Origin of the sequence: Blastococcus jejuensis (genome assembly GCF_039534705.1) — a bacterium.
GTDB lineage: Bacteria > Actinomycetota > Actinomycetes > Mycobacteriales > Geodermatophilaceae > Blastococcus_B > Blastococcus_B jejuensis.
The window spans coordinates 115,344-319,458 of the sequence record NZ_BAAAVV010000006.1; the positions used below are offsets into that span (position 1 = coordinate 115,344).

Sequence of the window (204,115 nt, forward strand, 5' to 3'; positions counted from 1 at the left end):
CGAGCCGAGCGGTGCCGAGCGTGCCGCGGCCAAGGTGCTGCTGGAGCAGGCGACCGGTGGCGCGAGCCGCACCGACGGTCTGCCCGTCGACGTCCTCGAGGCCATCCCCGCCGCCGCGATCCCGACGCCCCGCATGCCGGGGCCGGACGAGCGCATCTCGGCCTGACGGCTCGTGACTTCCGGGCCGCCTTCCCCGCGGTCCGTTCTTCCCCGCAGTTCAGGAGTACCGGTGACCGATAACGCCACGTCTCTCGATGCCATAGCCCCGACGTCGACCGCCACGCCACTGTCCGCCGGATCCGCGGGCACCGACAACCGCAACCGCGTCCGCCAGCCGCTCGTCTTCGGCGGCATCCCCGAGGCCGACGGATGGGCGCTCGCGCCCATCACCCCCCGTGACCGGGTCCACTTCCGCGTCGACCACGAGCTGCCGCTCGACGAGTTCCGCGCCGAGCTGCCCGACGGCGTCACCGTCAGCTACGACCAGGGCGAGGGCCTCTACCGCGTCGACGGCGCCCGGGGTTCGGCTCCGGTCCTCGCGGACTGGGTGCGCGCCTGGTGCGCGCGGCACGGCTGCTCGACGGTCGGCCTGCGCGCGGAGACCGACGTCCGGCGCCGGGCGCCCCGGGACCTGCCGGCCGACTTCCTGCACGACCTCTGCCGGCACTACGGGCCGGTCAGCCTCAAGCGGCTGCAGCGGAACATGAGCACGATCCGGCTGCACCTGCCCGACCCCGACGACCTCGGGCAGCAGGTGTACGAGTGGGTGCTGAAGGCCGTCGCCCAGTACGACGAGACCAAGGGCGTCCCGTTCGGGGCCTTCCTCGCCACCCAGCTGTCGAAGTGGGTGCACGACCTGGGGCGCAACGCCCACGGGCGCACCGCCGCCGACACCGAGCACAAGCAGCAGAAGGCGATCGCGGCCTTCATCGCCGAGCACCAGCGCAAGCCGAGCGAGAAGGAGCTCGCCGCCTACATGGGGCAGAGCGTGGCCACCCTGCGGCGCAACTCGCAGACCGTCGCGACGCTCAACGGGCTGCGCAACCTGCAGTCCCTCGACGGCGGACCCGACGCCACCGAGATCCTGCTGCCCGACTCCTGCGAGGCCCCCGACGAGATCATGGGCGAGGCCGAGCAGACGCTGCTCTCGCACGCTCTCACGGCCGCCTGCGCGCCGGACCCCGCGGCGCGGCGCGACCAGCGGGCCGGGCAGCCGAACGTGCTGGGCTGGGCGACCTGGTACCTGACCACCTGGGGCGGTCAGACCAAGACGCAGCTGTCGGCCGACCTCAACACCTCGGTGCGGAACATGAACGTCTACGCCGACCGGGTGGAGAAGGCGCTCAAGACGCGCCTGACCGAACTCGTCGACAACTAACCCGACCAGATCTGCACACTGGCCCGCTTCAGCGCGCTGAAGCGGGCCAGTGTGCAGATCTCGCCTACTTCCAGGCGCGGAGGACGTCGCGGGCGACGACGCCCTCACGCACGCGCTGCGGGTGGTCGCCGACCGGCACCGTCGCCACGGGCTGCGCGGTCGCGTAGTCGATGACGACGACCTCGTCCTCGCCGCTGACCGACATCCAGCACTCGTCGCCGTCCGGCCCGTTGGTCGCCCAGTAGGGCTTCGCGCCGACGTCGACGATGTCGAAGGCGAGGGTCTCCCGGTCGACGATCGCGGCATAGTCCGACATCGTCCCGGCGGCGCACAGCGTCGTGCCCGCCGCGTCCATGGCCAGGCCGTGGTGCGCGGAGTCGAGCACGTACTGCTCGCGGGGCAGGCCGTCGGTGCGATCGGGCAGCGGCACGACCCGCCGGACGGCGCCGACCGCGGGCTCGCCCTCGTACGTCGTCGCGCCGTCGGCGTCGGGCGCCTGGGTGTCGAACTCGACGAAGCCGTGGAAGAACGAGACCTGCAGGTAGACGAACCGCTCGTCCGGCGCGACGGCCATCGGGCGGACGGCGGAGCTCATGTCGGGGTAGCCGGCCTCGGCGAGCTCGGCGCCCATGTCCCACCGGGCCTCGACCTGCATCGTGTCGTTGTCGACGATCTGGAAGACCCGCTCGCCCTTGGTGGTGTCGAACTCGGGGCGGTCGAGCGGGGTGTACACGGTGCCGATGCTGGCGTGGAAGATGCGCTCGCCGTCGCGGGTGTAGTTGTTCTCGTGCGGGGTGTCCCCGCTGGCGAACTCGCGCAGCTTCTCGCCGGTGCGGATGTCGAGCTCGTGCACCTTGTTGGCGGTGGAGTCGCTGACCAGCAGCCGGGTGCCGTCGGGGGAGACGCCCATGTGGTCGGCCCGGTAGCCCTCCATGGGGAAGCGCCAGACGATCGCGCCGCTGGCCAGGTCGATGCCGACGACGTCGGCGAAGCTCGGCCGGCTGACCGCGACCATGCGCCCGTCGGGCGTGGTGAACATGTCGTCGGTGTACTGGTCGTGGCCCTCGCCGACGCCCTGCTGGATGGCCAGGTAGAACGCCAGCTTGTCGGGGTTGCTGAGGATCTCGGCCATCCGCTCCGCGCGGTCGGGGATGGTGTCGATGGTGGTGATCGGCCGGTAGGTGCCGGCGTCGACGACGGTGGCGGTGCCCGCCCAGTTGTTGCCCACGAACATCACGTCGCGCAGCCGTTCGGACGGCGCGGCGCTGGGCCGGCCCCCGGCAGCACCTCCGGCATCGCCCTGTGCGGCGGACGCGGTCACGGTGACGCCTGTGGCGGCGAGCGCGGTCGCGAGCGCGACGGCGGCGGTGCGGCGCATGGGGGAGTCCTCCCGGCTCTCGGCTCACCTGGGACAACGGGGGAGCGCGCCGTTGGTTACGCGCCGGTAGCTTGTGGGGCGCGCTCCGGAATTCCTCGCGCACACGGGTCGATCGGTGCTCGCCGCTGCCGATATCCACCTCGTGACGTTCCCGACCACCGCCCGCGCCGCGGGACCCGTGGTCCGGGAGGGACGTCGATGAGCGCGCTGCCCACCGGCGAGCCGGGGCCCGAGGTCCTGGTGCCGCACTGGCTGACCGCCGACCACCGAGCGCAGCTGGCCGACGTCGTCCGGGAGGCGCTGGCCGCCCGCCTGGTGCACCCGGTGACCGCGATCCACCTCGAGGACGTCCTCACCGAACTGCACGTGGCCGCGGCCCGGGACGCCGTCTGGCCCGCGTCGGCGGCACGGGTGCGCCTGGCCACCGGCTGGGGTGCCGACGTGCTGCCGGTACGGCTCAGCGTGGCCGAACTGACCGGCGTGCTGGCGCTGCCCACCCTGCCGGAGGCGCTGCGCCACATGCTCGACACCGGGGCGCGCTCGTGACCGGCCCGGGATTGCGCGGGTCCGCGGGCCTGCTCCAGCGGTTGCGCCCGACCCGGATCGACGTCGCCGACCTCCGCGACGTCGCCGAGCGGATGCTGCCGACCGTCTCGGTGCCCGGGCTCCGGGTCGACCTGGTGCGGCGGCCGGGTGCCGGCTCGGTGATCCTCCTCGAGGAGGACGAGCGCCTCACCCGCATCGACCTCCGCGACCTGGCCGACGACATGACGCGCGACGGGGTGGCCCCCACGCCGACGGCGATCGCCGCGGCCCTCGCCGCCTGGGTCGTGCGCCGCCCGGTCACCGATCGGCAGGCGGCCCGCAACGGCATCGCCGTCCTGGACTGGGCGGACCGCCGGCAGACCGCCATCGGCTGGCGGGTCGTCGTCCGGCGGGGCGAGATCGCGCTGCCGTGGCGGCCGTCGCCGGCGGCCGACGTGTCCGGGATCCGCTCGGCTGCGGCCGACCGGGCCACCGACGTGCCGCTGGAACTCCGCGTGGAGGGACCGGTCGCGCTGTGGTCGCACGCCACCGTGCCCGTGCTGGCCAGCAGCGTGCTCGTGGCGCCGGAGCGGATGCTCGCCCGGCTGACCGCGGCCGGGCTGGAGACGGCGGGCATGCACGTCGTCGTCACGCCGTACCGGCCGGTGGCCTGCGCCGGCCCCGGGATCGCCGCCCGCCTGGCGGGCGAGACGAGCGAAGCCAGCGTGACCGTGCCGTGGGCGCGGCTCGCCGAACTCCCCTGGCTCTGATCCGAGCTTTCTGTACCGAAAGCGGCAGCGTCACGCTCGCGCTTTCGGTACCGAAAGCGCGTCAGGAGATGTAGCCGAACTACTACGCGGGTCCTCTGGACCTGCGGGTTCGCGGCAAACCGTTGCCTGACCTGCAATAACGTCTTCCGACGTTTGCCATCGTCTGCCGGACTTTTCCGGTGTCCTGTGCCATGGATGTGCCATCTGCGCCGTCGGTACCCAGGAGCAAGATGCAAGACGGCCCCGCCTCGGTGTCCAGACCGAGACGAGGCCTTGGCCCTCACCATCCTCAGAAAGGCGAGAGACCCGTCATGAACGCTAACGAAGAGAACCGCCAGGTCGGCACGGATACGCACGCCGCGTACATCAGCCGCCGGCCCGCCTGGGCCGACCGAGTCACCATCGGCTCCGAGGCTATCGACTACGCATGGACCGCGCCGACCTGGCCGGAGAGCATCGAGCCGGACGGCGAGACCTGTCCTGTGGAGGTGATCATCACCCGCGAGGACATGCTCTACGTCAACGACGAGGGTGTCGTCCTCGACCCGGGGCCGGAGCGCATCTTCCTGCTCGACACGAACCTCGACGTGGAAAACGCCCGGCTGCTCGCGCAGGCGATCCTCGAGTGCTGCGACCGCATCAACAGCACGTTGGCGGTGGACCAGTGACCGCGCCATTGCGCTTGGTCACGACGTCGCCGATGGGGTCCATGGACCCCGACATCGAGGCGTTCAACCACTGGTCGACAGAGCTGCGCGGGCTGCGACCGAACACGGTCCGCGTGCGTAGCGAGTGCCTGATCCGGTTGCAGGAGTTCGTCGGGAGACCACTGCGCGACGTGACGGAGGTCGATCTGCTGCGCTGGGAACGGGAGAAGGTCTCCGGCCGCAAGCCGGAAACCCGTCGGGCCTACGTGTCGCACGTGAAGGCGTTCTATCGGTGGGCGAAAGTGGCCGGCATCGTCACCGTGGACCCATCGACCCGCCTGACGAACCCGCGGCTGAACCGGCCGTTGCCGCGACCCGTGCCAGACGACACGCTCCGTCAGGCGGTCGAGAAGGCCCGCCCGAAGATGCGGTTGATGATCCTGCTCGGCGCGTTCTGTGGTCTGCGGTGTCAGGAGATCGCCGGGCTTCACTGGACCGACCTGCGCAACTCCGAGGACGGTACGTCCCTGCTGATCCGCGAGGGAAAGGGCGGGAAGGAGCGTGTGGTCCCGGTCCCTGCCGTGGTCCTCGAGGCGTTCGTCGCCCACGGACGACGTCGCTCCGGGCCGGTGTTCTACGGGCTGGACGCCGCGCAGATCAACCCGAAAGCGGTGTCGACCTCCCTCAACCGCTTCTTCGATCGGCACGGGCTGGACTTCACTGCCCACCAGCTCCGACACAGGTTCGGGACGACGGCGTATCAGATCACCAAGGATCTGCGGCTGGTCCAGGAGATGCTGGGGCATAGCTCACCGAACACGACGGCGAGGTACGCGGCCTACGACACGAGCCAGACCGTCGACATGGTGAAGGCGATGGATGCCGCCTGGTCACGTGCGGAATCTTCCGCACGTTCAGGTGTCTCAGTCTGAGACGAGCCGGCCGACGCCGGTGTCTGCCATGGCAGACACGCGCTGTCCGCAATTTGCAGACAGGCGACCCCCTGAGAGCCGCTGTGACGGCCTCTCAGGGGGTCGCTGGTGTCTGGGGTACCGGGTACGGTCGCCGCCATGCCGCCGATGGCGCGCACCTTCTGGCTGACGATGGCCACGTCTGCACTGTCCGTCGTAGCCCTGGTTGTGTCTGTGCTCGCCCTATTACTAGGCGACTGAGCGGATGTCCTCCTGCCGTTCCTCCGGCAGCATCCCGCCCCACACGCCCTCCCGCTCGCCGGCCGCGACGGCGTAGGCCAGGCAGGGCTCACGGGCGGGGCAGCGCCAGCACCCATGGACGGCCAGCCGGGTCGATGGCGCGTCCAGGTGCTTCCGGTCCGGCCACCACGCCTCGGGGTCGGAGCCTCTACAGGGAACGGTTCCCGCTTCCTCGAGCGCCACGGCCAGGTGTCGCCACTCGGTCAGTGCCTCCGGTGGGATGAGCCATGCGGGAACGTCTGCGGACGCGAGAGCCGCCATGTGTCCGTCTAGCCGGCCGTCGGTTCGAGGACGACGCAGCGGCCAATCACGGCGATCCCCGCTGGCGTCGGCTCTGTCGAGGTCACGGTCGGGCCTGCGGGGAACGCGGCGGGGTTGGCCGCGAGCCGCGAGTCGACCAGCTTCATGACGGCATCCCGGACTTTGGCGATCATGGCGACCTCGTCGGCCGCGTCGGGGATGGACTGCACCCACTTCTCGCCGCGGCTCTCCCACGACTCGTGCAGGAAGATTGGCACCTGAGGGTCCCCGTGCCCGACTGTCACAGTCCGCCAGTGCTCCTCGGGAATGAGGTTGTACCGGCCGGGCGGACCGGGGAAGCGGTCAGCAGGGCTCGGCGCGATCCATCCTTGATCGAGGATCCCTTGATGCGTGTCCGCGTCCCAGCCCTGCATCGACCGTGGCGGATTCACCCACAGGAGCTGGATCCTCGGCATGGTCTGAACCGTATCGGTCATCAGCTCAGTTGGGTGGAGAGGTAGTTGAAACCGTCGTCGACGACGGTTTCGGCTTCGACTCGAGCCATGCCGCGCCACTCCTCGCCGTCGAGGTACACGTGCACGGGGCCTGACGTGACGGTGATCGCCCCACCGCCCCGCCCGCCGAAGCCGCCGCCGAACTCGCGGGAGCGGGGGATCACGACCTCGTCGCCGCGCTCGGCGAACGAATAGGACCGGCCCGACCAGGCACCGACCCCGGACACCGGCTCACCGATCAGCCCGCCCGACGCCATCGCCAGGTGAGCGCGGGTGCCGAACAGGGGGCTATTGGCGCCACGAGCCGACGCGCCGACGCGCACGCCGACGCCGCCCGCCGACTCGACGTTGACGCCCATCAGCGTCCCGGCCATGTGGCCGATGCCGCCGCCAGCGTTCTTCGTGGAGCCGATGGTGAACATGCCGTAGCCGGGGGCGAACCCGGACCACGGGAACGAGGCGGTGGAGCCCAGCCGCGAGTACGGGGAGCGGCCCTTGATCACGTTCGTCAGTGCCGACATGAACCCCGAGCAGTCATACCCGCCGGGACCGGCCCCGCCCCACAGGTAGGGCTTGCCGACCTGGGACTTGGCCCAGTTGAGCGCCGCCACCATGCCCGTGCCGGGCTCGTACAGGCTCTTGGCCATGAGATCCGTGGCCGACTGGATCGCCGACCGGAGGTCCGAGTTGTCGATGTCGACAACGATTCCGCCGTCCGCGTAGCCCCGGGCCCGGCGCATCCGGTCCACCCGCTGCGGGCCACCATGCGCGGCCACGTCGTCCTGAGACCACACGACCTCGCCGCGGTGCACAACACCCGCCGGCTCGTATTTGCCGCCAGGACCCGTGTAGCCGCCGCCCGCGTAGCCGCCGACGGTCTGCATGCCGTTCTGCGCCGCGTACACCGCCAGCGCCGCCCGGTCCGTGACCACCTTCACGGTGACCGTCTTGCCGCGCAGGCCGTCGATCTGGCTCTGCAAGTCCAGGACCGCACGCGCCGCCTGTGACGTGTCGGCCCGGATCTCCGTCTCCCGTTCCTCAGGAATCCCGAGAATCTGGTCGGCCAGATCCTCGGCCGCTTGACGGCTAATTCCCATCTGTTGCGCGGAACGGATGAAGCTCTCCCGCAGTTGGCGGTCGGTCTCCATGACCTCTTCCTGCGTGGCGCCCTGCTGGATCATCGTCGCGATCAACTGGTTACCGGAGTCGCGCACGCCGAGCAGTACGTCGGATGCCTCGCGGCCCGCCTCGGACTGCAAGTTGAGCTGCCCGGAGGCGTCCAGCACCGCCCCGGCGAGGTCGTCCACGGCGCCGGCCGCCTCCGCTAGCGCCGCCTGGTAGGCGGATTCCACTTCGATCACGGACACGTTGGCGCCAGTCAGGATGTCCAGGGCCAGCTTGTACTGCTCGGTCTCCTTCTTCGCGGCGCTCACGGCCTCAGCGATGGAGTCGAACCGGGAAGCGGTCTCCCCCAGCGCGGGAGCGGCATTGCCAGCCGCTTCGGCCGCTTCGGTCGTCTCGCCCGCGAAGTATTCGGTCTGCTCAGCCGCGTCCTCGGTGGCCGTGGCGATGTGGGAGTAGTTCACCGCTGCCTCTGCTGCGGCGATGCCGGTCGCTCCGAGCACCGTGTCGGGGTTGGTGGCCGCGTACCGGTTCAGCGCGTTCGTCACCCGGTCGTAGGCGTCGGCGTTGCCAAGCAGCCCGTTGACCGCGTCCCGCGCGGACACCCCGGCCTCGTCCAGCAGGTCGATCATGTCGTTCTGGATGAGCGCCTGCTGCGCCTGCCGCCGCACGTTCTCGTCGATGACGCCGCCGGTCTCCCGCAGCGCGTCGGATAGACCGCGCTGCGCCGTCTGCGCCCTCTCGGAAGCGACGGTGCCGTCGTGTAGCGCATCCACGAGCGTGGCGATCGCGGCGACCGCCAGCCCGACGCCGAGCTCAGGTCCGATCGCTCGAGCGAACCGGGCCAGACCGCCAGAGACAGCGCCGCCGGCTGTGTCGCCGACCGACCTGAGCACTGTGCTCAGACCGTCCCCGTTCGCCTTCGCGTAGCCCAGCGCCTCGTTAAACGACGACCAGGTGCCGCGCAGACCGCCGACCAGCCCACCCATCGGGCGCATCACGTCGAGGATCCGGCCACCGGCCACCGCCCACGCCACACCGGCCACCGCGGCTGCCTGCAACGGGCCAGGCAGGTCCGCGACGAACCGCAGCACGTCGCCACCTGCCGACACCACGACACCCAGCGCCGGGACCACATCGTTGCCGAGCACGTCGACCAGCGACGACCACGCGGGCAGCAGCTCGTCGCCGATCGCAACCTTGAGGTTCTCCCACGAGGCGGCGGCACGCTGCGCCCGACCAGCCGCAGTGTCCGACTCGCGGGCGAAAGCGCCCTGCGCGTCCGCCGACTGCTCGGTAATGATCGCCAGCGTCGCCATCGCCTTGGCGTTCTGGTCCAGCGTAGTGGTGGAGTCGGCCAGGCCCAGCTCGACGGCCTTCGCCGCCACCCTGGCTGCCGACAGGCTGATGCCGTACCGCTCGATCGGGTCCAGCTCGCCGCGGAACGCCGACGAAAGCGCCTGCACGGCCTCCTGCGTAGACCCGCCGAACTGCGCCGCCAGGTCCGCGCCGATCTGGATGATGCCCTCGGTGCGCTGCGCCAACTGCTCCATCGGCACGCCGGCGTTCTTCATCTGCGAGCCGATGACCGTCGCCAGCTCGCGGTATGAGTTGGCCGACAGTCCCAGCGCCCGGTCGGCTTCCTTGGAGTCGGCGATGACCGACTTCGCGTAGCCCTTGAACACGGCCTGCACGCCGCCGATCGACTGCTCAGCCTCGGCCGCCGCGTCAACCGCGCCCTTGAGACTCACCACCAGACCACCCGCGACCACACCGGCCAGCAGGGTCGCCCCGCGCCCGGCCATGTCGAACCCGCGCTGCGCCTTCGCGCCCGCCGTGGTCGCCTCCGTGCCGATGGCCCGCGTCGCCGTGGCGGCCTTGGTCATGGCCGACTGGTAGCGACCGACGTCGGCGACCAGCTCGACGCTTACGGTGCGCGAGGCCATCAGGGCTGCTCCTTCGACTCGGTGTGACTAAAGACGACCGCGGCGACGCCAGACGGCGGCTCAAGGGGCAGGGAGGGGCCTCCGGGGTCCTCCTCCGGCCGCACCTCACCGGACAGGCGAAATCTCCATCCGACGGAAAAAACACCAGGGGCGTCCTGAGCCCCCTGAGAGGCCGTTGGGGTGCTCTCTGTGGAAAAACCCGGGGAGAGATGCCGCCTAATCCGGGAGGTGCGGCGAGCTGTCGCCCGGGGGGAGGGCCCGCAGGGGGTCGTGGTCACGCGACGGCTCCGGTCCCGTACCGCTGCCTTGCCGCCTTGGCGAAAGCGCCGTCGTACTCGGACTGGCGTCGCTGCGTCTCTGCCTGCACGGCCTTGATCCGCTGGCGCAGCGTCTCGGGCGTGGCCAGCGACAGGGTGAAACCGCGGCGCGCCGCGTCCCACGCCTTGACGTTCACGTGGGCCAGGTCTTCGTCGACGAACGTCTCGGCCGGCACCTCGGCGATGGTCAGCAGCCAGTAACGCCTGTCCACGTGCAGCCGTGAGGTTGCGGTGGACAGCAGCTTCCACGTCTGCTGGATGCCGGCGATGATCTCGTTCGCCTCTCGCGCCTCGGCCCACGCCTTCGCGGCGTCCCCGCCGCGAGCGAGTACGGCGTGCATGTCGTCGATGGACACGTTGCCGACCCGCTGCACGGCCGCGGTGATGGTGGCGGCGGCCTGGTCGAACGGCTTGCGGAAGCCAGCGAGGATGGCGGGGCCGTGCTCGGTCAGCAGCTCGGCGGTGCGCCCTGCGATGGCCTGCGCGACACCGTGCTGCACGTGGATGAGGGCCTGGCGGGTGACGGCCTGCTGTACCGCCGGGTCGGTGCTGGGGTCGCGGCCGTCCGCGAACGCCTCGACGACAACCGTGGTCAGGTCGTCGCGAAGGTCGCGGTACATCACCCGACTGCGGTCGGCGGCGGTGGCGAGGCGCCGGTGTTCCTCGGTGATCGCCTTGGGTGTGGTGGCGCCGAGCCGGTCGGCGGTCCGGAGGATGTCGTTCAGGGTCTTGTGGGCCAGGATCGGGTTCACGGTGTCTCTCTCAGTCGAGGGTGTCGGAGTTGAGGCCACGGGCGTTCTCGTCGATGCCGAACAGGCGGCCGACGAAGTCACGGACCGGGTCGATTGCGGGCCGCTCGGGGGTGCCGCCTTCGCTGGCGACGTGCCCGGTGGGCTTGGGGTCAGGGGTGGACGGCGTGCGCCGCGGGTGCCCGTCGCCGCTGAACAGTGCGCGGGCGTACTCGCGCATCTGCTGGTCATCGGTCATGGCTGATGCCTTTCGTTCGGGGAGAGAGGGATACGGCGCGGGGCGCAGGCGGATCGATGCGGAAAGGGACGAGCGCTCCCCGCCTTCCATCCGGTCGTCCCGCCCATGGCTGCGGGATTCCGGTGAGGTTGACGCCCTCGCGCCGGGCTCACCGGGGTCTGTCCTCGGTGAGCAGGTACTCGAAGGGCTCGAGCGGCTGCCGCTTGCCGACAGTCGTGCGAGGGCGGCGCTTGCCGACCTGGGCACGGCACCAGTCGCAGCGGCCGTCCTTGCCGGGCTTGCGTACGGAGACCTCGAAGAGGCCGCAGTCGGGGCAGTAGTGGGCGGTCATCGGGCCACCACCGAGCAGCAGTCCGGGCACTTGTCGGTGTGCTGCCAACCGCAACCGGGGTGACCGGAAGTCGTGCAGACGACCGATGGCCAGTCGCTTTCCTGACCGCTCCCGTAAGAGCCTGTCCTGCCCTGTCCTGTCCTGTCCCTTTGGGTTCCACTTTCGGTTTTCGATTCGCTAACCGACTCGGAAACCGATTGGGTTTCTTGTGTGGAGGACGGCATCTCACTGATCTCGCGTGGCTTCCGCGGTCGACCACCTCGGCGACCGTTCTCGGCGTTCGCGGTCTGCTGAGCGAGCACCTGTTCACGGGTGCGCTGATATGTCCCGTGGTGCCGGATGACGTACGCGTCGCCGTCGTCGCTCCACCAGCCGACCGCGAGCAGCTCGGGTGCCGCCTCGGGAGTCTTCGCGAATCGGCGCAGGTCGGCCTTCGGGATTCGCAGGTCCAGCAGCTTGCGGTTGTTCCAGACCAGGGCCTCGGTGTGCAGCCGGAACGCGGCATCCGAGAGCGTCCAGCAGTCATCGGAGTAGTCGTCCGAGAGCTTGGTCCAGGTCACCTGTCCACCGCCTCGACGGTGGTGAAGCGCCCCTCGACGTGCTCGGCGTAGACGAGGATGTCGTCGGCCCGGTCGATCGGGACGATCCACAGCCGACGCAGGTGGTCCCACATCGACGGGATGGGAGCGCCAGACCGCTGCGCCGCGCTCTCGATCAGATGCTTCGCCCGTCCGCCGTAGAGCCATGCTGTCCTGCGACCGCACTCGACGTGCAGCGTGCGTGTGCTCGTCCAGCGGTCCCGTCGGTCAACCTCGAACGGATCGCGACGACCGTCGGCCATCGGCTCGAGGCGCCGAGAGGCCGCGCGGCGACGGCGGAGCTGTGTCGGTGTGTCCTGTGCCGGCTCGGCGGTACGCTGAACGTCGAAGAGCACGCTGGCGGCGGAATCTTCAGAGAGGGCGGTCCCTTGCGGGGCCGCCTTTTCGCTCCTCATGCAGCTCCGACCCGAGGCCGGTCGGACTGGCTCTCGATCCATGCATCGACGTCGGACCAGCGGTAGCGCAGGTGCTTGCCGACGCGGACAGCTCGAGGCCCTTCGGACTTGGTCCGCCAGACGTAGAGGGTCTGCACGGGGACTCCCAGGTACGCAGCAACCTCCGGCGTCGCCGCAAGCGGATTGCGCTGCTCCATGTCGGCTCCTTCCTGTCGGAACGTCCTGTCAAGACGTTGCAAGGACAGCAAAGCACAGCCGCGTATCTATGGCAAACGGTCTTGACGGAATGTTTCGCAGGGGGTTGACTCTGCTCGTGGCTCGCATCCGGACCGACGAGGTTGTTCGCGCTAGTGGGCGGTGGCTGCTGTACGGCGGTCGGATGCTCTCGAGCGTTCCGACGACCGTGACGTTCACTCCGGACGAGGCTGACTCTGACCCGCTGGACTTCGCGGTGAAGATGGAGATCGACATCGTCGAGGGCCGCTTGAGTTGCGTCTCCCTGACGGCCGAGCGGCTCCCTGACGGCCCCCCGATCACCAGTGAGGGCCTTCGGCGCGTGCCGGTGGCCGAATACGTGATGCTCGCCGCTCGTTACGGCCGCGAGATCCTGCTTGAGCGCATTCCGAGAAGTGATGGCACCTACCGGCTCGCAGAGTTCAAGTCGCCGCCGGCGAACTTCGCCAAGGACGGTATGACCGATGAGGCCCTCGAGCAGGTGGCCAGGCTGTACGCCTGGGCTCAGGCGACCGGGCGTAAGGCCACCGGCGTCCTGTTGAATGACTACGGGATGCCGCGCCCGACTGCGACGCGTTGGATTCAGACCGCACGGCGGCGGGGCATTCTTCGCGACGACCATCAGCGGACTTCTCAGTCCGTGACTGCACGTGGCTAGCGTCGAGACGCGCCCCAGCCGGCGCAACGGCCGCGAGGTCCGCGTCTACGACGTTCGCTTCCGCGACCCTGACGGGCGGCAGCGCAAGAAGACGTTCGGCAAGAAGGGTGATGCAGACCGGTTCGCGGCGACCGTGGAGGCGGACAAGCTGCGTGGGCTGTACGTCGACCACTCTGACCGGACGACCGTCGCTGAGTACGCACGGTCCTGGGCTGCGGCCCGGCCGCACCGTCCCTCGTCGGCCCGGCGGGTGTCGAGCCTCATAGAGACGCACATCGCCGGCACACGGCTCGGCGACCGTCGCCTAGCTGCGGTGCGGCCGTCGGAGGTGCAGGCGTGGGCAACGGACCGCGCGCAGGTGCTCGCCCCGTCCACGCTGCGGAACCTCGTGTCACTGCTGCGGTCCATCTACTCGAGCGCCGTGCTCGATCGGCTGGTCGCCGCTTCTCCGGTGGTTCGCGTGCAGCTACCCCGCGACGAGCGGGAGCGCGTCGTGCCGCTGAGCGTGCAGCAGGTCCAGGCCCTAGCCGATGCCATGCCGGAGCGGAACCGGGCAATGGTGCTCGCTCAGGCCGGCCTCGGCCTGCGTATCGGCGAACTGCTCGCGCTCCGGCTTGAGGATGTCGACTTCCTGCGGCGGACCGTGCGGGTCGAGTGGCAGATCGCGCCGGGCACGCAGGCGCGAGGGGTCCCCAAGACGCCGCGGTCGCGCCGGACGGTGCCGCTGCCCGCCGTGGTCGCCGAGGCACTCGCCGCGCACATCGCCGCGTTCCCTCCGGGCGCTGACGGGTCGATCTTCACGTCAAGCGTGGGGGCGGTCTACTGGCAGGACTTCTACGCGTCCCGGGTCTTCACGGCGGCAGCGAAGCGGGCTGGCTTGCCCGCAGGCACCACGTCGCACGATCTGCGCCACCACTACGCGAGCGTGCTGCTGGCGGCCGGCGAGTCGGTTGTCGCCGTCGCCGACCGCCTGGGCCATGAGAACGCCACGCTGGTGCTCAAGACGTACGGCCACCTGATGCCGGATTCGGAGGACCGCACCCGGCGGGCCGTGGACGAGGCGTGGTGTGCCATCACCGCGCCATCGGAGGAGTCAGCAACGCGCTGACCTGCACAAAAGGGGGGAGGCTAGGAGATGTAGCCGAACTCCCAGTGCCACGGCTCGGGCTTCTCGCCACCCGGACCCGCCCAGTCGGGCTGGACGAAGCCGAAGCGGCCCGCGTTCTGCGTCATCCACGTCCACTGCGGGGTGCCCGCGACGTTGATGCCCCCGCAGAGGTCCACGGCCAGGGCCCACCCGTGGTTCGACGTGCCGGGCACCGCGGCCAGCGCCGGCTTGGCGTAGAACGCCGCGACCTGGCCCGCCAGCGAGCGGTACGAGTCGGTGATGCACAGCGGCTGGCCGAACGTCGCCTCGAAGGCGGTGCTCATCTGCCCGTAGGAGGCGGCGGCATCGCACCGCAGCGCGTGCCGGTAGACACCGAGCTCGCAGAGGGCCTCGCCCGGGATCTGGCCGTTGGCCCAGCCACCCCATGCGGGCGAGCCGACCCGACCCGGCTCCGGCGGCGGGGCGCCGCACAGACCGGTCGTGCCCACGCCGGTCAGCGGCTCGTTGGGCTGCGCCGCCGGGGGGAGCGTCACGCGGACCGCGGCGGAGCCGGCGGCGAGACTGCGGACGCCGACCTGGAAGGTGGCCGCCGAGGCGCCGATGACGTCACCGGAGCCCAGGTAGAGGCCGACGTCGAGGCCGTCGGCGGAGAAGACGAGATCGCCGATCTGCAGATCGGTCAGCTCCACGGGGCTGCCCGAGGCCCACTGCTCCTCGGGTGTGCTCGGGATGGCGTGTCCGGCCAGCAGCCACGACGCCGAGGTGAACCCACCGCAGTCGTAGGAGTCCGGACCGCTCGCGTCGGCGACGAACGGCTTGCCGAGCTGCGACAGCGCGGTGCTCACCGCCGCGACGGTCTCGGCCGGCAGCACGGTGACCGGGCTGTTGCCGATGACGGCCCAGGCGACCCCGGGGATGGGGCGCGCGTACTCGTCGAGGGCCGGTGACATGCCGGCGGGCAGGCGGGTGGGATCGGCCAGCCGCGCCGCGGGCGGCGGCTCGATGCCGGCGGCGGCCAGGCGGGCGAGGTAGGCCTGCCAGCGGAGGGTCGCCTGCTGGTTGCGCTCCTGCTGCGCGCCGGCCGCGGGGATGGCGCCGAGGGCGGCGATCTGGCCGGTGACCTCGGGGCTGAGCCCGTCGACCTCGTCGCGCACCAGCTGCAGGACGCCGTCGGCGCGACGCTCGGTCTCGGCGATGGCCGCCTCGGCCTCGGCCACCCGGGCCTCGGCCTCCGCGAGCGATGCTGCGGCCCGGGCGGCGCGGATGGCCGCGCCCTCGCGGTCCTGGTCGGCGCGCTCGACGACGGCCTGCCCGTCGAGCGCGGCGTCGGTGGCGTCGCGGTCGTGCACACTCAGTCCGAGCAGCGGGTACCGGTCGGCGGGGACGGCGCGGTAGAGATAGGCCGCGGCGTCGCCGAGTGCCTGCTGCTGGGCCTCGACCTGGGCGCGCACGGTCTGCTCGGCGGCCTGCGCTTCGTCGAGGTCGACGTGCCGCTGCGCGATCTCCTGCTGGAGCTGCCGGTAGCGGTCGGCCTTGCCCAGCAGGGAGGTCTGGGTGGAGAGCGCCACCTCGGTGACGTCGACCGGCGCAGCGCCGCCCTGGTCGCGGTCCTGCGGGCTGGGCAGCACGAGGGCGGCGGCGGCCGGCAGGAGCAGCGTGCTCATGGCGACGACGCCGAGCCGCGTGGTCCAGCGCGAGCCCCCGGTGCGGGGTTCCTTCGTCTTCCGGGCGCGGGGCGCGGACCGGCGTCGGGCGGCGGGCCGCTTCGCCGCCGGCCGGCGGCCGGGGGTGCGAGCGGCGCCGCTGCGGGCGGCCGCGGCTGCGACGAGCCGGGCGGCCTGCTCCGGGGTCAGGTCGGGCCGGGCGGCCAGGAGCTGCCGGACCAGCTGGGCCTCACGGGCGGCGACGGAGGGCGCGGGACGCCCGGTCGTGCGTGGTGCAGGCACAGCAGGGTCCCCCGGCGGTCTCGGCGCTACGTGGCCTGCTCCCCCGCAGGTCGCGGGGAAGCTCACGCCTCGTATCGACGCGTCGGGCGGGGCAGCGGAGGGGCTGGCAGCCGATGTCACCCCATGGGGGGAGGGTGAATCCGGGGTGGCTGCGCCCGTCCGGGGGACGCAGCGGCAGAACGGTGGGACGCCGGAGCGCTACCGGGTCAGGGGGCCCACCAGGCACCGTGGCGGTGCACGAGGGGGATGCGCAGCTCGCCGCCGTCCTCGGTCGTGACCACGATCTCGACCTTCGTGACGCGGACCGGCGGGCCGTCGTCCTCGGGCTCGAGGAGTTGCCCGGTGGCGAGCGGGATCGGGGGCACGACGAGGACGTCCTCGCCGGGCGGCTCGGCCATCAGGGCTCCTCCAGGAGTGCGCGGGCGCACCCACCGTAGGGGGCCTGACCTGGGGACGGCGCGGGCCGGGGGACCCTCCCCGCTGGGAAGGACCCCCCGGCCCGGTGGTGTCCCTGGCTCAGCGGCCAGAGATCGGGATGTAGTCCCGTTCGGTGGCGCCGGTGTACAGCTGGCGCGGACGCCCGATCTTGGTGGCAGGGTCGGCGATCATCTCGCGCCACTGCGCGATCCAGCCGGGCAGCCGGCCGATCGCGAACAGCACCGTGAACATCCGGGTCGGGAAGCCCATCGCCCGGTAGATCAGCCCGGTGTAGAAGTCGACGTTCGGGTAGAGCTTGCGCTCGATGAAGTAGTCGTCCTTCAGCGCGATCTCCTCGAGCTGCCGGGCGAGGTCGAGCAGCTCGTTGTTGCCGCCCAGCTTGTCGAGCACGCCGTCGGCGGTCTGCTTCACGATCGCCGCGCGCGGGTCGTAGTTCTTGTAGACCCGGTGCCCGAAGCCCATGAGCTTGACGCCGGGCTCCTTGTTCTTCACCCGCTCGACGAAGCGCGGGATGTCGCCGCCGTCGCGCTTGATGGCCTCGAGCATCTCCAGCACCGACTGGTTGGCGCCGCCGTGCAGCGGGCCGAACAGCGCGTTGATGCCGGCCGAGACCGAGGCGAACAGGTTGGCGTGCGAGGAGCCGACCAGCCGGACGGTCGACGTCGAGCAGTTCTGCTCGTGGTCGGCGTGCAGGACGAACAGCATGTCCAGCGCCTTCACGAACTCCGGGTCGACCTCGTAGGGCTCGGCCGGGAAGCCGAACGTCATGCGCAGGAAGTTCTCGACCAGCCCACACGAGTTGTCGGGGTACAGCTGCGGCTGCCCGACCGACTTCTTGTAGGCGTAGGCCGCGATCGTCGGCACCTTGGCGAGCAGCCGCAGGGTGGAGATCTCCACCTGCTCCTCGTCGAAGGGGTCGAGCGAGTCCTGGTAGAAGGTCGACAGCGCGCTGACCGCCGAGGACAACACCGGCATCGGATGCGCATCGCGCGGGAAGCCGTTGAAGAACATCTTCAGGTCTTCGTGCAGCAGCGTGTGCCGCCGCAGCCGCTGGTCGAACTCGCCGAGCTGGTCGGCGGTCGGCAGCTCCCCGTAGATCAGCAGGTACGTGACCTCGAGGAACGTCGACTTCTCAGCCAGCTGGTCGATCGGGTACCCGCGATAGCGCAGGATTCCGGCGTCGCCGTCGATGTAGGTGATCGCCGACGTGCAGGAGGCCGTGTTGACGAAGCCGATGTCGAGGGCGACCTTGCCCGTCGTCGACAGCAGCTTGCTCGTGTCGATGCCGTCGGCGCCCTCGGAGGCGTGCCTGACGGGCAGGGGCAGTTCTCCACCGTTGTAGCGCAGGGCTACGTCTGTCTCGCTCATCAGGCAGGACGCTACTCAGTTCCCCGCCGAGCGCATCACGGTGGTTCCGCTCAGTGGAGTGCCACGGTCGCGCGGGCCGCGCCGTGGCACTCCACGAGGGCTACTAGGGGTGGGTCATGGAGAGGACGTCGAGGGCCTCGTCGAGCTGCTGCTCGGTGAGCTTGCCCTGCTCGACGTAGCCGCGCTCCAGGACGACCTGGCGGATCGTCTTCTTCTCCTTGAGCGACTGCTTGGCCACGACCGCGGCCTCCTCGTAGCCGATGTACTTGTTCAGCGGCGTGACGATCGACGGCGAGGACTCGGCCAGCTCGCGGCAGCGCTCGACGTTGGCGGTGATGCCCTCCACGCAGCGGTCGGCCAGCAGCCGGCTCACGTTGGACAGCAGCCGGATGGACTCGAGCACGTTGCGGGCCATCAGCGGCAGCGTCACGTTCAGCTCGAAGTTGCCGGTGGTGCCGGCGAAGGCGACGGCGGCGTCGTTGCCGATGACCTGGGCGGCGACCTGCACCGTCGCCTCCGGGATCACCGGGTTGACCTTGCCCGGCATGATCGAGCTGCCCGGCTGCAGGTCGGGCAGGAAGATCTCGCCGAGGCCGGTGCGCGGCCCCGAGCCCATCCAGCGCAGGTCGTTGGCGATCTTCACCAGGCCGACGGCGATGGTCTTGAGCTGGCCGGAGGCCTCCACGAGCCCGTCGCGGGAGCTCTGCGCCTCGAAGTGGTCGCGGGCCTCGGTCAGCGGCAGGTCGAGCTGCCCGGCCAGCCGCTCGATGATCGCCGCGGCGAACCCGGGCGGGGTGTTGATCCCGGTGCCGACGGCGGTGCCGCCCAGCGGCAGCTCGCCCACCCGGGGCAGCGACGCGCGCAGCCGCTCCACGCCGTAGCGGACCGCCGCGGCGTAGCCGCCGAACTCCTGGCCCAGCGTGACCGGGGTGGCGTCCATCAGGTGGGTGCGGCCGCTCTTGACGACGTCGGCGAACTCGTCGGCCTTGCGCGAGAGGGCGAGCTCGAGGTGCTGCAGCGCCGGGATGAGGTCGCGGACGATCGCCCCGGTCGCGGCCACGTGGATCGCCGAGGGGAAGACGTCGTTGGACGACTGGGACGCGTTCACGTGGTCGTTCGGGTGCACGGGCTTGCCGAGCGCCTCGGTGGCCAGCGTGGCGATGACCTCGTTGGTGTTCATGTTGCTCGACGTGCCCGACCCGGTCTGGAAGACGTCGATCGGGAAGTGCTCGTCGAACTCGCCGGTGGTCACGCGGGTGGCCGCCTCGGTGATGGCAGCCGCGATGTCGGCGTCGAGCACCCCGAGGTCGGCGTTCACCGTCGCGGCCGCCCCCTTGATCGCGGCGAGCGCGCCGATGAGCTCCCGCTCGATCGGCGTGCCGGAGATCGGGAAGTTCTCGACGGCGCGCTGCGTCTGCGCCCGCCACTTGGCCCACGCCGGCACGCGGACCTCGCCCATGGAGTCGTGCTCGATGCGGTACTCGCCGCTGTCGGTCGACGAGCCGTCCTGCTGTGCGGCCACGCTGCGCTCCTGTGGTGGGTGGTGACAGTGCTCAGGGAGGGACCCTAGACACCGCGGAGGGACGACGCGGTTCGCACTCCGTCGCGTCCGCCGGGTCTCCCGGCCCGGCCGTCCTACGCTCCCGGGACCATCCGGAACCGAGGAGACCCGAACATGTCCGCACCGCTGCCGCCGCCGGTCCCGGACTGGGCTGCATCGACGCCCGAGTGGTCGCCTCCCGCAGCCTGGGCACCGCCGTCGACACCGCCGTCCCCGCCGCCGTATTCCGGCGCGGCAGCACCCGCTGCGGCGGGGCGACGGCCTGGCGCGGTCGTGCTCGCCGTGGTCGCGCTGCTGGGCGTGGTCGCCGGGTCGGTCGCCGCCACGCTGCTCGTGACGGCCGTGTTCGTGGGCAGCGCGGAGGACATCGGCCGGGAGGTGGGCGACGGCATCGCCGCGAGCATGAGCGAGGCGATGGCCCGCTCGATGGAGGACTCGTCCTTCTCGATCGACGAGGAGTTCGGCTGGGGTGCGGGTGGCCCCGTGGCGCCGGAGGACATCGCCGAGCCGGTCCCGCCGGTGCCCGGCCCCGACCCCGTGCTCAACGCCTATGCGCAGGGCTGCTTCGACGGCGACTACCAGGCCTGCGACAACCTGTTCTTCGAGTCGCCGCCGATGTCGGACTACGAGGAGTACGGCGGGACGTGCGCGGGCCGGGTGAAGCTGATGTCCGTCATGGCCTGCACCGATCTCGACTGATCGCCGTTCCGGTGCGCCACGCCGGGCCGCGCGCCCGGGGTGGTGGAGGTCGTCGTACCGGGCCCCTAGCATCCGCAGGGCCGCACCGTCGTCCCGAGGAGCCCTCCCATGTCACAGCCGCCGTACCCGCCGCAGGGCGGCAACGAGTCCGGTGGGGAGCAGCCGGGAACGCCGGGCGCGGGCCAGCCGTCCGACACCGACGAGCCCACCCACCAGTTCGGCAAGCCCCCGGTGCCGCACGAGGGCCAGCGCGACCAGACCCAGGAGTTCCCGCAGCCCGGCGTCGCCCCCGGTGAGAGCCGGGCGGGCGAGACCCGCCAGATCCAGCCCGGTGATCTCGCGGCGGCCCGCGAGCAGTTCGCGCAGCAACCGCCCTACGGGCAGCAGCCGGATCAGCCGCAGTACGGGCAACAGCCCCAGTACGGAGAGCAGCCGCAGTACGGCCAGCAGCCCCAGTACGGGCAGCAGCCCCAGTACGGTGAGCAGCCGCAGTACGGGCAGCAGCCCCAGTACGGTGAGCAGCCGCAGTACGGGCAGCAGCCCCAGTACGGGCAGCAGCCGCAGTACGGGCAACAGCCCCAGTACGGGGAGCAGCCGCAGTACGGGCAGCCGGCCTACGGGCAGCAGCCGCAGTACGGGCAGCAGTGGGCGCCGCCCGGCGGTGCGGGCGGCCAGCCGCCGAAGGGCAACAAGAACACCCTGATCGCGCTGATCATCGGTGGCGTGGTCGTGCTCGCGGCCATCGGTGTGGCGCTGTGGCTGCTCCTCGGTGGGGACGACGACCCGACCCCGGCGGCCGACTCCACGACGCCCGCGACCAGTCCCTCGACGACCTCGGAGGAGACGACCACCACCAGCAGCTCGGAGGAGACGACGACGAGCCCCGAGGAGACCACCGAGGCGCCGAGCGGCATCCCCCCGGCGACGATCACTCCCGACGGGCTCGGCGACGACCCGACCCTCAACGAGTTCGCCCAGCAGTGCTACGACGGCAGCATGGTCGCCTGCGACAGCCTGTTCATCGTCGCGGAGGACGGTTCGAGCTACAAGGAGTACGCCGACACCTGCGCCGGTCGACAGCCCGCCAACACCCAGCAGTACTGCACGATCTCCTTCCCGGGAGAGTGACGCCGCCGCCATGACCGACGACGCCGGGTCCGGCCCGGTCCCCGTCGTGCGCGCCTCGGACGCCGATCGGCACGCCGTCGTGTCCCGTCTGCAGACGGCGCTCGGTGAGGGACGGCTCGACCTCGACGAGTTCGGTCAGCGCGCCTCCGCCACCTACGACGCGACCACCCTGGCCGAGCTGGAGGCGGTGGTCGCCGACCTGCCCTCCGACGCCCGGCCCCCGGTCGAGATCGTCGGGTCGCGGGCGCCGGAGATCGTCTCGACCGTCTTCGGCGACGTGCGGCTCGCCGGTGGCTCGGTGCCGCGGCGCGTGTCGACCGTGTTCGGTGACGTGCGCATCGACCTGCGGGGGCTCCGCAGCGACGCCGACCGTGTCGACCTCTACGCCTCCACGGTCTTCGGCGACGTCGAGGTCATCGTCGCGGAGGGGGTGGACGCCGAGCTGCAGGGGCGGACCGTCCTCGGCGACCGGCGGACCGAGCTCGCCGCCGTGCCCCGGCTGCCCGGGACACCACTCGTGGTCGTGCACGCGAAGGCGGTGTTCGGCGACCTGCGCCTGCGCAGCCTCGCCCCGGGCGACTCGCCCAGCCGGTGGCGCGCGCTCATGGACCGGCTGGCCGAGCGGCGGCCGCCGCTGTAGCGGGGTCAGTCCTGCTGGTCGTCCCGGTCGAAGGGCACCGCGGAGTAGGCCCGGAGCTTCTCGAGCGAGTGCAGGCTGTCGATCGAGCGGATGGTTCCCGACCGGGAGCGCATGACCAGCGACTGGGTGGTGCAGCCGCCCGCGCTGTACCGGACGCCGCGCAGCAGCTCGCCGTCGGTGATGCCGGTGGCGACGAAGAACACGTCGCCGCGGACCAGGTCGTCGATGTGCAGGACCCGATCGAGGTCGTGGCCGGCGTCGAGCGCCTTCTGCCGCTCGTCGTCGTCCTTGGGCCAGAGCCTGCCCTGCAGTGCGCCGCCCATGCACTTGAGCGCACAGGCGGCGATGATCCCCTCCGGCGTGCCGCCGATCCCGAGGAGCAGGTCGACCCCGGTGCCCTCGCGGGCGGCGGCGATGGCGCCGGCGACGTCGCCGTCGGTGATGAACTTGATGCGGGCGCCGGCCTCGCGGACCTCGTGCACGAGCTGCTGGTGGCGCGGCCGGTCGAGGATGCAGACGGTGACGTCGCCCCGCGAGCTCTTCTTCGCCTTGGCGATGCGCCGGATGTTCTCGGCGATCGGCGCGGTGATGTCGACGACGTCGGCGGCGTCGGGGCCGGTGGCGATCTTCTCCATGTAGAAGACCGCCGACGGGTCGTACATCGCGCCGCGGTCGGCCACGGCCATGACCGCGATGGCATTGGGCATGCCCTTGGCCATGAGCGTGGTGCCGTCGATCGGGTCGACCGCGACGTCGCACGCGGGCCCCTGCCCGTCACCGACCTGTTCGCCGTTGTAGAGCATCGGCGCCTGGTCCTTCTCGCCCTCGCCGATGACGACGACGCCCTTCATGCTCACCGTGCCGATGAGGGCGCGCATCGCGTCGACCGCCGCGCCGTCACCCCCGTTCTTGTCGCCGCGGCCGACCCAGCGGCCCGCGGCCATGGCGGCCGCCTCGGTGACCCGAACCAGTTCGAGCGCGAGGTTGCGGTCCGGTGCCGGACGGTCGGCCCGGAAGCCGCGGCCTGCCGTGCTCATCGGGAGGGGGGTTTCGGGACCGGGCAGCGACACGGGGCCTCCTGGAGAAGGACCCCGTCCTTCCCACCCTTCGCGAGCTCAGGGCGGGGCCCGGGACGGGGCCATGGGCGCGGGGTCGGCGAGCTGTCCTGCGATCCTAGGGTCATGACCGAAGTCGGCCCGACGAGCCAGCGCGAGCACACCCCCGGGGACGCCGGGGCGCCCGACCCCGCCGGGAGCGGGCCGGCCGCCCCCTCACCGACCATGCAGCGCGCGAGCAGGCTCAACGTCGGGAACATGATGCGGTCGATCCTGCCGCTGGTCGTGATCTGCCTGGTCATCGTCGCCTGGACGACCTGGCGGCAGAGCGGGGACGAAGGTGTGCGCACGGTCGACCCGTCCTCGACGATCCAGCTCGCGTCGGCCCGAGCGAGCTACCCGGTGCCGGCGCCCGAGGGGCTGCCGGAGGACTACCTCGTGACCAGCGCGCGCACCGACGCCGGCAACGCGGGGGAGGGCGATCCGGTGACGCTCGAGATCGGCTACCTCACGCCGTCGGAGGAGTACGCCGGGTTCGTCGTCAGCGACGACCCGTCGGCGGGCGCGATCGTCGACGTCGTCGGCGAGGCCGAGGAGCAGGGGACGGTGCGGATCGGCGGCCAGGAATGGCAGCGGCTGACCACCGGGCGCGGTGAGACGGCGCTGCTCCGCGAGTCCGACGGGGTCGTCGTGGCGGTCACCGGGTCGGCGAGCGACGAGGAACTGGAGACCGTCGCGCAGGCGGTGGAGCCCTACTCGCCCTGACCGGAGGAGCGCCGGGACGACGCGGCACATGACGATCCTGTGTCGAACATCACGACTTGGAATCTGATGGGTGCGTCGCGTGTCGGCGCGCGGTGGCTCACGGGACGCTTCCGCCCCATCAGTCACGCGAGTCACTCGCACATGTTCGAAGGAGCACCGATGCCCCCTCGTGCCCTCTGCCCCGGCGGCGACCACCGGCCCCCCGCCACCGGCGGCTCGTGTGCCTGCGGGATGGTCACCCGCGTCCCGACGCGCCGGCCCGCGCGGACCACGCCCCCGCCGCTGGTCCGCCCGGAGGTGCGCGACGCGATCGCGCGCTGCCTCTACGACGGCCCCGGTGACCCGCTCGCCCCCGACGCCTCCGACCACCGCCCCGACGACCTGCGCATGTCCGCCATCCTGCGCCGGCGGGCCGACCGCATGGTCGCGGCGCTGGCCGCGGCCGGTCTCGTCATCAGCGCCGACGGCGACCTGCGTCAGGCGGCCTGAGCCGGCGCCCTCGGACGGTGCCGGTCACCCCTGATCGGCGCCGTCCGCCGGCGCGGCCGCGGCCAGCCGCTCCCGGGCCCGGTCCAGCCAGTGCTGGCACAGCTCGGCGAGCGCCTCGCCCCGCTCCCACAGCGCCAGGGACTCCTCGAGCGTGAGCCCGCCCCCCTCGAGCCGGCGGACGATGTCGGCGAGCTCCTCCCGGGCCTGCTCGTAGGTCGTGGTCGGCTCGGCCGGCTGGTCCTCGGTGCTCACGGCTGCTCATCCTCCTGGTTCTGGGTGCGGTCGACGCGGACGGGGAGCCGGCCACCGGCGACGCGCACCTGCAGCAGCTCGCCCTCGGACACCTCGGCGGGGTCGCGGACGAGCGCCCCGTCGGCGCGTTGCACGACGGCGTAGCCGCGCTCGAGCGTGGCGGCGGGGGAGAGGGCCGCCACGCGGGCGCGGGCGTGCTCGAGGTCGCGCTCGACGCCCTCGATCCGGTGGACGACGGTGCGCCGCGCGCGCGTTCGGAGCGCGAGCACGTCGTCGGCCCGGCCGTGCAGCAGCCGTTCCGGTGCGGCCAGCACCGGCCGGCTGCGGACCGACTCGAGCCACCGCTGCTGCTGGTCGAGGCGGCCCGCCAGCACCGAGCGGGCACGGGTGCGCAGGTCGTCGACGAGCCGGCGCTGCTCGCCGATCTCGGGGACGACGCGGTGCGCGGCGTCGGTCGGGGTGGCCGCCCGCACATCGGCGGCGTGGTCGACCAGCGTGGTGTCGGTCTCGTGGCCGACCGCGGTCACGACCGGGGTGCGGCAGGCGGCGATGGCCCGGACCAGGCCCTCGTCGGAGAAGGGCAGCAGGTCCTCGACCGAGCCGCCGCCGCGGGCGATGACGATGACCTCGACCCGCGGGTCGGCGTCCAACCGCTGCAGGCCCTCGATGACGTTCGCGGCGGCCTGCAGGCCCTGGACGGCGCAGTTGTGCATCTCGAACCGGATCGCGGGCCAGCGGCGGCGGGCGGTGACCAGCACGTCGCGCTCGGCGGCGCTGTCGCGCCCGGTGATGACGCCGACGACGGCCGGGGCGAACGGCAGCGGGCGCTTGCGCGCGGCGTCGAAGAGGCCCTCGGCGGCCAGCAGGCGGCGGATCCGCTCGATGCGTGCGAGGAGTTCACCGAGCCCGACGGCCCGGATCTCGGTGGCACGCAGCGAGAACGAGCCGCGGGCGACGTAGTAGTCGGGCCGCGCGCGCACCAGCACCCGCGCGCCCTCGGTCAGCTCCAGCCCCGGGCGGTCGGCCACGTCGCGGTGGCAGGTGACGGGCACCGACATGTCGGCCGCGGGGTCGCGCAGGGTCAGGAAGACCGTGGCCGCACCACCGCGGCGCGACAGCTGCGCGACCTGGCCCTCGACCCAGACCTCGCCCAGCCGGCCGATCCACTCGGCGATCTTGCGGGCCACCGTGCGGACCGGCCACGGCGCCTCGGGTGAGGAGGGTGCGGTCATGCGTCCAGCCTGCCCGATGGCACCGACGCCCCCGATGGCCCCGTCCCGAGCACGCGCGGGCCGGGGGCTCTCTCCTACGCCCCGCGCGGCGCCAGCGGGCTGCTCTCGACCGCCTGCTCCTCGAGCTTCTCCAACCGGTTGCGGAGCATCCGGAGGTAGGGCTCGCGGGCCTTGGTCGCCTGCTCGTAGGCGACCAGGTCGGACACGGTGGAGAGCGCGTAGCCGCGCAGTCGTCCGCGCAGCTGGGCGATCGAGAAGCTGTCGTAGCCGTCGATCGGTGCGACCTTCGGGGTCTCCGGCGCCGGTGCTTCTGCCGCGGGGGTCTCTGCCGCCGGGGCCTCCGGTGCCGCAGTCTCTGCCGCCGGCGCCGCGGCTGCGGGGGCCTCCGCTGCCTGCGGCTCTGCCGCGGGGGTCTCCGGTGCCTCCGGGGCGGCGACGCCCTCGTCGGTCAGCGTGGCCTCGACGGCAGCCACCTCGCCGTCGGGGGTGAGCACGTCGGCGGTGGTGGCCACATCGGCCGTGATCTCGGCAGTGGCGTCCCCGACCATCTCCTCGATCGCGAGCTCCTCGAGCACCTCCTCGGTGCTGGGCGCCTCGGCGGGCAGCGCGTCGAGGGTCTGCTGGGCATCCTCGACCTGCGCGGCAGCGGCCGCGACGGGGGCGTCGTCCGCGACGGTGGCCTCGGCGGAGGCGGCCTCTGCGACCGGGGCGGCCTCCGCGACCGGGGCGGCCGCCTTCCGGGCTGCCTTGCGCGCACCGGCCTTGCCGGCACCCGCCTTGCCCCCATCGGCCTTCGTGCTCTTGGCGGCCTTCTTGCGCGCGGGCTTCTCCGCGACCGGCGCGGCCGGCGACGTGGCGTCGATCTCGGTCAGGTCGACCGTGGGGAGGTCGGAGTCGCCGAGGTCGGTGCGGTCGGCGGTGTCCTCATCGACGTGGACCTCGGTGAGCGGGATGTCGGCGCGGTCGAACGCGGACTCGCGGAAGCCGCCGGTGGGCGCGGCGCCGTTGCCGGACTCCTCGATCTCGTCGTCGAAGGTGGCCATCCCGGGCTCGTCCTCGCCCCGCAGGCCGGTGAACAGCTCGTCGCCGCGGGCCACGAGCCCGGCGTAGTGCTGCTGCACGCGCATCGCCTGCTGCATCGCCAGCCCGATCACCCGGACCGGGAGGCCGGGCAGCGTCTCGGGCAGCTTGCGCGCCTCGTCGAGAACGGTGGCGGCCAGCCCAGCGGCGGCACGGACAACTTCGGGAATCTCACGAGCCATGCCGACAGCCTGCCTCACGGCGCGTCGCAGGGCAGCCCCGCCCGGCGTCGGTACACCCGAGAGGTGGGCCACCTCACGGTGCGCACTGCTCGGAGGGGGTGCCGGCGGCACCCACCTACCATGGGATGCATGGCTGATCAGCGCGGACGAGTTCTCCTCGCCGACCCCCGGGGATATTGCGCCGGCGTGGACCGCGCGGTGGTCGCCGTCGAGCGGGCACTGGAGATCCACGGGGCGCCGGTGTACGTCCGCAAGCAGATCGTCCACAACAAGCACGTCGTCGCCACCCTCGAGCGGCGCGGGGCGGTCTTCGTGGAGGAGACCGACGAGGTGCCCGAGGGCGCCGTCGTCGTGTTCAGCGCCCACGGCGTCTCGCCCGCGGTGCACCAGGAGGCGGCCGCCCGCGGTCTGCGCACCATCGACGCGACCTGCCCGCTGGTCACCAAGGTGCACCAGGAGGCCAAGCGGTTCGCCCGCGACGACTACGACATCCTGCTGATCGGCCACCGCGGTCACGAGGAGGTCGAGGGCACCTCCGGTGAGGCCCCCGAGCACATCCAGCTCGTCGACGGCGCCGACGACGTCGCGAACGTGCAGGTGCGCGATCCCGAGAAGGTCGTCTGGCTGTCGCAGACCACGCTGTCGGTGGACGAGACCCTCGCGACGGTGGACCAGTTGAAGAACCGGTTCCCCGGGCTGCAGGCGCCGCCGAGCGACGACATCTGCTACGCCACGCAGAACCGCCAGCAGGCCGTGAAGCAGATGGCCGCCGAGTGCGACCTCGTCGTGGTCGTCGGGTCGACGAACTCGTCGAACTCCGTCCGGCTGGTCGAGGTGGCCCTCGAGGCCGGTGCCCGGGCCTCCTATCTCGTCGACTTCGCCTCCGAGATCGACGAGAAGTGGCTCGCGGGCGTGGGCACCGTCGGCGTCACCAGCGGGGCCTCGGTGCCGGAGATCCTCGTCAGCGAGGTGCTCGACTGGCTGGCCGAGCGCGGCTACGCCGACGTCGAGACGGTCAAGGCCGCCGAGGAGCGCCTGGTCTTCGCGCTCCCGCACGAGCTGCGCCCCTCACGGCGGCCGGCGGCCGCCGACACCACCCCCGCACAGACGGACTGACTCGCCCCGGGCCGGGTGGCCCGGGGGCGACGGCAGGCCGGTTCGACGCCGCGCCCATGGGGCGGCTGTTCTGGGTCGGTCTGCGCGCACGCCGGGGTACGGGGGAGGAACCCCGGTGCGGCACGGACCGGTCGGGTCAGCGGCGGGCGGCCCACCGGATGAGTGCGAGGACGAATGCGGCACCGGTGGCCAGGGCCATCGTGGGGAAGCCGCGGACGAGCAGGGTGGCCATCGTGGCCAGGTTGAACGACGCCGACGGGGCGAGGGCGATGTTCAGGCCGGCCACGGCGACGAACACCAACGGCGGCGCGACGACCACCGACAGCAGGTCGCGACGCCGGACCAGCAGCGCGGCCAGCACCGTCGAGCCGACGAGGGCGCCGAGGGTGATCAGGCCGAGGCCCATGCCCATGAAGAACGAGTCGACGGCCGCGCCGGCCAGCGTGATCAGGAAGACGGCGATGACGGCCACGATGCCCCGCAGGCGGCTGCCCCCGGTGTCGGCCGGCGCCGTGCGGCCTCGCCCGGCCGAGGCGCCCCGCGGGGCGGCCGGCCGTGCGCTCGGGCGCCGATCGTCGGCCCGGTACCGCTCGTCGGGCCGACGACGGTCGGGGCGACCGCGCTCGGGGTGGCGGTCGTGGCCACGGGCCGCCGGGGGGCGGCGCGAAGCGGGTGTGCGGGCGAACTCTGCGGCGTCGCCGTAGGCCATGTCGTCCTCCGGGGCGCGCAGGCGGTCACGGCTCGGGCCCGGTGCCCGCGGGGGCGTCGGGCGCAGCGGTCGTGCGGCGCGCTCGGCGCCGGGACCGCGGTCGGTGCGGGGGGCCCGCGGGGCGGCGGAGGACCGGTCGGAGCGCACTCCGCTCTGCCGCCATGCATCGGCAGTGCTCGCCGTCGCCATGGCGCACCTCCGTCCCGTTCCCCCGCGGTCGGCCGGGTGGCCTTCCGTCGATGGTCACGGTAACCACCGAACCTGCGACACGAGCGCAAGGCGGCACCGAGTCGCGGGCCTCCCGTGCCGGCAGGGCGACGCGAGGTGCTCCGTGGGGCGGGGGAGGCGGGTGTGCCGGCCCCGGCGGCGACCGGTCGGTCAGCCGTGGGTGCCGTCGCGGCTCTCGTCGTCCTCCGGGACCCCGAACTCCGGCACGTCGAGTCGGGGGAGCTCCGCGGGCCGGAGGGTGCGCACCGTCGCCTCCAGCGGCTCGGGCGTCGGAACGGGGCTGGCCGCCACACCCAGGTCGTCGAACCGCCGGGCCGCGGTGAGCACGGAGTGCTCGTAGGAGCCGACGGTGTCGTTGAACCGCGCCATCGTGGTGCCCAGCGCGGCGCCGAGCTTGGTGAGGTGCCCCGACAGGGTGCCGAGGCGGGCGTGCAGCCGGCGGCCGACCTCGAGGACCTGGTCGGCGTCGCGGGCCAGGCGCTCCTGGCGCCACGAGTACGCCACCGTGCGCAACAGCGCGAGCAGCGTGCTCGGGGTGGCGATGACGACGTCGCGGTCGAAGCCGTACTCGAGCAGCCCCGGTTCGGCCTCGAGCGCGGTGGTGAGGAAGCCGTCGGAGGGCACGAACAGGACGGTGAACGGCGCGGCCGGCCGGAAGGCCGTGGGATAGCGGCGGGCGGCGAGCGCATCGACGTGCGCGCGCAGCTGCCGGGCGTGCATGACGATCCGCTGCGCGCGCACCGCCTGGTCGTCGGCCTGGACGGCCTCGATGTACCCGGTGAAGGGCACCTTCGCGTCGACGACCACCTGCTTGCCGTCGGCGAGGGTGACCACCAGGTCGGGCCGCACGCCGGCGCCCGCGTCGTTCCGGCTGCCGGGCTGCTCGACGAAGTCGCAGTGCTCCAGGAGCCCGGCCACCTCGACGACGCGGCGCAGCTGCACCTCGCCCCAGCGGCCCCGGACGTGCGGCGTGCGCAGCGCGGTCACGAGCGCCGCCGTCTCCTGCTTCAGCTGGGCCGACGCCTGCCCGACGGTGCCCATCTGCTCGCGGAGCTCCCCGTGCGCGGTGGCGCGGGCCCGCTCCATGCCGGCCAGGAGGCGGTGCAGGTGGTCGAGCGACTCGTGCACCGGCTCGAGCCCCGCCTCGGCGGGACGGCGCCGGGCGAGCTGCGTGACGGCGACCAGCGTGACCGCGGTGGCCAGCAGCGCGCCCAGGAGGAGCCCGGTGAACAGGGAAGCGGCATCCATGCGGTGCAGGCTGCCGGAGGGGGGTGACATTTCCGCCCCATTGCCTCAGCTCAAGCGGCGACGACCGGTGCGTGCTCGGCCTCGTGGTCGAGCAGCCAGCGCTTGACGGGGGTCCCCCAGCGGAAGCCGCCGAGCCCGCCGTCGGAGCCCAGCACCCGGTGGCAGGGGACGAAGAGCGCCGTGGCGTTGCGGGCGCAGGCGTTGGCCGCGGCCCGCACCGCCGCCGGCCGGCCGCACCGGGCGGCGAACGAGGCGTAGGTGTCCGGCTCGCCGGCCGGGACCGTGCGCAGGACCTCCCACGCGTCCTCGAGGAACGGGCCGGACCGCTGCCGGACGGGGACGGTGTCGATCGCGGTCACGTCGCCGGCGAAGAACGCGTCGACGGTGTCGAGCACCTCCAGGCGCTCGGCCGCCTCGACCCACGTCGGGCGCAGCGCGCGGTGGATGACCGGCAGCAGTGCGGACACGTCGTCGGTCCAACCGCTGGCGAGGACCACTTCGCGGCCGCCGTGGTCGGTGCCGACGACGACGGTGAACGGTCCGGGTGGGGTGGCGAGGGTGGCGAACCGGGCGGGCTTGGGAGTCATGAGGCGCTCCGATCGAGCACCGCCGGCTCGATGGCCGACGGGAGGGGGACGGGTGTGGTCGGGCGGGTGGTGGCGGGTGGGCGGGTGGTGGGTGTGGTCGGGCGGGTGGTGGGCGCGGGTGGGCGGGTGAAGAGGGAAGGCACAGCCAGTGCCCAGAGGTGCATCACTGCGTAGGACCGCCACGGGCGCCAGCGGGTGGCGGCCTCGGCGTCGGAACTCCCGAGGGCTGCCAGGGAGCGTCGTAGCGCGAGGTCACCGGGTAGCCACACGTCGGGGTCCGCGAGACCGCGCAGGCCGACGAGCGCGGCGGTCCACGGGCCGATGCCGGGGACGGCGAGCAGCGCCCGGCCGGCCTCCTCGCGGTCGGCCCCCGGGTCGAGCGCGACCGTGCCGTCGGCGAGCGCCGCGGCGAGGGCGTGCACCGTCCGCCGGCGGGACCCGGTCAGGCCGACCGCGGTGAGGTCGGCGTCGGCGAGTGCCGCGGGACGCGGGAAGGCGTGGGTCAGCGTGCCCACCGGCTCGGGCAGCGGCGTCCCGGCCGCCGTCACGACGCGGGCGGTGAGGGTGCGCGCCCCGGCGACGGAGACCTGCTGTCCGAGTACGGCGCGCACCGCGAGCTCGTCGGCGTCGGGGGACGCCGGCACCCGGCGACCGGGCGCGCCGGTCACCAGCGGGCAGAGCGCGGGATCGGCGCCGAGGGTCTCGTCGACGGCCGCCGGGTCGGCGTCCAGGTCGAGCATCCGCCGGCAGCGGCTCACCGCCGTCCCGAGGTCGCGGAGCTCGGCCAGCCGCAACCGGGCACTCACCGCGGCGCCGCCGTCGGCGGCGGGGGAGAGCTGGACCACCGCCGGACCGTGCGGCAGGTCGAGCACGCGGGAGAACGTCGTCCCGTCCCACTCCTCGAGGCCGGGGACGGCGTGCGCACCCAGGAACCGCAGCACCTCGGCGGCGTCGTAGGGGGCGCGCGCGGCGAGCCGCAGGGCCAGCCAGCCCGGCGCCCCGCGGCCGGAGCCCGTGGTCGAGCCGCGCAGACCGGTCGGCGTGGTCGCGAAGACCTCGCGCAGGGTGTCGTTGAACTGCCGGATGCTGCTGAACCCGGCCGCGAACGCGACGTCGGACATCGGCAGGTCGGTGGTCTCGATGAGCAACCGCGCGGTCTGCGCCCGCTGGGCGCGCGCGAGGGCGAGCGGGCCGACGCCGAGCTCGCCGACCAGCAGCCGGTGCAGCTGGCGCTCGGAGTACCCGAGCCGGGCGGCCAGGCCGGGGACGCCGGCGCGCTCGACCTCGCCGTCGGCGATCAGCCGCATGGCCCGGGCGACGACGTCGGCGCGGACGTCCCACGCGGGCGAGCCGGGCACCGCATCGGGCCGGCAGCGCCGGCAGGCGCGGTAGCCGGCGCCCTGGGCGGCAGCGGCCGTGGAGAAGAACGCGACGTTGCGGGGCAGCGGGGTGCGCGCCGGGCACGAGGGGCGGCAGTAGATGCCGGTCGTGGCGACGGCGGTGAAGAACCAGCCGTCGAAGCGGGCATCCCGACTCGCCACGGCGCGGTAGCAGCGCTCGGCGTCCAGGGCTTCGGTCACGCACCGAGCATGACAGTGCCGGCGGGTGCTGACTGGCGGTTTTCGGACGCGGCTGCTCGGAGGCCAGCCGCTGGCGCAGGAGCCCCACGGAGCCGCCGTCGCTCGTAGGCTGACCCATCCGTTCGGGCCCAGCGCGGGCAGCCGGCGGCGGCGCCGTAGAGGGAGCCCACGATGGCGGTCCAGCAGCCGATCCTCGAGACGGGCACCGAGGTCTCCCGCTACCGGGTCGAGGGCCTGGTCGCGCGCGGTGGGATGGGGTTGGTCTACCGGGCCCGCGACGTGCGGCTCGACCGGCCGGTGGCGCTGAAGGTGCTCTCGCCCGAGCTCTCCGACGACGACCGGTTCCGTGAGCGGTTCGTGCGGGAGTCGCGGCTGGCCGCGGCCGTCGACCACCCGAACGTCATCCCGGTGTACGAGGCCGACGACTGGGACGGGCTGCTGTTCATCGCCATGCGGTTCGTCGAGGGCGTGGACCTGCACACGGTGCTGGCGACGACCGGCCCGATGGATCCCGGCGTCGCTCTGCCGCTGCTCGCCCAGGCCGCCGCCGCGCTCGACGCCGCGCACCGGCTGGGACTGGTGCACCGGGACGTCAAGCCGGGGAACTTCATGCTGGCCGGGGCCGCGGCCGACCGGGTGCCGCCCGGGACGCACGTGTACCTGACCGACTTCGGGCTCACCAAGCGGGCCACCTCGGTGTCCGGGCTGACGCGCACCGGCCAGTTCCTCGGCTCGCTGCACTACGTGGCGCCGGAGCAGATCCGGGGCGAGGAGGTCGACGCGCGCACCGACGTCTACGCCCTCTCCTGCGTGGCGTTCGAGATGCTCACAGGCCGGCCGCCGTTCGACATGGACGGCGAGGCGGGACTGCTCTGGGCGCACATGTCCACGCCGCCCCCGTCGCTGAGCGCCGTCCGGGCCGATCTCCCGGGGGCCGTGGACGCGGTCGTGTCGCGGGGCATGGCGAAGGACCCGGCGGACCGGCCGGCCACCTGCGCGGAGTTCGTCGCCGGGTTGCGGTCGGCGCTGGTCGCGCAGCCGGTCCGCGCCGCGCCCACCCAGGTGGTCGGGTCGCAGGAGGCCTCCACGTCGCCGCACCCGGGCGCGGCCCACCCCAGCTTCCCGCCGGGGGTGCCCGTCGGCCTCCCGCCGGACGCGGCGCAGCGGCGGGAGCAGACGCCGGTGCACCCGCCGGCCGGATGGCTGCCGGTGGCGAGCGGGCCGCCTCCGGGCGGGGCGCCGCCCTGGGGTGGCGGGCAGCCACCTTCCGCCGGCCGGGCGGGACGCCGGTGGTGGCCGTGGGCGGTGCTCGCGCTGGTCGTCGTGCTGGTCGCCGTCGCCGCGATCTGGCGGCCCTGGTCAGGGCCGGACCTCGTCGCAGAGGACTTCGTCGTCGTCCCCTTCCAGGCCGACGTGCCCGACGACTGGGGGACGTACACCGTCACCGGTGACCTGGCCTACGCGGTCCTGGGAACGCGGGACTGGACCGGCCTGTCCGCCGACGACGGGACGGCAGTGGCCGACGCCGAGACGGCGCTCACCGGCGACCCCGAGTCGCTGGTGCACCTCTACGTCGACGGTTCCGACAACGTCTACACCAGCGATGCCAAGGGGCTCGCCGACCAGTTGCAGTCGGGGTTCGACAGCTCGCGGATGGTGGCGCAGGGGACGCGGCAGGTCGACGGCCGCGACGCGTTCGCCGCGAGCGGGGTCGTGCCGCTGGGCGACGGTCAGCTGCGCGTCTACGCGGTGACCCTGCAGGACGAGCCGCGCCTGCTGATGGTCTTCATCGCCCCGTCGGAGCTCTACGACGAGTGGAAGCCGACGTTCGACGCGGTCGTCGACTCCGTCACCTTCACCGGCTGAGAGCCGGAACGTCCGGCTGACGGCCGCCGTCCACCGAGCGGTGGACGACCGACCAGCGGGTCGGCGGTCCCGCGGGGCACCCCCGACGCAGCAGGGTCGGGGCATGACGACGACACAGGCCGCGCCCCGCCCGGCGGCGACGGCGACGCAGACGGAACCGGCCGTGCGGATGCGCGGGCTGGTCAAGAGGTACGGAGGGCGGGCCGTCGTCGACGGCCTCGACCTCGACGTGGCCCGGGGCGAGGTCTTCGCCCTCCTCGGGCCCAACGGCGCAGGCAAGACCACGACGATCGAGATCCTCGAGGGGGTCCGGAGGCGGGACGACGGCGAGGTCCGCGTGCTCGGCGTCGACGCGGCGCGCGGCGGGCGCGACTGGCGGGCGCGGATCGGCGTCGTCAGCCAGGGCGAGGGGACCGCGCAGGAGCTCAGCGTGCGCGAGATGCTCGACCACTTCGCCGGCTACCACGCGACGCCGCGGCCGACGACCGAGCTGATCGGCGCCGTCGGGCTGGAGGAGAAGGCCGCCACCCGCGTCGGCCGGCTCTCCGGCGGGCAGCGCCGCCGCCTGGCGGTCGCCCTCGGCGTGCAGGGCCGGCCCGAGCTGGTCTTCCTCGACGAGCCGACGACCGGGATGGACCCGGTCGCCCGCCGGCAGTTCTGGGAGCTCATCCGAGGTCTGCGGGCCGACGGCACGACCGTGCTGCTGACCACCCACTACCTCGACGAGGCGGCCGAGCTGGCCGACCGGGTCGGCGTCGTCGCCGACGGCCGGCTGGTCGAGGTGGCCCCGCCCGACGAGCTGGGCGCGGAGCTGCGGCGGCTGGCCACGGTCCGCTGGGCCGAGGACGGCGCGGTGCGCGAGGTGCGCACCGAGTCGCCCGGCGCCGTCCTGCGGGACCTGCTCGCCGGCCCCGGCGACGTGCCCGGCCTGACCGTCACCCGCCCGAGCCTGGAGGACGTCTACCTCTCGCTCGTGGGCACCCCGTCCACCCGTCCCGCCGCCCCCGAGGGAGACCTCCGATGACCGCCGTCCTCACCGACCGCCCCGCACCCCCGTCGGCCGCGCGGATCGCGCTCCGCCGGGTCGGGCTGGAGCTGCGGCTGTTCTTCCGGGAGCGCCAGCAGGTGGTGTTCTCCTTCGCCTACCCGGTGATCATGCTGGTGATCTTCGCGGCGGTCCTGGGTGGTGACGAACGGCCCGGCGACGTTCCGTTCACCCACTACTTCCTCGCCGGGATCGCGGCGACCGGGATCATGCTGACCAGCTTCCAGGCGATCGGCACCACCATCGCCAGCGAGCGGGAGAACGGCCAGCTGGAGCGGCTGCAACTGCTGGGCACCCCGCCGGCCGCCTACTTCGCGGGCAAGGCCGGCCAGGTCCTGGTCACGACGGCGGCGCAGTTGGCGCTGCTGCTGCCCCTGGCCCACTACGCCTACGACGTCCCGATGCCGGCCGATCTGCAGCACTGGCTGACCTTCGCCTGGGTGGCGGTCCTCGGCGCACTGGCCGGCACGGTCCTGGGCGTCGCGGTGTCGGCCCTGCGGGGCAGCGCGGCGTCGGTCACCACCGGCATCTCCGCCTTCGCGATCGTGCTGCAGTTCTTCTCCGGCGTCTTCTTCGGCTTCGCGGAGCTGCCCGGCTGGATGCAGCAGGCGGCGGCGCTGTTCCCGCTGAAGTGGCTGACCCAGGGCATGCGGTCGGCGTTCCTGCCCGAGCAGGCGAGCGCGTTCGAGATCGCCGGCGGCTGGGAGCACGGCAGGACCGCCCTGGTGCTCGTCGCATGGGTGATCATCGGTGCCGTGGTGTGCGTGCGGACCTTCCGCTGGCGTCGGGTCGACGCGTGAGTTCCCTGCCGATGCGGCCGGTCGCCGTCGACCCCTCGTGCGAGGGCGCCGACGGCGACCGTCCGCTGTCCCCGCGCGGCTGGCGGGTCACGCTCGTCGGCCTGCACGTGGTGTTCGTCCTGCTGCTCGGCATCGCGGTGGCGACGATCGTCCTCTCCCCGATCGAGGGCTCCCGGGCGGTCCTGCTCGCGGCGCTCGGAGTCCTGGCCCTGGCCTACGTGGTCCTCGGCGCTCCGGCGCTCGGCAGCCGCGATGCCCGGCGTGCGCAGGCCTACCTGCTCGTGATGGTGCTCGCGTTCGGTGTGCTGGCCTGGGTCGAGCCGTCGCTGCTGTTCCTGCTCTTCCTGGGCTACACGCACGTCTGGTTCCTGGTCGGTTCGCTGCGGCAGGGGATCCTCTGGACGCTGGCCCTCGCGCTGGCGAGCACCCTCGGCCCGCTGATCGCCTGGACGCAGGGGAACGAGCCGCTGTCGGGCCCGGGGCAGACCCTCGTCGGGCTGACCTTCAGCATCGTCATGGGCATCTGGATCAGCCGGGTGCTGGAGCAGAGCCAGCAGCGGGCCGAGCTCATCCGGGAGCTGGAGCGCACCCGCGCCGAGCTGGCGGACCTGCACCACGCGCAGGGCATGGCAGCGGAGCGGGAGCGGCTGGCCCGCGAGGTGCACGACACCCTCGCGCAGGGCTACACGAGCATCGTCGTCCTGGCGCAGACCGCGGCCGCCGCGCTGCCGCCCGACGCGTCCGGGGTGGCCGAGCGGCTGGCCCTGATCGAGGAGGTCGCGCGGGAGAACCTCGCCGAGGCGCGGGCGATGGTCGCCGCGTTCTCGCCGGTCGCGCTGGACTCGGCGACGCTGGTCGAGGCGCTGCAGCGGCTGGTCGACCGGTTCGGCCGGGAGACCGGCCTGGCCACCCGGCTGGACACCGCCGCCCTCGGCGAGGGCGCTCCGGAGCTCAGTCGCAGCGAGGAGGTCGTGCTGCTGCGCGGAGCGCAGGAGGCCCTGGCCAACGTGCGCCGGCACGCGTCGGCGACGGCGGTGGTGCTGCGGATCGGCCGGGTGGGGTCGGGGGAGTCGGCGCAGGTGTCGGTGCACGTGGAGGACGACGGGGTCGGGTTCGACCCGGACGGGGCCGACGGCGTCGGGCTGGCCGGGCTGCGCGGCCGGGCGGAGGAGGTGGGCGGCGCGGTGGACGTCGTCTCGGCGCCCGGGCGGGGCACGCGCGTGACGGTGCGGGTGCCGGCCCGATGAGCGTGCGCGTGCTCGTGGTCGACGACCACCCGGTGGTGCGCGGCGGCGTCGTCGGGTGGCTCGCGGCGCAACCCGACATCGAGGTGGTGGGGGAGGCCGGCGACGGACTGGAGGCGCTGGCGCTGGTGGCCGAGCACGGGCCGGACGTCGTCCTGATGGACCTGCGGATGCCGCGGATGGACGGCGTCGCGGCGACCGAGCGGATCGCGGCCGCGCACCCCGCCGTCCGGGTGCTCGTGCTGACCACCTACGACACCGACGCCGACATCGTGCGGGCGGTGGAGGCCGGCGCGACCGGCTACCTGCTCAAGGACACCCCGCTGCCGCAGCTCGCCGAGGCGGTGCGGGCGGCGGCCCGCGGGGAGACCGTGCTGGCGCCGCCGGTCGCGGCCCGGCTGGTGTCGCGGCTGCGGGCGCCGGCCGTGGAGGCCCCGACGGCCCGCGAGGTGGAGGTGCTCGCCGGCGTGGCCCGCGGGCTGACCAACGCCGAGATCGGCCGGGAGCTGTTCATCGGCGAGGCGACGGTGAAGACCCACCTGCTGCGGGTGTTCGCGAAGCTCGGTGTCGATGACCGGACCCGCGCGGTGATGGTGGCCGTGGAGCGGGGATTGCTGCCTCGACCGGGGGCGTAGCCGGGCCGTCCTCGACTCTTGCGCGGTTCCGTCCGCTCTTGCACCGGTGCAACCGCGCAAGAGCAGACGGAACCGCGCAAGAGCCGCGCCTGAGGAACCTGGCGGGCGCGCCGTAGCCTGGACTCCCGTGAGCCTCACCATCGGGATCGTCGGCCTGCCCAACGTCGGCAAGTCGACCCTCTTCAACGCGCTGACCAAGAACGACGTCCTGGCCGCGAACTACCCGTTCGCCACCATCGAGCCGAACGTCGGCGTGGTCGGCGTCCCCGACCCGAGGCTTTCGACGCTGGCCGAGATCTTCGGCAGCCAGAAGATCATCCCGGCGACGGTGTCGTTCGTGGACATCGCCGGCATCGTGCGCGGCGCCAGCGAGGGGCAGGGGCTGGGCAACAAGTTCCTCGCCCACATCCGCGAGAGCGACGCGATCTGCCAGGTGATCCGGGTGTTCACCGACCCCGACGTCGTGCACGTCGACGGCAAGGTCAGCCCGGCCGACGACATGGAGACGATCAACACCGAGCTGATCCTCGCCGACCTGCAGACGCTGGAGAAGGCGATCCCGCGGCTGGAGAAGGAGATGCGCAAGGACAAGGAGCGCGCCTCCCTGCACGCGGCCGCCGTCGAGGCGCAGAAGGTGCTCGACGAGGGCCGCACCCTCTTCGCCGCCGGGATCGACTCGGCGCCGCTGCGCGAGCTCGGGCTGATGACCACCAAGCCGTTCCTCTACGTGTTCAACGTCGACGAGGAGGAGCTGGCCAACGAGGAGCTGGTCGCGGAGCTGCGGGCGATGGTCGCCCCGGCCGAGGCGATCCTCATGGACGCCAAGATCGAGTCCGAGCTCGCCGAACTGCCCGACGACGAGGCCGCCGAGCTGCTCGCCGGCATCGGCCAGGAGGAGCCGGGCCTCGACCAGCTGGCCCGTGTCGGCTTCGCCACCCTCGGCCTGCAGACCTACCTGACCGCCGGGCCAAAGGAGGCGCGCGCCTGGACCATCCCGGTCGGCGCCACCGCCCCGCAGGCGGCCGGCGTGATCCACACCGACTTCCAGCGCGGCTTCATCAAGGCCGAGATCGTGTCCTTCGACCAGCTCGTCCAGGCCGGCTCCATGGCCGACGCGAAGGGCAAGGGCTGGGTCCGCATGGAGGGCAAGGACTACGTCATGCAGGACGGCGACGTCGTGGAGTTCCGCTTCAACGTGTAGCTCGAGGTAGCAATCTCGGTCAGTGCATCCAGCTGAAGTAGGGCAGGGCGTCGAGGATCTGCCGGAACTTCGACTTCGGTCGGTCGTCGCGAGGCCGGGCCGGCGCAGCGGCCCGCACCGGCACGGCCTCCGGACCCGGCTGCCGGTGAGTCAGGGCGCTCCGGATGCCGAGAGCGACGGTCGGGAAGCCGATGACGAGGAAGGCGATGCCGAGCCCGACCGAGGGCTCCGGGACCAGCAGCACCAGTCCGCCCATCAGGAGGAAGGCCGCGCCGATGATGATCGCGGCGGCGCCAAGGGAACGGTTCAACGGGGCCTCCCAGGTAGGTCGGCGCATGCTCCCACCCGGAGCGCCTCCTTCGGGGTTCTGCGTCACCGGCGCAGCTGGGCCACCTCGTCGAGCCGGCCCAGCTTGTCCGGGTTGCGGATCGCGTAGATGCGGGCGATCCGGCCGTCCTCGACGACGAAGGTGATCGCCGTGTCGAACTCGCCGCCCGGGTCGATCCGCGCGGCGACCGCGCCGTTGACCAGCAGCGTGGTGATCTCGACCTGGGGTGCGAACGAGGCGAAGCGGGACAGCGCGTTGGCCACCCGCTCCCGGCCCGCGACTGGGCGCCGGGCGGCGGGCGCCAGGCCTCCGCCGTCGGCGACGACGACCACGTCGGGCGCGAGCACGTCCAGCAGGCCCAGAACGTCGCCGGCGGTGACCGCGGCGAGGAACCGCTCCACGACCTGCTGCTGCTCGGTGCGGCTCACCACCGTCCGCGGTCGCCGCGCGGCCACGTGCTCGCGCGCCCGGTGCGCGATCTGCCGGACCGCCGCCGTCGTCTTGCCCACCGCCTCGGCGATCTCGTCATACGGGACGTCGAACACCTCGTGCAGCACGAGGACCGCCCGCTCGGTCGGCCCCAGCGTCTCCAGCACGGTCAGCATCGCGATCGACACGCTCTCCGCGAGCTCGACGTCCTCGGCCACGTCCGGGCTGGTGAGCAGCGGCTCGGGCAGCCACTCCCCGACGTAGTCCTCGCGGCGGCGGGACACGGTGCGCAACCGGTTCAGGGCCTGGCGGGTGACGACCCGGACCAGGTAGGCCCGTGGCTCCCGCACGGCCGCCCGGTCCACCTCCGCCCACCGCAACCAGGTCTCCTGCACCACGTCCTCGGCGTCGGCGGCGGAGCCGAGCAGCTCGTAGGCGACGGTGAACAGCAGGCTGCGGTGGGCCAGGAAGGGGTCCGGGTCGAGGTCGTCGAACGGGTCGTCGGTCATGTCGAGGCGTGGTCCGACGACGGCGCCGCCAGCGGAGGCAGGCCGCAGGACGCCGAGAACTCCTGCGATCGGATGCCGAGTGCGACGTTGCCCCGGGCGGTCATGTTCATCGTGCCGATCCTGGCGGTCAGCTCGAGGAGGGAGGGCGCCCCCAGCTCGTCGAGCAGGGTGGCAGACATCTCGTCCGTGACGGCCGGCGGGGTCTGGCTCATCGCCTCGGCGTACTCCATGACCCGCCGCTCCAGCGGGGTGAAGACCGTCGACTCCCGCCACCGCGGCACCTCCCGCGCCTTGACCTCGTCGAGGCCCCGGTCGTGCGACAGGAAGTAGTGCAGGTCCAGGCAGAAGCTGCAGCCGACCGTGGCGGCCGCGGCCATGGTCGCCAACGTCGCCAGGGTGGGGTCCAGCCGGTTCCACGACTCGGTCCGGCGGCCGAACCTCATCATGTCCTTGAAGACCGCCGGGTAGTGCCACATCACCCCGGCGCCCTCCGGCACCTGGCCCAGCATCCTGCGGCTCATCGTCTTCAGCAGGGCCCCGTAGATGCCGGTGATCTCGGTCGGGGGAACCCGGGTGCTGCTCGCCATGTCTCCTCCAGGTGTGTGGTGGGTCGACATGAAGACACCAGCCGGGGCGCGGATGTGACACCCCCGGAGGGCTGGCAGCTCGCTGGCGGCGCCGCGTCCACCGCCGTCGCGGAACATACCCCAGGGGGTATTTGTTCCAGTGGTCGGAATCCCGTGACCCGGAGGTCGCCATGAGCACCGCATTCATCCGCCGCGCCGGCGTCGCCGCTCTCGCCGTCGCGCTCCTCGCCGGGTGTTCGGGCACGTCGCCGGACGACGGCGATGCCGTCGGCACCGCCACCGCGACCAGCTCGTCGGCAGCCGGGGAGGAGACCCCGGAGCCGAGCGACGGAAGCGGAGTTCCCTCCGCCGAGGTGCCGGCCGAGGTGAGCGCCGTCCCCGGCGCCACGGCTGCCTGGTCGGCTCTCATGGGCCCCGACGGCGAGTACGCCGCCTATGCCGCCTACACCGCGGTCATCGACGAGTTCGGCCAGGTGGAGCCCTACGTCTCGATCCGGGAGGCCGAGGCCCGCCACGCCGAGGCGCTGATCCGGCAGCTGGACCGGCTGGGCGTCGAGGTGCCGGAGAACCCGTACCTGGGCCAGATCGCGGCGCCGGCCGCCCTGCAGACGGCCGCGGCCGCCTGGGCCGACGGCGAGGTGGCGAACGTGGCGCTCTACGACGAGTTGCTGGCACAGGTCACCGACGATGCGGCGCTCACCCGGGTCTTCACCAATCTCCGCCGCGCGTCCGAGGAGATGCACCTGCCGGCGTTCTCGGCGGCGGCGGACAACGGCGGCGTCCTCACGTCCGAGCAGATGGCCGAACTCGGCCTGCACTGACGCACTCGTCCTGGTCCGGCGGTGGTCGTCGCCCGCTACCCAGCAGCGCCGGGAATCAGCGGGCTGCCCGGCGCGCCCGTGGCCGGTCGGTCCTGCTCGGCGAACCGCCGCCGCGCGTCCTCCAGGGCGCGCGCGGCCTCGGCGCTGCGCTCCCAGCCGCGGCTCTCCGACGACTTCCCGGGTTCGAGCGCCTTGTAGATGTTGAAGAAGTGCCAGATCTCGGCGATCTGGTGCATCGGCACGTCCTCGAGCTCCCGCAGGTGTGCCTTGCGCGGGTCGTTCGCCGACACGCACAGCAGCTTGGCGTCGGGCCCCTCCTCGTCGTGCATCCAGTACACGGCGAGCAGTCGCGCACGGATCAGGCAGCCGGGGAAGGTGGGCTCGTCGAGGAGCACGACGACGTCGATCGGGTCGCCGTCCTCGGCCAGGGTGTCGGGGACGAAGCCGTAGTCGCCCGGGTAGCCGGTCGCGGTGAACAGCATCCGGTCCAGCCGGATGCGGTCGAGCAGAGGGTCGTACTCGTACTTGTTCCGCGATCCCTTGGGGATCTCGATCATCACGTCGACGTCCACGGGCAGACCGTGGACCGCCCGCCCATCCGCGTCAACCGGACGCAGGTGTGCGGGCGGGGCCGACGAGCCTCAGGTCGCGTCCGGCGACGGCGGGATGTTCTGGTTGTGCCGGAAGACGTTGTCGGGGTCGAGTCGCGTCTTCAGCGCGGTCAGCCGGTCGAACGTGGCCGCCGGGTAGGCCTCCCGCACCCGCGCGACCCCCTCGTCCTCCAGGTGGTTGACGTAGGTACCGCGGGCAAGCCGCCGGTTCGCGTCCCAGGTCCGCCGGGTCCACTCGACCTCCGCCGCCGGGTCGGCGCCGGGGTCCCACACGCCCACGATGGTCGTCATGTGCGCGGCGCCCCGGTGCGCGAACGCGGTCTCGTCGGCCGGAACGTCGGCGATCGCTCCGCCGAGCCGCCGCAGCAGGACGTGCGACAGGGGGTGGGTGCGTCGGGCTGCGTGGTCGGCGAGCGCGTCGAGCGCGGCGTCGTCGAACTCGTCGAGGAAGTCGCTCTTCACGTGCGCCCGCATCCCCCACGGGGCGCTCGCGTCGACGGACTGCTGCAGGGCGCAGTACGGCAGCACCCCGAGCAGGTCGATCGAGGGCCGGCCGAGCGCGGTCTGGATGGGCGACAGCATCCGCTCGCCCTCGTCGGGGTCCCCGAACCAGGCCGCGGAGATCCCGGCGACCGGGCGGCCGCGCAGCTCCTCGGGCACGAACGGCGCCGGCGGCGCGGTGACCTGGACGGCGACCAGTGACAGCTCACGCGGGGCGACGGCGCCGAGGTCGCGGTAGAGCCGCAGCACCTCGGGAGCCCGCTCGCCGGGGAAGAAGACGACCCCGCCGGGCACCGGGCCTACGGCGTGCAGGCGGAACGTGAACGCGGTGACGACGCCGAAGTTGCCGCCCCCTCCGCGCAACCCCCACATCAGGTCGGGGTCGCTCTCGTCGTCGACGCGCACGACGTCGCCCGTGGCGGTGACCAGCTCGACGCCGGTCAGGTTGTCGCAGGACAGGCCGTGCATGCGGCTCAGCCAGCCGATGCCGCCGCCCAGCGTCAGCCCGGCGACGCCGGTGTGCGAGATCTCGCCGCCCGGGGTGGCCAGCCCGTGCGCCTGGGCGGCCGCGTCGAACTCGCCCCAGGTGACCCCGGGCTCGACGACCGCCGTGCGGCTCGCCGGGTCGATGCGGATGCCCTTCATGGGCGAGAGGTCGACGACCAGGCCGCCGTCGCACACCGACCAGCCGGGGATGCTGTGCCCGCCGCCGCGCACGGCGACGGCGAGGTCGTGGCGTCGCGCCAGCGCCAGGGCGGCGACGACGTCGTCCGCCGTCCGGCAGCGGGCGATGAAGGCGGGCCGGCGGTCGATGGCGCCGTTCCAGACGCGCCGGGCGTCGTCGTAGCCGGGCGACTCCGGCGTCAGCAGGGTGCCGGTGAAGGCGGCGGCACGGGCGGTGGTCATCGCGGTCTCCTCGGGATCGGGTGAGTGGACCGACCGTGGAGGGCCGCGCGGGGGCCGCACCATCCCTAGCGCTAGGGGTTCCCGTGGACCGGCCCGGGTCGGACACTCCCGGTATGGAGCAGCGACGGGCACGGGCAGCGGTGGCCGAGGTCGAACGGCTGTGCCGGAGCGCGACCGACGCGACGACGCTGCACCGCTCGGTGGCCGCCGCCGTCGCCACCGCGGTGCCGTTCGACCGGTGGTGCGCGATGAGCTTCGACCCGTCGACCGCGCTGCCCACCGGGGGCTTCCACGCCGAGGGCCTGCCGATGGCCCTCGTGCCGCGGCTGCTGGAGCTCGAGTACGGCGACGAGGACGACGTCGGCCGGCTGGCCGACGTGGCACGGGCCGAGCGCCCGGTGGCCCGGCTGTCCGACGTGACCGGGCGGGACCCGGCGCGCAGCCCCCGCTTCCGCGACGTGCTCCGCCCGGCCGGCCTCCCGCACGAGCTGCGCGTCGTGCACCGCGAGGGCCGCACGCCGTGGGGCGCCATGATCGCGTTCCGCGGCGCCGACGCCCCGGACTTCACCGCGGCCGAGGCCGCGCTGCTCGGCACGCTCGGTCCGCGGGTCGCCGCCGCGCTGCGCCGCGTCCAGCTCCTGGCCCGGGTGGGCGAGGCCACCGGCGACGAGCCCGGCGTCGTGCTCGTCGAGGTGACCGAGGGGCGGGTCGCCGTCCTGACGGGCTCGGCGGCGGCGCTGCAGCGGCTGGCCGAGGTCGACGACGGGACGGTCGACGGCCTGCCGTTCGCCGTCACGTCGCTGGCGCGCTCGGCGCACGGCCGCCGCGCCACCGCCCGCTGCCGGCTGCGTACCCGCACCGGACGCTGGCTGACCCTGCACGCGGAACGGTTGTCCGGGTCGACGGTGAGCCTGGTCGTGGAGCCCTCGCGGCCGGCCGACATCGCCGCGCTGCTCACCGACGCCTACCGGCTCAGCGAGCGGGAGGCCGAGGTCGTCGGGCTCGTCGTGCGGGGGCACAGCAACGCCGAGATCGCCCGGGCCCTGTGGCTGTCGCCGTACACGGTGGCCGACCACGTGAAGAACGTGTTCGAGAAGACCGGCGTCCGCAGCCGGGGCGAGCTGACCGGCCGGCTGTTCTTCGACCACTACCTGCCGCGGCTCTGAGCGCGGGCCGGCGCCTGCGCCGCCGGCGTCACGGCGCGGGCGTGCCCTCCGGGGTCACGACCAGCCACGTCCCGCCGTACTCGTCCACGTCGTGGCAGAGCACCTCGCCCGGGTCCTCGTGCGCGTAGTAGTAGAGCGGGTGGCCGCCGTAGGTGACCTGGGTCGTCCCGTCGTCGCGTTGCGTGGTGCCGAGCAGGTCGCCCCGCACGTCACCGGCCCCCTGCGGTGCTCCGGTGGTCAGCACCGGCGGCCAGTCGGCGGCGCAGTCCCCGTAGCAGGCGGGCTGCGCGGTCGTCTCCCGGTCGAAAAGGTAGATCGCCTGCCCCGGCCGGTCGAACAGCATCACCCCGTAGTCGCTGTCACCGGTGGTGATCTCGATGCCGGCGGCGGCTGCCGGGCTCGACGACGGCGCCGCGGTCGAGGGTGGGGCGCTGGTCGTCGTCGGTGCCGGGGTCGTCGCGGCGGACGACGACGCGGACGAGGACTCCGCCGTCCCGCCGCCGCAGGCCGTCGCGAACAGCCCGATCGCCACGAGGACCGCTCCGATGGGCCGCGGGAAGCGCATGACGCAGAGTGTGACCTGTCCGGCGGGCCCAGGGAACCGACCGCAGCGCAGTCCGGGTCGCTCAGCCGTGCAGGTTCAGCGAGAACGTGCACGTTCCGGTGTGGGCGGTGGTGTCGAACCGGCCGGTCCAGGCGATGGTCCCGCTGGCCGACGTCCCGCCGGTCGCCAGCACGGACATGTCGAAGGTGCCGGCGCGCGGATCGGGGGTGGTCTCGTTGTGGACCTCGCCGACGGCGAAGAACGCATCGGACTCGCCGGGTGCGAGCCAGCGTGTCTGCTCGCCCTCCCAGGAGACGACGACGGGGTCGGTCCCGGTGTTGGTGACCGTCAGCGCCTTCATCCCGACACCCCAGGTGCCCGCCGTCGTGTCCTCCCCGGCCGTGCACTCGCTGCCGAGCCGGACGTCGCCGAGGCGGGGCCACGCCACGTCCCTCGTCTCGCCCGGCGCCACGGTGACGTGATACGTCGTCGACACGTCGTAGCCCTTCGACTTCTCGATGCCGTCGCGGGCCCACGCGACGCCACCCGCCGTGCCGGCCGCGAGCACCGCCGCGGCGCCGGCAGCGATCAGCCCGGCCCGTCGTCGCGCCGTCGTCCCGGTTCCGATCCGACCGCCCATGCCAGCCACCTCCGAAGGTTCTGGACACGAGCGTGTCCGGGACCGCGGCGAGGTCGCCAGGGCAGCCCGCCCCGGCCGTCCAGGACGTTCGGCCGGTCAGGCGGCGAACTGCTCCACGATCCGCCGGGCGTAGAGCTCCTCCCACGGCTCGGTGACCCCGCCCGCGGCGACCTCGCGGTCCAGCAGCACGAGCAGGCACACCAGCTCGCTGCGCACCGGAGCCGCACCCAGCAGTGTCGGGAGCTCCGAGCGCTCGACCAGCCAGGTCGCGTACCAGGTCGGCCAGTCCGGGTCGTCGCCGTCGGTCAGCCGGTAGACGCGGTGGTGCAGGTCCGCGACCTCCCGGAGCAGGGCGGCGACCTCGACGTCGGCCTGCACGCCCGCCGCCGCGCTCACGCCCCGGACTCCTCCTGGTCGACGCACATGATGTTGCCCTCGCTGTCCTTGAACCAGGCGGCGCGGCCCAGGCCCGGGACCGTGGCGATGTCGCCGTCCCACTCCACGCCGGGCATGTCCTCGTAGATCTCGAACGCGACGCCCTTGGCCTTGAGCTCGCGCACCTCGGCCTCGATGTCGTCGACGTGCCACTGGGCGATCGTGTGCCCCGCCTGGCCGGCGTACGCCGTCTCGTAGACGTTGAAGGTCGTCCCGCCGTCGGTGCGGTAGGAGAGCTGGACGTCTTCGACGTCCCTCGTCGGCGTGAGCCCCAGGACGTCGGCGTAGAAGTCGCGCGCCCGCTTCAGGTTCGCGGCGGGGATGTTGGCCTCGACCCGGCTGCTGCTCAGCATGGTTGCTCCCGATGTCGTCGGTGGCCCCCGCTGGGGCGCGACGCTAGTCCCGGTGGCGGGACGCGGGGCAGGGACCTAAGCCCCCGGTCGGTGACCGACACGCCGATCAACATGTGGTGTCGCACTCCTGTCATCCCCTCCACATATGGTGGTCGAGCAGCTGGTCCGGGCCGCTCTGCACGAGCGGGTCGGGGCAAGAGGGAACCCGGTGGGAATCCGGGACTGTCCCGCAGCGGTGAGTGGGAACGACCGCCGTCAGATGCACTGGGTGTGCGAGCACCTGGGAAGCGACGGCCAGTAGGAGCCGACCGGAAGGCCGGCGCGCCCGCGAGTCCGAAGACCTGCCAGCCGCACCGCGCACGCCCGTGCGCGGTCGTCCGGGGCCTCGGGGATCGGGTCCGTCGGGCAGTCCCGGCATGACCGGGACTGGCGGCTCCTCCTCGCCCGGACGTCTCGAGTCCGGCTCACGAGGAGCGAGCAGATGACCCTGACCGACCAGTCGACGGCACAGTCGCCCGCGATGTCCGTCGCCCGTGCCGGCGCCCGCACCACCGGCGCCCCCGCACCCGCCACGCCACCGCGCAGCAGCATGCAGGTCCGCAAGCGCAGCGGCGACCTCGAACCCGTCGACGTCAACAAGATCGTCCGTGCGGTGGCCCGCTGGAGCGACGACCTGGAGTGGGTGGACCCGCTCCGCGTCGCGACCCGCACGATCAGCGGCCTCTACGACGGTGCGACCAGCGCCGAACTCGACCGGCTCTCCATCCAGACGGCCGCGGAGATGACCGGGGAGGAGCCGGAGTACTCCAAGCTGGCCGGTCGGCTGCTGGCCAACTTCGTCCGCAAGGAGGTCACCGGGCAGGGCATCGCCTCGTTCAGCCAGAGCATCGCGCTGGGCCACGCGGAGGGCCTGATCGGCGACGAGACGGCGGCCTTCGTTGCTCGGCACGCCCGCAAGCTCGACGACGCGGTCGATCCCGAGGCCGACCGACGGTTCGAGTACTTCGGGCTGCGCACCGTCGCCGACCGGTACCTGCTGCGCCACCCCACCACCCGGCTGGTCGTCGAGACCCCGCAGTACTGGCTGCTGCGCGTGGCCTGCGGTTTGTCCCGCACGCCGCAGGAGGCCATCGGTTTCTACCGGCTGATGAGCTCGCTGGCCTACCTGCCCAGCTCGCCGACGCTGTTCAACTCGGGCACGCGGCACACCCAGATGAGCTCCTGCTACCTCGTCGACTCCCCCCGCGACGAGCTCGGCTCGATCTACGAGCGCTACGCCCAGGTCGCGGCGTTGTCGAAGTTCGCCGGCGGTATCGGTATCTCCTGGTCGCGGGTGCGGTCACGGGGTGCGCTCATCCGGGGCACCAACGGGCAGTCCAACGGGATCGTGCCGTGGCTGCGCACGCTCAATGCATCCGTCGCCGCTGTCAACCAGGGCGGTCGGCGCAAGGGCGCGGCCTGCGTCTACCTCGAGCCGTGGCACCCCGACATCGAGGAGTTCCTGGAGTTGCGGGACAACACCGGCGAGGACGCCCGCCGCACCCACGACCTCAACCTGGCCAACTGGATCCCCGACGAGTTCATGCGCCGGGTCGAGGCCGACGAGCCGTGGTCGCTGATCGACCCCGACGAGGTGCCGGAACTGCCCGACCTGTGGGGCGCGGAGTTCGATGCGGCCTACCGGGCCGCGGAGGCCGCCGGCCGGTACGTGCGCCAGGTGCCGGCCCGCGAGCTGTACGGCCGGATGATGCGCACGCTCGCCCAGACCGGGAACGGCTGGATGACGTTCAAGGACGCCGCCAACCGCACGTGCAACCAGACCGGCCGGCCGGGCAACGTCGTGCACCTGTCCAACCTGTGCACCGAGATCATCGAGGTGTCCGGCGACGCCGAGACCGCGGTCTGCAACCTGGGCTCGGTGAACCTGGCCGCCCACCTGGGCGACGGCGGCGTCGACTGGGCGAAGCTGCGTGCCACCGTCTGCACCGCGGTCGACTTCCTCGACCGCGTGATCGACATCAACTACTACCCCAGCGCGCAGGCCGCGGCGAGCAACCCGCGCTGGCGGCCGGTGGGTCTGGGCGTCATGGGCCTGCAGGACGTGTTCTTCGCGCTCCGGCTGCCGTTCGACGGGCCCGAGGCGCGGGAGCTCTCCACCCGCATCGCCGAGGAGATCTACCTGACCGCGCTGGAGACCTCCGCGGCGCTGGCCGCGCGGGACGGCGCCCACCCCGCGTTCCCCGAGACCCGGGCCGCGGGCGGAGCGCTGCAGCCGGACCTCTGGGGCGTGACGCCGACCCAGACCGAGCGGTGGGAGGCGCTGCGGGCCGCCGTCGCCGAGCACGGATTGCGCAACTCGCTGCTCGTCGCCATCGCCCCCACGGCGACGATCGCCTCCATCGCCGGCTGCTACGAGTGCATCGAGCCGCAGGTGTCCAACCTGTTCAAGCGCGAGACGCTGTCCGGCGAGTTCCTCCAGGTCAACGGCGCCCTGGTGGACGAGCTCAAGCGGCTCGGCCGCTGGGACGACGCCACCCGGCAGGCGCTGAAGCGGGCGGAGGGGTCCGTGCAGGGCATCGCCGACCTGCCGGAGGACACCCGCCGGTTGTTCCGCACCGCGTGGGAGCTGCCGCAGAAGGCGCTCATCGACCTGGCCGCCGCCCGCGCGCCGTACGTGGACCAGAGCCAGTCGCTGAACCTGTTCATGGCCAGCCCGACGATCGGGAAGTTGAGCTCGATGTACCGCTACGCCTGGGCCAGCGGGCTGAAGAGCACGTACTACCTGCGGTCCCGGCCGGCGACGCGGATCCAGCAGGCGACGGTGGCGGTCACGGCGACGGAGGACGCCGTCGCCTGCTCGCTGGAGAACCCCGAGAGCTGCGAGGCCTGCCAGTGACCGCCGTCCCGACCGCCGTGCCCACCGCTCAGGAGAACCCGATGCTGCTCGACCCCGGGATGGAGCTGACGCTCCGGCCGATGCGCTACCCGCACTTCTACGACCGCTTTCGCGACGCCATCAAGAACACCTGGACGGTGGAGGAGGTCGACCTGCACTCCGACGTCGCCGACCTCCGCAGGCTCAGCCCCGCGGAGCGGCACCTGGTGAGCAGGCTGGTGGCCTTCTTCGCCACCGGCGACACGATCGTGGCGAACAACCTCGTGCTCAACCTGTACCAGCACGTCAACTCGCCCGAGGGCCGGCTGTACCTGTCCCGGCAGCTGTTCGAGGAGGCGGTGCACGTCCAGTTCTACCTGACCCTCCTCGACACCTATGTTCCCGACGAGGCCGAGCGCCACGAGGCGTTCGCCGCCGTCGAGCGCATCCCGTCGATCAAGCGGAAGGCCGACTTCTGCTTCCGGTGGATCGACTCGCTCGGGGAGCTCGACGAGCTGCGGACGCCGGAGGACCGACGGGCGTTCCTGCTCAACCTGATCTGCTTCGCCGCCTGCATCGAGGGCCTGTTCTTCTACGGCGCCTTCGCCTACGTGTACTTCCTGCGCTCACGTGGGCTGCTCAACGGGCTGGCCAGCGGCACCAACTGGGTGTTCCGGGACGAGTCGATGCACATGGCGTTCGCGTTCGACGTCGTCGACACGGTCCGGCGCGAGGAGCCCGACCTCTGGGACGACGACCTCGCGGCGCAGGTCAGCGAGATGATCGGCGAGGCCGTGGAGTGCGAGGTCCAGTTCGCCGAGGACCTGCTCGGGGGAGGCGTGCCGGGGATGAGCCTCCCCGACATGCGCGCCTACCTCGAACACGTCGCCGACCGGCGATTGGAGCAACTGGGCATCCCGGCCCGCTACGGATCGGCCAACCCGTTCGCCTTCCTGGAGTTGCAGGACGTGCAGGAGCTGTCCAACTTCTTCGAACGGCGGGTCTCGGCCTACCAGGTAGGCGTCAGCGGGCAGGTGTCCTTCGACGACCAGGACTTCTAGGGCACACCACCACCTGTTCCGGGGAACGGCGGCACCGTTCCCCGGAACAGGCCGGCACGCCTACTTCTTCGGCTTCTTCGGCGGGAGGGCGGCCACCTGGGTCCGCGACCGCTCGACCCACGGCGCCGCCTGCTCCGGCGACCAGGTCGCGGGCAGCGTCACGTAGCCGCCCATCGGCCGCTCGGCCGGTCCGAACGGCCCCGCGCCCGGCTGGGCGAGCAGCTCCTCGGCGTCGGCGGCTGCGAGCTTCACGCCGACGTCGCTGCCGAACAGCCCCATGAACATGGTGCCGTTCACGAACGCGCCGAGGTTGCCGAACATCGGCTTCACGACGACGTCGGGCCCGTCGGGCACCAGGGCGGTGAACCGCACGCGGTCGGCCTCGGTCGGCTTCGGCATCTGCACGGGTCCTCCTCAGGGGGCGGGGACGACGCGGTCCAGCCAGGCCAGCAGGTCGGCCTCGACCTCGTCGCGGTTGGTCTCGTTGAACACCTCGTGGCGGGCGCCCTCGTAGGGCCGGAACGTGATGTCGGCCAGCCCCGCCGCCCGGTAGCGGTCGACGAGGGCGTGGGCGAGCGCGAGCTGCCCGTTGACCGGATCGTCCGCGCCGACGGCGACGTACAGCGGGAGGTCGGAGCGGATCGCCCCCATCCGCTCGGTGTCGGCCAGCGGGCGGGCCGCCTCGAACATGGCCCGCACGGCGGGGCCGTCGAGCCCGAAGCCGCAGTGCGGGTCGGCGACGTAGGCGTCGACCTGGGCCGGATCGCGCGAGAGCCAGTCGTAGTCGGTGCGCGCGGGCGCGAACGGTGCGTTGAAGGCCGAGAGGTCCATCGGTGCGTCGAGGTCCATGGCCGGCTCGAGCAGGTCGAGCAGGGCCGTCCCGGTGAGGACGACGGCGTCGACGCGGTCGCTGTGCTCGAGCAGGTACTGCTGGACGGCGAAGGAGCCCATGCTGTGCCCGAGCAGGACGAGTGGCACTCCCGGGTTCTCCTGCCGCGCCCGGGTGGCCAGCAGGTCGATGTCGTCGACGAGGCTCGTCCAGCCCTCGGCGCCGATCGCGCCCAGGGTCTGCTCCCCGGCGGTCGCGCCGTGCCCGCGGTGGTCCTGCGCGTAGACGGTGAACCCGGCGGCGGTGAGCGTCGCGGCGAGGTGGCCGTAGCGCAGGGCGTGCTCGCCCATCCCGTGGGTCAGCTGCACGACGCCGCGCACCGGGCCGCCGGCGTCCCACCGGTAGGCGTGCACCTGCACGCCGTCCCGCCCGAGGACGGTGAAGCGCGCCGTGGGCGGATGCCCGGCCTCCGTCGTGCCCACCGCATCCGTCATGGCCCGCCTCCTCGTCGTCCCCGGCACCGGCGCCGGGCGGTGACCGGACGCTAGTGCACCGGCGGCCCCGGCCGGAGGGCCGACCGAGGCGCCCGCGGCCCCCGATCCCGCTACGCTCCCGCCAGGCCTGGCGGCACCGTGAGGGGGCCCCGATGGAAGCCGGCGCGGACACATTGCAGAAGGCGCTGCAGATCAACCTCGACCTGCGGTGGTACGGCACGATCGCCGAGATCGGGGCCGGGCAGGAGGTCGCCCGCTGGTTCTTCCGCGCCGGCGGCGCGGCGGGCACGGTGGCCAAGTCGATGTCGGCCTACGACATGGCGGTCAGCGACGCGGTCTACGGCAAGTCCGACCGCTACGTGTCCAAGGGCCGGCTGCAGGCCATGCTCGACCGCGAGTTCCAGCTCAACCTCGACCGCCTCTCCGACGAGCGGGGCGACGAGACGGCTTTCTTCGCCTTCGCCGACACCGTGGTGGCGCGTAGTTACAGGGGCGGTAACGAGTGCCACGGCTGGATGGGCGTGAAGTTCCAGTCCCATCCGCGCGACGAGCCCAGCCAGATCGTGCTGCACGTGCGGATGCTCGACGGCGAGGCCGCCCAGCAGCAGGAGGCCCTCGGCGTCGTCGGGGTGAACCTCCTGCACGCCGCCTTCTTCGAGCACCACGAGCCCGAGCGGCTGATCGAGCGGCTGCTCGACCAGCTGACCACCGGCCGCATCGAGATCGACATGGTGGAGCTCAAGGGCATCGAGTTCCGGGCGGTCGACAACCGGCTCATGGCGCTCAAGCTCGTGCAGCTCGGGCTCTCCGGCGCGGCGATGTTCGGGGCCGACCGGCAGGTGCTGCAGCCCAGCGAGGTGCTGCGCAAGAAGGCGATCCTGGTCGAGCGGGGCAGCTTCCGGCCGCCCACGGTCGTGAACCTGGACATGCTGGAGGCGGCCCGGGCCAAGTTCGAGGACGACCCCGCCGTCGCCGGCCGCGAGATCCTGATGCTGACCGAGCTGACGATGGCCAACCTGCGCGCCGGGGGCGACACCGTCGACCGGCGGGACTTCCTGGCCCGCGCGGACCTGCTGTCGGCCTGCGGGATGACCGTGCTGATCTCCGACTTCCTCGCCTACCACCGGCTGGCCGCCTACCTCGCCTGGCGCACCGACGGCCGGATCGGGATGGTCATGGGCGTCCCGAGCCTGCTCTCGCTCTTCGACGAGGCCGACCACGCCGACCTGCCCGGCGGCATCCTGGAGAGCTTCGGCCGGCTGTTCAAGAACCACCTGCGGCTGTTCGTCTACCCGATGCTCCGGAACCGCGAGGTGGTCACGGTCGAGACCGCCTCCGTGGCCGCGGAGCTACAGCCGCTGTACGAATACCTGTCGCGGCGGGGCAGCTTCGTGGGCCTGGACAACTACAAGCCCGACTACCTGCCGATCCTCAGCCGCGACGTGCTCGAGCGGATCCCCACCGACGACGACGGCTGGGAGTCGATGGTGCCCGCCGAGGTGTGCGAGCTGATCAAGAAGCGGGGCTTCTTCGGATACCAGAAGGCCCGCGGTTAGAGCTGGGCGGCGACCAGCGGCTCGAGGGTCAGGTGCGGCTTGTTCTCGCGCAGCACCCGCATGACCCACTTGGTGGTGAACAGCGCCAGGAACTCGCCGTTGCTCCGCTGCACGACCTCGGTGCCGCTCGACGCGGTGATCCCCGCGACCGACTCCGCGTCGGTGCGCATCGCCAGGCTGTAGCCGAGCGGCTCGAGGTGAACGGGCGCCCCGAACTCGTGCTCCATCCGGTGGGTGGCCACCTCGAACTGCATCGGCCCGACGACGGCGAGCACCGGCGCCTGGTCGCCCCGGCGGTCGGAGCGCAGCACCTGGACGACGCCCTCGGAGTCCAGCTGCTCGATGCCGCGGCGGAACTGCTTGTGCTTGGCGGTCTCGCGGCTGCGGACGACGGCGAAGTGCTCCGGCGCGAACGTCGTCAGCGGGGGGTAGGTCACCGGGACGTCGGCGTAGAGCGTGTCGCCCACGCCCAGCGCCGAGGCGTTCACCAGACCGACGACGTCACCGGGGTAGGCGAGGTCGACGCTCTCCCGCTCCCGACCGAACACCTGCTGCGCGTACTTGGTGGCGAACGGGCGCCCGGTGCGGCCATGGGTGACCACCATGCCGCGCTCGAAGACCCCCGAGCAGATCCGGATGTAGGCCAACCGGTCGCGGTGCGCGGCGTCCATGCCCGACTGCACCTTGAACACGAACGCGCTGAACGGGGCGTCGAGGTCTCGGGCGGCGCCGTCGGCGGCCGGTCGCGGCGCCGGCGGCGGTGCGAGGTCCACCAGGGTGTCCAGCAGCGCGCCGACCCCGAAGTTGGAGACCGCCGACGCGAACAGCACCGGCGTGGTGACCCCATCGAGGAAGAGCTCCTGGTCGTGCGCGGCACCGGTCGCGGCCAGCAGGTCGGACTCCTCCACCGCCCGCGTCCACTCCTCGCCCTCGCGGGCCTCGGCGGCGCCCGCGGGGAGCCCCTCCTCGGGCGCGATCGTCGCCCCGCCGGCCGTGCGGGTGAACCGCCGGTACGTGCCGTCGGTGCGGTCGAGCACCCCGCGGAAGTCACCGGCGATGCCCACCGGCCAGGTCAGCGGCGTCGGCGTCAGGCCGGTGCGCTCGCTCACCTCGTCCATGAGCTCGAGGGCGTCCTTGCCGGGCCGGTCCCACTTGTTCACGACGGTGATCACCGGGATGCCGCGGTGGCGGCAGACCGCGAACAGCTTCATGGTCTGGGTCTCGAGGCCCTTGGCCGCGTCGATCAGCATCACCGCCGCGTCGACAGCGGTGAGCACCCGGTAGGTGTCCTCGGAGAAGTCGGCGTGCCCGGGGGTGTCGAGCAGGTTGATCACCGCGTCGCGGTACTCGAACTGCAGGGCCGCCGACGTGATCGAGATGCCGCGGGCCTTCTCCAGGTCCATCCAGTCCGAGACCGTGCCCCGGCGGCCGGCCTTGCCGTGCACCGCGCCGGCGCGGCCGATGACCCGCGCGTGCAGGGCCAGGGCCTCGGTGAGGGTGGACTTTCCGGCGTCGGGGTGGCTGATGACGGCGAACGTGCGCCGCCGCGCCGCCTCGACCCGCGCGCCCCCCGCGACCGTCAGGGGTTCGGCGCTCATGCGTCCACGACGACGGGGATGATCATCGGGCTGCGCCGGTGGGCGCGGTGCGCCCAGCCGCCGACGGTCCGGGCGATCAGCTGCTCGAGCTGCAGCGCCGTCCCGACGCCCTCCTCGGCGGCCCGCGCCAGCGCCTTCTCGATCAGCGGGACGACGTCGTCGAACGTCGTGTCACCGTGGACGAAGCCGCGGGCGAGGAAGTCCGGCTGCTCGACCAGCTGGCCGGTGTCGGCGTCGACGATCGCGACGACGGTGATGACGCCCTCCTCGGCGAGGGTGCGGCGGTCCTTCAGCGAGGCGTCGGTGACGCCGCCGACGTCGGTGCCGTCGACGTACACGTTGCCGGCGGGCACCTTGCCGGTGATCCGCACCCGGCCCTCGACCAGGTCGACGACCACGCCGTCCTCGGCGATGACGACGCCCTTCGGGTGCACGCCGGTGCGGATCGCCAGCTCGGCGTTGGCCTTCAGGTGCCGCCACTCGCCGTGCACCGGCATGACGTTGCGGGGCTGGACGAGGTTGTAGCAGTAGACGAGCTCACCGGCGCTGGCGTGACCGGACACGTGCACCTTGGCGGTGCCCTTGTGCACGACGTTCGCGCCCCACCGGGTGAGCTCGTTGATGACCCGGTAGATCGCGTTCTCGTTGCCGGGGATCAGCGAGCTGGCCAGCAGGACCGTGTCGCCCTCGGTGATGCGGATGACGTGGTCGCGGTTAGCCATGCGGGACAGCGCCGCCATCGGCTCGCCCTGCGAGCCGGTGCAGACCAGGCAGACCTGGTCGGCGGGCAGCTTCTCCAGCACCTTCATGTCGACGACGAGCCCCTGCGGCACGTTCAGGTAGCCGAGCTCCCGGGCGATGCCCATGTTGCGCACCATCGAGCGGCCGACGAAGGCGACCTTGCGGCCGTGCGCGTGGGCGGTGTCGAGCACCTGCTGGATGCGGTGCACGTGGCTGGCGAAGCTGGACACGATGACCCGCTTCGAGGCGTTGCGGAAGACGCTCTCGATGGCCGGCACGAGCTCGCCCTCGGAGACGGTGAACCCGGGCACCTCGGCGTTGGTCGAGTCGGTGAGGAACAGGTCCACGCCCTCCTCGCCGAGCCGGGCGAAGCCGCGCAGGTCGGTGATCCGGCCGTCGAGCGGGAACTGGTCCATCTTGAAGTCGCCGGTGTGCAGCACCAGCCCGGCCGCGGTGCGGATGGCGACGGCCAGCGCGTCGGGGATGGAGTGGTTGACGGCCAGGAACTCCAGGTCGAACGGCCCGTACGTCTGCCGGTCGCCCTCGGCCACCTCGCGGGTGACCGGCTTGATCTTGTGCTCCTTGAGCTTGGCGTCGATGAACGCCAGCGTGAGCCTGGAGCCGATCAGCGGGATGTCGCGGCGCTCCCGCAGGAGATAGGGCACCCCGCCGATGTGGTCCTCGTGGCCGTGGGTGAGCACGATGCCCACGACGTCGTCGATCCGGTCCCGGATGGCGGTGAAGTCGGGCAGGATCACGTCGATCCCCGGCTGGTGCTCCTCGGGGAAGAGGACGCCGCAGTCGACGACCAGGAGCTTGCCGGCGTGCTCGAACACCGTCATGTTCCGGCCGATCTCCCCGAGCCCGCCGAGGGCGACCACCCGCAGCCCACCGGGGGCCAGTGCCGGGGGAGTGCGGAGTTCGGGGTGCGCGCGGCTCATGCCCCCACGCTACGGGCGTGACGCAGAACTCCCGCCGCCGGTCGGCCCTCGCGTGCGTCGTCGGCGCGCCCGCTCCCCACGAACCGGTCCTCGCCGGCGCCGCCGTGCGGTCGCCGGAGCCGCGGTACAGCGCGGCTCTCGACGCCGTACCGCGGCCCTGGCCGCGATGACCGCCAGGACGGAGGAGTGACTGGCCTTGACCAAACTAGTTTGTGATGCAAACCTACTGCCCCTGCACAGCTTCGACACCTGCCGGAGGCAGCCATGGACGCGCACCGACCCGACGACGGCCAGGACCCCGCCGCGCTGCTGAGTGAGATGGAGCAGCTGCGGGTGCGGACGAGGCGGACCGGCCGCACCTGGTGGTTCCCCCTGACGCTCTTCGGCGTCCTGGTACTGGGCGCCTCGCCCCTGTACGTGTCGATCGGTGGTGAGGACACGGAGTGGCCGGGGTCGACGTTCGCGATCCTCGTCGTGCGTTCGTTCGCGGGTCTGCTGACCGCGTACCCGGTGGAGACCGCCTTCTACTGGCTCGCGGCCCTGGCCGTCGGCTTCGTCGGGAGCGGGCTCTGGTACCGCCGGCAGGCCCAGCGGATCGGCCTCCGGCGTCCGGTGCTCGCCTTCGTCCTGGCCGGCCTGCTCACCACGGTCGTCCTCGTGGTGCTCCAGCAGGTTCCGGCGGTGGCCTGGCTGCTGTTCTGGGTGAGCTTCCGCGGCACGCTCGCGATCATCGTCATCGCCGTCTCCCTGCTGGTCCTGGCCTGGCTCGAGCGGAGCTCGGCACTGACGGCGGTGGTGATCGCGTTCCTCGGCGTGACCGCCCTCGTCAGCACCTACAACGTCGAGAACCTCCTGTTCGACGTCGGCGTCCCGTACGGGCAGTGGGCGAACGCGGCCGGGGTGGTCCTCCCCGGCCTGGTGCTGCTCGTCTCCGGCCTGGTCGCCCGCGCGCTGACCGCCCGCCCGAGGGACAGGGTGCCGGCGTGAGCCATCCGACCCGCAGCCTCTCCGAGGTCGTCCACCAGCGTCACCGGCTCGGCATCCTGACCATCGCCGGAGAGGTCGAGCAGGTGGAGTTCCGCTACCTCCGGGAGACCCTGGATCTGACCGCCGGCAACCTCTCCCGTCACCTGACCGTCCTCGAGGACGCGGGCCTGGTCGGCATCGAGAAGGGGTACGAGGGGCGGCGTCCCCGCACGTGGGTGCGGATCACGCCGCAGGGTCGGCAGGCACTGGACGCCGAACTGCGGGCGCTCCGGCAGTTGCTCGACGGCGCCCGGCCCCCGTCGGCTGCCGAGCCCCGGATCAGCGCGCCGGCGCCCTCCCCGGCGGCAGGTCGTCCAGGCCGAGCATCCGGTCGAGCAGCCGGAACCGGTAGGCCGCGGTGAGGACGACGAACCAGACCACCAGCAGCGGGAGCACGGTGGTGAACACCGGCCGGGCGGGGCCGGTCAGGCCGAAGTAGTCCGACAGCGCCGGGACGAACAGCACCGCGGCGAACACCGCGACGAGGACGGCGACGAGCACGGCGGGGCGCCGGTCGCCGGTCGGCCGGGTCCAGGAGGCGAAGACGCGGTGCGGTGGCATGAGGAAGAGAATCAGCACGAACGACGCGAGGGAGACGAACGTCGCCAGCCCGGTCTGGGCCCCGATGGTCGCCGCCGCCTCGGTGAATCCGGCGTCGTCCTCGGAGATCCCGGTGTAGCGCTCGAAGTCCGCGATCAGCGTGGCGGGCAGGTCCGGGTCCGAGAAACCCTTCAGCACCCTGGTGTACAGGGAGGCGTAGACCGCCACGCCACCGGCCGTGGTGATCACCGCCGCCGGGATCACGAACCGTCCGAGGGTGGCCAGCAGCGCGGGGTCGGGCACCGTCGGGCGCGCCCACGCCGTGAGGAACAGCGACGGCACGCCGACGGTGAGCAGTGTCAGGCCCACCTGCGAGGGCGAGTACGGGAACCCCAGCCCCAGCATCGTGATGGCGAGGATGACCAGGCCCTGGGTCGCGACGCGCACCAGGAACACCTGCATCGAGATCGCGATCCCGTTGATGATCCGGCGGCCCTCGCGCTGCGCCGGCAGCAGGGCGGCGAGCGAGTCGTCGGTCAGGACGATGTCGGCGACGTCGCGGGTGACGGCGCTGCCGCTGCGCATCGCCACCCCGACGTGCGCCTGCTTCAGGGCCCGGGCGTCGTTGACTCCGTCGCCGACCATGGCGACGTAGCGGCCCTGGCGGCGCAGGGAGGCGACGATCCGCTCCTTCTGCTCGGGGGTGATCCGGCCGAACACGGTGCTGTCGGCCACGACGTGGTCCAGCTCGGGATCGCTGAGCCCGTCGAGGGTGCTGCCGTGCACCGGCGGGGTCGGGAAGAGCCCGGCCTGGACGGCGAGGGCGGCCACGGTGCCGGGGTCGTCGCCGGAGATCACCTTCACCGCCACCCCCTGGGCGGCCAGTCCCGCGAGGGTCGCGGTCACGTCGGCGCGCAACTCGTCGGCGAGCACGACCAGCGCGACCGGTTCCAGGGCCGGCAGGGCCGGGCGGCCGTCGGCGCCGCGCAGCGGGGCGGCGGGATCGACGGCGCGGGCGTGCAGCAGCACCCGCAGTCCCTCGGCGGTCCACCCGTGCACGTCGTCGGCCAGCGGCGGTCCGGTGAGGTGCGGGGCCAGCGCCTCGGGAGCGCCCAGCACCCAGACCTCGTCGTCGGTGCGCAGCGCGCTCCACCGCAGGGAGGACGAGAACGGGATCTCCTCCCGGACGGTCACCTCCGCCCCGGGCAGGGCTTCCGCCAGTGCGGTGGTCGTCAGGTTGGGCAGACCGGCGCTGTGCGCCATCGACCCCAGCGAGCGCTCCGCCTCGGCCGGGTCGGCGGCGCCGAGCGGGCGCACCTCCACCAGGGTGAGCCGGCCGGTGGTGAGCGTCCCGGTCTTGTCCACGCAGACGACGTCGACGTTGCTGACCGACTCGACCGCGTTGACCCGCTGCACGAGCGCACCCTGCTCGCCGCTCTTGACCGCACCCACCGTGTAGGCCAGCGCCACCAGGAAGAACAGCCCGTAGGGGACCAGCCCCGAGAGCACGGCCGTGGTCTGCACGGTTCGCACCAGGGTCAGGCCCTCGAGGGCGGCCTGCAGCAGGATCGTCACGCTCATCAGGGCGGCGAGGGCCATGACCAGGCGGATGACGAACTGGATCCGGCGCTGCAGCGGCGTCACGTCGGTGGACTCGCGCCGGGCGTCGGCGGTGAGCCGGCTGGCGTAGCTGTCCGCGCCGACCGCCCGCGCCAGCTGGCGGCCCTCGCCGCCGACGCAGAAGCTGCCCGACAGCAGCTCGTCCCCGGGCCCCTTGGCCAGCGCCTCGGACTCGCCGGTGAGCAGCGACTCGTCGACCTCGACCCGGCCGTCGAGGAGCGGCCCGTCGACGACGATCTGCTCGCCGGGCCGCAGCCGCACGACGTCGTCCCGGACGACGCCCTCGGGCAGCACCTCCACGACCTGCCCGTCGCGCTCGACGTGCACCACGCCGCGGGTGAGCAGCTGCAGCCGGTCGAGCTTGCGCTTGGCCCGGATCTCCTGGACGGCGCTCAGCGCGGCGTTGACCAGCCCCAGGCCGACGCTGATGAACGCGTCGTTGTAGCGACCGAGGGCCAGCAGTGCGGCGCCGATGACGAACAGGATCGTGTTGTAGAAGTTGAAGACGTTGGTGCGCAGGATCCGCGCGTAGCTGCGCGACGACCGGCCGCCCGCGACGTTGCCCTGCCCCCTGCGGCGGCGCTCCTCGGCCTCCTGTGCGGTCAGCCCCCGGACGTCGGTGCCGCGCTGGTCCGCACCGGTCACCTGCGCCTCCACAGGGGCAGTCTGTCCCGCGAGTCCCCCGCCCGCCGAACGCCCGGCGCAGCTCACAGGAGACGTACAGCGTTCTCCCACCCGCCGTCGAGCCTCCGCGCTCCACACTGGGTGCACCAGCGAGGAGGAGCCCGTGGCCGACGGCAGCACGACCGTCCCGTGGCGGTGCCCGGAGCCGGACGAGCTCGGGCTCGACGCGGCGGTGGTCTCGATCGCCGGCCCACGACGGGAGAACCAGGACGCCGCCGCCACCGGCGAGCGCCTGCTGGTGGTGGCCGACGGTGTCGGTGGCAACGTCGGGGGAGCGGTCGCCGCGACGCTGGCCGTGACGGCGGTGTCCACCGCCGGGGACGACCTCGCCGTCGCGGTCGCCGCGGCGAACAGCCGGCTCGCCGACGCCGTCGCCGCCGACCCGCAGCTGTCGGGGATGGCCACCACGCTCACCGCGGTGGCGCTCACCGGGTCGGAGCTCGTCGTCGCGCACGTCGGTGACTCGCGCGCCTACCTGTTCCGCGACGGTCGGCTGCGGCAGCTCACCCGCGACCAGACCCTCGTCCAGTCCCTGGTGGACGCGGGCGCGATCGACGCCGAGCAGGCCCGCACCCACCCGTTGCGGTCGGTCGTCCTCGGCGCGCTGCACGGGCGGGACGGCGACCTGGCGCACCTCGAGGTGGGCCGGCACGACGTCCGGCCCGGGGACCGCCTCCTGCTCTGCTCCGACGGGCTCTCCGGCGTCGTCGCGCCCGAGGTGCTCGCCCGGGTCCTCGCCGACGAACCGGCTCCCACGGCCGCGGCGACCCGGCTCGTCCGCGACGCGCTGGCCGCGGGGACGCAGGACAACGTGACCGCCGTCGTCGCCGACGTCGCACTCGTCGGGGCGTGCGCCCGGGCGGCCTGAGCCGCTACTCGGGCTGGTTGTCCGCCGGGCCACCGACCTCGAAGGACCCGGCCACGCCGGCGTAGGCGAGGTGGGCGACCAGTCCCTCCGCCGCGTGGTCGAGGTGGTGGCAGTGGTCCATCCAGATCCCGGGGTTGTCGGCGAGGAACACGATCTCGTAGGTCTCGCCGTCGAGGACGTTGAGCGAGTCGACCACCCACGGGCTGCCGCTGGCCGCGACGCCGTCGCGGGACAGCACGATCGCGTGGTGCCCGTGCAGGTGCATCGGGTGGACGTCGCCGCTGTCGTTGCGGATGGTCATGCGCACCACGTCGCCCTCCTCGACGTGGTACATCGGCACGTCGGGGAACAGGCGGCCGTTGATCGTCCACCAGAACCCGGGACGGCCGTCGACGAAGCCGACGCGGCGACCGATCTCGTAGGTGAACCGCCGGTCGGGCTCGTCCGGGTCGAACGACAGCGGCCGCGGGGAGCCGTAGGACAGCAGGTCGACCTGGCCGGCGGGCTCGGCCCGCGGCTCGATCTCGGTGCCGGGCGGCCCGACGACCACCGCCGAGCCGCCACCGGTGTCCACCCGCGCCGGCGCCTCGACCAGCACGTCGACCCGGCCGCCCGCGGTCACCACCAGGCCCTCGTCGCGCAGTGGCGTCGGCTCGTTGACGTCCGTGCCGTCGACGGCGACCACCTCGAACGGGGAGCCGGTCACCCAGGCGCGCAGCGGCCCGTTGTCGGTGTTGACCACGCGGACGCGGACCCGCTCGCCCGGTACGGCGTCGACCCCGACCACGCCGGTGCCGCCCATGACGGTGCGCCGTCCCGAGTAGGTGTGCACCGGCGCGACGACGTCGCGCACCTCCTCCTCCTGCTCGGCCGGCAGCACGACGAGGGTGCCGAACAGGCCGCCCCGCACCTGCTCGTGGGACACCTGGTGGGAGTGGTACCAGTACGTGCCGGCATCCTCGGCGACGAACCGGTAGACGTGGCTGCCGCCGGGACCCACCGCGTCCTGGGTCACGCCGGCCACGCCGTCCTCGGCGTTGGGCACGTCCACCCCGTGCCAGTGCAGGGTGACACCCTCGCCGACGTCGACGTTGGTGAGCGTCACCTGGACGAGGTCGCCCTGCTGCACCTCGAGGGCCGGGCCCGGCGAGGTGCCGTTGAGCGTGTACCCGGGGATCTCCTCCCCGGTGGCCAGCCGGACGGTGCCCCGTGCGGCAGCGAGGTCGAAGGCGGCGTCGGGCTCACCGGTCGTCGGGCCGGTGAGCTCGGCGACGGGCCGGCCGGTGGCGTGGTCGTGCCCCTCCGGCCCGCCGCCGTACTCGGCGTGCCCCATCTCGGTGATCGAGTACGTCGAGGGGACCAGGCTCGACCACCACAGCCAGCCGAGGAACCCGATCCCCAGGACGAGGACGACGAGCGGGACGATCAGCCGCCAGCGGCGGCGGAGCTCACTGGACAGGGATCGACGACGGTGTCGATGGGCTCTCCGACCGCTGCCGGGGGACGGCAGGTCCGCCGGCCGCCGGTGCCTCGACCTGCGTCAGGGACGCCGCCCGCAGGGCCGCGCCGAGCAGCAGCAGCGCGTTGGCGCCGTGCAGCGCCCCGATGGCCGGCGCGAGCGCGAAGGCGAAGATCGCCAGCGCCACCTGCAGCACGACCAGTCCGAAGACGATGCCGCCCCACTTGCGTGCCTGCGGGACGGTTTTCGCGGCGAGGAACGAGACGATCAGCAGGACCAGGCCGAGCACCGGGATGGCGTACAGCCCGCCGTACAGGTGCACGAGCTGGCCGAGGTTGAACTCGGCGTTCTCGTCGAAGATCTGCCCGTTCTCGACCTCGCTGATCACCTCGAACCAGCCGAAGGCGACCGAGGCCGCCTGCACGAGCACCCCCAGGGCGATCAGCCCGGCAACCACGCGGTACGTCTGCTTCACGATCGTCTCCTCAAGACGTCACGGAGGCGATCGCCCCCGTGTCGGCGCAGGTTGTACACCTGCCGGCTTCCGGGCCGACAGGGTTCTGCGCGCGACACGTCGGGAAGCTCGCCGGACGTCGGCGGGTTGCACCGGGCAACCGATCGAAGGGCTCTTCCATGCGCATCCCGTTGTCCGTCCTCGACCTGGCGCCCATCGCCCGCGGGGAGACCGCCGCCAGCAGCATCGCCGCGAGCGTGGAGCTCGCCCGGCGCGCGGAGCGGCACGGCTACGGGCGGGTCTGGTACGCCGAGCACCACAACATGCCCGGGATCGCGTCGTCGGCGACCAGCGTGCTGATCGCCCACGTCGGCGCGCAGACGGAGACGATCCGGCTGGGGGCCGGCGGGGTCATGCTGCCCAACCACTCGCCGCTGACGATCGCCGAGCAGTTCGGCACGCTCGAGGCGATGTACCCCGGCCGCATCGACCTGGGGCTGGGCCGAGCGCCCGGCTCGGACCAGAACACGATGTACGCGCTGCGCCGCGACCCGGCCTCGGCCGACCGCTTCCCCGACGACGTCCTGGAGCTGCAGGGGTACCTCACCGGGGCCACCCGCGTGCCCGGGGTGCAGGCGATCCCCGGCAAGGGCTCGGACGTGCCGCTGTACGTCCTCGGCTCGTCGATGTTCGGCGCCACCCTGGCCGCCGCGCTCGGCCTGCCGTACGCCTTCGCCTCGCACTTCGCCCCGCAGCTGCTCGAGCCCGCCGTCGCCGCCTACCGGCGCGACTTCCGACCCTCCGCGCAGCTCGCCGAGCCCTACGTCATCGCCGGCGTCAACGTGATCGCCGCCGACGACCGTCGGGCCGCCGAGGAACAGCTGCAGGTCACCCGGCGGGTGCGCGCGGTCGGGCTGTTCGGCCGGGGCCGCCTGCCCGAGGGCGTCGACTTCGACACCGCCGCCGAGCAGCTGCTGGCGCAGGGCGCCGCGGTGCACGTCGACCAGATGCTCACCCACACCGCGCTCGGCACGCCGGCCGAGGTGGGGGAGTACCTGGAGACGTTCCGCAAGCTGGCCGACGCCGACGAGCTGATCGTCGCGTTCCAGTCGCCCACGGTCGAGGCCCGGCTGCGGTCGGTGGAGCTGACCGCCGAGGCGATGGCGAGCGACTGACCTACGGCTGGCCCGCATCGACCACCCCTCGAGCGCGGGCAGGCTGATCATCGTCACGTTCCCCTCGGCGGGGGGCGGGTAGGGCTCAGCGGTGACCTACTCGATCGTCGCCCGCGACCCGGAAACCGGGGAGATGGGCGTCGCCACCCAGTCCCAGGCGTTCGCCGTCGGCAACAGCGTGCCCTTCGCGCTGCCCGGCCACGGCGTGATCGCCACCCAGTCGATGGCCGAGCCGATGTACGGCTCGGTCGGGCTCGACCTGCTGCAGGGCGGCTTCACCGCGCAGGAGGTGCTGACCGCGCTGAGCAGCGTCGACCCGCATCCGAGTCGGCGGCAGGTCGCCGTCCTCGGCGTGAACGGTGACCTCGCCGCCTACACCGGCGAGCAGTGCGTCGACGCCGCCGGGCACCTGCAGGGCGACACCTGCGTCGCGCTGGCCAACATGGCTGCCTCCCCGGCGGTGTGGGAGTCGATGGTCGAGTCGTTCGAGGGCTCGGCCGGGCCGCTGGCCCAGCGGCTGCTCACCGCGTTGCAGGCGGGGGAGGAGGCCGGCGGTGACTTCCGGGGCCGGCGATCCGCGGCGATCATGGTCATCCGGGCCACGACGACGGGCCGCCCCTGGCACGACACGGTGGTGGACCTGCGGGTCGACGACTCCGCCGACCCGATCACCGCACTCGGCGAGCTGCTCATCACCAAGGTCCGCTACCAGGACGTCGTCCGTTACTTCCAGCAGGCCATCGACGGCGATCCGGTCACCGCCGACCGCGAGCTGGAGCTGCTGCGGCCGATGGACCCGGTCACCGAGCCCGACCAGCTGATGTGGCGGGCCGTCGTCGCGGCGCTGGCCGGCCGGGAGGACGCCGCCCGGGAGATGCTCGTCGAGCTCGCGGCCTGCGCGCCGCAGTTCCTCGAGGCCGCCCGGCGCTTCGGCAAGGCCGGGCTCATGCCCGACGACGTGATCGCCCGGATCGTGCCCGTGGTGCCGTAGTCCGCGCCGCGGGTCAGCCGGGCGGGGGGTGCTCGGCGCGCAGCCGGCGAGGTGCCCGGCAGGCCCACGCCTCGCTGACCAGCTCCACCAGCGACGCGTCGTCGATCTCGTCGAGGCGGACCAGCACCGCCGGGTAGCCGTCGAAGTGGTGGGTGGTGAAGTAGACCTCGGGCTCGGCCGCGACCAGCGCCCGCTTGGCCCCCTCGTCGGGGACGGAGGCCGCGAGCACCGGCCCGGCGGGGGCGGCGGCGCCCAGCTCCTCGAGGTCACGACGGCGCAGCGGGCGCTCCCAGGCGAAGGACTTGTCGCGCACCCGCCACTGCCGCTGCCCCTCGCGCGACGTCGTCTCCACCGCCTCCGGCAGCGCGAGGCAGGCGGCCGACACCGCGTCCCAGGTCGCCATCAGGGCCGTCCTTCCGGAACCAGCCCGAGGCGGTGCGCCACGGCCGCGGCCTCGACGCGGCCGCTCACACCGAGCTTCGCGAGGATGTTGGACACGTGCACGCTCGCGGTCTTCGGGCTGATGAATAGGGCGGTGGCGATCTGCCCGTTCGACCGGCCCGCGGCGACCAGGGCGAGCACCTCGCGTTCGCGGTCGGTCAGGCCGAACGGCACGGGGGCACCGGTCGCCGGTGACGGCCCGGGCACGCCGTCGTCGAGCGGCACCCGGGCACGCCGGGCCAGCGCGCGGACGTCGTCGAGGAGCGGGGCCGCGCCCATCGCCTCGGCCGCCTCCGCGGCCAGCCGGAGCACGGCCGCCGCCCCGGCGCGGTCCTCGCCGGCGCACAGCGCCTCGCCCAGCCGGTAGCGCGCATAGGCCAGCGGCCAGGCGTCGGTCGCCTCCTCCCACGCCGCGACCGCGGCCCGCCACGCCTCGACCGCGGGGGCGCCGTCGCGGCGCACGGTCTCCGCGGCGGTCAGCGCCCGGTAGCCGCGCGCGGCCGGGGAGGCCGTTCCGACGGGGCCGGCCGGCGTGCGCCCGAGGAGGTCGGGGTCCAGCACGACGGCGGGGGGCCGGTGCTCGTCGCGTCCCCGGACGGCGGCGTCCGCGGCGGTGCGGGCACGCAGCCAGAGCAGCGGCCAGGAGTAGCGCGCCGACCAGGCGGTGCTCACGGCGAGCCCGGCCTCGGCGAGCTCGGCGGCTGCTATGAGTTCCCCCCGGGCACGGGCGGCCTCCGCCTCGATGTAGATCAGCGCCTGCGTGAACTGCGGTTCCCGCGACTCCCCGAGCTGGCGCTTGGCCTCCCGCACGTGCTGGAGGGCCGCGTCGAGCCGACCGCTGGTCACGGCGAGGTAGCCCAGCAGCTCCTGCACGGTCGCGCCGAACACCCCACGCAGGTCACCGATCACCACGTCGGCGGCGACCCGCTCGGCCTCCCGCCACTCCCCGAGGCGGACCAGGGGCTCGACCAGGTTGCCGGTGAGGTAGGCACCGAAGCTGCGGGAGAGCCCCACGTGGGTCGCGAGCTCGATCCCGTCGCGCGCGGCCGTGGCGGCGTCCCCGTGCCGGCCCATTGCCTCGAGGGCGTCGGAGAGGTTGACGTAGCCGCGCAGTGCGGTCTCGTGGTCGTGCGCGTCGAGCGCCAGCTGCAGCCCTTCGCGCAGGAAGGCCTCGCCCTCCGCCGGGTCGGCGAGGTAGCTGAGGGCGGAGCCCAGGGTCAGCAGCGCGCCGGCCTCCTGCTGGGTGGCCCCGGTGGCGCGGGCGGCGGCGAGCGCGGTCCGGGCCACCTCGGACGCGCGGTCGGACCCCACCCGCATGAGCGTGTTGGCCAGCGCGGCGAGCACCGCTGCCCGGGCCAGGCTCGGGGGGTCCACCGGCAGCCGGGCGAGGGCCGTCTCGAGTTCGGTGACCCCGGCGCCGTCCTCGCCGAGCGCGCGGACGGTCACCGCCCGCTGCTCGACGACGAACGCGCTGCGCTCCGGGTCCGTGTCGGGGTCGACCAGATCCAGGGCCCGCTCCAGCAGCGTGAGCGCCCGCTCGGGATCCCCGCCGTGGAAGGTCGCCCGGGCGGTGAGCCGCAACACCTCGACCTGGTCGGCGCCGGCCCACGTCTCCGCGTCGGGCACGCTGCGCCACACCTCCAGGGCCCGCTCCAGATGCCGGCGCGCCTCGGCCGGGGCGAACGCGGCGATCGCCTGCCGCCCCGCGCGCACCGACGCCGCCAGCGCGCGCGGCATGTCGTGCGCGGCGTACCAGTGGACGGCGAGGGTGGCCGCGACCGAGGCGTCGTCCTCGGCCAGCCCCGGGGCGCGGTCCAGCGCTTCGGCGTAGGCGGTGTGCAGCTCCACCCGCTCGCCGGGCAGCAGGTCCTCGTAGACGGCGTCCCGGGTCAGCGCGTGCCGGAAGGCGTAGCCACGCCCCGTGCCGTCGACGACGAGCAGCGATGCGTCGACGGCCTCGCGCAGCGCCTCGTACAGCTCGGCCGGGGACACCGCGGCGACCTCGGACAGCAGCCGCTCGGGTACCCAGCGGCCGGCGACGGCGGCGGTCCGGAGCAGCCGCTGGGCGGGGCCGGAGAGCCGCTCGGCCCGCGACAGCAGCACGTCGCGCAGGGACGGCGGCAGTTCGTGCTCGCCGGTGCCGTCGCGGACGGTGCGGACGAGCTCCTCGACGAAGAAGGCATTGCCCTCGGACCGGTCGAAGACCAGGTCGACCATGCCCGGCTCCGGGGTCGCGCCCAGGATCGCACCGACCTGTGCGGCGGTCTCCCGGCGGCTGAAGCGCTCGAGCTGCAGCCGCTCCACGCCGCGCAGCCGCTCCCACCCGGAGAGCAGCGGGCGCAGCGGGGACCTCCGGTCCACCTCGTCGGAGCGGTAGGTGAGCACGAGCAGCACGCGCGTGCCCTGGAGGCCGCGGACCAGGAACGCGACCAGGTCCAGCGTGGTGCGGTCGGCCCAGTGCAGGTCCTCGACGACGAGCGCCAGCGGATGCTCGTCGCCGATCCGGCCGAGGACGCCGAGCACGAGTTCGAACAGCTGCGCGGTGCTGCCGCTGGTGGCCGGGGGAGCGGGCAGGTCGACGGCGAGTTCCGGGAGCAGCCGTGCCAGCTCCCGCCGGGCCGGGCCGAGGAGCCGGTCGAGGTCGCCGGACGGCGTCGTCCGGACGACGGTGCGCAGCGCCTCCACCAGGGGCACCAGCGGGAGGCCCTCCCCGCCCAGCTCGATGCAGCCGCCGGTGAGGACCCGCATACCGGATGCGTCGCCGAACGCGGCGTCGAGCAGCCGGCTCTTGCCGACGCCGGCCTCGCCGCCGACGAGCACGACCCCGGGCTCGCCTGCCGCCGTCCGCGCGACCGCGGCCCGCAACTGCGCCAGCTCGCGCTCGCGCCCCACGAGGACCGGGCTCACGACCTCGAACCGCACGGCAGGGATGCTGACACGTCGGACGCCGTCCTGAGGTGCCTCAGGACGCCGCATCTCCCACCGGTGTCCGCGGGGCGCCCGATCTGAGGTGGCCCGACCCGGAGGAACGGGGCCGCCGCCCGATCCGGGATCCGCCGCCTCAGCGACAGCCTTCTCCCAGCACCGCTGCAGGTGCGGCACGGCTCTCCCGGAGGGGATCCCCATGAACGACATCCGCGACATCGTCTGCAAGGGCCTCGTGATCGGCGGCGTCATCGGCAGCCTGCCCGGCAGCGTGCTCACCGCGGCGGTGCGGTCGTGACCGCGGCTCCCGGCACCATGCGCGGCGCGCTGCGGCACCGCGGGTTCCGCCGGCTGCTCGCCGGGCTCGCCGTGTCGCAGGCGGGGGACTGGCTCTACAACGTCGCGCTGCTGGCCTTCGTCTACGAGCGCACCCACAGCGCCGGCTGGCTGGCCGCGACCACCGCGGCCCGCGTGGTGCCGCTGGTCGTGCTCGGACCGCTCGGTGGCGTGATCGCCGACCGCTTCGACCGCCAGTACGTGATGGTCGTGTCCGACCTCGCCCGCGCGGTCCTCATGCTGGGTCTCGGTGTCGTCGCGCTCGCCGGCCTGCCCGTCGTCCTGGCGCCGGTGCTGGCCGGGCTGGCGACGGCGGCAGCTGCCCCCTACCCGCCGTCGGCGGCGGCGAGCACGCCACGGCTGGTCCCCGACGCCGACCTCGCCGGCGCCAACGCCGCACGGGCGGTCGTGGGCATGGGCGCGGTGGCCGCCGGGCCGGTCGTCGGCGCCGTCCTCCTGCTGGTCGGCCCGCCGAGCACGGCCTTCCTGGTCAACGCCGCGTCGTTCGCGCTCTCGGGCCTGGCCGTGCTGTCGATCCCCGGTGGCGCGGCGTTCCGTCCGGGCCGGGTCGGCGAACGGCGGACCATCGTGGCCGACGTCGTGACCGGGGCACGGGCGCTGCGGTCGCACCCGGTGGCCGTGCGGCTGGTCGGCGCCGACGTGGTCTGCAGCGTCGTCTACGGCATGCAGACCGTGCTCCTCATGCTGCTCACCCGGGAGCTGGGCTACGGCGACGCCGGGTACGGATACGTCCTCGCCGGGCTCGGCGCCGGCGGCATCCTCGGGACGACGGTGGCCGGCCGGGCCGACCGCAGCCCCCGCCCGAAGGCCGTCCTGGTCGGCGCGCTGCTGGTGCTCGCGGTGCCCTCGGCGCTGATGGCGGTCACCCCGTGGCTGGCCGGCCTGCTCGTGTGGGCCGTCGTCGGCGGCGCCGGTGCGGTGCTGGTCGAGGTCCTGTGCGAGACCGCTCTGCAGCGGGAGCTGGACGAGGAGGTCTTCACCCGCGCCTACGGCATCGCGCTCCCGGTGTCGATCGCCGGCATCGTGGTCGGCTCGCTCGTGGCGGCCCCGCTGGTGGCGCTCGTCGGGCTGACCGGCGCGATCATCGGAACGGGCCTGCTGGCCGGCGGGTACGCCGCGGTGGTCGCCCTGCCCCGCCGCGCGGCCGGACGGCACCGGGCCGCGGTGGCCCTCGTGCGCGAGCCGGCGGCGGCCTGACGGCTGCCCGAACCCGCTGCCACCCGTCGCCCGATCAGGCGGGTGGCAGCCGGCGTCGCCACCGGATCAGTCCAGGGGGTGGACGAGCATGGCGTCGAGCCAGGCCTCGTACTCGTCGCCGGTCATCGGCCGGGCGTGGGCCAGCGCCTCCGCGAGCAGGGCCGGCGCCACGTCGACATCGGCCTCGGCGCTGATCCACGTCCCGCCCAGCCGCGTGACCAGCTGCTGCCGGTACGGGTCCGCGACACGCGACCAGACCCCCGCGGCGGTCTCGGTGCACGAGGTCAGGTCGTACTCGCTGCCGGGCGGGAAGAACTGGCCGCCGCACGGGTCGGCGCCCGCGGCGACCGTCGACGGCACGCGCACCAGCCGGACGACCGGTTGGGGGTCGCCGTCGGCCGTGTAGGGGGTCGAGAGCCACTCGCTGCCCGTGGTCTGCGGGGCGCCGCCCCGCAGGCCGGTGATCTCGGTGACCCACGGCCGTGCGGTGGTGCCGATCTGGGCGCGGATGTCGGCCTCCCGACCGGCGGCCGCCCGCTCCTGCGCCCAGGGGATGCCGACGACCGCGGCCGTCGTGACGAGGACGACGGTGGTGACGATCCGGACCGGGCCCGGCCACTGCAGCGCGGCGACCGCGGCGAAGGGCACGGCGGCGGTGGCGTAGCGCAGCGGGACCGGGAGGTCGCTCGCGTGGCCGGTCCGGAATGCGATGAAGACGATCGCCAGGGCGATGACGCACCCGGCCACGCCCAGCAGCACGCCGCGGTTCACCGATCCGGCCCGGCCGTTGAGTCCGGGGCCGGCGGCACGGTCGAGCGCCACCGCGAGCCCGGCCACGACGGCGATGACGACGACGACGGTGACCAGCACCGCGACGACTCCGCCGAAGAGCGAGACCATGATCGGTGGCGCGGCCGTCATGGCCGCGACGACGCCGAGGAGCCCGGCCGCCACGACGTGCACGAGGGCCCGCGCCACGGAGGTCCGCGCCCGCGGTTCGGCCGTCACCGACGCGGGCGGGGACGGCGCCGGCACCGGCGCAGTCTGCCAGGACCGTGCGCGGGAGCCACCGACCACGCGGTACACCCGCCGAGGCCGCCGTGCAGTCCGGCTCCGGCGGCCCGACGGCGGCTCTCGTGGGTCAGCGGTGGATCGGGGGTGCGGCGGGCTGCACCGTTCGGGCGGCCAGCCAGGGGAGCAGGTCGTCGATCGGCATCGCCCGGGCCAGGTGCCAGCCCTGGACCAGGTCGCAGTCCAGCGAGGTCAGCAGGTCCCAGGTCGCCTGGTCCTCCACGCCCTCGGCGACGACCTCGAGGCCCAGGTTCCGGCCGAGGGTGATGATGGCGCGCACGATCGCCACGTTCTCCGCGCCGGAGTGCAGGGCGGCGACGAAGCTGCGGTCGATCTTGACCTCCTGCACCGGCAGCCGCTGCAGGTACGACAGCGACGAGTAGCCGGTGCCGAAGTCGTCGACCGACAGGCGCACCCCGAGGTCGCGGAGCCGGCGGAGGACCGCGACCGACCGGGTGGGGTCGACCATGACCGAGCCCTCGGTGACCTCCAGGGTGAGCTTCTCCGCCGCGACGCCGTGGCACGCCAGCAACCGGGCGACGTGCTCGACCAGATCGGCCTCGTGCAGGCTGCGGGTCGAGAGGTTCACCGCGACCGCGAGGTCGTGCCCGCCCGCCTGCCACGTGGCGCACGCGGCCAGCGACGCGTCCAGGACCTGCGAGGTCAGCGGGCCGATCAGGCCGCTGCGCTCCGCGACGGGGATGAACTCGTCGGGGCCGATCGGACCCAGCGACGGGTGCTGCCACCGGACCAGCGCCTCGACGCCGGCGATGCGCCCGCTGGCAAGGGCGGCCTGCGGCTGGACGTGCACCTCCAGCGCACCGTCCAGCACGGCCGTCCGCAGCTCCGACACCAGGGTGAGGCGCCGGGGGCCGTCGGCGTCGAGGTCCGGGCCGTACAGCCGCAACCGGCTGGTCGTGGACTTGGCGTCGGAGGCGGCCAGGTCGGCGCGCTTGAGCAGCGCGGCGGCGTCCGTGGCGTGGGTCGGTGCGATGGCCACGCCGACGGCCGCGCCGATCTCGATCCGCATCCCGTCGAGGACGACGGGCTGCTCCAGGGCGCGCAGGGCGCGGCGGGCGAGGTGCAGGACGCGGTCCTCGTCGGTGGCGCCGGGCACGAGGACGGCGAACTCGTCGCTGCCCAGCCGGGCGACCGTCCCGGAGGTGCCGACGACGTCCTCGAGGCGCAGCGCCACCTCGCGCAGCAGGTTGTCGCCCTGCTGGTGCCCGAGGGTCTCGTTGACCTGCTTGAACTCGTCGAGGTCGAGGATCATGACGGCGACGGCCGGCACGGCGCCGTCGGCGCCGGCCGCGAGGGCGGACGTGAGGCGACGCTGCACGTCGGCGCGGTTGGGCAGGCCGGTGAGGGCGTCGTGCAGGGCGTCGTGCTGCAGGCGGTCGATGAGCTCGCCGTTGCGCAGGGCGACCGAGGCGTGGTTGGCGACGGTCTCCAGCAGCAGGGCGTCGTCCTCCTCGAACGTGCGGACGTCGCCCAGTCGGTCGGCCACCACCAGCGCGCCGACGATCCCGTTCGCGCCGTTGAGCGGGACGACGACGGCGTCGCGCATGGCGTAGGCGGCCAGCCACCGGCGCGCCTCGGGCACCCGCGTGGAGCGCGGCATGAGGACCGGCCTGCCGCCGTCGACGACCTGCTGCAGCACCCAGGCGTCCTCGGGGCCGGCCGGCTCCTCCGAGCGGGTCAGCCGGCCGGCGGCGTCCAGGCGGACGCGGGCGACGAGCTCCCCGTCGGGGTCGGTGAAGGCGGCGGTCGCGCGCTCCGAGTGCAGGACCTCGCGGGCCTCCTCGAGCACGTTGCGCATGACCTCGTCGAGCTCGGATGCGGCGCCGACGGCCTGGCTGAACCGGTACAGGCGCTCCAGGTTCAGGTGCCGTTCGGCCAGCGCGGCGTAGGCGCGGAAGGCGAGCAGCAGCAGGACGCCGAACGCCAGCAGCAGCCAGGCACTGGTGGGGGCCGCGGCCAGGCTGATGACGCAGACGAGGCCGAGCGTGACCGCCAGGGCCGGCACCTTGAGCGACCCGGCGCCCGACAGCAGCGACCGGATGTCCACCCCGCCGTCCCGGGCGGCGATCACGCAGGAGATTGCCACCGCGCCCATCAGATCGGCGGCGAACGCAGCCACGTACGCGGCCAGCCAGGTGGCCGGACCCGAGCCGGGGTCGTCGGGCGCCAGCGCATGGAAGAGCGCGACGGCGAGACCGGTCTCGCTGAGGATGAGCGAGAGGTTGAACGCCACCTTGAGCGGCGGTGACCGGCGGTACCCGATCATCGCCGCGGCGGACCCGACCACCCGCCCGATGACCAGGGCCAGCGGTGCGGCGAAGAAGAGCCCGAGGACCAACGGGATCTCGCTCAGGGAGATGGTCTGCGTCTCCCGCCGGGCCTGGACGTTGAGGACGAACACGTCGGTCGCCGCGAAGGCCAGCCCGATCGCCCACCAGGGCAGGTCGACGTCGGGGAGGTAGGCCAGGTGGTCCTGGTACGGCGGCCCCAGCAGGAGGGCCAGGCCGAGCAGGACGACGATCAGGCCGGCGATGAGCCCGGTCTGCCCTCGCCGCGAGAGCGGGCGCGCCGTCCGCTCCTCGCTCGCCGCGTCCTGCGACCCCACTGCCCCACCACCTCCGGATCTCCAGCTCTGACCTGTGTGTTCTCGGCTCCGCGCGGCACGTCCTTGAGCGGACCGTCGACCACGGGTGAGGTGGTGGACCTCGTGGCCAGGCCGGCCGACGTCCCCCCGCGGGGGGAATCCAGGGGGAAATCCCGGGCCGGGCCATCCAGCGCCGGCCGGTTCGAGCCGATCAGGACCCCATGGCTCGACGGCGTCCCGGGACCTCCCGGCGGGGAGGTGACCGCCGCGAGCGGCTGGACCGGCCGATGCTGTGGGGGCGCGTGTTCGCCGCCGCGGTGGCGTCGACGTACGTGCTCTCCCTGGCCGCGCACGGCCTCGGCGCGGACGGCGTCCTCGCCACCCTCGCGGTCGGCGGCAAGGTCGTCTTCCTGCTCGGGCTCGTCGGCCTCCTCGTCTGGCGTGCCCTCCTGACCCGCGACGACCGCGCGGCGTGGCTGTGCTTCGCCGGTGCGGTCGCGGCCTACTCGGTCGGCGCCGCCGGGTACGAGGTGGCCAGCCGCAGCGGGCCGGTCGTGGCCCGCCCGGCCTGGTTCGACGCCGGCTTCATCACCTTCTACGCGCTGCTCGGTGGCGCGCTCCTCCTGCTGCTCCGGTCGCGGGTCCGGCGGCTGTCGGCCGGTGCCTGGCTCGACGGCGTCGTCACCGGCCTCACGGCGGCGGCCTTCGCGGCGGCGTTCGCCCTCGGTGACTCACTGCACGACGCGGGCAGCACCCTGGTCATCGCCTATCCGATCGCCGACCTGCTCGTGCTGGTCCTGATCGCCGGCGCCCTGGCGGTCATCGGCGGTGGCGCGGGCGGCTCCTGGTGGTGGCTGACCGGCGGCGCCGCCGTGTTCGTCCTCACCGACACCGTCTACGCCTACCAGGTGGTGCACGGCAGCTACGCGGTCGGCGGCCCGCTCGACGCGGGCTGGGGCGTGGCCTTCCTGTGCTTCGGCATGGCCGCCTGCCAGTACCCCCGCATCGGCGTCGGGAGCCGGCGCGACGGCATCCGGGCGCTGATCGTGCCGGGGGTCTGCGCCCTGGCGGCGCTGGTCCTGCTGCTGCAGGGCAATGCCCGGCCCGGGGACCTGCTCGCCGGGGTCCTGGCGTTCGGCGCCGTGCTGGCCGCGCTGACCCGCACCGCGCTCACCTTCCGGGAGGTGCAGGCCCTGGCCGATAGCCGCCGGCAGGCCCGCACCGACGAGCTGACCGGCCTGCCGAACCGCCGCAGCGTGTTCGAGGCGCTGGACGCCGCGGGGGAGCGGCTGGCCGCCGGCGAGAGCGTCGCCGTGCTCGTGCTCGACCTCGACCGGTTCAAGGAGATCAACGACTCGCTGGGCCACGTGGTCGGCGACGCGCTGCTGCGGCAGGTCGGCCCGCGACTGGGCGGTCAGCTGCGGGAGGGCGACCTGCTCGCCCGCCTCGGTGGCGACGAGTTCGTCGTCCTGGCCTTCGACGTCGGCATCGAGGACGCGACCCGGCTCGCCGAGCGGCTGCGCGCCCAGCTTCGCCGACCGTTCGCGGTCGGCGGCATGGACCTCGGGGTCGACGCGAGCGTCGGCGTCGCCGTCGGCCCCGGGCACTCCGGCGACCCGGCCGAACTGATGCAGCTGGCCGACCTGGCGATGTACTCGGCCAAAGCCGACCGGGCCGGCGTCGCGGTCTACGAGGAGGTCCGCGACGGTCACGGGCGGCACCGCCTCGAGGACGTCGCCCAGCTCCGTCGGGCCCTGGTGCGGGGCGAGCTGGTCCTGCACTACCAGCCGAAGCTGGCGCTCCCGACCGGCGTGATCGACGGGGTGGAGGCGCTGGTCCGCTGGCAGCACCCGACCCGCGGGCTGCTCTACCCCGACGCGTTCATCGAGCTCGCCGAGTCGGCCGGGCTGATGGCCGAGCTGACCCGGCAGGTCCTGGACATGTCGCTGGCGCAGCGCCGGGCGTGGGCCGACCAGGGGCGCGACCTGACCATGGCGGTCAACGTGAGCCCGTCGAACCTCGTCGACGAGGACTTCCCCGACGAGGTCGCCGCCGTGCTGGCCCGGCACGGCCAGCCGGCCGACCGCCTGGTGCTCGAGGTGACCGAGAGCCTGCTCATGGAGGACCGGGAGCGCGCCGTCCGCGTGCTCGGCCGACTCCGCGAGGCGGGCGTCGGGGTGGCCATCGACGACTACGGCACCGGGTACTCGAGCCTGGCCTACCTGGCCGCGCTGCCGGTGACCGAGCTCAAGCTGGACCGGACGTTCGTGGCGGCCCTGACCGGCAGCCCGCGCGCGGAGTCGATCGTCACCTCGACCTTGCAGCTCGCGCACGCCCTCGGCCTGGTGCTGGTCGCCGAAGGCGCCGAGGACCAGGACACCGTCGACGCCCTCGCGGGCCTGGGGTGCGACCTGGTGCAGGGCTACCACCTGAGCCGGCCGCTCCCGCCCGACCAGCTGTGGAGCTGGCTGGACGCGCGCACTGCGGTCCGTTCCTAGAGCTTTCTGTACCGAAAGCTCGTGCGGACGCCCGCGCTTTCGGTACAGAAAGCTCGGAGGGGGTCGGTGCGGCTCACGCCGGGGGCAGCGGGAAGACCAGGAGCGAGCTCGTCGCCGTCGCCACGGTCCGGCCGGACGCGTCGCGCACCTCGCCCTCGGCGAACGCCACCCGGCGGCCCGGCTTCACGACGGTGCCGACCGCGGTCAGCGGTCCGCTGGTGGCGTGCACCGCGCGCAGGTAGTTCACCTTGAGCTCGATCGACGTGTAGCCGAACCCGGCCGGCAGCGTCGTGTGCACGGCGCACCCGGCGACGGTGTCCAGCAGCGTGCACACCAGCCCGCCGTGGACGACGCCGATCGGGTTGTAGACCGACTCGTCGACGTCGCAGGTGAACTCGACCCGGCCCTCCTCCAGCGCGCCGATGCCCATCTGCACGAGCAGCGCGATCGGCGGCGGGGGCAGCAGCCCGTCGCGGATCGCCTCCATCGTCTCCAGCCCCGAGCGCTGCATCGCGCCGGCGGCGGTGATCAGCGGGTCGTGCCAGGTGACCGTGCGGGAGCGCGGCTCGCCCCACTCCGCCGTCCGGGTCGGTGCCGCCGCCGTCACACCTTCTGAGTTCATGCGACGAACTTAGCATGGCGACCCGGCGGTGATGTGGCCCCCGGCCTGGATGATCCGGCCGAAGGCACGCCGGTCCTCGGGCGGGGTCACGGCCCGGTGCCCGGCGGCACGATCTGTGCGTCCCGGAGCCTGACCGTCGGGCGGGGACGCCGCCTCACGCTCCAGGGGTGAACCCGGCGGGCCGGGACGGGACGATCGTCCCGTCGGGAAGGGCCGAGATGACCGACCGGGAGGGCGCACCGGTCGGGACACTCGGACGCGTGGACACCACGGCGGCCGACCCGGCCGGCGGCCATCCGCTGCTCGCCGCCAAGTTGTCGGTCCCCGTGATCCGCACGCCGGTCGTCGGCCGACCCCGCCTGATCGAGCTGGTCTCGCACGGTGTCGAGGGGCCGCTGACCGTGGTCAGCGGCGCCGCGGGGGCGGGGAAGACCCTGCTCCTGGCGTCGTGGACCGCCGAAGGCTCCGCGCCGGGACCGGTCGCCTGGGTCACCCTCGACTCCTTCGACGACCAGCCCGGGGTCTTCTGGGCCTACGTCATCGAGGCGCTGCGGCGGGCGGGCGTCGAACTCGAGGACGTCGGTCACCCCTTCGTCGCCGAGAGCGTCGCCCGACCGCTGCTCGCCCGCGTCGCCGACAGCCTGGCCCGCCGGTCGACGCCGGTCGTCCTGGTGCTCGACCAGCTCGACGTCCTCGGCCACCGGCAGATCCGGGAGGACATCGACTTCGTCCTGCACGCCGCCGCGCCGATGCTCCGTCTGGTCCTGCTCACCCGCAACGACGGGCCCCTGCCCCTGCACCGGTACGAGCTCCGGGGGGAGCTCGAGCGGATCCGCGACGCCGACCTGGCCTTCACCGCCGAGGAGGCGGCGGACCTGCTCCGCCAGCACGGGATCCGGCTCACCCCCCGCGGGCTGGCCTCGCTGACCGAGAACACGCGCGGCTGGGCGGCCGGGCTGCGGCTGTCCGCGGTGGCGATGCAGCGTCAGGCCGACCCCGACGGCTTCGCCGCCGCGTTGCCGCACGCGGGCGGAACCCTCGCCCGGTACCTCGTCGACGAGGTCCTGGACGCGCAGCCGGACGAGATCCGCGAGTTCCTCCTGCGCACCTGCATCGTCGACCGGCTCTGCCCGACGCTCGCCGACCTGCTGACCGGACGGTCCGACGGCGAGGACGCGCTGGCGGCCCTGCGACGCGCCAACGTGCTGATCGAGGAGCTCGACCAGGCGCCGGGCTGCTACCGGTACCACCCGCTGTTCACCCACGTGCTGCGTCGGGAACTGCTGCGCCGCAGCCCCGACCTGGTCGGCGAGCTGCACCGGCGGGCGTCGGGGTGGTTCGAGCAGGCCGGGCTCCTGGTCGAGGCCGTGGGGCATGCCACCGCGGCGGGGGACTGGCAGCTGGCCACCGCGTCCCTGGTGCGCGGGCTCGGCCTCGGTGCGCTGCTGGCCGGCCGGCAGCGGAGCCAGCTGGACAGCGCGCTGGCGGGGCTGCCGGAGGCCGAGCCCGGTGCCATGCCCGCCGTGGTCCGCGCGGCACGGGCCATGACCCGGTTCGAGCTGGACGTCAGCCGCGACCAACTCGCCCTCGCCGAGAAGCTCGCGGACGAGGAACCGGAGGCGCACCGGGCGCCGCTGCTGGCCTCGGCCGCCGTCCTGCGCTCGATCCTGGCCCGCACCGCCGGTGACCCGGTGGCGGCCGAGGCGTCCCTGGCCGACGGGGAGGCGCAGCTCGCTCGCGTCCCGGCGCTGGCCGCGCAGCACCCGGAGCTGCGGGCGCTCCTGCTCTCCAACGTCGGCACCGTGCAGCTCTGGACCGGCCGGTTGGACGCGGCCGAGCGGACCCTGCGCGCCGGGCTGGCGGCATCGGCGGGTGCCGGGTGCGAGTACCCGCGGCTGAACATCCTCGGCCGACTGGCGTTGGTCGAGTTCATGCGGGGGCATCTGCGCCGCGCGGCGCAGCTGGGAGAGGAGGAGGTGGCGTTCGCCGAGGAGAACGGCCTCCCACCCGCCAACCGCACCGGCGCGGGCCACCTGGTGCTGGCGATGGTCGCGATGGAGCGCAGCGATCGGGAGACGGCCCGCAGGCAGGTGGAGGATGCCGGGCGGGCCGTGTACGCCCAGCACGACCCCTTCGTGTCCCTGTTCGTGCCACTGATGCGCGCCTGGCAGCACGCGGACGGCCGGGACCCACGGCGGGCCCTGGAGGGTCTCGCCCACGTGCCCGCGACGGTCGGCGGGCAGCCCCTGCCCGGCTGGCTGCGCGTCTGGGTCGCACTGAGTGCGGCGGCGTTCCGGCTGGCACGCCGCGACCCGGCCGGCGCCGCCGCCGAGCTCGACGGGGTCGCCGAGCAGGGGGCCGCGCTCACGGTGGGCCGGGCCGCCGTGCTGTTCGCCGCCGGGGAACCGGCCCGGGCGACCGAGCTCCTGGCACCGGTCCTCGCAACCGTCGAGCCGGCCGCCGAGCCGGCCGACGCGGTGGCCCGGGTGGAGGCCTGGCTGCTCACCGCCCGGATCCGGATGGCCGCCGGCGACCGGACCGCCGCCCGCGAGGCGCTGCGTCGGGCGCTGTCCGCCGCGCGGCCGGAGGAACGGCGGCGGCCCTTCATGGCGGCCGGGCCGGTGGTCCGCGAGCTGCTGCGCTCCGACGCCGACCTGGCGGCGGCCCACCGGTGGCTGGGCCCGCCGCTCGTCGACCCGGCTGCCGCCGCGCCGCGCACCGGGACGGCGGCCCCGGCTCCGGCGCCGGTCGAGGCGCTGACCGAGCGGGAGCTGACCGTGCTCGCGCGCCTCGCACAGGCCATGTCGAACGAGGACATCGCCCAGGACCTGTTCCTGTCGGTCAACACCGTGAAGACCCACGTCCGGGGCATCTACCGCAAGCTCGGGGTCTCCCGGCGGAACGAGGCGGTGCGCAGGGCGCGGGAGCTCGGGCTCCTCGGCAGCGCCTGACCTCGGCAGCAAGCGTTGATCGCAGGTGCTAAATGCCGTCCGTGACGTGGTCGAACCCCTCCGGCTGACGGCCGCAGTCCTCGGCGACGATCAGACGAGGGCTGACTGTGCAAACAGCGGATCGTCCAGCAGTCACCGTTGCAGGGATGCCGGGTTGGGCAGCTCCGGCTCGCCGGCTCCGGCGCGACCGGGTGCAACCGCAGGCCAGTGCTCACCGAACCAGCGCCGTTCCCGATCGGTGAGACGCGACCAGCGCCGCCGCAGCAGCGACACCACCGCCTGGGCTCGGCCGTCATCCTCACCGACGTGCCTGAGCAGGTAGACCACCGCCAGCACCACCGGAGACAGGTCATCGCCTGCCTCGGTCTTGCGCGTGCGCCCGAGCGTTGTCGTCAGCCGCGCGAGCACCGCATCCCAGGCGCGCCCGTCGCCGACCGCGGCCAGACCCATCACCGCGTAGTCCCGGACGGCCGCATCGGCGTCGCCCACCGCCTCGGACAGCACCTCGCTGGAACCGGCCTTCGCACGCTTGCAAAGGGCGAGCAGCGCCGCGCATCGCAGATCGGAAGTGCCGCGACCTCGCGAAGCGATGGTGCGCCGCAAAACGGCGCCGCCGTGAACGCCATCGACGTCACCGAGCGCAGCCACGACGTACACGGCCCGCCAGCCGCGTAGGCCGACCAGGCCGGCAAGCAGCCTGTCGCCCTCTCCTCCGAGCTCGACCGCCGCCCGGACGGCCGCCTCGAACGTGGCGGTCCTCGACGACCGAAGTCCCGACTCGATCTCGGCCAGGCGCGAGAGAGTCACTCCAACGCCGGGTTCCCCTGCCGCAGTCACGCGCTCGATCGTGCCGCCTCGTCCGTCGTAGGCCACTCATTCGACACGCCGACCCCGGGACGGGTCGGTTAGCAACCTCGGTCAACACCTGCTGCCGAGGTCAGCGGCGCCTGAGGCTCACCCCGGGGGGATGAGGCGAGGCGGGTGATCCGGCGGGAACCTGGATCCAGGCCCCCCGGACCCAGGAGGACGCATGTCGGCATGTCAGGACCCCGTCGAGCTCCTCGTCGCGGCCTGGTCCGGCACCGCCGCAGCCGAACGGGCGATGCACGCGCTCCGCGTCACGTGGACCCCGGCCCTGCCCGGCCTCGTCGATGCCGCCGCGCTCGTCGTCGAGCGCGACGGGACGACGCGGGTCACCGACACCCACCACGGCGGCGGGGTCGTCGGCGGGGTGCTCGCCACGGGCCTGGGATTGCTGACCGGCGGGATCGGCTGGATGTGGCTGCACGGACCGACGCTCGGGCCGCTGGCCGCCCGCGCGGGGGAGGGCGGCCTGCCCGGTAGCGCGCTGCGGGCGCTCGGCGAGCGGACGATGCCCGGGTCATCGGTGGTCCTCGTCGTCGCCGAGCCGGCGCGGGCGGCCGAGGTCGAGGGCGCGCTCGCCGGCCAGGGGGCCGAGGTGGTGCGGGCGGTCGTCCCCGCGCACCTCGCCGGACAGCTCGCCGCGGCGCCGTCCCTGGCCTTCGACCCGTCCACCGTCGAGGGCGACGTGGTCGCCGTCCGGTCCACGGCCGCGGTGATGCGTGCCGTCGAGGTCGCCGGGGCGGGGACGGGCCCACCGAGCGCCGCCCGCGCGCTCCCCGAGCGCTACCCGGTGTCGGCGGGGTGGCCCGTTCCCTGGCAGGTAGGTCTCGGGGCGCGTCGCCCCGCGCTACCTCCGAGCCGTCTCCGGCTCCGGCCACGGCCGATGGGCAGGGGCGTCCCGGTACCGAGGTGATCCCGGCCCGGCCGTCCCGGCGGTGCGGTCAGCTCTTGGGGCGCACCCCGGCCCGGAGCGCGCCGAGCAGGTCGTGGTTGAGCCGGGAGATGGTCTCCATCGAGATGCCCTTCGGGCAGGCCGCGGAGCACTCGCCGATGTTGGTGCAGCCGCCGAAGCCCTCGGCGTCCTGCTGGGCGACCATGTTGACCACGCGGTCGTTGCGCTCGGGCTGGCCCTGGGGCAGCAGGCCCAGGTGGGTGACCTTGGCCGCCGTGAACAGCATCGACGACGCGTTCGGGCAGGCCGCCACGCAGGCGCCGCAGCCGATGCAGGTGGCCGCGTCGAACGCCGCGTCGGAGTCCTTCTTCGGCACCGGCGTGGAGTGCGCCTCGGGCGCCGTCCCCGTGGGGGCGGTGATGTAGCCGCCGGCCTGGATGATCCGGTCGAAGGCGCGTCGGTCGACGGCGAGGTCCTTGATGACCGGGAACGCCGCCGCGCGCCACGGCTCGATGTCGATCGTGTCGCCGTTGCGGAACGAGCGCATGTGCAGCTGGCAGGTGGTCGTCTGCTGCGGGCCGTGCGCCTGTCCGTTGATCATGACGCCGCACATGCCGCAGATGCCCTCGCGGCAGTCGTGGTCGAAGGCGACCGGGTCCTCGCCGTTGGTGATCAGCTGCTCGTTGAGGACGTCGAGCATCTCCAGGAACGACATGTCGGGGGAGATGTCGGTGACCTTGTAGGTCACCATCTTGCCCTTGACCGACGGGTCCTTCTGCCGCCAGATCCGCAGGGTCAGGTTCATCCCACGCTTCTCCGACGTCTGGCCGGACCGGGTCGCCCCGTGCGTCATCGTCACTTGTAGCTCCGCTGTGCGAGGTGGACGTACTCGTACTCGAGGGCTTCGCGGTGCAGGACCGGCGGCTCGTTCTCCGGCGTCCACTCCCAGGCCGCGACGTAGGCGTAGTTCTCGTCGTCGCGCAGCGCCTCGCCCTCGGGCGTCTGGCTCTCGGCGCGGAAGTGCCCGCCGCAGCTCTCGTTGCGGTGCAGCGCGTCGATGCACATCAGCTCGGCGAGCTCGATGAAGTCGGCGACCCGGCCGGCGTGCTCCAGCGTCTGGTTGAAGGAGTGCCAGTCACCGGAGACCTTCACGTTGGTCCAGAACTCCTGGCGGAGCTCCGGGATCCGGTCCAGCGCCTTGCGCAGGCTCTCCTCGGAGCGCTCCATGCCGCAGAGGTCCCACATGATCTTGCCGAGCTCGCGGTGGAAGGACGCCGGCGTGCGGGTGCCGTTGATGTTGAGCAGCTTCTGCACCTGGGACTGCACGCCCTGCATGGCCTCGATGGCCGCCGGGTGCGTGTCGTCGATCCGGTCGAAGGGCGCGTCGGCCAGGTACTCGGTGATCGTCGCCGGCAGGACGAAGTAGCCGTCGGCCAGGCCCTGCATGAGCGCGCTGGCGCCCAGGCGGTTCGCGCCGTGGTCGGAGAAGTTGGCCTCGCCGATCACGAACATGCCGGGGATCGTCGACTGGAGGTCGTAGTCGACCCACAGGCCGCCCATCGTGTAGTGCACCGCGGGGTAGATCCGCATGGGCACCGAGTAGGGGTCCTCGCCCGTGATCTGGGCGTACATGTCGAACAGGTTGCCGTACTTGGCCTCGACCGCCGGGCGGCCCATGCGCTCGATCGCCTCGGCGAAGTCGAGGTAGACGCCCAGCCCGCCGGGGCCGACGCCGCGCCCCTCGTCGCAGACGTTCTTGGCCTGCCGGGAGGCGATGTCGCGGGGCACCAGGTTGCCGAACGAGGGGTAGATGCGCTCGAGGTAGTAGTCGCGCTCGTCCTCGGGGATCTGCCGCGGGTCGCGGTCGTCGCCGCGCTCCTTGGGCACCCAGACGCGGCCGTCGTTGCGCAGCGACTCGCTCATCAGCGTGAGCTTGGACTGGTAGTCGCCCTTGACCGGGATGCAGGTCGGGTGGATCTGCGTGTAGCACGGGTTGGCCATGTAGGCGCCGCGCTTGTGGGCCCGCCAGATCGCCGTCGCGTTGGAACCCTTGGCGTTCGTGGACAGGTAGAAGACGTTGCCGTACCCGCCGGTGGCCAGGACGACGGCGTCGGCGAAGTGGGTCGAGATCTCGCCGGTGACCAGGTCGCGCGCGACGATGCCGCGCGCGCGACCGTCGACGACGATCAGGTCGAGCATCTCGGTGCGGGCGTGCTGCTCGACGTTGCCGGCCGCGATCTGCCGCTCGAGGGCCTGGTAGGCGCCGTAGAGCAGCTGCTGGCCCGTCTGGCCGCGGGCGTAGAAGGTGCGCGAGACCTGCGTGCCACCGAAGGAGCGGTTGTCGAGCAGGCCGCCGTACTCGCGGGCGAAGGGCACGCCCTGCGCGACGCACTGGTCGATGATGTTGACGCTGACCTCGGCGAGGCGGTGCACGTTGTTCTCGCGGGAGCGGAAGTCGCCGCCCTTGACCGTGTCGTAGAACAGGCGGTGCACGCTGTCGCCGTCGTTGCGGTAGTTCTTCGCGGCGTTGATCCCGCCCTGCGCGGCGACGCTGTGCGCCCGGCGCGGGCTGTCCTGGTACCAGAACGACTTGACCTTGTAGCCGGCCTCACCGAGGGTCGCGGCGGCCGAGCCGCCGGCCAGGCCGGTGCCGACGACGATCACCGTCATCTTCCGGCGGTTCGCCGGGTTGACCAGCCGGCCGCGGAAGCGCCGGGTGCTCCAGCGCTCCTCGATCGGCACGTCCATCGGGGCCTTCGTGTCGGCGATGGGCTCGCCGACGTTGAACAGTTCCAGAGCCATGAGGTGTGCGTTCCTGTTCCTTAGTCCACGAGCCCGAGGACGACGGCTGCCGGCACCACGAGGTACCCGGCGATGAGGAGGACGGCGAAGCCCGTCGCGCCGGCGTTGACCGTGCGCTCGCGCCGCCGGTTGCTCTGACCCAGCGTCTGGGTGGCGCTCCAGATCCCGTGCCGCAGGTGCATGCCGAGCAGGAGCAGCGTGACCACGTAGACCGTGGTCGCGATCGGGTTCTGGAAGCTGGCGACCAGCCGGTCGTACGGCGTGGAGTCGGTGCCCGCCGGGTTCGCGGCGCCGAAGGTGAGGTCGAGGATGTGGTAGACGATGAACCCGGCGATGATCAGCCCGCCCCAGCGCATGGTGCGCGAGGCGTAGGTCTGGGCCACCGGCTTCTTCGTGACGTAGGCCTCGGGCCGGGCCCGCTTGGCCTGGCGCCAGAGCGTGATCGCCGCCCACATGTGCGCGACCACCGAGACCACCAGCACGATCTCGATGACGGTGAGCAGCGTGCGCGGCGGGAGCGCCGGCTCGCCGAAGCTCCGCAGCCACTCGGAGTAGTCGTTGAAGGACTCGGCCCCCTGGAAGACGTGCAGGTTGCCGATCATGTGCGCGATCAGGAACAGCAGCATGATGATGCCGCTGACCGCCATCACGACCTTCTTGAAGACCGATACGGTCTTTGCCACCTTCGGGGACCTGCGGCCCGCATGCGTCACCGTCACCACGAGGAACACGCTAGGTCCCGGCTGTGTTTGCGGCCAGGTAAACACGAGGTGACTCAGCTCATGTAAGGCTGCCCTCACCGGCGGCCCCGACCGAGGGGGAGGGATCCGGCATGGCGACGCCGACCAGAGGGTTCTTCGGCCGCCGCCGGGAGCGCGACCCCCGGCTGCCACCGGGCCAGTACGACGTGGGCAACGACTGGCCGGTGCTCACCGCCGAGCCCACGCCCCGGATCGCGCCGGAGACGTGGAGCATCACCGTCGACGGCCGGGTCGAGCAGCCCACGACCTGGAGCTGGGACGACGTGCACCGGCTGCCGCCGTCGGAGTACCGCGGCGACATCCATTGCGTCACGACCTGGTCGAAGTTCGACACCCGCTTCACCGGGGTGAGCGTCGACACCCTGCTCGAGGCGGCCCGGCCGACGGCCGACGCGCACTTCGTCGTCGCGACGTCGAAGACCGGCTACACGACCAACCTGCCGCTGGCCGACGTCACCGGCGGCAAGGCGTGGATCGTCTGGGAGTTCGACGGCACGCCGCTGCCGATCGAGCACGGCGGCCCGGTGCGCATGCTGGTGCCGCACCTCTACTTCTGGAAGAGCGCCAAGTGGATCTCCCGGATCACCCTGGTGACCCGCGACCAGCCCGGCTTCTGGGAGCAGAACGGCTACCACGACCGGGGCGACCCCTGGCGCCAGCAGCGGTACCAAGGTGACTGAAGCACTAGGGGGCGGTGGTCCGGTCGCGCCCAGCGGCGGCTGGCGCATGGCGACCGTCGCGGGGGTCAGCAAGCCGAAGCCGCGGGCGGTGCAGCTGCGCCTCGACGTGCCCGACCGGGTCGACCACCTGCCCGGGCAGCACTACGTCGTCCGGCTGACCGCGCCCGACGGCTACACCGCCCAGCGGTCGTACTCCGTGGCGTCCTCGCCGGGTGACCCGCTGGTCGAGCTGTTCGTCGAGCGCCTGCCCGACGGCGAGGTCTCGACGCACCTGGCCGACGTCGTGGAGCCCGGCGACGTGCTCGAGGTGCGCGGCCCGATCGGCGGCTGGTTCGTGTGGGACGGCGAGAGGCCGGCGCTGCTGCTCGGCGGCGGATTCGGCGTCGTCCCCTTCGTGTCGATGCTGCGGACGGCGCGCGAGCTCGGGCGCACGGACCTGCTGCGCATCGCGGCGTCGAGCCGGACGCTGTCGGGACTGCCCTACTCCGACGACCTGATCGAGGCCGGCGCACTGATCGCGCTCACCCGGATCGAGTACGGCATCCGGCCCGCCGGGCGGCTCACCCCCGAGGACCTCGTCCCCCTCTGGGAGCCCGGGCAGACCGCCTACGTGTGCGGCTCGGCGTCGTTCGCGCAGGGCGCCGCCGACCTGCTCGTCGGCATGGGCGTGCCGCCGGCGTCGATCCGGGTCGAGCAGTTCGGCCCGACCGGCGCGGCCTGATCCGCACTCACCTCCGGCCGGGGGCGGACCCGGCACCCGGCCGGCCGGGGACGGCGGTCGCGGCGGCCGCGGTGTCGGCGCTCCCGAGCGAGGCAGGCTTCGCGGCGGTGAACAACCACTCGTGGAACAGCGCGTCCAGCTGCCTGCCCGCGACCCGTTCGGCGAGGGCGATGAACTCGTCCGTGGTCACGGTGTCGCCGGACTGCGAGGCCGCCCACTGGTCGACGATCCGGGTGAACGCCCGGTCGCCGACGGCCAGCCGGAGCGCGTGCAGGACGAGGCCGCCCCGCTCGTAGACGGCCTCGTAGTCGAACAGGTCGGCCGGTCCCGGATTGCCGGTCGCGACGTCCCAGTACGGGTCGTCGGCCGGGATCGCGGTGATGATGTCGAAGATCTCCTGCACGGTGATCAGGCCCTCGCGCTCCAGCCACAGCCACTCGGAGTAGGTGGCGAAGCCCTCGTTGAGCCAGATGTCCTGCCACCGCTTCAGGCGCAGGTCGTCGCCGAACCACTGGTGGGCCAGCTCGTGCACGACGACGAGGTCGCCGTTGAGCGCGTCGTACTGGAAGAACAGCGGCGAGTAGACCGGCCGGGTCTGCGTCTCCAGCGCGAACCCGAGCTCCTCGACGTCGTCGACGATGCCGCCGGACGCGGTGAAGGGGTAGGGGTTGCCGGCGAAGTCCGCCAGGAAGCGGATGATCTCCGGCTGCCGCGCCAGGGAGCCCTCGGCGATCTCCCCGAGCGTCGGGCGGTCCGGGTCGTACGGGTCCAGCACGGTCGGCATCCGGTACAGATCGGGGTCCAGGGCGTCCCAGAACCGGATCCCGTTGCGCTGGTACTGGCGGACGTCGAACTGGCCGACCGCGAGGGTCGCGAGGTACGTGGCCATCGGTTCGGCGGCCCGCCAGTTCCACGTCGTCCACCCCGACGCCGTCTGCTTGCCGAGCAGCACCCCGTTGGAGAGCGCCTCCGTGCCGTTCGGGACGGCGATGGACAGCTCGAACGTCGCGGCGTCGCGGGGGTGGTCGTTGGCGGGGAACCAGGTCGCGGCGACGTCGGGCTGGCCGGCCACGATCGCGCCGTCGTCGGTGTGGATGAACCCGGAGACGCCGAGCAGGGGGTCGCCGATGGTCTGCGGCACGCCGTCGTAGGTGACGGCGACCGTGAACGCCGATCCCTGGGCCAGGGCAGCCGTGGGCCGCACGGTCAGCTCGCCGCCCCGGCGGGACCACGTCGCCGGCTTCCCGTTCACGGTGATCGACCGGATCGTCAGGCCCTGGAAGTCGAGGTTGAAGGCGGAGAGGTTCTGCGTGGCGCGGGCCGTCACGACGGCCTTCCCGCTCAGCCGGTCGGTGCGCGGGTCGTACCTCAGGTCGAGGTCGTACCCGGCGACGTCGTAGCCGCCGTTGCCGTCGAGCGGGAAGTAGGGATCGCCGATGCCGGCCGTGCCCGTCGTCCCGCGCAGCGGTGCCTGTGCGGACGCGGTGCCGGCCAGGGGGACGACGAGGGCGGCGACGAGCGCGGCGGCCAGGGGGAGGACCTTCGATCGGTGGATCATGAGTGCTCCTGCTGATCGGAACCCGTCGGTTCCGGCGGAACCTAGGGGTGCCGGCCGACGTGTCGGCGTCCCCAGCCCCTCCGGTGCGCGCGCACCGGCGTGTGCTGACCGCCCGTGACCACGGGGGCGCAGGACCCTGGCTGGAGCCGGTGCGAGCGGGGTAGGAGGGGTCCATGACCACGACTGCCACCGAAGTCCCGACGCCGGCCACCCCCGCCCGCAGCCCGCTCGACCCCGCACTGGTGGACCGCCTCGCGGCGCTGGTGACCGCCGCCCCCGGCCGGCCGCGGCAGGCGTCCTACGCGCCGTTCGACGGGGCGCTGATCGGCGAGGTGCCGACCTGCACGGCCGACGACGTGCGGGAGGCGCAGCGCCGCGCCCGCGAGGCCCAGCGGGCGTGGGCCGCGCGGCCTGTCGCCGAGCGGTGCGCGGTGTTCCTGCGCTACCACGACCTGGTTCTCGACCGGCAGGAGCAGATCCTCGACGTCACCCAGGTGGAGACGGGCAAGGCCCGCACGAGCGCCTTCGAGGAACTCGCCGACGTCGCGATGACCTCGCGGTACTACGCGCACACCGCCGAGCGGCACCTGCGGCCGGTCCGGCGACGCGGTGCGCTGCCGGTGCTGACCCGCACCGTCGAGCACCACCACCCGAAGGGGCTGGTCGGGGTCATCAGCCCGTGGAACTACCCGCTGACCCTGGCGGTCTCCGACGCGATCGCGGCGTTGCTGGCCGGCAACGGCGTCGTCCTCAAGCCCGATGCCCAGACGCCGTTCACCGCGCTGGCGGCGGTGGAACTGCTGTACGAGGCGGGCCTCCCGCGAGACCTGCTGCAGGTGGTCACGGGCGCGGGCAAGGACCTCGGCGGACCGCTGATCGAGGGCGTCGACTACCTGATGTTCACCGGGTCGACCGCGACCGGGCGGATCGTGGCCGAGCAGTGCGCGCGCCGGCTGATCGGCTTCTCCGCGGAGCTCGGGGGGAAGAACCCGATGATCGTGCTCGCCGACGCCGATCTGGACAGCACGGTCGAGGGCGCGGTCAACGCCTGCTTCGCCAACTCCGGTCAGCTGTGCATCAGCGTGGAGCGGATGTACGTCGAGGACGCCGTCTACGACCGCTTCGTCCCGGCGTTCGTGGAGCGGGTGCAGCGGATGACGCTCGCCGCCGGGCTCACGTGGGACGCCGAGATGGGGTCGCTGGTCAGCGAGCAGCAGCTCGCGACCGTGTCCCGGCACGTCGACGACGCCGTCGCCAAGGGCGCCCGCGTGCTCGCCGGCGGGAAGGCCCGGCCCGACCTCGGGCCGCTGTTCTACGAGCCGACGGTGCTCGAGGGCGTCACCGACGAGATGGTGCTGTGCCGCGACGAGACCTTCGGGCCGGTGGTGGCGCTCACGCGCGTCGCCGACGCCGACGAGGCGGTCGAGCGGGCCAACGACACCTGCTACGGGCTGAACGCCAGCATCTGGACCACGGCCCGCCGCGGCGCCGAGATCGCCCCTCGCATCCAGGCCGGGACGGTCAACGTCAACGAGGGGTACGCCGCCGCGTGGGCGTCGCTGGACGCGCCGATGGGCGGGATGAAGGACTCCGGCGTCGGCCGTCGGCACGGCCGCGAGGGGATCCTGAAGTACACCGAGGCGCAGACGGTCGCCGTCCAGCGCGGGATGCCGATCGGCCCCCTGCCGCCCGGCATCGCGCCCGACCGCTACGCCGCCGTCATGACCGGCGCCCTGAAGGTGCTCAAGCGCGTGCCGTTCCTGCGCTGATCACCCGACCACCTGCCGCAGCGCGGCGCACGCCTCGCGCTCCAGCAGCACGACACGGGCGGCGAGCTCGGCCAGCGCGTCGAGCTCGGCCGCCCGGTCGGCCTCGGGCACGTCGAGCCCGGCGGTGAACTCCTCGACCTCGCGGGAGAGGGCCCGCAGCGCGGCGGGCGTGCCGCCGCCGAGGAGCAGTTCCAGCCGGCGTTCCACCAGCGGCCGGTACGCGGCGAGGTGGCCGGCGACGGTGGTCTCGGCGATCCGTTCCCAGAGAGCACCGGCCGTCGCGTAGCGCTCGGCGACCTCGGTGAGGCCCGGCTCTCCGAGGACGGCCGCGGCCCGGGTGAGGAACTCGGCGTACAGCGGACGCATGGCGCCGGGGGAGGAGTGGTCGAAGGTCAGGCAGTCGTGGAGCCGGCGCAGCGCGTGCCCGAAGGCGGGCCCGCTGTCGAACACCCGGGTCCAGCCGGTCTTGGTCCGGCGGTCGGCCACCGCGTCGGCCCACTTCGCCAGGCCGCGCAGCCCGAAGTTGCCGGCGAAGTTGCCCGGCATCACGTCCTCGGTCAGGTCGTGGACGGTCACGGCCAGGGACGCCCGGATCGCCGGCGCGAGGTCGACCGGCGCCGTGGCGGGCTCGACGACGACCATGCGGTGCTTGCTCGCGCGGTGGGCGGCGCGGGCGGCGGCGACGTCTTCCGCGCTCATCTCGACCGGCTCGAGCCGGTCGTCGTCGAGCAGCAGTGTCGTGCCCCGGCGGCCGGCGACGGCGACGTCGTGCGGGGAGGCACCGGCGAAGACGTCGGCCCAGGCCTGGTGGGGGAGCCCGGCACGGTCAACCGTGCAGATCGGCGTCCGGCCGGCGTCGAGGGCGGCGTCGAGTGCGCGCGCGGCCTTCGCGGCGCTCGTCGTCTCCGACACGGTGTGGGCCAGACCCGCCCGCTCGAGCGCACCGGAGACGAACGGCCGGGGGTGGATCCGCGGCACGATCGTCATCGTCGGCAGGTGCCCGCTGTAGGAGAACGTGAAGTACATGAACCCGATGCCCCCGGCCAGGCCCGCGACCATCGGTTCGCCCAGCGGCTGACCGTCGTGCGCCGCGGTGACGCCGGCGGCCTCGAGCACGTGCGCCAGCAGCGCGCTGTCGTGCTGCCGTCCGCCGCCGAACGCGGGGTAGCCGGGCACGGCGGCGGACCGATCGCCGGTCAGGTGGCGGTGGGCGGTCGTGTAGCGCTCGCCGGTGCGGGCCATGCGCGCACGGACGGCGGCCTTGAGGTGCTTCTGGCTGGTCACGGGGACTCCTCCGGCGGCGTCGGGTCCCAGACCCCACGCGTCGTCCGGACCCGGCCGCGACGAAGAAGTGACAGACCGGTCGGTGTGCACCCCGAGGACCTGATCCCCTTTGCCCTCGCACGGCCGGAGGCGTGGGCAACCGGTCAGAGGGTTCGGCGTGGGATTCGCCGGCCCGGACGCTACCGGACCCCGTCCCCGCTTGGCGAGATCTGCACACTGGCCCGCTTCGGGCCCCTGAACAGGGCGAGTGTGCAGATCTCGCCGAGGGATCAGGCCTGCACGGTCGGCGGAACCAACGAGGCGGCGACCAGCGGCGCGCGGTCCCAGGCGCGGTGCGCGCCCAGCGCCGCGACCAGCCCGGCGGTCAGCTTCGCGCCGGGCTTCTTCCCGACCAGCACGCCCGGAGCGGCCGCGTCGATGCCGGCCGCCGCGAGCAGGGCCGCGCCGTCACCCCAGGCGCCGAGGGCCTTGAGGTGCCGGAACGCCTCCTGCAGCAGGACCAGCCCGCGGACGTCGCCGTCCTGAGGTGCGCCGTCGGCGACCACGACGGCGTCGAACTCGATCGAGCGCGCCGTCGCGAAGGTCCGCTCCACGATCTCGACGTCCCGGCCGGTGCTGATCCGCCCCCCGTGCGGCGCGATGACCCGCAGCAGGGCGCCCTCGGCCTCGAGCGCCTCGCGCAGCTTGGCGACGCCCTTGAGGTCGGCCCCGTCGCCCGCGACGACCCCGACGATCCGGCCCGTGATCGGGAAGGGCGTCGGCCGGATCTGCGCCAGGGCGGGGGAGGGCACCGGTGCCGGCCGCTTCGCCTTCCCGGCCCGCTTGGACGGCGCGGCCTTCGGGACCTCCGGGGCGGGCAGGCCCAGACCGGCCGCGACCTGGGTGCACAGGTCGGCGTCGATCCGGGCGAGCACGGTCAGCGCCCGCTCCTTGATGGCCTGCTCGTAGCACTTGCCGAGCTCGAAGGTGTAGGCGTCGATCACGTGCTGCTGCTCGATCGGCGTGAGGCTCGCGTAGAACATCGCCGCCTGCGAGAAGTGGTCGTCGAACGACGCCGGCGCCGCGCGGACGACGTCCCCGGCGACCGGTCGGGGCACGTGCACGTAGCCGCCCTCGGCCCAGTCGGAGGGGAACGGGACGCCGTCGTCGACGCTGTTGGGCGTGTAGGGCGCCTGACCCGTGTGGATCGCCTGCTGGTGGAAGCCGTCACGGGTGCTGTCGTTGACCGGGGCGTGCGGGCGGTTGATCGGGATCTGCGTGAAGTTGGGACCGCCGAGGCGGGTGAGCTGGGTGTCGAGGTAGGAGAAGTTGCGGCCCTGCAGCAGCGGGTCGTTGGTGCCCTCGATGCCCGGCACCAGGTGGCCGGTGTGGAAGGCGACCTGCTCGGTCTCGGCGAAGAAGTTCGTCGGGTTCCCGTCGAGCACCAGCGTGCCGATGATCTGCACCGGGGCCAGCTCCTCGGGCACGATCTTGGTCGGGTCGAGCAGGTCGATGCCCTCGAAGGTCTCCTCCGGGGTGTCCGGGAAGACCTGGATGCCGAGGTCCCACTCGGGGAAGGCGCCGTTCTCGATGGCGTCGTAGAGGTCGCGGCGGTGGAAGTCGGGGTCGCACCCGGCGGCGATCTGCGCCTCCTCCCAGACCAGGGAGTGCACGCCGAGCTTCGGCTTCCAGTGGAACTTGACCAGGACGGTCTCGCGCTGGGCGTTGACCAGCCGGAACGTGTGGACGCCGAAGCCCTCCATGGTCCGGTAGCTGCGCGGGATGCCCCGGTCGCTCATGTTCCAGATCGTGTGGTGCGTGGCCTCGGTGTGGAGGGTGACGAAGTCCCAGAAGGTGTCGTGCGCCGACTGCGCCTGCGGGATCTCCCGGTCGGGGTGCGGCTTGCCCGCGTGGATGATGTCGGGGAACTTGATCGCGTCCTGGATGAAGAACACCGGCATGTTGTTGCCGACGAGATCCCAGGTGCCCTCCTTCGTGTAGAACTTCGTCGCGAAGCCGCGGGTGTCGCGCACGGTGTCGGCCGATCCGCGGGAACCGAGCACCGTCGAGAACCGCACGAACACCGGCGTCTGCAGGCCCTCCTCCGCGAGGACGGCGGCCCGCGTGACCGTCGCGGCCTTCCCGTTGGCGGTGAACACCCCGTGGGCGCCCGCTCCGCGCGCGTGCACCACGCGCTCCGGGATCCGCTCGTGGTCGAAGTGCATGATCTTCTCGCGCAGGTGGAAGTCCTCGAGGAGGACCGGCCCGCGCGGGCCCGCCTTGAGCGAGTGGTCGCTGTCGGGGATGCGCACCCCGTTCGGCGTCGTCAAGCGGTCACCGGCCTGGCCGCGCGGATCGCGGCCGTCCTTCGGGCCGTCGAAGCCGACGCCGGTCGGGCTGACGGTGCGCGGTGCGGACTGGTCGGGCTGGCGGGCGGGGGGCATGACGACTCCTGACGCGAGGGTGTTCCGTGCCGTCGCGCTACCCCGGACCCGCCGACCGAACCAGGCGTTCCCACCGAGTGGAACCGGCTGGTCCGCTCTGGGGCGCGCCTCTGCCGCCGGGTGGACGGCGGTCGCCATGCTGGCGGCGTGATCGAGCTCGTCGGCCTGACCAAGGCGTACCGCGCCCGGGTCGCCGTCGACGACCTCACCGTGACGATCGAGCCCGGCCGGGTCACCGGCTTCCTCGGACCCAACGGCTCGGGCAAGACGACGACCCTGCGCTGCGTGCTCGGCCTGACCCGGCCCACCTCCGGGACGGCGACGGTGCTCGGCCGGCCCTACCGCTCGCTCCGGCACCCCATGCGCCGGGTCGGTGCCCTCATCGACCCCGCGGCCCGGCATCCGGCGCGCACCGCGCACGCCCACCTGCGTGCCCTGGCGCAGACCAACGGGCTGCCGGTCGACCGGGTCGACGAGATGATCGACCTCGTCGGTCTCGAGTCCGTGGCCCACGAGCGGGTGGGGAGCTTCTCGCTCGGCATGGGGCAGCGGCTCGGCATCGCGGCGGCCCTGCTCGGGGACCCCGACGTGCTGCTGCTCGACGAGCCGGTCAACGGGCTGGATCCCGAGGGCATCCGGTGGGTGCGCGAGCTGCTGCGCGACCTCGCCGACGAGGGGCGCACGGTGCTGGTCTCGAGCCACCTGATGAGCGAGATGGAGGACACCGCCGACCACCTCGTCGTCCTCGGTCGCGGCCGGCTGCTGGCCGACATGCCGATGGCCGACCTGCTCGACCAGCACGCCGCGGTCCGGGTCCGCAGCCCCCAGGGGCCGTTGCTGGCCGCGGCCCTGCGCCGCCTGGGCGCGGTGGTGGAGCTGGAGCTCGACGGGGCGCTGCGCGTGGAAGGGCTCGGCCTGGACCAGGTGGGGGACGTCGCGTTCGCCGCCGGGGTCCGCCTGCACGAGCTCACCCGGATCACCGAGTCGCTGGAGGCCGCCTACCTCGAGCTGACCGGAGACGCGGTCGAGTACCGGGCGAGTGGGCTGTGAGGGGACTCCTGCGCAGCGAGTGGACCAAGCTCTGGTCGGTCCGGTTCGGCGCCTGGTGCACCGCGGTGTACGTGCTCGTCGTGGCCGCGCTGGGCTGGCTGGCCGCCGCCGGGACGCAGACCTCCCCGGAGCCGGACCTGGCCGTGGAGACGGCGCTGACCGGCTTCGGCTTCGGCCAGCTGGTCCTCGTCGTCCTCGGCGTGCTGGCGATCACGAGCGAGTTCGGGACCAGGAACGCGCTGGTCACCTTCACCGCCGTGCCCCGCCGGACGCGGCTGCTGGTGGCCAAGACCGCCGTCGTCGCCGCGTGGGTCGCCCTGCTCAGCGCCGTCCTGGCCGTGCTGTGCGCCGTGGCCGCGGCCCGGCTGACCGCCGTCCCCGGCGGCGTCTCCCTGGGGGACCCCGCCGTGCTGCGCGTGCTCGGGCTGCAGGTGGGCGCCGCCATCCTGATCACCGTGCTGGCGGTGGCGGTCGGGACCGTCGTCCGGTCGTCGGCCGGTGCCGTGGGGCTGGGCACCGCGCTGGTGTTCTTCGCGCCCCTGCTGGTGGCGCTCGCGCCGGACTGGGCCGCCCGCTCGGCCAAGGCCATGCCCGCCCTGCGGGTCGGGCGGGACACGTTCCTCGCGGAGTCCACGAGCTGGCAGGTGGGCACCGCCGTCACCGCCGCCTGGGCCGTGGGGCTCTGGCTGCTGGGCGTGGCGCTCCTGGAACGCCGTGACATCTGACGGCGGACGTCCGACCGTGGCACCGACTACGTTGGCGCGCACTGTGCTGCCCGCCGTCACCGCCACCCGCTACGTCACCCCGCTGCGCGAGGGTGGCTCGCTGCCGGGGCTCATGGAGGCCGACGACCTGGGCACCTACGTGGTGAAGTGGCGCGCCGCGGGGCAGGGCGTGCGGGTGCTGGTCGCCGAGGTGGTGTGCGGCGAGCTGGCCCGGGCACTGGACCTGCCGGTGCCGGCCCTGGTCACCGTCGACGTGGCGCCCGCGCTCGGCGTGGGCGAGCCCGACCCCGAGGTGCAGGAGCTGCTGCAGCGCTCGGCCGGGCGCAACCTGGGCCTGGACTTCCTGCCCGGGGCCCTGGACTTCGAGGCCGGCGCCGACGGCGTCGACCCGGAGCTCGCGGGCCGGGTGCTGTGGTTCGACGCCCTCGTCGGCAACGTCGACCGGTCGTGGCGCAACCCCAACATGCTGTTCTGGCACGGCGGGCTCCAGCTGATCGACCACGGCGCCGCGCTGACCTTCCACCACCACTGGCCCGGCGCCGCGGCCGCCGTCGCCCGCCCCTACGACGCGAGCGCCCACGCGCTGATCGAGTGCGAGCCCGACGTGCCGGCGGCCGACACGGCACTGTCCCCCCGGGTGACGCGGGGGCTGCTCGACGACGTCCTCGCGCAGGTGCCCGACGAGTGGCTCGACGAGGACCAGCCGCCGGCCGTGGTGCGGGCACGCTACGTCGAGCAGCTGCTCGCCCGGCTCGGCGCCCGCGATGCGTGGCTGCCCGGGCTGGTGTCGGCGGCAGCCGCCGGAGGGTCCGGTCGCCGGAGGGCACCCCGCGGGGAGAACCGTCCGGCGTGGCTCGGCCCGCCACCGCCCGAGGGGGTCAGCCAACGATGAGCCGCGACACCTTCGAGTACGCCGTCCTGCGGGTCGTCCCGCGGATCGAGCGGGGCGAGTCGCTGAACGCGGGCGTCCTCATGTACTGCCGGCAGCGCGACTACCTCGGCTCCCGGGTGCACCTCGACGTCGACCGGCTGCGCGCCCTGGATCCCACGGCCGACGCCGAGGCCATCGGTCGGGCGCTGCAGGCGGCCGCCGACGTCTGCGCCGCCGAGCCCGCGGCCGGCGCGGCGGGTCGGGAGGCGCTCGGCTCGCGGTTCCGCTGGTTGACGGCCCCCCGGAGCACCGTCGTCCAGCCGGGCCCCGTGCACACCGGCCTCACCGCCGACCCCGACGCCGAGGCAGACCGCCTGCTGCGCCTGCTGGTGCTGCCCGTCCAGGGGTGACCGGCCGCGCCGTACCCGCCGCGGGTGAACGGCGGGTGTCGCGAGGCTTCACCGGACGACCCGCGAACGGTCACCGGGGCGTCGCCCGCGCTGCCTAGCTTCTGCCTGAGTCCACCGCGACGCAGGGAGCACCGTTCATGACCCAGACCATCGATCCGCACACGGCCGCGGACGCCGACCCCGACGACCTCCCGTCGAACCCGTCGTCGGCGCCGGCCTTCGCCGACGTCGCCCGGGCGCGGGTCAGCCGCCGGTCGGTGCTGGCCGGCGGCATGGTGGCCGCGGCCGGCTTCCTCACCTCGAGCCTGGTGAACCCGCCGGTCGCCGTCGCCACGCCGGGACGCGGCAGCGCCGGCCGTCCGCTGCTGGGGTTCCGGCCGATCCCGCCGAGCACCGCCGACGAGGTCGTGGTGCCGCGCGGCTACCGGGCCAGGCCGTTCATCCCGTGGGGTACGCCGCTGCTGGGCCGCTACCCGGAGTTCCGGCCCGGGACGCCGAGCGCCGGCGTCCCCGGCGGCAACACGGCCGAGGACCAGGCGCAGCAGGTCGGCATGCACCACGACGGCATGACCTACTTCCCCCTGCACGCCGGGAGGAAGGGCAGCGAGCACGGGCTGCTCGTGCTCAACCACGAGTACACCGACGAGTTCTACCTGCAGACCGGGGCCTACCAGAGCCCGTACGCGCCGACCTACACCGCCGAGATGGTGCGCAAGTCGCAGAACGCGCACGGGGTCAGCGTGGTCGAGATCGAGAAGAAGCGGTCGGGGGAGTGGGCGCTGGTGCGCTCGCGGCGCAACCGGCGGATCACCGCGAACACCGAGATGGAGCTCGCCGGTCCGGCGGCCGGTCACGAGCTGGTGCGCACCGCGGCCGACCCGCAGGGACGCCGGCCGCTGGGCACGATCAACAACTGCGGCAACGGCGAGACGCCGTGGGGGACCTACCTGACCTGCGAGGAGAACTTCAACGGCTACTTCCGGGTCGATCCCGGTCAGAACGAGGAGAACAGCGAGCTGCAGGGCCGGTACGGGGTGGGTGGCGACCGCAACCGGTGGGCCACCCAGGACCCGCGGTTCGTCGTCACCCCCACCGACGCCAACGAGCCCAACCGCTTCGGCTGGGTCGTCGAGATCGATCCCTTCTCGCCCGAGTCGGTGCCGGTCAAGCGGACGGCGCTGGGCCGGCTCAAGCACGAGGACGCCACCGTCCACGTGACCAAGGGCGGCCGCGTCGTCGTCTACATGGGCGACGACCAGGTCTTCGAGTACGTCTACAAGTTCGTGAGCTCCGGGAACTGGCGCTCGATGCGCTCCCGGGGGAAGAGCCCGCTCGACGAGGGCACCCTCTATGTGGCCCGGTTCGACGACGACGGCACCGGCACCTGGCTGCCGCTGGTCCACGGGCAGGGTCCGCTGACCGCGGCGAACGGCTTCGCCGACCAGGGCGAGGTGCTGGTCAAGACGCGCATGGCCGCCGACCTGCTCGGCGCGACGCCGATGGACCGGCCGGAGTGGACCGCCGTCGACCCGCGGACCGGCACCGTCTACGTGACGCTGACCAACAACGACTCCCGGTCGGAGGCGAACGGGCCCAACCCGCGGACGCCGAACCTGTGGGGGCACATCGTCCGCTGGGACGAGCAGGGCGGGGACCACGCGGCGACGTCGTTCGAGTGGGATCTCTTCCTGCTCGCCGGCCCCGGTGACGGGGTGGACGGATCGACGATCAAGGCCGAGGACTCGTTCGGTTCCCCGGACGGGCTGTGGCTCGACCCCGACAGCCGGGCATGGATCCAGACCGACGGGACGCAGCCGACGGGAAACAACCAGATGCTGGCCGCCGACCCGTACCGCACCGAGGGCGGCGCCCCCGAGCTCCGGCGCTTCCTCACCGGCGTCGTCGGCTGCGAGGTGACCGGCATCGCCATGACCCCGGACCAGCGGACGCTGTTCGTCAACCTGCAGCACCCCGGTGAGCGCGGTGGCAGCACCTGGCCGCAGAACGACGGCCTGGCCACGCCCCGGTCGGCGACCGTCGTCGTCACCCGGGACGACGGGGGAGTCATCGGCACCTGACGGCCGATGACCGGTGGCGCGGCGGCGGGGGGAACCGGCGCGCCACCGCCCCCGGCTGGCTCAGCCGGGGAGCAGGGCGTCGATGCGCCGGGCCAGCTCGAGGTCGAGCTCGGTGACGCCGCCGGCGGAGTGCGTCGCCAGGGCGAGGTGCAGCGTCCGCCAGCGCAGGTCGACGTCGGGGTGGTGGTCCATCTCCTCGGCGACGTCGGCGATGGCGACGATCGCGGCGACGGCGTCCCGGAAGCTCGGCAGCTCGACGGTGCGCCGCAGCCCGTCGCCGTCCCCGGACCAGAGAGGCAGCCCGGGGAGGGCGGCGGCGAGCTCGTCGTCGGTCAGTCGCTTCGGGCGGGGCATCCCCCCATTGAACGCGCTGGATCGGCCTCGTCCCAGGGGCCCGCGGCGCGCGGAGCGTGTCGCGGGGTGGGACGTGGTCCTTCGTCAGCTGTGGATGCCGCACTCCGTCTTGGACCGGCCGGCCCAGCGGCCCGCGCGGGCGTCCTCGCCGGGTGCGACCGGCCGGGTGCAGGGCGCGCACCCGATCGAGGCGAAGCCGACCTCGACCAGCGGGTTGACCGGTACCTGGTGCTCGGCGACGTAGGCGTCGACGTCGGCCTGCGTCCAGGCGGCGAGCGGGTTGACCTTGATCATCTCGCGCTTCGCGTCCCAGTCGACCAGGCGGGTGCCGGCGCGGCTCGGCGACTCGTCCCGCCGGATGCCCGAGCCCCAGGCCACGTATCCCGACAGCGTCTGTGCCAGCGGCTGCACCTTGCGCAGCGAGCAGCACAGGTCGGGGTCGCGCTCGAACAGCCGCGGGCCGAATTCGGCGTCCTGCTCGGCCACGCTCTGCTCCGGCCGCACGTTCACCAGCGTGATCGGCAGGACCGAGGTGATCCAGTCGCGGGTGCCCAGGGTCTCGGCGAAGTGGAAGCCGGTGTCCAGGAAGACCACGTGCACGCCCGGGACGGCGGTGCTCGCGAGGTGGGCCAGCAGGCCGTCGGCCATGGACGACGTGATCGCGAACTCGTCGCCGAAGGTGTCCCCGGCCCAGCGCAGGACGGTGAGCGCCTGCTCCACCGGGTCGGTGATCCCGTCGAACCAGGCGTCGGCGGCCTCGGCCAGCAGCGGCGTCGGGCGCCCCAGGGCGATCGTCATTCCCGCACCCCCGTCGCGAGCAGGCGCACGGTGAAGGCCCGCAGGCACGCCGCGCAGCGCCAGCCGTCGGTGGACTCCCCGTGCGGCGAGATCTCCTCGTCGCCGCAGTAGGGGCAGTGGAACGGCGGGAGCTGACGGGTGCGACCGGTCGGCTCCTCCGTCACAGCAGCCAGCTCTCCTCGGCCCGCGCCACGTAGCGGGCGAAGGATTCGCCGTCGGTGCGGCGCTCGAGGTAGCCCCGCAGCACCCGCTCGCAGTAGTCCGCCGACTCGGCCTTGGTCACCTTGTGGCCGCGGAACTTGCGGCCGAAGGTGGCCTCGACCCCCAGGTGGCCGCCGAGGTGGACCTGGAACCCCTCGACCATCTCGCCGTTGTCGTCCTTGACCATCGAGCCCTTGAAGCCGATGTCGGCGGTCTGGAACCGCGCGCAGCTGTTCGGGCAGCCGTTGACGTTGATCCCGATGGGCGCGTCGAAGTCCGGCAGCCGCTTCTCGAGCTCGGCGTAGAGGTCCTGCGCGTGCTGCTTGGTCTCGACGATCGCGAGCTTGCAGAACTCCAGGCCGGTGCAGGCCATCGTGCCGCGGCGGAACGCGCTCGGGCGGACCAGCAGGTCGTGCTCGGCCAGGGCGGTGACGAGGTCCTCGACCCGCTCGTCGGGCACGTCGAGGATGACCATCTTCTGCTGCGTCGTCGTCCGGGTGCGCCCCTGCCCGTATTCGTCGGCGAGGTCGGCGATGCGGGTCAGCAGGCTGCCGCTGATCCGGCCGGTGCGCAGCGCGAAGCCCACGGCGTTGGTGCCGTCCTTCTGCTTCGCGACGCCGACGTGGTCGCGCTGGTCGTGCGCGGCCGGGGCCGGCGCCGGGCCGTCGGGCAGCGACTGGTGGAGGTACTCCTCCTCCAGCACCTGGCGGAACTTCTCCGGGCCCCAGTCGGCGATGAGGAACTTGATGCGGGCGCGCGTGCGCTGCCGCCGGTAGCCGTAGTCGCGGAAGATCGCGGTGCAGGCGGCCCAGACGTCGGTGACCTGCTCGGGCCGGACGAAGACGCCGATCCGCTGGGCGAACATCGGGTTGGTGGACAGCCCGCCGCCGACCCACAGGTCGTAGCCGGCCTCGCCCGCGGCGTTGCGCACGCCCACGAAGGAGATGTCGTCGATCTCGGGCTCGGTGCAGTGGTCGACGCAGCCCGACATCGACGTCTTCCACTTGCGCGGCAGGTTGCTGAACTCGGGGCTGCCGACGTACTTGGCGACGGTCTCGGCCATCACGTCGCTGGCGTCGAGGACCTCGTCCTCGAGGATCCCGGCGAGCGGGCAGTTGAGCATGCCGCGCGGGGTGTCGCCGCAGGCCTCCGTCGTGGTGAGGCCGACCTCCTCGAGGCGGCGCCAGATCTCGGGCACGTCCTCGATGCGGATCCAGTGGTACTGCACGTTCTGGCGGTCGGTCACGTCGGCGACGTCCCGGCCGAACTCGGTGCTGATGCCCCCGATCGTGCGCAGCTGGGCGCTGGTCAGCGCCCCGCCGTCGGTGCGCACGCGCATCATGAAGTAGGAGTCCTCGAGCTCCTCGGGCTCCAGGACGGCGGTCTTCCCGCCCGGGATGCCCTGCGCGCGCTGGGTGTAGAGGCCCATCCACCGCATGCGGCCCCGCAGATCGCCCGGGTCGATGCCGCCGAAGCCGGTGTGGGCGTAGATGTCGAGGATCCGCTGCCGGACGTCGAGCCCGTCGGAGTCCTTCTTCATCCGCTCGTTGGGGTTGAGCGGTTCGCGGTAGCCGAGGGCCCACTGGCCCTGTCCGCGTTGGGGGCGAGTGCTCGTGCGGGGGGAGGTCATGCTCGTGGCTCTTTCCTGCGCCGACCGCCGTCCGCCGTCGCGACGCTGCGCGCGGGCGGGCTGCGGCGCTGCCGGGTCGGGGGTGCGCGTCAGGTGCGCGCGAGAGGACCGGTTGTCAGCGCAGAGGGCGACAGACGGCGCTGGAGACGAGCGCCAGGTCGATGTGCAGACGCGCGACGAGCAGTGAGCCGCGGTCCGTCATGAGTGCATCGTGCCACATCCGCCGGGCCTCCGGCCGGTGGATGTGGTCACAGGAATGTCCGTACTTTCGGGCTTTTCAGCGCCCGTCCATGGCCGCACGGATCAGCGCCACGGCGTCGACCAGCGGGGTCACCGAGGTGTCGACGACGACCTCCGCGCGGGCCGGCGGCTCGTAGGGATCGGACACGCCGGTGAACTCCGGGATCTCACCCGCGCGTGCCCTGGCGTAGAGCCCCTTGACGTCGCGCGCCTCGCAGACCTCGAGCGGGGTGGACAGGTGCACGAGCACGAACCGGCCGTGCTTCTCGACGAGGGCGCGGGCCTCCTCGCGGGCGGCCTCGTAGGGCGCGATCGCCGCGACGACGACGGTGCCGCCGTGCTTGACGACCTCGCCGGCGACCCAGCCGATCCGCCGGATGTTGAGATCGCGGTGCTCGCGGGAGAACGACAGCTCGCTCGACAGGTGCGTGCGCACGACGTCGCCGTCGAGGACGGTCACCGGGCGGTCCTCGGCGTCCAGTTCGGCGATGAGGGCGTCGGCGATCGTCGACTTCCCCGCGCCGGAGAAGCCGGTGAGGAAGACGGTGACGCCGGGGGCGTGCGCAGCGGGCATGAGCGCCAGTTTCCCTCAGCGGCGGGTGTTCCCGGCTGCCGGGCCCGCGGGGGTCACCCGCAGGAGGGGCCGGTCAGCGCGGTGCGTCGTCGCCGAACGAGCGCCACGCCGTCTCGAGGCCGACCAGCTCGGCCACGTGGTCGGGCAGCGTCCCGTGGATGACGTCGGCGAGCGTGACCTGCTCGAGCACCCGCCGGTAGGAGGCGCGGGCGGCGACCCAGACCGTGCCCAGGGCGTGCGCCGGGCCGGGGTAGTCGAGGTCCTCCGGGCGTTCGCCGTGGACGTCGGCGAGGAAGCCCTGCTCGACCCGCATGACCCGCGCGATCGAGATCTCCTCCGCGGGCAGCGCGAGGCGGTAGCCGCCCTCGCGACCCCGCTGGCTGCTGACCAGGCGGGCGCCCTGGAGGTCGCGGAGGATCGCCTGGAGGAAGCGGGCGGGGATGCCCTGGGCGGTGGCGATGCGCTCGGAGGTCAGGGCGTCGGGCGCCGCGGCGGCCAGCTCGAGGGCGGCGCGGACCGCGTAGTCGACCCGGGCAGTGATGCGCACGGCCCCCATCCTGCCTGGTCTGCGAGGCTGGGCAGCGTGCACCGGTTGCGTTTCACCACGTTGGTGGAGGCACCGCTCACCGTCGCGTTCGACGTGGCGCGCACTCTCGGGCGGCCCTGGCCGTGGCCGCTGCAGGAGGTCGTGTCGGTCCGGCCGGTGCGCGACGTCTACTCCGTCGGCCCCGGGTCGCGCTGGCGCTGGCTGACCCACTCCCGCCGGTTCACGGCCACGGGCGCGGGGACGCTGGTCGACGAGCAGGTCGACTGGGAGACCGGACTGCCCGGCGTGCTGGGCACCGTCGTCGACGAGTTGGTCCTGCGCCGGCGGGTGATCCGGGCGATGCAGGCGCATCTGGACGCCTACGCCGCGGCCGCGGCTCGGCGCGCGCTCGACGTCGTCCAGGTGGTCGGCGCGGCGGTCGTCGTGGGCGAGCGGGTGCTCGTGGCCCAGCGCTCGGGCGGTCCCTACGACGGGTGCTGGGAGTTCCCCGGCGGCAAGGTGGAGCCGGGGGAGTCGGAGCTGTCGGCGCTGGTGCGCGAGTGCGAGGAGGAGCTCGGCGTCGCCGTCGTCCCCCAGGCGTTCCTCGGCGAGGTCGTGCTCGACGGCGTCGTCGCCGGTGGAGCGCCGGCCGCCTCCACCCTGCGCGCCTGGTGGGCCCGGGTGGAGTCGGGGGAGCCGGTGGCGCACGAGCACGCGGCCCTGCGCTGGGTGACGGCCGACGAGCTGGACGACCTCGACTGGATCGCCGCCGACCGCCCGCTGCTCCCCGCCGTGAAGGCCCTCCTCGCCCGCCTCTGACCCCCATTCCCGCTTTCTGTACCGAAAGCTGGGCGGACGGGCTCAGCTTTCGGTACAGAAAGCTGCAACGCGGGGCGGAGGCTGTGGACAACCGTCGTGACGGGGCGCGCGGCGGCGAAGCTTCGAATCGTGTCGCTGCAGAGACTCACAGGTGTCTTCCTCGGTTCGCACGCCGTCGCCGAGGGAGCGGTCACCCGGGCACAGCTCCAGTCGGGCCTGTACCGGCGTCTCTTCCAGAACGTCTACGCCGACCCCGGGCTGCCGCTCGACCACCAGCTCCTCGCTCGCGGGGCGATGCTCGTCATGCCTGACGACGCAGTCCTGGGCGGTCGATCGGCGGCGGCGTGGTACGACGCACCCTTCGCCACTCCCGCCGACCCCGTTCTCGTCCTCGTCCCCCCGACTTCTGCCTGGCGTGGCCCGCGCGGGATCCGGGTGCACCGGACCGAGGTGGCCTCTGGCGAGGTGCGGCTGATCGAGAACGCGCGCGAGGCGGTCCGCGTGACGACGCCGCTGCGCACGGCGTGGGAGATCGGCACTCTCGAGCGGGTGGGCAACGCCGTGGCGCTGCTCGACGCGATGGTCGGCGCACAGCACCTCACGTACGAATCGCTCGAGCGACTGGCGCGGGAGGGCCGAGGCCGCTGGGGCTCTCGCCGCTTCAGCAAGGTCGTACCGCTCGTCGACGGCCGCAGCCAGAGTCGACCGGAGTCGCTGGTGCGCGTGGCGTGCGTACGGGCAGGACTCCCGGCGCCCGTTCCGCAGTTCGTCGTCCAGAGCGCGGGGCGGTGGCTGGGCCAGGTCGATCTCGCCTGGCCTGAGCACCGGCTGATCGTCGAGTACGAGGGGCCACACCACTTCGAGGAGCACAAGATCGTCCAGGACGACGGCCGCTACGCCCGTCTGATCGCAGCTGGTTGGCGCGTCATCCGCCTGAGCACGGCAGACCTGTGGGACCTCGACGGCGTGGTGGCGCGCATCCGGCAGGCGCTCGCGCTGCCTCTGCTCGCCGGCTGAGGGCTTCATTCAGCTTTCTGTACCGAAAGCTGCGGTTCGAACCGCAGCTTTCGGTACAGAAAGCGGGTCTCTTACTTGAAGACGTCCTTGATCTTCTCGCCGGCCTGCTTGAGGTTGCCCGACACCTGGTCGGCCTGGCCCTCGGCCTGGAGGTCGCGGTCGCCCGTGGCCTCGCCCACGGACTCCTTGCCCTTGCCGGACAGTTCCTCGGCCTTGTTCTTGATCTTGTCGATGCCGCTCATCTGACTCGCTCCTCTGCTGGCGCGTGCACGGTCTGCGAGGGCCTACCCGCAGGTCGCGGGGTTGACACGCCAGGACGATGCCGTACCGCAATTAGTCCTGTCCGGGGCCCCTGTGGCGCGAAGAACCGGGGGGTGCAGAGGGGGAGGTGGTGTGGAAGTTACGGTTGGGGGGCGGGTCGTGAACGCAGGTCACAGTTGGATGACGTCAGTGGACGGTCTTCGGACGCCGTGCCTAGGGTCCACCCGTCGTATCGAGGAGGCGTCTGCCTGCTGGGTGCGTTCTGCTCGTGACCAGTCAGTCATCCGATCGCCCCACAAGGGCCGGATAGACCTGTCCGTTCCCCCCGCCATTCGCGGGTCGAGGGAGGCATTGCACGTGAAGTTGAGCAAGCGCAGAGGTGCGCTCGTCGCGGCCGGTATCGCCGCCGCGATGATGCTGTCCGCCTGTGGTGGCAGTGACGAGAACGGTGGCGGCGAAGGCGGCTCCGAGTCGTCCGGTGGCACCTTCAGCATGTACATCGGTGAGCCGGAGAACCCGCTGGTTCCGGGCAACACGACCGAGGACCAGGGCAACCAGGTCGTCTCGTCGCTGTTCACCGGTCTGGTCCAGTACGACGAGAGCGGCGAGGTCGTCTACACGGGTGTCGCGGAGTCCATCGAGTCCGAGGACAACACGACCTGGACCGTGACGCTGAAGGACGGCTGGACCTTCCACGACGGCACCCCGGTGACCTCCTCGTCGTTCGTCGACGCGTGGAACTACACCGCTCTGAGCACCAACGCCCAGGGCGCCTCGTACTTCTTCGCCAACGTCGAGGGCTACGGCGACCTGCAGGCCCCCACCGACGACGAGGGCAACGTCACCGGCGACCCGGCCGCCACCGAGATGAGCGGCCTCGAGGTCGTCGACGACACCACCTTCACCGTGACCCTCTCCGCGCCCTTCGCGCAGTACCCGGTCACCGTGGGCTACACGGCCTTCTACCCGCTGCCCGAGGCCTTCTTCGAGGACCCCGAGGCCGCCGGCCGCCAGCCGATCGGCAACGGCCCGTTCAAGGCCGATGACGAGTTCGTCCCCGGCACCGGCATCACGCTGAGCCGCTACGAGGACTACGCCGGCGAGGACGGCGCCAAGGCCGACTCGGTCGAGTACCGCGTCTACGCCGACGTGGCGACCGCCTACACCGACGTCCAGGGCGGCACGCTCGACATCGTGCGTCGCATCCCGCCGGACGCCTCCGGCAGCGCGCCCGACGAGTTCGGTGACCGCTACCTGGAGAACGAGTCCTCCTCGTTCACCTACCTGGGCATGCCGACCTACGACCCCCGGTACGCCGACAAGCGCGTGCGTCAGGCCTTCTCCATGGCCATCGACCGGGAGGCCATCGCCGAGGCGATCTTCAACGGCACCCGCACCCCGGCCACGTCGCTCATCGCCCCGATGATCGACGGTTCCCGTGAGGGCGCCTGCGAGTACTGCACCCTCGACGTCGAGGCGGCCAACGCGCTCCTCGACGAGGCCGGCTTCGACCGCAGCCAGCCGATCGACCTGTGGTTCAACGCCGGCGCCGGCCACGACGCCTGGGTGCAGGCCGTGGGCAACCAGCTGCGCGAGAACCTGGGCATCGAGTACCAGCTCAGGGGTGACCTCGACTTCTCCGAGTACCTCCCGCTGCAGGACCAGCAGGGCATGACCGGTCCGTTCCGCCTCGGCTGGGGCATGGACTACCCGAGCCCGCAGAACTACCTGGAGCCGCTGTACTCGACCGCGGCGCTGCCGCCGGCGGGTTCGAACGCGACGTTCTACTCGAACCCGGAGGTCGACGAGCTGATCAGCCAGGGGAACCAGGCGGCCACCAACGAGGAGGCCATCGAGTTCTACAACCAGGCTGAGGACCTCATCCTCGAGGACATGCCCGTCATCCCGATGTTCTTCCAGGTCGAGCAGTCGGTCTTCTCGGAGAACGTCTCCAACGTGGTGGTGGACATCTTCGGTCGGGTCGAGACCGAGAACGTGACCGTCAACAGCTGACGAGTCACTGACCGCACGGCGCCGCCGGGGGTGCCTGCCCGTACCGGGCAGGACCCCCGGCGGTTCGCCGATGGGGCAACGCCCCGTCCCGACCGGACGGGAGTCCCGGAGGCATCGCCGCTCGGGCGTCCCGCATGATGGACGACGCGCCACCCCAGACCGGGGTCCGGGTGCGTCCTGACCGAGGAGGGACATGGGCCGCTACATCGCGCGCCGCCTTCTGCTGACCATCCCCGTCCTGCTCGGGGCTTCCTTCCTGATCTTCGCGATGGTCTACGCGCTGCCCGGCGACCCGATCCGGGCGCTCGGCGGTGACCGGCCGCTGGCTCCCGCGGTCGTCGCCCAGCTGCGCGACGAGTTCAACCTGAACGACCCGCTGTACCTGCAGTACGTCAAGTACCTGGGCGACCTGGTGCAGGGGGACTTCGGCACCGACTTCCGTGGTCGGGACGTCCTGGAGACCATCCTGCTCCGGCTCCCGGTGACGCTGCAGCTCACCGTCGTGGCCATCGGGTTCGAGATCGTCATCGGCATCGTCGCGGGCGTGCTCGCCGGCATCCGCCGCAACGGCTACTTCGACAACCTGGTCCTCGTCGCGACGACGGTGATCGTGTCGATCCCGATCCTGGTGCTGGCGTTCGTCTCCCAGTTCGTCTTCGGCCTCCAGCTCGGCTGGTTCCCGACCTCCGGCACGACCCAGGGCTGGTACAGCTTCCTGCTGCCCGGTCTGGTCCTCGCGTCCGGCTCGCTGGCCTACGTGGCCCGCCTGACGCGGACGAGCATCGCGGAGAACATGCGCGCCGACTACGTGCGGACGGCGCGGGCCAAGGGCCTCCCGCCCCGCACGGTCATCGTCCGGCACACGCTGCGCAACAGCCTGATCCCGGTCGTGACGTTCATCGGCGCCGACATCGGCACCCTGCTCGGCGGTGCCATCGTCACCGAGACAGTGTTCAACCTGCCCGGTATCGGCCGGTCGGTCTTCGACGCCGTGCGCGCCCAGGAGGGCGCCGTCGTCGTCGGCATCGTGACCCTGATGGTCTTCTTCTTCATCTTCTTCAACCTGGTCGTCGACGTGCTCTACGCCGTCCTCGACCCGAGGATCCGCTATGACTGAGTCCCAGCAGCAGCAGGACCTGCGGCACGACGAGGTACAGGCCGGGACGACGACCGTCCTGGGGGAGCCGTCGGTCGACGTCACCGACGCCCGGCAGAACAGTCTCTGGAGCGACGCCTGGGGTCAGCTCAAGCGCAACGTCATCTTCTGGATCGGCGCCGTGCTGGGCCTGCTCTTCGTGCTCATGGCGCTGTTCCCGACGCTGTTCGCGCGGGGCATCGACCCCCGCTCGTGCAGCCTGACCAACTCCAAGGCGACGCCGTCGGCGGGCCACTGGCTGGGCTACGACCAGCAGGGCTGCGACTACATGGCCAACATCGTCTACGGGGCGCGCAACTCGCTGCTCATCGGCGTGCTGGGTGTGCTCGGCGTGCTGGTGCTCGGCGTCGTCGTCGGCGCGATCGCCGGCTTCTACGGGCGCCTCACCGACAGCATCCTGTCGCGGCTCACCGACATCTTCTACGCACTGCCGCTGATCCTGGGCGCGCTGGTGCTGCTGCGGGTCGGCCCGTCGACCAACCTGCCGGTGATCAGCGAGCGGGGCCCGGGAGCGGTCGCCATCGCGCTGGCCGCGTTCGGCTGGATGACGGCGATGCGGCTGGTCCGCTCGCAGGTCATCGCGGTGAAGAGCTCGGACTACGTCGCGGCCGCGCGGGCGATGGGCGCCTCGGACTTCCGGATCCTGGTCCGGCACATCCTGCCCAACGCCGTGGCCCCGGTCCTGGTCTACGCGACCATCACCATCGGCGTCCTGATCGCGGCGGAGGCCACGCTCACCTACCTGGGTGTCGGGCTGCAGGCGCCGGCGATCTCGTGGGGCCTGCAGATCGCCGACGGCCAGTCGCTGCTGCGCACCGCCCCGCACCTGGTGCTCTTCCCGAGCATCATCCTGACCCTGACCGTGATGGCCTTCATCATGATGGGCGACGCCCTGCGCGACGCCCTCGACCCGAGGCAGCGCTCATGAGCACCGTCCCCACGCCCGCCGCGCAGACGAGGGGCGGCGGCGCATCGGCGCCGCTGCTCGAGGTCGATGACCTCTACGTCGAGTTCCGCACGCGCGCCGGCGTCGTCAACGCCGTCAACGGCATCAGCTACACCCTGGGGCCGGGGGAGACCCTCGCGATCCTCGGGGAGTCCGGCTCCGGCAAGTCGGTGTCGGCCCAGGCGATCATGGGGATCCTCGACACGCCGCCCGCGCAGATCACCGGCGGCAGCATCTGGTTCGAGGGCCGCAACCTCCTGGAGCTCTCGCCCGAGGAGCAGCGCAAGGTCCGCGGACCGGGCATCTCGATGATCTTCCAGGACGCGCTGTCGGCGCTGAACCCCGTCTACAGCGTGGGGTACCAGATCGGCGAGATGTTCCGGGCGCACCGCGGGATGTCGAAGCAGGACGCCAAGAAGCGCGCGGTCGAGCTGATGGACCGCGTGCGCATCCCGGCCGCGGCGCAGCGCGTCGGCGACTACCCCCACCAGTTCTCCGGGGGCATGCGCCAGCGGGTCATGATCGCGATGGCGATCGCCCTCGACCCGCGGATCCTGATCGCCGACGAGCCGACCACCGCGCTCGACGTCACCGTGCAGGCGCAGGTCATGGACCTGCTCACCGACCTGCAGGAGGAGACGGGGATGGGCCTGGTGCTCATCACCCATGATCTCGGCGTCGTCAACGAGGTCGCCGACCAGGTGGCCGTCATGTACGCCGGCCGGATCGTGGAGCGCGGCACCGTCGACGACGTGTTCGGCGACCCGGCGCACCCCTACACCGAGGGCCTGATGACGTCGGTGCCCCAGGTCGAGGCCAAGGGTGGCCGGCTGCAGCCGATCACCGGCCAGCCGCCGAACCTGGCCAACATCCCGTCGGGCTGCCCGTTCCACCCGCGCTGCCCCCGTCGCCGGATCGGCGCCGAGGCGGCCCCGGGCCGCGACTGCGCCGTCGACCGCCCGCCGCTGCGGCTCGTCGTCCCCGGCCGGGAAGCCGCCTGCCACTACAGCGAGGAGGTCCTCGGTGTCTGAGCCGACGACGCCCGACGCCGCCCCCGAGAACGCGCTGCCCGCCGTCGCCGAGGGCCAGCCGCTCATCGAGGTCAAGGGCCTGAAGAAGTACTTCCCGCTGACGCAGGGGATCCTCTTCAAGCGCACGATCGGGCACGTCCGCGCCGTCGACGGCGTCGACCTGACGCTGCGCCGCGGCGAGACCCTCGGTCTCGTCGGCGAGTCCGGCTGCGGCAAGTCGACGGTGTCGAAGCTGCTGGTCGCGCTGGAGAAGCCGACCGACGGCCAGATCCTCTACAAGGGCCGGGACGTCGCGAAGATGGGCGGGCGGGAACTCAAGCAGTACCGCCGCGAGGTCCAGATCATCTTCCAGGACCCCTACGCGTCGCTGAACCCGCGGATGACCGCCGGTGACATCGTCGCCGAGGGCTGGTCGGTGCACCCCGACATCGCGCCGAAGAAGGGCCGCCTCAAGCGGACCCAGGAACTGCTGGACCGCGTCGGCCTCAACCCCGACTTCGTCAACCGGTACCCGCACCAGTTCTCCGGTGGTCAGCGGCAGCGCATCGGCATCGCCCGCGCGCTCGCCCTGCGGCCGGAGGTCATCGTCTGCGACGAGCCGGTGTCGGCCCTCGACGTCTCGGTGCAGGCCCAGGTGGTCAACCTGCTCGAGGACCTGCAGGACGACTTCGGTCTCTCCTACCTGTTCATCGCCCACGACCTGTCGGTGGTGCGCCACATCTCCGACCGCGTGGCGGTGATGTACCTGGGCAGCGTGGTCGAGGAGGGGTCGCACACCGACGTGTACGGCTCGCCGTCGCACCCCTACACCCAGGCGCTGCTGTCCTCGGTTCCGGTGCACGAGCCGTCGCTGCGCGGGCTCAAGGAGCGGATCCTGCTGCAGGGCGACGTGCCCAGCCCGGCCAATCCGCCGTCGGGCTGCCGGTTCCGCACCCGGTGCTGGAAGGCCCAGGACATCTGCGCGACCGAGCCGCCGGCCCTGGTCGACCGCGGTCAGGGTCACCCCGCGGCCTGCCACTTCGCCGAGGCCCGCAGCGTGGTGCCCACCGACGTGGGCTGACGATGGCTCTGCGGCAGCAAGGGCACCTCTTCCTGTCGGGGGCATCCCTCCGGCACCGAGCGCACTGACCGGAGGGCATCCGTGGGGCGTTTCCTGCTCCGGCGACTGGCCAACTACGTGGTGCTCGTCCTCGTGGCGACCACGCTCGCGTACCTGGTGGCGTCGGTCGCGCTGAACCCGCGCGCGCGGTACGACGGGCGCAACCCGCCCGTGCCGCCCGCGGTCATCGACCAGCAGCTCACCGAGTACGGGGTCAACGACAAGGACCCGCTGGTGGGTCGCTACCTCGACTGGATCGGCGGGGTCGTCACCGGTGACTTCGGCAAGACGGTCACCGGTGCCGACATCAACAGCCAGCTCGGTGCGCGCTCGCTGGTGAGCCTCCGGCTGCTGCTGCTCGGCTCGCTCATCGGGTCGGTGCTGGGTGTGCTGGTGGGTGTGGTCAGCGCGGTGAAGCAGTACAAGTTCACCGACCGGTTCTTCACCGGCTTCTCGTTCTTCTTCATCGCCACGCCGGTGTTCTTCACGGCGGTGCTGCTGAAGTTCGGGGCGCTGCAGGTCAACGACGCCGCCGGGACGACGCTGCTCTACTACACCGGCTACGAGACGCCGGGCCTCGACGCCGGGTTCTGGGGGACCGTGAAGGACCAGGTCGCGCACCTGATCCTGCCGACGCTGTCGATCGCGCTGGGGCTGATCGCGTTCTTCTCCCGCTACCAGCGCAACGCGATGCTCGACGTGATGGGCAGCGACTTCCTGCGGACGGCGCAGGCCAAGGGACTCACCCGAAGACGGGCGCTCTACAAGCACGGCCTGCGGACGGCGCTGATCCCGATGGCGACGCTGCTCGCCTACTCCTTCGGCACGCTGGCCGTCGGGGCCACGTTCACCGAGAAGATCTTCGGCTGGCACGGGATGGGCGAGTGGCTGGTCGACTCCATCACGGGCAACGACATCAACGTGGTGGCGACGGTGTCGCTGTTCACCGCGGTGTTCATCCTGTTCTCGGGATTCCTCGCCGATGTCCTCTACGCCGTCCTCGACCCGCGCGTGCGGGTCTCCTGAGGGTGAGGAACTGACATGTCGCTTCCCGCAGACCCGCTCGTCGTCGCCGACGACGTCGCGCTCTCGGACTCACCCGGCCAGGCCCCGCCCGGACCGGACGTCGTCGTCCGCGGCCGCCGCCAGCTGGTCATGCGCCGGCTCCGGCGCAACAAGGCCGCGCTGGCCGCGCTCGTCGTCCTGGTGACGCTGTTCGTCTCCGCGTTCCTCGGCCCGATCATCTACGAGGCCATCACCGGGTGGACGTATGCCGGGCAGGACTTCACCTCGTTCCTGCAGCCGCCCTCGCCCGACCACTGGTTCGGGACCACGCAGATCGGCGGCGACGTGTTCGCCCAGACGATGCGCGGGCTGCAGAAGTCGCTGCTGATCGGCCTGCTCGTGGCGGTCATCTCGACCGGGCTCGCCGCCGTCGTCGGCGCGTTCGCCGGCTACCTCGGCGGCTGGGTCGACAAGGTCCTCATGTGGATGGTCGACCTGCTGCTGGTCATCCCGTCGTTCCTGATCGTGGCGATCATCAGCCGCAACCTGCGCTCCGGCGGCTGGATCGCGCTGGTGCTGCTCATCGCGGTCTTCGCCTGGATGATCACCGCCCGCATCGTGCGCGGGATGACGCTGAGCCTGCGGGAGAAGGAGTTCGTCCTGGCCGCCCGGTTCTCCGGGGTCTCGACGCCGGGGATCATCTTCCGCCACCTGATCCCGAACATGTCGTCGCTGCTGATCATCGACGCGACGATCGCGGTGGCCACGGCCATCATCGCCGAGTCGGGGCTGTCCTACTTCGGCTTCGGGGTGAAGCCGCCGGACCAGTCCCTCGGCACGCTGATCGCCGCCGGCACCCGGTCGGCGTTCACCTTCCCGTGGCTGTTCATGTTCTCCGGCGGGCTGCTGGTGCTCACCACCCTGGCGGTCAGCGTCCTGGGCGACGGGCTCCGGGACGCGCTGGACCCGTCGTCGAAGCGTGCAGGGGGCAGCCGGTGACCGTCCAGGCAGAACGCGCCGGGGGGACGACCGATCCCGCCGCTCCGCTCCTGGAGGTGCGCGACCTCACCGTCGAGTTCCCCGGGGAGGACGGCGCGGTCCCGGCGGTCCGCGGGGTCAGCTTCACCCTGTCGCCGGGCGAGGTGCTCGGCATCGTGGGCGAGTCGGGCTCGGGCAAGTCGGTCTCGTCGCTGGCGGTCATGGGCCTGCTGCCGCAGTCGGCCGAGGTGACCGGCAGCGTCCGGCTGCGGGGGCAGGACCTGCTGGGGCTGCCCGACCGCGAACTGGCGAGGATCCGCGGCAGCAAGATCGCGATGGTCTTCCAGGACCCGCTCTCGGCCCTGACGCCGGTCTACACGATCGGCGACCAGATCGCCGAGACGATCGAGATCCACCAGGGGCTGCCGAAGGCGGCGGCCTTCCGGCGGGCGGTCGAACTGCTCGACGCGGTGGGCATCCCGAACGCCGCGCAGCGGGCCAAGGCGTATCCGCACGAATTCTCCGGCGGCATGCGGCAGCGCGTGATGATCGCGATGGCGATCGCCAACGACCCCGACGTCCTCATCGCCGACGAGCCGACAACGGCGCTGGACGTGACCATCCAGGCGCAGGTGCTCGAGCTGCTCGACACCGCCCGGCAGATGACCAACGCCGCGACGATCATGATCACCCACGACCTCGGCGTCGTGGCCGGGATCGCCGACCGGATCGTGGTCATGTACGCGGGCAAGGCCGTGGAGAGCGGCCCGGTGGGCCCGGTGTACGCCGACCCGCGCATGCCCTACACGATCGGGCTGCTCGGCTCCGTGCCGCGGCTGGACCGGCCCGGCCAGCCCCTGACCCCGATCGAGGGGTCGCCGCCCAACGTCGCCCGGCTGCCCCAGGGTTGCCCGTTCGTCGCGCGCTGCCCGGTCAGCATCTCCATCTGCGAGACCGTCGAGCCGGAGCTGGAGCCCACCGCCGGCGGCGTCCGCAGCGCCGCGTGCCACCGGAGCGAGGAGATCGAGCTCGGCCTGATCCACGGGGCTCCGGTCTTCCCGCCGCCGGCGATCGCCACCGTCCGCGAGGAGGTGCCCCGCGAGCAGCGGGCGGCGGTGCTCGAGGTGCGTGACCTCGCCAAGCGCTACCCCCTGACCAAGGGCGTCGTGTTCCGCCGCACGATCGGCACGATCACCGCCGTCGACGGGATCAGCTTCGACATCCGCGAGGGCGAGGCGCTCGGCCTGGTCGGCGAGTCCGGGTGCGGCAAGTCGACGACGATCATGCAGATCCTCGAGCTGGCCACCCCCGAGCAGGGCACGGTCAGCGTGCTCGGCAAGGACGTGGCCGCCCTCGACGGCGGTCAGCGCAAAGCCCTGCGCCGCGACGTCCAGGTCGTCTTCCAGGACCCGCTGGCCTCGCTGGACCCGCGGCTGCCCGTCGGCGACATCATCGACGAACCGATGCGGGTCTTCGGGATCTCGGCCGACAAGCGGCGGGAACGGGTGCGCGAGCTGCTCGAGCTCGTGGGCCTGAGCCGGGAGCACGCCAACCGCTACCCGGCCGACTTCTCCGGAGGGCAGCGGCAGCGCATCGGCATCGCCCGCGCGCTCGCGCTGGAACCGCGGTTGCTGGTGCTCGACGAGCCGGTGTCGGCGCTCGACGTCTCCATCCAGGCCGGTGTGCTCAACCTGCTCGAGGACCTCAAGGCCCGGCTGGGCCTGTCCTACCTGTTCGTCGCGCACGACCTGTCGGTGGTCCGGCACGTCGCCGACCGGGTGGCGGTCATGTACCTCGGCCGGCTGGTCGAGGTGGGGGACGCCGACGGCGTGTTCGAGCGCCCGACGCACCCGTACACGCAGGCGCTGCTCTCCGCCGTCCCGATCCCCGATCCGGTGGCCGAACGGCAGCGCACCCGCATCCTCGTGCGCGGTGACCTGCCGAACCCGGCGAACCTTCCCTCGGGCTGCCGGTTCCGGTCCCGCTGCCCGCTGTACGTGGAGCTGTCGGCCGAGCAGCAGGAACGCTGCCGGGAGGACGACCCGCGGCTGGAGCGGCACACCGACGCCGACACCGAATCCGCCTGTCACTGGGCCCGGGAACGGCAGGTCGTCCCGGACTGACCGTGAAGGACGCGAAAGTGTTCATGCCCTGGGCTTGATTTGGGAGTCCCGATACCGATCGTTATCGCGACGTGACCGCCACGACGGGGTCACGTGCCTACTCTCCGTCCGTCCCAGGCAATAGGCCGTGCGCTCCGTGACCCGGAGCGTCGGCACCGACCATGGAGCAACCTCTTGAGACGAATTCGTCCACTTCGCGCTGCAGTCGCAGTCACCGCCGTCACCGTCGTGCTCGCCGGTTGTGGCGGCGGGTCCGACAACGGCAGCGGGAACGGGAACGGTGGTGACGGCCAGGCGGCCTCGGCCACCGAGAACGACATCAATCCCGTCGACCGCGAGGACCTCGCCGAGGGCGGCGACCTCCGCTGGGCCCTGGGCGAGATCCCGCCGAACTTCAACTACTACCAGTTCGACGGCACCCTGGACGACACGAGCGACGTCATGTCCGCGCTGATGCCGTCGGCGTTCCAGTTCTCGGCGGACGCCACCCCCACCGTCAACGAGGACTACTTCACCAACATCGAGCTGACGTCGGAAGACCCGCAGGTGGTCACGTACGACATCAACCCCGACGCCACGTGGTCCGACGGCACGCCGATCACCGCCGCCGACCTCATCGCCCAGTGGCAGGCCACCAACGGCACCAACCCGGCCTACAACATCTCCTCGAGCAACGGCTACGACCAGATGGCGTCGGTCGAGCAGGGTGAGAGCGACAAGCAGGCGGTCGTCACCTACGCCAACCCCTACGCCGACTGGCAGGCGCAGTTCAGCCCGCTCTACCCGGCGTCGACCAACACCGACCCGGAGCTCTTCAACACCGGGTGGATCGAGGCGCCGCTGGTCACCGCCGGCCCGTTCCAGCTGGGCGAGATCGACGCCACCGCGCAGACGATCACCCTCGAGCGCAACCCCGACTGGTGGGGTGACCCGGCGATCCTCGACCGGATCATCTACCGGGTCATCGACATCGACGCCCAGATCGACGCCCTGGCCAACGGTGAGATCGACTTCATCGACGTCGGCCCCGACGTGAACGCCCTGCAGCGTGCCGAGAGCACCGAGGGCATCGACGTCCGCCGCGCCGGTGGGCCGAACTTCCGGCACATCACCATCAACGGCACGTCGCCGGTGCTCTCCGACGTCAACGTCCGCCAGGCGCTGGCCAAGGCCATCGACCGGCAGACGATCGCCGACGCGCTGGTCGGCCCGCTGGGCGGCGACTCGACCAAGCTGGACAACCACATCTTCATGCGCAACCAGGAGGGCTACCAGGACAACGCCGGTGACCTCTCCGAGCCCGACATCGAGGCTGCCAACGCGCAGCTCGACGAGGCCGGCTGGACGCGCGAGGGCGAGGGCACGCGGACCAAGGACGGCCAGGAGCTGACCATCCGGTTCGTGATCCCGTCCGGTGTGTCCGCCAGCGCGCAGGAGGCGGAGCTGGTGCAGACCATGCTCGCCGAGGTCGGTGCGGACGTGCAGATCGAGACGGTCTCCGTGGACGAGTTCTTCGAGAACTACATCCTCATCGGTGACTACGACTTCACGGTCTTCTCGTGGATCGGTACGCCGTTCCCGATCAGCTCGTCGCAGTCGATCTACGCCAACCCGCAGGGCGAGGAGATCCAGCAGAACTTCGCCCGGGTCGGTTCCCAGGAGATCGACGACCTGTTCGCCGAGGTCGTCCAGATCCTCGACCCCGAAGAGGCGCGCGAGGTCGCCAACCAGATCGATGCCCTGATCTGGGAGGAGGTCCACTCGCTGACCCTGTACCAGCGTCCGGACATCATCGCGGCCAACGAGAAGCTGGCGAACTACGGTGCGCTCGGCTTCGCCACGGCGCGCTACCAGGACATCGGTTTCACCGAGTGACCTGAGGTACACCCGTTCTGGGGGCGTTTCTCGTGCCGCAGGGGTTCTGCAGAACCCCGCAGGCGCGAGGAACGCCCCCAGAGTCGTTCCCGGGGTTGCCGCCGGGGAGAATCCCCCGGTGACTGCTGACCGCCGCGCGCTGTTCGTGCACGCCCACCCCGACGACGAGACGATCAACAACGGCGCCACGATGGCGAAGTACGCGGCCGACGGTGCGGGGGTCACGCTGCTCACCTGCACGCTGGGGGAGGAGGGCGAGGTCCTCGTCCCCGAGCTGGAGCTGCTCGCCGCCGCCGAGGCCGACCAGCTCGGGGGCTACCGCATCGGCGAGCTCCGCGCAGCGATGGAGGTGCTCGGCGTCGCCGACATCCGCTTCCTCGGCGGGCCGGGCCGCTACCGCGACTCGGGGATGATGGGCACCCCCGCGAACGAGCACCCGCGCGCGTTCTGGAACGCCGACCTCGCCGACGCCGTCGCGCACGCGGTCGCCGTCGTCCGCGACGTCCGCCCGCAGGTGGTGGTCACCTACGACGAGAACGGCGGCTACGGCCACCCCGACCACATCCAGGCCCACCGCGTCGCCATGGGCGCCGTCGCGGCCGCCGCGGACCCCGCGTACCGACCCGACCTCGGCGAGGCCTGGGACGTCGCGAAGGTCTACTGGTGCTGCGTGCCCCGCTCGGTGCTGGAGGCCGGCATGCAGGCCCTGGCGGCGCTGGGTGAAGAGGCCGCGTTCGCGGGGATCGCCAGTGCCGACGACGTCCCGTCCGTCGTCTCCGACGAGCAGGTGGCGGCCGCCGTCGACGGCCGGGTGTTCGCGAAGCACAAGGACGCCGCCATGCGCGCCCACGCCACGCAGATCAGCGTCGACTTCCCCTTCTTCGCGCTGTCGAACCACCTCGGCCAGGAGATCCTCGCCGTCGAGTACTACCGCCTGGTCAAGGGCGAGCGGGGCCCCGCCGGGGACGACGGGTGGGAGGCCGACCTGTTCGCCGGCCTTCCCGGATGAGCGCCCGGCGGTCCCCGGCGCTGGTCGGGTGGGGGATCGTCGCGGTGCTGGTGCCCGCCTGGCTCGCGCTGGTCGAGGTCTTCTGGCTGCCGCTGCGCATCGGCAGCGTGCTGGTGCCGCTCTCGGTCGTCGTCGCCGTCGTCGGCAACCTGGTGCTCACCGGGGCGGCCCACCGGCTCTCCGGCTCCCGGGTGGTGGCGGTGCTGCCCGCCGCGGTGTGGCTGGTGGTCGCGGTCGCCGCGATGATGCGCCGTCCCGAGGGCGACCTCGTGATCACCGGCGGCGGCGCGAGCGGCGCGATCAACCTGGCGTTCCTGCTCCTGGGGGTCACCGCCGCGGCGTTCGGCGTGGGCCGGGCGCTGGCCGGTCCCCGTCGGCGGCCTACGCCCCCGGCAGCGGACCCAGTCGGTAGTGGTAGCGGTGGTGCCCGGTGAAGCCGAGCCGCCGGTAGAGGGCGAGCCCGCCGGTGTTGGAGCCGGCCACCTGGAGCACGCACGAGTCGGCGCCCCGGCCGCGAGCCCACGACCCGAGGGCCGCCATGACCGCCGTCGCCATGCCCTGCCGCCGGTGCTCGTCGTCGACGGTGACCGCCGTGACGCACAGCCAGCGGCCGGCCGTCGCACCGCGGGCGACGGCCGCCAGCGGGGCGGGCGCGGGGGCGAGGCGCACGGAGGCGAACACCGGGTCGTCGGCCCCCAGCAGGACCTCCCGCGCCACCGGTGGCAGGGGCGTGCCGCGGTAGCGGTAGCCGGACAGCCATGCGTCATCGGGCGCGGCGGCCAGGTCGACCGGCAGGCGGGGCGCGGCCCACTCCGCCAGGGAGGCGACGAGGACCAGGTTGTCCTCGGAACGCTCCCAGCCCGCCGCGTCGAAGGCCGCGTCGGCCGCCTCGGCGCCCGGCGAGGGCACCTGGGCCCGGGGTGCGAGGCCCCGCCCGGCGTACCAGCGGGTGACGGCCGCGACGGCGTCGGGCAGTGGCTCAGGGGGTTCGCCGACGACGAGCACCGAGTTCGCCCGACCGGTGAACCCGCCGCCGGCCCGGAGCACCCAGTCGCCGTACCGCTGCTCCTCCAGGCCGCGCCAGGTGCGGGCCGCGAGCCGTTCGAGCTCGTCGACGGCGGGGAGCGGGGTGGGCAGGGGCACGGGCACGATCCTGTCGCGGCCGGCCCGGAGGCCCGGAGGCGGCCCTATGCGGTCGGCTGGGTGGACGGGTCGGAGGCGGCCCGCGGCGCCGGGAGGCGGCGGCCGCGACGGGGGGTCGGCGTGGACCGTCCGGTCAGCCAGGTCGGGAAGTCCGCGGCCGGCATCGGGCGGGCGATGTGGTACCCCTGCGCGACCTGGCAGCCCCAGGCGCGCAGCGAGGCCAGCGTCTCGGCGTCCTCCACGCCCTCGACGACCATGCCCATGTCGAGGTCCAGGCTCAGCTGCAGCGTGCTGCGGACGATCGCGGCCGCGCGCTGGTCGGAGGTCAGGTTGCGGACGAAGCTGCGGTCGAGCTTCAGCTCGTCGACGGGTAGCGCCCGCAGGTAGGACAGCGACGAGTAGCCGGTGCCGTAGTCGTCGATCGACAGCTTGACCCCCAGGGCGCGCAGCCCGGCCATGACCTGCTGGCTGCGGGCGGCGTCGGCCATGAGGACGTCCTCCGTGATCTCGAGGACCAGCGCCCCGGCGGGGACGTCGAAGGCGTCGAGCAGCATCTCGACCTGCTGGGGGAGCGCGACGTCCTGCAGGTTGGAGACCGACAGGTTCACCGCCATCGACAGGTCGTGGCCCGCCGCGCGCCAGGCCTGCAGGTCGCGCAGCGCGCGCTCGAGGACGCCGAGCGCGAGCCGGCGCATCAGCCCGGCCTGCTCGGCGAGGGGCAGGAAGACGTCGGGGAACAGCAGGCCGCGGTCGGGGTGGTTCCAGCGCACCAGCGCCTCGACGCCGACGACGGTGCCCGTGCGCAGGTCGAGCTTGGGCTGGTAGTGGTTGTCGAGCTGGTCGGTGTCCAGCGCGGTCCGCAGCTGCTCGAGCGTCTCCAGGCGGTCGCGGGAGGCGGGGGTGCCGTCGGGCGCCCACACCTCGAAGCCGTGCCGGCCCTTCTTCGCGGCGTACATCGCGGTGTCGGCGCGGGCCAGGAGCAGCGAACGGTCCCGGCCGTGGTCGGGGCACAGGGCGATGCCGACACTGGCGTCGACGTGCAGCGGCATGCCGTCGAGCACGAACGCGTCCCGCAGGGCGGCGAGGAGGCCGGCGCCGACCTCGCGGGCCCGCGCCATCCCCGCGTCGGGCAGCAGGACGGCGAACTCGTCGCCGCCCATGCGCGCCAGGAGGTCGGCCGGACCGAGCACCTTCTGCAGGCGCGGCCCGACCAGGCACAGCAGGTCGTCACCGACGCTGTGCCCGAAGCTGTCGTTGATCTCCTTGAACCGGTCGAGGTCGACCATGAGCACGGCGCACTCGCGGTCGCCGGCCCCGTAGACCGTGGCCTCGAGCTCCTCGATGAGGCGACGGCGGTTCGCCAGCCCGGTGAGCGGGTCGTGGTGGGCCTCGGTGGCCAGCTGGGCGACCCGCAGCTGCTCGACGGCCCGCAGGGTGGCGTTCTCGACGACCAGCGAGCCCTCGAGCGTGACCCGGCGGACGGCCTCGCGGATGGCCGGCGACCACGACCGGGCGCTGGACACCGAACCGGTCACGATCAGGCCGAGCAGCCGGTCGCCGGCCAGGAGCGGGACGCTCACGTAGGACGCCAGGTCCAGCTCGGCGACCAGGCGCGCGTCGAGCAGGTCGCCGTCGGTCGCGTCCTCGACGAAGACCGGGAGCTTCTGCTCGGTGGACACGCGCCAGAGCGGCACCTCGTCGGCGGCACGGCCGACGAGCCGTTGCTGGATCACCTGCTTGTGCGCGTCGGGCCAGTCGACGTGGCGGACCTCGCCGATCCGGCCGTGGTCGTCGACCAGGTACGCGGCGCTGCGGTCGGTGCCGACCAGCTGCTGGACGGCGCGGGCGAGCACTTCGGCGGCCTGCGCGGCACCGGTCACGTCGGCGCCGTCGACGAGCAGCTGGCGCACGACCTCGGCGGTGGCGAGTGACGCCGCCCGGTCCTCGCTGGTCCGGGCCTGCTCGATCACGCCGCCGAGGTGCGCGCCGGCGGCGGCCGCGAGGCGACGCACGTCCTCGGAGAACGGCCGCACGCGGGTGCTGTCGAGGGTGAGGACCCCGGCGAGGTCGGGAGCCCGGCCCAGGGGGACGGCGAGGCCCGAGGCGACGTGGAACTGGTCCGCCCACCACCCCGAGAGCAGGCCGGAATCCTTGTCGGCGGCGATCGGCTGCCCGGTGCGCAGCACCGTCTCGGCCAGCGGGAAGCCCACCGGCGCGTTGCGGAACTGCTCCCAGCTCGCCTCGTCGCGGCGGCCGTCGGCGTAGGCGGCCATCCGGGGGACGAGCCGGCCGTCCTCCAGCAGGAAGATGCAGGCCCGCTCGACCTCGCCGAGCTCGGCCAGCCGACGGCAGGCGGCGCCGAGCAGGTGGTCCATGGAGCGGGCCTTCGACGCCGACTCGATCAACCCGAGGAGCACCTCGGCCTGGCCGAGCCGGCGGCTCTCGGAGCGGCGGGTCCAGGCATCGGCCAGGGCGACAGCGAGCTTCGGCGTCACCTGGCGCAGCAGGTGCGGGGCCGCGGCGGCCGCAGGCTCGACGGTGAGCATGCCGATCACCTCGCCGTCGCGCAGGAGCGGCTCGCCGTGCGCGGACCGGATGCCGCGCGCGGCCAGGTCCTTGTCCGGCGCCCGGCGCCCGTCCGCCCGCGCCACGACGGGGGCGCGGCCGGCGACGACGGCGGCGAGGAAGGGGGAGCGGGCCAGCGTCACGGCGGTGCGCAGCTCCGGGACGGCGGCGCCCTCGGCGGTCGCGGCGACCGACTGGCGGAACGGCACAGCCGTCTCCGTCGTCGCCTCGTAGACGAAGGCGGAGACCCGGGTCGCGCCGGAGGAGGCGCGCAGCCGCCCGAGCATGCGCTCGAGCGCGGCCACGGCGTCGTAGGGCGACGGCGACACCGTGCGGTCGCTCGACGCGCCGACGCTCCCCCATCCGTCTGACACGTCGTCAAGATCGGCAACGGGGCCGGTTGCTTGAGCGGGGCCCGGGCGATCACCCGTCGGGGGGAGGCGGGCGCCACGCCGGTCGCGGCGCGCCACCCGTCGCGCCGGGCCCGCAGGCGACGGGTGATACTGGGTGCGCCAAGATCCACCCCGGCCGATCCGGCCGGCTGCCCCGCGCGTCCCCGGGAGGGAACCACCGTGACCTACGTGATCACACAGCCCTGTGTCGACGTCCTCGACAAGGCGTGCATCGACGAGTGTCCGGTGGACTGCATCTACGAGGGCGACCGGATGCTCTACATCCACCCCGACGAGTGCGTGGACTGCGGCGCCTGCGAGCCGGTCTGCCCGGTGGAGGCCATCTACTACGAGGACGACGTCCCGGACAAGTGGAAGGACTTCTACAACGCCAACGTGGAGTTCTTCTCCGACCTGGGCAGCCCCGGGGGCGCCGCCAAGACCGGGAAGATCGCCAAGGACCATCCGCTGGTCGCCGCCCTGCCGCCGCAGGCGGAAGGCCACTGACCACCTCCGTCCCCGGGTCGGCGGTCCCGCACCAGCTGCCGGACTTCCCCTGGGACTCCCTCGCCGGGGCGCGGGCGCGAGCCGCCCAGCACCCCGGCGGGGTGGTCGACCTGTCCATCGGCACCCCGGTCGACGACACCCCTGCCGTCCTCTCCGACGCCCTGGCGGCGGCGGGCAACGCTCCCGGCTACCCGACCGCCCTGGGCACGGCGGCGCTGCGCACGGCCGCGGCCGACTGGCTGCAGCGCCGGCTCGGCGTCCGCCTCGCCGACCCCCTGGGCAGTGACCCCTCGGTCATCCCGACCGTCGGCTCCAAGGAATTGGTCGCGCTCCTGCCCACGCTGCTCGGTCTGCGCGGTGGCGGCACCGTGGTCATCCCCGAGGTCGCCTACCCGACCTACGAGGTCGGTGCCGTGCTGGCCGGCCTCGCGGTGCGGCGCACCGACACCCCACCTGACGACGCCGTCGGCGTGGTCCTGGTCTGGCTGAACTCGCCGGGCAACCCGCACGGCCGGGTGCTGACCGACGACGAGCTGCGGGCCTGGGTGCGCTGGGGGCGGGCGCACGGCATCCCCGTGGTCGCCGACGAGTGCTACGTGACCCTCGGCTGGGACGTCGAGCCGCGGTCGCTGCTGCACCCGTCGGTGGCGGGCGAGGACCACACGGGCCTGCTCGCCGTCCATTCGCTGTCCAAGCAGTCGACGGCCGCCGGGTACCGGGCCGGGCTGCTGTCCGGCGACCCCGAGCTGGTCCGCCGGGTCTGGGAGGTCCGCCGGCACCTCGGCCTGCTCGTGCCCACCCCGGTGCAGGCGGTCATGGCCGCGGCACTCGCCGACGACGCGCACGTCGACGCCCAGCGGGAGCGCTACCGGGCCCGCCGGGAACGGCTCGCGGCCGCGGTGCGCGCGTGCGGCGTCCGCATCGAGCACTCCGAGGCCGGGCTCTACCTGTGGGTCACCCGCGACGAGGACTGCTGGACGACGATCGACTGGCTCGCGGGGCAGGGCATCGTGGCCGCGCCGGGCAGCTTCTACGGGCCGGCCGGGGCGCAGCACGTGCGGCTGGCCCTCACCGCCACCGACGAGCGGATCGACGCAGCCGTCGAACGCCTGGGGGGCTGAGCCGGCCGCTGCACGTGCGGCCTCAAGTCGGCTGCCAGTGCATCGCAAGCGGCGGGGCGCACGGTGTCTCCAGCGCCAGGGAGGCGCTGCACCGACACCTTCGGAGAACGCCGTGATCCTGCCCTTGATGCTCCTGATCGTCGCCCTCGCCGTGGCCAGCCTGGTCACCCTCGTGCGATGGCTGTCCACCGGCACCGACGGCCGGTCACGGCCGGTCGACCCGACCTACGTGCAGCACCCCGAGCTGTACGGCCGCGCCCGCATGGGCCTGAGTTGATCAGCCGCGGTCGAGCTCTCCCCATCGTCGTCCCCGGAGCGGACATTCCGCTGCTGCGAATGTCCGTCCCAGGGACGACGTCGTCCGGGGGCTAGCCGCAGTCGAGCTCGCCGCCGCCGGCCCGCAGCGCGGCCGTGAGGTCGATCGCCATCGCTTCGTGCTTGGCTGTGGCGTTCGGATAGGCCGAACGCTGCACGACGTGTGATGCCTCGGCGAGCGGACGCGTCTCCCAGTTCGGCACGTGGACGAGTCGGTCGAAGAACTGGCCCGCCGCGTACTCGGGGTCCTGCACCTGCGCCTCGGTGCCCCAGCCCTGCGAGGGCCGCTGCTGGAACAGGCCGAGGGAGTCGCGGTCGCCGTAGTCGACGTTGCGCAGCCCGGACTCCTGCTGGGCCGTGGCCAGCGCGATGACGACGGCGCGGTCGGGCAGCCCGCGGTCCCACGCGACGGCCGCGATGCGCGCCGCGTTCTCCGCCTGCTCCTCGGTGATCGTCACCGCCGAGCCGGGCAGCGCGCAGGTCGGGACGGCCTCCGGCGGGGCCGCGCCGTCGGCCCGCCACGCCAGTGCCACGAGGACGGCGAAGGCCACGAGCCCGGCCGGCCACCAGCGCTGCGAGCTCCCGCCTCGCGGCCGCCGCGCGGAGGGGCGCTTCCGGGCCCCGCCGCCCCCGGTGCGCCGCCGGGCGGGCCGCCGTCGCCGGGCGCCCGAGGCGTGCACGGCGGTCTGGGAGGTGGACATCGCCCCCGACTGTAGGTCGCCGGACCGACAGTGCCGGGGTGCCCGCGGTCGCGTCGGCGAGGCGCCGGCCCTGTTGCCGGGCTCGTCACCTGGCTAGCGTGTGCCCCCGCCCGGCCCACCCCCCACCAGGAGTCGCATCGATGACCGACGTCCTCCTGCCCGGTATCGCCGCCACCCGGCTGACGACCCCGCGGCTCACCCAGTCCGTCCTGCACCCGGCCGGCACCGACCCCGCCGGCCCCGGCGAGGCGGTGCTGTTCGTGCACGGGAACGTGAGCTCGGCGCTGTTCTGGCAACCGACGATGCTGGCGCTCGCCGAGACCGGCCGGCACCGGGTCCTCGCCGTCGACCTGCGCGGCTACGGCGACACCGACGCGGAGCCGATCGACGCCACCCGCGGCGTGCGGGACTGGGCCGACGACCTCGCCGACCTGATCGGCACGCTCGGCCTCGACCGGGTGCACCTGGTCGGCTGGAGCATGGGCGCGGGCGTCGTCCTCCAGTACCTCCTCGACGCCCCGCACACGGTCGCGTCCGTCGCCCTGGTGGCCCCGATCTCCCCCTACGGCTTCGGCGGCACCGCCGGGCCGGAGGGACGCCGGCTGCACGAGGACGGCGCCGGATCCGGCGGCGGCGCGGCCAACCCGGAGTTCGTCGCCGCGCTGGCCGCGGGGGACACCTCGGCCGACGCGCCCACCAGCCCGCGGTCGATCCTGCGGGCCTTCTACGTGGCGCCGGGCTCGCTGCCGCTGGACCCGGGGTTCGAGGACGTGATGGTCGCGTCGATGAACAGCACCCGCACCGGCGAGGACCACTACCCGGGCGACGCGGCCACCTGCGAGGCCTGGCCGGGCGTGCGGCCCGGCGCCCGCGGCGTGCTGAACACGATGGCGCCGACGGTCTTCGACGTGTCGGGCATCGTCGACCTCGCGGAGAAGCCGCCGGTGCTCTGGGTGCGCGGCGACGCCGACCAGATCGTCTCCGACACCTCGGTGTTCGACCTGGCGTTCCTCGGCTCGGTCGGCGCCGTCCCCGGCTGGCCCGGAGCGGAGGCTTGCCCGCCGCAGCCGATGATCGCCCAGACCCGCTCGGTGCTCGATCGGTACGCGGCCACCGGCGGGGCCTACCGGGAGGTCGTGCTCCCCGACGTCGGCCACTCGCCCCACATCGAGCGGCCGCGGGAGTTCACCGTGGCGTTGCTCGAGCACCTCGACGTCCCCGCCGAGGCCCCGGCCAACCTGACCTGAGCGGCCCCCTGCAGGGGCCCGCCGCGAGCGTGCGAGTGGTGGGGGGCAGGGGGTCCTTTCTCAGGCGCCGGCGGGGACGCGGGGCAGGTCGGCCAGGCCCGCGGCGAACCGCTCGTCGGTGACGTCCTCGTCGACCATGCGCCCGGCGAGGTAGGCGTCGTAGGCGGCCAGGTCGAGATGCCCGTGCCCGCACAGCGCCGTGAGGATGACCTTCTCCTCGCCCGACTCCGTGCAGGCCTGGGCCTCGCGTATGCAGGCGGCGATGGCGTGCGTCGGCTCCGGCGCGGGCACGATCCCCTCGGTGCGGGCGAACTGGATGGCCGCCCCGAAACACTCGGTCTGCGGCAGCGCCAGCGCCTCGATCAGGCCGAGTTCGTAGATGTGCGAGAGCAGCGGCGACATGCCGTGGTACCGGAGCCCGCCGGCGTGGATCGGATCAGGGATGAACCCGTGGCCGAGCGTGTGCATCTTCATCAGCGGCGTCATGCCCGCGGTGTCGCCGAAGTCGTAGGCGTAGACCCCGCGGGTCAGCGACGGGCACGACGCCGGTTCCACGGCGCGGATCGTCGGCGACATCCGGCCGGCGAGCTTCTCGCGCAGGAACGGGAACGTCAGCCCGCCGAAGTTCGACCCGCCTCCGGTGCACCCCACGATCACGTCCGGCGCCTCGCCGACCGAGGCCAGCTGCAGGAGCGCCTCCTCGCCGATGATCGTCTGGTGGAGGAGCACGTGGTTGAGCACGCTGCCCAGCGCGTACCGGATCTCCGGGTCGCCCGCGGCGACCTCGACCGCCTCGCTGATCGCGATGCCGAGTGATCCGGTGTGCTCCGGGTTGCCGGCTCGGATGGCCCGCCCGGCCTCGGTGAGGTCCGACGGCGAGCGGTGCACCGTGGCGCCGAACACCTCCATCATCGTGCGGCGGTACGGCTTCTGGTCGTACGAGGCGCCGACCATCCAGATCTCGCACTCGAGCCCGAACAGCGCGCTGGCGAAGGCGAGGGCGGTGCCCCACTGCCCGGCCCCGGTCTCGGTCGTCAGCTTCCGCACGCCGGCCTTGGCGTTGTAGTAGGCCTGCGGGACTGCCGTGTTCGGCTTGTGCGAGCCGGCCGGTGAGACGCCCTCGTACTTGTAGTAGATCCGCGCCGGTGTGCCGAGCGCCTTCTCGAGGCGGTGCGCGCGGTACAGCGGCGAGGGCCGCCAGAGCTTGTAGACGTCGAGCACCTCACCGGGGATGTCGACGAACCGCTCGGTGGTGACCTCCTGGGCGATGAGGTCCATCGGGAACAGCGGGGCGAGGTCGTCGGGGCCGACCGGTTGCAGCGTGCCGGGGTGCAGCGGCGGCGGTGGCGGGCTCGGCAGATCGGGGACGACGTTGTACCACTGCGTGGGCAGTTGGGACTCGTCGAGCAGGATCTTGTGCTGCAACTCGGCCACCGTCGTCTCCTCCGACTCGGTCCGCCCAGGGTGCGGCGAGCCTAGTGCGGGACCGGGCCCCGTCGTCCACCCCTCGTCCTGAGCTTTCTGTACCGAAAGCTCAGGTTCCCTACGGAGCTTTCTGTACCGAAAGCTCCGTAGGGGCTAGTTGGCGTGGAGCTCGGCGTTGAGGGCGCCCCAGTTGCCGTCGCGGGGGAGCGCCTCCAGCGCGCCGCTGACGCTGTTGCGGCGGAACAGCAGCCCGTTGCGGCCGGAGAGCTCCAGCGCCTTGACCACCGACCCGTCGGGCAGGGTCACCCGCGAGCCGCCGGTCACGTAGCACCCGGCCTCGACGACGCAGCCGTCGCCGAGGGAGATGCCGATGCCGGCGTTGGCGCCCAGCAGGCAGCCGCTGCCGATCGAGATGACCTGGGTGCCGCCGCCGGACAGCGTCCCCATGATCGAGGCGCCGCCGCCGATGTCGCTGTCGGGGCCGACGACGACGCCGGCGCTGATCCGGCCCTCGACCATCGACGGGCCGAGCGTGCCGGCGTTGAAGTTCACGAAGCCCTCGTGCATGACCGTGGTGCCCTCGGCGAGGTGCGCGCCCAGACGCACCCGGTCGCCGTCGGCGATGCGCACCCCGGAGGGGATGACGTAGTCGACCATCCGCGGGAACTTGTCGACGCCGAACACCGTCACGTGGCCGACGGCGGCCCGCAGCCGGTGGGCGTTGAAGCCGGCCGCCTCGACCGGGCCCGCGCTGGTCCAGGCCACGTTGGTGAGCAGCCCGAACACGCCGGTCATGTTCGCGCCGTGCGGCCGGATCAGCCGGTGCGAGAGGAGGTGCAGCCGCAGCCAGACGTCGTAGGTGTCGACCGGGGGAGCGGACAGGTCGGGGATGACCGTGCGGACGGCGATGATCTCGACGCCGCGCGCCTCGTCGCGCCGGACCAGGCCGCCGTAGTCGGGACCGAGCTCGCCGGAGAGTTCCAGGGCGCCGAGCCGCTTGGTCCCCGGCTTGACGCCGTCCGTCGCACCCAGCCGGGGCTCGGGGAACCACGTGTCGAGGACCGTCCCCGACGGGGTCACGGTCGCGAGGCCGGCGGCTACGGCGGAGAGGGGGACGGCGTCGGTCACGGCGACGACGCTACCGAGCCGACTCCGCACCCTTCCGGCCGGTGCGCGCCGCACCGCATAGGCTCGGGCGTCGTGAGTGACCTCCCGCAGCTGGACCTGTCCGCCGATGTCCTCACCCTCACCCGGGCCCTCGTGGATGTGCCGTCGGTGTCGGGCACCGAGGAGGACCTCGCCGATCTCGTCGAGACGGCGCTGCGCGCGCTGGGCGGGCTCGAGGTCGAGCGGATCGGCAACGCCGTCCTCGCCCGCACCGAGCTGGGCCTGCCCACCCGGCTCGTGCTGGCCGGGCACCTGGACACGGTGCCGATCGCCGACAACGTGCCCAGCCGGCTGGAGGGCGACCGGCTCTACGGCTGCGGCACCACCGACATGAAGGCCGGCGACGCGGTGATGCTCCGGCTGGCCGGCCGGTTCGGCGTGCCGGGCGCGACCCCGGTGCACGACCTCACGTTCGTCTTCTACGACAACGAGGAGGTCGACTCGGCGCTCAACGGGCTGGGTCGGGTGGCGCGGGAGCGCCGCAGCTGGCTGTACGGCGACCTCGCCGTCCTGCTCGAGCCCACCGACGGCGAGATCGAGGCCGGCTGCCAGGGCACGATGCGGGCGGTCATCGACGTGCCGGGCCGCCGGGCGCACAGCGCGCGCAGCTGGCTGGGCACCAACGCCATCCACGGCGCCGCCGCGATCCTCGCCACCCTGGACGCCTACGAGGCCCGCGAGGTGGAGATCGACGGCTGCCTCTACCGGGAGGGGCTCAACGCCGTCCGCATCGAGGGCGGGGTGGCGGGCAACGTCATCCCCGACGCCTGCCGCGTGGAGGTCAACTTCCGCTACGCGCCGGACCGGGACGAGGACGCCGCCGAGGCCCACGTGCGGGAGGTCTTCGCCGAGGCGATCGCCGCGGGGGCGACGCTGACCGTCGTCGACAACGCCGGGGGAGCGCTGCCCGGCCTGGCCGAGCCGGCGGCGGCCGAGTTCGTCGCGGCGGTCGGCCGGCCCGCCCGCGCCAAGCTCGGCTGGACCGACGTCGCCCGGTTCGCCGCGTTCGGCATCCCGGCGGTCAACTACGGCCCCGGCGACCCGCAGCTCGCGCACACCCGCGAGGAGCACGTGCTCGTCGACCGGCTGCAGCCGGCCGAGGACGCCCTGACCGCATACCTGGACGGGAGCAGCAGATGAGCACGGAGCGGGAGCAGTAGATGAGCATCGAGCGGGAGCAGTAGATGAGCATCGAGCGGGAGCAGCCGACGGGCATGGAGCCCTCTGCCGAACGCCGGGCGCGGCCCACCCGGCACCGCGGCCCGGTCATGCTGCGGGGCGGGGAGCCCGATCCCCGCCTCCAGGGGTCGACCACCGACCAGCGGCTGCTCGACCGGCGCGGTCCCACGGACTGGGTGCACACGGACCCGTGGCGGGTGCTGCGCATCCAGAGCGAGTTCGTGGAGGGCTTCGGCCTGCTCGCCGAGCTGCCGAAGTCGGTCAGCGTGTTCGGCAGCGCCCGCACGCCGCGCGACCACCCGCACTACGCGGCCGGCGTGCAGATCGGTGCCGCGCTGTCGCAGGCCGGCTACGCCGTCATCACCGGCGGCGGGCCGGGTGCGATGGAGGCGGCCAACCGCGGCGCGTCGGAGGCCGGAGGGCTCTCGGTCGGGCTGGGCATCGAGCTGCCGTTCGAGCAGGAGCTCAACGAGTGGGTCGACGTCGGCATCTCGTTCCGCTACTTCTTCGTGCGCAAGACGATGTTCGTGAAGTACGCCCAGGCCTTCGTGATCCTGCCGGGCGGTTTCGGCACCCTCGACGAGCTGTTCGAGGCGCTCACCCTGGTCCAGACGCGCAAGGTCACCCGCTTCCCGGTCGTGCTCTTCGGCACCGAGTACTGGGCCGGGTTGATCGAGTGGGTCCGCACCACCCTGGCGAGCACCGGGACGATCAACCCGGCCGACCTCGACCTGATCACCCTGACCGACGACGTGGCCGAGGTCGTCGCCGTCATCCAGGCCGCCGAGGCGGCGCGCCAGGCCGGCGACGGCGGAGGTGGCATGCGCGCGCCGCTGGTGACCGGGCCGAGCGACATCTGACGTGCTCGGGTTCGTCGTCTTCGTCATCGGCGTGCTCGTCGTCGGGGGCCTGCTGTTCCTCGGCTCCTCGGTGCTGCTCGGACGCGGGGAGACGCAGCCCCCGGCCGAGCTGGACCGGTCCCCGGTGGAGCTCCCCGACGATCGGCCGGTGATCGGCGACGACGTCCGGGCGCTGCAGATCTCCGCGGCGTTCCGCGGCTACCGCATGACCGAGGTGGACTGGCTGCTCGACCAGTTCGCCCAGATCCTCGACGAGCGCGACGCCGAGATCGCCGACCTGCGGGACCGGCTGCATCCGCCCGCGGTGGACGACCCGAAGGAGCAGGCGGGCACACCGGAGCCCGGGCAACCCGACGGCGAGGAGGAGCAGCGTGCGTGACCTGGTCGAGCGCATCGAGATCGACGCACCGGCGGAGCGGGTGTGGGCGGCGGTGACCGACTGGACCAGGCAGGGCGAGTGGATGTTCGCCACCGACGTCCGCGAGGTGGGCGGGCCGGCGCAGCGGCTGCACGGGCGGATGGTGGCGCGCACCGGCATCCCGCTGCCCGGGGGCCGGCACCTGGGCGTGGTCGACACGATGGTGATCACCGAGTGGGACCCCCCGCGCCGGGTCGTCGTCCAGCACACCGGCCGCGTCGTCCGGGGCCCGGGCATCGTCGAGATCGAGCCGCGCGCCGGGGGTGGGGTCGTCTTCACCTGGACCGAACGGCTGCACCCGCCGTTCGGTGTCGTCGGCGAGGTGCTCGCGGCGCTGATCCGGCCGTTCTTCGTCGCGGGCGTGCGCTTCTCGCTGCGGCGGTTCGTCCGCTTCGCCTCCACGTACGCGGCCTGAGCCGCCGGCGCGGACACGCCGGCCTGGCACCCTGGCGGCGGCCGTTGCGGCGGGGGCGAAGATGAGCCGGTGACGGCGACGGTCAGGACGGCGGGGGAGCGGGCGTGAGCCGGCGCGGCTGGGTGCTGTTCGTCGCCATGTCGGTCATCTGGGGCGTGCCCTACCTGCTGATCAAGGTCGCCGTCGACGAGGTCTCCCCGGAGATGCTGGTGTTCGTCCGATGCGTCGTCGGCGCCGCGCTCCTGCTCCCCTGGACGATCGCCCGGGGTCAGCTCCGCCCGGCCCTGCGGCACTGGCGCGCGCTGCTGGTGTTCACCGCGTTCGAGATGGCGGGCCCCTGGTTCCTCATCGCCTACGCGGAGCAGACCCTGTCCAGCTCGCTCACCGGTCTGCTCGTCGCCGGGGTGCCGTTCGTCGCCGCGCTGGCGGCCCGGCTGCTCGGGGAGGAGGAGCGGCTGACGCCGGTGCGCATCCTCGGCATGGCGGTCGGCGTCGTGGGCATCGGAGTGCTGCTCGGTCTGGACGTCGAGGGCGCGCAGTTGCTGCCGCTGCTGGCCATCGGCCTGGTGCTGATCGGTTACGCCGCCGGGCCACTGGTGGTGACGCGGGCGCTGCCCGACGTGCCCGGAGTGGCGGCCAGTTCGATCGCGCTGTTCGTCACGGCGGTCGTCTACGCGCCCTTCACCGCGACGCAGTGGGGTGAGGTGCGCGAGGTGTCGGCGCCCGCGTGGCTGTCGCTGGTGGGGCTGGGGGTCGTGTGCACCGCGCTGGCCCTGGCGCTCTTCTTCGCGCTCATCCGCGAGGTCGGGCCGCAGCGGGCGCTGGTCATCACCTTCGTCAACCCGGCGGTCGCCGTGCTGCTGGGGGTCCTGCTGCTCGACGAGCCGTTCACCCTCGGCATCGCGCTGGGCCTGCCGCTGGTGCTGGTCGGCTGCGTGCTCGCCACCCGCCGCAGCGACGCCCGCCGTCCCGAGCCGACCGAGGCGGCGATCGACGCCTCCGCCCGGTGACCTGTCGGACCTCCGCACTAGCGTCCCTGGCGTGACCGAGGAGCTGCAGCGCTGCGGGTGGGGCAACAGCGCGCCCGAGTACGTGACCTACCACGACGAGGAGTGGGGCACGCCGCTGCACGGCGACGACGCCCTGTTCGAGCGGCTCTGCCTCGAGGCGTTCCAGTCCGGCCTCTCCTGGATCACCATCCTGCGCAAGCGGCCCGCCTTCCGGGCGGCGTTCGCCGGCTTCTCCGTGCCCGCCGTCGCCGCCTTCACCGACGACGACGAGGCCCGCCTGATGGCCGACGCGGGGATCGTCCGCAACCGGGCCAAGATCGCCGCCGCCGTCCGCAACGCGCGGGCCGCGCTGGAGCTGCCGGAAGGGCTCGACGCCCTGCTGTGGTCCTTCGCGCCCGACGGGCCGCGCCGCCGGCCGGCGGCGCTGGCCGAGGTGCCGGCGACCAGCCCGGAGTCGGTGGCGATGGCCAAGGAGCTCAAGCGGCGGGGCTTCGCCTTCGTCGGCCCGACCACCGCCTACGCCCTGATGCAGGCCACCGGCATGGTCGACGACCACGTCGCCGACTGCTTCCGGGCAACGGCACCGGGCGCGGCCGGGTGACACGGGAGGGGGCTCATGTTGGAGCTGGGAGCTGCATACGGGATCATGGGTGGAGACTCACAGCATCGACGGACGCCAGATGCTGCTGCCCCGGTGGCAGCGTGCTGGCCGGCGAAGGAGGCACGCATGGCGGCCATGAAGCCGCGCACGGGTGAAGGTCCCCTCGAGGTGACCAAGGAGGGCCGCGGCCTGGTCATGCGCGTACCGCTCGAGGGAGGCGGTCGCCTGGTCGTCGAGCTGTCTCCCGACGAGGCGGCGGCACTGTCGGAGGCACTGAAGGGCGCGACCAGCTGAGCACCCCCGCGAGCCTGCCTCCGGGCAGCCCCGCGAACGACGGCGCGGCCCCGGCCGCCGGCAGCACGCCGGCGTCCGGGGCCGCGCCGTTCCCGCGGGTCGAGGTCGTCGCGGCGCTGCCCGACCTGGGCCCCGACGACCTGCTGGCCGTGCCGGTCGGGTCCGGCGGAGCCCTGCCCGGCTGGCTGACCGCCCCGGCGGGTGTGCCGCCGGTCAGCCCGGAGCTGCTCACCGGCGCCCTGGCCGACACGGGCAACAAGGGGCGGACGAGCACCGTCACGAACGTGCCGATCCCGGGACGGCGGCCGCGCAGCGTGGTCGCCGTCGGCATCGGCGAGGCCACCCTGCCCGACGTGCGCGGTTACGTGTCCACCGCCGTCCGCCGCGGTCAGACCCTCGCCGAGCACGGTGCCCGCCGGCTGGTCCTCCCGCTCGACAACGCCGCCGCCCCGGCCGGTGCCGACGAGGTCCGGGCCGCGGTCGAGGCCGCGCTCCTGGCCGGCTACCGGTTCCGGCAGACGTCGAGCGCGCACCCCGCCCGGCTCGAGACCGTCACCGTGGTGGCCGCGGACGCCGACGACCCGGCGGTGACCACCGCCGCCCGCGCGGGACAGGTGACCGCCGAGGCCGTCGCATGGGCCCGCGACCTGATCAACACGCCGAGCAACACCAAGAACCCCGGGTGGCTGGCCGACCAGGTCACCGCGCGGTTCGCCGGTCTCCCGCATGTCACGGTCCGCGTCCTCGCCCCCGACGAACTGCGCGACGGCGGTTTCGGCGGGGTCCTCGCCGTCGGTGGCGGCTCGGCGACACCGCCCCGGGTGATCGTGGTCGGCTACCGCCACCCCGCCGCGGGCGACGGGCACCCGGTCCTCGTCGGCAAGGGCATCACCTTCGACACCGGCGGGCTGTCGATCAAACCGAACGCCGGCATGCGCGAGATGAAGACCGACATGGCCGGGGGCGCCGCGGTGCTCGCCACGCTCGAGGCCGCCGCGCGGTCGGAGCTCCCGGTGGCCGTGACCGCCGTCGTCCCGGCGGCGGAGAACGCCGTGTCCGGGGCCTCCTACCGCCCGGCCGACGTCGTCCGGCACGTCGGCGGCCGCACGACCGAGGTGCTCAACACCGACGCCGAGGGGCGCATGGTGCTGGCCGACGGGCTGGCCTACGCGCGGCTGGAGCTGGGCGCCACCGTCCTCGTCGACGTGGCGACGCTGACCGGGGCGATGAAGGTGGCGCTCGGCACCCGGACCGGTGGCCTCTACGCCACCACCGACGGGCTGGCCGACGCGCTGCGCACCGCCGGTGCGCACGCCGGCGAGCCGCTGTGGCGGATGCCGCTGGCCGAGGAGTACGCCGACCTGCTCGACAGCGCCGTGGCCGACGCCAACAACGCGCCCGGCAACCCCGGGGGCACGACGGCCGCGCTCTTCCTGCGCCCGTTCGCCGGCGAGCTGCCGTGGGCGCACCTCGACGTCGCCGGGCCGGCCCGCGCAGGCTCCGACGACGCCGAGATCGTCAAGGGCGGCACCGGGTTCGGTGCCCGCACGCTGTTGCGCTGGCTGGAGGCCGGTGCCCCGGTGGAGGGGGCACCGCTCGTCGAGGAGCGGTGATGACGGTGTCCGGCCCCGAGGCGGTCACGGTCGAGCGGTCGGGACCGGTGACCACGGTCCGGTTGTCGCGGCCGCACGCGCGCAACGCCGTCGACGGCCCCACCGCGGCGGCGCTGGCCGAGGCCTTCCGCGCGTTCGACGCCGATCCCGACGCGGCCGTCGCCGTGCTGCACGGCGAGGGCGGCACCTTCTGCGCGGGCGCCGACCTGCGCGCGGTCGGCACGCCGACGGGCAACCGCACCGAGGTCGGCGGCGACGGGCCGATGGGCCCCACGCGGCTGCGGCTGAGCAAGCCGGTGATCGCCGCCATCGCCGGGCACGCCGTCGCCGGCGGGCTCGAGCTGGCGCTGTGGTGCGACCTGCGGGTGGCCGACGAGACCGCCGTCCTCGGCGTCTTCTGCCGCCGCTGGGGCGTACCGCTGATCGACGGCGGGACGGTGCGGCTGCCGCGGCTGATCGGTGCCTCCCGCGCGATGGACCTGGTGCTCACCGGGCGCCCGGTCGACGCCGCCGAGGCTCTCGCGATCGGGTTGGTCAACCGCGTCGTGCCGCCCGGCGAGGCGCTGGCGGCGGCGCAGCGGCTGGCCGCGGACCTCGCCGCCTTCCCGCAGACCTGTCTGCGGCAGGATCGCGCCTCACTCCTGGAGCAGGACGGGCTGGAGGAGGAGGCCGCACTGGCCAACGAGTTCCGCCGCGGGATGATCTCGCTGGCGGTCGACGCGCTGCCGGGGGCGGCGCGGTTCGCCGCCGGCGAGGGCCGGCACGGGCAGGGAGTGGGCTGATGGCCGACGAGCAGGAGACCGGCGTCGTCTTCCCCATGGGGCCCGACGGCCGGCGGAGCACCGCCGCGCTCGGCCGCGCGGTGGTCGCCGATGCGCTGCGGGACGTGGATCCCGCCGGTGCGCTCGCGGCCGCGCAGGAGACCAACTGGCGCGCCGGGTACCTGGTGCACTTCCGGCGGCTGGTCGAGGCGGGGCTGGCCTCGCGTGCGGCGGCGCTGTCGATCGCGGACGCCGGGCTGACGTCGCTGCACACCCGGATGCGGGTCGCCGGGGTCGACGGGGGTGAGACCCCGCTGGACACGCTGCGGACCGCCACGCCCGGGCGCCGGCTCTCGACGGTCGAGGTCGCCGGAACCGGTGATCGCGAGGAGGAGTTCTCGCTGCCCTACGGCGGGAGTCGGCTGCGCGGCGACGCCCTCGGCCGGCGGCTCGACGACTGGGTCGAGCGGGGCGTGATGGAACCGTCGGCCGCCGACGCCGTGCGCGAGGTGGTCGCGCACCCGGAGTGGCTCCGGCTGCCGGAGGTCACGGTCGCGGTGCTCGGGGCCGGTGCCGAGATGGGCCCGCTGACCTCGCTGCTGCGGTGGGGGGCACGCGTCGCCGCGGTCGACCTGCCGCGCGGCGCGCTCTGGCAGCGGGTGCTCGACACCGCGCGGCGCGGGGCAGGCGCCCTGCTCGTGCCCGTGCCCGAGGGCACGTCCGACGCCGACCTGGCCCGCCGGGCCGGGGCCGACCTGATCACGGAGGTCCCCGCCGTCGCGGAGTGGCTGCGGGAGCGCGACCGCCGGCTCGTGGTCGGCAACTACGTCTACGCCGACGGCGGGACCAACGTCCGCGTCTCGACCGCCGTCGACGCGCTGACCGTCGGGCTCCTGGCGGACCGGCCGGACTCGGCCCTGGCCTTCCTCGCGACGCCGACCGACGTCTTCGCCGTCCCGCCGGAGGCCGTGGCGCACTCGGTCCGCGCCTACGCCGGACGGTCCGCGACCGCGAAGCTCGTGGGTCGCCCGCTGCGGACGCTGTCGGCCGGCCGCCTGCTGCGCCGGGCGTACGTCCCCGGCGCCGATCCCGGCATCAGCGACAGCCTGGTCGCCCAGCAGGGCCCCAACTACGCCCTGGCCAAGCGGCTGCACCGGTGGCGGGCGACCGTCGCCCGGGAGGCGGGGACGACGGTGTCGATGAACGTCGCGCCGCCGACGCGCACCCGGTCGGTGGTGAAGAACCGCGCGCTCGCGGCGGCCTACGCCGGCGCCCACCGGTTCGGGGTCGAGGTGTTCGAACCCGCGACCGCGAACGTGCTGATGGCCGCGCTCCTGGTGCACGACCTGCAGTCCGGCCGGGGGCCGGCGCACGAGCACCCCTGGCAGGACGAGGCGTTCGACGCGGTGCACGGCGGGCTGTGGCGCACCCCGTACGCCCCGCGCAGCGCGCTCGGCCTCGCCGCTCTGCTGGGGTACGGCGCCGCGCGCGGCTGACCTGGTTGGCTGGCCGTGTGCTCCTGCCCGACGCCTTCCGCGACCAGCCCGTGCTCACCGGTGAACGGGTGCGGCTCGAGCCGCTCGGGCCGGCGGTGCTCGAGGCCTACTGGGCCTACGTCCGCGAGCCGGAGGGGCGGCGGCTCACGGGCACGCACGCCGAGTTCACGCGCGAGCAGACCGAGGGGTGGCTGCGCAGCCGCGCCGACCAGCACGACCGCGCCGACTGGGCGGTGACGAGCACCGCGGACGGCGGTTTCCTGGGGGAGGCGGTGCTGCTCGACCTCGACCCGGACAACGAGACCTGCGGCTACCGTATCGGCCTGGCCGGACCGCACCTCTTCGGCCGCGGGCTGGGCACCGAGATCACCCGGCTGGTGCTCGACCACGCGCTCGGCACCGTCGGCGTGCACCGGGTGGACCTGCAGGTCTACGCCCACAACCCCCGCGCGCAGCGGGTCTACGAGAAGTGCGGCTTCCGCGTGGAGGGTCGCCGGCGCGACGCGCTGCTCTGGGACGGCGTCCGCCACGACGTGCTCGACATGGGGATCCTGCGCACCGACCCGCGCCCCTGATCAGCCCCGCCGGCTGGTCACTCGCCGACGGCGCCGTCGATCGCCTCGCGCAGCAGGTCGGCGTGGCCCGCGTGCCGCGCGGTCTCCTCGATCATGTGGATCAGGATCCAGCGCAGGGAGACCGGCCCGCCGTCGCGACGGGGGAGCGCGGAGAGCTGGTCGAGGTCCTGCGCCTGCCCGGTGATCTCCCGGCTCGCCGCGCACGCCGTCCGGTAGCGGTCGCGCAGCACCTCGGGCTCCAGCGCAGTGGCGGTGTGGAAGTCCCAGTCCGGGTCGGCGGCCGCATCGACGCCGGCCCGCCACCCGGCCTCCGGGAGCCCGGCGAACCGCACCCGGAACCAGACGTCCTCGACCTTCGCCAGGTGGTTGAGCAGGCCGGCCAGCGTGAGCGGTGAGGGAGGCAGCTGCTGCGCGAGCTGCGCCCGGGTCAGCCCGCCGGTCTTCTGCAGCATCGTCTCGCGCTGGTAGTCCAGGAACGCGGTCAGCAGGACGAGCTCGGGGCCGGAGTCCGGCGGGTCGGTGCGCATGTCCGCACACCCTCGCATCCGCGGCGACCGACCCGCCAGGACCGGCGCGATCAGGCCGGGCCGACGAGACCCGCGACGATCTCGGCCGACAGCGCCACCAGGGGCAGCCCGCCGCCCGGGTGCGCCGAGCCCCCGACCAGGAACAGTCCCGGCACCGGAGAGGCATTGGCCGGCCGGAGGAACGCCGCCCGCGCGCCGTTGCTCGACGTCCCGTAGATCGATCCGCCGACGCTGCCCGTCTCGCGCTCGAGGTCGGCCGGCGTCCGGACGACCCGCCAGCGCACCCGGTCGCGCACGTCGAGCCCGCGGCGGGCCAGCACGTCGAGCACGCGGTCCGCGTAGCGCCCGGCCAGGCCCGGGGCGTCCCAGTCCATGCCCCCGGCGGGGTCGTGCCGGGGGGCGTTGACGAGCACGAACCACGACTCGCTGTCGGCGTCGGGCCGCAGCGCCGCGTCGTCCGGGGCGCTGACGTAGACGGTCGGGTCCGCGACCGGCCGGGGCGGGCCACCTCGCCCGAACACGGCGTCGAACTCTGCGTCGTAGTCCTCGGGGAACAGCACCGTGTGGTGCCCCAGACCGGGCGTGCGGCCGCAGAGGGCCAGCAGCAGCACGAAGCCCGACAGCGACGGCCTGGCGCGCGCCAGGTCGCGGCGGGCGCGGCGGGTGCGCCGGTCGCCGGGCACGAGGTCGGCGTAGAGCGCCGTCGCGTCGGCGCCGGAGACGACGACGTCGGCGGGCACCCGCTCCCCGCCGGCGAGCTCGACGCCGGCCGCGCGGCCGCCCTCGATCAGCACCTGCCGCACGGTGCACCCGAGGCGGAGGACGGCGCCGCGCTCGGCGGCCCGGTCGGCGACCGCCTCGCCCAGCCGGTGCAGGCCGCCGCGCACGTACCAGGAGCCGAACGCCTGCTCCACGTAGGGCACCGTGGCCAGCACCGCGGGCGCGCGACGCGGATCGGACCCCGAGTACGTGGCGTAGCGGTCGAGCAGCGTCCGCAGGTGCGGGTGCCGCAGGTAGGCGCCGCCCAGCCCGCGCAGCGTCTGCCACGGGGCGACCGTGGTGACGTCGGCCGGGTTGCGCGCGAGCCGGGCCAGGGTCGCGGCACCCTGCAGCGGGGTGCGCAGGAACGGCCCCTCGCTGACCCGCCACATCGCGGCGGCGCGGCCGAGCAGGGCCGACCACTGGGCGCCGGCGCCGTCGCCCAGCGCGTCGTCCATGGCGCCGGGGACCCGATCGAGCGCCCCCGGCATCACCAGCGGCGTGCCGTCGGCGAAGCGGTAGTGCACCGCGGGGTCGAGCCGGACCAGCTCGACGCGGTCCTCCAGCGGAGCCCCGGTCGCGGTGAACAGGGCGCGGTAGACCGCCGGGAGGGTCACCAGGCTCGGGCCGGTGTCGAAGCCGTGCCCGTCGCGCTCGAACCAGCCGAGCTTGCCGCCGACCCGGTCGGACTGCTCCAGCACGGTCACCCGGTGTCCGGCGGTCGACAGCCGAGCGGCCGCGGCGAGCCCGCCCAGACCGGCGCCGACCACCGCTACGCGAGCCACGCCGCAACCGTAACCAGGCCGGTCCAGCGGTCCGGTGAAGATCGTTTGCCCGTGGGGGCGACAGGGGTAGCGGTCCGGGGACGGAAGCCGGCACGTCGTCGACGAGGAGGGCCCGTGCAGTTGCCGCGTCGGTTCGGCGCCGCGCTGGTGGTTGCCGCCGCGGCCACGCTCGCCGGGTGCGCGGGCGCCGAGGAGCCCGCCGTCGAGCGGGTGGCCACCGCGTTCGAGGACCCCACCGGCGATCCGGAGGCCCGCTGCGATCTGCTCGCTCCCGCGGTGCGGGCGGCGTTCGAGAGCGAGGAGTCCGCACGCTGCAGCGAGGCGATCCAGGACCTGGCCACCGAGGTCGGCAGGGTCGAGTCCGTCGCGATCTGGGGCGGGGAGGCGCAGGTGCGGCTGGACGGCGACACGGTCTTCCTGACCCGGACCGGCGACGGCTGGCGGATCACCGCCGCGCTCTGCACCCCGCGGCACGAGGCGCCCTACGACTGCGAGGTGGAGGGGCCGTGAGAGGCGTGCGGGTGGTGTTCGTCGTCTACCTGGCCGTGATCGTCCTCGGTATCGCCTACATCAGCGCGCTGGGGCTGATGGGCCGATGAGCACGCGGGAGAAGGAGTACGGGTTCCTCCGTTCCAACGCGCTGAGCCTGGTGTTCGGCGGGCTGTTCCTCGCCACGCTCGGCGGGCAGGCGCTGTCCGGCCAGGCCGACGTCAACGCGCAGCAGACCGCCAACGGACTGGAACCGGTCTCGCTGCTCGACTACGTCACGTCGTCGTCCTTCGGTGTCGACGTGATGGAGAACTGGCAGTCGGAGTACCTCCAATTCTTCCTGTTCATCTTCGCCACGGTCTGGGTGGTCCAGCGCGGTTCGTCGGAGTCGAAGAAGCCCGGCGAGGAGGGCACCGAGACCGACGAGGAGCAGCGCGTCGGCCGCTACGCCACGAAGGACTCGCCGGCCTGGGCGCGGGCCGGGGGCTGGCGCACGGCGCTGTTCTCCCGATCCCTCGGGCTGCTCATGGGCGCGCTCTTCCTGCTCACCTGGGCCGCCTCGTCGGTGGCGGGGTGGGCGGCCTTCAACACCGAGCAACTGGCCGAGCGGCAGGATCCGGTCAGCTGGGTCGGCTACCTGGGGGAGGCCGACTTCTGGAACCGGTCCTTCCAGAACTGGCAATCGGAGATGCTCGCCGTCGGGTCGATGGCGATCTTCGCGGTGTTCCTGCGGCAGCGCGGCTCGCCGGAGTCCAAACCCGTCGGCGTGGCCCACGACGTGACCGGCCAGACCGGCTGAGGTCAGCAGCGCAGGGCGAGCACGGCGAGGTCGTCGGCGCCGTGCCGCGAACCGCGCACGTGCTGCTCGACGGCGATGTGCACCGCGGTCACGGCGCCGGCCGCCGTCACGAACCGGTGCTCGCCCAGCAGCGCCGACAGCCGCTCCTCCCCGAACTGGATCCCGTCGTCGTCGCGCGCCTCGGTGACCCCGTCGGTGTAGAGCACCAGCGTGCTGCCGCCCGAGAGCTCGACCGGGACCTCGACGTAGGTGGCGCCCGGTTCGACGCCGAGGGGGCGGCCGCAGACGCCGACCTCGGTCACGGACCCGTCGGCGGCGCGGAGCAGCGGCAGGGGGTGCCCGGCGACGACGACCCGCGCTCGGGTTCTGCCGGATCGGCGCTCGAGCACCAGGCAGGCAGCGGTGACGAACCGCAACCGCCGGCCGTCCTGCTCGCGCAGCAGGGCCTCGTTGACCGCGGTGAGGATCTCGGCCGGGCCGCCGCCCCAGGCTGCGGCCGCGCGGGCGGTGTGCCGGGTCATCGAGGTCAGCGCGGCCGCCTCCGCCCCGGTTCCGCACACGTCGGCGATCACCACCATCCACCGGCCGTCGGGCAGCGGCAGCACGTCGTAGGTGTCGCCGCCGACGATCACGCCGTCGGCCCCGGCGCGGTAGCGGGCGGCCAGCTGCACCCCGGGGATCGTGGGCAGGTGCGCCGGCAGCAGGCTGCGTTGCAGCGTGTCGGCGAGCTCCCGCAGCTCCGTCTCCGCACGCAGCCGGGCCAGGAACTGGCCGATCTGGCGGCCGGTGCCGGCCAGGACGTCGAGCAGTTCGGGCGGCACCGGGCGGCGCTCGCGTGAGAAGAGCTCGCAGACCCCGAGCAGGGTGTCCCCGTGCAGCACCGGGAAGGCGACGGCGGTGTGCAGGGCGTCCGCGCGCACGGCCTCCCGGCGCAGGACGCGGCTGTCGGCCCAGAGGTCTTCGACGAAGATCGGGGCGCGGTGCCGCCACACCGTCCCGGGTAGCCCCTCGCCCGGGACGAACGTGCGGAGGCGGGTGTCGGCCTGGAGCGCGGGCACCGCCAGACCGGGCGCCGACCAGGACGCGGCATGGGCGAGGCGGCTGCCGCAGGGCTCGGGCTGCCACAGGGTGGCGGCGTCCCAGTCGAGCTCGGCGCACAGGCTGGGCAGCAGCCGCTCGAAGGCGACGTCGGCGTCGGGGGCCTCGGCCAGCGCCGCGGTCACGCGCAGGGTCGCGCGCAGGTGGCGGTCCACCTCGACCTGCCGCTCGAGCCGGACCGCGGAGCTGACGTCGCGCAGGACCCCGACGACGACGCCCGCGCCGGGCGCGCCGTCCACGGCGGTGGCCGCGCCGTCGAGGGCCGACAGGCTCAGGTCGACGGTCAGCTCGGAGCCGTCGGCGTGCAGCGTGGGGAGCTGGGTCGTGGTGCCCAGCAGCTCGCCGGCGCCGGTCTCGAGAAACCGGGCCAGGCCCGCGCGGTGCGCCGCCCGGAACCTTTCGGGGATCAGCACGGTGAGCGGACGGCCACGGAGGACGGCGGGGTCGTGGCCGAGCAGGGTGTGCACGGCCGGGTTGGCGTACACGATCCGGCCCTCGGCGTCCGCGACGAGGACGGCGTCGGTCAGGGAGTGCACGATCGCGGGTGCGACCATGCCCGTCGTCGTCACCGAAGCGTTCCCCCTGCTCGTGCGTGACCGTCCCGTGACCCACCCTCCCACACGCACAGTGCTGTTCCGGACACGTCGAGTCGACATGTCGTCCTGTCGACACCGATCGCCGGACTCCCCGGAACCGGTGCGAGACTGCGGGCGTGAGCATCTCCGGGACGGGTCGGATCGACCTGAACGCCGACCTCGGCGAGGGCTTCGGGATCTGGCGGCTCGGCGAGGACGAGGCACTGCTCGACGTCGTCACCAGCGCGAACGTCGCCTGCGGCTTCCACGCCGGCGACCCGTCGACGATGCGCCGGGTCTGCGCCGGGGCCGCGCAGGTCGGCGTGACCGTCGGCGCGCAGGTGGCCTACCGGGACCTGGCCGGCTTCGGCCGACGCTTCGTCGACGTCGAGCCGGGCGAGCTCACCGACGAGGTGCTGTACCAGATCGCGGCACTGGACGGCATCGCCCGGACCACCGGGGGCCGCGTCGCCTACGTCAAGCCGCACGGGGCGCTCTACAACGCCACCGTCGAGCACGAGGCCCAGGCCCGCGCCGTCGTCGAGGCGGTGGTGGCCTACGACCGGGCGCTGCCGGTGCTCGGCCTGCCCGGCTCGGCGCTGCTGCGGGCGGCGGAGGCGGCGGGCCTGCGCCCGGTTCCGGAGGGCTTCGCCGACCGCGGCTACACCGCCGAGGGCTCGCTGGTGCGCCGCGGCGAGTCGGGCGCGCTGGTCCAGGACGCCGAGGCCGTGGCGGAGCGGGCGGTGCGGATGGCCCTCGAGGGGGTCGTGGTCGCCGTCGACGGGACGGCGCTCCGCGTGCCGGTCGAATCGGTCTGCGTGCACGGGGACACGCCCGGGGCCGCCGGGCTGGCGCGCGCGGTGCGTGCGGCGCTGGAGGCGGCTGGGGCGACGGTCGGTCCGTTCTCCGGGTGAGTCAGGTGACGCCCTGGTCGCGGTCACCGAGGTCGCGGGGGGTCAGCCGGCCGGCGAGGAGGTCCGCGGCGACGTCGTCCACCGTCCCGCCCGCCGCGTAGGCCGCTCCGCGCATCAGGTCCAGCGCCGTCGTCGCCCCGACCCCCAGCTCGACGCCGACCTTGCCCATCGCCTCCCACACCGCCGCCCGCCGCTGCGGCGTGGGGCCGTGCATCCACCCGGGGCCCTCGCCGGGCGACCACTCCGACCACACCGTCGCGTCGCCGAGCGCCGCGGTCACGAGCTCGCCGACCGCCAGGGACTCGAACACGTCGAGGTCGGGGACCCGGCGGTCGTCCTCGAAGAAGAGGGCGAGGGCCGCGGCGCCGGCCAGCGCCGGCTGCAACGGCAGGGTGACGACGGCGCGGAAGGGTGTCTGGGCGAGCAGCAGGTCGGCGAACACCGGCCACCTGCGCCGGAGGTCCTCCTCGACGGCGAAGACCGGCTGGCGTGTGCTGAGCGCCAGCATGCAGGGGCCCTCGCCGACGGTGAACTGCAGGTGCTCGGCGACCTCGACGTCCCGGTGGCTGGCGCCCAGGGGGACGCGCTGCGCGGTGGCGTCGACCAGGCTGATGGCTGCTCCGTCGACGTCGAGGACGTCGGCGCAGGCGCGGGCCAGCCGGACGGGCAGCAACTCCGGGCCCTCGACCTCCGGTCCGGCCGCTCCGGCGAGCGCGGTCTCGAAGCGAGCGGCGATGGTCACGCCTCATGATCGGCCGCGTCCGGGCCGCCCGCGATTCCGTCCCCGCCGGGGCGGTGACGGATCATGGACCGGTGACCATCGGCGCCGACCTGCACGTGTCGCCCTACGGCGACCGGGCGCTCCTGGTCGAGGTCGCCGACCTCGCCGCCGTGGCCGCGGTGACGGCGGCGCTGGAACGATCCCCCCTGCCCGGGCAGCGCGACCTCGTCCCCGCCGCGCGGACGGTTCTCGTCCACCTCGACCGACCGCCGGCCGAGACCGACGCCGCCGTGCTCCGGCGGCTGGCCACGGCTCCGGTGCCCGTCGTCTCCGCCCTGCCGCCGGTCGAGCTGCCCGTGGTGTTCGACGGCCCCGACCTCGCCGACGTGGCCGACCTCACCGGTCGGTCGGCCGCCGCGGTCGTCGCCGTCCTCACCGGGATCGAGCTCACCGTCGCCTTCAGCGGTTTCGCCCCGGGTTTCGGCTACCTGACCGGCCTGCCGGAGGAGCTGCACGTGCCGCGGCGGGCGACGCCCCGGACGCGGGTCCCGGCGGGAGCGGTCGGGCTGGCCGGGCCGTTCGCCGGTGCCTACCCGCGGGCGTCGCCCGGGGGATGGCAGCTGGTCGGGCGCACCGAGGCGGTGCTGTTCGACGTCGAGCGGGAGGATCCAGCGCTGCTGCGACCGGGCGCGCGCGTGCGGTTCCGGGAGGTGCGCTGAGTGCTGACCGTCCTCACCCCCGGGCCGCTGGCCACCGTCCAGGACCGCGGCCGGCCGGGCTGGGCCTCGATCGGCGTCCCGCGGTCGGGGGCGGCGGACGCGGCCTCGGCCGACCTCGCCAACCGGCTCGTCGGCAACCGGCCCGAGGCTGCGACCGTCGAGATCACCGCCGGCGGGCTGCGGGTGCGGGCCGACCGCACGGTCCTGGTCGCCGTCACCGGCGCCCCGGTCCCGCTGGACGTCGACGGCCGGCCGGCGCCGCTGAACGCGCCGGTGACGCTGCCGGCCGGCGCGGTGTTGTCGCTCGGGCTCCCGCGCGCCGGGCTGCGCTCCTATCTCGCCGTGCGCGGCGGCATCGACATCCCTCCTGTCCTCGGGTCGCGCAGCACCGACACCCTCTCGGGGCTGGGGCCCGACCCGCTCGCCACGGGCACGCGGCTGGCCGTGGGCGGCCTCGCCGCCGACGAGCCCGTCGTGGACGTCGCGGCCGTGCGGTTCCCGCCCGCGGACCCGGTGCTCCGGGTGCTGCCGGGGCCCCGCCGCGCGTGGCTCGACCCCTCGGCCTGGGCGGCGTTGACCACGCAGTCCTGGACGGTGACCGCCGACAGCGACCGGGTCGGGCTGCGGCTGGGCGGGCCACGGCTGCACCGCGTCCGCGACGACGAGCTGCCCAGCGAGGGGCTGGTCCCCGGTGCGCTGCAGGTGCCGCCCGACGGTGCGCCGGTCCTCCTCCTGGCCGACCACCCGGTCACGGGCGGCTACCCGGTGCTGGCGGTGGTCGTGACGGCCGACCTGCCCGCCGTGGCGCAGCTGCGCCCGGGGGACAGCCTGCGCTTCCGTCCGGCGCGATAGCGCGGGACCTGTCGCCGCGCTCGTGCGCATCGTTGCGGTTGTCAGCCCGCCATAACCGCGCTCGTGCGCATCAGCGCGTCGCTGGTCGGGCTACCGGACCGGCAGGACCGCGGGTCCGTGGGGTCCCTCGACGACCTGCGCGCGGGCCCCGTAGTACGTCTGCAGGGCCGCCGTCGTGAGGACCTCGGCGGGGGTGCCCTCGGCGGCCACCCGGCCCCGCGAGAGCAGGGCCAGCCGGTCGGCGTACTGCCCCGCCAGCGTGAGGTCGTGCAGCGTGCTGAGCACGGTCAGCCCGTCCTGCCGGCGCAGCCCGTCGACGAGGTCGAGCACCTGCTGGGCGTGGCCGAGATCCAGCGACGACGTCGGCTCGTCGAGCAGGAGCACCCGCGGCTGCTGGGCCAGCGCCCGCGCGAGGACGGCGCGCTGCTGCTCGCCGCCGGACAGGGTGCGCAGCGGCCGGCCGGCCAGGGCGCCGATCTCCAGCCGCTCCATGACGTCGGCCACCACCTGCCGGTCGACCGCACGCGGAGCCGACAGCAGAGCCCGGTGCGGGGTCCGGCCCAGCATCACGTAGTCCCGGGTCGAGACGCCCTCGGGCAGCACCGGCAGCTGCGGCGCGTAGGCCACCTGCCGGGCGCGCTGGCGCCGGGGCATGCCGCTGGTGTCGACCCCGTCGAGGCGGACCAGGCCCTCGTGCGGGTGCAGCCCGAGGATGCACCGCAGCAGCGTCGACTTGCCGGAGCCGTTGGGGCCGATGACGGCGAGCCAGCCGCCCGGCTCGACCGTCACCCGCACGGTGTCCAGCACGCGGGTGCGGCCGTAGGCGGCGGTGAGGCCGACGACCTCGATGCGCGCGCCGGTCACCGCCGCCTCGCCCCCATCCAGAGCAGGCCCGCGAAGAACGGGGCACCGATGAACGCGGTCACGACGCCGATGGGCAGCTCGGCCGGCGCCAGCACGGTGCGGGCCACCAGGTCGGCGAGCACCAGGAAGCCGCCACCGAGCAGGAGCGAGGCGGGCAGCACCAGGTGGTAGGAGCTGCCGATCAGCCGCCGGGCGACGTGCGGGACGACCAGGCCGACGAATCCGATCAGCCCGCTCACCGCGACGGCCGCCGCGGTCGCCAGGGAGGCGGCGACGATGACCAGCAGCCGCAGCCGGCCCGGGTGCACGCCGAGCGAGCGCGCCTCGTCGTCGCCGACCGCGAGCACGTCGAGCGCGCGGCCGCACAGCAGCAGGACGACGACGGCGGTGCCGAGGTAGGGCAGCACCAGGCCGACGTCGGACCACTGCGCCCGGCCCAGCTGGCCGAGCAGCCAGCCGTAGACCTCGCGCAGGTCCTCGGTGTTCTGCTGCTGGATGAGCGTCTGCCCCGCGGCGAGGAACGAGGCGACGGCGATGCCGGCGAGCAGCAGCGTGGCGCTCTGCGAGCCCCCGGCCGCCGTGCCCAGGGCCAGGGCCGCCCCGACGCCGAGCAGCGCACCGACGAACGCGGCCAGCGGGACGACGCCGACCGGCCCGAGCGACTGCGACGGGGCGTAGGCGATGACCAGGGTGGCGCCGAGCCCGGCCCCGGCGGCCGCGCCGAGCAGGTAGGGATCGGCGAGGGCGTTGCGGAAGACGCCCTGGTAGGCGGCGCCGGAGACGGCGAGCCCCGCCCCGACCAGGACGCCGAGCAGCACCCGCGGCAGCCGCAGCTCCAGCAGCACCGCCGCGCCGGTCGGGTCCAGCCCCCCGGCGATCTCCACGCCGGTGAGCGGGCCGAGCGCCCGGTCCAGCAGGGTGAGCACGACCGCGCCCGGGGGCAGCGGGAAGGCCCCGATCCACACCCCGGCCAGCACGGTGAGCACCAGCGCGAGGCCGGCGCCGCAGAGCACGAGGGCCGGGCGGAGGCGCCGCCGGGCGGGCGAGGGGTCCACCCCCGCCCGCCCGGCCCGTGCTCCGCGGAGCGTCACTGCCATGACCGCGTCGTCGTCAGCCGTTGAGGATCTCGGCGACGGACTCGGCGAAGTCGGCCACGCGCGGGCCCCAGCGCGAGGCGACGTCGTCGCTGGCGGCGAGCACGCGGCCCTCCTGGACGGCGGGCACCGTGTCGAACGCCGGCCGCTGCGCCAGGGCCTCGGCGGTCTGGTCGCAGCACACGGTGTCGGCCAGGACGATCAGGTCCGGTGCGGCCCCGACCACGTACTCCGCCGACAGCTGCGGGTACCCGGTCTCGGCACCCGGGGCCTCGTCGGCGATGTTCTCCAGGCCGAACAGCTCGTAGATGCCGCCGATGAACGTCGAGCTCGACGCGGAGTAGTAGGTCGGGTCCAGCTCGTGGTAGACGCTCAGGCCGGCCGCGGCACTGGCGGCCGAGTCGACCGCGGCCGCGATCCGGTCCTGCATGTCCTGGATCACCTTCGCGGCGTCGTCGGCGTGCCCGGTGGCCGCTCCGAGCGTCTCGAGCTGCTCGTAGCTGTCGTCGAGCGTGGCCGCGCCGTTCAGCAGCAGCGTCGGAACCGACAGCGCGTCGAGGGCGTCGACGATGCCGTTCATGTCGTCGCTGAGGACGACGAGATCGGGCTGGTAGGCGGCGACCGCCTCCGCGTTGGGGGTGAACGCCGACAGGTCGGTGATCGGGGCGTCCTCGGGGTAGTTGGACGTGCTGTCGACGGCCTCGACCTGCGGGCCGGCGCCGATCGCGAAGAGCATCTCGGTGGCGGTCGCCGACATCGACACGATCGACTCGGGCTGTTGCTCGAGGGTGAGCTCGCCGTCGTCGCCGGTGACGGTGACCGGGAACGGCTGCTCCTGGGCCGCGGCCGAGGTGCCGGTGTCCTCCTCGGTCGAGGAGGAACCGCCGCCGCAGGCGGTCAGGACCAGGAGGGCGGGCAGGAGCAGCGCGGCGGGACGGGACCGCCGTCGGGGGTGGGACATGGGAGCCTCCGGAGGGAGGCGGCGAAATCGCTCATGAGCGGACCCAGCGCTCGATGCGCGACCCTTGCCGCGAGGGTCGGAAACATGACGCAGGGCAGGCGATCTGGCTCAGGTTCTCGGAAGAACCCTCACAGTTGCGGGACAGCGCCGGGTTTGCACCGGACTTCGCTGCCGTTGCGTCACCGGCGCACGGGCCGGCGGGGGGAAGGTACCAGGGGCGCGGTCAGCGCCGGCCGCTCAGGACCCCGGAGTACACCTCGACGGTCTGCTGGGCGATCGCCGGCCAGCCGAACTCGGACAGCACCCGCTCCCGGCCGGCCGCGCCCATCGCGGCGGCGCGGCCGGGATCGAGGGCCAGCTCGGCGATCCGCGCCGCGAGCGCCCGCTCGAACGCCGCCGGGTCGGCCGGGTCGTAGGGCACCAGCAGGCCGGTGCGGCCGTCGTCGACGACCTCCGGGATGCCGCCGACGGCGCTGGCGACGACGGCGGTGCCGCAGGCGGCGGCCTCGAGGTTGACGATGCCGAGCGGCTCGTAGACCGAGGGCACCACGAACACGGTGGCCGCGGTGATCAGCGGGACGAGCTGCTCGCGCGGCAGCATCGCCTCGATCCAGACGACGCCGGTGCGCCGTGCCTGCAGCGCCGCCACCGCGTCGGCGACCTGCTGCCGCTCGGCCTCGGTGTCGGGTGCGCCCGCGCAGAGCACGAGGCCGACCTCCGGGGGCAGCTGCTCGGCGGCGGCCAGCAGGTGCATCACGCCCTTCTGGCGGGTGATCCGGCCGACGAACAGCGCGTACGGGCGGTCGAGGTCGACGCCCAGCGAGCGGACCACGTCGGGGGCGTCGACCGGCCGGTATGCCTCGGCGTCGACCCCGTTGCCCACCACGTGCACGCGCGCCGGGTCGAGGTCGGGGTAGGCGTCCAGGACGTCGGCCCTCATCCCGTGGCTCACCGCGATCACCGCGTCCGCCGCGAGGTACGCCGTCCGCTCCACCCAGGAGGAGAGCCGATAGCCACCGCCGAGCTGGTCGGCCTTCCAGGGACGGCGCGGCTCGAGTGAGTGCGCCGTCACCACGTGCGGCGCGCCGTGGACCAGCGAGGCCAGCAGCCCCGCGGTGTTGGCGTACCAGGTGTGGGTGTGCACGAGGTCGGCGCCGGCCAGGGCGGCGGCGATCTCGACGTCGACGCCCACCGCCTGCAACGCCCCGTTGGCGTCCTGGAGGTTGGCGGGGACGGGGTGGGCGAGCGCGTCGGGCCGGGGCCGACCGAAGCAGTGGACGTCGATCTCGGGCCCCGCCGGCAGGGAGCGCATCGCGGCCACGAGGTGCTCGATGTGCACCCCCGCCCCGCCGTAGACGTCCGGGGGCCACTCGCGGGTCACGATCCCGATGCGCATGGGGCGAGCCTATGGATTCCTGCAAGGTCGGCCTCCCTGCAGGGCCCCGGCGCGAGCGTGCGAGCGGTGGGGGGCAGGGAGGTCCTTCAGCCCTTGGGGGCGGATGAGCGACGCGAGGGAGGCAACCGACCCCGGTTACGGCTACGTTGCGTCACATGAGAGGCGGCCCACGGGTTCTCGGCATCGTCCTGGCCGGCGGTGAGGGCAAGCGGCTGGCCCCGCTGACGGCCGACCGGGCCAAGCCCGCCGTGCCGTTCGGCGGCAACTACCGGCTCATCGACTTCGTGCTCTCCAACCTCGTGAACGCCGAGATCCGGCAGATCGCCGTGCTCACCCAGTACAAGAGCCACAGCCTCGACCGGCACATCACCCAGACCTGGCGGATGTCGTCGCTGCTCGGCAACTACGTGACGCCGGTGCCGGCGCAGCAGCGACTCGGCCCGCGCTGGTACACCGGCAGCGCCGACGCGATCTTCCAGTCGCTGAACCTGATCTACGACGAGCGACCCGAGATCGTCGTCGTCTTCGGCGCCGACCACGTCTACCGGATGGACCCGGGGCAGATGGTCGACCAGCACCTGCAGACCGGCGCCGGGGTCACCATCGCCGGGCTGCGCGTGCCGCGTCGCGAGGCGACCGAGTTCGGCGTCATCGACGCCGACGCCGACGGCAAGGTGCGCGGGTTCCTGGAGAAGCCGGCGGACCCGCCCGGCCTGCCGGACTCGCCCGAGGAGAGCTTCGCCTCCATGGGCAACTACGTCTTCACGACCGACGCGCTGCTCGAGGCGCTGCGCGCCGACGCCGAGGACGAGAACTCGGTGCACGACATGGGCGGCTCGATCATGCCGATGCTGGCCTCGGCCGGTGACGCCTGGGTCTACGACTTCTCGACCAACGTCGTCCCCGGCACGACCGAGCGCGACCACGGCTACTGGCGGGACGTCGGCACCATCGACTCCTACTTCGAGGCGCATATGGACCTGGTGTCGGTGACGCCGGTCTTCAACCTCTACAACGACCGCTGGCCGATCTTCACCCTCCCGCCGCAGCTGCCCCCGGCCAAGTTCGTGCTGGGTGGCCGCGCGGAGGAGTCGATGGTCAGCGCCGGCGCGATCATCGGCGGGGGCTCGGTGCACAACTCGGTCGTCTCGCCGGGGGTGCGGGTCGAGCGCGGCGCCCGCGTCGAGGACAGCGTCCTGATGGACGGCGTGTACATCGGCGAGGGCGCCTACGTCCGGCGGGCGATCCTGGACAAGAACGTCGTCGTCCCGCCCTGGGCGCGGATCGGCGTCGACCACGCCGCCGACCGGCGCAACTACCACGTCAGCGAGGGCGGCGTCGCCGTGCTCGGCAAGGGCGCCCGCGCCGTCGTGTAGCGGCGCAGCTCCGTGTGCCGTTCGGCCCCGTCCAGGGCACCGCCCTGAGCCTGCGAAGGGCGGGGAGGACGGGGTCCTCTTCCTAGGCGCGCTTGCTGGCCACCAGGAGGCCGGCGCCGATGGGCAGCACCGCCGACAGCAGGGTCTCCTCCTCGCGGACGGCCCGCGCCACCTCGCGCCACGCGACCGTCTGCGGGTCCCGGGCGGTGCGGTCGGCGACCCGCCCGTCCTGGAGCAGGCCGTGGCAGACCAGCGTGCCCCCGACCCGCACCAGGCCCAGCACCTGGGCCAGCTGCTCGCTGTACTCCCGAGGCTGACCGGCGCACACGACCATGTCGTAGGCACCCGAGGACAGCCGGGGGAGGACCTCCGCCGGTGTGCCGAAGATCAGCCGTGCCCGGCCCGACGCCACGCCCGCGTCGGCGAACGCCTTGCGCGCGGCGCGCAGCTGCTCGGGGTCGCCGTCCAGAGCCGTGAGGACGCCGTCGGCCCGCATGCCGCGCAGCAGCCAGAGCCCCGCCAGCCCGCCACCGCTGCCGATGGACACCACCGACCGGGCCCCGACGCCGGCGGCCAGCACGGCCAGGGTCGCGCCCACCGCCGGCTCGACCGGGGGCGATCCGGGCAGGTGGAAGGCGCGGTTGCGCGCCGCCGTCATCTCGGGCGACTCGGTGGCGAATCGGTCGGCGTAGGCGGCGCCGTCGGTGCCGCCGGAGGACGGCGGTCGGTCGGCGCTCATCACCGGCCGAGGGTAGTGGCCGGAGCTGTGGGAGCGGCGTCGGGCGGTACCGGGTCGCCCGCCCGGCTGTGAATCGGCTGGGAACCGGCCGGCCCGGGAACACGGGTGCGTACGCCGTCCGTTGATCACGGTGTGCGCCTGAAGCGAGACGCGTCTGCCCGACCCGACGACGCCGGAGGGGTCGCGAGCGCTGGCGTCTGCGATCCTCTAGGGGTGTCCGAACCGGTCGTGCGCCCCGAGTCCGAGGGCTGGGTGGCGCCCACGTGGGAGCAGGTCGTCCGCGACCACTCCGCGCGGGTCTACCGGCTGGCCTACCGGCTCTCGGGCAACCCGCAGGACGCCGAGGACCTCACGCAGGAGACGTTCGTCCGTGTCTTCCGCTCCCTGGCCGACTTCTCGCCCGGCACCTTCGAGGGCTGGCTGCACCGGATCACCACGAACCTGTTCCTCGACATGGTCCGGCGCCGGCAGCGGATCCGCTTCGACGCGCTGCCCGAGGACACCGAGCGGCTGCCCGGCACCTCGCCGAGCCCGGAGCAGGTCTACAGCGACACGCACCTCGACCCGCAGATCCAGGCGGCGCTCGACGCGCTCTCCCCGGAGTTCCGCGTCGCCGTCGTCCTGTGCGACATCGAGGGTCTGACGTACGAGGAGATCGCTGCGACCCTCGGGATCAAGCTCGGCACCGTCCGCAGCCGCATCCACCGCGGGCGCGTCCAGCTGCGGCAGGCGCTGGCCCACCTCGCCCCCCGCGCGGGTGCCGCGAACGCGACGATGCTCGGCGGGGAGGGCGCATGAGCATTCCCGAGAGCCACCTGGCCCAGGAGGCCATCGCGGCACTCGTCGACGGGGAACTGACGGCCGGTCCGGCCGGCCGCGCCGCCCGGCACCTCGCCGGCTGCCTGCAGTGCCGCATGGCCGTGCAGGCGCAGCGCGAGGCGAAGGCGGCGCTGCACGACAGCGCCGAGGTGGCCGTTCCCGGTGACCTGATGTCGCGGCTGTGCGCCATCCCGTTCACCACCGACGTCGCCGGCCCCGGCGGCGGCACGCTCTCGGCCGGTCCCGGGGGGCTCACCGTCACCGGCGCCACCGGGTCCTGGTCGGTCGACCTGACGCCCCGGCGTCGCGAGCACCACGCCCACTCGGCCCGCTGGCTGCGCCGCGGTCTCACCGGCACGCTCGTCGGTCTCGGCGTGGGGGTCACCGCGCTCGCGCTCAACCTGCCGCCCGGTGAGGCCGCCCCCGGCCGCGTCCCCACCGGCCCGGTCGCCGGCCCGTCGGCACCGGAGCGGCACACCGAGGTGGTGCCGCCCGTGATCCGGACCGTGACCGTCGGCACGAGCGGCCTCAGGGATCGGGACGGAACCCCCTGAGCACCTCCGACGACCCCACCTCCGCCGCCGGTCGGGCGGCCGGCAATGACGCCGGGCGCTCGTCCGATGCCGCGTTCGTCCGCCCCGACGGCCACGACGGCCCGTTCGCCCCGCCCGCGCGCCTCGAGCCCCGGCCGGTGTCGGCCCCGCGGCCCAGCGACGGGCAGCGGGCCGCGTTCGGCCGCCCCACGACGGTGGACGGCGGGTTCGCCGACGACCGCCCGCTGCCGCCGCGCCGCCCCGTACCCCCGCCTCCGCCCGAGGCGCTGCTGCGCGCGTTCGGCCCCCGCACCGGCCAGACCGGCCTGCAGGACCCGCCCGGCGGGCGGCCCGGCCGGCGCCGCACCGCCAGCGGACCGTGGTGGAAGCCCGACGCCCGCAGCGACCCCTGGCGCGACCCCGACGCCCCGGCGGGCCTGGGCGCGCCCGCGGTGTACGAGGAGGACGACGAGGACCAGCCCGGCCCGGTGGTCACCGACCCGAAGGGCCGCAAGCGCCTGCGGCTGCGCGACCTGTCCATCCGGCTCTCGGCGCTGGTGGTGTTCGCCGTCCTGCTGGTCGGCCTGCTCGGCGGCGGCGTCGGCTACTACCTGACCCGCGAGAACTCCGAGACGCCGCTGTTCGCCCCGGGCACCCAGCTCTCCGAAGTCGACGCGGGGGTGGCTCGGGAGCCCGGGTCGGTGGCCGACATCGCCGATCGGGTCACCCCGACCGTCGTCTCGATCGAGGTCCGCGTCGGCGAGGTCGGCGCCACCGGTTCCGGCGTCGTCATCGAGGGCGAGAACGGCTACATCGTCACCAACAACCACGTCGTCTCCGGCGCCGACGGCGTCGACGGCGCCGAGATCCGCGCCGTCTTCTCCGACGGCAGCGGCTCGGCGGCGCGCATCGTGGGCCGGGACCCGGCCAGCGACATCGCCGTCCTCAAGGTCGAGAAGCCCGGTCTGGTCACCGCGCAGCTGGGCAACTCCGACGACGTCGTCGTCGGCGACCCCGTGGTGGCCATCGGCTCGCCGCTCGGGCTGGCCGGCACCGTCACCAGCGGCATCGTCAGTGCGCTCGACCGCCCGGTTCGGCTCTCCGGCGAGGGCAGCGACACCAACGCCGTCATCAGCGCGGTCCAGACCGACGCACCGATCAACCCGGGCAACTCCGGCGGTGCCCTCGTCGACGCGACCGGCGCGCTCATCGGCATCAACACGGCGATCGCCTCGGTCGGTGGCGGCAGCGTCGGGCTCGGCTTCGCCATCCCGATCGACACCGTCCGCGACATCGCCGAGCAGCTCATCGACGACGGTGAGGCCGTGCACGCCTCGCTCGGCGTCAACGCCCGGTCGGTCACCGACGGCACGCGTGACGGCGCCCTGGTGCTCAACGTCGAGCCCGGCAGCCCCGCCGAGGCGGCCGGCATCGAGGAGCAGGACATCGTCATCGCCGTCGACGGCGAGCCGGTCGGCAGCTCCGAGGAGCTCGTGGTCGCCGTCGACGCGTTCGAGCCGGGGGACACGATCACCATCGAGGTCGTCCGCGGCGGTGGCTCGCGCGAGGTACAGGCGACCCTCGAGGCCGCCTAGCCCGCTTACCCTGAGAGCGGCGCACCCGCGCCCGGCGAGAACAGGAGGGGTGCGTGTTCGACTCGATCGGCTGGGGCGAGATCATCGTGCTCGCCCTCGCCGCGCTGTTCATCTTCGGTCCCGAGCGCCTGCCCTCCCTGGCCAAGGACGCCGCGACCGGCCTCAAGAAGGTGCGGTCGGCGGTCACCGGCGTCCGGCAGCAGGTGAACGAGTCACTGGGCGACGACCTGCCCGAGCTGCGCGACCTCGACCTGCGCAAGTACCACCCGAAGACCTTCATCCGCAGCCAGCTCTTCGAGGACGACGAGCCGGAGACGCCGACCGTGCACCGCAGCGGCGCGACCGCGGCGCCCGCCCGCCCCCGCGACCACGCCACGCCACCCCCCTTCGACGCCGACGCGACCTGATCTGCGATGCCCCCCGTCGCCCTCCGGGCGACACCGCGGCCAGGTGCCGTCCCGGCCGTCGCTGAGCCCTTTCGCCCACTCCTCGCGGAGGCCTCCGGCCCCCACTCGTCGGGACAACGCTTGGCCTTGCGAATACCGTCGACCCGTGACCGAGCAGCTGATCTCCGAGAGCATCACCGTCGACGCGCCGCCGGCCGTGGTGTTCGCGATCCTCGCCGACCCGCGCCAGCACTCCCGCATCGACGGTTCGGGCTCGGTCGGGTCGGTGATCGGCGGCCCGGCCACGATCACCGCCAAGGGCCAGACCTTCACCGTCCGCATGAAGCTGTTCGGCGTCCCGTACCTGATCCGCAACCGCGTCGTGGAGTTCGAGGCCGACCGGCGGATCGCCTGGCGGCACTTCACCGCCAACCGCTGGCGCTACGAGCTCGCGCCCACGGCCGACGGCGGGACGACGGTGACCGAGACGTTCGACATGTCCCGGGCCAACGCCCCGACCGACTTCTTCGTGCGCCGGGCGAAGTTCCCCGAGCGCAACCGGGAGGGCATCCGCGCGACCTTGCAGCGCCTGAAGCAGGCGGCGGAGGCCGACGCGGTGGAGTCCGCCGGCCAGGCCTGACGGCCGCTACCGGGGTGCAGTTCGCGCTCCAGGGGTCCTGCAGGACCCCTGGACCGCGAACTCGGCCCCCGGAGGGAGCTAGTGCCGGACGGGGGTGAGCCCCAGCGACATCCCGGACAGGCCACGCTGGCGGACGGCGAGACCCTCGGCGATCTTCTCGAGCGCCTGGGCCGCGGCCGACTCGGGCTCGGCGAGCACGATCGGCGCACCGGCGTCGCCGGCCTCGCGCAGCCGCGTGTCGAGCGGGATCTGGCCGAGCAGCGGCACGCGCGCGCCGAGCGTGCGGGTGAGCGCGTCGGACACCGCCTCGCCACCGCCGGAGCCGAAGACCTCCATGCGGGAGCCGTCGGGCAGGTCGAGCCAGCTCATGTTCTCGACGACGCCGACCACCTGCTGGTGGGTCTGGGTGGCGATCGCGCCGGCCCGCTCGGCCACCTCGGCGGCGGCGAGCTGCGGCGTCGTCACCACGAGGATCTCGGCGTTGGGCACCAGCTGCGCCACCGAGATGGCGACGTCACCGGTGCCGGGCGGGAGGTCCATGAGCAGGACGTCGAGGTCGCCCCACCAGACGTCGGCGAGGAACTGCTGCAAGGCGCGGTGCAGCATCGGGCCACGCCACACGACGGGGGTGTTGCCCGGGGTGAACATGCCGATCGAGATGACCTTCACGCCGTAGGACTGCGGCGGCATGATCATGTTGTCGACCTGCGTGGGCTTGTCGTCGACGCCCAGCATCCGCGGCACCGAGTGGCCGTAGATGTCGGCGTCCACGACACCCACCGCGAGCCCGCGCTTGGCCAGCGCCGCGGCCAGGTTGACCGTGACCGACGACTTGCCGACGCCACCCTTGCCCGAGGCGACGGCGTACACGCGCGTCAGCGAACCGGGCTGGGCGAAGGGGATGACCGGGTCGGCGGCGTCGGTGCCCCGCACGGTGCGGCGCAGCTCGGCGCGCTGCTCGTCGTTCATGACGTCGAGGACGACCGACACCGAGGTCACGCCGGGGACGGCGGAGACCGCCTGCGTGACCCGGTTGGTGATCGTCTCGCGCATCGGGCAGCCGGAGACGGTCAGGTAGACCTCGACCCGCACCGAACCGTCGGCGCCGATCTGCACGTCCTTGACCATGCCCAGCTCGGTGAGAGGGCGGTTGATCTCGGGGTCCTGCACGGTGGCCAGAGCCGCGTTCACGGCGTCGAGCGCCGGCGCGGCGGTCACGGGGTCGGACATCGTTGCGTGTGTCTCCTTCGACGGGGAACCCGCGTCCGGGGCGGCCGGGAACGGCAGCGACCTGCGCGATCGGGTCGCCTTCCACTGTACGGCGGGTGTCCGCCGGCGCCGCCGCCGGCAGAGTGATCTGCTCCGCACGCCGTCTGAGGCCCTCAGACGCGCCAGCCCCTCCCTCAGACACCTCCAGGGCCGGAGAACTGCGCGATCGGCCGATGCCCGAGGCTGCCCCTCACGACGAGCGTCGCCGCCATGACGACGACGATGCTCGACACCGGCACCACCCGGACTCCTTCCACCGACGCCCTCCGCCTCGTCGTGGACGCCGTCCTCCTCTCCGCGGCGACCGACGACGACACCGACCGGTACTCCGGCCACCTGCCCGCGGGTCGGGCGTTGCTCTCCCTGGCCACGCTGGCCCGGCGAGCGGCCGCTGCTCTCGGCACGGAGCCCGGGGTCACGCTCACCACCGCGCCGGGCATCGTGGTGCAGCGCGAGCTCGCCGCCGCCGCGCGGCTGCTGGACGAGGCGGCCGAGGCCGCGCACGGCGAGTCCTGGGAGATCGCCGACCTGCTCGTACGGGCCGAGCGCGTGCAGGCGCAGCTGCGCTGATCCCCTCGGACGGCGGCGGCCATGAGCCGGCGGCGCCTCGTTAGCCTCGCTCCGTGTCCGCCGCCTGCACCGCGACCCTGCGCGACGCCCTCGGGCTCGGGCTGGCGGTAGGCCTCTACGGCGCGGCATTCGGTGCGGCCGCCGACGCGGCCGGGCTGACCACGTGGCAGGCGATGACCATGTCGCTGCTCATGTTCACGGGCGCCTCGCAGTTCGCGCTGGTCGGCGTCCTCGGCGCCGGCGGTAGCGCGCTGGCCGCCGTCGGCAGCGCCCTGCTGCTCGGCACCCGCAACACCGTCTACGGCGTCCGCCTGGTCCCGCTGCTGCGGCCGCACGGGGTGCTGCCCCGGATCGCGACGGCGCACTGGGTCATCGACGAGACGACCGCGCTGGCCATCGCCGCGCCTGACCGGAAGCTGGCCCGGCTGGCGTTCCTCGTCGGCGGCGCGTCGATCTTCCTCACCTGGAACCTGACGACGGTCATCGGCGCGCTCGGCGCGGCCGCGCTCAGCGGTGCGGCGCTGGCGGCGCTCGACGCCGTCGTCCCCGCGGCCTTCCTCGCGCTGCTCTGGCCGCGGCTGCGAAGGAGCTTCCCGGAGGCGGCCGTGCAGCGCCGGGTCGCGGTGGGCGGCGCGGTCGTCGCGCTCGCGCTCACCCCGTTCGTCCCGGCCGGCGTGCAGGTCATCGCCGCCGTGGTCGCGGTCGGTCTGGCCGGCCGGCCGCGCCCGACCCCCCGCCCCACTCCCGAGCAGGAGATGGCATGACGGGCACCGCGCTGTGGGCGACCGTGGTCGCGGGCTCGCTCGGGTGCTACCTGCTGAAACTGGCCGGGTTGTCGGTGCCGGCCGCCTGGGTGGAGCAGCCGTGGGTCGCGCGGATCGTCGACTTCGTGCCGGCGGCATTGCTGGCCGCGCTGGTGGCGGTGCAGGCGCTCACCTCGGGCAACGACCTCGTCGTCGACGGCCGGCTGGCCGGGCTGACGGTCGCGGCCCTGGCCCTGGCGCTGCGCGCGCCGTTCATCGTGGTGCTGATCCTGGCCGGCGCCGCCGGGGCCCTCGTCCACGCCGTGGCCGGCTGAGGACCGACCGCCGACCCACCGTCGTCCCCGGACGGCGGAGACTCGTCAGAACAGCCGGTCGGCCCGCTGCTCGAGGTCGAGCAGGAACCGCTTGCGCGGCAGTCCGCCGCCGAAGCCGACCAGGGTGCCGTCGGCGCCGATCACCCGGTGGCAGGGCACGACGACGGCCAGCGGGTTGCGCCCGTTCGCCGCGCCGACCGCCTGGGCGCCGCCCGGTTCACCGACGGCCTTCGCGACGTAGCCGTAGGAGCGCGTCTCGCCGTACGGGATGCGGGTCAGCTGGTCCCAGACCGCCAGCTCGAAAGCGCTGCCGTGCGGCCGCAGGGGCAGGTCGAACGTCGTCCGCTCGCCGGCGAAGTACTCGCCGAGCTGGCGGACGACGTCGCCGAACCCCACGTCGGACCGGTCGCCCAGCTCGTCGGGATCGAGGTGCGCCGGTGGGGACATCGCCAGCCGCACCAGCTCGCCGCCCTCCCGGACGACGGTCAACGGACCGATGGGTGATGGCACCACGGTGTGCGTGCGCATGCCGCGCAGTCTGCCGCGGGGGGACGACAGGATGGACGGCGTGCTGTTGCTCCTGGGCGGGCTGCCCGGTGTCGGCAAGACGACCCTCGCGCGCGAGATCTCCCGCCGGACCGGTGCTGCGCACGTGCGCATCGACGCGCTGGAGGCGGGCTTGGTCGACCTCGGGCTGGTCGCTCCGGGCGAGCTGGGCGCCGCCGGCTACGGGCTGGCGCTGAGCGTCGCCGACACATTGCTCTCCGGTGGCTCGGACGTGGTGGTCGACGCCGTCTTCCCGGTCGCCGCGAGCCGGGAACCGTGGACCGCGCTCGCCGCGCGCCACGGCGTCCCCGCGGTGTGGGTGCGCCTGGTCTGCAGCGACACGGACGAGCACCGGCGGCGGGTGGAGCAGCGCACGAGCGACCTGCCGGGGCTGGTCTACCCGGACTGGGTCGGCGTGGTCGCGCGGGAGGTCGACGACTGGACCGAGCCGCACGTCGTCGTCGACACGGCGGCCGGGGACCCGCTGGCGGCGATCGAGCGCGCGCTCAGCTGACCGCGTCGCGCTTCTTCTTCGACTTCTTCTCGCGCTTCTCGCCGTCCTCGTCGCCGTCGAGGATGCGGGTGAGCTCGCCGCGGATGAAGTCGCGGGTGGCCAGCTCGCCGACGGCGACCCGCAGCGAGGCCAGCTCGCGGGCCAGGTACTCGGTGTCGGCGCGCATGGAGGCCGCTCGGGCGCGGTCCTCCTCGGCCTGCACGCGGTCGCGGTCGGCCTGGCGGTTCTGCGCCAGCAGGATCAGCGGCGCGGCGTAGGCGGCCTGCGTGGAGAACGCCAGGTTGAGCAGGATGAACGGGTACGGGTCCCACCGCAGCCGCACCGCCGCGACGTTCAGCGTGATCCAGACGATCACGATGATCGTCTGGACGGCGAGGAACCGCCCGGTCCCGAGGAACCGGGCGATCCCCTCGGCGAACTGGCCGACGGCGTCGGGGTTCAGCCGCAGGAAGCTCGTGACGCTGCGGGTCCGGCTCCGGGGGACGTCGAGGCGCTGCCGGTCAGCCACGGCGGGCCCGCTCGCGCCAGTCGTCGGGCAGCAGGTGGTCGAGGACGTCGTCGACGCTCACCGCGCCCACGAGCCGGCCCTGCGCGTCGACGACCGGCGCGGCGACCAGGTTGTAGGTCGCGAAGTACCGGGTGACCTCGGCCAGCGGGGCCTCCGGCTTGAGCGGCTCGAGGTCGTCGAGGATGCCGCTGACCAGGGACGACGGCGGCTCGCGCAGCAGGCGCTGGATGTGCGCCAGGCCGAGGTAGCGGCCGGTCGGCGTCGCGGACGGCGGCCGGCACACGTACACCTGGCTGGCCAGGGACGGCGTCAGCTCCGGCTCGCGCACCCGCGCCAGCGCCTCGGCGATCGTCGCGTCGGGGGAGAGGATCACCGGCTCGCTGGTCATGATCCCGCCGGCGGTGTCCTCCGAGTACTTCAGCAGCTGGCGCACCGGCTCGGCCTCGTCGGGCTCCATCAGCTCGAGCAGCCGGTTGCGGTCGACGTTGGACAGCTCGGCGAGCAGGTCGGCGGCGTCGTCGGGGTCCATCGCCTCCAGGACGTCGGCCGCCCGGCGCTCTTCCAGCGTCCCGAGGATGGTGATCTGCTCGGCCTCGGGCAGCTCGCCGAGCACGTCGGCCAGCCGCTCGTCGTCGAGCGCCTCGGCCACCTCGTGCCGGCGCTTGATCGGCAGCTCCTGCAGGGCGTGCGCGACGTCGGCGGCGTTGAGCTCGCGGTAGGTGGCGATCAGCGTCTCGGCGCCCTGCCCGCTCTGCGGGAGACCCAGCCCGTCGGCCTCGTCCCAGGCCAGCTGGTGCAGCTGACCGCGGCGGCCGAGCCGTCCGGGCTCCTGGACGGCGACACGGGTGAGGGCCCAGTCGCCGGTGCGGGTCTGCTCGATGCCGGCGTCGACGACGTGCGCGGGCTTGCCCGATTCGAGGATGCGGACCGTCCGGTCGAGCAGCTCGCCGAGCACCAGCGTCTCGCCGGCCCGCTGCTCGAAGCGCTTGAGGTTGATGGTGCCGCTCGCGAGCATCACCGCGCCCGGGTCGATGGCGGTCACCCGGCCCATCGGCACGAAGATCCGGCGGCGGGCGACCACCTCCACGACCAGGCCGAGCACCCGCGGCGCGGCGGTGCCCACGCGCAGGGCCACGACGACGTCGCGGACCTTGCCGACCCGGTCCCCGTTGGGGTCGAAGACGGTCAGTCCGGCGAGCCGGGAGACGTACGCCCTGGTCGCCGTGGTCATGGTTGCGAAGGCTACCGTCGGCGCCGTGAGCGGCCCTGAATTCCTGGAGTACGAGGTCGTCGACGTGTTCGCGCCGCGGGCGTTCGCCGGCAACCCGCTCGCCGTGGTGTTCGGCGCGGACCACCTGTCCACCGAGCAGTGCCAGGCGCTCGCGTTCGAGTTCCACCTCTCGGAGACCTCGTTCCTGTCGGCCCCCACCGAGCCGGGCGTCGACTACCGGGTGCGGATCTTCACCCCGTTCGCCGAGCTGCCCTTCGCCGGCCACCCGAGCGTCGGGGCGGCCCACACGCTGGTCCGCACCGGCCGGCTGCCCGCCGGCACGGTGCGGCAGGAGTGCGGGGTCGGCGTGCTCGACCTGGTGGTGGACGGCGCGGGCGCGACCCTCACCGGGGGCGAGCCGAGCCTGGGCCACGAGCGCCCGGCCGGCGGGCTGGCGGCGGCGCTCAGCCTGGCCGTCGACGACGTGGCCGGGACGCCCGCGCACCTGGCCGGCTGCGGCCTGCCGTTCACCTACCTCGCCGTCCGGGGGCCGGAGGTCGTCGACCACGCCGTCCCCGACCACGCCGCGCTCGACACCCTGGGCGTGGGCGAGGGCGTCTCCGTGCTGTCGTGGGACGCCGACACCGCCACCGCCTACGCGCGGGTATTCGCCGGCGACCTGCGCTGGGACGAGGACCCGGCCACCGGGTCCGCCGCGCTCGGCACCGGGGTGTGGCTGGTCGCCACCGGGCTGCTGCCCGGCGAGGGGACGTCGACGTACACGGTGCGGCAGGGCGAGAAGCTGGGCCGCCCCTCGGTGCTGTCCTGCACCGTCACCGCGGCCGAGGGCCGGGCCGTGTCGGCGACCGTGCAGGGCGACGTCGTCCCGATCGCGAGCGGCCGGATCCGCCTGCCATGAAGGACCCTCCTGCCCCCCACCGCTCGCAAGCTCGCGGCGGGCCCCTGCAGGAGGGCCACAGAGCCGCCAGATCAGCGTGGGAGCTGCACCGCCCGGGCGGCCGCGACACGGCGCTCATTGCGATCGCCGTCGTCGGCATCTCCCTGTCCGGCCCGCTGACCGCGCTGGTGGCCGCGCCGGCCCTGGCCATCGCGTTCTGGCGCAACGCGGCGGGCGCGGCGGTGCTGCTGCCCGTGCTCCTGACCCGCGAGCGGTCGACGCTGACCGGTCTGCGGTTGCGTGATCTGCGCAGCTCCGCGGTCGCCGGGCTGTTCCTCGCGGCGCACTTCGCGGCGTGGCTGCCCAGCCTGACGATGACGACGGTGGCGGCCTCGATCGCCCTGGTCACCACCACCCCGATCTGGACGGCGCTGGCCGCGCGGATCGCCGGCGTGCGGCTGCCCGCCGCGGTGTGGTGGGGGCTCGTACTCGCCGTGGTCGGTGCGGCGCTGATCGCGGGCGTGGACTTCACGGTCAGCAGGGAGGCGGTGACGGGCGACGCGCTGGCGCTGCTCGGGGCCATCGCGGCCGGCGGGTACGTGCTGGCCGGCGCCCGGGCACGGGAGCGGCTGGCGACCTCGGCGTACACCGTCGTCTGCTACTCGGTGTGCGCCGTCGTCCTGGCCGTCGCGGCGGTGCTGTTCGACGTGCAGCTGGTGGGCCTCAGCACGCGTGACTGGCTCCTGATCGCGGCCATCACCGTCGTCGCCCAGCTGCTCGGACACACCCTGCTCAACCTGGTGCTCTCCTCGGTGGGTCCGACCGTCGTGAGTCTCGCCGTCCTGCTGGAGGTGCCGGGCTCGCTGATCGTGGCGCTGGTCCTGCTGGGGCAGGCGCCGCCGCTGCTGGCGCTGCCCGGCATGGCCGCCGTCGTCGTCGGGGTGGCGCTGGTCGTGCGGGCGTCGCGGCCGACCACCCTGGTCGAGCAGGCCACGTAGCTCCGCTCCCGTTGATCATCGGATTCGTGCACGGGACACGCGGTGACGCGCCAGTGGAGCGTGCACGGCTCCGATGATCAACTCCGGATGAGCGGGTGTCCGGCGTCGTGGTTACCCTCCGGTAGCTGACGAACGTCGTTCATGAAGAGAGGCACCGTGGCCGAGCTCCGATCCCGTCGTTCCAACCTCGCCGTCCCGGGCAGCAACCCCCGGTTCCTGGAGAAGGCCAAGGGCCTGGGAGCCGACCAGGTCTTCCTCGACCTCGAGGACGCGTGCGCACCGCTGGCCAAGCCCAGTGCCCGCAAGAACATCGTCGCGGCACTGAACGAGGGCGGCTGGGGCGACAAGATCCGCACGGTCCGGGTCAACGACTGGACGACGGAGTGGACCTACCACGACGTGATCGAGGTCGTCGGCGGCGCCGGCGCCGAGCTCGACTGCATCATGCTGCCGAAGGTGGCCGACGCCGCCCAGGTCAAGGCGCTGGACATGCTGCTGACCCAGATCGAGAAGAGCGAGGGGCTCGAGGTCGGCCGGATCGGCATCGAGGCGCAGATCGAGACGGCGCAGGGCCTGATCAGCGTCAACGACATCGCCTTCGCCAGCCCGCGGATCGAGACCATCATCTTCGGCCCGGCCGACTTCATGGCCTCGATCAACATGAAGTCGCTCGTGGTCGGCGCCCTGCACCCCGACTACGCGGGGGACCCGTTCCACTACATCCTCATGCAGATCCTGATGGCCGCCCGTGCCCGTGGCGTGCAGGCGATCGACGGCCCGTTCCTCCAGGTGCGCGACGTCGAGGCGTTCAAGGAGGTCGCGAAGCGCTCCGCCGTCCTCGGCTTCGACGGCAAGTGGGTGCTGCACCCCGGCCAGGTCGACGCGGCCAACGAGATCTACTCGCCGTCGCAGGAGGACTACGACCACGCCGAGCTGATCCTCGACGCCTACGAGTGGGCGACGTCGGAGAAGGGCGGCAAGAAGGGCTCGGCGATGCTCGGCGACGAGATGATCGACGAGGCCAGCCGCAAGATGGCGCTGGTCATCGCCGGCAAGGGCCGCGCCGCCGGCATGGAGCGGACGTCGTCCTTCACGCCCCCCGAGGAGTGACCCCCCGGGCAACGGAAGCTTTGCCTGCGTCCTGGGAGCCAGAGCGCAGGTAGAGCTTCCATTGCCGGGGGCTTCACGGGCCGAAGCTGCCGGTGATCGACGCGAAGGCGATGATCCAGAACAGGATGATCAGCACGTAGATGCCGGTGAAGATCGAGCCGACGATGATGCCGGCCAGCGCGAGGCCGTCACCCTCCTCGCGGGTCTCCCGGATCTGCTTGCGGGCCATCACGCCGAGCACGATCCCGGCGGGCGCGAACACGAACGCGAACACCAGCGCGAGGATCGCCATCGTGTTGGTGGGCGGCCGGTAGAACGCCGGCGGGTACCCCGGCGGCCCGTATCCCGGCGGCGGGTACCCGGGCGGGGGGCCGTAGCCCGGGGGAGGCCCGTAGCCCGGAGGAGGCCCGGAGCCGGGAGGTGGCGCGTACCCGGGCGGCGGCCCGGCCGGGGCCGGGGGCGGTGCGGCCGGTGGGTCGCCCCGGTAGAGGCCGTCGTCTCCAGTGCTCACCGGGCGCACGCTAGACGGCGGGGGCCGCTGCCGTGACCAGGCACACCCTGAGCGCGGCGCCGTCGTGGCCCATACTCACCGGTAACCACGGACACCGGAGTCCCCCGAGGAGCGCATCCAGATGACTCGCCTGGCGCAGACCGCCGACCTGACCGACATCCAGCGGGAGATCCTGTCGACGGTCAGGAGCTTCGTCGACAAGGAGATCATCCCGAACGCGCAGGAGCTCGAGCACGGCGACATCTATCCCCAGGAGATCGTCGACGGGCTCAAGGAGCTGGGCATCTTCGGGCTGACGATCCCCGAGGAGTTCGGCGGTCTCGGCGAGTCGCTGCTGACCTACGCCCTCGTCGTCGAGGAGATCGCGCGCGGCTGGATGAGCGTCTCCGGCGTCATCAACACGCACTTCATCGTCGCCTACATGATCATCCAGCACGGCACGCAGGAGCAGAAGGAACGCTTCCTGCCGCGGATGGCCACCGGCGAGGTGCGTGGCGCCTTCTCGATGTCCGAGCCGGGTCTGGGGTCCGACGTGGCGGGCATCCGCACGAAGGCCACCAAGGGCGCCGACGGCGACTACACGATCGACGGCCAGAAGATGTGGCTGACCAACGGTGGCAGCTCCACGCTCGTCGCGGCGCTGGTCCGCACCGATGAGGGCGCCGAGAAGGCCCACCAGAACCTGACCACGTTCCTCGTCGAGAAGCCCACCGGCTTCGGCGAGGTCGTCCCCGGGCTCACCATCCCCGGCAAGATCGACAAGATGGGTTACAAGGGCGTCGACACGACCGAGCTCATCTTCGACGGCTACCAGGCCAAGGCCGAGGACATCCTCGGCGGCCTGCCCGGCCGCGGCTTCTCCCAGATGATGGACGGCGTCGAGGTCGGCCGGGTCAACGTGGCCGCCCGGGCCTGCGGCATCTCGATCCGGGCCTTCGAGCTGGCCATCCAGTACGCGCAGCAGCGGGAGACCTTCGGCAAGCCGATCGCGCAGCACCAGGCGATCGCCTTCCAGCTCGCCGAGATGGCCACCAAGGTCGAGGCCGCGCACGCCCTGATGGTCAAGGCCGCCCGGCTCAAGGACTCCGGGGAGCGCAACGACGTCGAGGCCGGCATGGCCAAGCTGCTGGCCAGCGAGTACTGCGCCGAGGTGACCACCCAGTCCTTCCGCATCCACGGCGGCTACGGCTACTCCAAGGAGTACGAGATCGAGCGGCTCATGCGCGAGGCGCCGTTCCTGCTCATCGGCGAGGGCACCAGCGAGATCCAGAAGACGATCATCAGCCGCGGTCTGCTCAAGACGTACGCGCTGAAGCGCTGACGCCCGGGCGCTGACGGCGGCCCGGACCGGGGCCCTCGGCCGCTAGGTTCCGACCATGGCCGGGGAGCCCCCGTGAGGGCCGTCGTGTACGACCGGTACGGCGCGCCCGACGTGCTGCGCGTCGAGGACGTCCCGGTGCCGGAGCCCGCGGCGGGGCAGGTGCGGCTGAAGGTCGCCGCGACCTCGCTCAACCTCAGCGACTGGGAGGCCCTGACCGGCTCCCCGGGTTACGCCCGCCTCGGCGGGCTGCGGGCTCCGCGCCGTCGCACGCTCGGGTCGGACGTCGCCGGCTGGGTGGACGCCGTCGGCGAGGGCGTCACCCGGTTCGCGCCCGGCGACGAGGTGTACGGCGACAACCTGGGCCTGCTGGGCGGGTTCGCCGAGTACGCGGTGGCGCCGCAGACGGCGCTGGCGCGCAAGCCGGCGGAGCTGACCTTCGCACAGGCGTCGACCGTCCCGCAGGCCGGTGCGATCGCGGAGAAGGGCACCCGGGCGGTGTCGGCCGGTCAGCGGGTGCTGATCAACGGTGCCGGCGGCGGGTCGGGCACCTTCGCCATCCAGCTCGCCAAGCGACTCGGCGCGCACGTGACCGGTGTCGACAACGCCGGCAAGCTCGACTTCATGCGCTCGCTCGGGGCGGACGAGGTGATCGACTACCGCACCGCCGACTTCACCCGCCGCGGCCCCTACGACCTGATCCTCGACCTGGTCGCGTACCGCTCGGTGTTCGCCTATCGCCGGGCGCTGGCCCGGGGCGGCAGGTACCGGTGCGTCGGCGGCACGGTGCGGTCGCTGCTGCGGGTGCTGACCGTCGGCACCGTGGCCGGGCTGGTCACCGGCCGCAGCCTCGGTGTGCTCGTCGTGCAGCAGGGGCCGGCCCACTTCGAGGCGATGGCCGCCCGCTGCGCCGCAGGTGAGATCGATGTGCACATCGACCGGACATTCGGTCTGGACGACGTCCCCGCAGCGCTGGCCTACCTGGGGGAGGGGCGAGCCTGCGGCAAGGTCGTGGTGGAGATCGCCTGACCTCGCCGGGAGGCGCTGACATCGCGTCGTCCTGAGGTCAGCGGGCGGGACGGCGGTCGTAGCTGGAGCGCGCCCAGAGGTAGCCGGCCAGGGCGATGGCGGCGCACCAGGCCACGGCCTGGACGGCGCTGCTGCCGATCGCGCTGCCGGTGAGCAGGCCGCGCAGGGTGTCGATCATCGGCGTGAACGGCTGGTACTCGGCGAACCAGCGCAGCCCAGCGGGCATCGACTCGGTCGGGACGAAGCCGCTGCCGAGGAACGGCAGCAGGACCAGCGGCATGGGCAGGTTGCTCGCGCCCTCGACGCTCTTGGCCGCCAGTCCCATGGCCACCGACAGCCAGGACAGGGCGAAGCTGACCAGCACCAGGACGCCGGCCACCGCGAGCCACTCGAGGGCGCCGGCGTCGGGCCGGAAACCGATCAGCAGCGCCACGGCGACCACGAAGGCCAGGCCGATCATCGTCTGGACCACCGCGCCGACCACGTGCCCGGTGAGCACCGAGGCCCGGGCGATCGACATCGTCCGGAAGCGGGCGATGATGCCCTCGTTCATGTCCATGGCGACCGTGATCGCGGTGCCCTGCGCCGCGGAGGCGATCGCGAGCACGAGCATGCCGGGGGTCAGGAAGTCGGCGTACTCGGCGCGCCCGCCCGACACCCCACCCAGGCCGGCCCCGAGCGTGCCGCCGAAGACGTAGACGAACAGCAGCAGCAGCACGATCGGGATGCCCGCGACCATGAGGGTCAGGACGGGGTAGCGGACGGCGTGCTTGAGATTGCGCCGCAGCATCGTCCGGGAGTCGCCGATGGTGGAGGCGAGCGTGGTCATGGCGTGGGCACCTTCTCGTCGGGAGTCGGGCGGCCGGTGAGGGCCAGGAAGACGTCGTCCAGGTCGGGGGTGTGCACCGTCAGCACGGCGACCTCGACGGCGGCGTCGTCGAGCCGGGCGAGCAGGGTCCGGAGGGCCCGCACGCTGCCGTCGCCGGGGATCTCCAGCGCCAGCGCCGCGGGGTCGCCGATGTCCACGCCGAGCGCGCGGGCGGCCCGGTCGAGCGCGTCGTCGTCGTCGAACTGGAGCCGGAGGTGGCCTCCGGGGACCAGCCGCTTGAGCTCCTCGGCGCTGCCCTCGGCGACCAGCCGGCCGCCGTCCAGGACGCCGATCCGGTCGGCCAGCTGGTCGGCCTCCTCCAGGTACTGGGTGGTGAGCAGGACGGTGACGCCGTCGGCCACCAGGCCCCGGATGACGTCCCACACCGCCCGGCGGCTGCGCGGGTCGAGCCCGGTGGTCGGCTCGTCGAGGAAGACGATGCGCGGGTCGCCCATCAGGCCCATGGCGAGGTCGAGCTTGCGACGCATCCCGCCGGAGTAGGTGGCCGGTGAGGTCGCCGCCGCCTCGACGAGGTCGAAGCGCTCGAGCAGGTCGGCCGCCCGGCGCTCGCCCTCGCGCCGTCCCAGGTGGTACAGGTCGGCCATGAGCCGCAGGTTCTCGGCGCCGGTCAGCAGGTTGTCGACCGCGGTGGACTGGCCGGTCACGGCGATCGCGGCGCGCACGGCGCCTGGCTCGGTGGCGACGTCTGCCCCGCCCACGCGGACGGTGCCGGCGTCGGCGGGGGAGAGCGTGGACAGGATGTCGACGATCGTCGTCTTCCCCGAGCCGTTCGGGCCCAGGAGGGCGAAGACGGTGCCCTCGGCGACGGTCAGGTCGAGGCCGTCGAGGACGACGTTGCTGCCGAACGCCTTGCGCAGGCCGTCGACCTCGATGGCGGGTGTCCTGGATGACATCGTTCGTTCCTCTCGGCGGTCGGCGGTCGGTGGTCAGGCGCGGCGGATGACGACGTCGCCGTAGGCGGTGCGCGCCCGGATCTCGACCGTCTCCTCGGCGTCGTCGGGGCCCGCGGTCGGCGCGAGCAGGTTGCGGACGCGGCCGCTGCCGGCGGCCACGTCGAGCCAGGCGGCCGTGCCCTCACAGACCCCGGCCTCGACCGAGCCGTAGGCGGTCTCGAGCACGAGGGAGCCGCGGACGGCCGAGCCGATGCGCACCTCGCCGTACTTGGTGGATGCGGCGACCGACCCCATCGCGCGGTCCACCGCGATGTCGCCGCACGCGGAGTCCAGCCGCAGGTCTCCGGCCGCCTCCCGGACGCGGACCTGCCCGTAGGAGGTGCCGGCGTCGGCCTCGCCGTCCACGGTGGCCACGGTGATGTCACCGGCCGTCGTCCGGGCGTGCAGGGCGGAGGCGTGCTCGACCCGGATGTCGCCGTACTTCGTGTCGACCCGGACGCCGCCGAGCCGGCCCTCGCAGTCGACGTCACCGGCAGTGGAGGCGACCTCGATCCGGGAGCCCGTGGGCAGCGACACGTCGATCTCGACGCTCGGCATGCCGCCGAAGAAGTGCAGCCGCGGCCGTCGGGGGGAGCTGATCAACAGCTTGCCTGCGACGTGCTCGACCCGGGTCTGCTCGGCGGCCTGCACGTCGGCGGAGCTGCGCGGGTTGCTGGGGCGCACGTCCACGACGGTGTCGGTGCGGTCGGAGGCGATCACCCGCACCGAGCCGCCCGCGACGTCGACGCGGGCGTGGACGGGGGCCGGGGTGTCGAACGTCGGCATGGCAGCGGACCTCCGGGTGAGGGGACGGGCGGACGGCGGGGTCATCGGACCCAGCCGGAGTACTGCTGGCCGGACCACCGGTTGCGGCGTCGTTCCGAGGACGCTCCGGGCGTCGGCGACTCCACGGCGCGGGTGACGGCGCGGACCAGCCAGGTGTTGACCGAGAACCCCTCGCGCCCCGCCGCGTCCTCCACCCGCGTCTTCAACTGCTCGGGGAGGCGCAGCGTGATCCGCGACGTGGCGCCCTCGTCGGCGTCCGGGGCCGGGGCGGCCGGCGGCTCGTCGGCGGGCCCTCCGACGGGCTCCTGGTCGGACGGCGACGGGAGGGTGACCACGAAGCCGATGTCGCCGCCCCGCAGCCGGACGTCGACCGCGCCGGGGGCCAGCTGGCTGGTGATCTCCTCGGCCGCCGTCGACAGGGCGCTGAGCAGTGCGAGCCGGAGCGACGCCTCGAGCGGCCCGGTGAGCCGGTCGGCCATCGTGCGTGCCTCGTCGCCGCCGACCTCCGCGGCCGCCACGAGCTCGCGGCGCAGCTGGTCGACGTAGGGGGAGAGATCCATGGCGTCACTATGACGTCAAAAAGACAGCACAGTCAAGCTTGAGTGGCAGCACGATGCCATCACCCCCGCTTTCGGTACCGAAAGCGGGGAGGGCGCGCTGGGGTCGCCGCCCGTGGCCGCCCGTGCGAGGGTCCCGATCATGAACGGCGCCCAGGCCCTCATCCGGACCCTCGTCGACGCCGGCGTGGACGTCTGCTTCGCCAACCCCGGCACCTCCGAGATGCACTTCGTCGCGGCGCTCGACGACGTCCCCGAGATGCGGGCGGTGCTCACCCTGTTCGAGGGCGTCGCCACCGGCGCGGCCGACGGCTACGCACGGATGGCCGGCCGCCCGGCGGCGACGCTGCTGCACCTCGGGCCGGGGCTGGCCAACGGGCTGGCCAACCTGCACAACGCGCGGCGCGGGCGGACGCCGCTGGTGAACGTCGTCGGCGACCACTCCCGCTCGCACAAGCGGCTCGACGCTCCGCTGGAGTCCGACATCGACGCCCTCGCCGGCACCGTGTCGGGCTGGGTGCGGCGCTCGCTCACCCCGGCCGACGTCGCCGCCGACGCCGCCGATGCGGTGGCGGCCGCCGCCTCGACCCGCTCGACGGCCACGCTCATCCTGCCCGCGGACGTCTCCTGGGAGGACGGCGCGGCGGTCGCGGCGCCCCGACCGGTGCGCCGCCCGCCGCGGGTCGGCATGGGCGAGGTCGAGGAGATCGCCGCCGTCCTGACCTCCGGCGAGCCGGCCGTCCTGTTCCTCGGCGGGGACGCCGTGTCCGAGGACGGTCTGCTCATGGCGGCGAAGATCGCCGCGGCCACCGGCGTGCGGCTCATGACCGAGACCTTCCCGGCGCGGACCACGCGCGGGGCCGGGCTGCCCGACGTCGCGCGGCTGCCCTACCCGCCGGAGCTGGCGATCGCCTCGCTGGCCGGCACGAAGCACCTCGTCCTGGTCGGCGCGCAGGCCCCGGTGCACTTCTTCGGCTACCCCGGCGTGCCCGGGCATCCGGTGCCGGAGGACTGCACCGTGCACGTGCTGTCCACGCCGGACGAGAGCAGCGTGTTCGCCCTCCGGGCGCTGGCCGCCGTCTCCGGGCCCGAGGCGGTGCCGGCGGTGCTGGAGCGGGAGCGGCCGGAGCTGCCGAGCGGGCCGCTGACCGCGCGCACCATGAACGCGGTGATCGGCGCGCTGCTGCCGGAGGGGGCGATCGTCGTCGACGAGGCGCTCACCTCCGGCGTCGGCCTGCACGAGCTGACCTCCGGTGCGCCGCGGCACGACTGGCTGTCGCTGACCGGTGGCGCGATCGGCGACGGGCTGCCGATGGCGCTCGGTGCCGCGATCGCCTGCCCCGACCGGCCGGTGATCGGCATCCAGGCCGACGGCAGCGCGATGTACACGATCTCGGCGCTGTGGAGCTACGCCCGCGAGCAGTGCGACATCACCACGATCATCTGCGACAACGGCTCGTACGCGATCCTCGAGCACGAGCTGTCGCGGGTCGGCGCTGCCGGCGACGGAGAGCGGGCCGCGAAGCTGCTCGACCTCGGCGGGCCCTCGCTCGACTTCGTCGCGCTCGCCACCGGCATGGGCGTGCCAGCGACGCGGGCGACGACGGCCGAGGAGCTCGCCGACCAGCTGCGGGCGGCGCTGGCCGAGCCGGGCCCGCACCTGATCGACGCGGTGCTGCGCGGGTAGCCCTTGACACCGTCCCTCCGCGACTGGGGGGATGGCGCCCATCGGTCTCAGGGGGACGGGCGTCATGGAGCTGCCGATCATCTACGTGCGCGGGTTCGCCGGCGGCGGCTCCGGGATCGACAAGGCGGTCGACGACCCGTTCTACGGCTTCAACGAGGGGGCCGTGCACGTCCGCGTGGGCAAGGACAGCACCCCGCGCTTCTACCAGTTCGAGAGCCCGATGCTCCGGCTGATCACCGAGCAGCACTACCGGCTCCTCGTGCACGGGAGCCAGGAGGCCTACCTCGACCGCACGCCGGACGGCGAGGTGCCGAGCAACAGCATCTGGGTGCACCGCTTCTACGACCAGGCGGCCTCCACCTTCGGCCAGGAGCCGCAGGCCTACGTCCTGGAGAAGGCCGCGCAGGACCTCTTCGAGTTCGTGCAGAAGGTCCGGCGGAAGACCGGCGCCCCGCGGGTCGACCTCGTCGCGCACTCGATGGGTGGGCTGATCTGCCGCTCGATGATCCAGCGGTTCATCCCCGAGCTGACCCGGCCCGCGAACGGGCCGCTGCGGCTCGATGCCGCCGTCGACCACGTCGAGCGCCTGTTCACCTACGGCACCCCGCACGGCGGGATCGAGTTCGGCATCGGCTTCGGCCTGCTCGAGAAGGCCCGCGACCTGATCAACATCAACGGCGCCGAGATCTTCGGGCCCGACCGCATGTACGACTACCTGACCCCCCGCGAGGACCCCGCCGTCCGCGGGGAACGACCCCGCGACTGGAACCCGGCGCGGATGCCCGCCGACGGGTTCCCGGTGCAGCGGGTGTTCTGCCTGGTCGGCACGAACCCCGAGGACTACGACGTCGCGCTCGGGCTCTCGTCGAAGGTCGTGGGGGCGCGCAGTGACGGCCTGGTGCAGATCGACAACGCCTACGTGCCCGACGCGCACCGCGCCTTCGTGCACCGCAGCCACAGCGGGCGCTACGGGCTGGTCAACTCCGAGGAGGGCTACCAGAACCTGCGCCGCTTCCTGTTCGGCGATCTCGAGGTGCGCGTCGAGCTGCACGACCGGCGGGTGCGCGGCGAGGAGGACGACGACATCGTGTGGCAGCTGGAGACCCAGCTGTCGATCCGCGGGCTGCCGATCGTCATGCACGAGCAGACGACGGCGCACCACTGCCCGGTGCAGATCGAGTGGCGGGCGCCGGAGGACACCGTCGATACTCCGGTGCCGTTGCTGACCACGTTCCTCGCGACCGCGGAACGCCCCCACGACGTGCGGACGGGGGAGATGGCGCCCACCGTCCGGCACGCCCTGCGGCTGCGCCTGCTCTCGATCCGGGAGAAGGGCGGGATCTTCGGGTTCTTCGACCACCTGGAGCAGACCGCGGACTTCGACGACACGCTCGTGGTCGACTTCCGGCCGCCCGAGGGCGCGGCTCCGGCGCAGGCCTGGGCCACCTGGAACTCGCAGCTGCCCGGCGCGATCCGGGACTGGCAGCCCGGCGACGCGCCGCCGCTCGCCGACGACGCGGCCGACGTGCCCGGGGTGTGGCGCGGCCGGGTCCCGCTGCCGGCGAGCGGCCAGGCGATCCTCGGCGACGGCGCGACGATCGTGCTCACCGTCAGCGGGCGGCCGCCGGCCGGTGGGTAGCCGCAGTGGCGCGTGATCGGCCGAGCGCTGACGATGACCGGATGGACGCCGCCGCGCTGCGGGAGCTGCAGGCCCCGCTGAAGCAGAAGTACCGCGACGACCCCGACACGGCCCGCGCGCACCTGCATGCCGAGGCCGCGTTCTCCGACGCCGGGATCACCTGCACGGTGCAGACGTGGGCCGGCCCGGCGCGCGCCGGGTTCCACCCCTACACCGGGGGCGACGGCAGCGACGCGTGCTCCGGCGACATGCTGTTGCAGGCGTTGCTGGCCTGCGCGGGCGTGACGATGCGCAGCGTCGCGACGGCGATGGGGGTCGAGGTGCGCGGGGGTCGATTGCGGGCGAGCACCGAGATGGACGCCCGGGGCACCCTCGGGATCTCCCGCGAGGCGCGGGTGGGACTCGGCGACATCGACGTCGTCGCCGATCTCGACACCGACGCCGACGACGCCACGCTGGCCAAGCTGGGGCAGCTGACCGAGCGCTACTGCGTCGTGGCCCAGTCCCTGTCCAGCCCGGTGCACCTCACGGTCCGGCGGGCCGGCGCGGCCGGGTGACGACCGCGCCGGCCGGCGCGGTCAGTGCTTCTTGGTGTGGGTCAGGTTCTCCATCTGGCTGGTCGTGTCCGTCTTGGCCTTGCGCTCGATCCGCTTCTCCTTGATCGACTTGCCGCTGGCCTTCTTGGTCATCGATTGTCGCGGGGACTTGTCACCCATGGTGTGCGCTCCCTGGTCGGGAGCCCGTGCAGCTCCGTGAGGCGACGCTACGCCCGTTTCGGTCGGATGCCGTCTCCGTCGCGCGGGCGAGCGGAGGATCGGCGGCTCGGCCGATGTGCGCGGGGGTCTCCCGGCGCGACCGTTGCCTCCTCGAACCGACCGAGGAGGAAGCGTGGCGCAGATCGACGCCGTCCCGTCCACACCGACCCGCACCGAGCCGACCGGGACCTCGGCCCTGGCCGCCCGTCGGTGGTTGCTGGTCGTGGCCCCGGCGCTGGCCGGGGCCCTGGCGGTCCTGGGTGCCGCAGCGGACCCGTACACGGGGGACGGCGCCGCTCTCTACGAGGCGTATGCCAACGACCCGGACTCCCTGCAGGTGAAGGCGCTCGCGTACCACGTCGCGTATCTGTTCTGGGGTCTGGCAGCGCTGCTGCTCGCCGGCCTGGTGCGCCGCCGCGGCAGTTGGATCGCCAACACGGCGGGCGCCCTCGCGCTGCTCGGACTCACCACGATGCCGGGGTTCGTGCTCGCCGACTTCTACGACTCCTCCATCGGCGCGCTGTTCGGCGTCGACGGCGCGCTGCAGGTGGAGGACCGCATGGAGGGCATGTGGGCGCTGGCCGTCCTGGCGTCCAGCGGGGCGCTCGGGCTGGTGCTGGCCCTCCCGGTGGCGGCGTTCGCGGCCTGGCGAGCCGGTCTGCTGGCCTGGTGGGGTGCGGTTGCCGCGACCGCCGGCATCGTCGTCGGCTTCTTCGTGCTCGGCCCCACGGTGGGCGCCGGCCTCGTGCTGACGGCGGGCTTCGTCGTCCTGTCCGTGGCGCTGGCGCGGGTCGACCGCGAGGCCTGGGCCGTTGCGCCGACCGCGTGACATGACGGGGCGGGGGGACCGTGGCGCGGCGCTCCCGCGCTACGGTCCCGCGACCATGGTGCGGTACCTCAGCAGCCACCCACGGCTCGTCGACGCCGTGCTCGCCGGCGTGCTTGTCGTGGCCGGGCTGCTCGAGGGCAGCCTGGTGGAGACCAACCGACCGCTGTGGCTGCACCAGACCCTGACCGTCGTCGTGATGGGGGCGCTGGCCTGGCGTCGCCGCTTCCCGCTGAGCGTCCTCGCGTTCGTCGTGGTCGGGATGATGGTGCTCGACTCCGACGGTCAGTTCTCGGTCTTCGCCGCGCTGGTCATCGTCACGTTCACCGCCGGTGCCGAGATCGATCCGCCGCGTGCCTGGCTGGGGCTGGTGCTGTCGGTCGTCCCGTTCTGGGTCGGCTTTGCGATCACCGGCGGCGGGGTCAGCGACTTCGTCGCGGTCACCGTTCTCTACGGCGGCAGCTGGGTGATCGGCCAGACGCTGCGCGAGCGCGGTCAGCGCACCATCGCGCTCGCCGAGCGCGCCGAGCGGGCCGAGCGGGAGCGGGAGGAAGAGGCGGCGCGGGCGGTCAGCGAGGAACGCGCGCGCATCGCGCGGGAGCTGCACGACGTCGTGGCTCACTCGATCAGCGTCATCACCGTCCAGACCCAGGCGGTGCGCCGCCGGCTGGGCCCGGACCACGCACGCGAGGCCGACGACCTGCGCGCCGTCGAGGCGACCGCTCGCCAGGCGATGGCCGAGATGCGGCGACTGTTCGGCGTGCTCCGGGCCGACGGCGAGCGGCCGGCACTGGCCCCGCAGCCGGGCCTGGACCAGCTCGAGCGGCTGCTCGACGAGAACCGCGCCGCGGGGGTCGACATCACCGCGGTGGTCGAGGGCGAGCCCGTCCCCCTGCCGCCCGGACTCGACCTGGCTGCCTACCGGATCGTGCAGGAGGCCCTGACCAACGTGCGCAAGCACGCCCCCGGCGGCGGCGTCACCGTGCGCATGTCGTTCGGGCGCGAGGACCTCGACGTCGTCGTCGAGGACACCGGGGCGGTCGCGCCGGAGAGTGCGGACGGCGGCGGCTTCGGCCTGGTGGGCATGCGCGAACGCGTGGCGCTCTACGGGGGCTCCATCCAGGCCGGTCCGATGGCCGGGGGTGGCTTCGCCGTGCGGGCTCGGCTGCCCGTCCGCGAAGGCGCGCACACGTGAGCACCACGGTGGTGATCGCCGACGACCAGCCGATGGTGCGCGCCGGGCTTCGCTCGCTGCTGGAGGGCGAGGACGACGTCGTCGTGGTGGGGGAGGCGTTCGACGGCGAGCAGGCGCTGCGCGCGGTCCGACAGCACGCCCCGGACGTGGTCCTGATGGACATCCGCATGCCGGTGCTCGACGGCCTGGAGGCGACCCGGCAGCTGGTGGCGGCGGGGTCGCCGGCCCGGGTGCTGGTGCTCACCACGTTCGATCTCGACGAGTACGTGTTCGAGGCGCTGCGGGCGGGGGCGAGCGGGTTCCTGCTCAAGGACGCGACCGCCGAGGAGCTCATCGCCGCGGTGCGCACGCTCGCGGCCGGTGACGCGATCCTGGCGCCCGGGGTCACCCGCCGGGTCATCGAGGCGTTCGGCGCCGCCGTGCCCAGGACCGACCCGGCGGGCGAGGCGCGGCTGGCGTCGCTCAGTCCTCGCGAGATCGAGGTGCTGCGGTTGCTGGCCCGGGGCCTGTCCAACGCCGAGATCGCCCGGGAGCTGTTCGTGAGCGATGCGACGTCGAAGACGCACGTGAGCAACGTGCTGACGAAGCTGCGGCTGCGCGACCGGGTGCAGGCGGTGATCTTCGCCTACGAGAGCGGGCTCCTGCGTCCGGGCTGCTGAGTGAGCTCACCCCAGCACGACCGCGGCGATGAGGAAGTAGATGACCAGGGACAGCAGGTCCTGGACGACGGTGGCGAGCGGGCCGCTGCCGAACGCCGGGTCCCGCTTGAACCTCGACATGACCCAGGGCAGCGACATCGCGACCACGGTGGCCACCGTGCAGGCCGCCGCGAGGGCCAGGCTCACCGTGAGCGCGAGTGCGGCGGACCCGAGGACCAGCCAGACCGCGGGCAGGGCGAGCGCTGCCAGGAACAGCCCGACCACCAGGCCGGTGACCGATTCCAGCCGGAACACCGACCGGATCGGCACCCCCACGGACAGCCCGCGGATGACCAGCGCCTCGGTCTGGGTGCCCACCGCATCGGCCATGTAGACGATGCCGGGGATGAAGAAGGCCAGCCGCACCTCGGCCGCGAGTTCGGCCTCGAAGCCGCGGACCAGCACGGCCGCGCCCGCGGAGCCGAGGAGGCCCAGCACGAGCCAGGGCAGGCGGTGCCACAGGCGCGCGGCGATCGGCTCGTCCATCGCGTGCCGCGCGGACTCCGACGACGTGAGGAAGCCGCCGAGGCGCGCCAGGTCCTCGTCGTGCTCGGTCAGCAGCACGGCGAGCAGGCGGGCGGGTGGCACCAGCCCGAGGAAGACGCCGGCGGAGTCGACGACGGCGAGGCTCGACTCACCGTGGTGGGTGGCCTTCCAGGCCGCCTTCTCCTGGTCCAGGCCGGGGGCGACGACGGGCGGGTCCGGGTCCATCAGGTCCTGGGCGAGGGCCCCGGCGTCGGCGGCGAGGACGTCTTCGAGCGGGATGAGACCGAGGAGCCGGTGCCCGGCGGGGCCGTCGGCGGTGCACACGGCGACGTCGGCGGCCGACGCGTACCGGCGGCCGGCGAGCATGCCCCGGAGTTCCGCGGCCGTGGTCGCGGGCCCGCACAGCGGCACGTCGGTCACGAGGTAGCGGTCCACCGACCCCGGCAGCAGCGGCTCCGGCTGGCCGGGGAGGGGAGCGAGCGCAGTGGTCACCGGCGCATCGTGGCAGTGATCTCAGCGGCGGCGCCGGTTGCCGAACAGGCCGCGGGTGAGCTCGCGGCCCAGCGCGGAGGCGGCCGACCGGGCGAAGGAGCGGAACGCCGCGGAGCCGAGAACCGTCGAGACGACGTCGTCCTCGGGCGGCTGGTCCTGCCGTCGGGACCGACGGCGCGGAGCGTCCTCGGGCTCCGGGATCTCCGGCCAGGGGTTGGGCAGCTCCGGTTCGGGCGCCGGCTCCGGCGCCGGTGCCTTCGGGGCGAGCCGCGCGGCCAGCCGCTCGTAGGCCGACTCGCGGTCGACCGGCTGCCCGTACTTCGGCTGCAGCGGCGAGGCGGCGACCGCGGCCTGCATCACCGCCGGGTCGACCGGCGACATGAGCGAGCGCGGTGCCCGCAGCATCGTCCAGGCGACCGGCGTGGGTGCGCCGCGCTCGGTGAGCACGGTGACCGCGGCCTCGCCGGTGCCCAGCGACGTGAGCATCTCCTCCAGGTCGTAGTCGTCGGATTCGGGGAACGTGGAGACGGTCTTGCGGAGCGCTTTCGCGTCCTCGGGGGTGAACGTGCGCAGGGCGTGCTGCACCCGGTTGCCCAGCTGGCCGAGCACCGGACTCGGGACGTCGGTCGGGTTCTGGGTGACGAAGAAGATGCCGACGCCCTTCGAGCGGATCAGCCGCACGGTCTGGGTCACCGACTCGAGGAACGCCTTGCTCGCGTTCGAGAAGAGCAGGTGTGCCTCGTCGAAGAAGAAGACCAGCTTCGGCTTGTCCAGGTCGCCCACCTCGGGCAGCTCCTCGAACAGCTCGGCCAGCAGCCACATCAGGAACGTGGAGAACAGGGCCGGGCGGTCCTGCACCGCGGCCAGCTCGACGGCGCTGATGACGCCCCGGCCGTCGGGGGCGGTCCGCATGATGTCGGCGGGCTCCCACTCGGGCTCGCCGAAGAACACGTCGCCGCCGAGCTGCTCCAGCCCGATCAGCTCGCGCAGGATCACGCCGGCGGTCGCCGACGACAGCCCGCCCAGGTTCTTCAGCTCGGGCTTGCCCTCGTCGCTGATCAGCCAGCCGACGACCGACCGGAGGTCCTTGAGGTCGAGCAGCGGCAGCCCGGTGGTGTCGGCGTAGTGGAAGATCAGCCCGAGCGAGCTCTCCTGCGTCGGGTTGAGGTCGAGCACCTTCGACAGCAGGACCGGCCCGAAGTCGGTCATCGTCGCCCGGACGGGCACCCCGGGTCCGATGCCGCCCAGCGACAGGTACTCGACCGGGTAGCCGGTGCCGGCCCACGCGTCGCCGGTCTGCTCGGCACGGGCGGTGATCCGGTCGTTCGCGGCGCCCGGCGCAAGCAGGCCGCTGAGGTCGCCCTTGATGTCGGCGAGGACGACCGGCACCCCGGCCGCCGACAGCTGCTCGGCGATCAGCTGGAGCGTCTTGGTCTTGCCGGTGCCGGTCGCGCCGGCGATGAGCCCGTGCCGGTTGAGCATGGCCAGCGGCATCCGCACCGACGCCCCCGGATGGGGCGCGCCACCGTGCACCACCGAGCCCAGCTCGACCGCGGGCCCCTCGGTCGCGTATTCGGCCGCGATGCGGCCGGCGGTCTCGCTCGCTGCGGCCTCGGGCTGCGTCACAGTCGGACCGTATCGGCGGGCGACGGATCCCGCCCCGGGATGATCGGCGCATGGTGCGGGGCGTGCTGGTGACGGTGGGCGTCGTCGTGGCGCTGCTCGCCCTGGTGACCGGCCTGCTGTGGGGCTTGCAGCGGTCCCTGATCTACCTGCCCGCGGGCGAGCCCGGCCCGGCGCCGGCCACGGCCGAGGAGATCACGCTCCGGACCACGGACGGTCTCGACCTGGGCGCCTGGTGGTTCGCCGGGCCGGACCCGGACGGCCCGGCGGTGCTGGTCGCCAACGGCAACGGCGGCCACCGCGGGTTGCGCGAGCCCCTGGCCCGCGCCCTGCACGACGCCGGGCTGTCGGTGCTGCTCTTCGACTACCGCGGCTACGGGGGAAACCCGGGCGACCCGAGCGAGGAGGGGCTGGCCCGGGACGTGCGCGCGGCCCGCTCGTTCCTGGTCGAGGAGGCCGGGGTCGCCGATGACCGGCTGGTCTACGTGGGGGAGAGCCTCGGCGCCGCCGTCGTCACCGAACTGGCCACCGAGCACCCGCCGGCCGGGCTGGTGCTCCGCTCACCGTTCGTGGACCTCGCCGCGGTCGCCGGGGAGCACTATCCCGTCGTCCCGGTGCGGTTGCTGCTGCGGGACCGGTTCCCGGTGGCCGAGCAGGTCGCCCGGGTCGAGGTGCCGACGATCGTGGTCTACGGCAGCGCCGACTCGATCGTGCCGCCGGAGCAGAGCCGGGCGGTCGCCGACGCCGCGGCGGAGCTCGTCCGGGTGGTCGAGGTGGCCGGGGCCGACCACAACGACCCGGTCCTCCTCGACGGCGACGACGTGGTGCGGGCCGTGCTCGACGTGGTGCCCGGCTGATCAGTCCTCGGGGTCCGGCACACGGGCGCCGGCAGGCACCTGCGCACCGGCGTCGATCCGGGCGCGCCGCCCGATCAGGGTGACCTCGTCGTCGCCGCCCACAGCGGCACGCTCGCCGATGTCCACGCCGTCGTCGAGGACCGATCGGGTCACGGTGGCGCCGGCACGCACGCGCGCACCGGGCAGCAGGACGGAGTCGACGACGACGGCGCCCGGCTCGACGACCACGCCGGGGGAGAGCACCGAGCCGCGCACGGTCCCGCCCACCCGGGTGCCGCCGGAGACGAGGCTCTCGTCGACCTCCGCACCTCGCAGGATGCGGGCCGCGCTGTGCCGGCCGCCGCGGGTGTGCAGCGGCCAGGCCGGGTCGTCGAGGTCGATCGGTGGTTCGGCCGCCAGGAAGTCGCGGTGCGCCTGCCAGTACGCCGGCACCGTGCCGACGTCGCGCCAGTAGCTCTCGAGCCGGTGGGCGCGGGCCAGGCCGTCGCGCGTCTGGTCGGGCAGCAATTGGTTCCCGAGGTCCTCGAGGCCGTCCTCGCCGGCGGCGTCGGCGAGCGCCTCCAGCCGGTCGAGGGTCGGGGTCGGGGTGAAGACGAACACCTCGTTGGTGGCGGTCGTCGTCGCGGGCTCGTCGGGCTTGTAGGCGTAGTCGGTGATCTTCCCGCCGTCGCCGACCTGCACGATGCCGTACCGGGAGGCGTCGTCGGCGTCGACCTCGGTGGTCACCATCGTCACCTCGGCGGAGGAGTCGAGGTGGGACTCGACGACCTCCCGGTAGTCGAGCTTGTAGACGGCGTCGGAGCTGACGACGACCAGCGCGTCGGGCGCGTACTGCCGGACCAGTTCGGCGTTGCGCCACAGCGAGTCCGCCGTCCCGGTGTGCCACCCGCCGCGGTCGGTGCCCTGGAACGGCGGCAGCGTCAGCAGGCCGCCGAAGGTGCGGTCGAGGTCCCACGGCCGGCCGTTGGCCAGGTGGTCGGACAGCGACGTCGGGTGGAACTGCACCGAGACCCAGACGTCGGCGATCTGCGAGTGCTGGCAGTTGCTCAGCGGGAAGTCGATCAGCCGGTACACGCCGGCGAACGGGACGGCGGGCTTGGCACGCTGGTCGGTCAGCAGCTCGAGGCGGCCGCCCGCTCCACCGGCGAGGACGAGGACGAGGATGCGGGGAAGGGCCACGGGTGCCGCCTACCCCGCCGCGGGGCGGCTGACGCGCGGGACGAAGGTCACTTGTACTCTACCTAGGGGCTAGGTAGAGTACGACCGTGGCTGAGCCGAAGATGACGATCCCCACGCAGCTCGTGCTCGAGGCCCTGCTGGCCGATCCGCAGCGCGAGCTCTACGGGCTGGAGATCGGCGACGCGGCCGGCCTGCGGTCCGGCACGGTCCACCCGATCCTCGCCCGGCTCGAGGGCTACGGCTGGCTCTCGTCGCGCTGGGAGGACATCGACTCGAGCGCCGAGGGGCGCCCCGCCCGGCGGTACTACCTGCTGACCGCCGACGGCGTCCACGCAGCCCGCGCCGCGCTCGCCCGTGCACACCGGCCCGCAGCCGTCCGCCTCCGCCCGCAGGTGGGGGAGGCATGAGCACCGGGCGGGCACCGCTGCGGTTCGCGCGCGCGGGCATCGACGTCGCGACGCGGCTGCTGCCGTCGTCGTCGGCACGGGCCCGCTACCGCGCCGAGTTCTCCGCCGAGCTGCACCAGCTCGGTGCCATCGGGCAGCTGGTGTTCACGGTGGGTGTGCTCTCGCGCGTGCTCGCCCTGCGGGCTGCCCTGACACACCGGTCCCCGCCGTGGCGATGCCGAGTGCTGCGGTCGCACGTCTGGGTGGTGCGCAGCACCGAGGACGGCGGACTGTACGAGGCCTGCGGCCGGTGCGGGGTCGACCGCGGGCCGGTCGGATTCGGCCCGATGACCACACCGCCGTGGCCGGGATCCAGCTGACGTGACCGGCGATCCGCCTCGCAGCTCGCTCCTTCTGGCACGGGCGGGCGTGGATCTGGCCGTCCGGGTGCTGCCGGACTGGCATGACCGGCTGCGCTATCGGGCCGAGTTCCTCGCCGAGCTGCACGGGCTCTCCACGGCGGCGCAGCTCCGCTACACGGCCGGCGTGCTGTCCCAGACGTTCGCCCTGCGCGCCGCGCTGGGCGCCTCCCCCACTCGCGCCGAGGAGGACGCGATGAGCATGACCAGGACGACCTTCTACTGGCGCTGCCGCGTCCTCCGCGTGCACGCCTGGGGGTCGCGCAGTACGGAGGACGGCGGCCGGTACCTCGTCTGCCGCCGCTGCGGGCGTGACAAGGGCGAGGCTCGTTGGGGGCCCGACAACACCATCGGGCTCTGATCGCCGCCGTCGGACTCAGCGCGAGTGCGACGTGTGCTTCCGCTCGGCGGTCAGCCGCGCCATCTGCGACTCGGTCATCTGTTCCTTGGCCTTGCGCTCGGCGCGCTTCTCCTTGATCGACTTCGCTGACTTGGCGGAGTGGTGCGCGTCGTGCGGTGACTTGTCGCCCATGGCGGACTCCCAGAGGGCCGGGCCGGCTCGATGCGCCGACGCTACGCCCGACCGGCACCGGGATCGACGGGTTTCGGCGCGGGGAGATGACCGCGCCCGTCCGGCGGCCCACACCCACGGGGGGAGGCCTGGGACGCCCTGGGACGCGGCCATCTCATCCCTGTCATCGCCGCGGAGGCGTCCAGGGGTGCGCGGGCGGGGGGATTTCCTGTCAGCCCTGTCCTGCGGCCGGCTTCCGGTCGGATTTCTGCCCGCGGGACGTGCGGTGCTCAGGGGCGGTGCGCTGTGGGCCGCAGTGGCAGGCCGACGCTTCGCCGGCGGGGCGGGACGTGCCTTCTTCGGCGGGGGCGTGGCCCGCCGGCTGGTCGCCCACCGCTTGAAGAAGGCGCGGACACGAGCGACCTTCTCCCCGCCGACCCGTGGCTTCATGGCCTCGCTGACGAACCGGGTGACGAACGTGACGTCGGTCAGGTCGACGTCCTTCTTCTCGAACAGGTCGATGAACGCCAGGCCCAGCCACAGGGTGTAGCTGCCGTTCAGGATGCCGTTGATCCCGGTCCCGGTGACTGTGCCGATGCCGGGGACCTTGGCGAGGACCCAGGTGAACATCTTCGAGCCGGTCCAGTACGCCGCGACACCGGTGGTGACCGACAGCGCCACCTTCCTGGCCACGTCCGGGTTCAGTTCGTGGCCGTTCTTGCGGGAGATGGCAACCATCATCCCGCTCCAGATCCCCGCCATCGCGACCATGTCGGAGTTCGGTACCGGAGACAGCGCCAACGGGCCGGTGGCCAGGGCGGCCGAGAAACTACGCCGCAGGATCTGGTCGTATTCCTCGTCGGCCATCGTGCACTTCCCGGGTGGTGGCGCCGCAGGTGTCGGTGAGAGGCGATTCGGACGTCGGACGTGTCCTGTCGTGACGAGACGAGGGTGATCCGGAAACCGCGCTCGTCGGGAGGGGCGGACGGCCTCTGCTCCACGTCCGAACGGCCGAGGGGCCGGTCCGCGAGCAGGCGGCCGTTCGGCGACCAGGCCATGTCGGCGCGCGAGGACTCGTGGCGGCCGGTGACTCCGGTGTCTCCGACGGCCGCGTCGGAACCTCTGTCCGGTGTCGGGGGTCCGGTGCCGTGCCGGGCCACCGTCCGAGGGAGGTGGGCGTCATGGCAGGTCCCAGCGCGCCGAGCTACCGGCAGCTGCTGGAGGAGGCGCGAGAGCTGGGCCGTGCCGACGGTGCCTTCGCAGCGGCCTTCGAACCGTCGGACTCCACGGGCCCGGACGGCAGGCGGTGCCTCGGCCGCACCCCGGCCGAGTTCGCGCGGCTCCTCTGCGACGACCGATCCGCGGTTCCGCCCACCGGGCTGGAGCTCAACGCGCCGCTCTGGTACGCCGCCGGGTTCGCCGAGGCCCTGGATCGAGCGCGGCGGCGGGCGGCCGAGCGCGTCGTCGTCCGCTGGGTCTTCACCTGACACCGCCCTCGATCGGCGCACCCGGAACGGGCCCACCGGGAGCGACCGCGGGGACCTAGGACTCTGAGCCGGCGACGGGCCGGAACCGAATGCTCGGAGGGCGGGGGTGTGCTCAGGGGGAGACATCGTGATGATCCGCGGCGCGAGGGGCGGTGGGCGGTCGGCCCGGCCCGCCACCATCCGGCCGGTCGCCGTGGCGATCGGTGGGATGTTCCTGATCGCCGCGTGCGGCAGTGGGGCGTTGGAGGGCCCGGACTCGCGGTCCAGCGGTTCGTCGGCGCGGGAGTCCTCCGAACGCCCTGACAGCTCGGCGAGCGCGGGCCCGGACCGGCCGGTGACGTACAGCTACAGCCTGCCCGAGGGCGACACCTCGCACGCCGACGAGAACGGCGTCATGTATTGGCACCTCACCAGCGGCAACTGCGCGCAGGCGCAGGCGCACCTGGACTACGCGTGGCCGTGGGGCTTCCAGAGTCCCGAGGAGGTGCTCATGTTCCAGGTGGGCACGTCCATGTGCGCCGGCGACGTGGCGACCGCGGCGGCACAGTTCGACCGGGGCGAGAGCCGGTACGGCTGGGCGGGCCTGGCGACGTTCGGGCGCAACCTGTGCAACATCTACCGGGCCTATCTCAGCTACCGCGAGCAGGAGCCGCAGGACGCCATCTCCTGTCCGGGCGGCGGGCTCGTGTACTGGCCGGGCTGGCCCGACCCGCAGCCCCGCGACGACCCCCGCACCGCCGTGGTGGAGGCGGAGTCCCCGGACAGCCCGGGCAGCGCCGACACCGAGGAGCCACCCGAACCGGCCCCCGAGGAGACGTCGTCACCGGACACGTCGCCGTCCCTGCCCGGTGAGCCGGCCGACACGACGGAACCACCCGCCGGGACGTCGGAGCCCGAGTCGACTCCCGCCCCCGATCAGGCGCCATGACCGAGAAGGCCGGCGACACCGGTGACCGGGCGACCCTCGACGTCGCCACGGTGGTCCAGCAGCTGTTCGCGCTGCTGGCCAACGTCGCCGTGCTCACCGGCCTGCTCGTCTACTTCGGCTGGCGCCGGACCGAGACCCAGGCCGTCCGCATGGGGTTCGACGAGAGCATCCTCGACCTCGGCACGCAGGACTACCTGCTGCGCAGCGTCGGGCCGGTGCTGCAACTGCTGCTGATCATCGGTGTCGGCGGCCTGGTGGCCATACCGCTGGACGCGCTGATCCGCCGCCGGCTGGGAGCTCGCGGCGGCCCCCGGGTGAGAGCCGCCGTCGTCGCGGTGGGGCTCGGGTGGCTCGTCCTGCCGGCCCTGGTGGTCCTCCTGGGGCTGTGGTTCCCCGCGTTCGCCTACGTGGCCTTCCCCCTCAGCATCGGCCTCGGCGCGCTACTGGTCCCGTACGCCTTCGACCTGCGGGCCAGGCAGGGTTCGCGCAACCTCTCCCGGCGCGCCCGCTCGACCGAGCGGCTGTTCGCCGTCGTGATCGTGGTGCTGGCCCTGTTCTGGGCGACCTCCAACTACGCCGAGGTGCTCGGCAACCGCATCGCCGACCGGATCGCGGCGACCACCGAGACGATGACGCCGGTCGCGGTGTTCAGCCCCGACCCGCTCAACCTCGACGGTCCGGGCGTGGAGGAGACCGAGCTGCCCTCGGGGCCGTACCGGTTCGAGTACACGGGCCTGCGCCTGCTGGAGCACACCGACCAGGGGTACGTCCTGCTGTCGAGCGGGTGGACCTACGACGACGGGGTCGTGTTCGTCCTGCCGCCCGGGCCTCCGCTCCGCTTCGAGTTCGGGCGCGGGACCGAGCCGTAGCCCGCGTACCTCGTCGCCGTCGGACGATCGACCTTCCGCGGATCCTTGTGCTCTGCCCACCCACGAGGGCAGAGCACAAGCATCCGCAGGACCACATGGGGGCGGGCACTGCGGGCACGGTCGGGCCGGGCGATGCCGGCGACCCCCCGTGCGTGTCGCTCGCGGTCACCCGATCGGTCGCAGTTGTCCACAGATCGACGGACGCGTGCCCCGCGGACGGTTCCGGTTCCTTACAGTCCGCAATCGGTGGGGGGCCGTTCGATCGACAGGGGTGCAGGTGCCGAGCGCGCTCGACGTCGTGGACGGCGAGGTCCGTGAGCTGATCCGCCGTCGGGGGCTGGATCCGTTCACCGACCCCGGACCGGTGCGCCTGCTCGTCCGCGACGTCGTCGCCGACTACTCCGAGCGGTCGATGACCTCGGCGCTGCCGCCGATCGGTGACGCCGAGTCCGTCGTGCGCGACGTGCTCGACCGGGTGGCCGGCTTCGGGCCACTCCAGCGTTACCTCGACGACCCGGAGATCGAGGAGATCTGGGTCAACGAGCCCGGACGGGTGTTCGTGGCCCGCCGGGGTCGCAGCGAGCTGACGACGACGATCCTGGCACCGGGCGAGCTCGCCGACCTGGTCGAGCGGATGCTGCGCACCTCGGGACGGCGGATCGACATGAGCCAGCCGTTCGTCGACGCGATGATGCCCGACGGGTCGCGCCTGCACGTCGTCATCCCCGACATCACGCGCCGCCACATGGCGGTCAACATCCGCAAGTTCGTGCTCCAGGCCCACCACCTCGACGAGTTGGTCGCACTCGGCACGCTGACCGCGCAGGCCGCCCGGTTCCTCGAGGCCGCAGTCGCCTCCGGGCTCAACGTGCTCGTCTCCGGGGGCACGCAGGCCGGCAAGACCACGCTGCTGAACTGCCTGTGCGCCGCGATCCCCGCGCGCGAGCGGGTCATCACCTGCGAAGAGGTCTTCGAGTTGCGCGTCCCGCTCCCGGACGTCGTGTCGATGCAGACCCGCCAGCCCAACTTGGAGGGCGCCGGCGAGATCCCGCTGCGCCGACTGGTCAAGGAGGCGCTGCGCATGCGGCCCTCCCGGATCGTCGTCGGCGAGGTCCGGCAGGAGGAGTGCCTCGACCTCCTCATCGCGCTCAACTCCGGGCTGCCGGGCATGTGCACCCTGCACGCCAACAGCGCCCGCGAGGCCGTGGTGAAGATGTGCACGCTCCCGCTGCTGGCCGGGGAGAACATCGGGACGGCGTTCGTCGTCCCCACGGTCGCCTCGAGCGTCGACCTCGTGGTCCACGTCGGAACCGACCCCGACGGTCGCCGGCGGGTGCGGGAGATCGTCGCGCTGCCCGGCCGGGCCGAGGGCGGCGTCGTGGAGACCGCCGACGTCTTCACCAGCCGTGACGGCCGCCTGGTGCGCGCCGACGGCTACCCGCCGCACCCCGAGCGGTTCGCCGCCCTCGGCTTCGACCTCGCCGCGCTGCTCGGCGACGCCGGGCGACGGGCATGACCGGCGCGCTCCTCGGGCTGCTCCTCGGTGTCGGGCTGCTGCTGATCTGGCGCAGCGGGCCGCGGGCGCCGCAGCCAGGCGCCGGCTCGCGCACTCCGGGTCGCCGCCAGCAGCTGCTCGCCGAGGCGGGGTTGACCGGCATCAACGCCGCACAGCTGCTGGCGCTGCAGGTCGGTCTCGGACTCCTCGTCCTGGTCGTCGTCCTCCTCACCACCGCCACGGTCACCGTCAGCCTGGTGTTCGCCGTCTTCGGGTTCGCCCTGCCACTGCTGCAGGTCAAGCGGCTGGCGCTGCGGCGCCGGGCCGACCTGCGGGAGGTGTGGCCCGAGGTCGTCGACAACCTGGCGTCGGCGGTGCGCGCGGGGCTGTCCCTGCCCGAGGCGCTGGCCGCGCTCGCCGTCCGCGGCCCCGAGGTGCTGCGGGCCCCGTTCGCCCGGTTCGCCACCGAGTACCGCTCCAGCGGCCGGTTCGCCGCCTGCCTGGACCGGCTCAAGGACGACCTCGCCGACCCGGTCGGCGACCGCATCGTCGAGACGCTCCGGGTGGCCCGTGAGGTCGGCGGCACCGACCTCGGGCGGGTGCTGCGGACGCTGGGCACCTTCCTCCGCGAGGACGCCCGCGCGCGGGCCGAGCTGGAGACCCGGCAGGGCTGGGTGGTCCAGGCCGCGCGTCTCGCGGTGGCGGCGCCGTGGGTCGTCCTCCTGCTGCTGGCGACCCAGTCGACGACGCTGGCCGCCTACGACTCGGCCTTCGGGACGGCGATCCTGCTCGGTGGCGCCGTCGTCTGCCTCGCGGCGTACCGGCTGATGCTGCGGATCGGGCGCCTGCCGCAGGACGTGCGGGTGCTGCAGTGAGCAGCGGGCTTCTGGGCATGTTGCTCGGGCTGGTCGCGTCGGTCGGTCTCGTGCTCGCCGTCACCTACGCACCGCCCTTCCGCTCGGTGCGACTGGTCGACCGCCTCGCGCCCTACGTCCACGACACGCCTCCGCCGTCGCGGCTGCTCGGCACGGCCACCGAGGCCGGGCTGCTCACCGCCGTCCGCCGGGTCTTCGGGCCCGTGGTCGGCGACGGCGCCCGGGTGATCGACAGGTTCCTCGGCGGACGCGCTGCCGTCCGCCGCCGCCTCGACGCGCTCGCGACCGACACGACGGTCGAGGACTTCCGCGTCGAGCAGGTGGTCTGGGGCGGGCTCGGCCTGCTCGGCGCCGCTCTGCTGGCGACGCTCGGCTCGGTGGCGGCCGGCAGCCTCAACGTGCTGTCCGCTGCGCTGCTGTGCCTCGCCGGCGCGATGGGCGGCGTGCTCGGGCGGGACTGGTGGCTGACCCAGCAGGTCCAGCGGCGCGAGGACCTGTTGCTCGCGGAGTTCCCGGTCGTCGCGGAGCTGCTCGCCCTGGCGGTGACGGCGGGGGAGAGCCCGGCCGCGGCCATCGCCCGCGTCACCCGCCTCTCCGGCGGCGAGCTGGCGCGTGAGCTCGGTGCGGCTCTCGGGCGCGCGCGGGCCGGCGTGCCACTGGTCGACGCCCTGCAGGAGGTGGCCGACCGGACGTCGCTCGACCCGCTGGCCCGGTTCATCGACGGCCTGCTCGTCGCGATCGAGCGCGGGACGCCGCTGGCCGAGGTGCTCCGCGCGCAGGCCGCCGACGTGCGCGAGGCGGGCAAGCGCCGGCTGCTTGAGGCCGGCGGCCGCAAGGAGATCGCGATGATGGTGCCGGTCGTGTTCCTGGTGCTCCCGGTCACCGTTCTCTTCGCCCTGTTCCCGGGGCTGATCAGCATCGTCTCGCTGGCGCAGTGAGACGACCGATGGAAGGACGACCGATGCGCTCGTACGCATTCCTGCTCACCGCGCTGGCCGCGTTCGCGGCCCGGGTGCGCGGCGAGGATCCCGAGCGGGGCGACGTCCCGGGTTGGGTCATGATCACCGTGATGACGGCGGCCCTCGTGCTGGCCATCCTCATCCCGTTCCGCGAGGCGATCGTCACGGCGGTGGAGAACGCGCTGACCTCTGTGACGAGTGGCGGATAGGCAGGGGGACGACGGGGAGCGGGGCAGCGCCGTCGTCGACTTCGTGCTGGTCTCGGTCCTGATCGTCGTCCTGCTGCTCGCGGTGCTGCAGGTGGCCGTCTACGTGCACGTGCGCAACGTGGTGACGGCGAGCGCGCAGGAGGGCGCCCGGTACGCGGCCAACGCCGACGTCGACTCGTCGGTCGGTGCGGCGCGAGCCGTCGAGGTCGTCGCCGGTGCCACGACGGAGCAGACGGCGGCGGGCCTGGTGTGCACGTCGGCCGAGGAGGGCGACCCGAGCGGGTTGACCCTGGTCGTCGTGCGCTGCTCGGGGTCGGTGCCCTCGCTGCTGGCCGACCTGGGCAACCTGCTGCCGCTGGAGGTCACCGGCCGCGCGGTGAAGGAGGCGGCGTGACCTGGCTGCGCCGCAAACTGGCCGAGGAGACCGGCTCCGCGCTGGTGGAGTTCGTCTTCATCGCGCTGGTCGTGTTCGTACCGCTGGTCTACATCGTGGCCGGGTTCTCCGCCGTGCAGCGCGGGGTGTTCGCGTCCACCGCGGCGGCCCGCGAGGCCGGTCGCGCGATGGCCACCGCGCCCGACCCGGTGTCGGGCCACGAACGGGCGCTCCGGGCGGCCCAGCTCGCGGTGGAGGACCAGTCGATCGCGGCGACCGACCTCCGGCTCGCCTACGCGCCGGCCGGGGCGGACTGCGCGGCCGCCGGGGCGTACGAGCCGACGCTGACGCCGGGGGAGGAGTTCTCGGTCTGCGTCACCGTGACCGTCCGCATCCCGTTGCTGCCCGAGTTCGTCGACGCCAACACCGCGACCGGTCAATTCGTCGTCGAGCGCGACCGCTACGTCGACGGGTGACCTCTCCGCCGCAGATCCACCCACCCGGGTGACGACCGACCGGGTGAGAGCTGCTCCCGCCGGTCACGCTGCGCCCCTACGTTGTCGATCATGATCTTCGGCAGACCCGGCGCGCTGGGCCTGCTGTTCCTCCTCGGCTCGCTGACCGCCTGCACGAGCCGGGCGAGCACGCCACCCGAGCCGACCGGCGCCGCGGCCCTCCCCGGCTACGACGCGCCCTACGGCGCCCCCGGGTTCTGCGCGCTGCTGGCCGGGTCCACGCACCTCGCGCAGGTCCCGTCGGCGCTGGGCGCGCTCACCGTCGACCCGGCCGACCCCGCCGCCCGGCAGGTGCTGGCCGCGGCCGTCGACGACCTCCGTGCCGTGCTCGACGACGTCGGCCCCGACGTCGCCCACGCCGAGCTGGAGACCGCCGTCGAGGACCTCGTCGCCGCGCTCACCGAGGCCTCCGGCGGCCGCCTCGCCCCCGGCACCGGCGAGGCCGTGGGCGCCGCGCTCACCACGATCGGGGAGCAGGCCCAGCCGGCGTGCGAGTTCCCCACGTGAGGCGGCTGCCGGTCGCGGTCGTCGCGGCGCTGGGCCTGGTCGCTCTGGCACCCGCCACGGCGTCCGCCGGGCCGGCAGCAGGGCTGTGCACCCCGGACACCGGTCGCGGGGGAGTGCCGGCGGAGTTCGTCCTCGACGCCTGCGTCGACGGCGCCGGCATCACGGTGCGCAACAGCCTCGACCACCCGGTGGTGGTCAGCGGGCGCGACGACGTCGGCAAGCCGGTGCGCATCTTCTCGCCCGGTGACGAGGTGGCGGCGGTGCTGCGGATGCTGCCCGCCGAGGGGACCGTCCTGATGCCGGGTGACCTCGTTCGCTGGCCACTCGGACCCGGCGCCGCGGCGGTGGTCGTGGCCGATCTCGTGCCCGTGGCCGCGCCGGCGATCGCCGCCGGGCTCGACGAGTTCCTGCCGCGCGACGGTGCCCGGCCCGTGCCGCCCGCCGTCCTCGAGACCTTCGCCGTCCTCGTGGGCCGGATCGACGCGGCGGTGCTCGAGTGGGACGACTGCCGGACCGATCGCAACTTCCTCGGCGAGGCGGCATGCGAGGCGAGCGCGGCCACGGCGATCGGCCGGGCGCTCGACGAGCAGCTGACCCGTGGCGTCGCCGTCGAGGCCGCCCGCGCCGTGCTCGACCCGGCGCGGTGGGCGGCCTGGGCGTCGGTCGAGGCGTCGCACGTCGCAGCCATCCCCGGCGTCGGCACGAGCCTGCAGCAGCAGGCCGTCCCGCCGCCGGCGCCGCCCCCGCCCCCCGCCCCGGCCGCGCCCGGTACCACCGGCGGACGGAGACCGGCACCCGCGCCCGCGCCGGCCCCCGCTCCCGCCCCGGCCCCGGCCCCGGCCCCGGCACCCGCTCCCGCGGCCGAACCCACCCCGACGCAGCCCGGCAACGGCCGGGGCCACGCCCACGGGCAGGACCGCTGGAAGGACTGGCTCCGTCAGGTGGAGGAGTGGCTGCGGGACCGCGACGACGACTGACGTCGGTCGCTCCGGCCAGGATGGCCGGCATGGACGAGGAGTTCTGCGAGGTCGTCGTCACCGCCGCCGACGCCGACTGGCTGGCCGGCTTCACCCGCACCCTGGTCGAGGAGCGGCTGGCCGCCTGCGGGCACCAGATCGCCGCGATCCGGTCGGTCTACCGCTGGGACGGCGCGGTGCACGACGAGCCCGAGGCGCGGGTGGCGCTGCACACGCGCCGCTCGCTGGTGCCGGCGATCACCGCCCGCGCCGACGCCCTGCACCCCTACGACGTGCCGTGCGTCATCGCCGTGCCGCTGGTCGGCGGCAACCCCGCCTACCTGCGCTGGATCGCCGACGAGACCCGCGAACCGTGAGCCCCGAGGGTCCCGCCGGGCACGCGACTACCCTGGGTCGACGTGGCCGCTGACTTCTCTACCGTCCTGGACGAGCTGAGCTCGACCCTCTCGTCGATCGAGGCCGTCCTGGACGTGGACCGGCTCCGCCGGGAGGTCGCCGAGCTCGAGCAGCAGGCCGCCGCCCCGGATCTCTGGGACGACGTCGAGGCGGCTCAGGCGCTGACCTCCAAGCTCTCCTACCTGCAGGGCGACCTGCGCCGGGTGGAGGAGCTGCGCAGCCGGCTCGACGACGTCGGCCTGCTGCACGAGATGGCCGCCGAGGAGAACGACGAGGCGACGACGGCCGAGGCCGAGCGCGAGCTGGAGTCGCTGCGCAAGGCGATCGACGAGCTCGAGGTGCGCACCCTGCTCTCGGGCGAGTACGACTCCCGCGAGGCGCTGGTGACCATCCGGTCCGAGGCCGGGGGCGTCGACGCCGCCGACTTCGCCGAGATGCTCATGCGCATGTACATGCGCTGGGCCGAGCGCCACAAGTACCCGGTCGAGCTCTACGACGTCAGCTACGCGGAGGAAGCCGGCATCAAGTCGGCCACCTTCGCCGTCAAGGTGCCCTACGCCTACGGCACCCTCTCGGTCGAGCAGGGCACGCACCGGCTGGTCCGCATCTCGCCGTTCGACAACCAGGGCCGCCGACAGACCTCGTTCGCCGGCGTCGAGGTGCTCCCCGTCGTCGAGCAGACCGACCACGTGGACATCCCCGAGAACGAGATCAAGGTCGACGTGTTCCGGTCGTCGGGCCCGGGCGGGCAGAGCGTGAACACCACCGACTCCGCCGTCCGCATGACCCACATCCCCACCGGCATCGTGGTGTCCTGCCAGAACGAGAAGAGCCAGATCCAGAACCGCGCCGCCGCGCTGCGGGTGCTCCAGGCGCGGCTGCTCGTCGTCCGCCAGCAGGAGCAGAAGGCCGAGATGGACGCGCTGAAGGGCGAGGGCAGCAGCTGGGGCAACCAGATGCGCTCCTACGTCCTGCACCCGTACCAGATGGTCAAGGACCTGCGCACCGAGCAGGAGACCGGCAACACGGCCGCCGTCCTCGACGGCGACATCGACGCCTTCATCGAGGCCGGGATCCGTTGGCGGCGGCAGCAGGAGTCCGTTCCCGCAGGCTGAGAAAGGGGGCCCGCCGCTCGGCCGGAGGCCGCCTGGATACGACTCCTGCGAGTTCTCCGCCGAACGCGGCGTCGTGGGGCTCCGGACAGGTAGCGTGGCACCTCGTGATCGAACTGCAACACGTCACCAAGCTGTACCCGGCCAGCTCCCGGCCGGCCCTTGACGACGTGTCCACCGAGATCGACAAGGGCGAGTTCGTCTTCCTCATCGGGTCCTCCGGTTCGGGGAAGTCGACGTTCCTCCGGCTGCTGCTCAAGGAGGACACCCCGACCTCGGGCACCGTCTCGGTGAACGGCAAGGTGCTCAACACGATGAGCAAGTGGCACGTGCCCAAGCTCCGTCGCACCATGGGATGCGTCTTCCAGGACTTCCGTCTGCTGCGCGACCGCACGGTGGCCCAGAACGTGGCCTTCGCGCTCGAGGTGATCAACAAGCCGCAGCGCACCATCAAGCGCGTGGTCCCCGAGGTGCTGGAGATGGTCGGCCTGGAGGGCAAGGCCAACCGGCTGCCCAGCGAGCTCTCCGGTGGTGAGCAGCAGCGGGTCGCGATCGCCCGCGCGTTCGTCAACCGGCCGCTGGTGCTGCTGGCCGACGAGCCGACCGGGAACCTGGACCCCGAGACCAGCGAGGGCATCATGCTGCTGCTGGAGCGGATCAACCGCACCGGCACCACGGTGATCATGGCGACGCACGACTACCACATCGTCGACTCCATGCGCCGGCGCGTGATCGAGCTCAACGGCGGCCAGTTGACCCGCGACCAGTCGCGCGGCGTCTACGGCGTCGGCCGGTAGTCCCGGCCCGCCGCCTACCGACTCCTTCCGAAGCTCTCCGACAGGGAATTCATGCGCGTCAACTTCGTCCTCTCCGAGGTGGCCACCGGGCTGCGTCGCAACCTGACCATGACGGTCGCGATGATCCTGACGACCGCCATCTCGCTCGGGCTCATGGGCACCGGCCTGCTGATCGCCGGGATGATCTCCGACATGAAGGAGATCTACTACGACAAGGTGCAGGTCTCCATCTTCCTGGCCGACGACGTCACCGACGAGCAGCGGACCGACATCGAGGCGCGGCTCGACGCCTCGCCCGAGGTCGCCAACTACATCTACGAGTCCAAGGAAGAGGCCTACGAGCGCTTCCAGCAGCAGTTCTCCCAGCAGCCCGAGCTGGTCGAGAACACGCCTGCCGACGCGCTGCCGGAGAGCTTCCGCGTCGAGCTGGTCAACCCCGAGCGCTACCCGGTCATCGCCGAGGAGTTCCCCAACGGGGAAGCCGGGGTCGACCAGGTGCGCGACGAGGGCGACTTCCTCGACCGCCTGTTCAGCCTGCTCAACGGGGCCCGCAACGCGACGATCGCCGTGGCGGTGGTCCAGGCGCTGGCGGCGCTGCTGCTCATCTCGAACACCATCCAGCTGGCCGCGTTCAACCGGCGCAACGAGACCAACATCATGCGGCTGGTCGGCGCCTCGCGGTGGTACACCCAGCTGCCGTTCATCCTCGAGGCCGCGATCGCGGGTCTCATCGGCGGTCTGCTGGCGGCCGGCGGGCTGATCCTGGCCAAGGTGCTCTTCGTCGACAAGACCCTCGCCGGACCGATCAAGGCCGGCATCATCCCGCAGATCGAGTGGGGGGCGATCATCCAGAACAGCGTGATCGTCTCCGGTGTAGGCGTGGGCCTGGCCGCCGTCGCCGCCTACGTGACGCTGCGCCTGTACGTACGTCTGTAGCTCGAGCTTTCCCGTCGAGATCGCCGATCTCGCACACTTTGCCTGCTCAAAGTGCGCGAGATCGGCGATCTCGCCGCTGCGGGTAGCTGGGCAACCGGCCGGTAACCTCAAGTCATGCCGCGTGAGACCGGGCGAAAGCTGATCGCCCAGAACAAGAAGGCGCGGCACGACTACGCGATCCTCGACACGTTCGAGGTGGGCCTCGTGCTCACCGGCACCGAGGTGAAGAGCCTGCGTGCCGGCCGGGCCTCCCTCGTCGACGGCTTCGCCAGCATCGACGACGGCGAGGTGTGGCTGCAGCACGTCCACATCCCCGAGTACACGCAGGGCACCTGGACCAACCACGCGCCCCGGCGCAAGCGGAAGGTGCTCATGCACCGCTCCGAGATCGACAAGCTGATCGGCAAGACCAAGGAGGGCGGGCTGACCCTCGTCCCGCTGGACCTGTACTTCAAGGACGGCAAGGTCAAGGCCACGCTGGCGCTGGCGCGAGGGAAGAAGTCCTACGACAAGCGGCACGACCTCGCCGAGCGCGACTCCCGTCGCGAGATCCAGAAGGCCTTCGGGCGCTACGTGAAGGGCCGCCGATGAGGGGGATCGCCTACGACCGCTTCGGTGGCGAGGAGGTCCTGACCCTCCGCGACGACCTGCCCGACCCGCCGGTAGGCCCCGACGTCGTGCTCGTGCGGTCGCATGCGGCGGGGGTCAACCCGGTCGACATCAGCATCCGCGAGGGGCGGCTGGCCGGGGCCTACCCGCACCACTTCCCGATCGTCCCGGGCTGGGACCTCGCCGGTGTCGTCGAGCGGGTCGGCCCCGCCGTCGTCGACTTCGCCCCCGGCGATGAGGTGTTCGGCTACGTCCGGCGCGACGACGTCCAGTGGGGAACGGCGGCCGAGCTCGTGCCGGTGCCGCAGCGGTGCCTCGCGCACAAACCGGAGTCGCTGTCGTTCGCGGAGGCGGGTGCGCTGCCGTTGGCCGGGCTGACCGCCTACCAGGCGCTGACCGAGGTGCTCGACGTCGGCGAGGGCGAGCGGGTGCTGGTGCACCGCGCCTCCGGCGGGGTCGGCTTCAACGCGGTGCAGATCGCGGTTGCGCTGGGCGCCCACGTCATCGGCACCGCCAGTCCCCGCAACCACGGGTTCCTGACCGACGCCGGTGTCGCCGAGGTGCTCGACTACGACGCGGGGCCGATCAGCGGGCAGCTCGCCGAACCCGTCGACGCCGTCCTCGACCGGGTCGGTGGCGAGACCCTGGCCGACGCCCCGCAGCAGGTACGAGACCGGGCGCGCATCGCGAGCGTCGTCGACCCGGCGGTGAACGCGATGGGCGGGCGCTACGTCTTCGTCCGGCCCGACCAGCACGACCTGCAGGAGCTGGGCCGCATGGCCGACGCCGGTCAGCTCCGGGTGCCCATCGCGAAGGCGTTCCCGCTCGAGCAGATCGCCGAGGCGCACCGCCTCGTGGCCGGTGGCCACGTGCGCGGCAAGGTCGTCGTCACGTTGCGATGACGATCCAGCCACCCGTCGACGACGCCGACGTCCCCCGGTACTGGCGCGAGCTCGGCCTGCCCGGCCTGGTCGACGCGCACATCCACTTCCTGCCCGAGCGGGTGCAGGCGAAGGTGTGGCGGTTCTTCGAGGACGCCGAGGCGCACTACGGCGCGCACTGGCCGATCGCCTACGCCCTGCCCGACGACGCCGCCCGGCTGGCGATCCTCGAGCAGCTCGGCGTCCGGGCGTTCCCGTCGCTGCCCTACCCGCACAAGGCGGGGATGGCGGCCTGGCTGAACGACTGGTCGCTGGAGTTCGCTGCCGCTCACCCGCAGGTCGTGCCGTCGGCGACGTTCTACCCCGAGCCCGAGGCGCCGGTCTACGTGTCCGACGCGCTGGCCGCGGGTGCGCGGATCTTCAAGGTGCATGTGCAGGTCGGTGGCTTCGACCCGCGCCACCACCTGCTCGCCCCCGTGTGGCAGCGCCTCGAGGAGACCGGCACGCCGGTGGTCATCCACTGCGGCTCGGGACCGCTGGCCGGGGAGCACACCGGGCCCGGGCCGATGACCGGCCTGCTGCAGCGCCATCCCCGGCTGCAGCTGGTGATCGCGCACCTGGGCATGCCCGAGTACCGCGCGTTCATGGAGCTCGCCGAACGCTACGAGCGGGTGCACCTGGACACGACGATGTTCGCCACCGACTTCACCGAGGGCCTCATGCCCTTCGACCGCGCCGACCTGCCCCGGCTGGCCCCGCTGCGCGACAAGGTCCTCCTCGGCAGCGACTTCCCGAGCATCCCGTACCCCTACGCGCACCAACTGGCCGCGCTGCACCGGCTGGACCTGGGGGAGGACTGGCTGCGCGCGGTCCTGTGGAACAACGGCGCCCGGCTGTTCGGCATCGAGGCGTGAGGGGGCCGGTCATCCGTTCGTGCGGGCCTAATCCGCTGGCCCGGAGTGCCGAGGCTCCCTAACCTTCCCTCCCGTGCCCGAGCTTCCCGCCCTGCCCGACGGGCTCGCCGTCCGCCCGCTCCGTACCGACGACGACGCCGCGGTCGCCGCGCTGCTGACCGCGGCCGAGGAGGTCGACGACACCGGCGAGAACTTCCAGCCCGAGGACCTCACCGAGTGGTGGACCGGCTGGGACATGGACCACGAGCGCGACGGGCTGGCCGTCTGCGACGCGGCCGGCGTGGTCGTGGGCTACGCCACGGTGATGGCGCCCCGCAACTTCCGCGGCGCCTTCGGCGTCTACCTCGAGGGTCGGGTCCGGCCCGACCATCGCAACCGCGGTGTCGGCCGCTCCCTGCTCCAGTGGCAGCTGGCCCGTGGCGCCGAGGTGCACGCCGAGCGGCACCCGCGGGAGACGGCCCGACTCACGGTTCCGGTGGTCGAGAGCATGCCCTCGCTGGAGGCCTTGGCGGCGAAGGCCGGGCTCACCGCGCAGCGCTGGTACCGGCGGATGCAGCGGGCCCTCACCGATCTCCCCGACCCGCGCGAGATCCCCGGCATCGACCTGGTGCCGTTCACGTGGGACCGCGACGACGAGATCCGCCGCGCGCACAACGCCGCGTTCACCGAGCACCACGGCTCCGCCGAGCGCGACCCCGAGGCGTGGCAGGCCATGTTCACCGGCCAACGCGCGTTCCGGCCCGACCTCTCGGTGCTGGCGGTCGAGGACGGGGCCGTCGTCGGCTACGTCCTGGGCTACGAGTGGGCGGCCGACACCGCTGCCACGGGCGTGCGCGAGACGCACTTCGGGCAGATCGGCGTCCTCCCGCGGGCCCGCGGGCGCGGGGTGGCCTCGGCGGTGATCGCCGCGGCGCTGCGGGCGGGGGCCGAGCAGGGCTGCGAGCGGGCCGGGCTCGAGGTCGACTCGGGCAACGTCACCGGCGCGCTGCGGCTCTACGAGTCGCTCGGCTTCGTCACCACCCGCACCAGCGTGTCCTGGTCGGTGGAGGTGCCCCCGGTGGGCGCCCTCTAAGGTGCGGCGCATGGTCAGCGTCGATCAGCCCGCGTCCGCCCTCGACCCCAAGCAGGTCGCTCGCGCCCACCGCGCGGTCGAGCCCCTGCACTCGCACCTGTACTTCGCCCCGGAGCACGACGAGCACCTCGCGGCCCTCGGCCTCAAACCGGGGCGGATGGCCTACTTCGCCGGGCGGGCCGCGCCCATGGGGGCCGTCGGCGCCGGGGTCGTGACGGCGACCTTCTACAACTTCTCGCCGTCCCTGGTGGCCCACCTGATCCCGCGGGCCTGGACGCTGGCCACGCCCGAGCAGGTCCTGCCCGCCCGGCTCGATGCCGCGCGCGCCTCGCTCACGCGGCTGCTGGGCGCCGACGCCGGCGACGCCCCGGAGGTGGCCGAGCTGGCCGGGCTGCTCCGTGAGGCGTGCAGGGTGCTGACGCCGGAGGGGCGGCCGCTCTACGCCGGGCACGCCGACCAGCCCTGGCCCGAGGAGCCGCTCCTGCAGATGTGGCACGGTGCCACGCTGCTGCGCGAGCACCGCGGCGACGGGCACATCGCCGCGCTGGTCGCGGCCGGGCTCGGCGGTCTCGAGGCCCTCATCACCTACACCGTCACCGGCCGGGGGTTCACCGAGGCCGGCGCCAAGGCCACGCGCGGCTGGCGGGACGAGGAGTGGGCCGCGTGCTGCGGCCGGCTCGCCGAGCGAGGGCTGGTCGACGACGCCGGGCTGACCGACGCCGGCAAGGCGCTGCGCGCCCGCGTCGAGTCGGCGACCGACGCGATGTCCGCGGCGCCGTGGGAGCACCTCGGCCCCGAGCGGACCGACCGGGTGCTGGAGCTCGCCAAGGGGCTCGCGCGCACGCTGGTCGCCGGCGGCGCGTTCGGCAGTCCCGTCCTCGCCGGCAACTGAGCGGCCGTCAGAAGCCCAGCCCGGTCCGCATCGACGGTTCCCCGATCGCCCGGTTCAGCCGCGGCAGGCCCAGGATGTCCTGCGTGGTGCCCAGGAGCGAGTAGAGGTTCAGGTCGCGGCCGTCGGTCGAGCCGGGGCGGATGTACGGGGAGACCACGACGGTCGGGATCTGGCAGTCCGGGTGGGTCGGGTAGTAGCCCGGGTCGGTGCAGTCGACGCCGTTGGTGCTCGACCCCTCGAGGCCCTCGTCGAAGGTGATGATGATCAGGGTCCGGCCGGCGCGGTAGCTGGGCATGGCGGTCAGGAGCGGCAGGAAGTCGCGGAGCCACTTGTCGCCCTCGGCGTACGCCTGCGCGTTCGGGGTGGAGCAGTTGCTCACCCAGTAGAAGATGTGGCACTGGTTCGGGGTGATCCACGAGTAGGTCGGCAGGGCGTCGTTCGCGATGTCGTCGTACAGGTAGGGCTGCATCGCGACGTCGTTGGCGACGCAGGTGTTCACCGGCGTCCGCAGGTTGTTGTAGTAGAAGGCCGGGTTGTGACCTGGCTTGTAGAAGCCGGTGTAGGCGCTCGAGCAGGGCGCCGGCATCGACTCCTGGTAGGACTTCCAGGTCAGGCCGGCCCGCTCCAGCTGCTTGAAGATGTTGTCGTGGTCGACCCGCACACCCACGCCCGAGGCGATGCCGGACGTGGCCGCCATGTAGTTGGGCTGCGACGGGTGGGTGGCGGCGTGGAAGTTCGTCATCGACCCGCAGTCGCGGCTCAGCTGCTGGAGATAGGTCATCTGGCTCGACAGCAGGAACTGGCGGTAGGTGACGTTCTCCTCCATGAGGACGACGACGCGCTCGTACGTGGGCGGGTTCTGGGGGTCGTAGTCGGCGGCCAGCGCGCCGCACGGTGAGTCCCCGGACGGCGGGGGCGGGGGTGGTGGGGGCGGTGGTGGAGGCGGCGGCTCGGTGGCCGCGCCGATCCAGTCGTCGCCGATCTGCACGGTGTCGATGGCGAGCGGCCCGGCGATCGTGCGCAGCCCGGTGCGCAGCGCGGTCGGGGTACCCGCGGTGACGGTCACCGGCCCGATCGTCTCGAGCAGCGACCCGGGCAGTGTGTAGAGCCGCACCGTCGCCGTCCCGTTGGTGAACAGGACCTCGATCCGGTACCAGGTGTTGACGGCGAGGGCGGTGGTGCCGGTGGCCCTCAGCGCCTCGGACCCGTTCTTGACGCGGATGCGCCCGTTGGCGCCGATCTCCACGCCGGCCAGCGCCGCGGTCGCGGTGCGGGCCATGAGGAACTTGTCGTACTTGCCGGTCGGCGGCATGGCCGGCAGCAGGACGGGAGCGGACCACGCGAGCCGGCCCGTGGCGCTGGCCAGGTTCCGGTCGTCGAAGTAGGTGGTGGCGGTGCCGGTGAAGCGGATCGACGTCGCGCCGAACGGAGGCGCCGGAGTAGCCGTGTACGCCGCAGCCGTGCCGGACCGGCTCGCGTACTGCTCGGCCAGCGGTGCGGGAAGCGTGCCGCCCGCACCCTCGTGCGCGTGGGTGCGGAGGATCGTCGTCACCGCGGACGCCCCCTGCGTCGGGAGCAGCAGTGCGCCCGCGGCGATGACGAGCACGGCGAGAGCGACGACCCAGGTGCGCCCGGGTCGAACGCGTAGCGGCTGCGACACGACGGACTCCCGTCGACGGGGTGGCGCGAACCTAGGGAGCCGGGCGGGGGCGGTCAACGGGCGCGTGCGCGCGGCCACGCTGCGGGACCCGGGTGCGGACGCCGAGCCGCGCCATCGCGCCGAAGAGGGCACGGCCGGACACGCCGTGTCACCGGGGACCGGGGACCGTCGTCGGGTCGCTGACCTGCCGCTGCCTGCCTAGACATCCCACGGCGCTAAGTGGTCAAGCGGCGGCCGAGAGCGGGCTGTGTTCGTGGGCGGGCCAGGCGGTGCGCTCGTCGTAGACGGTGTGGTGGCGCAGGCAGCCATGGAGGATGCCCACG

207 protein-coding genes and 2 riboswitches (1 of these 209 running past the window's edge) are annotated in these 204,115 nt (G+C 73.4%); of the genes, 121 read left to right on the forward strand and 86 right to left on the reverse strand.

Annotation, left to right across the window (positions count from 1 at the left end):
- Together ABD644_RS13880 and ABD644_RS13885 are read left to right on the forward strand one after the other, a co-directional pair.
- On the forward strand, window positions 1-166 hold the end of the coding sequence (locus ABD644_RS13880) for a hypothetical protein (protein ID WP_344689516.1). Its footprint begins 323 nt before the window's first position; the window shows 166 of its 489 coding nt (coding positions 324-489); the start codon falls outside the window, past its left edge; it ends in the stop codon at window positions 164-166.
- Between the two features lie 63 nt (window positions 167-229).
- Window positions 230-1,378, forward strand: coding sequence for a sigma-70 family RNA polymerase sigma factor (locus ABD644_RS13885; RefSeq protein ID WP_344689517.1), 1,149 nt, complete (start codon window positions 230-232; stop codon window positions 1,376-1,378).
- Between the two features lie 64 nt (window positions 1,379-1,442).
- Here the strand turns inward: ABD644_RS13885 and ABD644_RS13890 are convergent, their stop codons facing one another.
- A complete protein-coding gene (locus ABD644_RS13890) occupies window positions 1,443-2,756 on the reverse strand; it encodes a YncE family protein (protein WP_344689518.1) in 1,314 nt (437 codons plus the stop codon).
- Window positions 2,757-2,954: 198 nt separating this feature from the next.
- Between ABD644_RS13890 and ABD644_RS13895 the strand changes: the two genes are divergently transcribed.
- The 4 genes from ABD644_RS13895 to ABD644_RS13910 all read left to right on the forward strand — a co-directional run bounded on the left by ABD644_RS13895 (window position 2,955) and on the right by ABD644_RS13910 (window position 5,630).
- A complete protein-coding gene (locus tag ABD644_RS13895) occupies window positions 2,955-3,302 on the forward strand; it encodes a hypothetical protein (protein ID WP_344689519.1) in 348 nt (115 codons plus the stop codon).
- A complete protein-coding gene (locus ABD644_RS13900) occupies window positions 3,299-4,051 on the forward strand; it encodes a hypothetical protein (RefSeq protein ID WP_344689520.1) in 753 nt (250 codons plus the stop codon). The genes ABD644_RS13895 and ABD644_RS13900 overlap by 4 nt, the downstream gene beginning before the upstream one ends.
- 311 nt (window positions 4,052-4,362) lie before the next feature.
- Window positions 4,363-4,719, forward strand: a complete 357-nt coding sequence (locus ABD644_RS13905) for a hypothetical protein (RefSeq protein ID WP_344689522.1) — start codon at window positions 4,363-4,365, stop codon at window positions 4,717-4,719.
- Window positions 4,720-4,760: 41 nt separating this feature from the next.
- On the forward strand, window positions 4,761-5,630 hold the full coding sequence (locus tag ABD644_RS13910) for a tyrosine-type recombinase/integrase (RefSeq protein WP_344689524.1): 870 nt from the start codon (window positions 4,761-4,763) through the stop codon (window positions 5,628-5,630).
- Window positions 5,631-5,858: 228 nt separating this feature from the next.
- On the opposite strand, the gene ABD644_RS13915 is transcribed toward ABD644_RS13910, so the two are convergent.
- The 9 genes from ABD644_RS13915 to ABD644_RS13955 all read right to left on the reverse strand — a co-directional run bounded on the left by ABD644_RS13915 (window position 5,859) and on the right by ABD644_RS13955 (window position 12,558).
- Entirely contained in the window at window positions 5,859-6,170 is a 312-nt protein-coding gene (locus ABD644_RS13915) for a WhiB family transcriptional regulator (protein WP_344689525.1), read from the reverse strand.
- Window positions 6,171-6,178: 8 nt separating this feature from the next.
- Window positions 6,179-6,625 (reverse strand): hypothetical protein, encoded by a 447-nt coding sequence (locus ABD644_RS13920; protein ID WP_344689526.1) that lies wholly within the window; start codon window positions 6,623-6,625, stop codon window positions 6,179-6,181.
- A gap of 20 nt (window positions 6,626-6,645) precedes the next feature.
- Window positions 6,646-9,732, reverse strand: coding sequence for a C40 family peptidase (locus tag ABD644_RS13925; RefSeq protein WP_344689527.1), 3,087 nt, complete (start codon window positions 9,730-9,732; stop codon window positions 6,646-6,648).
- A gap of 274 nt (window positions 9,733-10,006) precedes the next feature.
- The gene (locus ABD644_RS13930) at window positions 10,007-10,801 is read right to left on the reverse strand and encodes a hypothetical protein (RefSeq protein ID WP_344689529.1); all 795 of its coding nucleotides are present in this window, start codon (window positions 10,799-10,801) and stop codon (window positions 10,007-10,009) included.
- 10 nt (window positions 10,802-10,811) lie between these two features.
- Entirely contained in the window at window positions 10,812-11,036 is a 225-nt protein-coding gene (locus ABD644_RS13935; RefSeq protein WP_344689530.1) for a hypothetical protein, read from the reverse strand.
- Between the two features lie 148 nt (window positions 11,037-11,184).
- Complete coding sequence (locus tag ABD644_RS13940) at window positions 11,185-11,367, reverse strand: hypothetical protein (RefSeq protein WP_344689531.1); 183 nt, start codon at window positions 11,365-11,367, stop codon at window positions 11,185-11,187.
- A complete protein-coding gene (locus tag ABD644_RS13945; RefSeq protein WP_344689532.1) occupies window positions 11,364-11,927 on the reverse strand; it encodes a hypothetical protein in 564 nt (187 codons plus the stop codon). Before ABD644_RS13945 ends, ABD644_RS13940 begins: the two co-directional genes overlap by 4 nt.
- Window positions 11,924-12,361 carry a hypothetical protein gene (locus tag ABD644_RS13950; RefSeq protein WP_344689533.1) on the reverse strand — a complete coding sequence of 146 codons (438 nt, stop codon included), beginning with the start codon at window positions 12,359-12,361 and terminating at the stop codon, window positions 11,924-11,926. The genes ABD644_RS13945 and ABD644_RS13950 overlap by 4 nt, the downstream gene beginning before the upstream one ends.
- Window positions 12,358-12,558 carry a helix-turn-helix transcriptional regulator gene (locus tag ABD644_RS13955; protein WP_344689534.1) on the reverse strand — a complete coding sequence of 67 codons (201 nt, stop codon included), beginning with the start codon at window positions 12,556-12,558 and terminating at the stop codon, window positions 12,358-12,360. Before ABD644_RS13955 ends, ABD644_RS13950 begins: the two co-directional genes overlap by 4 nt.
- A 206-nt stretch (window positions 12,559-12,764) precedes the next feature.
- Between ABD644_RS13955 and ABD644_RS13960 the strand changes: the two genes are divergently transcribed.
- Window positions 12,765-13,253: a hypothetical protein gene (locus ABD644_RS13960; protein ID WP_344689535.1), complete on the forward strand. Its 489-nt coding sequence runs from the start codon at window positions 12,765-12,767 to the stop codon at window positions 13,251-13,253.
- Window positions 13,246-14,361, forward strand: coding sequence for a tyrosine-type recombinase/integrase (locus ABD644_RS13965; protein ID WP_344689536.1), 1,116 nt, complete (start codon window positions 13,246-13,248; stop codon window positions 14,359-14,361). Before ABD644_RS13960 ends, ABD644_RS13965 begins: the two co-directional genes overlap by 8 nt.
- A gap of 20 nt (window positions 14,362-14,381) precedes the next feature.
- Here ABD644_RS13965 and ABD644_RS13970 read toward each other — a convergent pair whose 3' ends face one another.
- The 4 genes from ABD644_RS13970 to ABD644_RS13985 form a co-directional block, all read right to left on the reverse strand.
- The gene (locus tag ABD644_RS13970) at window positions 14,382-16,307 is read right to left on the reverse strand and encodes an NlpC/P60 family protein (RefSeq protein ID WP_344689537.1); all 1,926 of its coding nucleotides are present in this window, start codon (window positions 16,305-16,307) and stop codon (window positions 14,382-14,384) included.
- A 206-nt stretch (window positions 16,308-16,513) separates the two neighbouring features.
- Window positions 16,514-16,705: a hypothetical protein gene (locus tag ABD644_RS13975; protein WP_344689538.1), complete on the reverse strand. Its 192-nt coding sequence runs from the start codon at window positions 16,703-16,705 to the stop codon at window positions 16,514-16,516.
- A 118-nt stretch (window positions 16,706-16,823) separates the two neighbouring features.
- Complete coding sequence (locus ABD644_RS13980) at window positions 16,824-18,113, reverse strand: citrate synthase (RefSeq protein ID WP_344689539.1); 1,290 nt, start codon at window positions 18,111-18,113, stop codon at window positions 16,824-16,826.
- Between the two features lie 103 nt (window positions 18,114-18,216).
- Window positions 18,217-19,635 (reverse strand): class II fumarate hydratase, encoded by a 1,419-nt coding sequence (locus tag ABD644_RS13985; RefSeq protein ID WP_344689540.1) that lies wholly within the window; start codon window positions 19,633-19,635, stop codon window positions 18,217-18,219.
- A gap of 312 nt (window positions 19,636-19,947) precedes the next feature.
- Here ABD644_RS13985 and ABD644_RS13990 point away from each other — a divergent pair, with 312 nt between their 5' ends.
- From ABD644_RS13990 to ABD644_RS14000, 3 genes are all read left to right on the forward strand, one after another.
- Window positions 19,948-20,373 carry a hypothetical protein gene (locus ABD644_RS13990; RefSeq protein ID WP_344689541.1) on the forward strand — a complete coding sequence of 142 codons (426 nt, stop codon included), beginning with the start codon at window positions 19,948-19,950 and terminating at the stop codon, window positions 20,371-20,373.
- 108 nt (window positions 20,374-20,481) lie between these two features.
- Window positions 20,482-21,501, forward strand: coding sequence for a flagellar basal body-associated FliL family protein (locus ABD644_RS13995; RefSeq protein ID WP_344689542.1), 1,020 nt, complete (start codon window positions 20,482-20,484; stop codon window positions 21,499-21,501).
- Between the two features lie 10 nt (window positions 21,502-21,511).
- Window positions 21,512-22,141, forward strand: a complete 630-nt coding sequence (locus ABD644_RS14000; protein WP_344689543.1) for a DUF1707 domain-containing protein — start codon at window positions 21,512-21,514, stop codon at window positions 22,139-22,141.
- A 5-nt stretch (window positions 22,142-22,146) separates the two neighbouring features.
- On the opposite strand, the gene glpX is transcribed toward ABD644_RS14000, so the two are convergent.
- Complete coding sequence (gene glpX, locus ABD644_RS14005) at window positions 22,147-23,178, reverse strand: class II fructose-bisphosphatase (protein WP_344689544.1); 1,032 nt, start codon at window positions 23,176-23,178, stop codon at window positions 22,147-22,149.
- A gap of 144 nt (window positions 23,179-23,322) precedes the next feature.
- Here glpX and ABD644_RS14010 point away from each other — a divergent pair, with 144 nt between their 5' ends.
- Window positions 23,323-23,961, forward strand: coding sequence for a DUF4245 domain-containing protein (locus ABD644_RS14010; protein ID WP_344689545.1), 639 nt, complete (start codon window positions 23,323-23,325; stop codon window positions 23,959-23,961).
- Between the two features lie 159 nt (window positions 23,962-24,120).
- On the forward strand, window positions 24,121-24,450 hold the full coding sequence (locus ABD644_RS14015) for a hypothetical protein (protein ID WP_344689546.1): 330 nt from the start codon (window positions 24,121-24,123) through the stop codon (window positions 24,448-24,450).
- A 24-nt stretch (window positions 24,451-24,474) separates the two neighbouring features.
- On the opposite strand, the gene ABD644_RS14020 is transcribed toward ABD644_RS14015, so the two are convergent.
- The 3 genes from ABD644_RS14020 to ABD644_RS14030 form a co-directional block, all read right to left on the reverse strand.
- Window positions 24,475-24,702: an exodeoxyribonuclease VII small subunit gene (locus ABD644_RS14020; protein WP_344689547.1), complete on the reverse strand. Its 228-nt coding sequence runs from the start codon at window positions 24,700-24,702 to the stop codon at window positions 24,475-24,477.
- Window positions 24,699-25,934 carry an exodeoxyribonuclease VII large subunit gene (gene xseA, locus ABD644_RS14025; RefSeq protein WP_344689548.1) on the reverse strand — a complete coding sequence of 412 codons (1,236 nt, stop codon included), beginning with the start codon at window positions 25,932-25,934 and terminating at the stop codon, window positions 24,699-24,701. The genes ABD644_RS14020 and xseA overlap by 4 nt, the downstream gene beginning before the upstream one ends.
- Before the next feature lie 74 nt (window positions 25,935-26,008).
- Entirely contained in the window at window positions 26,009-27,196 is a 1,188-nt protein-coding gene (locus ABD644_RS14030; RefSeq protein WP_344689549.1) for a lipid droplet-associated protein, read from the reverse strand.
- 129 nt (window positions 27,197-27,325) lie between these two features.
- On the opposite strand from ABD644_RS14030, the gene ABD644_RS14035 reads away from it, so the two are divergent.
- Window positions 27,326-28,312: a 4-hydroxy-3-methylbut-2-enyl diphosphate reductase gene (locus ABD644_RS14035; RefSeq protein WP_344689550.1), complete on the forward strand. Its 987-nt coding sequence runs from the start codon at window positions 27,326-27,328 to the stop codon at window positions 28,310-28,312.
- A gap of 136 nt (window positions 28,313-28,448) precedes the next feature.
- Here the strand turns inward: ABD644_RS14035 and ABD644_RS14040 are convergent, their stop codons facing one another.
- The 4 genes from ABD644_RS14040 to ABD644_RS14055 all read right to left on the reverse strand — a co-directional run bounded on the left by ABD644_RS14040 (window position 28,449) and on the right by ABD644_RS14055 (window position 32,664).
- Window positions 28,449-29,210, reverse strand: a complete 762-nt coding sequence (locus ABD644_RS14040; protein WP_344689551.1) for a DUF6542 domain-containing protein — start codon at window positions 29,208-29,210, stop codon at window positions 28,449-28,451.
- A gap of 189 nt (window positions 29,211-29,399) precedes the next feature.
- A complete protein-coding gene (locus tag ABD644_RS14045) occupies window positions 29,400-30,497 on the reverse strand; it encodes a DNA recombination protein RmuC (protein WP_344689552.1) in 1,098 nt (365 codons plus the stop codon).
- Window positions 30,498-30,547: 50 nt separating this feature from the next.
- On the reverse strand, window positions 30,548-31,084 hold the full coding sequence (locus ABD644_RS14050; protein ID WP_344689553.1) for a methylated-DNA--[protein]-cysteine S-methyltransferase: 537 nt from the start codon (window positions 31,082-31,084) through the stop codon (window positions 30,548-30,550).
- Window positions 31,081-32,664, reverse strand: a complete 1,584-nt coding sequence (locus ABD644_RS14055) for an AlkA N-terminal domain-containing protein (RefSeq protein WP_344689554.1) — start codon at window positions 32,662-32,664, stop codon at window positions 31,081-31,083. The genes ABD644_RS14050 and ABD644_RS14055 overlap by 4 nt, the downstream gene beginning before the upstream one ends.
- Window positions 32,665-32,835: 171 nt before the next feature.
- Here ABD644_RS14055 and ABD644_RS14060 point away from each other — a divergent pair, with 171 nt between their 5' ends.
- From ABD644_RS14060 to ychF, 6 genes are all read left to right on the forward strand, one after another.
- Window positions 32,836-34,530 (forward strand): serine/threonine-protein kinase, encoded by a 1,695-nt coding sequence (locus ABD644_RS14060; RefSeq protein WP_344689555.1) that lies wholly within the window; start codon window positions 32,836-32,838, stop codon window positions 34,528-34,530.
- A gap of 103 nt (window positions 34,531-34,633) precedes the next feature.
- Window positions 34,634-35,554 carry an ABC transporter ATP-binding protein gene (locus tag ABD644_RS14065; protein WP_344689556.1) on the forward strand — a complete coding sequence of 307 codons (921 nt, stop codon included), beginning with the start codon at window positions 34,634-34,636 and terminating at the stop codon, window positions 35,552-35,554.
- Complete coding sequence (locus tag ABD644_RS14070) at window positions 35,551-36,375, forward strand: ABC transporter permease (protein ID WP_344689557.1); 825 nt, start codon at window positions 35,551-35,553, stop codon at window positions 36,373-36,375. The genes ABD644_RS14065 and ABD644_RS14070 overlap by 4 nt, the downstream gene beginning before the upstream one ends.
- Window positions 36,372-37,622 carry a sensor histidine kinase gene (locus tag ABD644_RS14075; protein WP_344689558.1) on the forward strand — a complete coding sequence of 417 codons (1,251 nt, stop codon included), beginning with the start codon at window positions 36,372-36,374 and terminating at the stop codon, window positions 37,620-37,622. The genes ABD644_RS14070 and ABD644_RS14075 overlap by 4 nt, the downstream gene beginning before the upstream one ends.
- Window positions 37,619-38,254 (forward strand): response regulator, encoded by a 636-nt coding sequence (locus ABD644_RS14080; protein ID WP_344689559.1) that lies wholly within the window; start codon window positions 37,619-37,621, stop codon window positions 38,252-38,254. Before ABD644_RS14075 ends, ABD644_RS14080 begins: the two co-directional genes overlap by 4 nt.
- Before the next feature lie 127 nt (window positions 38,255-38,381).
- A complete protein-coding gene (ychF, locus tag ABD644_RS14085) occupies window positions 38,382-39,455 on the forward strand; it encodes a redox-regulated ATPase YchF (protein WP_344689560.1) in 1,074 nt (357 codons plus the stop codon).
- Between the two features lie 19 nt (window positions 39,456-39,474).
- Here ychF and ABD644_RS14090 read toward each other — a convergent pair whose 3' ends face one another.
- From ABD644_RS14090 to ABD644_RS14100, 3 genes are all read right to left on the reverse strand, one after another.
- Window positions 39,475-39,765 (reverse strand): hypothetical protein, encoded by a 291-nt coding sequence (locus ABD644_RS14090; protein WP_344689561.1) that lies wholly within the window; start codon window positions 39,763-39,765, stop codon window positions 39,475-39,477.
- 62 nt (window positions 39,766-39,827) lie between these two features.
- Window positions 39,828-40,721 carry an RNA polymerase sigma-70 factor gene (locus ABD644_RS14095; protein ID WP_344689562.1) on the reverse strand — a complete coding sequence of 298 codons (894 nt, stop codon included), beginning with the start codon at window positions 40,719-40,721 and terminating at the stop codon, window positions 39,828-39,830.
- The gene (locus ABD644_RS14100; RefSeq protein ID WP_344689563.1) at window positions 40,718-41,308 is read right to left on the reverse strand and encodes a carboxymuconolactone decarboxylase family protein; all 591 of its coding nucleotides are present in this window, start codon (window positions 41,306-41,308) and stop codon (window positions 40,718-40,720) included. Before ABD644_RS14100 ends, ABD644_RS14095 begins: the two co-directional genes overlap by 4 nt.
- A gap of 170 nt (window positions 41,309-41,478) precedes the next feature.
- Between ABD644_RS14100 and ABD644_RS14105 the strand changes: the two genes are divergently transcribed.
- On the forward strand, window positions 41,479-42,129 hold the full coding sequence (locus ABD644_RS14105) for a ferritin family protein (protein WP_344689565.1): 651 nt from the start codon (window positions 41,479-41,481) through the stop codon (window positions 42,127-42,129).
- A gap of 35 nt (window positions 42,130-42,164) precedes the next feature.
- Here the strand turns inward: ABD644_RS14105 and ABD644_RS14110 are convergent, their stop codons facing one another.
- Window positions 42,165-42,701, reverse strand: coding sequence for an inorganic diphosphatase (locus ABD644_RS14110; protein WP_344689566.1), 537 nt, complete (start codon window positions 42,699-42,701; stop codon window positions 42,165-42,167).
- Between the two features lie 69 nt (window positions 42,702-42,770).
- Window positions 42,771-44,147: an FAD-binding oxidoreductase gene (locus ABD644_RS14115; RefSeq protein WP_344689567.1), complete on the reverse strand. Its 1,377-nt coding sequence runs from the start codon at window positions 44,145-44,147 to the stop codon at window positions 42,771-42,773.
- Between the two features lie 113 nt (window positions 44,148-44,260).
- Here ABD644_RS14115 and ABD644_RS14120 point away from each other — a divergent pair, with 113 nt between their 5' ends.
- Window positions 44,261-45,313, forward strand: coding sequence for a LuxR C-terminal-related transcriptional regulator (locus ABD644_RS14120; RefSeq protein WP_344689568.1), 1,053 nt, complete (start codon window positions 44,261-44,263; stop codon window positions 45,311-45,313).
- Between the two features lie 28 nt (window positions 45,314-45,341).
- On the opposite strand, the gene ABD644_RS14125 is transcribed toward ABD644_RS14120, so the two are convergent.
- From ABD644_RS14125 to ABD644_RS14140, 4 genes are all read right to left on the reverse strand, one after another.
- Entirely contained in the window at window positions 45,342-45,878 is a 537-nt protein-coding gene (locus tag ABD644_RS14125; RefSeq protein ID WP_344689569.1) for a COG4315 family predicted lipoprotein, read from the reverse strand.
- A 61-nt stretch (window positions 45,879-45,939) separates the two neighbouring features.
- Window positions 45,940-46,497 (reverse strand): hypothetical protein, encoded by a 558-nt coding sequence (locus tag ABD644_RS14130; protein ID WP_344689570.1) that lies wholly within the window; start codon window positions 46,495-46,497, stop codon window positions 45,940-45,942.
- 96 nt (window positions 46,498-46,593) lie between these two features.
- Window positions 46,594-46,893 carry a hypothetical protein gene (locus tag ABD644_RS14135; protein ID WP_344689571.1) on the reverse strand — a complete coding sequence of 100 codons (300 nt, stop codon included), beginning with the start codon at window positions 46,891-46,893 and terminating at the stop codon, window positions 46,594-46,596.
- Complete coding sequence (locus ABD644_RS14140; RefSeq protein ID WP_344689572.1) at window positions 46,890-47,285, reverse strand: VOC family protein; 396 nt, start codon at window positions 47,283-47,285, stop codon at window positions 46,890-46,892. The genes ABD644_RS14135 and ABD644_RS14140 overlap by 4 nt, the downstream gene beginning before the upstream one ends.
- 144 nt (window positions 47,286-47,429) lie before the next feature.
- A riboswitch (cobalamin riboswitch) is annotated at window positions 47,430-47,648 on the forward strand.
- Window positions 47,649-47,766: 118 nt separating this feature from the next.
- Between ABD644_RS14140 and ABD644_RS14145 the strand changes: the two genes are divergently transcribed.
- Together ABD644_RS14145 and ABD644_RS14150 are read left to right on the forward strand one after the other, a co-directional pair.
- Window positions 47,767-50,181 (forward strand): ribonucleoside-diphosphate reductase subunit alpha, encoded by a 2,415-nt coding sequence (locus tag ABD644_RS14145; RefSeq protein ID WP_344689573.1) that lies wholly within the window; start codon window positions 47,767-47,769, stop codon window positions 50,179-50,181.
- Window positions 50,178-51,221: a ribonucleotide-diphosphate reductase subunit beta gene (locus ABD644_RS14150; RefSeq protein ID WP_344689574.1), complete on the forward strand. Its 1,044-nt coding sequence runs from the start codon at window positions 50,178-50,180 to the stop codon at window positions 51,219-51,221. The genes ABD644_RS14145 and ABD644_RS14150 overlap by 4 nt, the downstream gene beginning before the upstream one ends.
- 60 nt (window positions 51,222-51,281) lie before the next feature.
- On the opposite strand, the gene ABD644_RS14155 is transcribed toward ABD644_RS14150, so the two are convergent.
- Entirely contained in the window at window positions 51,282-51,620 is a 339-nt protein-coding gene (locus ABD644_RS14155; protein ID WP_344689733.1) for a TfoX/Sxy family protein, read from the reverse strand.
- Window positions 51,621-51,635: 15 nt separating this feature from the next.
- A complete protein-coding gene (locus ABD644_RS14160) occupies window positions 51,636-52,544 on the reverse strand; it encodes an alpha/beta hydrolase (RefSeq protein WP_344689575.1) in 909 nt (302 codons plus the stop codon).
- 152 nt (window positions 52,545-52,696) lie between these two features.
- Here ABD644_RS14160 and ABD644_RS14165 point away from each other — a divergent pair, with 152 nt between their 5' ends.
- The gene (locus tag ABD644_RS14165) at window positions 52,697-54,100 is read left to right on the forward strand and encodes a TonB-dependent receptor (RefSeq protein ID WP_344689576.1); all 1,404 of its coding nucleotides are present in this window, start codon (window positions 52,697-52,699) and stop codon (window positions 54,098-54,100) included.
- Here the strand turns inward: ABD644_RS14165 and ABD644_RS14170 are convergent.
- Window positions 54,097-55,698 carry a peptide chain release factor 3 gene (locus ABD644_RS14170; protein WP_344689577.1) on the reverse strand — a complete coding sequence of 534 codons (1,602 nt, stop codon included), beginning with the start codon at window positions 55,696-55,698 and terminating at the stop codon, window positions 54,097-54,099. The genes ABD644_RS14165 and ABD644_RS14170 overlap by 4 nt on opposite strands.
- Window positions 55,695-57,380 (reverse strand): ribonuclease J, encoded by a 1,686-nt coding sequence (locus tag ABD644_RS14175; protein WP_344689578.1) that lies wholly within the window; start codon window positions 57,378-57,380, stop codon window positions 55,695-55,697. The genes ABD644_RS14170 and ABD644_RS14175 overlap by 4 nt, the downstream gene beginning before the upstream one ends.
- Before the next feature lie 17 nt (window positions 57,381-57,397).
- Between ABD644_RS14175 and ABD644_RS14180 the strand changes: the two genes are divergently transcribed.
- The 3 genes from ABD644_RS14180 (at window position 57,398) to ABD644_RS14190 (ending at window position 58,768) form a co-directional block, all read left to right on the forward strand.
- Window positions 57,398-57,550, forward strand: coding sequence for a hypothetical protein (locus tag ABD644_RS14180; RefSeq protein WP_344689579.1), 153 nt, complete (start codon window positions 57,398-57,400; stop codon window positions 57,548-57,550).
- A 94-nt stretch (window positions 57,551-57,644) separates the two neighbouring features.
- Window positions 57,645-58,367 carry a hypothetical protein gene (locus tag ABD644_RS14185; RefSeq protein ID WP_344689580.1) on the forward strand — a complete coding sequence of 241 codons (723 nt, stop codon included), beginning with the start codon at window positions 57,645-57,647 and terminating at the stop codon, window positions 58,365-58,367.
- Window positions 58,364-58,768 carry a winged helix-turn-helix domain-containing protein gene (locus ABD644_RS14190; RefSeq protein WP_344689581.1) on the forward strand — a complete coding sequence of 135 codons (405 nt, stop codon included), beginning with the start codon at window positions 58,364-58,366 and terminating at the stop codon, window positions 58,766-58,768. Before ABD644_RS14185 ends, ABD644_RS14190 begins: the two co-directional genes overlap by 4 nt.
- On the opposite strand, the gene ABD644_RS14195 is transcribed toward ABD644_RS14190, so the two are convergent.
- Window positions 58,686-61,211 (reverse strand): HAD-IC family P-type ATPase, encoded by a 2,526-nt coding sequence (locus ABD644_RS14195; protein ID WP_344689582.1) that lies wholly within the window; start codon window positions 61,209-61,211, stop codon window positions 58,686-58,688. The genes ABD644_RS14190 and ABD644_RS14195 overlap by 83 nt on opposite strands.
- A 142-nt stretch (window positions 61,212-61,353) precedes the next feature.
- On the opposite strand from ABD644_RS14195, the gene ABD644_RS14200 reads away from it, so the two are divergent.
- On the forward strand, window positions 61,354-62,118 hold the full coding sequence (locus ABD644_RS14200) for a PP2C family protein-serine/threonine phosphatase (RefSeq protein ID WP_344689583.1): 765 nt from the start codon (window positions 61,354-61,356) through the stop codon (window positions 62,116-62,118).
- A 4-nt stretch (window positions 62,119-62,122) separates the two neighbouring features.
- On the opposite strand, the gene ABD644_RS14205 is transcribed toward ABD644_RS14200, so the two are convergent.
- A complete protein-coding gene (locus tag ABD644_RS14205; RefSeq protein ID WP_344689584.1) occupies window positions 62,123-63,451 on the reverse strand; it encodes a multicopper oxidase family protein in 1,329 nt (442 codons plus the stop codon).
- 115 nt (window positions 63,452-63,566) lie between these two features.
- Window positions 63,567-64,052, reverse strand: coding sequence for a hypothetical protein (locus ABD644_RS14210; RefSeq protein ID WP_344689585.1), 486 nt, complete (start codon window positions 64,050-64,052; stop codon window positions 63,567-63,569).
- Window positions 64,053-64,210: 158 nt separating this feature from the next.
- Between ABD644_RS14210 and ABD644_RS14215 the strand changes: the two genes are divergently transcribed.
- Both ABD644_RS14215 and ABD644_RS14220 read left to right on the forward strand, forming a co-directional pair.
- Window positions 64,211-65,206, forward strand: coding sequence for an LLM class flavin-dependent oxidoreductase (locus tag ABD644_RS14215; RefSeq protein WP_344689586.1), 996 nt, complete (start codon window positions 64,211-64,213; stop codon window positions 65,204-65,206).
- A 91-nt stretch (window positions 65,207-65,297) separates the two neighbouring features.
- Window positions 65,298-66,197, forward strand: coding sequence for a DUF1028 domain-containing protein (locus ABD644_RS14220; protein ID WP_344689587.1), 900 nt, complete (start codon window positions 65,298-65,300; stop codon window positions 66,195-66,197).
- A gap of 13 nt (window positions 66,198-66,210) precedes the next feature.
- Here the strand turns inward: ABD644_RS14220 and ABD644_RS14225 are convergent, their stop codons facing one another.
- Together ABD644_RS14225 and ABD644_RS14230 are read right to left on the reverse strand one after the other, a co-directional pair.
- Window positions 66,211-66,600, reverse strand: a complete 390-nt coding sequence (locus tag ABD644_RS14225) for an MmcQ/YjbR family DNA-binding protein (RefSeq protein WP_344689588.1) — start codon at window positions 66,598-66,600, stop codon at window positions 66,211-66,213.
- Complete coding sequence (locus ABD644_RS14230; RefSeq protein ID WP_344689589.1) at window positions 66,600-69,560, reverse strand: helix-turn-helix transcriptional regulator; 2,961 nt, start codon at window positions 69,558-69,560, stop codon at window positions 66,600-66,602. The genes ABD644_RS14225 and ABD644_RS14230 overlap by 1 nt, the downstream gene beginning before the upstream one ends.
- Window positions 69,561-69,857: 297 nt before the next feature.
- Here ABD644_RS14230 and ABD644_RS14235 point away from each other — a divergent pair, with 297 nt between their 5' ends.
- The gene (locus ABD644_RS14235) at window positions 69,858-71,117 is read left to right on the forward strand and encodes an MFS transporter (protein ID WP_344689590.1); all 1,260 of its coding nucleotides are present in this window, start codon (window positions 69,858-69,860) and stop codon (window positions 71,115-71,117) included.
- Window positions 71,118-71,183: 66 nt separating this feature from the next.
- Here the strand turns inward: ABD644_RS14235 and ABD644_RS14240 are convergent, their stop codons facing one another.
- Window positions 71,184-72,152 (reverse strand): hypothetical protein, encoded by a 969-nt coding sequence (locus tag ABD644_RS14240; protein WP_344689591.1) that lies wholly within the window; start codon window positions 72,150-72,152, stop codon window positions 71,184-71,186.
- A 106-nt stretch (window positions 72,153-72,258) separates the two neighbouring features.
- Complete coding sequence (locus ABD644_RS14245; protein ID WP_344689592.1) at window positions 72,259-74,814, reverse strand: putative bifunctional diguanylate cyclase/phosphodiesterase; 2,556 nt, start codon at window positions 74,812-74,814, stop codon at window positions 72,259-72,261.
- A 200-nt stretch (window positions 74,815-75,014) separates the two neighbouring features.
- On the opposite strand from ABD644_RS14245, the gene ABD644_RS14250 reads away from it, so the two are divergent.
- Window positions 75,015-77,291, forward strand: a complete 2,277-nt coding sequence (locus ABD644_RS14250) for a putative bifunctional diguanylate cyclase/phosphodiesterase (protein WP_344689593.1) — start codon at window positions 75,015-75,017, stop codon at window positions 77,289-77,291.
- A gap of 73 nt (window positions 77,292-77,364) precedes the next feature.
- Here ABD644_RS14250 and ABD644_RS14255 read toward each other — a convergent pair whose 3' ends face one another.
- Complete coding sequence (locus tag ABD644_RS14255; protein ID WP_344689594.1) at window positions 77,365-77,913, reverse strand: PaaI family thioesterase; 549 nt, start codon at window positions 77,911-77,913, stop codon at window positions 77,365-77,367.
- A gap of 260 nt (window positions 77,914-78,173) precedes the next feature.
- Between ABD644_RS14255 and ABD644_RS14260 the strand changes: the two genes are divergently transcribed.
- Window positions 78,174-80,864: a winged helix-turn-helix domain-containing protein gene (locus ABD644_RS14260; RefSeq protein ID WP_344689595.1), complete on the forward strand. Its 2,691-nt coding sequence runs from the start codon at window positions 78,174-78,176 to the stop codon at window positions 80,862-80,864.
- Window positions 80,865-80,996: 132 nt separating this feature from the next.
- Here the strand turns inward: ABD644_RS14260 and ABD644_RS14265 are convergent, their stop codons facing one another.
- On the reverse strand, window positions 80,997-81,737 hold the full coding sequence (locus ABD644_RS14265) for a HEAT repeat domain-containing protein (protein ID WP_344689596.1): 741 nt from the start codon (window positions 81,735-81,737) through the stop codon (window positions 80,997-80,999).
- A gap of 157 nt (window positions 81,738-81,894) precedes the next feature.
- Between ABD644_RS14265 and ABD644_RS14270 the strand changes: the two genes are divergently transcribed.
- Window positions 81,895-82,641, forward strand: coding sequence for a hypothetical protein (locus ABD644_RS14270; protein ID WP_344689597.1), 747 nt, complete (start codon window positions 81,895-81,897; stop codon window positions 82,639-82,641).
- A gap of 28 nt (window positions 82,642-82,669) precedes the next feature.
- Here ABD644_RS14270 and ABD644_RS14275 read toward each other — a convergent pair whose 3' ends face one another.
- From ABD644_RS14275 to ABD644_RS14285, 3 genes are read right to left on the reverse strand one after another with little or no spacing between them, the layout of a single operon-like run.
- Window positions 82,670-83,425, reverse strand: coding sequence for a succinate dehydrogenase/fumarate reductase iron-sulfur subunit (locus ABD644_RS14275; RefSeq protein ID WP_344689598.1), 756 nt, complete (start codon window positions 83,423-83,425; stop codon window positions 82,670-82,672).
- 50 nt (window positions 83,426-83,475) lie between these two features.
- Window positions 83,476-85,422, reverse strand: coding sequence for a fumarate reductase/succinate dehydrogenase flavoprotein subunit (locus ABD644_RS14280; RefSeq protein ID WP_344689599.1), 1,947 nt, complete (start codon window positions 85,420-85,422; stop codon window positions 83,476-83,478).
- Between the two features lie 20 nt (window positions 85,423-85,442).
- Window positions 85,443-86,105 (reverse strand): succinate dehydrogenase cytochrome b subunit, encoded by a 663-nt coding sequence (locus ABD644_RS14285; RefSeq protein ID WP_344689600.1) that lies wholly within the window; start codon window positions 86,103-86,105, stop codon window positions 85,443-85,445.
- A gap of 149 nt (window positions 86,106-86,254) precedes the next feature.
- Between ABD644_RS14285 and ABD644_RS14290 the strand changes: the two genes are divergently transcribed.
- Both ABD644_RS14290 and ABD644_RS14295 read left to right on the forward strand, forming a co-directional pair.
- Window positions 86,255-86,863 (forward strand): sulfite oxidase-like oxidoreductase, encoded by a 609-nt coding sequence (locus tag ABD644_RS14290; protein ID WP_344689601.1) that lies wholly within the window; start codon window positions 86,255-86,257, stop codon window positions 86,861-86,863.
- On the forward strand, window positions 86,856-87,584 hold the full coding sequence (locus ABD644_RS14295) for an FAD-binding oxidoreductase (protein WP_344689602.1): 729 nt from the start codon (window positions 86,856-86,858) through the stop codon (window positions 87,582-87,584). The genes ABD644_RS14290 and ABD644_RS14295 overlap by 8 nt, the downstream gene beginning before the upstream one ends.
- Window positions 87,585-87,591: 7 nt before the next feature.
- On the opposite strand, the gene ABD644_RS14300 is transcribed toward ABD644_RS14295, so the two are convergent.
- Window positions 87,592-89,142 (reverse strand): M1 family metallopeptidase, encoded by a 1,551-nt coding sequence (locus ABD644_RS14300; protein WP_344689603.1) that lies wholly within the window; start codon window positions 89,140-89,142, stop codon window positions 87,592-87,594.
- A 173-nt stretch (window positions 89,143-89,315) separates the two neighbouring features.
- Here ABD644_RS14300 and ABD644_RS14305 point away from each other — a divergent pair, with 173 nt between their 5' ends.
- Window positions 89,316-90,911, forward strand: a complete 1,596-nt coding sequence (locus ABD644_RS14305; protein WP_344689604.1) for a succinic semialdehyde dehydrogenase — start codon at window positions 89,316-89,318, stop codon at window positions 90,909-90,911.
- On the opposite strand, the gene ABD644_RS14310 is transcribed toward ABD644_RS14305, so the two are convergent.
- Both ABD644_RS14310 and ABD644_RS14315 read right to left on the reverse strand, forming a co-directional pair.
- Entirely contained in the window at window positions 90,912-92,195 is a 1,284-nt protein-coding gene (locus tag ABD644_RS14310) for a BtrH N-terminal domain-containing protein (RefSeq protein WP_344689605.1), read from the reverse strand.
- Between the two features lie 269 nt (window positions 92,196-92,464).
- Entirely contained in the window at window positions 92,465-94,618 is a 2,154-nt protein-coding gene (locus ABD644_RS14315; protein ID WP_344689606.1) for a catalase, read from the reverse strand.
- A 147-nt stretch (window positions 94,619-94,765) separates the two neighbouring features.
- Here ABD644_RS14315 and ABD644_RS14320 point away from each other — a divergent pair, with 147 nt between their 5' ends.
- From ABD644_RS14320 to ABD644_RS14340, 5 genes are all read left to right on the forward strand, one after another.
- Window positions 94,766-95,668 carry an ABC transporter ATP-binding protein gene (locus ABD644_RS14320; RefSeq protein WP_344689608.1) on the forward strand — a complete coding sequence of 301 codons (903 nt, stop codon included), beginning with the start codon at window positions 94,766-94,768 and terminating at the stop codon, window positions 95,666-95,668.
- Window positions 95,665-96,393 (forward strand): ABC transporter permease, encoded by a 729-nt coding sequence (locus ABD644_RS14325; protein WP_344689609.1) that lies wholly within the window; start codon window positions 95,665-95,667, stop codon window positions 96,391-96,393. Before ABD644_RS14320 ends, ABD644_RS14325 begins: the two co-directional genes overlap by 4 nt.
- A 43-nt stretch (window positions 96,394-96,436) precedes the next feature.
- On the forward strand, window positions 96,437-97,285 hold the full coding sequence (locus tag ABD644_RS14330) for a HipA family kinase (protein ID WP_344689610.1): 849 nt from the start codon (window positions 96,437-96,439) through the stop codon (window positions 97,283-97,285).
- Complete coding sequence (locus tag ABD644_RS14335) at window positions 97,282-97,674, forward strand: DUF3037 domain-containing protein (protein ID WP_344689611.1); 393 nt, start codon at window positions 97,282-97,284, stop codon at window positions 97,672-97,674. Before ABD644_RS14330 ends, ABD644_RS14335 begins: the two co-directional genes overlap by 4 nt.
- 137 nt (window positions 97,675-97,811) lie before the next feature.
- Complete coding sequence (locus ABD644_RS14340; RefSeq protein ID WP_344689612.1) at window positions 97,812-99,752, forward strand: PhoX family protein; 1,941 nt, start codon at window positions 97,812-97,814, stop codon at window positions 99,750-99,752.
- A gap of 60 nt (window positions 99,753-99,812) precedes the next feature.
- On the opposite strand, the gene ABD644_RS14345 is transcribed toward ABD644_RS14340, so the two are convergent.
- The 6 genes from ABD644_RS14345 to ABD644_RS14370 form a co-directional block, all read right to left on the reverse strand.
- Window positions 99,813-100,106: a 4a-hydroxytetrahydrobiopterin dehydratase gene (locus ABD644_RS14345; protein WP_344689613.1), complete on the reverse strand. Its 294-nt coding sequence runs from the start codon at window positions 100,104-100,106 to the stop codon at window positions 99,813-99,815.
- A gap of 84 nt (window positions 100,107-100,190) precedes the next feature.
- A complete protein-coding gene (locus ABD644_RS14350; protein WP_344689614.1) occupies window positions 100,191-100,904 on the reverse strand; it encodes a phosphoadenylyl-sulfate reductase in 714 nt (237 codons plus the stop codon).
- Window positions 100,901-101,068: a hypothetical protein gene (locus tag ABD644_RS14355; protein ID WP_344689615.1), complete on the reverse strand. Its 168-nt coding sequence runs from the start codon at window positions 101,066-101,068 to the stop codon at window positions 100,901-100,903. Before ABD644_RS14355 ends, ABD644_RS14350 begins: the two co-directional genes overlap by 4 nt.
- Window positions 101,065-102,735 (reverse strand): nitrite/sulfite reductase, encoded by a 1,671-nt coding sequence (locus ABD644_RS14360; protein ID WP_344689616.1) that lies wholly within the window; start codon window positions 102,733-102,735, stop codon window positions 101,065-101,067. Before ABD644_RS14360 ends, ABD644_RS14355 begins: the two co-directional genes overlap by 4 nt.
- Before the next feature lie 277 nt (window positions 102,736-103,012).
- Window positions 103,013-103,549, reverse strand: a complete 537-nt coding sequence (gene cysC / locus ABD644_RS14365) for an adenylyl-sulfate kinase (RefSeq protein WP_344689617.1) — start codon at window positions 103,547-103,549, stop codon at window positions 103,013-103,015.
- Window positions 103,550-103,622: 73 nt separating this feature from the next.
- Entirely contained in the window at window positions 103,623-104,105 is a 483-nt protein-coding gene (locus ABD644_RS14370) for an RrF2 family transcriptional regulator (protein WP_344689618.1), read from the reverse strand.
- Window positions 104,106-104,132: 27 nt separating this feature from the next.
- Here ABD644_RS14370 and ABD644_RS14375 point away from each other — a divergent pair, with 27 nt between their 5' ends.
- A complete protein-coding gene (locus ABD644_RS14375) occupies window positions 104,133-104,894 on the forward strand; it encodes an NUDIX domain-containing protein (RefSeq protein WP_344689619.1) in 762 nt (253 codons plus the stop codon).
- Between the two features lie 129 nt (window positions 104,895-105,023).
- Entirely contained in the window at window positions 105,024-105,911 is an 888-nt protein-coding gene (locus ABD644_RS14380) for a DUF559 domain-containing protein (protein ID WP_344689620.1), read from the forward strand.
- Between the two features lie 71 nt (window positions 105,912-105,982).
- Here ABD644_RS14380 and ABD644_RS14385 read toward each other — a convergent pair whose 3' ends face one another.
- Window positions 105,983-106,153, reverse strand: a complete 171-nt coding sequence (locus ABD644_RS14385; protein WP_344689621.1) for a CsbD family protein — start codon at window positions 106,151-106,153, stop codon at window positions 105,983-105,985.
- Between the two features lie 376 nt (window positions 106,154-106,529).
- On the opposite strand from ABD644_RS14385, the gene ABD644_RS14390 reads away from it, so the two are divergent.
- The 11 genes from ABD644_RS14390 to ABD644_RS14440 all read left to right on the forward strand — a co-directional run bounded on the left by ABD644_RS14390 (window position 106,530) and on the right by ABD644_RS14440 (window position 119,841).
- Window positions 106,530-108,185, forward strand: coding sequence for a peptide ABC transporter substrate-binding protein (locus tag ABD644_RS14390; RefSeq protein ID WP_344689622.1), 1,656 nt, complete (start codon window positions 106,530-106,532; stop codon window positions 108,183-108,185).
- A 193-nt stretch (window positions 108,186-108,378) separates the two neighbouring features.
- On the forward strand, window positions 108,379-109,302 hold the full coding sequence (locus tag ABD644_RS14395) for an ABC transporter permease (RefSeq protein ID WP_344689623.1): 924 nt from the start codon (window positions 108,379-108,381) through the stop codon (window positions 109,300-109,302).
- Window positions 109,295-110,269 carry an ABC transporter permease gene (locus ABD644_RS14400; RefSeq protein WP_344689624.1) on the forward strand — a complete coding sequence of 325 codons (975 nt, stop codon included), beginning with the start codon at window positions 109,295-109,297 and terminating at the stop codon, window positions 110,267-110,269. Before ABD644_RS14395 ends, ABD644_RS14400 begins: the two co-directional genes overlap by 8 nt.
- On the forward strand, window positions 110,266-111,318 hold the full coding sequence (locus ABD644_RS14405) for an ABC transporter ATP-binding protein (protein WP_344689625.1): 1,053 nt from the start codon (window positions 110,266-110,268) through the stop codon (window positions 111,316-111,318). The genes ABD644_RS14400 and ABD644_RS14405 overlap by 4 nt, the downstream gene beginning before the upstream one ends.
- On the forward strand, window positions 111,311-112,378 hold the full coding sequence (locus tag ABD644_RS14410; protein WP_425547440.1) for an ABC transporter ATP-binding protein: 1,068 nt from the start codon (window positions 111,311-111,313) through the stop codon (window positions 112,376-112,378). The genes ABD644_RS14405 and ABD644_RS14410 overlap by 8 nt, the downstream gene beginning before the upstream one ends.
- An 81-nt stretch (window positions 112,379-112,459) precedes the next feature.
- Window positions 112,460-113,443, forward strand: a complete 984-nt coding sequence (locus ABD644_RS14415) for an ABC transporter permease (protein WP_344689626.1) — start codon at window positions 112,460-112,462, stop codon at window positions 113,441-113,443.
- 15 nt (window positions 113,444-113,458) lie between these two features.
- Window positions 113,459-114,421, forward strand: coding sequence for an ABC transporter permease (locus ABD644_RS14420; protein ID WP_344689627.1), 963 nt, complete (start codon window positions 113,459-113,461; stop codon window positions 114,419-114,421).
- Window positions 114,418-116,523 (forward strand): ABC transporter ATP-binding protein, encoded by a 2,106-nt coding sequence (locus tag ABD644_RS14425; RefSeq protein ID WP_344689628.1) that lies wholly within the window; start codon window positions 114,418-114,420, stop codon window positions 116,521-116,523. Before ABD644_RS14420 ends, ABD644_RS14425 begins: the two co-directional genes overlap by 4 nt.
- Before the next feature lie 228 nt (window positions 116,524-116,751).
- A complete protein-coding gene (locus ABD644_RS14430) occupies window positions 116,752-118,398 on the forward strand; it encodes an ABC transporter family substrate-binding protein (RefSeq protein ID WP_344689629.1) in 1,647 nt (548 codons plus the stop codon).
- Window positions 118,399-118,516: 118 nt separating this feature from the next.
- Window positions 118,517-119,407 (forward strand): N-acetyl-1-D-myo-inositol-2-amino-2-deoxy-alpha-D-glucopyranoside deacetylase, encoded by an 891-nt coding sequence (mshB, locus tag ABD644_RS14435; protein ID WP_344689630.1) that lies wholly within the window; start codon window positions 118,517-118,519, stop codon window positions 119,405-119,407.
- The gene (locus ABD644_RS14440; protein WP_344689631.1) at window positions 119,404-119,841 is read left to right on the forward strand and encodes a hypothetical protein; all 438 of its coding nucleotides are present in this window, start codon (window positions 119,404-119,406) and stop codon (window positions 119,839-119,841) included. The genes mshB and ABD644_RS14440 overlap by 4 nt, the downstream gene beginning before the upstream one ends.
- Here ABD644_RS14440 and ABD644_RS14445 read toward each other — a convergent pair.
- Entirely contained in the window at window positions 119,789-120,550 is a 762-nt protein-coding gene (locus tag ABD644_RS14445; RefSeq protein WP_344689632.1) for a GNAT family N-acetyltransferase, read from the reverse strand. The genes ABD644_RS14440 and ABD644_RS14445 overlap by 53 nt on opposite strands.
- 44 nt (window positions 120,551-120,594) lie before the next feature.
- The gene (locus ABD644_RS14450) at window positions 120,595-123,489 is read right to left on the reverse strand and encodes a bifunctional diguanylate cyclase/phosphodiesterase (RefSeq protein WP_344689633.1); all 2,895 of its coding nucleotides are present in this window, start codon (window positions 123,487-123,489) and stop codon (window positions 120,595-120,597) included.
- Between the two features lie 207 nt (window positions 123,490-123,696).
- Here ABD644_RS14450 and fdxA point away from each other — a divergent pair, with 207 nt between their 5' ends.
- The 3 genes from fdxA to ABD644_RS14465 all read left to right on the forward strand — a co-directional run bounded on the left by fdxA (window position 123,697) and on the right by ABD644_RS14465 (window position 125,412).
- On the forward strand, window positions 123,697-124,014 hold the full coding sequence (gene fdxA, locus ABD644_RS14455) for a ferredoxin (RefSeq protein WP_425547441.1): 318 nt from the start codon (window positions 123,697-123,699) through the stop codon (window positions 124,012-124,014).
- Between the two features lie 35 nt (window positions 124,015-124,049).
- On the forward strand, window positions 124,050-125,135 hold the full coding sequence (gene dapC, locus ABD644_RS14460; RefSeq protein WP_344689736.1) for a succinyldiaminopimelate transaminase: 1,086 nt from the start codon (window positions 124,050-124,052) through the stop codon (window positions 125,133-125,135).
- A gap of 112 nt (window positions 125,136-125,247) precedes the next feature.
- Window positions 125,248-125,412, forward strand: coding sequence for a hypothetical protein (locus ABD644_RS14465; RefSeq protein ID WP_344689635.1), 165 nt, complete (start codon window positions 125,248-125,250; stop codon window positions 125,410-125,412).
- A gap of 91 nt (window positions 125,413-125,503) precedes the next feature.
- On the opposite strand, the gene ABD644_RS14470 is transcribed toward ABD644_RS14465, so the two are convergent.
- Window positions 125,504-126,151: a hypothetical protein gene (locus tag ABD644_RS14470; protein ID WP_344689636.1), complete on the reverse strand. Its 648-nt coding sequence runs from the start codon at window positions 126,149-126,151 to the stop codon at window positions 125,504-125,506.
- 140 nt (window positions 126,152-126,291) lie between these two features.
- Here ABD644_RS14470 and ABD644_RS14475 point away from each other — a divergent pair, with 140 nt between their 5' ends.
- A complete protein-coding gene (locus ABD644_RS14475) occupies window positions 126,292-127,398 on the forward strand; it encodes an alpha/beta hydrolase (protein ID WP_344689637.1) in 1,107 nt (368 codons plus the stop codon).
- Window positions 127,399-127,458: 60 nt separating this feature from the next.
- On the opposite strand, the gene ABD644_RS14480 is transcribed toward ABD644_RS14475, so the two are convergent.
- Window positions 127,459-128,832, reverse strand: coding sequence for a TrpB-like pyridoxal phosphate-dependent enzyme (locus tag ABD644_RS14480; protein ID WP_344689638.1), 1,374 nt, complete (start codon window positions 128,830-128,832; stop codon window positions 127,459-127,461).
- Window positions 128,833-128,976: 144 nt separating this feature from the next.
- Complete coding sequence (dapD, locus tag ABD644_RS14485; RefSeq protein WP_344689639.1) at window positions 128,977-129,951, reverse strand: 2,3,4,5-tetrahydropyridine-2,6-dicarboxylate N-succinyltransferase; 975 nt, start codon at window positions 129,949-129,951, stop codon at window positions 128,977-128,979.
- 72 nt (window positions 129,952-130,023) lie between these two features.
- Between dapD and dapE the strand changes: the two genes are divergently transcribed.
- From dapE to ABD644_RS14540, 11 genes are all read left to right on the forward strand, one after another.
- Window positions 130,024-131,130 (forward strand): succinyl-diaminopimelate desuccinylase, encoded by a 1,107-nt coding sequence (gene dapE, locus ABD644_RS14490; RefSeq protein ID WP_344689640.1) that lies wholly within the window; start codon window positions 130,024-130,026, stop codon window positions 131,128-131,130.
- A gap of 44 nt (window positions 131,131-131,174) precedes the next feature.
- On the forward strand, window positions 131,175-132,029 hold the full coding sequence (locus tag ABD644_RS14495; protein ID WP_344689641.1) for an LOG family protein: 855 nt from the start codon (window positions 131,175-131,177) through the stop codon (window positions 132,027-132,029).
- 1 nt (window position 132,030) lies between these two features.
- Window positions 132,031-132,408, forward strand: coding sequence for a DivIVA domain-containing protein (locus ABD644_RS14500; RefSeq protein ID WP_344689642.1), 378 nt, complete (start codon window positions 132,031-132,033; stop codon window positions 132,406-132,408).
- A complete protein-coding gene (locus ABD644_RS14505; RefSeq protein WP_344689643.1) occupies window positions 132,401-132,862 on the forward strand; it encodes an SRPBCC family protein in 462 nt (153 codons plus the stop codon). The genes ABD644_RS14500 and ABD644_RS14505 overlap by 8 nt, the downstream gene beginning before the upstream one ends.
- A gap of 104 nt (window positions 132,863-132,966) precedes the next feature.
- Window positions 132,967-133,872, forward strand: coding sequence for a DMT family transporter (locus ABD644_RS14510; RefSeq protein WP_344689644.1), 906 nt, complete (start codon window positions 132,967-132,969; stop codon window positions 133,870-133,872).
- Between the two features lie 31 nt (window positions 133,873-133,903).
- A complete protein-coding gene (locus ABD644_RS14515) occupies window positions 133,904-134,473 on the forward strand; it encodes a DNA-3-methyladenine glycosylase I (RefSeq protein ID WP_344689645.1) in 570 nt (189 codons plus the stop codon).
- 126 nt (window positions 134,474-134,599) lie between these two features.
- A complete protein-coding gene (locus ABD644_RS14520) occupies window positions 134,600-134,767 on the forward strand; it encodes a DUF3117 domain-containing protein (RefSeq protein ID WP_012947303.1) in 168 nt (55 codons plus the stop codon).
- Window positions 134,768-134,916: 149 nt separating this feature from the next.
- Window positions 134,917-136,380, forward strand: coding sequence for a leucyl aminopeptidase family protein (locus tag ABD644_RS14525; RefSeq protein ID WP_344689649.1), 1,464 nt, complete (start codon window positions 134,917-134,919; stop codon window positions 136,378-136,380).
- A complete protein-coding gene (locus ABD644_RS14530; protein ID WP_344689650.1) occupies window positions 136,380-137,162 on the forward strand; it encodes a crotonase/enoyl-CoA hydratase family protein in 783 nt (260 codons plus the stop codon). The genes ABD644_RS14525 and ABD644_RS14530 overlap by 1 nt, the downstream gene beginning before the upstream one ends.
- Window positions 137,162-138,637, forward strand: a complete 1,476-nt coding sequence (locus tag ABD644_RS14535; RefSeq protein ID WP_344689651.1) for a hypothetical protein — start codon at window positions 137,162-137,164, stop codon at window positions 138,635-138,637. Before ABD644_RS14530 ends, ABD644_RS14535 begins: the two co-directional genes overlap by 1 nt.
- A gap of 17 nt (window positions 138,638-138,654) precedes the next feature.
- A complete protein-coding gene (locus ABD644_RS14540; RefSeq protein ID WP_344689652.1) occupies window positions 138,655-139,212 on the forward strand; it encodes a GNAT family N-acetyltransferase in 558 nt (185 codons plus the stop codon).
- A gap of 17 nt (window positions 139,213-139,229) precedes the next feature.
- Here the strand turns inward: ABD644_RS14540 and ABD644_RS14545 are convergent, their stop codons facing one another.
- Window positions 139,230-139,739 (reverse strand): DinB family protein, encoded by a 510-nt coding sequence (locus ABD644_RS14545; RefSeq protein ID WP_344689653.1) that lies wholly within the window; start codon window positions 139,737-139,739, stop codon window positions 139,230-139,232.
- A gap of 50 nt (window positions 139,740-139,789) precedes the next feature.
- Complete coding sequence (locus ABD644_RS14550) at window positions 139,790-141,283, reverse strand: phytoene desaturase family protein (protein ID WP_344689654.1); 1,494 nt, start codon at window positions 141,281-141,283, stop codon at window positions 139,790-139,792.
- Window positions 141,284-141,397: 114 nt separating this feature from the next.
- Between ABD644_RS14550 and ABD644_RS14555 the strand changes: the two genes are divergently transcribed.
- Both ABD644_RS14555 and ABD644_RS14560 read left to right on the forward strand, forming a co-directional pair.
- Window positions 141,398-141,793 carry a hypothetical protein gene (locus ABD644_RS14555; RefSeq protein ID WP_344689655.1) on the forward strand — a complete coding sequence of 132 codons (396 nt, stop codon included), beginning with the start codon at window positions 141,398-141,400 and terminating at the stop codon, window positions 141,791-141,793.
- Window positions 141,794-141,878: 85 nt separating this feature from the next.
- Window positions 141,879-142,571: a DUF6766 family protein gene (locus ABD644_RS14560; RefSeq protein ID WP_344689656.1), complete on the forward strand. Its 693-nt coding sequence runs from the start codon at window positions 141,879-141,881 to the stop codon at window positions 142,569-142,571.
- Between the two features lie 2 nt (window positions 142,572-142,573).
- On the opposite strand, the gene ABD644_RS14565 is transcribed toward ABD644_RS14560, so the two are convergent.
- On the reverse strand, window positions 142,574-144,223 hold the full coding sequence (locus ABD644_RS14565) for a SpoIIE family protein phosphatase (protein WP_344689657.1): 1,650 nt from the start codon (window positions 144,221-144,223) through the stop codon (window positions 142,574-142,576).
- 158 nt (window positions 144,224-144,381) lie between these two features.
- Here ABD644_RS14565 and ABD644_RS14570 point away from each other — a divergent pair, with 158 nt between their 5' ends.
- Window positions 144,382-145,158, forward strand: a complete 777-nt coding sequence (locus ABD644_RS14570) for a LamB/YcsF family protein (RefSeq protein ID WP_344689658.1) — start codon at window positions 144,382-144,384, stop codon at window positions 145,156-145,158.
- Window position 145,159: 1 nt separating this feature from the next.
- On the opposite strand, the gene ABD644_RS14575 is transcribed toward ABD644_RS14570, so the two are convergent.
- The gene (locus ABD644_RS14575; protein ID WP_344689659.1) at window positions 145,160-145,900 is read right to left on the reverse strand and encodes a GAF domain-containing protein; all 741 of its coding nucleotides are present in this window, start codon (window positions 145,898-145,900) and stop codon (window positions 145,160-145,162) included.
- 71 nt (window positions 145,901-145,971) lie between these two features.
- Between ABD644_RS14575 and ABD644_RS14580 the strand changes: the two genes are divergently transcribed.
- Both ABD644_RS14580 and ABD644_RS14585 read left to right on the forward strand, forming a co-directional pair.
- Window positions 145,972-146,598, forward strand: coding sequence for a 5-oxoprolinase subunit B family protein (locus ABD644_RS14580; RefSeq protein WP_344689660.1), 627 nt, complete (start codon window positions 145,972-145,974; stop codon window positions 146,596-146,598).
- Window positions 146,599-147,450 (forward strand): 5-oxoprolinase subunit C family protein, encoded by an 852-nt coding sequence (locus ABD644_RS14585; RefSeq protein WP_344689661.1) that lies wholly within the window; start codon window positions 146,599-146,601, stop codon window positions 147,448-147,450.
- 90 nt (window positions 147,451-147,540) lie between these two features.
- Here the strand turns inward: ABD644_RS14585 and ABD644_RS14590 are convergent, their stop codons facing one another.
- The 4 genes from ABD644_RS14590 to glgA all read right to left on the reverse strand — a co-directional run bounded on the left by ABD644_RS14590 (window position 147,541) and on the right by glgA (window position 151,765).
- Window positions 147,541-148,314, reverse strand: a complete 774-nt coding sequence (locus ABD644_RS14590) for an ABC transporter ATP-binding protein (RefSeq protein ID WP_344689662.1) — start codon at window positions 148,312-148,314, stop codon at window positions 147,541-147,543.
- Window positions 148,311-149,411: a FecCD family ABC transporter permease gene (locus ABD644_RS14595; protein ID WP_344689663.1), complete on the reverse strand. Its 1,101-nt coding sequence runs from the start codon at window positions 149,409-149,411 to the stop codon at window positions 148,311-148,313. Before ABD644_RS14595 ends, ABD644_RS14590 begins: the two co-directional genes overlap by 4 nt.
- A 13-nt stretch (window positions 149,412-149,424) precedes the next feature.
- A complete protein-coding gene (locus ABD644_RS14600) occupies window positions 149,425-150,369 on the reverse strand; it encodes an ABC transporter substrate-binding protein (protein WP_344689664.1) in 945 nt (314 codons plus the stop codon).
- Between the two features lie 53 nt (window positions 150,370-150,422).
- A riboswitch (adenosylcobalamin (AdoCbl) riboswitch) is annotated at window positions 150,423-150,564 on the reverse strand.
- 28 nt (window positions 150,565-150,592) lie between these two features.
- Entirely contained in the window at window positions 150,593-151,765 is a 1,173-nt protein-coding gene (gene glgA / locus ABD644_RS14605; RefSeq protein WP_344689665.1) for a glycogen synthase, read from the reverse strand.
- Between the two features lie 155 nt (window positions 151,766-151,920).
- Between glgA and glgC the strand changes: the two genes are divergently transcribed.
- Window positions 151,921-153,141 carry a glucose-1-phosphate adenylyltransferase gene (gene glgC, locus ABD644_RS14610; RefSeq protein WP_344689666.1) on the forward strand — a complete coding sequence of 407 codons (1,221 nt, stop codon included), beginning with the start codon at window positions 151,921-151,923 and terminating at the stop codon, window positions 153,139-153,141.
- A gap of 82 nt (window positions 153,142-153,223) precedes the next feature.
- Here glgC and ABD644_RS14615 read toward each other — a convergent pair whose 3' ends face one another.
- On the reverse strand, window positions 153,224-153,880 hold the full coding sequence (locus ABD644_RS14615) for an O-methyltransferase (protein ID WP_344689667.1): 657 nt from the start codon (window positions 153,878-153,880) through the stop codon (window positions 153,224-153,226).
- 213 nt (window positions 153,881-154,093) lie between these two features.
- Here ABD644_RS14615 and sigE point away from each other — a divergent pair, with 213 nt between their 5' ends.
- The 5 genes from sigE to ABD644_RS14640 all read left to right on the forward strand — a co-directional run bounded on the left by sigE (window position 154,094) and on the right by ABD644_RS14640 (window position 157,853).
- Window positions 154,094-154,678, forward strand: a complete 585-nt coding sequence (sigE, locus tag ABD644_RS14620) for an RNA polymerase sigma factor SigE (RefSeq protein WP_344689668.1) — start codon at window positions 154,094-154,096, stop codon at window positions 154,676-154,678.
- Window positions 154,675-155,253, forward strand: a complete 579-nt coding sequence (locus ABD644_RS14625) for an anti-sigma factor family protein (protein WP_344689669.1) — start codon at window positions 154,675-154,677, stop codon at window positions 155,251-155,253. Before sigE ends, ABD644_RS14625 begins: the two co-directional genes overlap by 4 nt.
- 137 nt (window positions 155,254-155,390) lie before the next feature.
- A complete protein-coding gene (locus ABD644_RS14630) occupies window positions 155,391-156,827 on the forward strand; it encodes a S1C family serine protease (RefSeq protein WP_344689670.1) in 1,437 nt (478 codons plus the stop codon).
- 53 nt (window positions 156,828-156,880) lie between these two features.
- Entirely contained in the window at window positions 156,881-157,234 is a 354-nt protein-coding gene (locus tag ABD644_RS14635; protein WP_344689672.1) for a twin-arginine translocase TatA/TatE family subunit, read from the forward strand.
- Window positions 157,235-157,379: 145 nt separating this feature from the next.
- On the forward strand, window positions 157,380-157,853 hold the full coding sequence (locus tag ABD644_RS14640; RefSeq protein WP_344689673.1) for an SRPBCC family protein: 474 nt from the start codon (window positions 157,380-157,382) through the stop codon (window positions 157,851-157,853).
- 78 nt (window positions 157,854-157,931) lie between these two features.
- Here ABD644_RS14640 and ABD644_RS14645 read toward each other — a convergent pair whose 3' ends face one another.
- Window positions 157,932-159,083 (reverse strand): Mrp/NBP35 family ATP-binding protein, encoded by a 1,152-nt coding sequence (locus ABD644_RS14645; RefSeq protein ID WP_344689674.1) that lies wholly within the window; start codon window positions 159,081-159,083, stop codon window positions 157,932-157,934.
- A gap of 249 nt (window positions 159,084-159,332) precedes the next feature.
- On the opposite strand from ABD644_RS14645, the gene ABD644_RS14650 reads away from it, so the two are divergent.
- The 3 genes from ABD644_RS14650 to ABD644_RS14660 are packed head-to-tail and all read left to right on the forward strand — an operon-like array spanning window position 159,333 to window position 160,770.
- Entirely contained in the window at window positions 159,333-159,692 is a 360-nt protein-coding gene (locus tag ABD644_RS14650; RefSeq protein ID WP_344689675.1) for a hypothetical protein, read from the forward strand.
- A gap of 53 nt (window positions 159,693-159,745) precedes the next feature.
- Window positions 159,746-160,456 (forward strand): AzlC family ABC transporter permease, encoded by a 711-nt coding sequence (locus tag ABD644_RS14655; RefSeq protein WP_344689676.1) that lies wholly within the window; start codon window positions 159,746-159,748, stop codon window positions 160,454-160,456.
- A complete protein-coding gene (locus ABD644_RS14660; protein ID WP_344689677.1) occupies window positions 160,453-160,770 on the forward strand; it encodes an AzlD domain-containing protein in 318 nt (105 codons plus the stop codon). The genes ABD644_RS14655 and ABD644_RS14660 overlap by 4 nt, the downstream gene beginning before the upstream one ends.
- Before the next feature lie 45 nt (window positions 160,771-160,815).
- On the opposite strand, the gene ABD644_RS14665 is transcribed toward ABD644_RS14660, so the two are convergent.
- Window positions 160,816-161,298, reverse strand: a complete 483-nt coding sequence (locus ABD644_RS14665) for a methylated-DNA--[protein]-cysteine S-methyltransferase (protein ID WP_344689678.1) — start codon at window positions 161,296-161,298, stop codon at window positions 160,816-160,818.
- A 40-nt stretch (window positions 161,299-161,338) separates the two neighbouring features.
- On the opposite strand from ABD644_RS14665, the gene ABD644_RS14670 reads away from it, so the two are divergent.
- Complete coding sequence (locus ABD644_RS14670) at window positions 161,339-161,830, forward strand: P-loop nucleotide/nucleoside kinase family protein (protein WP_344689679.1); 492 nt, start codon at window positions 161,339-161,341, stop codon at window positions 161,828-161,830.
- Here ABD644_RS14670 and ABD644_RS14675 read toward each other — a convergent pair.
- Window positions 161,823-162,338, reverse strand: a complete 516-nt coding sequence (locus ABD644_RS14675) for a DUF1003 domain-containing protein (RefSeq protein ID WP_344689680.1) — start codon at window positions 162,336-162,338, stop codon at window positions 161,823-161,825. The genes ABD644_RS14670 and ABD644_RS14675 overlap by 8 nt on opposite strands.
- Window positions 162,331-163,569 carry a magnesium transporter MgtE N-terminal domain-containing protein gene (locus ABD644_RS14680; RefSeq protein ID WP_344689681.1) on the reverse strand — a complete coding sequence of 413 codons (1,239 nt, stop codon included), beginning with the start codon at window positions 163,567-163,569 and terminating at the stop codon, window positions 162,331-162,333. Before ABD644_RS14680 ends, ABD644_RS14675 begins: the two co-directional genes overlap by 8 nt.
- Before the next feature lie 25 nt (window positions 163,570-163,594).
- Between ABD644_RS14680 and ABD644_RS14685 the strand changes: the two genes are divergently transcribed.
- The 3 genes from ABD644_RS14685 to ABD644_RS14695 all read left to right on the forward strand — a co-directional run bounded on the left by ABD644_RS14685 (window position 163,595) and on the right by ABD644_RS14695 (window position 166,554).
- The gene (locus ABD644_RS14685; RefSeq protein WP_344689682.1) at window positions 163,595-164,467 is read left to right on the forward strand and encodes a PhzF family phenazine biosynthesis protein; all 873 of its coding nucleotides are present in this window, start codon (window positions 163,595-163,597) and stop codon (window positions 164,465-164,467) included.
- Window positions 164,464-165,444: a DMT family transporter gene (locus tag ABD644_RS14690; RefSeq protein WP_344689683.1), complete on the forward strand. Its 981-nt coding sequence runs from the start codon at window positions 164,464-164,466 to the stop codon at window positions 165,442-165,444. Before ABD644_RS14685 ends, ABD644_RS14690 begins: the two co-directional genes overlap by 4 nt.
- 156 nt (window positions 165,445-165,600) lie before the next feature.
- Complete coding sequence (locus ABD644_RS14695; RefSeq protein ID WP_344689684.1) at window positions 165,601-166,554, forward strand: HpcH/HpaI aldolase/citrate lyase family protein; 954 nt, start codon at window positions 165,601-165,603, stop codon at window positions 166,552-166,554.
- Window positions 166,555-166,627: 73 nt separating this feature from the next.
- Here the strand turns inward: ABD644_RS14695 and ABD644_RS14700 are convergent, their stop codons facing one another.
- Window positions 166,628-167,065, reverse strand: a complete 438-nt coding sequence (locus ABD644_RS14700) for a DUF4190 domain-containing protein (protein WP_344689685.1) — start codon at window positions 167,063-167,065, stop codon at window positions 166,628-166,630.
- Window positions 167,066-167,186: 121 nt separating this feature from the next.
- On the opposite strand from ABD644_RS14700, the gene ABD644_RS14705 reads away from it, so the two are divergent.
- Both ABD644_RS14705 and ABD644_RS14710 read left to right on the forward strand, forming a co-directional pair.
- The gene (locus ABD644_RS14705) at window positions 167,187-168,386 is read left to right on the forward strand and encodes an acyl-CoA dehydrogenase family protein (protein ID WP_344689686.1); all 1,200 of its coding nucleotides are present in this window, start codon (window positions 167,187-167,189) and stop codon (window positions 168,384-168,386) included.
- Between the two features lie 72 nt (window positions 168,387-168,458).
- The gene (locus tag ABD644_RS14710; protein ID WP_344689687.1) at window positions 168,459-169,412 is read left to right on the forward strand and encodes an NAD(P)-dependent alcohol dehydrogenase; all 954 of its coding nucleotides are present in this window, start codon (window positions 168,459-168,461) and stop codon (window positions 169,410-169,412) included.
- A gap of 37 nt (window positions 169,413-169,449) precedes the next feature.
- Here the strand turns inward: ABD644_RS14710 and ABD644_RS14715 are convergent, their stop codons facing one another.
- The 4 genes from ABD644_RS14715 to ABD644_RS14730 are packed head-to-tail and all read right to left on the reverse strand — an operon-like array spanning window position 169,450 to window position 172,579.
- The gene (locus ABD644_RS14715; protein WP_344689688.1) at window positions 169,450-170,241 is read right to left on the reverse strand and encodes an ABC transporter permease; all 792 of its coding nucleotides are present in this window, start codon (window positions 170,239-170,241) and stop codon (window positions 169,450-169,452) included.
- Entirely contained in the window at window positions 170,238-171,194 is a 957-nt protein-coding gene (locus ABD644_RS14720) for an ATP-binding cassette domain-containing protein (protein WP_344689689.1), read from the reverse strand. Before ABD644_RS14720 ends, ABD644_RS14715 begins: the two co-directional genes overlap by 4 nt.
- A 33-nt stretch (window positions 171,195-171,227) precedes the next feature.
- Window positions 171,228-172,019: a DUF4097 family beta strand repeat-containing protein gene (locus ABD644_RS14725; RefSeq protein WP_344689690.1), complete on the reverse strand. Its 792-nt coding sequence runs from the start codon at window positions 172,017-172,019 to the stop codon at window positions 171,228-171,230.
- 41 nt (window positions 172,020-172,060) lie between these two features.
- Window positions 172,061-172,579: a hypothetical protein gene (locus ABD644_RS14730; RefSeq protein WP_344689691.1), complete on the reverse strand. Its 519-nt coding sequence runs from the start codon at window positions 172,577-172,579 to the stop codon at window positions 172,061-172,063.
- A gap of 139 nt (window positions 172,580-172,718) precedes the next feature.
- On the opposite strand from ABD644_RS14730, the gene ABD644_RS14735 reads away from it, so the two are divergent.
- From ABD644_RS14735 to ABD644_RS14745, 3 genes are all read left to right on the forward strand, one after another.
- Window positions 172,719-174,263, forward strand: a complete 1,545-nt coding sequence (locus ABD644_RS14735) for an acetolactate synthase large subunit (protein ID WP_344689692.1) — start codon at window positions 172,719-172,721, stop codon at window positions 174,261-174,263.
- A gap of 64 nt (window positions 174,264-174,327) precedes the next feature.
- Window positions 174,328-175,902 carry an esterase/lipase family protein gene (locus ABD644_RS14740; RefSeq protein WP_344689693.1) on the forward strand — a complete coding sequence of 525 codons (1,575 nt, stop codon included), beginning with the start codon at window positions 174,328-174,330 and terminating at the stop codon, window positions 175,900-175,902.
- 41 nt (window positions 175,903-175,943) lie between these two features.
- A complete protein-coding gene (locus ABD644_RS14745; RefSeq protein WP_344689694.1) occupies window positions 175,944-176,459 on the forward strand; it encodes an OsmC family protein in 516 nt (171 codons plus the stop codon).
- A gap of 21 nt (window positions 176,460-176,480) precedes the next feature.
- Here ABD644_RS14745 and ABD644_RS14750 read toward each other — a convergent pair whose 3' ends face one another.
- Entirely contained in the window at window positions 176,481-176,618 is a 138-nt protein-coding gene (locus ABD644_RS14750) for a hypothetical protein (RefSeq protein ID WP_344689695.1), read from the reverse strand.
- Window positions 176,619-176,790: 172 nt separating this feature from the next.
- On the opposite strand from ABD644_RS14750, the gene ABD644_RS14755 reads away from it, so the two are divergent.
- From ABD644_RS14755 to ABD644_RS14765, 3 genes are read left to right on the forward strand one after another with little or no spacing between them, the layout of a single operon-like run.
- Window positions 176,791-177,486 (forward strand): hypothetical protein, encoded by a 696-nt coding sequence (locus ABD644_RS14755; protein ID WP_344689696.1) that lies wholly within the window; start codon window positions 176,791-176,793, stop codon window positions 177,484-177,486.
- Window positions 177,487-177,541: 55 nt separating this feature from the next.
- Complete coding sequence (locus ABD644_RS14760; protein ID WP_344689697.1) at window positions 177,542-178,678, forward strand: sensor histidine kinase; 1,137 nt, start codon at window positions 177,542-177,544, stop codon at window positions 178,676-178,678.
- Complete coding sequence (locus ABD644_RS14765) at window positions 178,675-179,337, forward strand: response regulator (protein WP_344689698.1); 663 nt, start codon at window positions 178,675-178,677, stop codon at window positions 179,335-179,337. The genes ABD644_RS14760 and ABD644_RS14765 overlap by 4 nt, the downstream gene beginning before the upstream one ends.
- Before the next feature lie 6 nt (window positions 179,338-179,343).
- Here ABD644_RS14765 and ABD644_RS14770 read toward each other — a convergent pair whose 3' ends face one another.
- On the reverse strand, window positions 179,344-180,354 hold the full coding sequence (locus ABD644_RS14770) for a magnesium transporter (RefSeq protein ID WP_344689700.1): 1,011 nt from the start codon (window positions 180,352-180,354) through the stop codon (window positions 179,344-179,346).
- Window positions 180,355-180,375: 21 nt separating this feature from the next.
- Window positions 180,376-181,980 (reverse strand): helicase HerA-like domain-containing protein, encoded by a 1,605-nt coding sequence (locus ABD644_RS14775; RefSeq protein ID WP_344689701.1) that lies wholly within the window; start codon window positions 181,978-181,980, stop codon window positions 180,376-180,378.
- A gap of 50 nt (window positions 181,981-182,030) precedes the next feature.
- Between ABD644_RS14775 and ABD644_RS14780 the strand changes: the two genes are divergently transcribed.
- The gene (locus ABD644_RS14780) at window positions 182,031-182,834 is read left to right on the forward strand and encodes an alpha/beta hydrolase (protein WP_344689702.1); all 804 of its coding nucleotides are present in this window, start codon (window positions 182,031-182,033) and stop codon (window positions 182,832-182,834) included.
- Here the strand turns inward: ABD644_RS14780 and ABD644_RS14785 are convergent, their stop codons facing one another.
- Window positions 182,835-184,013 carry a glucose-1-phosphate adenylyltransferase family protein gene (locus ABD644_RS14785; protein WP_344689703.1) on the reverse strand — a complete coding sequence of 393 codons (1,179 nt, stop codon included), beginning with the start codon at window positions 184,011-184,013 and terminating at the stop codon, window positions 182,835-182,837.
- 86 nt (window positions 184,014-184,099) lie between these two features.
- Between ABD644_RS14785 and ABD644_RS14790 the strand changes: the two genes are divergently transcribed.
- The 3 genes from ABD644_RS14790 to ABD644_RS14800 are packed head-to-tail and all read left to right on the forward strand — an operon-like array spanning window position 184,100 to window position 185,179.
- Window positions 184,100-184,420: a PadR family transcriptional regulator gene (locus tag ABD644_RS14790; RefSeq protein WP_344689704.1), complete on the forward strand. Its 321-nt coding sequence runs from the start codon at window positions 184,100-184,102 to the stop codon at window positions 184,418-184,420.
- Window positions 184,417-184,779, forward strand: a complete 363-nt coding sequence (locus ABD644_RS14795; RefSeq protein ID WP_344689706.1) for a hypothetical protein — start codon at window positions 184,417-184,419, stop codon at window positions 184,777-184,779. The genes ABD644_RS14790 and ABD644_RS14795 overlap by 4 nt, the downstream gene beginning before the upstream one ends.
- A 49-nt stretch (window positions 184,780-184,828) precedes the next feature.
- On the forward strand, window positions 184,829-185,179 hold the full coding sequence (locus tag ABD644_RS14800; protein WP_344689707.1) for a hypothetical protein: 351 nt from the start codon (window positions 184,829-184,831) through the stop codon (window positions 185,177-185,179).
- A gap of 15 nt (window positions 185,180-185,194) precedes the next feature.
- On the opposite strand, the gene ABD644_RS14805 is transcribed toward ABD644_RS14800, so the two are convergent.
- Entirely contained in the window at window positions 185,195-186,196 is a 1,002-nt protein-coding gene (locus tag ABD644_RS14805; protein ID WP_344689708.1) for a DUF697 domain-containing protein, read from the reverse strand.
- 314 nt (window positions 186,197-186,510) lie between these two features.
- Here ABD644_RS14805 and ABD644_RS14810 point away from each other — a divergent pair, with 314 nt between their 5' ends.
- The 20 genes from ABD644_RS14810 (at window position 186,511) to ABD644_RS14905 (ending at window position 202,132) form a co-directional block, all read left to right on the forward strand.
- Window positions 186,511-186,816 (forward strand): hypothetical protein, encoded by a 306-nt coding sequence (locus ABD644_RS14810; RefSeq protein ID WP_344689709.1) that lies wholly within the window; start codon window positions 186,511-186,513, stop codon window positions 186,814-186,816.
- A 334-nt stretch (window positions 186,817-187,150) separates the two neighbouring features.
- Complete coding sequence (locus tag ABD644_RS14815; RefSeq protein WP_344689710.1) at window positions 187,151-187,744, forward strand: hypothetical protein; 594 nt, start codon at window positions 187,151-187,153, stop codon at window positions 187,742-187,744.
- Window positions 187,741-188,613, forward strand: coding sequence for a hypothetical protein (locus ABD644_RS14820; protein ID WP_344689711.1), 873 nt, complete (start codon window positions 187,741-187,743; stop codon window positions 188,611-188,613). The genes ABD644_RS14815 and ABD644_RS14820 overlap by 4 nt, the downstream gene beginning before the upstream one ends.
- 271 nt (window positions 188,614-188,884) lie before the next feature.
- The gene (locus ABD644_RS14825; protein WP_344689712.1) at window positions 188,885-190,129 is read left to right on the forward strand and encodes a TadA family conjugal transfer-associated ATPase; all 1,245 of its coding nucleotides are present in this window, start codon (window positions 188,885-188,887) and stop codon (window positions 190,127-190,129) included.
- On the forward strand, window positions 190,126-190,983 hold the full coding sequence (locus tag ABD644_RS14830) for a type II secretion system F family protein (RefSeq protein ID WP_344689713.1): 858 nt from the start codon (window positions 190,126-190,128) through the stop codon (window positions 190,981-190,983). The genes ABD644_RS14825 and ABD644_RS14830 overlap by 4 nt, the downstream gene beginning before the upstream one ends.
- A complete protein-coding gene (locus ABD644_RS14835; RefSeq protein ID WP_344689714.1) occupies window positions 190,980-191,921 on the forward strand; it encodes a type II secretion system F family protein in 942 nt (313 codons plus the stop codon). The genes ABD644_RS14830 and ABD644_RS14835 overlap by 4 nt, the downstream gene beginning before the upstream one ends.
- Window positions 191,922-191,944: 23 nt before the next feature.
- The gene (locus ABD644_RS14840) at window positions 191,945-192,151 is read left to right on the forward strand and encodes a hypothetical protein (protein ID WP_344689715.1); all 207 of its coding nucleotides are present in this window, start codon (window positions 191,945-191,947) and stop codon (window positions 192,149-192,151) included.
- Complete coding sequence (locus ABD644_RS14845) at window positions 192,141-192,545, forward strand: TadE/TadG family type IV pilus assembly protein (protein WP_344689716.1); 405 nt, start codon at window positions 192,141-192,143, stop codon at window positions 192,543-192,545. The genes ABD644_RS14840 and ABD644_RS14845 overlap by 11 nt, the downstream gene beginning before the upstream one ends.
- Window positions 192,542-193,000, forward strand: a complete 459-nt coding sequence (locus ABD644_RS14850; RefSeq protein ID WP_344689717.1) for a hypothetical protein — start codon at window positions 192,542-192,544, stop codon at window positions 192,998-193,000. The genes ABD644_RS14845 and ABD644_RS14850 overlap by 4 nt, the downstream gene beginning before the upstream one ends.
- A 90-nt stretch (window positions 193,001-193,090) precedes the next feature.
- Window positions 193,091-193,546 carry a hypothetical protein gene (locus tag ABD644_RS14855; protein ID WP_344689718.1) on the forward strand — a complete coding sequence of 152 codons (456 nt, stop codon included), beginning with the start codon at window positions 193,091-193,093 and terminating at the stop codon, window positions 193,544-193,546.
- On the forward strand, window positions 193,543-194,523 hold the full coding sequence (locus ABD644_RS14860; RefSeq protein WP_344689719.1) for a hypothetical protein: 981 nt from the start codon (window positions 193,543-193,545) through the stop codon (window positions 194,521-194,523). Before ABD644_RS14855 ends, ABD644_RS14860 begins: the two co-directional genes overlap by 4 nt.
- Before the next feature lie 29 nt (window positions 194,524-194,552).
- The gene (gene cutA, locus ABD644_RS14865; protein ID WP_344689721.1) at window positions 194,553-194,879 is read left to right on the forward strand and encodes a divalent-cation tolerance protein CutA; all 327 of its coding nucleotides are present in this window, start codon (window positions 194,553-194,555) and stop codon (window positions 194,877-194,879) included.
- A 42-nt stretch (window positions 194,880-194,921) separates the two neighbouring features.
- On the forward strand, window positions 194,922-196,034 hold the full coding sequence (gene prfB / locus ABD644_RS14870) for a peptide chain release factor 2 (RefSeq protein WP_344689722.1): 1,113 nt from the start codon (window positions 194,922-194,924) through the stop codon (window positions 196,032-196,034).
- 104 nt (window positions 196,035-196,138) lie between these two features.
- The gene (gene ftsE, locus ABD644_RS14875; protein WP_344689723.1) at window positions 196,139-196,828 is read left to right on the forward strand and encodes a cell division ATP-binding protein FtsE; all 690 of its coding nucleotides are present in this window, start codon (window positions 196,139-196,141) and stop codon (window positions 196,826-196,828) included.
- A gap of 51 nt (window positions 196,829-196,879) precedes the next feature.
- Window positions 196,880-197,764, forward strand: a complete 885-nt coding sequence (gene ftsX, locus ABD644_RS14880; RefSeq protein ID WP_344689724.1) for a permease-like cell division protein FtsX — start codon at window positions 196,880-196,882, stop codon at window positions 197,762-197,764.
- A gap of 114 nt (window positions 197,765-197,878) precedes the next feature.
- Window positions 197,879-198,355, forward strand: coding sequence for an SsrA-binding protein SmpB (gene smpB, locus ABD644_RS14885; RefSeq protein WP_344689725.1), 477 nt, complete (start codon window positions 197,879-197,881; stop codon window positions 198,353-198,355).
- The gene (locus ABD644_RS14890) at window positions 198,352-199,275 is read left to right on the forward strand and encodes an NADP-dependent oxidoreductase (RefSeq protein ID WP_344689726.1); all 924 of its coding nucleotides are present in this window, start codon (window positions 198,352-198,354) and stop codon (window positions 199,273-199,275) included. Before smpB ends, ABD644_RS14890 begins: the two co-directional genes overlap by 4 nt.
- Window positions 199,272-200,168: an amidohydrolase family protein gene (locus tag ABD644_RS14895; RefSeq protein ID WP_344689727.1), complete on the forward strand. Its 897-nt coding sequence runs from the start codon at window positions 199,272-199,274 to the stop codon at window positions 200,166-200,168. Before ABD644_RS14890 ends, ABD644_RS14895 begins: the two co-directional genes overlap by 4 nt.
- A 73-nt stretch (window positions 200,169-200,241) precedes the next feature.
- Window positions 200,242-201,240: a GNAT family N-acetyltransferase gene (locus tag ABD644_RS14900; protein ID WP_344689728.1), complete on the forward strand. Its 999-nt coding sequence runs from the start codon at window positions 200,242-200,244 to the stop codon at window positions 201,238-201,240.
- A gap of 10 nt (window positions 201,241-201,250) precedes the next feature.
- Window positions 201,251-202,132, forward strand: a complete 882-nt coding sequence (locus tag ABD644_RS14905; protein ID WP_344689729.1) for an SCO6745 family protein — start codon at window positions 201,251-201,253, stop codon at window positions 202,130-202,132.
- Between the two features lie 7 nt (window positions 202,133-202,139).
- On the opposite strand, the gene ABD644_RS14910 is transcribed toward ABD644_RS14905, so the two are convergent.
- Entirely contained in the window at window positions 202,140-203,792 is a 1,653-nt protein-coding gene (locus ABD644_RS14910) for an alkaline phosphatase family protein (RefSeq protein ID WP_344689730.1), read from the reverse strand.
- Between the last annotated feature and the right edge of the window lie 323 nt (window positions 203,793-204,115).

Bases quoted from the DNA above. Each gene is read 5' to 3' on its own strand.
- ABD644_RS14030 (WP_344689549.1), bottom strand. From the start codon at position 27,196: ATGGCTCGTGAGATTCCCGAAGTTGTCCGTGCCGCCGCTGGGCTGGCC.
- ABD644_RS14160 (WP_344689575.1), bottom strand. From the start codon at position 52,544: ATGACGGATGCGGTGGGCACGACGGAGGCCGGGCATCCGCCCACGGCG.
- ABD644_RS14070 (WP_344689557.1), top strand. From the start codon at position 35,551: ATGACCGCCGTCCTCACCGACCGCCCCGCACCCCCGTCGGCCGCGCGG.
- ABD644_RS14305 (WP_344689604.1), top strand. From the start codon at position 89,316: ATGACCACGACTGCCACCGAAGTCCCGACGCCGGCCACCCCCGCCCGC.
- ABD644_RS13925 (WP_344689527.1), bottom strand. From the start codon at position 9,732: ATGGCCTCGCGCACCGTAAGCGTCGAGCTGGTCGCCGACGTCGGTCGC.
- ABD644_RS14705 (WP_344689686.1), top strand. From the start codon at position 167,187: ATGACTCGCCTGGCGCAGACCGCCGACCTGACCGACATCCAGCGGGAG.
- ABD644_RS14050 (WP_344689553.1), bottom strand. From the start codon at position 31,084: ATGACTCCCAAGCCCGCCCGGTTCGCCACCCTCGCCACCCCACCCGGA.
- ABD644_RS14185 (WP_344689580.1), top strand. From the start codon at position 57,645: ATGGACGCGCACCGACCCGACGACGGCCAGGACCCCGCCGCGCTGCTG.
- ABD644_RS14475 (WP_344689637.1), top strand. From the start codon at position 126,292: ATGACCGACGTCCTCCTGCCCGGTATCGCCGCCACCCGGCTGACGACC.
- ABD644_RS14595 (WP_344689663.1), bottom strand. From the start codon at position 149,411: ATGGCAGTGACGCTCCGCGGAGCACGGGCCGGGCGGGCGGGGGTGGAC.
- ABD644_RS13935 (WP_344689530.1), bottom strand. From the start codon at position 11,036: ATGACCGATGACCAGCAGATGCGCGAGTACGCCCGCGCACTGTTCAGC.
- smpB (WP_344689725.1), top strand. From the start codon at position 197,879: ATGCCGCGTGAGACCGGGCGAAAGCTGATCGCCCAGAACAAGAAGGCG.
- ABD644_RS14225 (WP_344689588.1), bottom strand. From the start codon at position 66,600: ATGGCGACCTGGGACGCGGTGTCGGCCGCCTGCCTCGCGCTGCCGGAG.
- ABD644_RS14065 (WP_344689556.1), top strand. From the start codon at position 34,634: ATGACGACGACACAGGCCGCGCCCCGCCCGGCGGCGACGGCGACGCAG.
- ABD644_RS14645 (WP_344689674.1), bottom strand. From the start codon at position 159,083: ATGTCCGACCCCGTGACCGCCGCGCCGGCGCTCGACGCCGTGAACGCG.
- ABD644_RS14280 (WP_344689599.1), bottom strand. From the start codon at position 85,422: ATGGCTCTGGAACTGTTCAACGTCGGCGAGCCCATCGCCGACACGAAG.
- ABD644_RS14650 (WP_344689675.1), top strand. From the start codon at position 159,333: ATGACGACGACGATGCTCGACACCGGCACCACCCGGACTCCTTCCACC.
- ABD644_RS14680 (WP_344689681.1), bottom strand. From the start codon at position 163,569: ATGACCACGGCGACCAGGGCGTACGTCTCCCGGCTCGCCGGACTGACC.
- ABD644_RS14105 (WP_344689565.1), top strand. From the start codon at position 41,479: ATGAGCACCGCATTCATCCGCCGCGCCGGCGTCGCCGCTCTCGCCGTC.
- ABD644_RS14495 (WP_344689641.1), top strand. From the start codon at position 131,175: ATGAGCATCGAGCGGGAGCAGCCGACGGGCATGGAGCCCTCTGCCGAA.
- ABD644_RS14665 (WP_344689678.1), bottom strand. From the start codon at position 161,298: ATGCGCACGCACACCGTGGTGCCATCACCCATCGGTCCGTTGACCGTC.
- ABD644_RS14315 (WP_344689606.1), bottom strand. From the start codon at position 94,618: ATGCCCCCCGCCCGCCAGCCCGACCAGTCCGCACCGCGCACCGTCAGC.
- ABD644_RS14545 (WP_344689653.1), bottom strand. From the start codon at position 139,739: ATGCGCACCGACCCGCCGGACTCCGGCCCCGAGCTCGTCCTGCTGACC.
- ABD644_RS14720 (WP_344689689.1), bottom strand. From the start codon at position 171,194: ATGTCATCCAGGACACCCGCCATCGAGGTCGACGGCCTGCGCAAGGCG.
- ABD644_RS14040 (WP_344689551.1), bottom strand. From the start codon at position 29,210: ATGGCGACGGCGAGCACTGCCGATGCATGGCGGCAGAGCGGAGTGCGC.
- ABD644_RS13950 (WP_344689533.1), bottom strand. From the start codon at position 12,361: ATGAGGAGCGAAAAGGCGGCCCCGCAAGGGACCGCCCTCTCTGAAGAT.
- ABD644_RS14395 (WP_344689623.1), top strand. From the start codon at position 108,379: ATGGGCCGCTACATCGCGCGCCGCCTTCTGCTGACCATCCCCGTCCTG.
- ABD644_RS14805 (WP_344689708.1), bottom strand. From the start codon at position 186,196: ATGGCCGACGAGGAATACGACCAGATCCTGCGGCGTAGTTTCTCGGCC.
- ABD644_RS14290 (WP_344689601.1), top strand. From the start codon at position 86,255: ATGGCGACGCCGACCAGAGGGTTCTTCGGCCGCCGCCGGGAGCGCGAC.
- ABD644_RS14335 (WP_344689611.1), top strand. From the start codon at position 97,282: ATGAGCCGCGACACCTTCGAGTACGCCGTCCTGCGGGTCGTCCCGCGG.
- ABD644_RS14300 (WP_344689603.1), bottom strand. From the start codon at position 89,142: ATGATCCACCGATCGAAGGTCCTCCCCCTGGCCGCCGCGCTCGTCGCC.
- ABD644_RS13980 (WP_344689539.1), bottom strand. From the start codon at position 18,113: ATGAGCGAGACAGACGTAGCCCTGCGCTACAACGGTGGAGAACTGCCC.
- ABD644_RS14360 (WP_344689616.1), bottom strand. From the start codon at position 102,735: ATGACCTCCCCCCGCACGAGCACTCGCCCCCAACGCGGACAGGGCCAG.
- ABD644_RS14730 (WP_344689691.1), bottom strand. From the start codon at position 172,579: ATGGATCTCTCCCCCTACGTCGACCAGCTGCGCCGCGAGCTCGTGGCG.
- ABD644_RS14120 (WP_344689568.1), top strand. From the start codon at position 44,261: ATGGAGCAGCGACGGGCACGGGCAGCGGTGGCCGAGGTCGAACGGCTG.
- ABD644_RS14780 (WP_344689702.1), top strand. From the start codon at position 182,031: ATGGTGCGGGGCGTGCTGGTGACGGTGGGCGTCGTCGTGGCGCTGCTC.
- ABD644_RS14010 (WP_344689545.1), top strand. From the start codon at position 23,323: ATGACCGAAGTCGGCCCGACGAGCCAGCGCGAGCACACCCCCGGGGAC.
- ABD644_RS14795 (WP_344689706.1), top strand. From the start codon at position 184,417: ATGAGCACCGGGCGGGCACCGCTGCGGTTCGCGCGCGCGGGCATCGAC.
- ABD644_RS14385 (WP_344689621.1), bottom strand. From the start codon at position 106,153: ATGAGCGGCATCGACAAGATCAAGAACAAGGCCGAGGAACTGTCCGGC.
- ABD644_RS14145 (WP_344689573.1), top strand. From the start codon at position 47,767: ATGACCCTGACCGACCAGTCGACGGCACAGTCGCCCGCGATGTCCGTC.
- ABD644_RS13890 (WP_344689518.1), bottom strand. From the start codon at position 2,756: ATGCGCCGCACCGCCGCCGTCGCGCTCGCGACCGCGCTCGCCGCCACA.
- ABD644_RS14275 (WP_344689598.1), bottom strand. From the start codon at position 83,425: ATGAACCTGACCCTGCGGATCTGGCGGCAGAAGGACCCGTCGGTCAAG.
- ABD644_RS13995 (WP_344689542.1), top strand. From the start codon at position 20,482: ATGTCACAGCCGCCGTACCCGCCGCAGGGCGGCAACGAGTCCGGTGGG.
- ABD644_RS14100 (WP_344689563.1), bottom strand. From the start codon at position 41,308: ATGGCGAGCAGCACCCGGGTTCCCCCGACCGAGATCACCGGCATCTAC.
- ABD644_RS14255 (WP_344689594.1), bottom strand. From the start codon at position 77,913: ATGAACTCAGAAGGTGTGACGGCGGCGGCACCGACCCGGACGGCGGAG.
- ABD644_RS14535 (WP_344689651.1), top strand. From the start codon at position 137,162: ATGGCCGACGAGCAGGAGACCGGCGTCGTCTTCCCCATGGGGCCCGAC.
- ABD644_RS14760 (WP_344689697.1), top strand. From the start codon at position 177,542: ATGGTGCGGTACCTCAGCAGCCACCCACGGCTCGTCGACGCCGTGCTC.
- ABD644_RS14080 (WP_344689559.1), top strand. From the start codon at position 37,619: ATGAGCGTGCGCGTGCTCGTGGTCGACGACCACCCGGTGGTGCGCGGC.
- ABD644_RS14740 (WP_344689693.1), top strand. From the start codon at position 174,328: ATGGAGCTGCCGATCATCTACGTGCGCGGGTTCGCCGGCGGCGGCTCC.
- ABD644_RS13920 (WP_344689526.1), bottom strand. From the start codon at position 6,625: ATGCCGAGGATCCAGCTCCTGTGGGTGAATCCGCCACGGTCGATGCAG.
- ABD644_RS14895 (WP_344689727.1), top strand. From the start codon at position 199,272: ATGACGATCCAGCCACCCGTCGACGACGCCGACGTCCCCCGGTACTGG.
- ftsX (WP_344689724.1), top strand. From the start codon at position 196,880: ATGCGCGTCAACTTCGTCCTCTCCGAGGTGGCCACCGGGCTGCGTCGC.
- ABD644_RS13975 (WP_344689538.1), bottom strand. From the start codon at position 16,705: ATGGCCGAGCCGCCCGGCGAGGACGTCCTCGTCGTGCCCCCGATCCCG.
- ABD644_RS13955 (WP_344689534.1), bottom strand. From the start codon at position 12,558: ATGGAGCAGCGCAATCCGCTTGCGGCGACGCCGGAGGTTGCTGCGTAC.
- ABD644_RS14470 (WP_344689636.1), bottom strand. From the start codon at position 126,151: ATGTCCACCTCCCAGACCGCCGTGCACGCCTCGGGCGCCCGGCGACGG.
- glpX (WP_344689544.1), bottom strand. From the start codon at position 23,178: ATGAGCACGGCAGGCCGCGGCTTCCGGGCCGACCGTCCGGCACCGGAC.
- ABD644_RS13895 (WP_344689519.1), top strand. From the start codon at position 2,955: ATGAGCGCGCTGCCCACCGGCGAGCCGGGGCCCGAGGTCCTGGTGCCG.
- ABD644_RS14660 (WP_344689677.1), top strand. From the start codon at position 160,453: ATGACGGGCACCGCGCTGTGGGCGACCGTGGTCGCGGGCTCGCTCGGG.
- ABD644_RS14015 (WP_344689546.1), top strand. From the start codon at position 24,121: ATGCCCCCTCGTGCCCTCTGCCCCGGCGGCGACCACCGGCCCCCCGCC.
- ABD644_RS13940 (WP_344689531.1), bottom strand. From the start codon at position 11,367: ATGACCGCCCACTACTGCCCCGACTGCGGCCTCTTCGAGGTCTCCGTA.
- ABD644_RS14155 (WP_344689733.1), bottom strand. From the start codon at position 51,620: ATGCCGAAGCCGACCGAGGCCGACCGCGTGCGGTTCACCGCCCTGGTG.
- ABD644_RS13905 (WP_344689522.1), top strand. From the start codon at position 4,363: ATGAACGCTAACGAAGAGAACCGCCAGGTCGGCACGGATACGCACGCC.
- ABD644_RS14565 (WP_344689657.1), bottom strand. From the start codon at position 144,223: ATGGTCGCACCCGCGATCGTGCACTCCCTGACCGACGCCGTCCTCGTC.
- ABD644_RS14615 (WP_344689667.1), bottom strand. From the start codon at position 153,880: ATGAGCGCCGACCGACCGCCGTCCTCCGGCGGCACCGACGGCGCCGCC.
- ABD644_RS14165 (WP_344689576.1), top strand. From the start codon at position 52,697: ATGGAAGCCGGCGCGGACACATTGCAGAAGGCGCTGCAGATCAACCTC.
- cutA (WP_344689721.1), top strand. From the start codon at position 194,553: ATGGACGAGGAGTTCTGCGAGGTCGTCGTCACCGCCGCCGACGCCGAC.
- ABD644_RS14905 (WP_344689729.1), top strand. From the start codon at position 201,251: ATGGTCAGCGTCGATCAGCCCGCGTCCGCCCTCGACCCCAAGCAGGTC.
- ABD644_RS14000 (WP_344689543.1), top strand. From the start codon at position 21,512: ATGACCGACGACGCCGGGTCCGGCCCGGTCCCCGTCGTGCGCGCCTCG.
- ABD644_RS14045 (WP_344689552.1), bottom strand. From the start codon at position 30,497: ATGGATGCCGCTTCCCTGTTCACCGGGCTCCTCCTGGGCGCGCTGCTG.
- ABD644_RS14205 (WP_344689584.1), bottom strand. From the start codon at position 63,451: ATGGGGCACGCCGAGTACGGCGGCGGGCCGGAGGGGCACGACCACGCC.
- cysC (WP_344689617.1), bottom strand. From the start codon at position 103,549: ATGCCCGCTGCGCACGCCCCCGGCGTCACCGTCTTCCTCACCGGCTTC.
- ABD644_RS14340 (WP_344689612.1), top strand. From the start codon at position 97,812: ATGACCCAGACCATCGATCCGCACACGGCCGCGGACGCCGACCCCGAC.
- ABD644_RS14725 (WP_344689690.1), bottom strand. From the start codon at position 172,019: ATGCCGACGTTCGACACCCCGGCCCCCGTCCACGCCCGCGTCGACGTC.
- ABD644_RS14750 (WP_344689695.1), bottom strand. From the start codon at position 176,618: ATGGGTGACAAGTCCCCGCGACAATCGATGACCAAGAAGGCCAGCGGC.
- ABD644_RS14840 (WP_344689715.1), top strand. From the start codon at position 191,945: ATGCGCTCGTACGCATTCCTGCTCACCGCGCTGGCCGCGTTCGCGGCC.
- ABD644_RS14215 (WP_344689586.1), top strand. From the start codon at position 64,211: ATGCGCATCCCGTTGTCCGTCCTCGACCTGGCGCCCATCGCCCGCGGG.
- xseA (WP_344689548.1), bottom strand. From the start codon at position 25,934: ATGACCGCACCCTCCTCACCCGAGGCGCCGTGGCCGGTCCGCACGGTG.
- glgA (WP_344689665.1), bottom strand. From the start codon at position 151,765: ATGCGCATCGGGATCGTGACCCGCGAGTGGCCCCCGGACGTCTACGGC.
- ABD644_RS14440 (WP_344689631.1), top strand. From the start codon at position 119,404: ATGAGCGCCCGGCGGTCCCCGGCGCTGGTCGGGTGGGGGATCGTCGCG.
- ABD644_RS14830 (WP_344689713.1), top strand. From the start codon at position 190,126: ATGACCGGCGCGCTCCTCGGGCTGCTCCTCGGTGTCGGGCTGCTGCTG.
- ABD644_RS13910 (WP_344689524.1), top strand. From the start codon at position 4,761: ATGGACCCCGACATCGAGGCGTTCAACCACTGGTCGACAGAGCTGCGC.
- ABD644_RS14345 (WP_344689613.1), bottom strand. From the start codon at position 100,106: ATGCCCCGCCCGAAGCGACTGACCGACGACGAGCTCGCCGCCGCCCTC.
- ABD644_RS14130 (WP_344689570.1), bottom strand. From the start codon at position 46,497: ATGGGCGGTCGGATCGGAACCGGGACGACGGCGCGACGACGGGCCGGG.
- ABD644_RS14405 (WP_344689625.1), top strand. From the start codon at position 110,266: ATGAGCACCGTCCCCACGCCCGCCGCGCAGACGAGGGGCGGCGGCGCA.
- ABD644_RS14600 (WP_344689664.1), bottom strand. From the start codon at position 150,369: ATGTCCCACCCCCGACGGCGGTCCCGTCCCGCCGCGCTGCTCCTGCCC.
- ABD644_RS14530 (WP_344689650.1), top strand. From the start codon at position 136,380: ATGACGGTGTCCGGCCCCGAGGCGGTCACGGTCGAGCGGTCGGGACCG.
- ABD644_RS14400 (WP_344689624.1), top strand. From the start codon at position 109,295: ATGACTGAGTCCCAGCAGCAGCAGGACCTGCGGCACGACGAGGTACAG.
- ABD644_RS14140 (WP_344689572.1), bottom strand. From the start codon at position 47,285: ATGCTGAGCAGCAGCCGGGTCGAGGCCAACATCCCCGCCGCGAACCTG.
- ABD644_RS14175 (WP_344689578.1), bottom strand. From the start codon at position 57,380: ATGAGCCGCGCGCACCCCGAACTCCGCACTCCCCCGGCACTGGCCCCC.
- ABD644_RS14125 (WP_344689569.1), bottom strand. From the start codon at position 45,878: ATGCGCTTCCCGCGGCCCATCGGAGCGGTCCTCGTGGCGATCGGGCTG.
- ABD644_RS13915 (WP_344689525.1), bottom strand. From the start codon at position 6,170: ATGGCGGCTCTCGCGTCCGCAGACGTTCCCGCATGGCTCATCCCACCG.
- ABD644_RS14735 (WP_344689692.1), top strand. From the start codon at position 172,719: ATGAACGGCGCCCAGGCCCTCATCCGGACCCTCGTCGACGCCGGCGTG.
- ABD644_RS14745 (WP_344689694.1), top strand. From the start codon at position 175,944: ATGGACGCCGCCGCGCTGCGGGAGCTGCAGGCCCCGCTGAAGCAGAAG.
- ABD644_RS14250 (WP_344689593.1), top strand. From the start codon at position 75,015: ATGGCTCGACGGCGTCCCGGGACCTCCCGGCGGGGAGGTGACCGCCGC.
- ABD644_RS14520 (WP_012947303.1), top strand. From the start codon at position 134,600: ATGGCGGCCATGAAGCCGCGCACGGGTGAAGGTCCCCTCGAGGTGACC.
- ABD644_RS14420 (WP_344689627.1), top strand. From the start codon at position 113,459: ATGTCGCTTCCCGCAGACCCGCTCGTCGTCGCCGACGACGTCGCGCTC.
- ABD644_RS14625 (WP_344689669.1), top strand. From the start codon at position 154,675: ATGAGCATTCCCGAGAGCCACCTGGCCCAGGAGGCCATCGCGGCACTC.
- ABD644_RS14115 (WP_344689567.1), bottom strand. From the start codon at position 44,147: ATGACCACCGCCCGTGCCGCCGCCTTCACCGGCACCCTGCTGACGCCG.
- ABD644_RS14890 (WP_344689726.1), top strand. From the start codon at position 198,352: ATGAGGGGGATCGCCTACGACCGCTTCGGTGGCGAGGAGGTCCTGACC.
- ABD644_RS14715 (WP_344689688.1), bottom strand. From the start codon at position 170,241: ATGACCACGCTCGCCTCCACCATCGGCGACTCCCGGACGATGCTGCGG.
- ABD644_RS14350 (WP_344689614.1), bottom strand. From the start codon at position 100,904: ATGACGATCGCCCTGGGGCGCCCGACGCCGCTGCTGGCCGAGGCCGCC.
- ABD644_RS14095 (WP_344689562.1), bottom strand. From the start codon at position 40,721: ATGACCGACGACCCGTTCGACGACCTCGACCCGGACCCCTTCCTGGCC.
- ABD644_RS14270 (WP_344689597.1), top strand. From the start codon at position 81,895: ATGTCGGCATGTCAGGACCCCGTCGAGCTCCTCGTCGCGGCCTGGTCC.
- ABD644_RS14035 (WP_344689550.1), top strand. From the start codon at position 27,326: ATGGCTGATCAGCGCGGACGAGTTCTCCTCGCCGACCCCCGGGGATAT.
- ABD644_RS14820 (WP_344689711.1), top strand. From the start codon at position 187,741: ATGACCGAGAAGGCCGGCGACACCGGTGACCGGGCGACCCTCGACGTC.
- ABD644_RS14170 (WP_344689577.1), bottom strand. From the start codon at position 55,698: ATGAGCGCCGAACCCCTGACGGTCGCGGGGGGCGCGCGGGTCGAGGCG.
- ABD644_RS14810 (WP_344689709.1), top strand. From the start codon at position 186,511: ATGGCAGGTCCCAGCGCGCCGAGCTACCGGCAGCTGCTGGAGGAGGCG.
- ABD644_RS14855 (WP_344689718.1), top strand. From the start codon at position 193,091: ATGATCTTCGGCAGACCCGGCGCGCTGGGCCTGCTGTTCCTCCTCGGC.
- glgC (WP_344689666.1), top strand. From the start codon at position 151,921: ATGAGAGGCGGCCCACGGGTTCTCGGCATCGTCCTGGCCGGCGGTGAG.
- ABD644_RS14370 (WP_344689618.1), bottom strand. From the start codon at position 104,105: ATGGGGGCCGTGCGCATCACTGCCCGGGTCGACTACGCGGTCCGCGCC.
- ABD644_RS14060 (WP_344689555.1), top strand. From the start codon at position 32,836: ATGGCGGTCCAGCAGCCGATCCTCGAGACGGGCACCGAGGTCTCCCGC.
- ABD644_RS14560 (WP_344689656.1), top strand. From the start codon at position 141,879: ATGAGCACGCGGGAGAAGGAGTACGGGTTCCTCCGTTCCAACGCGCTG.
- ABD644_RS14690 (WP_344689683.1), top strand. From the start codon at position 164,464: ATGAAGGACCCTCCTGCCCCCCACCGCTCGCAAGCTCGCGGCGGGCCC.